This is a genomic window from Clostridium minihomine, assembly GCF_900240385.1.
Taxonomy (GTDB): domain Bacteria; phylum Bacillota; class Clostridia; order Oscillospirales; family Acutalibacteraceae; genus Faecalispora; species Faecalispora minihomine.
Genome location: NZ_OEQH01000004.1, coordinates 1 through 230,686, shown reverse-complemented (window position 1 = coordinate 230,686; position 230,686 = coordinate 1). Strand labels below are relative to the sequence as shown.

Sequence of the window (230,686 nt, the reverse complement as noted above, 5' to 3'; positions counted from 1 at the left end):
TTTTCCGAATTTTTTGGAAAGCGCATCGCAAAAGATGTCCAAAGGCGGAATTTTTGCAGGGGATTCAAATAGCGGGATAAAGAAATACACTGAGTGCCATTTTTCAACAAATGAGTCACCGTTTTTAATCATAAAGGTGGGTTCCTTCCTTTTGCGTATTTTGAATTTTTAAAATTCCAGAGGATCTTAGTGTGTCAACCAAATAATGGAAATAAGGTAATATAGATCTATATTACCATAGGAATACAAGTCTCTCCACTAAAATGTGAAACGAAAGCCTCCGGCCATCGGCTGGAGGCTTTTTGAGAGATAAAATAATTTCTTTTGCAAAACTTCTACCATTTATCCTGCAAACATTTCGTGATGCCATTGATCCTCCAGTGTGGGATCAATAAATCCGGATGGATTAAATGTTGGCGGTCAATCAACGCCGGGCGGAAGGGTTTCTTTATAATCTGGAAAATGCCAGGCCCATCAGTACAACCCCGCTGAGCCAAGAGATATTAAAGGGCATTTTTTGTGCAGCCTTGTTGCCCAGAAAATATCCCAACACAAGAAAAGCGGCGTTCGTGATAAACGACCACAGAAAAACTGCCCATATGTTTACACTTGCTAGGCCTGCCCCCAAGCCGACGCCGATTCCGTCCAGAGAAAGGGAAAGGGCCAGCAAAACGGCTTCGGTAGATGAAATACTATTGGAATTGTCCAAATCGGCTTTTTCCGGAGCGGCATATAAGCTTAAAATAAATTTGAAATGAAAAAAAGAGCCGGTGATTTCTTTTTTGATATTGCTGTATTTATCGATGATAGACTTGGTGATGCTGTCCAGCAGCTTGATGAGGCCAATGGCAAACAAGATGATAAATGAAATGGATACGGTCAGCCGATCCGGCAGATAAGATTTTACCATAGAGCCTGCAAATAAAGCGATGCCAAGACTGCCGCTGCAAATTACACTGATAATCAACACCGATAAAAACGGTGTTTTTATTTTTTGGCTTCCGTAAGCAAACCCGGCTGTAAATGCATCCAGAGAAAGCACGGAAGCCAGAAGAGCTGCCTCAATCAATAAAGAAAATGCAAGTGACATGAAAAAACCTTCCTATTCCTCATTAAGATTTGCATACGCTGTAAAATGGGAGCGCACATACCTTATTTTATTTCAAACAAAGCAATCCTGTTACAACAATCGGGAACGGTTGCTTGTTTTTCGCAACACTGTTGCGTTTTCTGCGACAATGGAATGTGGGGTGAATATACTTGTGGTAAGGGGGCTTTGATGTAGATTCGCTGCCAAGATAAGCCGGTTTATCACCAAAAGTGAAGAAAATTGATTCGCAGTGGGAATACAATAAAAAATCCGTCTGTCAGCGAACGTTCAGAAAAAAGAATAGGAGGGGGAATCCATGTCAAATCAAAAGCAGGGCAAGGCTTTGGGTGCGGCAGACACACCGCCCCAAAACGATCTCCCTGCTCTGGGGGAATTTTTGAGGCAGAGAATGGCAGAGCAAGATTGCTCGATGAGGCAGCTCAGCCGGGAAAGCGGGGTATGTACCGCCAGCATATCCCGAATTATCAACGGAAAACAGCCGGCTCAGATTTATCATTTGCAAGCGTTTTCCACGGCGCTGGGGATCCCTATGGAGCAATTGCTGCTGGCTGGCGGAGCCATTGGAACACAGCCGATGAATGAGAATGTGTCTTTTATCTTAGACACCATCCAAAGTATCCTGTTTCACTTTGATATCAATATTTATACAGTAGTAGACGAAGTGGAACAGCAACTGAAAAAATATGAGGGATATGCAAAAACAGAAGAGGGAAAAGAAATGATCATCAGCCAATTCCACCGAAAAGTAAAATCCATCAATGGAACGGGTTATATGGTGGATTATTTACATGAGTTTTATCGGTTGTTTCTGGGGGAAACGGCCGGTGTGCAGGAAAAGGCTGTTTTAGGGAGCGTGCTGCTGTATTTCATTCTGTCTGCCGATATTATTCCGGACTATGCGTTTCCGCTTGGTTTTTTAGACGATACGATTGCCATTAACCTTGCCTTAAAACGCTTGCCGCATTTATTTGCTCAAAACAGCCCCTAGGCCGCACCTGACCCAAATTACGCAAAAAAGGGAATGGGACAATTTTGTCCCATTCCCTTTTTGATATTTCTGTGAAGTAACGCACTGCTCCCAATTATTTTTGTTGCAGCACTTCTACAATTTCTCCCACAAACAGTTCATGGTAATCTTTTTCCGGATACCATTTTTCATCCAGTGAGGGATCGATAAAGCCGGCGGGGTCAAGCGGCTGCTTGTGCAGCTTTTTGCAGATTAGTACCAGCTTTGCTTCTTTAAAATAAGGTGCTTTTGCATCAAAAGCCGGGGTCAGCCCGGTTTCTTTTGCCTTGTCGACATCCCGGCCGGAATTTGCACCGCAATAGGCCAGCGTTTTTTTGTGTTCTTCTCCAAAGAAATTTAGGGCATAATATTCCTGGCTGTCCACAAATTCCAGCGTATACCGCTGCGGGCGAATGTATGCATGGGATACATTTTTGCCCCAGAATACACCCAATCCGCCCCAACTGGCAGTCATCATGTTATATTTTTGTTCGGTTCCTGCGCTTATTAGCATCCATTCCTTACCGATTAGGGTAAACGGATTCAGAGTCAAGTCTTCCGGCCTGATTTTTTCTAACATATTCCTTTTTCCACCTTTCAAAAGCCCGGTTTTCCTCCCTATTTGATCCCTTGGTGGAAAACACACCGCATTTTTGTTTTATGATACCTACCTTAGTAAAAAATTGCAAGCAGATTTTGCGGAAACCCCTGAATCAAGCGAATTATTCATTCTATCTTAAAGCGTGCCTATTTTCATTAAAATCTTTGTTTGGAATAGATAAGTTGAATAATTATGCAATTTGGGGTTGATTTTTTGAATATTAAGCGTATAATTAAACATGTAGATTTGGTTCAGAAATAAGATTTAACGGAAAAAGGAGTGCTGATTATGGCAAAGCAAATCAAAAAAATTGTGCTGGCGTATTCCGGCGGCTTAGATACATCGGTTATCATCCCCTGGCTGAAAGAAAATTACGAGGGATGTGAAATCATCGCTGTTGCCGCAGATGTGGGTCAAGGTGACGGGGAACTTTCTGGTCTGGAAGAAAAAGCACAAAAAAGCGGTGCTGCAAAACTGTACATTGCGGATCTGAAAAAAACTTTTGTCGAAGATTACATTTGGCCCACCCTGAAAGCGGGTGCGGTCTATGAAAATAAATATTTGCTGGGCACTTCTTTTGCCCGCCCCATCATTGCAAAACGGCTGGTGGAAATTGCCCAGGCGGAGGGTGCGGATGCCATCTGCCACGGCTGCACCGGCAAGGGCAACGATCAGGTTCGCTTTGAGCTGACCATCAAGGCGTTGGCACCCGAAATGACCGTGATTGCCCCTTGGAGAACCTGGGACATCAAATCAAGAGAAGAAGAAATCGAGTACGCAGAGTCCCATAACATTCCGCTTAGCTTTACCAAAGAGACCAGCTACTCCAAAGATAAAAACCTGTGGCATTTGTCCCACGAAGGTTTGGATCTGGAAGATCCGGCCAACGAACCGAAATACAATACCCCCGGATTTTTGGAGTTGGGCGTATCCCCCCAACAGGCGCCTGACGAGCCCACTTATATTACCCTTTCGTTTGAGCAGGGTATTCCGGTAAAACTAGACGGCGAAGCGTTGGACGGCATCGCTTTGATTCAAAAGCTCAATGAGTTGGGCGGCAAAAACGGCATTGGTATTGTAGATTTAGTGGAAAACCGTTTGGTGGGTATGAAGTCCAGGGGCGTTTATGAAACCCCCGGCGGTGCGATTTTGTATCACGCACACAACAAGCTGGAAGAACTTTGCCTTGACCGGGACACCTATCACTATAAACAAGGTGTGGGACTCAAATTTGCCGAGATGGTATACTACGGCCAGTGGTTTACCCCCCTGCGTCAGGCGCTTTCCGCTTTTGTGGACAGCACCCAGCAGTATGTGACCGGCGATGTAAAGCTGAAGCTCTATAAGGGCAACATCATAGATGCCGGCGTAACTTCTCCTTATTCCTTGTATGACGATGAGATTGCCACATTCAGCGAAGATCAGGTATACAATCAGGCGGATGCCACCGGATTTATCAATCTGTTCGGCCTGCCGATGAAAGTTCTGGCACAGAAAAGAAAAGGATAATCCTGCCGGTTTGGCAAGGAATTGGGCGGGAGGCGGACGAATTTTGTTCGCCCCCGTCTGTTTTTCCCCGGAAAATCACCCCTCACTTATTTGCGGCAAAAAAGTGGTTGGGGTGCCGCAGATAATCACATGGTTTGAACCAAGTGATGTTTCCGGTTTGCAGAGTCATTTGAAATGTTTAGATTTGAATTGTTTAAGGATGTAAAGCACGATAAAAGTAACGGAGGAATAGATAGTGAAGCTTTGGGCTGGACGGTTCCAAAAGGAAGTAGACGCAAAAACCAACGATTTTAACTCCTCAATCTCTTTCGACAGCCGGATGGCAAAAGAGGATATTGAGGGAAGCATCGCCCACGCAACCATGCTGGGTGCTTGTGGGATTATTGACAAAAAAGAGGCCGAAACCATCTGCGACGGTCTTCAAAAGATATGGGAAGAGATCCAAAGCGGCGCTTTGGCCATTGATCCCAATGCAGAAGATATTCACACCTTTGTGGAAGGTGAATTGACAGCCCGGGTGGGCGATGCGGGCAAACGGCTGCACACCGCCCGCAGCCGGAACGATCAGGTGGCGCTGGATCTGCGCTGTTACCTAAAAAAGGAATGTGTTACTTTGCAGGAACAGCTCAGAACGCTGATTGAGGTTTTGTGCCAAAAGGCGAAAAAACACAGTGGTGATGTCATGCCCGGCTATACCCATTTGCAGCGGGCACAGCCCATCACCTTCGGCCATCACCTTTTGGCGTATGCAGAGATGTTTTTGCGGGATGTGGAGCGCATCGGCGACGCAGCAAAGCGCATGGATGTGCTCCCCCTTGGTTCCGGTGCTCTGGCAGGCACCACCTATCCGCTGGACAGGGAACTAACTGCCCGGCTTTTGGGCTTTTCGGCAGTGAGCCAGAACAGTCTGGACGCGGTGGCCGACCGAGATTTCTGCGTTGAGCTGGCGGCAGCCGTTTCGCTTTCGATGGTTCATCTTTCTCGCTTTTCCGAGGAAATTATTTTGTGGTGCTCTTGGGAATTTAAGTTCGTGGAACTGGATGATGCCTTTTCCACCGGGTCCAGCATTATGCCCCAAAAGAAAAACCCGGACATTGCAGAGTTGGTTCGTGGTAAATCGGGGCGGGTGTTCGGTGATTTGATGGCGCTTCTCTCGATGCTCAAAGGCTTGCCTTTGGCCTATAACAAGGATATGCAGGAGGATAAGGAAGCTATTTTTGATGCAGTGGATACTTTAAAGCTTTGCTTGACCCCCTTTATTCCGATGATCGAAACCATGCGGGTATTGCCTGAAAATATGCGGGCGGCGGCGGCCAAGGGTTTCATTAATGCCACAGACTGCGCCGACTATTTGGTGGGCAAAGGGCTGCCTTTCCGGGATGCTTATAAAATTACGGGCGCTTTGGTGGCTCAGTGCATTGCTCAGGGCGAAACGCTGGAAAGCTTGCCCCTTTTGGAATATCAAAACGCCTGCCCCTCTTTTGACGAGGGCGTCTATCAGGCAATTTCACTGGAAGCCTGTGTGGCGGGGCGCAAAGTAATAGGCGCACCTGCACCAGAAAATGTGCAGGCACAGGCCAATCGGATTTTAGAGCTATTAAAAAATAAATAAAAGGGTAAGTGTGCCGGTTTGGGCAGGAAGCGGCAAAAACAATAAGGAGGAATGTGTCATGATACAGGCAGGGGTCATCGGTGCCACAGGTTACGCAGGGGCAGAGCTGGTTCGCTTGCTGCTGGCGCACCCCGGGGTGCAGATTTCAGCCATCAGTTCTGTCAGCTTTACCGGTCAGGCGCTCAGTGAGGTTTATCCGGCTTATTTGGGACGGTGCGATTTGACCTGTACCGATCAGGAAGAGGTCATCGAGAAAAGCGATGTGATATTTGCGGCACTTCCTCATGGGTTGTCGCAGGAACTGGCTCAAAGTTGTCAGGAGAAGGGCAAGGTCTTTATTGATCTGGGGGCGGATTTTCGCCTGGAGGACGAAGAGGTTTATGCCCGGTGGTATGGCGGGGGATTTTTAAGCAAAGAACTGCACAGTCAGGCGGCCTATGGCTTGCCGGAACTGTTTCGGGATCAAATTCGGGGCAAAAAGCTGGTGGCAAACCCCGGTTGTTATACCACGGCAGTGCCGCTGGCACTGGCCCCGGCAATTAAGGGTTCGCTGATGAAACTCAACGGTGTGATAGCCGACTGCAAATCCGGCGTCACGGGTTCCGGCAGAAAGCCCACGCAGGACACTCACTTTGCCGATGTAAACGAGGGATTTACCGCCTATAAGGTGGCAAATCATCGGCACACGCCGGAAATGGAACAAACATTGGCCCATTTGGCGGGCCAAAAGATTCCAATCACTTTTGTGCCGTATATTCTTCCGGTAAACCGGGGGATTCTGGCGACCTGTTATGCGGATTTAAAACCGGGCGTAACGGAACACCAGCTGCGGGAAGCATATCAGGCAATGTATGAAAACGAACCTTTTGTGCGCCTGCTGCCCAAAGGGGCTTGCGCAGATATTAAAAATGTAAGGTATTCCAATTTCTGTGACATATCGCTGCATGTGGATTCCCAAAACGGGAAGCTGATTGCCATATCTGCCATTGACAATATGGTTAAGGGAGCGGCGGGGCAGGCCGTTCAGAATATGAATCTGGTATTTGGATTAGAAGAGACCGACGGGCTGATGATGATGCCGCCGGCGTTTTAGGGCAGACAGTGAGGGGGAATATCGATGGCATTGGAATGGATCGAAGGCGGAGTAACCGCTGCAAAAGGTTTTTTGGCCGCAGGTGTTTACTGTGGGATTCGAAAAAACAAAACAAAAAGTGACTTGGCAATGATTTTCAGTGAAACACCCTGTGCGGCGGCAGCGGCATATACCCAAAATCTGGTGAAAGGTGCCCCGATTCAGGTGACAAAACAGAACATTTCTGACGGGGTGGCTCAGGCCATGATTTGCAACAGCGGCAATGCCAACACCTGCAATGCCGACGGGGAAGAAAAAGCCATGCAAATGTGCCAAATAGCCGGTCAGGCATTGGGGATTCCGGCGGAAAACGTCATCGTTGCCTCCACGGGCGTCATTGGGCAGACGCTGCCCATTGAGCCAATTCAATCTGGTATGCCCCATCTGGTCAAACAGCTTTCGCACACGGGATCTGATGCGGCGGCCGAAGCGATTATGACCACTGATTTGGCCAAAAAACAGGTTGCTTTGAAAGTAACCGGTAACGGCGTGGAATTTGTCATCGGCGGAATTGCCAAGGGATCCGGCATGATTCACCCCAACATGGCCACCATGCTGGGCTTTCTGACCACCGATGCGAAGATTTCTCCGCAGGATTTATCCCGCGCCTTGGCTTTGGCAGTGCAGGATACCTTTAACATGGTCAGTGTGGACGGAGATACCTCCACCAATGATATGGTGGCGATTCTTGCCTCTGGCAAAGAAGAAAAAGGCGAGATTTCCGCAGAAGGATTTTCCCTGTTTGTGGAGGGTCTGAAAGAAGTTTGCACCGCTTTGGCGCGAATGATTGCAAAGGACGGCGAGGGAGCCACCAAACTGCTGGTCTGTCATGTAAACGGAGCGAAGGATGACCCAAGTGCCCGAATAGTTGCCAAAAGCGTTATCTGCTCCAGCTTGGTCAAAACAGCCATGTTTGGTGCAGATGCCAACTGGGGGCGCGTGCTGTGTGCCATTGGATATGCGCCGGTGACTACCGACATCCACCGGGTGGATTTGGATTTTTCTTCTTCGGCAGGCTTGCTGTCTGTTTGCCGGAATGGCGCAGGTATTCCGTTTGATGAAGATTTGGCGAAAAAGATTCTCAGCGAACAGGAAATTAATATCAACGTTACCTTACATGACGGTGAGGCTTGTGCCACAGCTTATGGATGTGACTTGACGTATGATTATGTCAAAATAAACGGAGATTACCGTACCTAATGGAAATCGATTTATGTTGAAAAAAGCGGGCTACATCTGCGAAAAAATGTTTGGAACACATGGATATTCCTGCATGTTTTTCTGGTTTTACTCCGCTTTATCTTAAAATATCCGACATTTTTAACTTTGCAGACACGACTCAGGCAAACGGTGAGAAGGAAGTGAATCCATGAAAATTTCCAACAGTGACAGAGCCCAGGTGCTGGTGCAGGCTTTGCCTTATATCCAGACCCATAAGGGGAAGACCGTGGTGGTTAAATACGGCGGAAACGCCATGATTAACGAAGATTTGAAAGCAGCGGTGATGAGCGACATCGTTTTGATGCAGCTGGTGGGTATCCATGTGGTGCTGGTGCACGGCGGTGGGCCGGAAATCAGCTCTATGCTGAAAAAGATCGGCAAAGAGAGCCGTTTTGTGCAGGGGATGCGTTACACCGATGCGGAAACCGTAGATGTTGTGCAGATGGTTTTGGCCGGCAAAGTCAATAAAGCTCTGGTGCAGTTTCTGGCGCGTCAGGGTGGCCGTGCCATTGGTTTGTGTGGGCTGGACGGCGGAATGCTGACGGTGGATAAGATGCAGTCTGAAGAGGATTTGGAATTTGTGGGTCAAATCACTTCTGTCAATCCGTCGGTGATTACCGATGTGACCCGAGCCGGGTATGTGCCGGTGATTGCCACCGTTGGGGCCGGGGAAGACGGCACGGTTTATAACATCAACGCAGATGTGGCTGCGTCCCGCATCGCGGCGGAGCTGGGAGCTGAAAAGCTGATTTTAATGACAGATATTCGGGGTCTTTTGCGGGATAAAGACAACGAGGATACTTTAATTTCTCAGGTAAACGTCAGCGATGTCATTCGACTGAAAAATGAGGGGATCATCGGCGGCGGAATGATTCCGAAAATTGATTGCTGCGTGGAAGCGGTGCGGCGTGGGGTTCCCCGGGCACATATTATCGATGGCCGCACGCCCCATTCCATTTTAATCGAGCTGTTTTCTGACGAGGGAATCGGCACTATGTTTTATTGACGGGAGGGAACAAAATGCAGTTTGAACAGGTGAAACAGCAGGAACAGGAAGTTTTGATGCCTACTTACAATCGCTATCCGGTGGCCATTGAGAGCGGTGCCGGTGCTGTGGCTATTGATACCGAGGGAAAAGCATACATCGATTTCGGCAGTGGAATCGGCGTTAATTCGCTGGGATATTGTGACCCGGAATGGGTGCGCGCTGTGGCAGAGCAGGCAGCCACTTTGCAGCATATCTCAAACCTATATTACAGTCCCGTGACGGTAAGGTTGGGTCAAAAACTGTGTGAGGCCAGTGGGTTTTCGAAAGCATTCTTTGCGAATTCCGGTGCAGAGGCGAACGAAGGAGCCATAAAATTGGCTAGAAAATACAGCAGCGATAAATACGGCGAAGGCCGGGGCGGGATTGTCACGCTGGTGCAGTCTTTTCATGGGCGCACAATCACTACGCTGACTGCCACCGGGCAGGAAAAGCATCATCAGCATTTTGCTCCTTTTACCGGCGGGTTTTCCTATGCCAAAGCCAATGATATGGAAAGCGTAAAAGCGGCGGCAGATTCTACCGTGTGTGCCATCCTAATAGAAATGATTCAGGGGGAGGGCGGCGTTCTTCCGCTGGAAAAAGAGTTTGTAACACAGCTGGCGGAATTCTGCAAGGAGAAGGATATTCTTCTTTTGATAGATGAAGTGCAGACCGGCATTGCCCGAACGGGAAGCTTTTTCTGCTATGAGCAGTTTGGTGTTTCGCCCGATGTGGTAACCTGCGCCAAAGGCCTTGGCGGCGGACTGCCCATCGGCGCGGTGCTTTGCACCGAGCGGCTTTCGGGTGTTCTGGGGGCCGGGCATCACGGCACCACCTTCGGCGGCAATCCGGTTTGCGCCGCCGGCGCTTTGGCAGTGCTTGACCGGGTGACGCAGCCCGGGTTTTTAGAAGAGGTTTTGAAAAAGGGAGAGTATTTAAAGAACAAACTGGCGCAGATACCCCAAATCGGCGGGGTGCGCGGCATGGGAATGATGCTGGGCGCATCGCTTCAAAAAGGGGAAGCCGCCGCTGTGGCAAAGGCCTGTGTGAAAAACGGCCTGCTAATCCTGACCGCCCACGATGTTCTGCGGCTTTTGCCCCCGCTTACCATCTCTTACGAAGAAATGGAGAAAGGCATGGAAATTCTGCAAATGACCTTAGAGGAGGAATTGAAATGAAGCATCTACTCAAAATGCTGGATTTGTCCGCCGAAGAAATTACCGATATTCTCAATACGGCGGATCAATTGAAATATGAGAAAAAACACAATATCCCTCACCCGCGCCTTGCGGGAAAGACTTTGGGCATGATTTTCCAAAAAGCGTCCACTCGTACTCGGGTTTCTTTTGAAGCCGGTATGTATCAGTTGGGCGGATCGGCGCTGTTTCTGTCATCCAATGATTTACAGATTGGCCGGGGGGAACCGGTGCAGGATACCGCCCGGGTACTGTCCCGCTATTTGGATGGCATTATGATTCGCACCTATGCCCAGTCAGAAGTGGAGGACTTGGCCCAATACGGTTCGATTCCGGTAATTAACGGTCTGACGGATTTTGCCCATCCCTGCCAGGTGCTGGCGGATCTGATGACCATTCGGGAAGCAAAGGGGAAACTGGATGGCCTAAAGATGTGTTTTATCGGGGATGGCAATAATATGCTGAATTCTTTGGCAGTGGGCGGTCTGAAAATGGGGATGAAAGTGTCGGCCGCATGCCCCAAGGGGTATGAGCCGGATTCACAGATTTTGGAGTTTGCCAAAGGAAACCCGGATTTTGTCCTGACCGATCAGCCAAAGGAAGCAATTGCCGATGCCGACGTGGTAATTACCGACGTTTGGTCTTCTATGGGGATGGAAGAAGAAAGCGAAAAGCGGAAAAAGGATTTTACAGGCTTTCAGATCAACAGCGAAAATCTAAAGCTGGCCGCCGCCGATGCGATGGTTTTGCATTGCTTGCCGGCTCACCGTGAGGAGGAAATCACCGCGGAGGTATTTGAGGCTCATGCCGACGAAATTTTTGAAGAGGCAGAAAACCGCCTGCATGCCCAGAAAGCGGTGTTGGTAAAACTTTTGGGGTAAGGGAAATTCGTTCAGTGGTGCAAAATTTTTCCACAGTTTTTGTAAATCAATTTGCATGAAAAAATGCGGTTTTGATCCGGAACAATGGAACTGAAAATTTAAGATAAATGAACACAAAGCGCCGAAAGGGATTTTCCCTCTCGGCGCTTTGTGGAAGAATGGATATTGTGCCCTTGTAGCGCAGCAAAACAAAAGCTTAATAAAGCGGTGATTTCAGATAAAGTCAGGCAGAGCTTTTATTAATCTCAATTGTTTTTCTTTTCCTTTTTCTGGTTACTGGATTGTCACTTTACACCAAAACCTTAGGGCTGGTATAATGACCTCAAATCTTTTACTGCCAGAATAAGGCAATACGGTTTAGATTGCCGTTAAGAAAGATTGTGTTCTACGACATTCCGGCACCGGGGCATGATTGGGTGTCCGGTGAGTAAGTGCAGGGTTCGTGCTTTATTTCCCTTTTGTTTTGTCAGAAAGGAGTCGATTTTCATGAGCAAACATAGAAAACGCAGCTTGGCTGCCGCGGCGATTACCGCAGCGACTGTATTCTCTGTGCTGCTGGGGGCCTGTTCTTCTCAGGTGACTGGCGGCGGGGCAGCAATTGCCGCTCCGGAAACAATGGATTCTGCCATGGTTCAAACCATAGCGGACCAAAACGCAGCCTCTTTATCCAGTGGTACTGCAAATACAGCAGAGGCGGGAGAACTGAGAAAATCTTTGTCTGATCAAAAGATCATCGAACGACTGGCCTATCAAATCGAAACTCTGGAATTTGAAAAATCCATTCAAACCCTGCAGGAACTGACGGAACAGCTGGGCGGCTATATTCAGGATTCCGGAATAGATGGGGATGGCGTGCTGCGAAAGAATGAAAATCGAGCTGCCAGCTATACCCTTCGGATTCCACAGGAAAAGCTAAAGCTGTGGAAAGAAAAGGCAGAAACCATTGGGGCTGTTTTGAATGTTTCTACCAGCAGCGAAAATGTTACGGAATCTTATTACGACACAGAAGCACGGCTGAAAAGCCTTCGTGCCCAGCAGGAACGCCTGTTGGCACTGATGGAAAAAGCGGATAAAATGGCAGATATTGTTGAGCTGGAAAAGGCTTTGGCTGACGTGGTGTATCAGATAGAACAGCTGACGGGCACTTTACGTCAATATGATTCTTTGATTCATTACAGCACGGTAACGGTGCAGCTTTATGAGGTAAACAAAGCAACGGTAATTGATAAAACACCCGTCACATTGGGGGAGAAAATTTCTTATCAGTTTCGGCAGTCCCTGCGGTGGCTGGGCGAAGCCGGACAGGGACTGCTGGTGATTGTTGTGGGTGGCCTGCCAATTCTTTTGCTGGCTGTTGTTATGATTGTAATTGTGTGGGTGCTTGCCAGAAGAAAAATCCGGCGCAGGCGTTCTGTGCCCGGAGCTGTGGAGCCAAAAGAGGTTCTTCCCATTGAAAAGGATCAAATTCCACCGGAGGATCCACTGAATCCGAACTAAGCGGTTTTATTGGGTCAATACTCCGTTGTCAGAGAAAAGAAGAATCAAAATATCTCGCTCAAAACCCTTGTTGGCATCAATATAAACCAAAACCTGCTCTTTCTTTTCATCTTTGCTTTCACACAAAAATTCATAAGTGGTCACTTCGTTTAAACCGGGGGTTGGTATGATTGCCAGCCTCCCTTCTTTTACCTGCAAATAAGGACTGACGCTTTGCTGAGCCTGCTGTTGTGTCAGTTTGACTGCGGGTGCGGCCCGGTTGGTGTGGTTCATTACAAATCCGGTGGCATCCAATTCCACCACTTCACCGTTGTCCAGAGCAACCGATACCTTGATAAGGTCGGGGTAATATACGGTTCCATCCACCGTATAAGCAAAGTTAATGGTGCATTTGCCGTCATTTATTACATAATAACTTTCTTTCATGTTGCCGAATCCGCGCGTATTTAAAAACTCTGTGGCCTTTTTCAGGGCGTCTTCATATTTGAGCTGATCGGCTCCGATTTCTCTGGGGTTCATCATGCGCACAGGAACCCCGCCGGCTTTGGTGATGGATACCCGGGTATCCCCATATAAAAAGTTAAAAGTGGGAAGTCCGCCCTCGTTGTCGGTGGTGTGGGTCAGCTTTGATTGATCCACGCCCAAAAATTGAGCGGCCAATATCTGGGCATTGCCTTGCGCAACGGCGTCTTTGCCTTCGATCATTTTGGGTGCCTGCTGGCCGATGTGATCCGAGAAGGGGCCATCATAAATCAGCTTGGGATAATCTTCAAAATCTTTGGCGACCGTTTCCAGTTTATCGCTGAATACCGGCTGTGAAGTGCGAAGACCTTTGATCACAGATTCGGTTTCTCCGATATTGATTTGCCCTTCCACTAACTCATCCTGAATTTCGGACAAGCCCTGACGCAGCCGGGTGGAATAATCACAAAGGCTTTGAATTTGCTGATATTCCTCTGGCGTAATCTTTTCCCCGGCGCTTATTTTATTGGACAATGCCGTGGAAAAGTCCCCTACCTGCGCCAGGAACTTGCTCATGTTTTCAAATTCGTCCCCTTTTAGCGGCAGGTTGGAAAGGGAAGCTTTGGCCCCGCTGGAATCTCGCATCAGCCGGGCAGCCACGCCATTTTGTTGAGTTGCGGTGTTGGTATATACCGCTTTGGTCAGGGTTGTTTCAATGCTGGAAACATAATCGCCCAAGTCACTCAGCGATCGGCGATAGCTGTATTCCAGATTAGTGCGGTATTTATTGGCTGTCCAGTATCCGCCGATTGTGGTGCCAACCAAAACCAATACCAGCACAGCGGCCAGACTGCCGATTTGAATTTTTCTTTTTCGGGTCATAATTTTTCCCTCCGTTTCATCCTATATTTTTGACGGGATATATGGAATTATTCGGATGTTTTTTCAGTCTGGTGATCCGAAAAGCAAGAAAGCGGCTGAGAAAAATGCAAACGAAACCATAAAAAGAAAAAAGATGGGAAACTGTTCTCTCTATTGTCAACTTAATTTTAAAAATTAAGTTGACAATAGAGTTTGATTTGCTATACTTATTTTTGCCGGCAGCTCAACCAAAGAATAATGTTTGGGCAATTTTCTAATGAAAGAAAGGAAAATTTTGATTCCAGTTTTCTGACCCTGATACCACAAAAGAACGGTTTGCTTGGGCAGAAATCTGGAACAGATGAAAAAAGGAGGATTGTATTTGAAAAACAGTAACATTCATCAAATGACCTTATGCACGCTGTTTGCAGCACTGATTGTTGTGGGGACTTTTATTCGGATTCCCGTTCCTATGGTTCCTTTTACGCTGCAATTTTTGTTTACGATGCTGGCGGGACTTCTTTTGGGAGGCCGTTTGGGAGCTGTCAGTGTGGGGGTTTACATAATTATGGGGCTTGTGGGCCTTCCCGTGTTTACCGAGGGAGGCGGAATCGGATATCTTCTGCGGCCCACTTTTGGATATTTGATTGGATTTGCCATTGCCGCCTATGTAACCGGGAAAATGGCCGAAAAAGAAGAAAACTCCTCTTACCGCCGATTGCTTGGCGCTAATTTTACCGGACTTGCCATTGTTTACGGATGCGGCATGGTCTATTTTTACCTGATCAGCCGTTTTTATTTAGAGAATCCGATCGGATTATGGCCGTTATTTTTATATTGTTTTCTTCTGGCGGTTCCCGGAGATATTTTACTTTGTGTACTGGCAGCGTTTTTGACCAAACGGCTTCGTCCTGTGCTGAAAGGAAGATAAAATGTGATGAAGAAAATAACAAACCATGTTGCAGAAAGCGGTGAAATGTTCCAAAACCAGCCCAAAAGCAAAGGGCTTTTTATTACCGCCACCGGAACCGATGTGGGGAAAACCTTTGCAACGGGGCTGATTGTGCAAAAGTTGCGGCAGGCCGGCTGCCGTGCGGGATATTATAAGGCGGCGCTAAGCGGTGCGCAAAGCATTGCGCAAAGTGATGCGGGGTATGTGAATCGCTTTGCAGACATCGGCCAGCCGGAAGAAACGCTGGTCAGCTATTGGTATCGAAACGCCGTTTCCCCCCATCTGGCCGCAAAGCTGGAGGGGAATCCTGTGGAGCTTTCTCAAATAGTGAAAGACTATCAGGCGGTTCAGGAACAGTATGAATATGTGACGGTGGAAGGCAGCGGGGGAATCGTCTGTCCCATTCGCTGGGATGACAAAGAACACCTTTTGCTGGAAGACATTATAAAAACGTTGAATTTGCCGACAGTTGTGGTGGCAGATGCCGGGTTGGGCGCCATCAATGGAACGGTGTTAACGGTGGAATATCTGCGCCGATGCAAAATTTCAATCAAAGGTGTGGTGCTCAATCGGTATACCGGGGGAAGATTGCAGGAAGACAATGTCCGAATGATAGAAGAAATCGGCAGGGTTCCTGTGATTGCCTGCATTCCGCCCGGGGAAAAGGAACTGCAAATGGATGTGCATCAGCTGAAAGCGTTGTATGAATGAAAGGAAATGAAATATGAATCCAGCAAAAACATTAGCAGAAAAAGATTTAGAATATATTTGGCATCCTTGTTCTCAAATGAAGGACTATGAAACTTTACCGCCCATTGTGATTGACCACGGCAAAGGAGTTTATCTGTATGGGGAAGACGGAAAGGAATACATCGATATTGTCAGTTCCTGGTGGTGCAATTTGTTGGGGCATTGCAACCCGGAAATCAATGCCGGAATCAAGGAACAGCTGGACAGGCTGGAACATGTAATCTTTGCAAACTTTACCCACGAAGGGGCAATTCGGCTCTGCGAACAGTTAACAGAAATGATCCCGAAGGGATTGACGAAATTTAACTTTTCAGATAATGGTTCGGCGGCGGTGGAATGTGCCCTGAAAATGGCGTTTCAATATCAATATCAAACAGGGCACCCGGAACGAACAAGGTTTTTGTGCTTGTCCGAAGGATACCACGGAGAAACGGTCGGTGCACTGTCTGTGGGAACGCTGGATCTATACGCCAAGCTATACCGCCCCATGCTGATAGATACAGTTCGGGTTCCGGCCCCCGACTGTTACCGGTGTGCTTATGGGGAATGTCGTGACAGCTGCCAGTGTCAATGTTTTGAACAAGCGGAAAAGGCTTTTGAGCAGTATGCAAAAGAAGCCTGTGCGATGATTGTGGAACCCCTTTTGCAGGGCAGTGCCGGAATGCGGATTTATCCGCCCCTTTATTTACAAAAACTGCGCCGTCTTTGCGATGAATACGGTGTTTTGCTGATAGCCGACGAAATTGCCACCGGATTTGGACGCACAGGGAAACTCTTTGCCTGTGATCATGCGGACATTTCGCCGGATATTCTGTGCTTGTCCAAGGGACTTACCGGCGGATATTTGCCCATGGCGATTACTGTCACCACAGACCGAATTTATCAGGCATTTTATGCTGATTACAATGAAGGCAAAGCCTTTCTGCACAGCCATACCTACAGCGGGAACCCGCTGGGATGCGCTGCCGCGCTGGCGGTGCAAAATATTTTTCGCCAACAGCCGATTTTAAAAAATGCGGAACAGCGTACCCGGTATTTAAACCGCCGCTTGTCAGAGGCATTGGAAGAGCACCCCAACGTAGGGGAAATCCGCCATATCGGTTTGATACACGCCATGGAACTGGTTCAGAATAAGCAGACAAAACAACCTTTTGACCCGAAAGAAAGAATGGGGTATCAGATTTATCAAAAGGCACTGGATGAGGGGCTTCTTCTGCGCCCATTGGGCAATGTTTTGTATTTTAATCCGCCGCTGGTGATTACCGAGGAAGAAATCGACAAAGCGGTGGATCGTTGTGTCACAGCGATAAATCAGGTGCTGTAATTTGAAATCTGCTGGTGTACTGCAAAGGAATCCGCAAAATGGGCTGCTGCGCACTGGGAAAGACTTTTCACAATTCTGGATCTATGGTATAATAACCCCACGCCATAAGCGGAAGCAAGGCTTCCGATGGCTGAGGGAACATTGGGCGCGGCAAAGAGTAAATTGCGCATATATTCCTTAGAAACAGTTTCGTGAAAACGGCGCCAAAATAACCCCACGCCATAAGCGGAAGCAAGGCTTCCGATGGCTGAGGGAACATTGGGCGTGGCAAAGAGTAAATTGCGCACGTATTCCTTAGAAACAGTTTCGTGAAAACGGCGCCAAAATAACCCCACGCCATAAGCGGAAGCAAGGCTTCCGATGGCTGAGGGAACATTGGGCGCGGCAAAGAGTAAATTGCGTATGTATTCCTTAGAAACAGTTTTGCGAAAACGGCGCCAAAATAACCCCACCGCCATAAGCGGAAGCAAGGCTTCCGATGGCTGAGGGAACATTGGGCGCGGCAAAGAGTAAACTGCGCATGTATTCCTTAGAAACAGTTTTGCGAAAACGGCGCCAAAATAACCCCACGCCATAAGCGGAAGCAAGGCTTCCGATGGCTGAGGGAACATTGGGCGCGGCAAAGAGTAAATTGCGTATGTATTCCTTAGAAACAGTTTTGCGAAAACGGCGCCAAAATAACCCCACGCCATAAGCGGAAGCAAGGCTTCCGATGGCTGAGGGAACATTGGGCGCGGCAAAGAGTAAATTGCGCATGTATTCCTTAGAAACAGTTTCGTGAAAACGGCGCCAAAATAACCCCACGTCGCAAGCCATAAGAAGCTTGCGGCTAATCAGGAACCTGTAAGGGATCCGGTTGATATTGATTGCTTATCCACAGCTTTGAAAAAGGCTGTGGATAGGGTTTTATCCTTTTATTAAATGAGAACACACAACGAAAACGGAGCGGTGAAATGGTAATATTGGGAATTGATCCGGGGTACGCCATCGTTGGATACGGTGTGGTCAGTGCAAGCGGCGGAAGATACCGCCCGATGGAATATGGAGCGGTTACCACCCGGGCGGAACAGGTCTTTGAAGACCGTCTGGTAAAAATCTATGACGGGATTTCTGCGGTTTTGGCCCACAGCAGGCCAGACGCAGTTTCCATAGAAAAATTATTTTTTCAAAACAATCAGAAAACCGCCATCGGCGTGGCGGAGGCCCGGGGCGTCATTTTACTGGCGGCTCGTAAGGCCGGAGTGCCGATTTATGAATATACACCGCTTCAGGTCAAAATGGCGGTGACAGGTTATGGGCAGGCCAAAAAGCCCCAAGTGATGGAAATGACAAGAAAACTGCTGTGTCTTACCGAGCTTCCAAAGCCGGACGACACTGCGGATGCTTTGGCCATGGCAATTTGTCACGGACAGGCGGCAGGCTCATCCCTGCGCCGGGTAATGCTGTCGGGAGGAATCAGATAAATGTTTTACAGTGTATCGGGCATCTTAATTCATGCAGAGCCATCTTTTGCGGTGGTGGAATGTTCCGGTGTGGGATTTAAATGCTTTACTTCTATGAATACCCAGCGGGCTTTGCCGCAGATTGGTGAAAAAGTACGGCTGTTTACGCATTTAAATGTCCGGGAGGATGCCCTGGATTTGTTTGGCTTTGTTACGATGACAGAACTGAATTGCTTTAAGATGCTGACTTCGGTCAGCGGTGTGGGTGCTCGGGTGGGCGTCTCTATTTTGTCCGAACTGACACCGGAACAGGTGGCTATGGCGGTGGCTGCCGGTGACAGCAAAGTGTTGTCCCGGGCCAGCGGCGTGGGGCCAAAATTGGCCCAGCGCATTGCGTTGGAACTAAAAGATAAAGTGAAAAAAATGGGTGTTGCCGTGGGCGGCGGCACTGCGGCACAAGTGAATTCTGCCGTGGGCAACGCGGCGGGCGCTGTCAGTGCTTTGGCGGTTTTGGGCTGGTCACCCACCGAGGCCGCACAGATTGTGGGGCGCTTTGACAGCTCTTTGTCTGTGGAGGAACTCATCCGGCTGTCCTTAAAATCAATGGGCGGGGGGAAATAAAAAGTGGATTTTTCCTTTGAAAATGATCTGGACTTCGAAAACCGTGTGGTAGCTCCCGATTACAATCCGGAAGATGCAGAGGTAGAAAATCCTTTGCGTCCCCGAACGCTGTCGGAATACATCGGCCAGCAGAAGGTCAAGGAAAATCTGGCGGTATTTATGGAAGCGGCAAAACAGCGGAAAGAAACGCTGGATCACGTTCTTCTGTATGGCCCGCCCGGCCTGGGAAAAACCACCTTAGCAGGAATTATCGCCAATGAAATGGGCGTGGGCCTGCGGATTACTTCTGGACCGGCCATTGAAAAGCCCGGTGATTTGGCTGCGATTTTAACCAATCTGAATCCGGGCGATGTTCTGTTTATCGATGAAATTCATCGGTTGTCCCGCAGTGTGGAAGAAATTTTGTACCCTGCTATGGAAGATTTCGCGTTGGATATTATCACCGGAAAAGGCCAGATGGCGGCCTCTTATCATCTGCCGCTGCCGCCTTTTACCTTGGTGGGCGCAACCACCCGCGCCGGGCAGCTTTCGGCGCCTTTGCGGGATCGCTTTGGTGTGGTGCTTCGTCTGGAAATGTATACGCCGGAGGAATTGGCGCAAATTGTTACCCGCAGTGCCGGAATTTTGGGAATTCCCATTGAACCGGACGGTTCGTTGGAACTGGCGTCGCGCTCTCGGGGAACACCCCGAATTGCCAACCGCCTGCTCAAGCGAGTGCGAGATTTCGCTCAAGTGATCAGCGATGGGGTCATCACGGCCGAATCCGCGCGTCAGGCGCTGGAGCGGCTGGAAGTGGACGAAAGCGGCTTGGATGCCAACGATCGCCGGATGCTGCACACCATGATCGACTTTTACCGGGGCGGCCCGGTAGGGCTGGAAACATTGGCCGCGGCGATCGGTGAAGAATCGATCACTTTAGAAGATGTGTATGAGCCGTATCTGATTCAGATTGGCTTTTTAAACCGCACGCCCCGGGGCAGATGCGTCACCCGTGCGGCTTATCTTCATTTGGGAATCACTCCGCCGGAAGATTTGGCAGGATCCCAGCAAAAATTCTTTTAATTTTAGAAATATAGAATTATAATAGAGGCAAAGATACAAAAAACATTCAAAAAATTTGATGGATAAATGGGAGAAACAATATGGGAAGATTGTTTGGAACCGATGGCGCCAGAGGCGTCGCGAATGCGGATTTGACCTGCGAACTGGCCATGAACATCGGCCGTGCGGCAGCCATGGTGCTGGGCAAAGGCGGAAAGCGACACCCGGTTATTTTAATTGGCAAAGATACGCGCATTTCTTCTGATATGCTGGAAAGTGCATTGGCGGCGGGCTTGTGCAGTATTGGCGCCAATGTGGTGCAGCTGGGCGTGGTTCCCACCCCGGCCGTGGCCTATCTGGTGAAAAAGTACGGTGCAGATGCGGGTGTGATGATTTCTGCATCCCATAATCCCTGTGAGTTTAACGGCATCAAGATTTTCAGCAGCACCGGCTACAAATTGCCCGATGCGCTGGAAGAACAAATTGAGGCGATTGTTTTGGATCACGAAGAAAAACCGGATTTCCCCACCGGGGGAGATGTGGGAAGCATCAGTGCTGCATCGGGGGCTCTTCGCGATTATATCGATCATGTGAAAAGCACGGTGCCCGAAAATGCTTTGGCCGGCCTGCGCATTGCGCTGGACTGCGCCAATGGGTCTTCTGCGGTGACTGCTAAGGATTTATTTACCGAACTGGGGGCCGAATGCCACATGCTGTCTGATTGCCCCAATGGGGTGAATATCAACGACAATTGCGGTTCCACCCATATGGAAACTTTGATGGAATATGTGAAAGCAAATGGGATGGATGCCGGTTTGGCCTTTGACGGCGATGCAGACCGTTGTTTGGCAGTGGATGAAAAAGGTCAGCTGGTGGACGGGGACTTTTTGATGGCCATTTGTGCTTTGGATTTAAAATCTCAAGGCCGTCTGTCGAAAAGTGCTGCGGTGGGCACTGTTATGACCAATATGGGTTTTATCCGCTTCTGTGAAGAAAACGGAATCAAATTCTGTGCCACCAAGGTTGGTGACCGCTATGTGCTGGAAGAAATGCTTCAAGAAGGCTATAATTTCGGCGGCGAGCAAAGCGGGCACATCATCTTTTTGGATCATTCCACTACCGGTGACGGCCAGATGACCGGCGTTCAGCTTTTGACTATTTTAAACCGCCGAAAAGCCCTGTTGTCCAGCCTTGCAACTTTAATGGCGCGCTATCCTCAGGTGATGGTGAACGTTACCGTCAGCCGGGAAGGAAAACTGCGCTTTTATACCGATGCCCAGGTGAACGAGGCGATAGAAAAAACAAAGGCAAAGCTGGGCGAAAAAGGTCGTGTAGTGGTGCGCCCCTCCGGTACAGAACCGCTTTTGCGTGTGATGATTGAAGGGGAAGATCATGATGAAATTGATGCGCTGGCCCACGCTCTTGCAGACGTGGTGCGTCAGCGGCTGGCATAACGGGGTGTTATTTTGAGAATTGCAAACTGGAAAGATTATGAACTTATTGACGCTTCTGATGGGGAGCGTCTGGAGCGGTGGGGCGATATCATTCTGATTCGCCCCGACCCGCAGATTATTTGGCAAACACCCCGGCAGAATCCTTTGTGGAAACAGGCCCACGCCCATTATCTGCGCTCGAATACCGGGGGCGGACGCTGGCAGGAACTGAAGCCGGTTCCCGAGATGTGGAAAATCCGGCAGGGGAATTTAACCTTTCAGCTAAAAACCATGGGCTTTAAGCATACGGGAATTTTCCCGGAACAGGCAGTCAACTGGGACTTTGTGCAAAAGAAAATTCGCCATGCCAACCGGCCGATTAAAGTGCTGAATTTATTTGGGTATACCGGTGCCGCCACTTTGGCCTGCGCCAGCGCCGGTGCAGAGGTGTGCCATGTGGATGCGTCCAAGGGAATGGTGGCTTGGGCCAAAGAAAATGCAGCGGCCTCTGGCCTTTCGGATAAACCTGTGCGCTGGCTAGTGGATGACTGCGTGAAGTTTGTTCAGCGGGAACAGCGGCGGGGCAATGTGTATGACGGCATCATTATGGATCCGCCCTCCTATGGAAGGGGGCCCGGCGGCGAGGTTTGGAAATTGGAAGAACAGCTGTATCCGCTGGTGCAGCTTTGTGTTCCCATTTTGTCGCAAAACCCGCTGTTTTTTGTGCTCAATTCTTACACCACGGGACTTTCCCCGTCGGTGATGGCGTATTTGTTGGCAACGCTACTCACATCCAGATTCGGCGGATCGGTTTCTGCGGATGAAATCGGACTTCCGGTCACCCAAAGCGGCCTTGCGCTGCCTTGTGGAAATACAGCGATTTGGCAGAGCGCCGAATCGGATATAATTTAGGAGCAGGTATGGAATATCTTCAGGCGGAAAAAGTATCATTCTTTTATGATTCGGGAGAAAACGAAGACGCCCAGCAGGTGTTGCACGAAGTTTCCATGAACATTCGCAAAGGGGAGTTTGTGGCGCTTTTGGGACATAACGGTTCAGGAAAATCCACCATGGCCAAGCACTTTAATGCCATGCTGCTGCCCAGCGGGGGAAAAGTGTATGTGGATGGGATGGACACCCTGAACGAAGATTTAAAATATGAAATTCGCCAGCGAGTGGGTCTTGTTTTGCAAAACCCGGATAATCAGCTGGTGGCAAGCGTTGTGGAAGAAGATGTGGCGTTTGGGCCGGAAAACTTGGGGGTTCCCCCTAAGGAAATTCGCCAAAGAGTGGATGAGGCGCTGAAAGCCGTTGACATGGAGGAATACAAAACCCATTCTGCCTATAAACTGTCTGGCGGGCAGAAGCAGCGGGTGGCGATTGCCGGTATTATTGCCATGCAGCCGGACTGCATTGTGTTGGACGAGCCCACGGCGATGCTGGATCCCAGAGGGCGAACCGAAGTGATGGAAACCATCCGTCGCCTGAATCGGGAAAAGGGCATCACTATTGTTTTAATTACCCATTACATGGATGAAGCCGTACAAGCCGATCGGGTGATTGTGATGGACAGCGGACGCATTTTGGTGGAAGGTGTTCCCCGAGAGGTTTTTTCCCATGTGGATCTTTTGCGGCAGCACAGCCTGGATGTTCCTCAGGCAACCGAGCTGCTTTACCGGCTGGAGCAAGCCGGATGCAGCGTGCCCCAGGGTGTTTTAAATGAAGAGGAATGCGTGGCCGCTCTGGAGCTGCTGCTGAAGTCTTAACCCGGTGACGGGACGGGAGGAAATAACGGCATGGTGATTTTGGAAACCAAGGATTTAACATATCGATACGGCATAGGAACTCCCTTTGAAAAAACGGCGGTGGACAAGGTGAATATCACCATCCGCCGGGGTGAATTTTTGGGGCTGATTGGCCACACGGGTTCGGGGAAATCCACATTGATTCAGCAGCTTAACGGCCTTTTACGCCCCACTGAGGGACAAATTTTGCTGGGCGGTAAAGATATTTGGGCAGAACCCAAGAAAATTCGTGCAGTGCGGTTTCAGATAGGGCTGGTGTTTCAATACCCGGAATATCAGCTGTTTGAAGAAACCGTGTTTCGAGACATTTGTTTTGGCCCCCGCAATATGGGGCTTTCGGAGGAAGAAGTGAAAGAAAGAGCACTGGGCGCAGCTGAATTTGTTGGGCTGAAGCCCGAGCTTTTAGAAAAATCACCCTTTGAATTGTCTGGGGGAGAAAAACGACGCGCCGCCATTGCGGGCGTGGTGGCCATGGATCCCGACATTTTAATTTTGGACGAGCCTGCCGCCGGGCTGGATCCTCAGGGTCGCGATCAACTTTTGGATCAGATCAGCAGCTACCACCAAAAAAGAGGCAATACGGTGATTTTGGTATCCCATAGTATGGAGGATATCGCCAGAGTAGCCGACCGGGCGCTGGTGATGAATCAGGGCAAAGCGGTGATGATGGATACCATCGGGCAGGTGTTTTCCCGCCGAAGCGAGTTGGAAAGCATGGGGCTGCGGGTGCCGCAAATAACAAAAATTATGAGTCTGCTCAAAGAAAAGGGATATCCTGTGGATGAAAGTGCCCTGACTGTGGAACAGGCGCTGCGGGATTTGATTCCGCTGCTTCAACAAAGGGGGTGCGTCAGGTGATTCGGGACATTACGCTGGGTCAGTATTTCCCGGGAAAATCCCTGCTTCACCGCATGGACGCCCGCGTTAAGATTGTTTTGACCTTTGTCTTTATTTTATTTATTTTTGTAGCCAATAATTTGCCGGCCATGGCGCTGATGGCGCTTTTGGTGGTTTTTTCGATGCTGCTTTCGGGTATTTCCATGCGGCAGTATCTAAAAAGCCTGAAAGCGGTTATGATAGTGGTTCTTTTGACCTCTATCTTAAATCTGTTTTACGGCAGCGGCGATATCTTATTTCAGTTTGGCTTTTTGACCATCCGAACCGGGGGCGTTGTCAACTGTGTGTTTATCGCGGTGCGCATTATCAGTCTGATTTTGTTTAGCTCGGTACTTACTTTTACCACTTCACCAACCGATTTAACCGATGCGCTGGAGCGTATTATGAAGCCGCTGAAAATCTTTCGGGTGAAGGTTCACGAGATCGCCATGATGATGACCATTGCCCTGCGGTTTGTGCCCACTTTGCTGGAGGAAACCGACAAAATTATGAGTGCTCAAAAAGCGCGGGGGGCCGATTTGGAAAGCGGCGGAATTTTTCAGCGGGTAAAAGCGCTGATTCCCATTTTGATTCCGCTGTTTGTTTCTTCTTTCCGCCGAGCCTATGAATTGGCCATGGCCATGGAGTGCCGCTGCTATCGGGGCGGTGAGGGGCGCACCAAAATGAAAAGCCTGCGCATGACCCGGTTGGATGCTTATGCAATTGTGGCCTCTTCTTTGGTTTGCATGGGTGTTCTGCTTTGTACTGTGCTGTTCCCCAGCCTGTTCTGAGGGTGGAGGGCAGTATGAGAAATGTGCTATTTCGAATCAGCTATGACGGTTCGGGCTATCATGGCTGGCAGGTGCAGAAAAATGCGGTGGCCGTGCAGGAAGTATTTCAGCAGGCTATGGGGCGGGTGCTGGGCAAGGCTCCCGATTTAAAAGCGTGCAGCCGCACGGATACCGGTGTGCATGCCCTGCAATTTTGTGTCAGTGCCATAGTGGAGCGGGATATTCCCTGCGAGCGTTTGGTGGCAGCCATGAACCACTTTTTGCCGCCGGACATTGCGGTGCTGTCCTGCTGTGAAGTGCCTTTGGATTTTCATGCCCGGTATTCCTGCCGGGGCAAAGAATATGTGTATAAAATCTGGAACACACCGGTGCGCAATCCCTTTTTAAATGGATACGCTTTGCACTATTGGTATCCTTTGGATTTAGAAAAGCTAAACCGAGCGGCGGCTCACTATGTGGGAGCCCATGATTTTACTTCCTTCTGTACGTTGGATTCCCGTGACCGGGGCGACATGGTGCGTACTGTAACCAAGGCCCAGCTGCACCGGGAAGGAGACATGGTGCTGTTTACTGTGGCAGCCGACGGTTTTCTGTATAATATGGTTCGCATTATGGTGGGCACGCTTCTGCGCGTTGCCCAGGGCAAGCTGACCCCAGAGCAGATACCGGAAGTGCTTGAAAAGCGGGAGCGCAGTGCGGCGGGGCCCACGGCGCCGGCCTGCGGACTTTATCTGAACCGAGTCTTTTATGATGAGGATGTGATGGGATGACACGCAAAACCAAAGGAAAAAGATTTGCAGATGATGAAATGGACTTGGATGATTTCGGCTACGAGGGGAATCCCAATGTCAGAGAAAAACGGGACAAAATGAGGTTTCCTCAAATGCCCCGCTGGCTGAACCGCGTCATTCTCATTTTAATCCTTTCGGTGGTTGGGCTGCTGTTGTGGTTCAACCGCGTGAACTTGTCGCCCCAAAATCTGTCGGAATGGGTTCAGTCTAAAGTGGTTGGCATGGGAATGGGGGATGGTTTCCCCACGGATATTGCCAACGGCCGGGACATTGCCCCCGGAAATTTCTTTTCGGTGGAAAAGAATGTGGTGGTTGTCAGTGACACCTCTTTGACAATGCTCAATTCCACTGCCAAGGAATTGGTGCGCCGGCAGCACAGCTTTTCCAGTCCGGTGGCCAAAGCCTGGGGACAGCGGGTGCTGATTTATAATCTGGGCGGAAAAGGCTATCAGGTTGAGGGTTTTTCTAAATCAGGGGAACGCGCAATAGCCGATGCCAATATTTTGGCGGGCTCCATTGCCGGAAATGGGCGAATAGCCCTTGCCACAGAAAGCAAAGGCTACAATTCTAAAATGACGGTGTATTTAGAGAACGGAAAACCACAGTATACCTATGATTTTTCGGAATATTACGTGACCCATATTGCTTTGAACCGAAACGGAACCAAAGCAGCCGTGGCCGGGGTGTCGGCATTAAACGGGGGGCTGGTTTCCACCGTATACTTATTTGACTTCAGCAATCCAAAACCGGTGAAGCAGTTTACTTATGAAGAAAACCTGATGCTGTCTTTGGATTATGGACAGAACGGAACGATTGTGGCGGTTGGCGATCGGCTGACCAGTGTGATTTCAGAAAGTGGAAACAAAACCGATTACAGTTACGGCTCTCAATCTTTTTTGGGTTGTGCTGTGGATAATGGGAGAACGGCGCTTTTGCTTTCTCCTTATGCCAATGCAGACTCTGCCAGTCTGATTTTGCTGGACAACCTGGGGAAACAATCGGCGTCTGTTCCGCTTCAGAAACCTGCGGGCGCTGTTTCACTTTATGGCGACACTGCCGCTGTGCTGCTCAATGACGGAACCATCCGGGCTTATTCCGTGGCTGGAGGAACAGAAAAAGGCAGCTGTGACGGCGGGGAAGATGCAAGAACTTTGACACTGCGCGATGAAAGCTCTGTTTATATTCTGGGGTTTAGTGAAATCCGCATGGGACGGTTTGTTCAGGCGCAGCACTCGGCTTCCAGTGCGGTGCAGAACGCATCCGGCTCCTAAACCATACCGGCTCTGCCTCCCTTTTTTCTGGGTAGGACAGAGCCGAACTTTTCCAGTTTTTTCTAGATTGTTATTTTGTTTACATTTTGTTTGGTTTTGTAAGCTTGTAGAGTTACCTGCTTTGTGGTATATTAAAGGATAAGATCATTAAGATATATTCTCGAATTTGGAGGCTGCTTGTGAACGTTTTGGACATCGTTTTGCTTGTGGTAATTTTACTTTTTACAATGGTTGGTTACCAAAAAGGGCTGGTTCGTTCCCTCGTGGGGTTTGTTGGTTATTTGGTGGCGTCACTGGCTGCGGCTATGCTTGGCAGGACGGCAGCAGTTTATGTTTACCAAAATTTTTTTTACAGCCGCATCGTGGAAAAAATCACTGCTGTTTTACAGCAGACCGCAGGACAAAGCGTATCGCAACAGGCGCAGGCGCTGGAAACGAGTTTCCCCGCCATGTTTGTAAATCCACTGAAACAACAGGGGATGACGGCCGATAGCCTTGGGACGATTTTAAGCCGCTCGATTGAGGAGTCTGCCCCCCGCATTGCGGATCTTTTGTCTCCTGCGGTCATCAATGTGACCCGGTTGGCACTTACTGTTATTTTATTTTCAATTTTTATTATGTTGGTCCAGTCTTTGGTTCGGATTGTCAGCGCGGTATTCCGTTTGCCTGTTTTACGTCAGATCAATTGTCTTTTTGGCGGCGTTTTCGGGTTCCTTACCGGCGGCGCCGTTGTTTTGTTGCTTTGTTTGCTGCTTCAGCTTTCGATTCCCATGACGAAGGACGGCTTATTTGGAATGACTCAGAAAGATTTGGATTCTTCCCGAGTCTACCAGACGCTTTATCAAAATACCCCGGTTTATTCCCTCTTTCCCGAGGAATAATGAAAGAATGGCCTGGGTGTAGATGGGAGTAGAAGGATGAGGGAAATCAATAAAAATATCACGGTTCCGAATGCGCTTTCGGTATTCCGGATTCTGCTGATTCCGCCTTTTGTTTTTTATTTTTTGGCGGAAAGTTGGCGAATGGCAGGGGTTGTGCTGATTGCTTCTGGCTTGTCAGATTTGGTGGACGGCTATATTGCCCGTAAATTTAACCAGATTACCGAGCTGGGCAAAATGCTGGATCCCTTGGCAGATAAGCTGACTCAGGCTGCTGTGGCTGTTTGTATGGCCATTTCAGAGCCGGTTCTTCTGCCTTTTTTAGCGGTTTTTATTGTAAAAGAAAGTGTTATGATTGTAGCGGCGTGTGTTCTGATTCAAAAGAAAAAACGCCCCTCAGCGGCAAAATGGTATGGCAAGGTGGCTACCACCATGTTTTATGTATCCTTTGCCATCATTTATGTGCTCAAAGGATTTTTCCACTATGAGAATATGCTTCTCACCATTACACTGCTGTCAGCGACCGTTGGCATGATGGTCTATGCTTTTATTCGATATTTTCAAATTTTCTGGAATACGCTTCGATCTCAAGACCCCAAAGATGAGATGGATCTGGAGCTGAAAGCCAGACGCACCATTACCCACAAAAAGGGATAAGGTGCCGGTTTGCCCCAATTTCGCCGCAGGGCAGCATTATAAAATTACCCGTTGCGGCAGCGGAGGAAAGAATTCACAGATGATATGTTCAAGATGCAAAACACGTCCGGCTGTTGTATTTGTTGCCTCCAGCGCGGATGCGAAGGACACCAGAGGCTATTGCCTGAAATGTGCCAAAGAGCTTGGCATTAAACCCATTAACGATTTGATGAGTCAGATGGGAATTACGGAAGAACAGCTGGAAAGCATGGAGGATCAGATCACCGAAATGATGGGCGAGCTGGATCCGGACGGCGACGGGGAAGATGGATTTATCCCTGGCGGCGCAGCCACCTTTCCGCTGATTCAAAGCATGTTTGGCGGAAGCGGAAAAACGGCTCCCGAACCAACCGGTAGTGAAACCACCCAAACAACCGGAAGAAAAAAGACCGAGACCCGGAAAGGCAAGCGCAAGCATCTTGACGCTTACTGTACGGATTTGACCCGAAGGGCCAGAAACAACGAAATTGACCGAATTATCGGGCGGGATCAGGAAATTGCCCGCGTCATTCAGATTTTAAGCCGCCGCACCAAAAATAACCCCTGTCTGATCGGTGAGCCCGGTGTGGGTAAAACTGCTATTGCAGAGGGCCTTGCCATACGCATTGCCCAAGGGGCAGTTCCGGCGCGGTTGAAAAAGAAAGAAATTCACCTGCTGGATTTAACGGCTTTGGTGGCCGGAACCCAATTCCGAGGTCAGTTTGAAAGCCGCATTAAGGGACTGGTGGATGAGGTAAAGGCTGACGGCGATGTCATTTTGTTTATTGACGAGGTTCATAACCTGGTGGGAACCGGCGATGCAGAAGGCTCTATGAATGCGGCCAACATTTTAAAACCGGCTTTGTCTCGTGGCGAAATTCAGGTCATCGGTGCCACCACTTATACGGAATACCGAAAATATATTGAAAAAGACAGTGCCCTGGAACGCCGCTTTCAGCCGGTTCGCATCACAGAACCTTCGGTGGAACAAACCGTGGGGGTTCTGATGGGAATCAAAGGCTATTATGAGGAATTCCATCGGGTCCATGTGCCGGATGACGTGGTGCGCCGTGCCGTGGTACTTTCAGAGCGGTATATCAGCGATCGCTTTTTGCCCGACAAAGCCATCGATTTGCTGGATGAGGCCTGTGCCAGTGCCGCACTTCGCAATCAGAAAATGGCAGATTATGATACCGCTGTGTTTGAGCTGGATCAGCTTCGCCAGAAAGAAACAGATCTGACGATTGACGGCATTGATCCGGATTATGAAAAGTTGGCGGAAGTACGCTGGGAAATTGCCCGTTTAGAAGAAAAAACCCGCGTTTTAATGCCGGAGGCTTTGGGGCGCGATGTAGCGATAGAGGATTTGGCTCATGTCATTGAGCTTTGGACAGGAATTCCGGCCAGCCGTGTGCAGGAAAATGAATTGAAAAAGCTTTCGGCTTTGGAATCTGTGCTGAACCAAAAGGTAATCGGTCAGGATGAGGCCGTGGCCGCCGTGGCCGCTGCCATTCGCCGCAGCCGTGTGCAGATCAGTCCCCGCCGCCGTCCCGCTTCCTTTATTTTTGTGGGGCCCACCGGTGTGGGAAAAACAGAACTGGCCAAGGTGCTCTCCAAAGAATTGTTTGATTCGCCGGAAACTCTGATTCGGTTGGATATGTCTGAATTTATGGAGAAACATTCCGTTTCCCGGATTATCGGTTCTCCGCCCGGATATGTGGGCTATGATGAGGCCGGTCAGGTAACCGAAAAAGTGCGCCGACGCCCGTATTCCGTTTTGTTGTTTGACGAAATTGAGAAAGCACATCCCGATGTGATGAATATTTTGCTTCAGATTTTGGATGAAGGCAGAATCACCGACGCTCAGGGACGTACCGTGAATTTTGAGAATACCATTATTGTGATGACATCCAACGCGGGCAGTGAGAAAAAGGAAGGCGCATTGGGCTTTAACAAAACAGAAGCCGATGCCAGCCGTGAAAAGGCCATGAAGGCTTTGTCTGATTTTTTGCGCCCGGAGTTTTTAAGCCGTGTGGACGAAGTGATTGTATTCCGCCCGCTGAAGGTAGAGGATTTCCGCAAAATTGCCGTTTTGATGCTGGAAGAATACACCGGAACGCTGCAAGAACGAGGAATTCGCTTTGCTTATGAAGAGAAAGCAGTGCAGTGGCTGGCGGAACACGCCATTGGCGGGAAAAGCGGAGCCCGTGATCTGCGTAATTTGATTCGCCGCAAGGTAGAGGATCAAATTGCTTCTCAAATTGTGGAACACAGCGAAGAAGCCTTATCGGGCATTGCGGTTACAGAAGAGAATGACGAAATCAAGTTGCAAATCATTTAATAATGATATCGTTTATGCTTCAATGAAGAAATGCGCCTTGAATCGGTTTAAAACCTTGTTCAAGACGCATTTTTGTGATTTGCAGGGATTTTTACTATAGGTATCAAATCAAAGCACTGGCTTATTTCAAAGCATAATGCAGGCTTAAGTAAACATAGTTAAATAAGAGCAATAGGATGGAAAAAAAGAAAAAATAATTCCGAGACGATTTCTTTTTAATACCGGCTCTTTTTTCTATTTGCAATATCGTCCGCATTAAAGTAGCTAAAATCCCGATTTGCACGATAAAATATAATAGAGTATATTGATCAGTTAATACTAAGTGCATCATTGATATCTCACCTGCTTTCTGGCCAATTGGCTGCACGCTCGATTGGGTTTCAGTGGAACATCTTATGATATGCTTTAATTCCCATATATTTCTATATCCATTCTATATCATTCCAAAGGGAAATGGAAGATAAGATAGAACCAAATCAAACGAGTTTTCTCTCTACTACTTCAAACTTTATAGATTTGAGAAGAAAATTTGAAAGTGGATGCGGAAATCCATTGGCTGGTTTTGAAACAAAACCGAAAGAAAAATAGAATTGCCGTCTTATGATTGAGAAAAAGGCAGCACAGCCTGCAAATAATTTAATGAGTTATCTTGACAATCTGTCTTTGGACATGGTATAATACACAAGTCGCTTTGAGCTGCGGGTGTAGTTCAGTGGTAGAACTCCAGCCTTCCAAGCTGGTCGTGTGGGTTCGATTCCCATCACCCGCTCCAAGACATTTGCGCCAATAGCTCAGCAGGATAGAGCAACTGCCTTCTAAGCAGTAGGCCAGGGGTTCGAATCCCTTTTGGCGCGCCAATATGGTGGATGTAGCTTAGCTGGTTAAAGCGCCAGTTTGTGGCACTGGAGATCGTGGGTTCGAATCCCATCTTCCACCCCATTTAAAAACAGGCGAGGCAAAGATGAAAATTTTTGCCTCGTTTTGATTCAATCGTAATATTGGGCTGTAGCCAAGCGGTAAGGCAACGGACTTTGACTCCGTCATCGCGATGGTTCGAATCCATCCAGCCCAGCCACCAGCGCACGCTGGGTTATGTTCACGCTTCCTGCCCAGGGCAGGAGGCGTGTTTTCATATGGAAAAAAGAAAAAACATTCGGTTTGCTTGTGCGGCTAACAACAGGGGAACTGAATGCTGATTTTTTACCGCGGATGCGGCAGGAGGGGGAGTTTTTTATGGTATTTCGAACGGCAGAACAAAAAGATATTGAGCAGCTTGTTACCATGCGTGTTTCTTATTTAATTGCAGATTGGGGTTATTTGACTCCGGAACAAACCGCGGCTGTAGAAAGCCAATTGCCCGAATATCTGAAAAAGCATTTGGGCACAGACCTAATGGGCTATGTGGCAGAGGAAGATGGTCAGCTTATGGGAACGGTTCTGATGTTGGTGCAGGAAAAGCCCGCAGGGCCCACCGCCCTAAATGGAAAAACCGGGACTCTGATGAATGTTTACACAAAGTCGGAATGCCGTGGGCAGGGTGTGGGCGCCAAATTGGTAAAAATGGCACTGGAAGATGCCCGCCAGAAAGGGCTTTGCCACGTGGATTTGCAAGCGACCAATCAAGGAAAAAAGCTTTATGAATACTTGGGTTTTCTGCGTCAGGATACCCACTATACCCCTATGGTTTTTGAGCTGTAACAACAGATTGTTAGGCGGAAAGCCGCCGGTTGTCCGGCGGCTTTTTGCGGTATTATTCAGTAAGTTGAAAAAAAGCGGCATTTTTTAAGGCGTTTTTAATTTTTTTATTTTCTGTTGTGTTAGCACAAACAAATTAGGAAGAGCGATGCGGTTTTTGCCAGGTTTTTCAAAAATTATTTGTTTCAGTTGACACTGAGAAAGAAATATAGTAATATATAATCCGTAATTCATATATGATTACTAAGAAATTAAGCGAACGCCTTTTAGGGGAACGCCGTATCATAGACAGAGGAAAAAGAGGCAATGCCTTTTTTCCTGAATTGGAATGAAGAAAGGAATCAAGTCTTGGATTTTGATTTTATGGCGGAATACGCACCCATGTATGTTACCGCAGCCGGTTTGACACTGCGGATCGCCTTGTGGGGAATTTTCTTTTCTTTACTGATTGGGCTGTTTTGCAGCCTGATTCAATATTATAAAGTCCCTGTTTTGCGCAGGGTAATCGGCGTGTACATCGAATTATCGCGCAACACGCCTCTTTTGGTGCAGCTGTTTTTCCTGTACTTCGGGCTGCCAAAGCTTGGGGTCGTTATTAGTTCTGAAAGCTGTGCTGTGCTGGGTTTGTCCTTTTTGGGCGGCAGCTATATGGCAGAAGCCTTCCGCAGCGGGTTAGAATCTGTGGAAAAAAATCAAATCGAAGCCGGGCTGAGTATCGGGCTGGAGCATGCCCAGATTATTCGGTATGTAGTGCTGCCTCAGGCGGTTTCGGTTTCGGTTCCGGCCTTTTGTGCCAATATTATCTTTTTAATTAAGGAAACGTCTGTATTCAGCGTGGTTGCGCTGGCGGATTTAATGTATGTAGCCAAAGATCTGATTGGATTATATTACAAAACAGATGAAGCTCTGTTCCTGCTGGTGACATCGTATCTTGTCATTCTGCTGCCGATTTCGATTGCTTCTTCGCTGTTGGAAAGGAAGATGCGCTATGCAGGATTTGGGAATTAGCATATTGCTGGACAGCAGAAATATGCTGCGCCTTTTGGAAGGCCTTTGGATTACTGTGCGCATTGCATTTCTTTCGGTGGCGATTTCTATGGTGCTGGGGATTGTGTTGGGCATGATTATGACCTTAAAAAATCCGATTATTAAGGCACTGACGCGCATCTATCTGGAAGCGGTTCGCATTATGCCCCAGCTGGTGCTTTTGTTTTTGGTGTATTTCGGCTTGACCAAAGCCTTTAATGTTCATCTTTCTGGTGAATTGTCGGCTATTATCGTTTTTGTGTTCTGGGGAACGGCAGAAATGGGCGATCTGGTGCGCGGAGCATTGATTTCAATTCCAAAGCATCAGTACGAGAGCGGCCGGGCGCTGGGATTGACCAGCGCACAAATTTATCAGCATATTATCATACCCCAAACCTTTCGGCGGCTTTTGCCGCTGGCCATTAACCTGACCACGCGCATGGTCAAAACCACCTCTTTAATTGTGATGATCGGTGTGGTAGAGGTTTTGAAGGTGGGGCAGCAAATTATTGAAGCAAACCGTTACACGGCGCCCAGTGCGGCTCTGTGGGTTTATGGAGCAATTTTTTTCCTGTATTTTCTGGTATGTTTCCCCATTTCACGTTTGGCGGGAAGACTGGAAAAGAGATGGCAAGGATAAGGGGGGAAGAAACACATGGAAAATACAGAAGTTCTGTTGGAAATCCGAAATCTGAAAAAAGATTACGGCTCGGCGGATGTATTAAAAGACGTTTCCCTGACGGTTCAAAAGGGCGAAGTCGTTGTGGTCATCGGCCCATCGGGCTGTGGAAAGAGTACATTACTGCGATGTATTAACGGGCTGGAGCCGATCCAGTCCGGAGAGATACTTTTGGGCGGCCAGATTTTAACAGACGGTACGGCCAAATGGAGCCAGATCCGGCAGAAAATCGGCATGGTGTTTCAAAGCTATGAGCTGTTCCCCCATATGACTGTGATGGATAATGTTCTGCTGGGCCCCTTAAAGGTGCAGGGCCGGCAGAAAGAAGAAGCCAAACAGATGGCGGAAAAGCTTTTGGAACGGGTGGGTCTTTTAGATAAAATTAATTCCTATCCCCGTCAGCTTTCGGGCGGGCAAAAGCAAAGGGTAGCCATTGTGCGCGCTTTGATGATGCAGCCGGAGATCATGCTGTTTGACGAAGTGACAGCCGCCCTTGACCCGGAAATGGTCAGGGAAGTGCTGGATGTAATGCTGGAGCTGGCCAAAGGCGGAATGACCATGGTGATTGTCACTCATGAAATGCAGTTCGCCAGAGCGATTGCCGACCGTGTTATTTTTATGGACGGCGGCGAAATTGTGGAATCCGGGGAACCGGAGGCCTTTTTCACCCGGCCAAAAACCGAACGATTGCAGCGGTTTTTGAATATATTCACTTTTGAATAACAGAAAAGAGGGACTATTATGAAAAAAAGAATCAAAGCGCTCTCCCTTGCGTTTGCACTGACTTTGTCCATCGGCCTGTTCGCAGGCTGCTCTTCCAATAATACTTCTTCCGGCGAAAGCGGAGCCGGAGAAACTTCTTCCGCTGCACAAAGCGGAGCCAACGCTCGTTCTTTACAGGAAATCAAAGACAGCGGCAAAGTTATTATCGGTGTATTCAGCGATAAAAACCCCTTTGGCTATGTAGATGCCAACGGCAAATATCAGGGCTATGATGTTTACTTCGCAGAGCGGATCGCAAAAGATCTGGGTGTTGATGTGGAATATGTTTCTCTGGAGCCCGCCAGCCGTGTGGAATACCTGAAAACCGGCAAAGTAGATATCGTTCTGGCAAACTTTACCGTAACAGAACAGCGCAAGGAGTCTGTAGATTTCGCTTTGCCTTATATGAAAGTAGCTTTGGGCGTTGTCAGCCCGGATAAGGCGCTGATTACCGATGCAAAACAGCTGGAAGGCAAAACCTTGATTGTGGCAAAAGGAACCACCGCTGAAACCTATTTTACTGCAAATCATCCCGAGATTAAGCTGCAAAAGTATGACCAGTATACCGAAACCTATAACGCTCTGTTGGATGGACGCGGCGATGCATTCTCCACCGACAACACAGAAGTTCTGGCTTGGGCGCTGCAAAATCCCGGATTTACCGTAGGCATTGAGAGCCTTGGTGATATCGATACCATTGCCCCGGCAGTTCAGAAGGGTAACAAAGAATTGCTTGACTGGCTCAATGAAGAAATCAAAGAGCTGGGCAAAGAAAACTTTTTCCATAAGGACTTTGAAGCAACACTCAAACCCGTTTATGGCGAAGCAGTAGCTCCTGAAAACCTGGTAGTAGAAGGCGGAGTAGTGGAATAAGGCGATTTTACCAATCGTTGTTTCTGCTTTTTAAATCAGCAACATGAATTTAATGCAAAGCCCCGGAATGCGTATTTTTAGCATTCCGGGGCTTTTTGTTGTAATCTTTGTCTAATGAATCTGCCAAAATTGCTGATTGAAAACCAAATTTCAGGAAGGTGATTTAAAGAGCTCTTTAAAAATTCAGTGATACAGAAAAAAGGCAAGAATTTTGTCGAAATAGAAATTGTAACAAATTGCTGTGGGGGACAGGAAAGAACTTGCGGGGCGGGTAAAAAGACGTTTTAAAGGCTCTTTTATGCTATAATATCCTCGCGGTAAAAACGAAAGACGCTTTCGTTGTCGCAAACAACCGGGGGGTAAACTATGGCAGCGGTCATCCTCTTGAGTTGTTTCGATAAAATTTGTTTGCATAGTGTGGCTTTTGGGCCATGCGGCATAAAAATCCGAGCTTGAGCCATATCCTACATTTTTGTGTGGGGGCGGGCACTGTTGTTTCAATGCGGTAATGCAGTGCGGCAAATTTTTAAAAAAGTCTGCAATTGGGGAAAAAGAGGTGCTGATATGAAAGACACGAAATCTTGGGCAGGAACGTTTCTTCTTGCCATATTAGCGGGGATAGGCATTGCATTGGGATGCACGATATACCTGTCTTCCAAAGATCCGGTTATGGGAGCGTTCCTGTTTTCATTTGGACTAATGACGATTTGTGCGTTCGGGTGGAAACTGTTTACCGGGCAGGTTGGGTATGTTTCTTACCTTAACATGAACCACTGGATTTTTTTGTTGTTGGTCTGGTGCGGAAATTATACCGGAACTTTTTTAACCAGCACGTTGCTGTCTTTTACCCGACATGGGCAAAAGCTTCAGGAAAAAGCCATTCAGATTACTCAGGCAAAGCTGGACGATACCTATCTTAGCCTGTTCCTGTTGGCCATTTTTTGCGGCATGCTGATGTTTATTGCGGTGGATGGTTTTAAAAACAACCCACATTCGGTGGGAAAATATCTGGGTGTTATTTTCAGCGTGATGCTGTTTATTCTTTGCGGATTTGAGCACTGTGTTGCTAATATGTTTTATTTCTTGATGGCCGGTATGACCACAAAGAGCATGATTTGTATTCTGGTTATGTCTGTGGGCAATGCGGTGGGCGGCGCCGGCCTTTCTGCCGCGATGTCTTGGGTGCGCCGTGCGGCGGAGCCCCCGAAAAAGGAGGAGCCAACCGACGCAGCTTGTGTTTCTGTCGAGACCATGGTACACTGACAGCAATTAACAGAACGGATATCATTGCCGCAGCCAAATTCTTTTGGAATTGTTTGGCGGCGGGCAGAAAAAAGCCATGCGTTTACAACGTAGGGCTTTTTTCAGTCTAAGAATAAAGGAGGCACTTTCTATGAATCGAGCCATATCTATTTTGCCGGGAAACCCGATTTCTGACCCCCAATTTTCTTATTTTACGGAACAGGAATTAAAATCTGCCCGTTCGTTTCATCAGTCCTTGCCCCAATACCGGGAAACACCTTTGGTGTCTTTGCCCCATCTGGCGCAGAAGTTGGGGGTGGGCGGCGTTTATGTAAAAGACGAATCCCATCGGTTTGGCCTGAATGCGTTTAAAGGTTTGGGTGCCTCTTATGCCATTGCCCGGCTTCTTGCTGAGCGCTTGGGGCTGGACAAGCCAGATTATAAGGCGTTGATGGAAGCAAATGTGGAGCGCAACGGCAAAGATATCGTTTTTGTAACGGCTACCGATGGAAACCACGGGAAAAGCGTGGCTTGGGCGGCTTCGATATTCGGCTGCCGGGCAAGGGTTTTTATGCCCAAGGGTTCTAAAGAAAGCCGGGTGCAGGCCATTCGCAGCATCAACAATACCCCGGTGGAAGTTACCCAGATGAATTATGATGATACAGTGCGTTTGGCGGCGGATTGGGCAAAACAGAACGGGCAGTTTTTGGTGCAGGACACCGGAACCGCCGAATATTACCAGATTCCCCGTGATATTACTTTGGGATACACCACCATGGCAGCTGAAGCCTTGAAACAAATGCGCGGGCAGTACAAAGCAGAAAAACCGACCCATGTGTTTTTGCAGGCAGGGGTCGGTTCCATGGCAGGGGGTGTTCTGGCATTTTTGGTTCAGCAATTCCGGCCGTCGCCGCCCTGTGTTACCATTATGGAGCCGGACACGGTTGCGTGCATTTACGAATCGGCTCAGGCGGGAACCGGAAAACCGGTGGCTGTGGGCGGCATTTCAGAGACTATCATGGCAGGACTCAACTGTGGGGAGCCGAACCCTCTTATTTGGCCGGTTCTGCGGGATTATGCATCTTTCTTTGCCTCTTGCCCCGATTGGGTTACCGAGCAGGGCATGAGAATGCTGGCACATCCTCAAAACGGTGACCCGGCGGTGATTTCCGGGGAATCCGGTGCAGTGGGGGTTGGCTTACTGCAGCAGCTTTGCCATTCGCCGCAGCTGTATGATACCAAACGGCGCATGGGTCTGGATGAAAGTTCACAAATTCTTCTTTTCAGTACCGAGGGGGATACGGATCCCCAGGGATACCGCCAAATCGTTGGCGAATAATGGCAATTTTAAGCAAAAACGGATGCGCCGCCGGAAAAAGTTGCTTTTCGGAGGCGTTTTGGAACATTTTGATTCCTTTTTTGAAACTCTTTTAACAAATAATTGGATGTATGCTTGAAATTTCATCAAAATTTGTGTAAAATATAATGAACCATAAAATAATGTTTTTGTTTTTACTAATCCAGATGACTGGAAAACTGATAAAGTGAGGGAGCATCATGTCAAACAGACTGTTTCAGGGAGTTATCCACCAAATGCGTGACGCGATTGACAGAACGATAGGTGTTATTGACGAGACCTCGGTAATTATAGCCTGCAGTGAGCTTGGTCGCATTGGCGAAGTCAACGAAAGCGTCACTCCGGATACGATTGCTTCGCCCAATCCCTTTGTAGTCGGCGGATACACTTACAAGTCCTTTGGCAGTCGGCCCCGCCCGGAATATGCCGTTTTTGTTTCTGGCAGCGACAGCGAAGCGATAAAATATGTGAATTTGCTGTCTATTTCGCTGAGCAGCATTAAGCAGTATTACGACGAAAAGTATGACCGCAGCAATTTTATTAAGAATGTGATTTTGGACAATATTCTGCCCGGCGACATTTATCTAAAAGCCCGGGAACTGCATTTTAACTCAGATGTTAACCGTGTCTGTATGCTGATTAAGATTTCTAATAAATCGGATATTTCTGCTTATGATGTCATTCAAAATCTGTTCCCCGACAAGAACAAGGATTTTATCATCAACATCAATGAAACAGATATCGCTTTGATTAAGGAAATCCGCACAGGCATCGAACCAAAAGATTTGGATAAACTGGCCAGCTCCATTGTAGATACCCTTTCCAGTGAGTTCTATACCCATTGTGTGGTGGGAATCGGAACCATTGTGGTGGGCATTAAAGATTTGGCCCGCTCCTTTAAGGAAGCACAGGTGGCGTTAGAAGTCGGCAAAGTATTTGATACGGAAAAATCTATTGTCAGCTATGACAATCTGGGAATTGCCCGTTTGATTTATCAATTGCCCACCACCCTTTGTGAAATGTTCCTGAAAGAAGTGTTTAAGCGCGGCTCCATTGAGTCGCTGGATCACGAAACTTTGTTTACCATTCAGCGGTTCTTTGAAAACAACCTGAACGTTTCCGAAACTTCGCGCAAGCTGTTTGTTCACCGCAATACGCTGGTGTACCGGCTGGAGAAAATCAAAAAAATTACCGGGCTGGATTTGCGTGAATTTGAGGACGCGATCGTATTTAAGGTTGCGCTGATGGTTAAGAAATACCTGTCCTCGAATCCGGTTAAATTTTGAGTAAAAAGAATATAAATATTACAGAAATATTACAAATATATTCTTTTTAAGAACTATAAATCTTTCGCCCATTGGTATTATGTAAACATACCAATGGGTGTTGATTTTTAGAGGGAATCACCGCTGTTTTTTCGGCGCAAAAGGCGGCGAAAGCGGGAACACACTGTGGGGAAATTCTGAAATTATGGAGCGATGGCATTGATAGAATTCTTAGATGTTTGCAAGACCTATGGCAACGGTACCGAGGCTCTTCGCAATGTAAACCTGAAAGTGGAAAAAGGGGAATTCGTATTTATCGTAGGATCCTCCGGCGCAGGAAAAAGTACATTCCTGAAGCTGATTATGTGCGAGGAATTCCCCAATAGCGGAGAAATTATTGTAAACGGCCGCAAGCTTTCTACCGTGAAAAAACGTGATATCCCTTATGTGCGCCGCACCATGGGAATTGTGTTTCAGGACTTTCGGCTGATTGACAAAATGACGGTGTTTGACAATGTGGCTTTTGCCATGCATGTGGTGGGGGCTTCTCAGCGGGATATCCGCAAGCGGGTGCCGTACATATTAAATTTAGTGGGACTGAAAGAAAAAGCAAACTGCCGGCCGAAAGAGCTTTCTGGCGGAGAACAGCAGCGGGTTGGTTTGGCGCGTGCTTTGGTCAATAATCCCAGCATGATTATTGCGGACGAGCCCACCGGAAATATTGATCCGGCTCTCTCTTTTGAAATTGTGGGGCTGTTAAGTGAAATTAACCGAAGGGGTACCACTGTGTTAATGGTTACCCATGAACACAGGCTGGTCAAGCATTTCCGACGCCGGGTGGTCGAAATCCACGACGGACAGGTCGTGGCAGACAGCTGTAACCTGGCAATGGAGGAGGTATCCCATGAGGTTTAGCAGTGTACGGTATTTGCTGAAAGAAGGGGTAAAGAATATCTGGGTAAACCGGATGATGTCCTTTGCCTCGGTGGGGGTTCTGGTTGCCTGTCTTTTGATGACGGGTGCCGCCACTCTGTTTTCGATGAATTTAAATATGGCGATGACCTCTTTGGAAGAGGATAATTCCATTACGGTTTATATGGCCGATAACTTACCCACCCTGAAATCCATACAGGTGGGCGAAGAGATGAAAAAGCTTGAGAATGTGGAAAGCTGTGAATTTGTCCCGAAAGGAGAAGCCCTTGAAAAGTTGATGGAGTCTATGGGAGACGATGGAACAATATTCAGCAGCCTTTTGGGCGAAGACAATCCCCTAAACGATGTATTTAAGGTTAAAATGAAGGATTTGTCCCAGTATAAAGAAACTGCCCAAAAAATCAGTGCCCTGGAAGGGGTCTATAAGGTTCGGGACTATTCCGATGTGGCGCAAAAGCTGACAAGCCTGGACAATTTGGTCACAACGGCTGGCTTTTGGATTGTTTTGATTTTGAGTTTGGTTTCGGTGTTCATTATCTCCAACACCATCCGCATTACCATGTTTTCCCGCAGATTGGAAATCAGTGTGATGAAATCGGTGGGGGCCACCAACAGCTTTGTTCGGATCCCCTTTGTGGTGGAAGGAATTATCATCGGGCTGTTTTCGGGCTTGGTGTCCAGCGGACTTTTGTCGCTGGTGTATAACAAAACGCTTCAGACGATCACGGACATTGTTCCGTTTTTCCAACCGCTGCCTTTGGGAAGCGTGCTTGGAAATATTATTTTGCTGTTTATCGGCGCGGGTGCTTTTTTCGGTGCCGTGGGCGGCGGAATTTCAATTGGCAAGTATTTAAAAGAAGGAGGAAGTTCCATTGGGTTTTAAGGGAAAGCGTTCTGTTTTGGCGGTTACTTTGGCGGTGATGGTTGCTTTTGGATCGATTCCCCCGGCGGTTGGAGCCGATTCTGCTTTGAATCAGCTTCAGCAGAAGCAAAGTGCTTTGAAAAAGCAACAAGAGCAAACAGCAGCCAAATTGAAACAGCTTAAGGCAGACAAGGCCAAGCAGCAAGAGTATAAAGATGCGTTGGACACTCAGGTGTCAAATGTTCAGAGCCAAATTGATACCTTGAATGCACAGGTTGCCGCTTTGGATGCAGATATTCGCCAAAAGGCAGCGGAAATTGCAGAAAAACAGGCCAGTATTGACGCAAATGTGGATCAGCTCAAGCAAAGAATTCGGGCGATTTATCTGTTGGGAGAATCTTCTCAGCTGGAAATGATTCTGGGCTCCCAGGATGTGATGGATTTTTTGGATAAGGCAGAGCTGGCACGCTCGATCTCTCAGCATGACAATGAGGTGATCGAAGCGCTGAAAAAAGACATGGCTTCTATTAAAACCCAAAAAGAACAGATTGAGGTTAACCGGCAGAATGCGGCTGCAGCACGCAAAGAGCTGGACACCAAAAATCAGGAACTGACCGGACTTTTGACAGAAAGCTCTCGGGTACTGGTAGAGCTGAGCGCCAATGTGGTCAGCACCAATTCAGAAAATAACCGGCTTGCGGCAGAGCGCAAAAAGGTGGATGGTGAAATTGACAAGTGGTATAAAGATTACTATGCCAGCCTTGGGAATAACAGCAATAATCAGGCCAGCGGCGGTTATGTGAGCAAAGGGCAGTTTACTTGGCCGGTTCCGGGGTATACTAAGCTATCCTCCTATTGGGGCGATGGGCGAAACCACAAGGGAATTGATATCGCCGGATCCGGAATTTATGGCAAGCCCATTGTGGCGGCGGATTCCGGTAAGGTGATTATGGCGGTTCACAGCGGCTGGGGCGGCGGTTATGGGCTTTGCGCTTACATAGACCACGGCGGCGGGTATTCCACCCGTTATGCCCATGCCAGCAAGATTCTGGTCAACACCGGCGATGTGGTGAAAAAGGGCCAGGTAATCGGTTATGTGGGCAGCACGGGCGACTCCAGCGGACCTCACCTGCATTTTGAGATTCGCGTCAACGGTGTGGCACAGAATCCCATGAAGTGGTTCAAATGATGTTAAAGTAGAGGAAAGCTTATGAGCAAAAAAGTATCGCTTGGCGCGGCGGCGGCAATGGTTTTTGTGGCAGCTGCCATTACCGTTTCTCTGACGTATTCCTATGCAATGAATCGGTTTAACGACAAGGTTGCAGATGTGAATAAACGGCAGGCTATGTACACCAAGCTGAGCGAAATCGATCAAAAAGCGCGGCAGGATTATATCGGCCAAATCAGCGAAACAGAACTGAATGATGGAATTGCTGCCGGCTATATTGCCGGGCTGGGCGATGCCGGGGCCAAATATATGTCTGCCGAAAAATATAAGAATTATCTGAGTTCCACTTCCAAAAAATCGGTGGGTGTTGGTATCCGCACCATTCAGGATGCCGATGGAAATATGGAAGTCATTGAGGTGCTTCCCAATTCTGCGGCAGCCAAGTTCGGCCTGCAAAAGGGCGATGTGATCGTTTCGATTGACGGCAAAGAGGTTATCCGCCTGACCTATGGAGAAGCGGTGAATCGCCTGGACGGAACCGTGGGTACCACGGTAAAGCTTGGGGTGCTGCGCAGTGTGACCGAAAATGAGCAGACCAGCACCCAAAAGCTGGACGTGACCGTGACCCGGGCAGAATATCAGCGCATGACGGTTACTTCTTCTGTCATCAACGGAAACGTGGGTTATATTTCCATTTCAGAGTTCCAAAACTCGACCAAAGATCAATTCGTTTCTGCCATTAACAGCCTGACAGAGAAAAAAGTGGTGGGGCTGGTAGTAGATCTGCGCAACAATTCCGGTGGAAGCGCAGAAGTTATGGCTTCTGTTCTGGATGAATTTTTGCCGGCGGGCAGCTCGGTCAGCTATGTGGACAAGAATGGAAAAACCACGGTGGAATACAGTTCTAAGTCCGGCGAAATCAATTTGCCGATTAGTCTGGTTGTCAATTCCAGCACTTATGGAGCGGCAGAAATTTTTGCCGCAGACATAAAGGATTATAAAAAGGGCAAGCTGGTGGGGGAAAAAACTGCCGGATACGGCACAAAGGACGAAGTGATTCCTTTGTCGGACGGCTCTGCGATTCAAATTTCTGTGGGATATTACACCCGCATTGACGGGAGCAGTTTTAACGGTGTGGGTGTGGATGTGGACATGGCAGTGCAAATGACCCAAGAGAAAAAGGATTTGCTTTTGCGCCGCTCTTTGTCTGCTTTAGAGGATCCCCAGCTTCAAACAGCTGTGTCGGCGTTGGTGACTCAGGGTGCTGATGTGCAGCAGATTCCCGGGACAGACAGCGGAAACGTCAGCGAATCCAGTGGTGCTTCTTCCGCGGCTGAGGCATCCAAATAAGCGTTGACAGACTCATACTTGTTTACTATAATGGATGTATTGCGGATATAGATTCACTGATAAAGGTGGTTAATAACTGATGGCAAAGCAAGTCATTTTAACCCAAGAAGGGTTAGAGGCTCTGGAGCAGGAGTTAGAATATTTAAAATCGGTTAAACGAAAAGAGGTTGCCGAAAAAATTAAGGTAGCTTTGTCGTTTGGTGATTTGTCGGAAAACAGCGAATATGACGAAGCAAAGAACGATCAGGCAATTATGGAGGCCCGCATTGCGGACATTGAAGTAATGCTGAAAAATGTGGTCGTCATTGATGAAGACGAACTGAACAACGAAAATATCCATATCGGATCTAAGGTAGAGGTTCGGGTAACACCGGAAGGCAAACCGTCGTCGATTCGGGAATATAAAATTGTGGGCTCTAACGAGGCAAATCCTTTGCAGGGCAAAATTTCGGATGAATCTGCCGTGGGCAAGGCTCTGTTGGGCCATGGCGTGGGCGACAAGGTGTTGGTGGAAGTTCCGGTGGGTACGATAGAGTACGAAGTACTGGGAATTTCTAAATAAGCCAGTTCCGAAAAAAAGCGTAAAGAATGCGGGGCGGGAGTGAAAATTTTCACCCTGCCCCGTTTTTGCACAGACCCCTTGCCGCCGGGCGGCAGATTATCTAAGGAAACAGGAGAGGTAGTTAAGGATGAGCGATAAGACAAAAGAGCCTGTGGAGCAGGAACAGCAGGATATCAGCGAGCTGCTGCAAATTCGCAGGGACAAGCTGACGGCGCTGCAGCAGGCGGATAAGGATCCCTTTGAAATTACTGTGTGTGAGCGGGATGCGTTTGCGCAGGATATTCGTGACCGGTTTGAAGAGATGGAAGGCAAAGATGTGGTTTTGGCCGGACGCATTATGAGCTGGCGCGACATGGGCAAAGCCAGTTTTATGGATATTCAGGATCGCAGCGGGCGGATTCAGGTCTACCTAAAAATAGATGATATCGGCGAAGAGGCTTATCATGGCCTGGCCAATTGGGATATCGGCGATTTGGCCTGTGTCACTGGCTTTGTGTTCCGCACCCGCAGGGGCGAAATTTCTGTTCACGCCAAAAGCATTACTTTGCTGGCAAAATCCCTTTTGCCGCTGCCGGACAAGTTCCACGGCCTGAAAGATACCGATTTGCGGTATCGCCAGCGCTATGTGGATTTGATTGTAAATCCGGAAGTGAAAGATACCTTTGAAAAGCGCAGCAAAATCATTCGCACCATTCGCAATATTTTGGACGAAAGAGGTTATGTGGAAGTAGAAACCCCGGTGCTCAATCTGATTCCCGGCGGTGCTGCTGCCCGGCCTTTTATCACTCATCACAATACACTGGATTTGGATTTGTACCTGCGTATTGCGCCGGAGCTTTACTTAAAGCGTCTGATTGTGGGCGGCATGGAAAAGGTTTATGAGATTGGCCGTCTGTTCCGCAACGAGGGCATGGATGTAAAGCACAATCCGGAGTTTACCACCATTGAGCTGTATGAGGCTTATACCGACTATCACGGCATGATGGATTTGACCGAAAAGCTGATCAACGCCTGTGCAAAAGAAGTGTGCGGTACGGAAGAAATCACCTATCAGGAGGATGAAATCAGCCTGAAGCTACCTTTCTGCCGCATGACCATGAATGACGCCATCAAGCAGTATGCCGGTGTGGACTTCCTTTCCTTTAAGGGTGACACCGAGCGGGCCCGTGAAGAGGCCAAAAAGCTGGGTCTGGAAGTGAAAGCCACCAACACTTGGGGCGACATTATGAATCTATTCTTTGAAGAGAAGGTGGAAAACGAGCTGGTACAGCCCACCTTTATTTATGATTACCCGGTGGAGGTTTCTCCTCTGACCAAGCGTAAGAAAGAAATCCCTGAATTGGTGGAACGCTTTGAGCTGTTCATGACCCGCCGGGAATTTGCCAATGCGTATTCCGAGCTAAATGACCCCATTGATCAAAGAGGACGCTTCCAGCATCAAATGGAACTGCGCGAAGCAGGCGATGAAGAGGCCAACATGATTGATGAAGATTTTATCACTGCGCTGGAATACGGCATGCCGCCCACCGGCGGTATGGGAATGGGCATCGATCGTCTGGCAATGCTGCTGACAGACAGCGCATCCATTCGCGACGTGCTGTTGTTCCCCACCATGAAGCCCAGGGAGTGAGATAACTTTGGCAAGGGATCGGTATCTGTGGAACGCGGGGGAAGAAAAGATTCGCCCGGCCAATGCCGGGACTAACCCGAAGTCCCCCAAAAGCAAATGGGAAAATTTTTGGTATTACCATAAATTTCACTTGCTGATAGCGCTGCTGGTGATAGCGCTGGCGGCGGGCGTGATTTACGAGCTCGCTTCCAAAGAAGAGCCGGACTATCAGATTGCGCTTTTGACACAGACCAGCTATCCCGAAGCGCTGACCGCTGCCTTGGAACAGCAAATTGCTCAATATGGCGAGGATTTGAATGGGGACGGGCGGGTGCTTGTGAGCATCAACTCGTACCTGATTGTGATGGAAGAAGGGAAGCAGGTCAGTGATCCCAGTCTGCAAATGACCAGTGTAGCCCGGTTCCTTTCCGATTTGGAACAGGGCAGCAGTGTCATTTATCTGACGGATGAAACCAGCTTTCGGCTGCATCAGCAGACCCGAGGGCTGTTTTCAAATGTGGACGGCAGCGTTTCGCCAACAGGCAGCGAGGAAGAGTCCGCCATGTGGATTCCCTGGAAAGAATGCAGACCGCTTTCCCATTTGGTTACTGCGGATCAGCTCAAGGGGCTGGACAGCGAAGGGCAAACTAAAACTCTGGCCATGCTGGATGAACTGGGGATTTCCCTTCGGGCCATTCCGGGAACCGTTTTGGAACAGGATCCGGAAAAAGTGGAGTATTACAACGCCAGCCGAACGCTTTTGGAACGGTTGGTGTACGGAAAATAGACAACAGGGACTTTTAGGAGGGAAACACGATGAGAAGCGATTTAATGAAGGATGGAGCCGCCCGTGCCCCCCACCGCTCTTTGCTGCGCGCGCTGGGATTGACAGACAACGAAATGAAGCGCCCCTTTATTGCGGTGGTAAATTCCGCCAGCGATTACATTCCGGGGCATCGTCACCTAAAAGATATCAGTGAAGCGGTTAAGGCCGGCATCCGAAACGCTGGGGGTGTTCCCTTCGAGTTTAATACCATTGGCGTCTGCGACGGCCTTTCTATGAATCATCAGGGAATGAAATATTCCCTTTGTTCCCGGGAACTGATTGCCGATTCCGTAGAAGTGATGCTGACGGCACATCCTTTGGACGCAGTGGTGTTTATCCCCAACTGTGACAAAGTGGTTCCCGGCATGCTGTTGGCGGCCTGTCGACTGAATCTGCCCAGTATTTTTGTCAGCGGCGGCCCCATGCTGCCCGGTGTACATAACGGCGTGCGCTTTGGCCTTTCAGAAATGTTTGAGGCAGTTGGAAGTTATGCCGTTGGAAAAATTGATGAAGCAGAACTGACTGCTTTAGAAAAATGTGCATGTCCCACCTGTGGTTCCTGCTCCGGCATGTATACCGCAAACTCCATGAACTGTCTGACAGAGGCCATCGGCTTGGCTTTGCCCGGCAACGGCAGCATTCCCGCTGTGATGTCTGAGCGGATTCAGCTGGCCAAAACTGCCGGAGAACGGATTCTGGAGCTGTATCAAGAAGATATTCGCCCCAGCGATATTTTGACCGAAAAATCCTTTGAGAATGCTTTGCGCACCGAAATGGCGCTGGGATGCTCCACCAACTCGGTGCTGCATTTGACCGCCGTGGCCTATGAGCGGGGTGTGAAGCTGGATATTACCGATATTGACCGCATCAGCCGCGATACCCCGCAGTTGTGTAAGCTGAACCCGGCCAGCACGGTGTTTATCACCGATTTAAACGAAGTGGGGGGGATCCCTGCCGTGATGAAGGAACTGGCTCGAAGCGGCAAGATGCACACCGGCTGTCTGACGGTGACCGGCCCGCTGGAGCAGCGTTTGGCGGCGGCACCCGGTGCGGACGGAGATATTATTCGCCCGTTGGAAAACCCTTTCCGTCAGGATGGCGGAATCGCTGTGCTGCAAGGCAACATTGCCCCTGACGGCGCGGTGGTCAAGCAAGGTGCGGTTGCCCCCGAAATGATGCAGCATACCGGCCCTGCCCGTTGCTTTGACTGTGAGGAGGACGCTTCTCAGGCGATTCTTTCCGGTAAAATCAAGGCGGGCGATGTGGTGGTGATTCGTTACGAAGGCCCCAAAGGCGGCCCGGGTATGCGAGAGATGCTGACCCCTACCTCTGCTTTAACCGGCATGGGGCTTGGCGCCAGCGTGGCACTGATTACCGACGGGCGCTTTTCTGGTGCTACCCGCGGCGCGGCAGTGGGCCATGTGTCCCCCGAAGCGGCGGTTGGCGGCCCCATTGCGCTGATTCGCGACGGCGATATTCTGGATGTGGATATCACCAACCGTGTGCTGAACCTGCATGTGGAAGAAGCGGAGCTAAAGCGGCGCCGCAAGGAATGGAAGGCTCCCCAAAAAGAGCTGACCGGTTACATTAAGCGTTATGCACAGCATGTGACCTCGGGTTCCCGTGGTGCTGTGTTTGAAAAATAATTGATAAAACGCATCGAAATAAAAAGGCGGTTCCTCCCGGTTTCATCGGGGGAACCGCCTTTTGTTGGTGCTCGACGGATGAAAAAATATGTTTCAGATTGTTTCCTTTGAAGACTTACGATGAAATATTCCATATAGTAAAAAATATGGCGGACAATCTTATTGAAACGCTGCAAACAGGCTTATTTATACACTACGTCTATAATACTGTCTACAGGAACCTCATATCTCACCGTTCCTACACCTTTTTCTTTCGAAGAGCCGATATCGTTTTCGTAGTCGACCCGTATCTTGTCGGCTTTATATTTATCGTATACCACAAAGTATGCCAGTTTGCTTAATTTGCTTCTATCTGCATCGGTCTCAGTTCCCACACTGTCGTAATAGGAGAAGCTGAAACTGGAGCCTAAGAGAACCTTCACCAAATTTTTTATGGTGGTACTACCTTCTACTTTTGTCTGTATTATACCGGTGTGGGCTGTTTCTAGTTTGTAGATTGGTGTCCTAATCCAGCTACGGGTTATAAAATGGTCGCGTTTAGTGGTAGAACCAAGATGGGTTTCGTTATTAAGGTAATAATGTGTTCCCGCACGTGGTTGGATAAAATTTTCTTGATCTGGGGGAAGCACTTTTCCGTTTTCATCGTACCGTTTCCCGCCGTCTACCCAAACAATGTCATGTAAATTCTCTCGAGGGAAGGACAATTGGCTCGCAAAAACCGCTGTATTGCCTATGGACGTCACCAGAGCCAGTGCCAGAACTGCTGCCAAAACTTTACCTGTCTTTTGTTTTTTGATGTTTTGTGCTCCTTTTCCATTTTTTTATTTTCAGGGCCGAGCTGTTCAGAAAAAAAATCAGTCCTTAAAATATTTGTCGTATAGGATTTTAGGGGCTTCAGAAACCCCAAATATCCCGCTTATAGCATAGGAAGGACGAAGCTCTGTGGAGGATTCTAAAACTATTGCAGGGGCAAAATAGAATACATCATAGGGACTTTCTTTTTTTTCAAAGCGGATCAAAAGACGAAGGCTTTCTTTGGGTGGTATCGAAATATTGACATTCAGGGGATCCGAGATTAGCTGGTCATTGAGATAAATCTGCGGGCGAAAAAAATCAAAATTGCGATCAATCAAGATTTGCTTTATTACAGCCGGTTCGGTACCCTCATTGGAATACTCTGCGCCATAACTTCCGATTCCAATATTATGGCTTAAAGCGCTATTGCTCCTAATTTTCATATTGTCTGGGTCCAGCCCTCCATTATCAGGATAGGGATGTATTTTGATTTTACCGATATCAAAGACATATTCGTTGGTTTTGGTCTGAATCATCAGCTCTTTCAGTTCCACCGGGTCGGTTCCTTCGACCATGCAAGAGGTCTGTAAGGTATAAACATAAGGGTTTTCCCCAGGGGATTTTTTTATATAGTACTCTTTTATACGAATGTTTTTTGCATTCGTACGAATTTCTAAATCCTCTTCCTGGTTTAAAAATTCAAAGTTTGAGCCGTTGTTGGTTAGAAAGTGAAAAGATAAAGGAAAACTATCGTTTTCACGCACGTTAATTGCACCAAGGGAGGAGAGCATCTTACCCTCGTCTGTCTTCTTCGGGTCTATCTTTTGATATGTTGGAGTATTGAGGGTAGACAAATGAAATCCTAATACAATCAGGCCTGCAACTAAAGCGGCAGCAAGAACGGAAAAAATCAAAAAAGTTTTTTTCGTCTGATTCTTCATAATGCAACTCCCTTTAAAATAAAATGGAAAAATTTGGTATATTTAGTGTACTATAGTTACATAGTGTTTTCAACAATATTTACAGAAATGTAATATTATTATTGTGAATATTGTTAAATGTAAAGAATTGATGGATGGTATTTTGGTTTTAATCAATGCAAAATGAGAGCCCATTTTGTGAAGGAATTTAAAAAAATTTTATTTTTGGGCAAACAAAGTTACTCTTAAATCGGGGCGGCCTTCCATTGTGGATCTTGCGGTGTGTGGTGCTGTGTTTGAAAAATAAAGAATCATACAAAAAGGGGCGCTTTCCCATCGGAAAACGCCTCTTTTTGATCGCCTAGAGCTTGTTTTGAAGGTGTCCGATGAAGAATCATAGGGAACAGAATCATTTACATACGGTTTGAGATGTGATATGCTTTTTAACAGAAAATGGATTCCCGGGCAATGGGTTTCTTTGGCGCAGGCGGGCTGAATTGTTGTTTTGCAGCCGAGCAAGCGTTAGGGCGAAATCTTTGCTGTGAGAGAGCCGGAACTGGTTCGCTGCGGCTGAAACCACAGAGGAAAGGGGTAGAGAAATGAAAAAGAGGTTTTGGAAAAAAGCGGTTATGGAATGCTTTACGACTCTTTTGGTTTATACCGGATTTTTTCTATCGTATTATATGGTTCTTCGGGGGAAATCCTTGGGGATGATTAACTGGAAATTATATACGAGTGTCGCCGTCGTTTTTTTGATTGCACACTTTATTGGGGCGTGGCTGCGCTGGAAACGAGAATACAAAAAACCGACAGTACGGCTTGCAGATAAAAAAGAGGAGCTTGTGGATGAAAAAAAGACAATGGAATAAATTATTTCTTTCTTTGCTGGCAGAGTTGTCTGCCTGTACCGTTCTTTTTGTACTGTATCAGGTTGCGATTCGGCACAGAACTTGGGAAATGATTGATTGGGGCACTTATTTCATTGCACTGCTCAGTATTGCTTTTGGCAAGTGCCTTTATCAGTGGCAGAAGAACAGGAAGGAACAAAAGCAGTGACAGACCGCTAAAATAAAGGGAGAAGGGGAGAGGGCGTTTTCCCCGTTCTCTTTTGCACAGTGCTGCTGATTGACTTTCCGTTTCTTTAGGGCTTGTCAATGGATTTGGTTCGAAAAACAGGCAATGGTTCGGTTATTTGAAACGTTGTTTGGATTTCCACAGTCTGACAAAAGTTTGTGGAAAAATTCTGTTGGTCGACAAATTCGTTTTTCAGGCTGAAATAATGAAAAAAGGTGATAGTATCAAAACAGGATTTTGGAAAAAGTTTATCCGAGAGGGCTTGATCGGTTGTGCTGCTTTTACTGCTTTCTTTCTTCTGTATCATCTGGTGCTGCGGCACAAAACCTGGGCGATGCTGGACTGGAAGGCATATGCAGTCATTTTGATTGCGTACCTGATTGGTGTGTTTTTTGGGACTAGGTTTCGCTGGAAGCGACAGGAATAGTATTGCGCATGTAAATCAAAATCCGCTCCTTTTAAAAGGAGCGGATTTTGTATTTTGAAAAATAGATTTTTCATAAAAGAACGTGCCTTGTGACCATACCTTGTGGGGTTTCACTGGTCATGGGAAGAAAGCCAAATATGCGCAGCTTTCAAGTGCAAAGCGAAATGCTGCACTTTGCTGTGACGTGACATATCGGCAGGTTTTACCTGCCTGCCCTTACAGACTTAGGTTGGAAAGGCCGGAGGAATACCAGGCCAAAGTATTCTAGTTGTGAGTGAATCAAACGGGCGATTTTATCACAAAACCCCGGCTCTTGCCGAACCTTTGTCTGTAAGGCAACAAAAAAAAGCGCGGTTACGGCGTGATTTCCACCCATAACACAGCGCCCGTATATCAAGTGCAGTACACAACCCAAAGGGCGGGAATCCATTTTTACGGTATTGACATCTCGTTTTTACACCCCTGTACAAATGGGGAAAAATGGATTATAATTGTATCTGCATTGCGCGGTTTATCCGTTGTGTAGGGAGGCTACTTCTCCGTATGCAGGGGATGAGGTGGTGGTGCACCTTGTCCCCGCTTTGCACTTATTTGTGCCTTACATCCAAATTATACCATTATAGATTTGAGAATGCAATAAAGATTGCCCCTTTTGGATGTTGAAATTTGTCACATTATGGTTTGTTTTGCCGTATTCCCCGCACTTTGGGCAGCGAAACGCTGGACTGCCCCGTGCCCTATTGTATCATCTTTGCGCTATGCGGCATATTACTATTTTGATTAGAATTATTTTGGGGTTCCCCCACTGGGAACCCATCAGCCTGCCGTGTTTTTATCTGGGCAGGCTGTCATTCTATCTGAAAAAAGACGAAGGGAAGGGAAATCAGTATGTGTACTTCGATTACATTGCAGTCCAAAGAAAATGAAACCTTTTTTGGACGAACTATGGACTTTTCTTATGATATTGAACCGCAGCTTTATGTGATACCAAAGAATTATGTCTGGCAAAGTGTGTTTAACGGGCAGCGGTTTCATGATGTTTATAGCTTTATCGCAATCGGCCAGGAAGATGACCGGATGATGGGCTTTTTTGACGGAGTCAATGAAAAAGGCTTTGCCGCCGCATCGTTGTATTTTGCCGGCTATGCCCAATATGAAACCCGCCAGTATAAAGAAAAACAGCCGGTGGCTGCCTTGGATTTTCTTCATTATATGCTGGGGCAGTGTGCATCAGTAAACGATTTGGAAGAGCTTTTGCCCCAGATTTCGCTGATGGGTGTTCCCGACCCGGTAACCCAGACGGTGGCCCCCCTTCACTGGATTGCCACCGACCGAAGCGGAAAATGCGTTGTGATTGAACGCACCGAGCAGGGCACCCGGATGTATCACAATCCCCTTGGGGTGATGGCCAATAGTCCGGAATTTTCATGGCACATGACAAATTTGCGCAACTATGCGCTGGTAAACCCGGGGCAGGCCATTCAAAACCAGTGGGGCAATTTAACGCTGAAACCATTTGGCCAAGGGGCGGGCACTTCGCTGCTGCCGGGGGGATATACCTCGCCGGAGCGGTTTGTCCGCACGGCATATTTCAAGACCCATATGCCCACGCCCGCAACCCGTGACGAGGCGGTGCAGTCTTGCTTCCACATTATGTCCAGTGTGTCAATTCCCAAAGGTGCTGTGGTGAGCAGCCGCAACACTTATGATTACACACGGTACACCGCTTTTCTGAATACAAATACCTGTGAGTATTATTTTAAAACCTATGAAAACAGCCAGATGGCCACTGCCAGCCTTTGGGATCATTATGAGTCGGGCACACAGCCAATCCGCCTGGGTCGGTTGGATCGCCCGGTGGTCTTTGAACCCTTTGGCAAATAAAACAGTCAAGCGGCATCCTTGTTCATTTCACAAAGAAGTTCCTTCTGCCTTTGGTGTTGGGACTTCTTTTTTTGTGCTGTTATCGGCTTTTTAATTTTGCCGATTTTTGGGGGGGCAGGAGGGTTGCCGTGCCAAAGGCTCTTCCTTTTCTTTTTCTGGGGATTTGTAGTATAATAACGGGGCAGATAAATGCAAAACGTTTGATGCCTGAATCAAGAGCCGCGGGGCAGGATGACAAAACAGGGTATCGGTTGGTTTGTAAACTTTTGGGGGCAGAACATTGGGAAAATCAAGAATGTATCAAATGATGTCGGACTTAAATAAGCTGAAATGGAGTGTTACATACAAAGGAATTCTTGCAGGTGTGGTTTCGGGGCTTTTGGTTACTTTTTACCGGTTGGGGATTGAATACGGAACCGAGAAGTCGCTGCAAGCCTATGGCTTTTTAAGATTACATCCTATTTGGATCCTGCCGTGGGTGCTTTGCATCGCCGTGGCGGGATTTGTTACGTATTGGCTCATAAAGCTGGAGCCTTGTGCCAGAGGGAGCGGGATTCCCCAAGTGGAGGGGATCGTTTTATTGGGCATGAAAATGAAGTGGAACACCATATTGGCAGTTCGCTTTGTGGCCGGAATTCTGACTTCTTTTTTTGGTGTTTCTTTGGGCAGAGAAGGGCCTTCGATTCAGATTGGAGCATGCGGAAGCCAAGCGGTGGCAGAAAAATTGGCAAAAAACAAATTAGAAGAAAATTACCTGATTACCGCCGGGGCTTCTGCCGGACTTTCGGCCGCGTTCAACGCGCCGCTGTCTGGAATTATGTTTGCTTTGGAAGAGGTTCACAGATCCTTTTCGCCGAATATTCTAATTGCTGCAACCACGGCAGCTTTAACAGCGGACGTGGTGTCGAAATCCTTTTTCGGGCTAAGACCCGTGCTGAGCTATACTCAGATTCCCCAACTGCCGATTCACTATTATTTTTGTCTGGTGATTTTAGGAGTTTTGTGTGGAGTTGTGGGGGCCATAGCCAATAAAAGCCTTTTGGGGATTGGCCGCCTGTATCAAAAAATTCCTGCATTTTTACACCCCGCGGTTGCTTTGCTGATTGCGCTGCCCTGCGGATTGCTGATTCCTCAGGTGCTGGGCGGGGGGCAGAGCCTGATTCAACTGTCAGAAAGGGCTGGGGCCGGAATCGCGATGATGATCGTCTATCTTGTGGTGAAGATGGTCTTTACCTGCACCAGCTTTGGCAGCGGAATTCCCGGCGGCATTTTTATGCCGATTTTGTCCTTTGGGGCATTAACCGGCTGCATTTTTGGGCAGGCCATCAGTATGATGGGGCTATCGGCAAAATACATTCCCATATTTTGTGTTTGTGCCATGGCCGGGGTGCTGTCAGGTTCTGTGAAGTCACCGGTTACCAGTATCCTTTTGATGGCAGAAATGACCGGCTCTTTGGTGCATTTGCTGCCGGTGGCGGCGGTGGCCTTTATTGCCTTGCTTACCTCAGATCTTTTGAAAGTGTCGCCGATTTATGAGGTGCTGCTGGAACGGATTGCCGGCCAAAGCAAAGAGGATACCCGCCGGAAGAAGCCGGGGGCGGTTTTGGAGATTCCGGTGGAATTAGGCAGTCAGGCGGCGGGCAAGATGGTGAAAGAGGTTCCCTGGCCCGAGGGCGCACTGATTGTTGGGCTGAACAGGGGGCGGCAGGAATTTGTCCCCAATGGCAACACCCAGATTGTGCAGGGGGACTATCTTGTGGTTCTTTCCACAAAGCAAAGATATGGGGAAATGCAGAAAGCCCTTACCGCACTTTGCCGTTCCCGGTCATTTTAGAAAAATTATAAAAAGGGATTGTAGTATCAAAACACATTGGTATACTGAATATAACGGCGCCGTAAATAAAACGAACAGGAGATTTATTTATGGAACAATTTACAGTAAAACCAATTGGAAAAGTTTGTGTGGATGATGGCGAAATGAGAATCGAGCTGGAAAAAGAATATGCACAGGCCCTGACCAATTTAGAAGGGTTTGGATATTTGAATATTCTTTGGTGGTTTGATCAAAGCGACAATTCGGATGCCCGCTCAAAGTTGGTGGAAAAGAGCCCTTACAAAGGTTCCCCCAAGGATTTGGGCACGTTTGCAACCCGCTCTTCTGACCGCCCGAATCCCATTGCGCTGACCTGCTGCCCTGTCACCTATCTGGACTGCGAAAGCGGAATCATTGGGGTGGGTTTTATCGATGCGCAGAACGGTACTCCGGTTTTGGATATTAAGCCGTATACGCCCAGTTTCGACCGAGTCGAAAACCCGATTCTTCCCGGGTGGTGTGCGGATTGGCCTAATAGTATCGAAACATCCGGCGAGTTTGACTGGGGTTCTGTGTTTCAATTTGAAATCTAATTCTTTTATTTTCGTTTAAATGCAAAAAGCTGGTTTTCCAAAAATGGAAAACCAGCTTTTTTATAAAATAACCATCCGTATCGTTTGCAGTTGCTTTTTCTGTTTCGGGTTTATTATGGCAATCACTCCCGGTTCTGTTCCGGGTTCTCTTCCGGTTTGGATTTCCCGAACCGCTTTTTTCGCAGTTCCTGAAAAAATTGCGTGAGCACAGCGCCGCATTCTTCTTCCAGAACACCGGGGGTTACCGCAGGCCGGTGGTTATAGGGAAGCTCGAACAGGTTTACTACCGAGCCGCAAGAACCAGCCTTGGGATCCCGCGCGCCGTATATGACCCGGGTGATTCGTGAGTTAATGATGGCCCCCGTACACATGGGGCAGGGTTCCAGTGTAACATACAGTTCACACTCCCACAGCCTCCATCCGCCAAGCGCTTGACAGGCATTGTCGATGGCTTCAATTTCCGCATGGCAAAGGGCGTTTTTCTCAGCTTCTCGTCGGTTTCGGCCAACGGAAATCACCTGATCGCCCCGAACCACCAAAGCGCCTACGGGAACTTCACCCTCCAGAGCGGCTTCTTTGGCCAGTTCCAAAGCCTGCCGCATAAAGTGTTCTTCTCTGGTCATGGTTAAAAATTCTCCAAAACATAAAATGCACTGATAAAGCCGATGGAGAGCAGTGCCACACCGGCGGGATTCCAAAGCATCGTTCGGAACTTCTGCCCCAGTGTCAATACCGATTCAGAAGGTTTTAGCCGGAATAACTGTTTGTCCCGTATCGATAGAATAATCAAAGCCAACACACCGGCCAACGCAGTGCCGATAAAATAGAAGAGGTAAAACGTGTTGGCAGTGGCTTCACTGGTATAAAACTGCATCAGCTGAAATAACACGGAAGTCCCGTTGTTAATGGCGTGAATCAGGATGGCAATCCATAAATTCCCGGTTTTGATGACGGCAAAGGCCAAAACCAGCCCACAAAGAAAGGCGAACACCATCTGAGTAAAGTTTCCGTGATAGACCGCGAATAAAAAGGCAGAGCCCACAATGGCAAAGTGATCCCCAAAGCGCCGAAGTCCGCTGAGGATGGCCCCGCGAAAGAGCAGTTCTTCCGTCAACGGCGGAATAATGGCCAAAGACACGAAAAACAAAACCTGAACCCAAGGGTTTTCGTTTAAAGGCAAATCGGGAATACGGCCGCTATACCCCAACGCTTTTTGCAGTGCAGCAACCATACTGGAGGGGATATTGGCGGTTGTGCAAATGCCTACGCCGAAAATCGTCATTAGCAAAAAGGTAGAAAGTTTTACCCGCTCAAACAAAAGCTGCTGGGAAGGCGACTGGCGCCGAATGCCCCAATATAAGAAAACGGGGATAGTCATTCCCACCAGATAGAGGGAACCGTGTGCCAAAAAGTACAGAATGGGCGGGTACCCTTGAAATGCGTCCAGCGGATATCCCATAAGCCCCAACTTTTGCACATACAGCTTGGCGAACAGAGAAAGGGTGGTCACCAGAATCTGAATACTGATCAGCAAAAGGCAAAGATAGTTGGATTCCCAACGCAGTATTTTCTTTTCATAAAAAACGGCAGAGTGCCGGCTGAGATCGGGTGGGTAACCGGGCGGTTGCTGCTTCATGCCAACTCTCCTTTTAATAAGCAAAAACCCCGCAGACAGCGGGGTGTGAATGGTGCGCTCGAGAGGATTCGAACCTCCGGCCTGCCGCTTAGGAGGCGGCCGCTCTATCCTGCTGAGCTACGAGTGCAATTAACTGTTCCATTTTACAGCAGGACACGGTTTTTGTCAACCTTATTCAAGGCGCCCAAAAGAGTAGCGAAGCACTTTTTCCAGCCGCAATTTAGCCTTCTTTAAGTGACGGCTGACGGTGGATTCGTGGATGTGCAATTCCTGCGCTGCCTGACGCGCAGTGAGCCCCTGATAGAAGCACAAATACACACATTCCCGCTGGCGATCGGTCAATTCCCCCTCCACCGCTTTTTGCAAAGCAGACAAGATGCGGCGGTATTCTGTGTCCGCCTCTTCGCCCTGCCGCCGATAGGCCTGTAAACCGGCCAAGCTTTCTGTAAACACATCCAGATAAAGCTGTTTATTTCTCATGGCAATCCCTCCGTGTTTTTCCAAAGCTTTTCAGTAGCCGTCCTGTTTCCCGGCAATCCAGATACATGGAGTAGAGAATGCAAATCCTTTCATTCAGATCCCTTGCCTGCGAAGGTTCCGCCGATTTTAACTGATGCCGCAGAACATCAACCCTAGCTTTCAGCACACGGGCTTCTTCCAGATACTCTTCTCCCCAACGAATAAAATCCATGTCATTTCTCCTTTTTATACACAAAACGTGTAGAATGAATGACAAAGCGTGGTAGAGTGGAATTTGGTTACCATGGCTTGTCAGAAAGTATCATAACACCGTAAATATGCCGAATCAATAACCAAAAAGAAACAAACGTTCCGAATGATAGACGGAGGGACAAAATTGGGACTGTGAACTGTGTTCACAAAATAACATCTTTGCTTTTCTTGTAAACACACATTGTGTGTGATATAATGACCCCAAAGACAGAACCGGAAACACAAAACTGCTTTTTATAGCTCTTATAAAAAAGCAAAGGGCTATCCTAAAAGCAGGTTCGGTTTTCGTCAGGAAAGAACCAGGCGGCAAAATTTTGGGGATTGTTCTAATCCATCTATGTACATAAAAACAAACAAGAGCAAATATTTTTTAAATTGGAGCGGTGGGTGTTATGTTTTCGGTACAATTGAAAAAACTAAGAGCAGAATATGGAATGACGCAGGCGCAGCTGGCGCAAAAGCTGGGGATTTCTGCTTCGGCGGTGGGAATGTATGAGCAAGGCCGCCGTGAACCGGACAGCGAATTGTTAGCCCGCCTGGCCCGGCTGTTTCATGTCAGCACCGATTATCTTCTTGGGGTTCAGCAGGAATCGGAAGCGGATCAAGAGGTGAACACGGTCATTGACCGTTTTACCAATATTTTAAAAAAACAGCAGGGTCTGATGTTTAACGGAATGCCCCTGTCGGAATCGGACAGGGAAAAAATTGTGAATGCAATTCGGGTGGCGACGGCAATTGCCATACCGGGGGAGGAAAAAAATGATGAACCGAAGGATTGAGAAGCTGGCGCTTTCTTTGCGGCTGCGTTTCGGCAGCAGCAATGCTTTTGAGCTGTGCGATCATCTGGGTGTGGGCGTGTTGTGGCAGGATCTGCCGGAACAGGTAAACGGATTTTGCCTTTGTCTTGGGCAAAAATATACCATTATTTTAAATCTTACAACGCCGCAGGAGCTGCGGCATTATGTGTGTGCCCACGAGCTGGGCCATATTCTTCTGCATGAAAAGACCAATGCGCTGGAGCTGACCGAGCTGACCAATCTTTGTCTGCCGCGGCTGGAAAACCAGGCGGACTATTTCGCCGCCTGCCTGCTGCTGCAGGATTGCCTTGACGACTGGCGGGAATGGTACAGCACACTGACCGTAAGTCAAGTTGCCCAATTGTCGGGGCTTCCCGTGCGGGTGGTGAGCCTTTGCATGGAGGACAGACACCATACCGCGGTTTCTTAAAATCGCCTTGTCCAGTGCTTTTCAAGAAACCCGGTTTATGATATAATGCTTGCAACTGAAACAGAAAATTGTGAATGTGATTTCTTTGCTGTAATTAATAAAGAAAAAGCGAAGTTTATGGAATACGAAGCGTCCCGATTTCATAAAAATAAATTCACAAAATATTTCTGTTATTCCGGGGTCTTTTGCGATATAATAAGGTAAAAGCTTAAAAAAATCTGCCGCCTTGGCCGGGTGACCGGCAAAATTTAAACAGGCGGTACAGCAGGATAAAGGAGAAGCTATGAAAATTTTATCTTCCGTCGCAGCCAATGTGACAAAAGCGATTGATTTTGTAGTGGAAGCCAACCGAAAGAACGCGCTGATCAACCGGATTAAGGCTGTGGTGCGGTGCGAAGAGAAGAACATTGACCGGGCTTACATTGCTTTGGGAAAATATTATTACAACAATCTGCGTGACAAAGATTTGGAAGAAACCGAGCGCCACTGTTTGGCTCTTGAAAATTCCAAGCGTCGTCTGGATCGGGCTTTGACACGGTTGGAGGAACTGACCGACGAGGATGAGGACGAATACGACGAGTATGACGATTATGAGGACTGCTATGCCTGTCATATTTCGGACGTGGATTTTGACAGTGAGGACTATGACGATCACTATCAGGACGCACCCGATTTGCAGTCGATGGATCCATCAGAGGGGCATGCGTCTCACGGAGCACCGGAGTACGATGAGTTTGCAGAGTCTGATTCCTACAAATATGGGGAAGCGGCAGAGGATGAAGACGGCAAGATAATTCCTCCCAGCCAGGAATAAGAAGGGCAGGGCGGCATGAAACCTTTGATCGTGTGTTTTTCTCAAACGGGAAAGACGAAAAAAATGTGTGGATGTATGGCAAAATCGTTGGACGCCGATTTTGTGGAATTAAAAGAGATTTCCCGCAGGGGGCTGATCGGCGCGTACACGTTAGGCGTGTACGACGCGATCCGCCGAAAAAGCGGGGATGTGTTGCCCGTGGATACGGACATTTCGGCCTATGATTGCCTGATTGTGGCAACACCGGTATGGGCCGGAAACATAACTCCTGCAATTAACGATTTTATTCGGGAATATGACCTTTCGGGAAAGACTGTTTATGGGTTTATTACCCATGCCGGCGGTGCGGGTGAGGCGGCTCAGCTGCTTCGGCACGAGCTGGAGCAGGCCGGTGCGGTTTGCCCCAATGTGCTGGATGTACAGTCAAAGCGGGAGCTGATTTATGATATTAAGGCAGAGCGCAAGGCGTTTTACCTTACCGCAGACGGCAAGCTGGCGCTGCGGAACCAGGATGGAGAAAAGAAAGAATGAGCAAAAAAATACTCTTGGGAATGAGCGGCGGGGTTGACAGCTCTGTCGCTGCTCTTTTGTTATTACAGCAGGGGTATCAGGTAACGGGTGTGACCATGCGCCTGCGCCCGGATGAGTACATGTGTGACAGTCAAAGCGGGGGCTGTTGTTCCCTGGACGACATAGACGATGCGCGAAGGGTTTGCTACCGGTTGGGCATCGAGCATTTGGTGATGAATTTTACCGATTCCTTTCGCCGGGATGTGATTGATCCCTTTGCCCGGGAATATCAGGCGGGACGCACGCCAAATCCCTGTATCGACTGCAATCGGTATTTGAAGTTCAGCGAGCTTTTGCGCCGGGCAGAGCAGCTGGGGTTTGACGGTGTGGCAACCGGGCACTATGCAATTGTGCGGCAGAATGAACAAGGCCGCTGGCTTTTGTACCGCTCGCCCACGGGCAAGGATCAAAGCTATGTTTTGTATTCCATGACCCAATATCAGCTGGCACGCACGCTGTTTCCGCTAAGTGACCTGGAAAAACCTTTGGTTCGTCAGATGGCCGAAGAGGCTGGGCTTCCTGTGGCCAAAAAGCCGGACAGTCAGGAAATCTGTTTTGTAGAAAATAAGGATTACGCGGGTTTTATCCGCCGGTATACGGGACAAGATCCTCAGCCGGGGGATTTTGTGGATTTAGACGGCAATGTGCTGGGGCAGCACCGGGGCATTACCCATTATACGGTTGGGCAAAGAAAAGGGCTTGGAATCAGTTTTCCGCAGCCCATGTATGTGGTTCGAATCGATGCTGCCAATCACCGGGTGGTTTTGGGCAAAGAGGGCAGCCAGTATTCCTCTTCTTTGATAGCAGGGGACTTAAACTGGATTGCATTTGACGAGCCGCCTGCGGAACTTTTGGTACAGGCAAAAGTGCGCTATCAGGCACAGCCTGCGCCTGCCCGAATCATTTCTCTGCCGGAAGGCCGAGTTCAGGTTCTGTTTGAGGAACCCCAGCGAGCCATTACGCCGGGACAGGCCGTGGTCTTTTATCAGGATGATCTGGTGGTGGGCGGCGGCACCATTTTTGAATAAAAGCGACGGGGGTGTTTTTATGGCGACCTGCATCAGCAAAGAAATCAGCTGTCCGGGCTGCACCGCGGTAAACAAACGCCAGATGTGGATTGAAATTGAGCGTTCGGCCGATCCTCAGCTGCGAGAGCAGATTTTAGAGGAAACTCTGTTTGACTGGCAGTGCCCGGATTGCGGGTATCAGGCCCGCATGGTATACCCTTGCCTGTATCATGAAAAGCAGGGGAAGTGGATGGTCTATCTGTCGCCTTCGGGACGCACCCAGCAGGTTATAGATGCCGAGCGGCAATATCCCGGGCTTTCAGACGTGAAAAAGAGGTTAGTTCTTACACCGGCCCAATTAAAAGAAAAAGTGATGATTTTCGAGCGCGGACTCAATGATGTGGCGCTGGAAATGGTGAAGTTGGCGCTGCAGGAGTTGACCGAGCGCAAACAGCAGGCGCGGGTGGAACGGATGTATTTTCTGACGGACAGTGAAGAATTGGATTATCTGGGGTTTTCCATGTTCCTGCAAGGGGAAGAAAAACCGGTGTATCAGGGAGTTCGGCTGGAAGTGTATGAAAAGTCACTGCAAGCGGCCCATCGAGTTGATTTTACAGAAACGGGATTTCAGCAGGTGGATTTGGCCATGGCCAAAACCCTTCTGGAGCAATAACCGGACAGAGCTAGGAGAAAATATCGGATATGTGTGGAGTATGTGGATTTACAGGAGAAATCGTTGACAGGGAAGCGGTTCTGAAAAATATGACGGATAAAATTACGCATCGTGGGCCGGACAGCAGCGGCGCGTATCAAACGGAAGAGATTTCGATGGGATTCCGTCGCCTGAGCATCATTGATGTTTCAGAAACCGGCGATCAGCCAATTTTTAACGAGGACAAAACGCTGGTTCTGACCTTTAACGGAGAAATCTATAACTATCGGGAGCTTCGGGAAGAGCTTTTGCAAAAAGGGCACCGGTTTGCTACCCAAACGGATTCTGAGGTTCTGATTCACGGTTTTGAGGAATGGAAAGAAGGACTTCTGGATCGTTTGCGAGGAATGTTTGCCTTTGCCATCTGGAACACGCAGGACAAATCTCTTTTTATTGCCCGGGACTTTTTTGGCATTAAGCCGCTGCATTACAGCATGGTAAACGATCATTTTGTCTATGGATCGGAAATAAAAAGCATTTTGGAATTTCCCGGTTTTGAGAAAAAGCTGGATTACGATACTTTAAATAACTACCTTTCATTTCAGTATGCGGTGCCGCCCCGCACCTTTTTTGAAGGGGTATCCTGTCTGATGCCGGCGCATTACTTGTGGTATCGGGACGGCGAAATTACCACTACCCGGTATTGGGAACCCCGCTTTCAGCCAGACGACTCTTTGTCGGAACAAGAGGCGGTTGACCGAATTGAACAAGTGTTTGAAGAGTCGGTCGGCCGGCATAAAATCAGCGACGTGGAAGTGGGCTGCTTTTTGTCCAGCGGTGTTGATTCCAGCTATGTGGCTACCTACTTCCCCGGCCAAAAGACCTTTACCGTGGGGTTCGATTTTGGTGAGAAGTACAACGAAACCGATTGGGCAGCCAGACTTTCTGAAGAAATCGGAGTGGATCATTACAAAAAGCTGATTACCTCAGAAGAATTCTGGGGCAACATCAAAAAAGTACAGTATCATATGGATCAGCCTTTGGCGGATCCCTCCTGCATCGCATTGTATTTTGTGTCCAAACTGGCCAGTGAACACGTAAAAGTGGTTCTGTCCGGTGAGGGCGCCGACGAATTGTTCGGCGGCTATACGGTGTATAACGAGCCGGATGTATTCCGGTTTTATCATAAACTGCCCCAGTGGCTGCGCACTTTTTTGCGTAAAGCAGTGCAGAAAGTGCCCCGGCATTTTGTGGGGCAGGGTTTTATCACCCGGGGGGAGTTCTCCACCAATGAAAGCTTTATCGGCAATGCCAAAATGTTTGGATATGAGGATAAGCTTCGCTTGCTGAAAGATCCCTCTATTGCGACCCGCCCCCAAACCTTGACCAAAGCCTATTATGACAGAGTCAGTGATTTAGACGATGTCACCCGCATGCAATATCTGGATGTGAACCTGTGGATGGTGGGGGATATCTTGCTCAAAGCGGACCGGATGAGTATGGCCAACTCTTTGGAACTTCGGGTTCCCTTTTTAGACAAAGAAGTGTTCCGGGTGGCTGCCACGATTCCGAAGCGGCTGCGCCTGAAAGACAAAACCACCAAGTATGCGATGCGTCAGGCGGCGCTGCGGCATTTGCCTGCCCGCACCGCTCAAAAAGAAAAATTGGGGTTCCCGGTTCCCACTCGTGTGTGGCTGCGGGATGAGCGTTATTATCACATTGTCAAAGAGGCCTTTTCTTCCGAATTGGCTCAGCAGTTTTTCCATACCGAAGAACTGCTGCACTATCTGGAGGAACACTATGCAGGTCGGCGGGATTACAGCCGCCGCATCTGGACCGTCTTTATTTTCTTGCTTTGGTATCAGATTTATTTTGAAGGTGCCAGCTATGAAGAAGGCAGCCTGCCCGACTTTTCCACCAAAAAAGAATAACTTGTGGAAAACCAGATGCAAGGCATCTTTTTACAAGGACAAAAGCCCCGCATCAATTGCGGGGCTTTCTGGTTTTGTAACTACTCATTTGATGGCTGATATTTGCAGAGTATGGTTCTTTTACGGTTAACGGGATTTTTCTGATTTTAGCTTGTTTAGTTGTTTTTGTACCTGCTGATACTCTTCTTCTAGGGCGTCTCGATTGGCGCCGGGCAAAGACAGCTCTGATAAAATTCGGGTCAGGCGCATTTCCAGAACCATTTTATCTGCGGAGGCGGGGTGTGGCTTGGGGGTAAGGATTTGCTGTTCATAAGATTCTAAATTGCCGTCAAAGGACAGAATTTTTTTATTTTTTAGAATTAGCAATCGATTGGCAACGCTGTTTACAAATTGCTGGTCGTGGGATACAAACAGCAAAACTCCGGGATAGTAGCTGAGAAGGGACTGCATTGCTTCAATGGAGGGAATGTCCAGATAATTGGTGGGTTCGTCTAATAAAAGGACATTGGCATCTGACACCAGAAGCTGAGCCAAAGACAGTTTGATTTTTTCACCGCCGCTGAGTACGGCGGCTTTTTTATGCACGGCTTCACCCCGGAATAACAATCGGGCCAATATGGTGCGAACGGTATTTTCCGGCTGAACGCTGTTTTGCATTGCGTTTTCTAACACGCTTTTTTCTGAATTCAGATGCTCAAAATTTTGGCGAAAATAGCCCAGTTTGACCTTGGGAACTAGCCGAATGGCGCTGTGGGGTTCGGAAATAAGCTGAAACAAAGTGGTTTTTCCCATGCCATTTTCTGCGATGACTGCCGTGCGGGTATGATTTTTAATTTCAAAGCTGGCATTTTGAAACAGCTGATTTTCTCCATAACCGAAGCTTAGGCTGCGACAGGTGATGACGATTTTGTTTTCCGGCGGATTGGTCAGGGAAAAATCCAATTGTATTTGGGGTGTTTCTCGAGGCTTTTCCTTTTTTTCCAGTCGTTCCAATCGAGACTCGATTGCTCGGGTGCTGCCATGCAGCTTTTCTTGGATTTCGGCAGAGGCTCGTTTGTGCAGCCGAGCTTCGGAATTTCCCATCCGGCGGGGTGCCTTTCGGATGGAACGGGCTTTTTCTTTTGTTTGAACAATGGCTTTCGACAGTCGTTCCCGTTCTTCGGAATACTGTTTGTATTCTGTTTCTGCCAGCTTTCGTTCCGCTTTCTTTTGCTGAGCATAGGCACTGTAATTCCCCGTGTATTCGGTGACGGTTCCTTCACGAAGTTCCAGTATTCGATTGCATACAGTATCTAATAACTGGCGGTCATGGCTGATGATAATCAAAGAATCTAAAGCTTTCAGCTTTTGCGTCAGCAGTTTTATTCCTGCGCTGTCTAAATTGCTGGTGGGTTCATCGGCCAAGAAAAGACTGCTGTTTTGGGCGAAAGCGTTGTCAAGGTTTCGGCGTGTTTGTTCCCCGCCGCTTAGGCGGGAATGAGAAAGCCGGTCTTTGGGCAGAAATTCACGCGGGGCGCGTGAGAAGTCTTGTTTTGTCTCCCCGGAAAACTGGCGAAGATAGGAAAAAGAACCATTGCGTTTCACAACACCCCGATCTGGCTCTGCTTCTCCCGCTAATAAATCCATCAGTGTTGTTTTGCCGGCGCCGTTTTCCCCTACAATGCCGATTTTGTCCCCGGAATAAATGCGCAGTTCCGGCAAATTCAAAATCAACCGGTCGCCATAATATTTTTTTAAATCAAAAACTTCGAATAAGATCAAAAAAATCTCTCCTAACATCTATAAGATGTGTCGGAAAGACAAAAACAAAACGCAAAAACAGACCATGCCCAAAACAAGGCATGTCTGCGCACTATCATTTTGTGATTTGCCAATCCGACCAGTAATGGGCGCACTTCACCCATTTTAAATCATAATTTTTATGATGGTGTCAGATTAGCAATTGCGCATGGCGAGAAATACCTCTACCTTTCTTCAGAATTACAATTTTATGATAATTGGTTTTGTGCGCTTTGTCAACAGGAGAAAAAAACCGCAGGAGCAGAGAGCCTGCGGTTTTTTTGAATTTTTTATTGAATCGGTTGATCCTCATGGCCTTGCTCAAGGATTGCTGCTCTTTTTTTATAGAGTCGTGCTGCAATGGATACGGCTGCAAAAGACAATACAAAGGTGCAAAGAAAGGTGCCGAATCCGGAAAGGAAAGCGGACCAGAGGGTACGATATATGCACCAATTACCGACGAGAATAATGATGCCGCTGATAAAGGAACCGATCAGGCTAACTATTAAATTTGTTTTCAAATTTGGTTTTAGATTTCTGTCCCATATTCCGTTTTTGATACATCCCGCTACTAAATAGATACACAAACACAAAAATACAACCAATTCGCCGGCAATATTGCGCAGCATATCGATTCGCCCCATACCTAAGATAATTTGCAGAAATATAACGATCAATAGTCCATAAAAAGCCAAACGCAGTCCATTTTTTTCAATTTTTAATAGTTTTAACTCTTGCATTTCATCTAACTGATTGCTTTTTTTACCCATTAGATTCTTCCTCCCAAAATAAATCGTCAAGTGTTTTTTCTAATGCGCGGCAAATTGCTCTGCATAATTTAATGGAGGGATTATATTCCCCTTGTTCAATTGCATTGATTGTTTGCCGTGACACCCCTACTTTTTCTGCAAGCTGTTTTTGTGTCATATCCAGTTGGGCCCGAGCAACCTTGATAGGAATATTCCGTGGCATAATCTCACCTCTTAACTGAGATTATAGCACTAATATTACAAAATGTAAAGTATATATTACATAAATTAAAAAATATAGGATATAGCAAGAACTGGAATAAATAAAAAAACAAAGCACGCTGTTTCAGCGTGCTTTGTTTTTTGCGGGTTATTCAATATCGCAGTGACAGTGGTCGTGATCACATTCCGGGATTTCACCCACCATGAGTTTGGGATCAATTCCCTGCTTTTCATAATAATCCGACACGGCGGCTTTGATGGCTTGTTCAGCCAAAACAGAACAGTGAACCTTTACCGGCGGAAGACCGTCCAGCGCCTCCATAACGGCCTTATTGGTCAGCTGAAGAGCTTCTTCAATGGTTTTTCCTTTAATTAGCTCGGTGGCCATGGAACTGGTGGCGATAGCTGCACCGCACCCAAAGGTTTTAAATCGCACGTCGGCAATCCGGTCGTTCTCTACTTGAATATACATGCGCATGATGTCGCCGCATTTGGAGTTGCCTACCTCTCCGACGCCGTCAGCATTGGGCAGTTCGCCCACATTGCGGGGATTTGAAAAATGATCCATTACCTTTTCACTGTATAACATTATTGTGCCTCCTGCTGTTTTGTGTTCTTTTCTTTGGCTTGAATTTGTTCCCACAAAGGGGACATATCCCGCAGACGAGTTACAATTTTAGGGAGAAGCGCGAGAATATCGTCTATATCTTCTTCGGTGTTTTCATCGCTCAAAGAAATCCGCAGGGAACCATGGGCAATTTCATGGGGCAAACCGATGGCTAACAGTACATGGCTGGGATCTAAAGAGCCGGAGGTGCAAGCCGAGCCGGAAGAAGCGCATACGCCCTGCAAATCCAAAAGCAGAAGTAAGGATTCCCCCTCAATTCCCTCAAAGCATAGGCTGACATTACCGGGCAGACGACGAACGGCATCCCCGTTCAGGCGGGAACGCTCAATTTTTAAAGCTTCTTTTATCAGGCGGTCACGCATGCCCTGGATTCTGGCGTTCCGTTCTTCCATTCCATTGCAGGCTTCTTGAATTGCCACGCTAAGACCCACAATTGCCGCCAGATTTTCTGTTCCTGCCCGGCGGCCGCGTTCTTGTGCGCCGCCATCAATCAGGTTCGAAAAACGCAGTCCCCGCCGGGAATAAAGTGCTCCGATTCCCTTGGGCGCATGCAGTTTGTGTCCAGATAAAGAAAGCAGATCGATGTTTTGATCTTTTACATGAATCGGCACATTTCCCACGGCTTGTACCGCATCGGTGTGCAGCAATACTCCGTGCTTTTGACAGATAGCGCCAATTTCCGGAATAGGCTGAATGGTGCCGATTTCATTGTTGGCATACATGATGGTAACCAAAGCGGTGTCTGGCCGAATGGCGGCTTCCACTTCTTCGGGGCGCACCAGACCGTCTTCGTGTACATCCAGATAGGTTACGTCAAACCCTTCGCGCTCCAGCGCCGCACAGGTGTGCAGAACCGCATGATGCTCGAATTTGGATGTGATGATATGCTTTTTTCCTTTGTTGCGCAGTTCATAGGCCACGCCTTTAATGGCCCAGTTGTCCGCTTCGCTGCCGCCGGAGGTGAAAAAAATTTCATTCGGCTGTGCGCCAAGGCAAATCGCAATTTTTTCGCGCGCTTCTTCCAGTGCTTTTTTGGCTTCGCGCCCTTTGGAATACAGGCTGGAAGGATTGCCGTAATGTTCGGTGTAAAAGGGAAGCATAGCCTCTAAAACTGTTTTAGAAACCGGAGTTGTTGCCGCATTGTCCGCATAAATAAGTCGATTCACAGTGTCACTCCCTAATTTTGACCGGCATCTATTCCTTTGCCGGAAAATAATCTGTAGAATAATATACCCCTTTTTGGTATACAATTCAATAAAAAAGACAATTATCCTTTTAATTTCTGTTTTTCTGCCTGAGCGACCGCAAGTCTGTCACAGCGTTCGTTTTCTGCGTGCCCTGCATGACCTTTGACCCAACGCACCGTTATCTGGTGGTTTTCAATTTGCGACAGCAGCTGTTCCCACAAATCGATGTTTAAAGCCGGTTTTTTGTCTGCCTTTTTCCACCCGTTTTGCTTCCAGGATTTTGCCCATCCTTTTTCAATGGCATCGCAAACATATTTGGAATCGCTCCACAGGGTTACATGACAGGGCTCTTTTAAAAGGGACAAAGCTTCGATTACGGCCGTTAATTCCATTCGGTTGTTAGTGGTTCGGGCTTCGCCCCCGCTGATTTCTTTTTCGCGCCCCTGATACCGCAGAACTGCACCCCATCCGCCCGGGCCTGGATTGCCCTGACATGCACCGTCTGTAAAAATTTCTACCTCTTTCACGTCTGCTGCCTCCATTCTCTGTTTTTTTCATTTTCTTCTTGGCATAATAATATAAGATCTGGAAGAATTGTTTTGCGCCCGGCAAAACAATAGCTGTTTCCTGTTTTAGCGGGCACCCAGCGCCTAACATGCGCTGAAGTTTTCTTCAATCGAAAAAATCATTATCGGAATGCTTTTCATGTTCTCTCAGGCGTCAAAAGCCTCTACTTTGCTTACGCCGTGAGGTTATTATAACAAGATTGCAAAAGGCCGCCGCCTTTTGTGCGGCGAAGCTGGAATAGCGTGAAAACGCGCATCTGGTTTCAATGTTCTCTCAGGCGTCAAAAGCCTCTACTTTGCTTACGCCGTGAGGCTATTATAACAAGATTGCAAAAGGCCGTCGCCTTTTGTGCGGCGAAGCCGGAATAGCGTGAAAACGCGCATCTGGTTTCAATGTTCTCTCAGGCGTCAAAAGCCTCGCTTTTGCTTACGCCGTGAGGTTATTATAACAAGCTTTTGGCTGTGCCGCAACCACGCTGTTGGCCAGCGTTTCGTTGGGGGTTCGCGCTTTTGGCCGTGCTTGACATCAAGAGGCAATCAAGGTACAATGAGACCAATGTTTTAATGGCTTTTACGGTTTTTCCCATGGGGAAAATACCAGAAATAAATTAGGTTCGTTTTCGCGGGATCCCCGCGGTGAATAGATAAAAATGGATATACCCATAGATGCGATAAGCAAGAGAAAAGCCTGCGGCACCGTTTGCGCGCAGGCTATGGTGGTTGTGTCCTCAAATTAAAATGGAGGTTATTTTGTGACAGAAAAAATGAATATGAATCCGCCTGACAGCGCTGAAAAAAAGCAGGGCACCTTGTACGGAAAAGTGGTGGCCCGCAAACAGCCGGAAAGAGCGAAGGACACGGAAGAAAAACAGGCGGTAAAAGCGGCGGGAAAGGCTGCTGTGGCAGAAAAGACTGCGATAGCGGAAAAACCGGCCGTTGCCGAGAAGCCGGTGGCTGCAGAAAAAAACGCTGCAGCGGAAAAGCCAGCTGTGGCGGAAAAGTCAGCTGCCCCAAAGGCTGCATCGAAAGCGCAGAAGCGGGGAAACCAAGCGAAAAAACCGCCCCGTGGAAAAGATGCGCCCAGAAATGCGTCGCGTAAGCCGGAGAAGGTTTCTGTTGTTCCAGAAGTTCTGGCTCAGGTGCAGAAACACGCACAAAAGCAGGCACGCCGCAAACCGAAAAAGGAGCAGCACAAAGAAAAGCCCTCGATCAAGGTGTACTTTTTGGGTGGTTTGAATGAGATCGGTAAAAACTTTACACTGTTTGAGTGCGAAGGTGACATGCTTATTGTAGACTGCGGCATGGCATTCCCCGATGGCGATATGCTGGGTGTGGATCTGGTCATACCGGATTTTACTTTTGTTGAGCGGAACGTGGACAAGATCCGCGGGGTTTTGATTACCCACGGACATGAGGATCACATCGGTTCTTTACCCTATCTGATGAAGCGGGTCAATTTGCCCCTGTATGGAACGGCATTGACTTTGGGACTGGTTGGCGGAAAGCTCAAAGAGCACGGCCTGGCAGGCAAGGTGAAGATGAATGTGGTGCGGCCGGGTGATACGGTGAAGCTGGGCTGCATTGCGGCTGAATTTATTCATGTGAACCACTCGATTTCCGACTCGGTTGGAATCGCGCTTCATACACCGGCAGGTACAGTGGTGCATACCGGTGACTTTAAAATTGACTGCACTCCCTCTCAGGGTGAGATGATAGACTTGGGCCGATTTGCCCAGCTGGGCAAGGAAGGCGTTTTGGCGCTTTTGGCTGACTCCACCAATGCGGAGCGCCCCGGCTTTACCATGACGGAGCGGAAAATCAGTGAGTCCTTTGAAAATCTGTTTAACCGGGCAGAGAACAGCCGGATTATCATTGCGACGTTTGCGTCTAATATCAGCCGTGTACAGCAGATTATTAACTGCGCCGTCAAGTATGGGCGCAAGGTGGCTTTGTCCGGCCGCAGTATGCTCAATGTGATGGGAATTGCTCAGGAATTGGGCTATCTGGATATTCCGGAAGGCGTGTTAATTGATATTGACTTGATTCGCCGCTACCCAAAAGAGAAAGTGGTTTTGATTACCACCGGCAGCCAGGGGGAACCCATGTCTGCGTTGACTCGCATGGCTTTTGCCGATCACCGCAAGGTAGAGGTGGGCCCGGGGGACTTTATCATTATTTCGGCCCGGCCAATTCCCGGTAACGAAAAAACCGTTGGTGCGGTGGTGGATGAACTGATGAAGCGTGGCTGCGAGGTTGTGTATGAATCTATGTATGAGGTTCATGTGTCCGGCCATGCATGCCAGGAAGAACTGAAAATTATGCAGGGCGTTACCCGCCCCAAATATTTTATCCCCGTCCACGGCGAGCAAAAGCACCTGCAAAAGCATGCTGCTTTGGCGCAGGCTATGGGCGTGAGCCGGTCGAACATCTATATCGGCAACATTGGGGATGTGCTGGAAATTAATCAGGACTATATGCGTCAGCTGCCCAGTGTTCCGGCCGGCCGTGTGCTGGTGGATGGTTTGGGCGTGGGCGATGTGGGAAGCATTGTTCTGCGCGACAGAAAGCATTTGGGAGAAGATGGCCTGATTGTGGTGGTTTGCACCATTGATGAAGGCGACGGCCATGTGGTTTCGGGCCCGGATGTGGTATCTCGCGGCTTTGTTTATGTGAGAGAATCGGAAAGTTTAATGGACGATGCTAAAAAATTAGTATATAATATTCTGGAAAGCAGTGCACAGGGCAAGGTTCATGATTGGGGAATGCTGAAAACCCGAATTAAAGATGAATTGTCCAAGATGCTGTACGATAAGACAAGACGCAGCCCGATGATCCTTCCGATCATCATGGAAGTCTGACTTTAAAGGAGAAATCGTTTTGAAACGGAAAATATGGGCCACCTCACCCGTGTTTTATGGCATCGCGGCAGTTATGCTGCTGATGGCTTTGCTCAGCCGGTTCTGGGACAGCAGAATCTTCTATGCGGAGATTGTTTTGTCTGTGCTGGCGTTTGCGGCGGTAGCCATGGCAAACTGGTACTTTAAGCTGTATGTCGGTACGGCTGTTAAAAGTGCGGAGAAAATACTGTCGGCGTCGGATTACCGCGCTCTTCATGAGTTTTCTATACCGGCTGTTTTGGTGGGAAAGCTGGGCGATGTCATCTGGTTTAACAGCCGTTTTTCCAGTGAGGTCAGTCTTGGGGAAGATTGCCGGGGCGAAAACATCGCCCGGTTTTTATCCCCCCACACGTTGGAACAGGCGGTAGAGGGGGAAGGCATCGACACCCAGGTTGGGGAACGTCAGTACACGGTGTATTCTATGTCTACAAGGAACGGCTATGTGCTGTACTTTGTGGACAATACATACTATAAAGACATCAGCCGCCGATACGGTGAGCAGCGCCCGGTTGTAGCTTTGGCGCTGTTTGATAACCGGGAAGAACTGATTCGGGACAGCGCCAGCGGCGAAGATGCCCGAATCTCTGCCCGGGTGGAAGAACTTTTACGCGATTGGACCAAGGGCACCGGGGGATTTTTAAAAAAGACTTCCGGCGGGCGGTATTTGATTATGACCGATGAAGCCCATATCCGGGAAGATGTGAAAAAACGCTTTGAGGTGCTGGATGCGGTGCGCACGGTGAAAACCGAAGACAACCGCAGTGCCACGGTTTCTATTGGTGTGGGACGGGGGGCTTCCAGTTTTGCAGAGGGCGAGCTTTGGGCGCGTCAGGCGCTGGATATGGCTTTGGGGCGCGGCGGCGATCAGGTCGCTGTGAAGCAGGATGACGGCTCTTATGAGTTTTTCGGCGGCCTTTCCAAAGGAGTGGAAAAACGCGACAAAGTGAGAACCCGGGTCATTGCGGCCACCCTCAGCGACCATGTCAAAGAGAGTGATACCGTGTTCATTATGGGGCACAAGTATTCCGATTTGGATGCTGTGGGAGCGGCTGTCGGCATGTGGAGCGCCGTTTTTAAGGGGCTTGGAAAACCGGCATATATTGTGGTTAACCGTGCCCAAAGCATGGCTGTGCCTATTATTGAAAGCATGGAACGAGCTTTGCCGGATCAAACGATTTTCCTTGCTCCGGAGGAAGCGCTTTCCAAAGTAACGGCCAAAAGCCTGTTAATTGTGGTGGATACCCATTCGCAGGAATTTGTGGAAAGCGAAGAGCTTCTCAATCGGGCGTCAAAAGTGGTGGTAATTGATCACCACCGGATGATGGTGAAGCACATCAGCAATGCCATAGTATTTTATCACGAGCCTTATGCCAGCTCTGCGGCGGAACTGGTGACCGAACTGGTTCAGTACATCAGTGAAAAATCTCTGTCCCGCATTGAAGCGGAAGCACTTTTGGCGGGCATTATGCTGGACACCAAGAATTTTGTTCTTAAAACCGGTGTTCGAACCTTTGAAGCGGCGGCCTATCTGCGGCGCAGGGGGGCAGACACCGTTGAGGTCAAGCGCTTGTTCTCCAATAGCATTGATACCTATAAAACCAAGTACCAGATGGTTTCGTCCGCTGAAATTTACAGCAACTGCGCCATTGTGTGTGCAGAGGAAGAAACCAGCGACATCCGTGTTGCAGCAGCTCAGGCGGCTGATGAGCTTTTGTCCATTCAAGGCGTCAGTGCCTCTTTTGTCATTTACCCCACGGGGAATGTGGTGAATATTTCTGCCCGCTCTTTGGGGGATGTGAATGTTCAGGTGATTATGGAGGTTTTGGGCGGCGGCGGCCATTTAACGATGGCGGCGGTACAACTGAAGGGCACCAGTTTGCAGCAGGCAAGAGATACGTTGGTATCGGTGATTAACAACAATCTGCAAAAGGCGAGTAAGCTGAATTTGCCTGCGCAGGGAAGTGTCAAATAGATTTAACGGAGGGATTTCCATGAAGGTTATTTTATTGCAGGATGTTAAAGGAAGCGGAAAAAAGGGAGAGCTGATAGAGGTTTCGGACGGTTATGCCAGAAATTTTCTGTTGCCCAGAAAGCTTGCCAAGGAAGCCAATGCCCAGGCAATGAATGAACTGAAAAATGCCGAAGAAGCAAAGGCTTTTCGTGCAAAGACGGAGCTGGAAAACGCCCAGAAGGTGAAACAGACCATTGAAGGCAAAAGCGTAAAGCTGACTGCCACTGCCGGACAGGGCGGCAAGCTGTTTGGCTCTGTGACCGCAAAAGAAATTGCCGAAGCCATTAAAAAACAGTTTGGTGCGGATGTGGATAAACGGAAAGTAGAACTGCCCGGGGATATTAAGGCCTTTGGCACCTATGAATGTGAAGTAAAGCTGCACCCGAGCGTAACGGCAAAAGTGTTTGCAGTGGTGGGCGAAAAGACCGAATAAATTGCAGGCCCAAAGGGCCTTACAGGGGGATTTGAATGGATCCGATTCATTTGACAACAGGATATGACGGAATGGATCTGCCGTTCAGCCCAGAGGCGGAGCAATCCGTGCTGGGAGCTGTCCTGCTGGATTCTTCCTGTCTAGACCGGGTCGCGGAAATTCTTCCGCGTCCCGATTATTTTCATCAGGTAAATCACGTTTTGATTTATACCGCTATGCTGGAAATGTTCACGCTGGGCCAGCCGGTGGATTTTGTGACGCTTTTGGAAAAGCTAAAGGAAACTCCCCGTTTTGACGAATCCTCGGGGAAAACCTATTTGATGCAGCTGGCACAGATTGTGCCCTCTATTTCCAATGTAGAAACCTATGCCAAAATTGTGCGGGATAAGTACGATGTGCGCACCTTGATTCAGACAGCGAGAGGAATTCTGGACGATGCCCGTGAAAACGGAGCAGAAGCATCTACTCTGTTGGATTCGGCGGAACAGCGCATATTTGATATTCGCCGCGGTAAGAATATGCAGGGATTACAGCGGGTTAATGAGATCATTTTAGATACGTTTGATCGGCTGGATTTGCTCAATGGCCCGGATAAGGACAAGTATCAGGGGATTCCCACGGGAATCAAGGCATTGGATGATACCATTACAGGCCTGAACCGTTCTGATCTTTTAATTTTGGCAGCCCGCCCCGGTATGGGTAAAACCAGCTTTGCGCTGAACATTGCCCGGCACGCGGCAGTCATTGCCAACAAACGGGTGGCCTTTTTCTCACTGGAAATGAGCAAGGAGCAGTTGGCATCCCGGCTGCTTTCTACCGAAGCGATGGTGGGCGGAACCAAACTGCGCACCGGCCAGCTCAGCGAAGGCGAATGGATGCGCCTGATTGAAGCCGGGGATATTCTTTCTAAGGCACAGATGTATTTTGACGACAGCTCTGGCATTACCGTGCCGGAAATGAAGGCGAAGGTGCGCAGGCTCAAAGATGTGGATATGATTGTCATCGACTATTTACAGCTGATGTCCAGTTCCCGCCGAATTGATAACCGTGTGCAGGAAATTTCTGAAATCACCAGAAATCTGAAAATTATGGCCAAGGAATTGAATGTTCCGGTGCTGACGCTTTCTCAGTTGGCTCGTGCCAGTGAAAAGCGCACCGAGCATCGGCCGGTTCTTTCAGATTTGAGAGATTCCGGTTCCATCGAACAGGATGCCGACGTGGTTTTGTTTTTGTATCGTGAAGATTATTATCAGGGCGCGGGTGCGCCGGATGAAAATGCAGACCGCAACAGCGGTGAATGCATTGTGGCAAAGAACCGGCACGGGGAACTCAAGACCGTTCCGCTGCACTGGCAGGGTGAGTTTATGCGATTTACTTCTCAGGAGGTTGTCCGCAGTGAATAAAAAGGATAGCGTACCGGCGGCAGAAGAGAAAATCTGGCGGGTAATCAGGCGCTATTCCATGCTGAGCAGTGCCAAGCGTGTGGTGGCCGGGTTTTCCGGCGGTGCGGATTCGATGGTGCTGGTTCATTTTTTATGGCAAGCCGGCATACCCCTTGTGGCGGCTCATGTAAACCACGGCCTGCGGGGTGAACATGCGGATGCAGATGAGGCGTTTGTGCGCCAATTCTGTGAAAAAAAGGGGATTTCGTTGCAGGTGCTTTGCACCGATGTGGCAGCTCAGGCAGCCGAGCACGGAGAAGGCATTGAGGAAGCCGGACGGCGGATTCGTTACGGCTTTTTTGAGTCCCTTTGTCAGCCGGGGGATAAAATCGCCACCGCCCATACTTTGTCTGATCAAACCGAAACGGTTCTTCTGCATTTGGCCCGGGGTTCCGGGACCAAAGGCCTTTGTGGGATTCCCCCTGTGAGGGAACGCATTATCCGTCCGCTGATTGGGATAACACGGCAAGAGGTGGAAGAATACTGCGCTTTTTATGGCCTTTCTTATGTGACCGATGCCAGTAATTTCAGCCGGGAATATGCTCGAAACCGGGTTCGACTGGATATAGTTCCGGTTTTAAAAGAGCTGAACCCATCTTTTGAACAGGCAATTTTTCGTATGACAGAGCTTGTGGCAGAGGACGAAACATGCCTTTTGCAGCAGGCAGAACAGGCGGTTTTGGCAGCACGGCAAAAGGATGGTTATTGTATCTCGGTGCTTTTAAATTTGCCCCGCCCCATTTTGTCCAGAGCGATTCGGCAAATTCATGGGGAAGCGGGTATTCCTGCCTTGTCCCGGGAACGGGTGGAGGCCGTGATGCATCTGCTGGTATCCGGAAAGGGGTTAGTGGATGCCGGAAGCGGCCTGTTTTATCAGGCAGAAAACGGTATTTTGCGGCTAAAAACGCGCCCAGAACCGGAAAAATGCTGGAGTGTGCCGCTGGAATTCCCCAAAACCTTGACACCGGATGGCAGAGAGGTCATAATAAAAACATTAAACCGTGAGGAATACGAAAATATGCCTCAGAAATTTCATAATTTATTGTTTCATAACGCGCTGGATTATGATACAATAGGGTATAATTCCATCATCAGAGGCCGTCGGCCGGGGGATTCCTTTTCACCTGCAGGCCGGGGCGTGACAAAAAGCCTGAAAAAACTGTTGAATGAGGAGGGGATTTCTTCTTCTCTGCGGAGCAGACTTTTGATGTTGGAGCATCATGGGCAGATCCTGTGGATTGAAGGAATCGGCGCCTCTGAATCGGCCCGTGTCCGGCCCGATACCAAACAGATCGCATACATTAGCATTAAGGAGTGCAATTCATGACCAACGATATCAAAGAGGTTCTATTTAGTGAGAAGCAGCTCTCGGAAATCGTCCGCGGGTTGGGGGAGCGCATCAGCAAGGACTACGAAGGCAAAAATTTGCTGGTGGTCAGTGTTCTGAAAGGCTCCTTTGTTTTTATGGCGGATTTAACCCGCGCTATTACCATCCCCTGCCGCATTGACTTTATGGCGGTTTCCAGTTACGGAGCCGGGACAAGATCTTCCGGCGTAGTAAAAATCACCAAAGATTTGGATCTGCCGCTGGCCGGATATGATTTGCTGGTGGTGGAAGATATTCTGGATAGCGGAGTGACGCTCAGTTACATACGGGAACTTTTGCAGTCCCGTGGCCCTGAAAGCATCCGAATTTGCACTCTGTTCGATAAGCCTGAGCGCCGTACCGCGCCGATAAAGGCGGACTATGTGGGCACAGTTGTTCCGGATGAGTTTATTGTAGGCTATGGCCTTGATTATAATGAAACTTACAGAAACCTGCCATATGTGGGTGTTTTAAAACCGCATGTTTATGGTGGGTAAGATTTCTGGCTATCATCGCAAAAGGAGAGGAGTGAACTCATTTTGGATAACAAGAAAAATCTGCGGAATCTATTGATTTATTTAGGCGTTCCTATCCTGATTATCATTATTATGGCAAGTATCTACGGCAATGTGAAACCGCAGAAGGCTCATAAATATTCCGAAATTATCGGCTACTTCCAAGCCCAGCAGGTCACCAACTTTGAAATGGATTTTGGCAGCGGTGAAATGCAGCTGAACCTGGAAAATGGCACGAATATCGCTTATACTGCGCCCAACGTAGTGATTATGTATGAAGAAATTCATCCTCACATCGAAAAGTACAATGCGGCGCACCCGGACAAACCGATGGAATATGACTTAAAACGTCCGGCAGAAACCTCTTGGCTGGCCAGCCTGATTCCGACGATTTTGCTCTTGGCAGGTATGCTGGTGTTCTGGTGGTTCATGATGAAGCGCCTGAACAGCAGTATGGGAGACGCCGGAAAGCAGATGAATTTTGGCAAAGCCAAAGTGAAGCAGATGGCGGATGAAAAGCGCAAGACCACCTTTGCTGATGTGGCGGGTGCTGATGAGGAAAAAGAAGAACTGCGCGAAATTGTGGAGTTCCTCAAAAACCCCAAAAAGTATAACGAATTGGGTGCACGAATTCCCAAAGGCGTACTTTTGGTGGGACCTCCCGGTACCGGTAAAACACTGCTGGCTCGTGCGGTAGCAGGCGAAGCCGGAGTTCCGTTCTTCTCCATCTCTGGTTCCGACTTTGTAGAAATGTTTGTGGGTGTGGGTGCATCTCGTGTGCGTGATCTGTTTGATCAGGCGAAAAAGAACTCCCCCTGCATTATCTTTATCGACGAAATTGACGCAGTGGGTCGTCAGCGCGGCGCCGGACTTGGCGGTGGGCACGATGAGCGCGAACAGACACTGAACCAGTTGCTGGTGGAAATGGACGGCTTTGGCGCCAACGAAGGCGTGATTATGATTGCCGCCACCAACCGCCCGGATATTCTTGACCCGGCACTGATGCGTCCCGGCCGTTTTGACCGCCAGGTAATGGTGGGCTACCCGGACATTAAAGGCCGCGAAGAGATTTTGAAAGTGCATGCCAGGGGCAAACCGATTGCACCTGACGTGAACCTGAAAACCATTGCCAAATCAACCGCTGGATTTACCGGAGCGGATTTGGAGAACCTGTTGAACGAGGCAGCACTTTTGTCTGCCAGAAAAAATCTGCGTGCTATCACCATGTCTGAAATTGAGGAAGCCACGATTAAAGTTGTGGTGGGAACCGAGAAAAAGAGCCGTGTAATGACCGAGCAGGAGAAAACCCTGACCGCTTATCACGAAGGCGGGCATGCGGTGGTTACCTATTTCTGCTCCACGCAGGATCCGGTGCATCAGATTTCGATTATCCCCCGAGGAATGGCAGGCGGCTATACCATGCAGCTGCCAACTGAAGATCGCTCCTATAAACGCAAGAAAGAAATGTTGGAAGATCTGATGGTTCTGATGGGTGGCCGTGTGGCTGAAGCTTTGGTTCTGGATGATATTTCCACCGGTGCTTCTAATGACATTGAGCGGGCAACCAAAACGGCTCGGGCGATGGTCACAAAATATGGCATGAGCGAAATGTTGGGAACTGTGGCTTATGGTTCTGACAACAGCGAGCCGTTTTTGGGCCGAGATATGGGCCATGTGCGCAATTACTCTGAGAACACGGCGTCGGCCATTGATAAGGAAATTAAAGATATTTTGACCACGTCTTATCAGAAAGCGGAAAAAATTCTGATAGACAATATGGATAAGCTGCATGCTGTGGCGAAATACTTGTTTGTGAACGAAAAAATGAGTGGCGAGGAATTCCAGAAGATGATGCTGGAATCGGCCTTGCCGGCACAGTCCGCACCAGAGGGGAATACCGGGGAATTGCCCGGGGAACAGACGGACATGGAGCAGTAAAAAGTAACAGCCGAATAATAATGCGAGGGAAGGGGAAATGTTTCATTTCCCCCTTTCCTTGTCATAAAGTCGACACATACCGTTTCTTTTTTACAAAAAAGATTGTATAATCGTATTTTCAGGAAGGAAACAGAATTTTGCCGGCCATGCCAATGGGGTGTGGCTTTTTGGCTGGAGGGTATCTATGGCGAAAAAAACAGTTTACGGAAACGACAGCATCTCGTCGCTGAAGGGCGCCGATCGAGTGCGTCGACGTCCGGCAGTCATTTTTGGCTCGGATGGAATTGAGGGCTGCGAGCATTCTATCTTTGAAATCCTTTCTAACTCCATCGATGAGGCCCGCGAAGGCTTTGGAAAGGAAATAACCATCACCTGCTTTCAGGATCATTCCATAGAGGTGGAGGATCACGGGCGCGGTATTCCCGTGGATTTTAACCCCAAGGAAGAACGCTATAATTGGGAGTTGGTGTTTTGCGAGCTGTATGCCGGCGGAAAGTACAACAACGATTCCGATGAAAGCTATGAATATTCTTTAGGGCTGAATGGTTTGGGTCTTTGTTCGACTCAGTACGCAGCAGAATATATGGATGTGGATATTCGCAGGGATGGCATGCGCTACACATTACATTTTGAACATGGGGAAAATGTGGGCGGCTTGAATAAGGAGCCTTATACCAAAAAAGATACCGGGACCAAAATCCGGTGGAAACCGGATTTGCAGGTGTTTACCGACATTGCCGTGCCTTGGGAATATTATCTGGATATGGTGAAGCGTCAGGCGATTGTCAACGAGGGCATTCGCTTTCTGTTGCGTTTTGAAACAGATTCTGGCTTTGAAACCACGGAATTCTGTTATCAGGAAGGAATTCTGGATCATGTTCGGGAGTTGGCGGGGGAAGATGCGTTGACTCAGATGCAAAGCTGGCAGGCCGAACGGCGGGTTCGTGATAGAGCGGACAAGCCCGAATATAAAACAAAAATTAATGTGGCATTGGCCTTTTCCAACCGGAATCATGTGACCGAGTATTATCATAACTCCAGCTGGCTGGAGCATGGGGGTGCGCCGGACAAAGCGGTGCGCAGCGCCTTTGTTTCTCAAATAGACTCGTATTTAAAGCAGACCGGAAAATACAATAAAAACGAGAGCCGGATTATTTTTGCCGATGTGGAGGACTGTCTGATTCTGGTCATTTCCTCTTTTTCAAACCGGACTTCTTATGAAAACCAGACCAAAAAAGCCATTACCAATAAAGGAATTCAAGAGGCTATGACCGAGCTTTTGCGTCATCAGCTAGAGGTCTTTTTTCTGGAAAACCCCGTGGAAGGCGAAAAAGTTGCCGCTCAGGTGCTGATTAACAAGCGCAGCCGAGAGGACGCCGAAAAAACCCGTTTGAACCTGAAAAAGAAACTCACCAGCAACATGGATGTTACCAATCGGGTGGCAAAATTTGTGGATTGCCGCAGCCGCAAAACAGAAGAGCGGGAAATCTTTATTGTGGAGGGAGATTCAGCGTTGGGCGCCTGTAAGCAGGCACGTGACCCGGATTTTCAGGCCATTATGCCCATTCGGGGAAAAATCCTCAATTGCCTGAAAGCAGATTATGATCGAATCTTTAAAAGCGATATTATTACCGATTTGATTAAGGTTTTGGGTTGTGGGGTAGAGGTGAAATCCAAGGCCAACAAGGACTTATCCTCCTTCGATTTGTCGCTGCTTCGCTGGAACAAGGTTATTCTTTGCACCGATGCCGACGTGGACGGTTTTCAGATTCGCACGCTTCTTCTCACCATGCTGTATCGGCTGACGCCCACACTGATTGAGGAAGGCAAAGTGTTTATTGCGGAATCCCCATTGTTTGAAATTAACTGCAAAGGCCAGACTTATTTTGCTTATACCGAGCTGGAAAAGGGTAAGATTATGCAAAAGTTGGAAGGCCAGAAATATAACATTCAGCGCTCGAAAGGTTTGGGTGAAAACGAACCGGCTATGATGAACCTGACCACCATGAATCCTGCCACGCGCCGGCTGATTCAGGTGTTGCCGGAGGATGCCCAGAAAACAGCGGATGTGTTTGATTTGCTTTTGGGCGATAATCTGGCGGGGCGCAAAGAGTTTATTGCCCGCAGCGGGCACGAATACCTGGATGCGGCCGATGTAAGCTAAGGGGGAAACAGGATTGGCAAACAAAAAAAAGGATATGAAAAGCCCGCCCCCAAAGGGGAAGGGTGTGATTGAAGGCGCTGGATTGGTGGTGGAACAGCCCATTACCCAGACGCTGGAGCACAACTATATGCCCTATGCCATGAGCGTTATCATGTCCCGGGCGATTCCGGAGATTGATGGCTTTAAGCCCTCTCACCGGAAGATTTTATATACCATGTACAAAATGGGGCTGCTCGGCGGCACGCGCACCAAGAGTGCGAATATCGTGGGACAAACCATGAAGCTGAATCCCCACGGTGATGCCGCAATTTATGAAACAATGGTGCGTTTGAGCCGAGGATATGAAGCCCTTTTGCACCCTTATGTGGATTCTAAGGGGAACTTTGGTAAGTTTTATTCCCGGGATATGGCGTGGGCGGCTTCTCGTTATACCGAAGCGAAACTGGATGATTTATGCCAGGAATTGTTTCGGGATATTGACCGTGATACCGTGGATTTTGTGGATAACTACGACAACACCATGAAGGAACCCACCTTGCTGCCGGCCAGCTTTCCATCCATTCTGGTGAATGCCAATACCGGCATCGCGGTTGGTATGGCCAGCAATATTTGCCCCTTTAATCTGGGCGAAGTCTGCCAGACCACCATTGGCCTGATTCGAGACCCTGAATTTGATGTGCCTTCCACTTTGCTTGCTCCTGATTTTCCGGGCGGCGGACAGGTGGTTTATGATAGGGCCTCTATGGAAGAAATTTACCGCACCGGCCGGGGCGGGGTGAAAATTCGCAGTCGCTATGCTTATGACAAGTCTGCCAACTGCATTGATATTACCCAAATACCGCCGACTACCACCATTGAAGCCATTGTCGAAAAAGTGGTGGAATTGGTTCGTCAAGGCAAACTGAAAGAAGTTTCAGATATACGCGATGAAACCGGGTTGGGCGGACTGAAAATCACCATTGATTTAAAACGGGGTGTGGATCCGGAAAAACTGATGCAGCGGCTGTTTAAAATGACACCGCTTGAAGACAATTTTTCTTGTAACTTTAACGTTCTGGTTGCCGGTGTGCCCCGTGTGCTGGGCGTGAAAGAGTTATTGTTGGAATGGGTTGCTTTCCGGGTGGAATGTGTACGCCGCCGCACCCATTTTGATCTGCGCAAAAAGCGGGAAAAGCTTCACCTTTTGCGTGGCCTTCAGGCAATTCTGTTGGATATTGACAAGGCCATTGCAATTGTTCGGCAAACCGAAGAAGAATCTGAAGTTGTAAGCAATTTGATGATTGGCTTCGGAATTGACGAAATACAGGCGGAATATGTGGCGGAAATTAAGCTGCGTCATTTAAATCGGGAATATATTTTAAAGCGTACTCAGGAAATCGAGCAGTTGGAACAAGAGATTGCCCAGTTGCAGGATCTGCTGAACAGCCGCGCTAAAATTCAGGCACTGATTATTTCCGAACTGAAAGATGTGGCAAAAAAATATGCGCATCCCCGAAAAACCATGCTGGTTTACGCTTCGGAACTGGAGGAATATTCCCCCGAGGAAGAAGTGGACGATTATCCGGTGCATCTGTTCTTTACAAGGGATGGATATTTTAAGAAGATTACGCCCCAGTCTTTGCGTATGAGCGGGGAGCAAAAGCTGAAAGAGGGCGACGTAGTCACTCAGGCGCTGGAATCCAGCAATGGATGCGATTTGCTGTTTTTTACCGACCGGTGTCAGGTATATAAGCTTCGCGCCAGCGATTTGAGCGATGGAAAGGCCAGCGTAATGGGCGAATACATTCCTGCCAAAGCTGGTATGGAAGAAGGCGAAAATGCCATTTATATGGTGGCTACCGCGGATTATCAGGGCCATATGCTGTTCTGTTTTGAAAACGGAAAGGCTGCCAAGATTGAGCTTTCGGCTTATGCCACAAAAACAAATCGTCGCCGTTTGTTGGGTGCCTACAGTGATAAATCGCCTTTGGTGGCCGCTCTGTACTGCAAAGAAGAGGGCGAGGTGCTGCTGACAGCGACCAATGGGCGCATGCTTCTGGTGCACACCGCTGCGGTTCCTGCGAAAGCCACGCGTACTACCCAAGGCGTGAATGTGATGACCTTCTCTGCGGCCAAGCATCATCTGCAAAGCGCAGAGCTGTATCAGGAAGGAGTGCTGGAAACGCCGGATCGTTATCGAAAGAAAACGCTGCCTTCTACCGGCACGGTTCCCAGTGAGCAGGATGCCCTGAAAGACCAGATGACTTTATAAGGCTGTTTAAACACTTTAAATTTTCGGTCAAATTTCCGTTGACAGTCTTTTTTAAAACACCCGAATAAAAAAACAGACCGTCGCCAAAAAGCCAATAGCAATTCGGCGGCGGTCCAAGCAATTGAAAATGCAAACGCACACGAAACTCTCAATTGCATGGCTTTAATATATCCCATGTGAGCCAAGATATGTGCGAGTTTTACTGGAAAGCTTTGGAACATATCTTTTGGGTGATAAAGTGGGCACAATAGGAAAATTACCTTTATTTGCATCTGCTTGTCCAATAATTTTTTCAAAAATCATTGCTAAACAAAATAGATTGTGGTATCATAAACACAAGTGTTTATTGTACGTTCGGAGGTACGATTATGAGTGGACTCGAAATTTTCTTTGGAGTAGTGCTGTTGCTTTGTGCTATTGCTATTGTAGTTATTGTTCTTTTGCAAGAGGGACAGCAGCAGAATTTAGGCGCGATTACCGGTGGCGCGGATACATTTTTGTCAAAGAACAAGGCCCGTTCCATCGACGCTTTCCTGGCGCGTTGGACGAAAGTGATAGCGGTGGGTTTTTTCCTGGTTGTTATCGCGATTAACACCATCATGTTCTTTACCGGGAAGTAATATGCAGCCGAAAAGCTCCGCTGAAAAGCGGAGCTTTTTTTGTCAGGAAAGGATGATTTCTATCAAAAAGAAAGAAAAAACGCCAACGGAGGCAATTTTAAAGGTATTATCCAAACTGCGTCATGCGATTTCTTCCAAGGAACTTCTGAAAAAATCGGGAGTAAAGGACAAATCGGTTTTTTATGACACCTTGCATCAAATGCAGGAGCAGGGCGATATTATTGTGAATAAACGTCATCAGGTGTTTGGGAAATCGGCCCAGCCCAAGGTGACGGCTACGGTTTATTCCTTGTCAGAAGGGTTTGCTTTTGTGCGGCCCGAAAACGGCCGAGAAGATTTTTATGTTTCCAGTGACCGTTTAAAGGGTGCTATTGTAGGCGACACGGTTGTTCTGAAAAACATTACCGAAACGCCCCGAGGCAAAAAGGCGGAAGTGGCCGCTATTACTAAAAAACGGCAGTGGACAACCACCGGTACGGTGAAAAAATCGTATAACGGACATGAACTCATTCCGGATATTGCCATTCGATATAATTTGGCTATTTCTAAAAATGATCTGATGGGGGCGCGCCATGGGGATAAGGTACAGGCCGAAATTGTCCGTGTTCCCCGCAAGGAAAAGTTAAGTGCCCGAATTGTAAAAGTGTATGGCAAGGCAGATAGTGCAAAAATCTGTGCAGATGCGATTATTGATCAAAATGGAATTCCCACTGCTTTTTCTGATGAGGTATTGCATGAAGCGGCTCAGGCTGCTGCAAAACCCATTACAGAGCAGGACATTGCCGAACGGCTGGATTTGCGGCAGGAGATGATCTGTACCATTGACGGCGCGGATGCCAAGGATTTGGATGACGCCATCAGTGTTCGGCGCACAGAAAAAGGATTTGAGCTTGGGGTGCATATTGCCGATGTTTCTCACTATGTGACAGAGGATAGCGCCATCGATAATGAGGCTCAATTAAGGGGCACCTCTGTTTATTTTGCAGACCGAGTGATTCCCATGCTGCCCAAGGATTTGTCTAACGGGGCGTGTTCTTTAAATGCAGGAGAGGATAAGCTGACCTTTTCTGCCTTGATTCGCCTGAATGAACGCGGTGAGATTGAAAGTTATCGGTTCCGCAAGAGCATCATCCATTCTAAGGTGCGGGGCGTGTATGCAGAGGTGAACAGCCTGTGGGCCGGAGAAGCAGACGAAAGCCTTAAGAACAAATATAGCGCGGTGATTGAAACACTGGATACCGGAAAAGAATTGGCTAATATTCTGAAAAAACGTTCCAAAGAAAAGGGAACCATGGACTTTGAAAGCGGAGAATCTAAATTTACGCTGGATGAAAACGGTGTTTGTGTGGATATAGAACCCCGAGTTCAGGGTGAGGCTGAAGAGATGATTGAGATGCTGATGATTACAGCAAATCAGGCGGCCGCTCGTTTGGCCAAGGAAGAACAGCTTCCCTTTGTGTACCGCGTCCATCAGGATCCGGACCCGGAGCGGGTACAGGCTTTGGTTAGCCTGGCAGGTCTTTTGGGCTTTTCTACCCAGCGGCTTCGCAAAGAAAAACCTGCCCCGGCTGATTTTTCAGAGCTTTTAGAGCAGGTTCGCGGCACCCCGGCTGAGCGGGTGATTTCTCATCAGATTTTGCGCACCATGGATAAGGCGAAATATTCTACCGAGCCGGTGGGGCATTTTGGTTTGGCACTGGCAGATTATTGCCACTTTACTTCACCTATCCGCCGATATCCGGATTTGGCCATTCACCGGATTTTATCTCAGGCTCAGTCACTGGGGCAAATCGAGCTGGCTTTACGGTTTGCTTCTTTTGCCGCATCTGCTGCTTCCGATTCTTCTAAATTTGAAGTTCGCGCCATGATGGCAGAGCGCAGTGCAGAAGATTGCTATAAAGCGGAGTTTATGAAGGCCCATATTGGGGAAGAGTTTGACGGGGTGATCAGCGGGGTGACACAAAGAGGTGTCTTTGTTCAGCTGCAAAACAGTGTAGAGGGTTTTGTGCCCATTGGTGCTTTCCCCGATGCGGATTATCGATTTGACGGAGTGATTGCCCAAGTGGACCAGCGCACCGGAAAACGGATGACGATTGGACAGCCCATGCGTATCCTTGTAGCCGCCTCAGATGTCCCGACCGGGCGCATTGATTTTTTGCCCCAAGAAATAAATTCCAGCGAAATCGCATAAAATTGGCATAAAAGCCCAACATATTAGCATAAGATAAACCGAAAGGCGGAGCTAATATGGAAACTGTACTCAGAGTAATCCAGCAGGCAGTAAAACCTGTGGAGGAACCAAAACAGGACGGGCGAATTTTGGAAGAGTTGAGAGAAGTTTCAAGGCTTTTGGCCTGCAACGAGAAGTGGTTTGAGATGGAATGTAATGAAGATCTGATTGATGCATGTGTTCATCAGCGCATTGAATTGATGGCACGGTATCGCCATTTGTTGCAGACGGCCAGACAACAGGGAATTTCGGCTTCTCCTTTTTGAGAAATCGGGTGCTAAGCAAAGGTAACTCTGCGGCCCGGTTTTGCCGTACCGTAAAAAAAGGCGGACACAGCCGCCAAAATGCGGTTCAAAAACAGGAATGAGAACAAAAAGGGGGGCGTTCCAGTGCCGAGCCTTACGACAGTATTGATTGCGGCCGGTATTTTTCTGCTGCTCGTGGCCTTACAGGCGCTGTTTGGCGCAAAACATCCGGTACAGCGGGCTGCCGGCGGCATCGTGATTGGTGTTGGCGCACTGGCGGTGGTGAATCTGTCCGGATTTTTTACCGGAGTCAGTATCCCGGTAAGTCTTTTTAACATTGGTGTTTCCGCTGCCGGCGGAATTCCGGGGGTAACCCTGTTGCTGCTGTTAAATTTAATTTTTCAATGATACGCCCCAAGGCTCCAGAATGCATTGCATTCTGGAGCCTTGTTTCTTTTTCTATAAAAATCTTTCTGCCAATTCTGAAAGCTGTTTTCAGGCAGAGAATCTTGTCAAATATTTTGCTTCCATGCTATAATTAGAATAATCTTGCGGCAGAATGGATGGGAATTTTTTTCAGAGTAAAAATCTGACGGTAGGGATAGTTTGCCCTTGCTCTGCGCATGGAAAAGGGCGGGGGGAGGTTTGGTTTGCAAAAAAGATGGCAGGTTATAAAAGAAGCTTTTTATTATACGATTCCGGTGATGACCGGATATTTGTTTTTGGGGTTTGCTTTTGGCGTATTTTTAGAAAGTAAGGGTTACAGTTGGATTTGGGCACTTTTGATGAGTGTGTTTGTCTATGCCGGTTCAATGCAGTTTGTAATGGTAGACCTGCTGGCCGGGGCAGCGTCTCTCATTGGGGCGGCGATGATGACCTTAATGGTAAATGCCCGGCATTTGTTTTACGGAATTGCCATGTTGGATGAGTTTAAGGAAATGGGTCGGAAAAAGCCTTATGCGATTTTTTCCCTGACGGACGAAACATTTTCGCTGTTTTGTGGGGTAAAGGAAAAGTCCGGCACAGATCGAAAGCAGCTGTTGTTTTGGATTGCGCTGCTGAACCATTGCTATTGGATTGCCGGAAGCGTAATCGGTGCGGTGTTCGGTTCTATCTGGCATATTCCTTCCGAAGGAATTGATTTTGTCATGACTGCGCTGTTCACGGTGATCTTTTTGGATCGCTGGAAGGCGGAAACCAATCACAGTGCATCCATATTGGGAATTATCCTTTCGATTCTTTGCCTTGTGATATTTGGGCCTTCGCGGTTTATCATTCCAGCGATGCTTTCTATCACGGTGGTATTCCTCTTGTTTCGCAATCGACTGGAAAGGGAGGAACCGGTGCAATGACAAATGAAATTTGGCACTCTTTTTTGTTGGTTGCAGTGGTGGCGGCGGTTACACTGGTGCTTCGGGCAGCTCCTTTTCTTCTGTTCCCTGCGGACAAGCCGACCCCTTCGTGGGTATTGTATTTGGGAAAAATGCTGCCTTCTGCCGTGATGGGCATGTTGATTGTGTATTGCCTAAAAGGGGTCAGCCCGGCTGTGGCGCCCTATGGTTTGCCGGAGGCTATCGCTCTGGCTGCGGTGATATTCCTTCACCTTTGGAAGCGGAACACGCTGCTGAGCATCGCCGCAGGTACGATTACTTATATGGTGCTGGTTCAATTGGTTTTTTAAGCAGTTTTCTTTCGAAAAACAGATCAATTCCTTTGCGGCAGGAGGTAGAGTATGGGAGCGGTATTAGAAGTTTGTGTGGATACGATAGATTCGGCATTTGAGGCACAGCGGGCGGGCGCCGATCGCTTGGTTATTTGTTCCGGACTGGCCTTGGGCGGAACCACGCCGAATATTAATTTGTTTTATGAAGTGCGAAATAATCTGGATTTGCCGGTATCGGTGTTGGTAAAGCCTCACTTTGGGGATTACTGCTGTTCTTCGGCAGAGTTTGAAATTATGAAAAATGACGTGGCTTTGTTCCGTGACGCGGGAGCCGATGCGGTGCTGACCGGTATTTTAATGCCGGATGGCAGTCTGGACGTGCTGCGCTTAGATGAACTGATTGTTTTGGCTGGACGAATGAAAATGGTTTTAAACCGAGCTTTTGATGAGTGCCGGGAACCAGAGGAAGCCTTTCAGCGGGCAAAAATGATGGGGTTTGGCGGGCTGGTGACTTCTGGCCAGTGCCGGCGCAGCTATGATGGGAGGGGGCTAATCGCACGCCTTTTAATCAATGCCGATGATATGGAGGTAACGGTGGCCGGAGAGATGGAGCCCCAGGAGTTTGCAGCATTTTATCGGGTAACCGCGGCATCGGTTTATCAGGGCAACTGGCTGAAAAAAGCGGATAGTCCGATGCAGAACCGAAAAAAACGGCGGCTGATGCAGCCGGAGGGATTGCAAGAATATGCAGTTTGGCAAACGGACACAAAAAAAATCGCCGCCATGCGTGCTGCAATGGACGGCGATACAATTCATCAGGGTTGATTTTTCATATTCATTTCAGTCAGTGTTTCCATCATCAATTTTTCATCTTTGGTGACGGCGGCCAGCATGGCACGGTATACGATGTCCGGATCTTGCTGAAAGTTTTGTTTTACCAGATTTGCTTGCTGCAAATCCGGCACATACAGGGAAAGCGACATCAGTTCCATATCGCCGCCGGAAATGTGGCACATCACCTGAAATCCCAAGTCGGTGTGATTAATTTCCACAGCGTTTTCCTGTTCTCTTTTGACTTTAGATAAAAGCCGCAGTGCAGCTGACAAAGTGCGCTGCCGTACGGCGGTGGGAATAGTGCTGTCTAATTGTTTCGCGATCATTTTGGCAGATTCCCCTGGGGAACAAACACCGTTTTCCAGTACAATGTTTCCCTTTTCTATTAAATCGGAAAGCGCCGTTGTTATTTCAAAATAATTAGCCAGGCCGTTTTCCTGCAAAATTTCAATAATATCCTCTTTGCGAAACGGTGTGTTTACGCTTACCAGAAGATAACAAATTAAAATCCGGATTTCTTTGGTGTTTCTTAGGCCGCCTGGCTCAATCCCGGCGGAAAAGGCGTCAAACTTCATGCGGCACCTCCAGCATACTATGGTACTTTCTTAGTATAGCATGAAACCGATTGTTCCGCAAAGGGATGTTTTTGATTATTTTTCATTTCGGATTTCTGCCGCTATTTTCATAATTTGTTCCTTTTGCTCGGGGGAGCAGGCACGAAAAAAGGCAATCAGCTGAAGTTCTTCTTTTTTCAGGTCATAAATGTGGCTGTTATTGTCTGTAACCCGTTTGGAAGAGGGTTTTACAGAGGAGTCGTTTAAAATAGGGGAAATCTCTTCTTGCCCTAATAAATCCTGTAGGCTGACAGAGAAAATATTGGCAAGCAGAATAAGGGATGAAATATCTGGTGTTGTTTTTCCAGATTCATAATACGAATAGGTGGAACGGTCAATACTCAAAACATTTGCTAAATGCTGCTGAGTATATCCGCATTTTTCTCTTAGAGTACGCAAGTTTTTTCCAATGGAATTAGGTGACATATCATCACTCTTTCTATGGGTTACTCGATAACCTTATTATAAGGTATCCTGAAAATGATAATATATTTATGTGATTTTATTTCACTAATATAGACTGGTTCATTTCCGGTTTTTATAAGCAAAATATAAGGATATCGGCTTTATTTCCGTTAAAAATATTACCCGCCGATACTTGACGAAAGCATTACTTTTTTGTATACTATATAAGCTGAACTTATTTTTAGGGTTCAGTGGAATCGGCCTTTTTTGCTGGAATAGCTCAGTTGGTAGAGCAGCGCATTCGTAATGCGCAGGTCGCGTGTTCAAGTCACGTTTCCAGCTCCAAAGAAACAGACAAATTTCATTTTGAAATTTGTCTGTTTCTTTGTTTTATGATACTCTATAATAAAGAGTGATATGTTTGGAATAGGGGTCGAAATGGTAAAACCAGATGACGAGGAGGATGAAAATGAATAAGAGACGAATCAGCATTTTTTTCACGATCCTTTCTATGGCTGCAATGGCATTGCCCAATGGAGTTGCAATGGATTTTGGGGCGGTTGCGGGTAAAATATTAACGAAAGAGTATTCCTATTTTAGCATGATTCCTTTGGGCTATGGGAATTGTTTTCCTTGGCTTTCTGTGATTTTATCAGTGGTGGTATTAATGATATTGTTTATAAAACCGGATTGGACTCGATTGATTGATGGTTGTCTTTTTGTGTCAGTTTTGGGGCAAGTCTTATCTTGGATATTGTTTAGCAGTTTTCGTCTCACCGCTTTATTGGTTGTTTTGCTTCAACTTTTAGTACTATGGATTCAGTGGAGGAATAAACCCCCAAATGGTTCCTTTTTGTGATGGTGGAAAGGGAACCGGGTTTTGACTTTGGGTTTCTTTCAATACCAGTTTTCTGTTAAAAGATCAAGAAAGGATAGAAACCAGAGGATAAAAGTCTGGTTTCTATCCTTTTTTGATTTCGGTTACAAAAAGTTTTTAAAGATATTTATGGTTTGTAAACAAAAAAATATTATAGCAAAATAAAACAGATTGATTTGAATCAGAATTTTGGCTCTTTTTTCATTTTTTCATTTGACAAAATGACTATAATGAAAAATTAAACTGCAAAAGTTTGATTGATTTTTTCAAATACTATGCTATGCTAAAGTATACCTATCCCATTTTTGGGGAATAGATGCATGAAACGGAGGCTTTTAAAGAAGAAAACGGTTAGGTAGTTCAGGAGGAGATTATCAGTGCTTTTTGAAAAAGAAATGATTTATCTGTGCTATTTTACGATGTATTCCATTGTCCTTCTGATTGTGGGGAAGAGCCGGACGCAACAGCATAATACCCTTCGGCATTTTTATCTGGGAAACCGGGGGATGGGGCTGTTTCGCTGCACCATTGCTTTTATTGGCACATGGATTTCTTCTGCCACTATTTTAGGATTTACCGGAAATGTATTTGAAAGCGGATTCGCACCTTTGCTTTATTCGGTGGTTCCGTGGTTTTTGGGTGCATGTTTGCTTTATTTGATTAGTGGTAAGCTTTATGAGTATGATGTGCTGACGATTCCGGAATTGATTCGGAAAAAATATGGCTCAAAATATCTTCAAATGATTTTTGCAGTTATCATGATGATTACATATACCCTGTATTTGATTATTCATATTAAAGGCTTTGGCTTGGTGGCTTCGGTATTGTTCCATATCCCTTATAATGTGGCCACGCTGATGATTTATCTGTTTATTTTATATTCTGCGTTTGGCGGTTACCGGGCAGTGACACGGATTGACCTGATGCACATTATTTTGCTGACTGCCGGAACAGGCATTGTGTTCTTTTTGGTGATTGGACAGGCCGGCGGTTTGCCGGAAATTTTTCGCCGGGCGGGTGAAATCTCTGGGTTTGCCCATGGCGGCAGCACGGCAGCGAATCACCCGGGGGATTTATTTCAACTGTTTGATGGGGAAAAATTTACTCCCCGCATGAGCACAAGTATGTTTTTTGGCTGGGGCTTGGGACTTGCCGCCAACCCGCAGTATATGATGCGGATTTTATCCGCTAAAAATCAAAAAACAGCACGGCACACCATTCTTTGCGCATTGTGTTATTTGGTGATTTTTTATTTTGCCCTTTTAACCATTGGATTTGGGATGCGGGTTCTGTTCCCCTCTTTGGCAGAGGTTCAGTACACAGACGATATTGTGGTTCATGTTTTTAATAATCTGCTTTATACGCCACTGAATACTTTATTCCTGTTTGCTATTTTGGGAGCGTGTATTTCGGTTTCTAATTCACAGCTTTTGCTGTTTGCCACCTCATTTGCCTATGATTTTATCCGGCCGACTGTTAAAACAGCTCCCAGAGAATATACTATGATCTTGCTGACTCGTTTAGGGGTTCTGCTGGGCGGCACATTGTCCCTTTTGTTTTCCCTGCATCCGCCGGACAGCCTTTTGTCTTACGGCGGTGATATCTGGGGAATTATTGGTGTTACGTTCTTTCCGATTCTATATGGAACCTTTTTATACCCCAAATCCACTCGTCAGGGTGTTTGGGCGTCACTGAGCAGCGGAATTTTGGCAATTGCAGTGTTTTATCCTCTTTATTACCTGCAAATTCTTCCGGTGCACCCGGCTTTTCCGGGAACTGCACTGTCGGCGCTGTGCTTTTTTGCCGTTTCCCGGATGACCTGGAAAGGAGGGAAAATGGATGAAAAACCGACCGCTCTTTGACATTGAACGAAAGATTTTAGTTCCCTTTTTACTGCTGGGTGTGGTTTCTACAGCACTGTTTGGTGTGATTCTTTACGATACGGGGCAAAAAACTAAGCTTGCCAAAGAGCAAAAGCTGGCAGAAAGCAGCATTGCTCTTATTGAATTTGATATTAATTATCATGTATCTGCCGGATCGGTCCAGCAGCTGGAACAGAAATATAGTCAATTTCTTCAGCCCCATATTTTGATTCAGGACGAACAAGGAAACCGTATTAGCGGGGAAAATCCCGCAGATGATGATAGTGTTCTATATTCCCGCAGTCAAAATCAGATGGGCTGGACGATCTCTTATACCGTAGACCAATCGGTATTTACCCGCGAACTGCTTCAGGAACAAAAATATACGGTTCTGGGTATTATTGCTCAATTGATTTTAGTACTGCAAGTCAGTATTTTGATTGCGGATAATATTTCGACACCCATTCGAAGGCTGAGCTATGCTTGCCGCACCATCAGTGAACAGCCTCAAGAGCCTTGGGAGTTTGAGGGGGAGTTTACTAACCGCAGCGATGAGCTGGGGCAACTGGCGCGGGCATTTGAAGGGATGCTGGGGAACCTTCAGCAGTATATGTCTGATTTAAGGCGGATGAAGAAAATCAATGAAACGATTGTAGAAAGTCTGCCCATTGCCGTGATTGCCTATGACCAACAGCACAATGTAATGCTGGTCAATAACCGGGCACAAAACCTGCTGGCCAAAACGGAATATCAATATGAGGGAAAACCGCTTTCTTCTTTATTGGAAGAGAACCTTGAAAACCAAAAGGTGTTTTATGACCCCATTCAACTCAAGGACGATCAAAACCGACGTATGGATGTGGAATTGGGTGTTTGGCGGCTTTTGGATGAAAACCAGAAATCTTGGGGTGTTCTTTGTACCATTGACGATATTACCTACCGCAAAATGATGGAAGAACAGGCTATGAAAGATGAAAAGCTGATTTATGCGGGTCGTTTGGCGGCAGAGCTGGCTCATGAGATTCGCAATCCGCTGGCGGGAATTCGGGTAGGGGTTCAGGTGGTCGAGCGTCATCTGGTACAGGAGAGCGATCGCCAGTTATGCGATAATATTATTGGAGAAGTGGATCGAATTAATCTTTTGGTAGAAAACCTGTGTAACCTTAACCGGCAAAGGGAATTGCGAAAAACTCTGATTGATGTGGCGGAGCTGTATCAGGAGGTAGTTTTGTTGTATTCTAAAATAGCGGAAAACAGTCACATTGAACTGCTTAGCGATGCGCCGACGGGAATTTTGCTTTATGCAGATAAAAGCGCCATGAAGCAGGTGCTGATTAATTTGATGAACAACAGCATTAAAGCGATGAAAAACGGAGGCCAGATTGTGATGAAGGCCCGAATGAAAGAAGACAGAATTTATCTGTGCATTGCAGATGATGGGCCGGGAATACCGCCAGAAAAGCTGGGGGAGAAAAATCAGGAAGGCGGAATGGGGCTTTCTATTGTATCGCAGCTTTTGCAGCGCAATGACGCGACTTTTGAAATAGAAAGTACGTCCGGCCATGGCACAAAGGCGATGATGACTTTTCGGCGGTGAGCGAAAAAACAGAACGGGGGAACTAGATGCAAAATCGTATTTTAATTATTGACGACGAATATCTGATTCGCATTTCTCTTCGGGAAGGGTTGGCGGATTTGGGGTATTTGACGCAGGAGGCCGGAACCATTGAAGAAGGCCTTACGCGCATCGAGCAATTTAAACCCGATGTGGTGATGCTGGACAACCGCTTAGGGAATGTGCTGGGTATGGAATATATTGAAACCATTAAAAAAATGGATGAGGATATTCAGATTATTATTATTACCGCTTACAGCTCAGTGTCTCAGGCGGTGCAGGCGATTCGGCGGGGCGCTTATGACTATGTGCAAAAACCCTTTGATATTGATGCCATTGATATTGTCATACGCCGGGCGCTGGAACAGCTGAAAAGCCGGCGCAAGCTGGAATTGCTGGCCCCGGGACAGCCGCCGGATATTATCGGGGTAAGCCCCCAGATACAGCAGATTAAAAAGCAGGTGGAACTGTTAAGTGCCAAGGACAATGTGGATTTGCTGATTCGGGGAGAAACCGGAACGGGAAAAGGCGTAGTGGTCAGTCAAATTCACCGCAAAAGCGGGCGCGGAACCTTTCCTTTGGTAAAAATCAATTGCAGTGCCGTACCGGAAAACTTATTTGAAAGTGAGCTGTTCGGCCATGAAAAAGGGGCTTTTACCGGCGCGGGAGCACGGAAAAAAGGGTTATTTGAATTGGCTAACGAAGGCACTATTTTTCTGGATGAAATTGGGGACATGCCCCTTTCTATGCAGGCCAAGCTATTAACTTTTTTAGAGGATCGCAAATTCCGCCGGGTGGGCGGTTTGGCGGATGTGGAAGTAAATGTGCGAGTGATAGCGGCTACCAACCGCCCATTAGAGCAGGCGATTGTAGAAAAAACCTTTCGAGAAGATTTGTTTTTCCGTTTGAATGTGGTTCAGCTTTATCTGGCACCCTTGCGGGAACGTCAAGAGGATATTGAGCCATTATGCCGGTATTATTTAGACTTCTTTAACCAGAAGTTAGGAAAAAATATTCAGGCGATTTCTCCCTCTTTTTTACAAAGACTTCTGCAATACTCGTGGAAAGGGAATGTAAGGGAACTGCGCAATGTATTAGAGCGTGCCGTATTATTTTGTGAAGGGGACGTTTTGGAGCATACGGGTCTTTTATTGGAAGAAAGCAGTGAAGTGCCCTGTGTGCCACAGGAATTTGGAGAGGCTTGGCCCATTCAGGATTTAAGCCAGCCCATTGATTTGCAGCAAGAGCTGGAAAGTTTAGAGAGAGTATACATCCAAAAAGCATTGGAACTGACCGGAGGAAACTATTCTAAGGCGGCGGCACTTTTGGGGTATAGCCGCTTTTCATTGCGAAGGCGGCTGGAACAGTCTGGTTCCAATTCGCACATTGTGCAAAATTGAACAGCTTGACCGTGCGGAAACGCACGGTCTTTCTTTTTTTAGAATCTTATTTCGTGCATGTTTGACAAAAATAGTGTAGAAAAGTGCAAAAAACAGGTTGGCATGCTTTTTGCTTATATAGTTACACAGCCATATTTGAAATCAATCAATTTTAGAAAGGGGCAAAAGGTATGAACAGAATTGATTTAAACTGCGATCTGGGAGAAAGCTTTGGTGCCTACAAGATGGGCCGAGACGACGAGGTTATTGAGTATATTTCTTCTGCGAATGTGGGCTGCGGTTTCCATGCGGGGGATCCCTGCGAAATGGAGCGTATTGTCAAGTTGGCCAAGCAGAAGGGTGTCAGCGTTGGCGCACACCCGGGTTTTCCCGATTTGATGGGGTTTGGACGGCGAGAGATGAAGGTAACGCCGGCAGAGGCCAAAGCGTACATGAAATACCAAATCGGTGCACTGCAGGCTTTTTGTGTGTCTAATGAAGTAAAGCTGGCTCATGTAAAGCCGCATGGCGCGCTGTATAACATGGCAGCAAAGGACATGGCATTGGCCATGGCATTGGCCGAGGCTGTTTGGGAAGTGGACAAAAATTTGATTTTCCTGGGTCTTTCCGGCAGTAAAATGCTGGACGCCGCACGCCAGGTGGGACTGACTTGCGCCAGCGAAGTATTCGCAGACCGTGCGTATAATGCAGACGGAAGTCTGGTAGCCAGAGGAACCCCCGGGGCCGTCATTCATGATGTGGACGAATGCGTCCGCCGAATTGTGGGAATGGTCAAAGAGAATGTGGTTACTGCTATTACAGGCGAACAAATCTCTTTGAAACCCCAGTCCATTTGTGTTCACGGGGACACAGCAGAAGCGGTTGAGTTTGTGAAAAACATTCGTGACAGCCTGACTAAAGAGGGAATTGAAATTGCTGATTTGGCAGCTTGCACAGGCAAATAAAAACAGGTGGGGAAAAGAGAGGAGCGGATGGATAGATGGGCGCTGAAACAAAAGTAACGGATCCCAAAACTCCGGAAACAAAAACAAAAGGAAAACGCAGCCAAACCATAGGAGCAATCTTTTTGATGGCTGCTTCGGCTATGGGGCCGGGCTTTCTGACTCAGACAGCAAAATTTGTTGACGATTTTCACGGAAGCTTCGGTTTTGTTATTGTTACATCTTTAATACTGTCAATTATTGTACAGCTGAACGTCTGGCGCGTGTTATGCGTATCTGGACTTCGTGCGCAGGATGTTGCCAATAAGCTGGTGCCGGGTCTGGGATATTTTCTGGCGGTATTGGTTTTCATGGGCGGAATGATTTTTAATATTGGAAACGTGGGCGGTGCTGCCTTGGGTCTGAATGCCATGATAGGGCTGGATCTGAAAGCAGGTTACATAACGGCCGGCGTAATCGCAGTTGTTGTGTTTTCGATTAAGAATGCACAGATGGCGGTTGACAATATTGCGAAAGTTTTAAGTTTTCTGAAAATCGGAATTATTTTAGTTGTGGTGTTTATTGTACAGCCGCCTGTGGGCATGGCACTCAAAGAAACCTTTGCACCCAGCAGTGGCATTCCGGCGCTGTTCCCCGCCATTCTAACATTGGTTGGCGGAACTGTTGGCGGTTACATTACCTTTGCCGGTGCTCACCGTTTGATTGACGGCGGCATCGTGGGTATGGAAAACCACAAAAGAATCGTAAACAGTGCTTGCGGCGGACTGGGAATAGCCGTTATCAGCCGTGTTATTTTGTTCTTGGTGGTACTGGGCGTTGTGGTAAAGGGAGCCTCTTTGGATCCCACCAACCCGGCAGCGGATGCTTTTTTACAGGCAGGCGGAGAAATGTGCTACCGCTTATTTGGTCTTTTGCTGTTTGCTGCGGGTATTACCTCTATCATCGGGGCTTCTTATACTTCACTTTCTTTTGTGAAATCCCTGAGCAAAACCATTGATAATCACAGCAAAATCGTAACTGTGATGTTTATCATTATCTCTACTTTGATTATGCTGCTGCTGGGTAAGCCGGCAAATCTGTTGGTTTTGGCCGGTGCTTTAAACGCTTTGGTTCTGCCTTTGGCTTTGGTGATTTGCCTGGTGGCATCCCGCCGCAAGGACATTGTGGGCGAAGAGTATCATCACCCCATGTGGCTGACCATTACTGGCTTTATTTCTGCCATTCTGTTTGCCTATTTTGCAGTGGTAGGAATGGGAAGCCTGTTCCATTAAAAGGAGGGATTTTATGTATTCAGAAACAAAGTACTTAATCGCCGGGGATTCCGCTATTGTGGTGGAGTTTGGCGATAAGATATCTCCCCAAATCAATGAAAGCGTGCGCGGAATGTATTTGGCCATTGAGCAGTCTGGCCTGCCGGGAGTGGTTTCTTTAACTCCCACATACCGTTCTCTGCTGGTGCAGTATGATTCGCTGATCGTACCCTATGCAAAAATGCTGGAAGAACTCAAAAAGCTGGAAGGCAACCTGAAAACCATGGAGCTTCCCGAACCCAATGTGCTGGAAATTCCCACTTTATACGGCGGGGAATGCGGGCCGGATTTGGACTTTGTGTGCCAGAACAGCGGGCTGAGCAAAGAAGAGGTTATCCAGATTCATACTTCCCGCGAATATCTGATTTACATGTTGGGATTTGCACCCGGGTTCCCTTATCTGGGCGGCATGGATGAAAGAATTGCCACCCCTCGCCTGAAAACACCCCGCACGAAAATTAACAGCGGATCTGTGGGAATTGCCGGACAGCAAACCGGAATTTACCCCATGGCCAGCCCCGGGGGATGGCAGCTGATTGGCCGGACACCCATCCTTCTTTATGATCCGATGCGCAATCCTCCTATTTTGTATAAGACCGGGGACTATCTGAAGTTTATCCCCATCGATGAGCAGGAATATGAAACAATCTGCAAACAGGTGGAAGAAGGAAGCTATCAGTATAAGCTGTACCCCAAAAAGGAGGCGGGAAAATGAACGCAGTAAAAGTGATTTCACCGGGAGCTTTAACCACTATTCAGGATGCAGGCCGTTTCGGCTATTTACAATCCGGAATTTCGGTATCCGGCGTAATGGATAGTTACAGCCACAGAACCGCCAATTTGCTGGTGGATAACTCACCGGAAGAAGCTGTGATGGAAGTAACCCTGATGGGCCCGATTCTGGAATTCCTTGCGGACACCCGCATTGCAGTAACCGGAGCCAATTTGCAGCCGAAACTCAATAATGAGCCCGTTTCTATGTGGCAGACGATTGCAGTAAAGGCGGGTGACCGTTTGTCTTTTGGAATGATTCAAAGCGGCTGCCGCGCCTATATCGCCTTTGCCGGTGGGCTGGATGTTCCCGTGGTTATGGGAAGTAAATCCACTAACCTGAAAGCTCAGATCGGTGGATTCCAAGGCCGGCAGTTAAAACGGGAAGACATGGTTCCCATTGCAGCTGCTCAACCGGGAAGCCTGTGGGCTGCCAGTGAAGAATTTATTCCGGAATACTCGAAACAAATTACGCTGCGGGTTGTTCTCGGCCCTCAGGATGAGGCGTTTACCAGCGAAGGAATCAGCCACTTTTTGAATACGGAATATCAGGTAACCCCCGCGAATGATCGTATGGGATACCGGTTGGAAGGCCAGGAAATTACCCATAAAAGCGGAGCTGATATCGTTTCTGACGGCATTGTAATGGGTGCTGTTCAGGTTCCCAGCAGCGGACAGCCGATTATTCTGATGGCAGATCGGCAGACCACCGGCGGATACACCAAAATCGCCACGGTGATTTCATCAGATTTGCCCTTGCTGGCTCAAGCGCAGGCCGGCACAATGATTCGGTTCCAGCAGGTTAGTGTGGAAGAATCCCAAAAACTGCTGGCGGAGTATCAGGATAAGATTCATGCCTTTGCGCGCAGCCGCCGCCCGGTTACCGGCTGACGCTGCGCTTTCCGAAAGGAAAAGGAGGGGCAAAGGATGAACAGCATAACCGTACAGAATCCCGGGCTTTTCACCACAGTGCAGGATCAGGGGCGCTTTGGGTTTCAGGAATCCGGAATTTCCCCCGCAGGAGTCATGGACAGCTACAGCCACCAGACCGCAAACCTTTTGGTGGGAAATCATCCCAAGGAAGCAGTGCTGGAGGCGACCCTGACCGGCCCGACACTTTGTTTTCACACAGACTGCCTGATTGCAGTGACCGGTGCAGAGGCTGTGGTAAAAATCAACGGGCGGCCCGCTCCTATGTGGCAGTCACTTGGAATGAAAGAAGGAGATGTGCTTTCTTTTGAACCGGCGCGCCGGGGATGCCGGGTGTACATTGCGTTTGCAGGCGGATTGGATATCCCCGCTATTTTGGGGAGCAAATCGACCCATTGCAAGGCCAGAATGGGCGGAATCAATGGCCGGCCTTTGCAGCGGGGGGATAAGCTGACGCTGAACGAAGCGCCAGAGACTGCCGTGCCGTACAAGGCCAATACCGAACTGATTCCTGATTTTCCGTCCAAAATAGTTCTGCGCGTGGTACCGGGGCCGCAAGAGGATGCTTTTATGCCGGAGGGGATGAAGGCTTTTTGGAACGGCGAGTATGTGGTAACACCTTTGAGTGACCGCATGGGCTGCCGGTTGGAAGGCCCCGCTATCACTCACCGGACGGGAGCGGATATTGTGTCCGACGGCATTGTGATGGGGGCAATTCAGGTGCCCAGCAGCGGCCAGCCCATCATTTTAATGGCAGACCGCCAAACCACCGGCGGCTATACGAAAATCGCTACGGTGATTACAGCGGATTTGCCTTTGCTGGCGCAGGCCAGGCCGGGGGACGCCGTTGGCTTTTGCGAGATCAGTGTGGAGGAGGCGCAGAAAGAAATGTTGGCTTATCAGGAAAAAATCAAACATTTTGAAGATACCATGCAGCCGGTGGGACGGCTGGCTGAAGGCGGACTGTCCATACAGGATGTGATTCAGCTGATGCAGGAATTTCAAAATAGCCAAATTGGTGTGTTTCGGCTGTCAAAGCAGGATCAAGAATTGTATTTAGAAAAAAACAGCGGAACGGAAACCGGCGTAAAACCCAAGGAAGAATGCTGCCGGGAAGAGGAGGGCTGTGTGGTGACCTCGCCTCTTGTAGGAGTGTTTTATGCTTCCAGTGCGCCGGATCAGCCCCCTTTTGTTCAGGTGGGGACTGCAGTGAAAAAAGGGGATCCCCTCTTTGTCATTGAGTCCATGAAAATCATGAACGAAATCCTCAGTGACCGGGACGGGGTTATTACAGAAATCTTGGCCCAAAACGAACAGACGCTGGAATTCGGCCAGCCGATTCTGCGGATGAAATAAAAGCTGCCCGTTTCAGGCAGAGCGGTAGGTGATGGAAATGTTCCAGAAAGTATTGATTGCGAACCGAGGCGAAATTGCGGTTCGTATTCTGCGGGCGTGCGGCGAGCTGGGGCTTGGCACAGTGGCGGTTTGTTCAGAGGCCGACCGGAAAGCCCTGCATGTTCAGTTGGCGGATCAATCGGTTTGTGTGGGACCGGCTGCGTCTGCGAAAAGTTATTTGAACATGGATGCGATTTTGTCCGCGTGCAAAATTACCGGAGCCCAGGCGGTACATCCGGGTGTGGGATTTTTAAGCGAGAACGCAGAATTTGCAGAACGGTGTGAACAACAGGGCATTTGCTTTATTGGACCAAAGCCCCAGGTGATTCGCGCGATGGGGAATAAGGCCAGTGCCAAACGCGCTGCAACGCGGGCGGGCGTGCCTACGGTCCCCGGATCACCGGGAGTGGTTTTGGATCGGCAAGAGGCCGAAAAGTGTGCGGAAAAAATCGGGTACCCGCTTTTGATTAAAGCCTGCGCCGGAGGCGGCGGGCGGGGAATTCGGCAGGTGGATTGTGTGGAACAGCTGCCGGAAGCCCTGGCGATTACCCGGGAGGAAGCAACGCGCTTTTTCGGATGCGGAGATGTGTATCTGGAAAAGAAACTGATTCACCCCCGGCATGTGGAAGTGCAGGTTCTGGCGGACAATTTTGGCAATGTGGTTCACTTGGGAGAACGCGATTGTTCTTTGCAGCGGCGCCATCAAAAGGTGCTGGAAGAATGCCCTTCCCCTAGCGGAACCATGACCGCCCAGATACGCGAGAAAATGGGAGAAGCCGCCGTGCGTGTGGCGCGGGAAGTCGGCTATACGGGTGTGGGAACCGTGGAATTTCTGCTGGATCAGGACGGCAGTTTTTATTTCATGGAAATGAACACCCGTGTTCAGGTGGAACACCCCATTACAGAGATGGTTTGGGGCATTGATTTGGTCAAATGGCAGCTGCGGGTCGCTCAGGGCCAGCGACTGGATTTTGCTCAGAAGGATTTGCGCCCCAGAGGCCATGCTATCGAATGTCGAATTAATGCCGAAACTCCCGAAAAGAACTTTGCCCCCTCTGTAGGGACGCTTTCTAATCTTCGTCTGCCGGGCGGAAACGGAATCCGTTTGGACACGGCTGTATATGAGGGCTACTCCATTCCGCCCTATTATGACAATCTGTTGGCCAAACTGGTTTCTTATGCCCCCACCCGAGAGGAAGCCGCCGAGAAAATGCGGCAGGCTCTAAAAGAGTTTGCCGTATCCGGTGTAGACACTAACGCTTTGTTCCAAATGCAGGTTTTGGCCAGCAAAGCCTTTCGAAGTGCTCATTATGATATTTGCACGCTGGAATCTGCCACAGAAGACATTGCCTGCTTGTAGAAGGCTGTGTGATTTTAGCAAAAGATACCTTTCCCCTTGCGTTGTCAGTGATTCGAAATAATTGTTGCCAGCTCACATATGAAGGAGGATTGTTATGGATTTGTTTCATCAGGATCCCAAAGTTGTGCGTCAAATGATTCGGGAGGGAAAGATTACTTCTCCCACCAGCGGAATGTGCGCCGGATATGCTCAGGGCAATCTGGTGGTTCTTCCCAAGGAATACGCATATGATTTCTTGTTATTTACGCAGCGCAATCCCAAGCCATGCCCGGTTTTAGAAGTCAGTGATGTTGGTTCCCGCGAGTTTGCCTTAACGGCACAGGGCAGTGATATCGCAAAAGATATTCCCAAATATCGCGTGTACCGCGATGGCGTGATGCAGGGGGAATATCAGGAAGTTTCTCAGTTCTGGCGCGAGGATTTGGTCAGTTTTCTTTTGGGGTGCAGCTTCAGCTTTGAAGCGCCCATGATTGAGGCTGGAATTGAGATAAGGCATATTACCGAGAATTGCAATGTTCCGATGTACATTACGAATATTCCCTGCAAGCCCGCAGGCATATTCAACGGGCCTACTGTGGTCAGTATGCGCCCGATTCCCCATGAGCAGGTGGTAAAGGCTGTGACGGTGACCGAGCGGCTTCCACAGGTGCATGGCACGCCGCTTCATATCGGCGATCCGGCACATATTGGCATCCGTGACATTCACCAGCCCGATTTTGGCGACCCGGTTCCCATTCAGGAAGGGGAAGTGCCGGTATTTTGGGCCTGTGGCGTTACGCCGCAGGCAGTGGTTATGAATATAAAACCACCATTTGTTATTACCCATGCGCCCGGTCACATGTTTATTACAGATGTGAAGAACACTCATCTGGCAGAATAAATGCAGTGCCGGAGCATGAATCAAAATAAATTTAATGATTAAAAAGGAGATTTTATTATGAGTGCAGAAGTAACTGTTATGAAAGCTGATTTTCCCGGAAAGATTTTGGATATTATGGTTAAGGAAGGCGACAAAGTGGCAGACGGCCAGCCTGTCATTTTGCTGGAAGCCATGAAAATGGAAAATGAACTGGTTGCCCCCAAAGGCGGCGTGGTAGCACAGATTCAGGTAGAAAAAAATACATCAGTAGATGCCGGTCAAATTCTGTTGACCATTCAATAAACCGCTCCATCTATGCTAACAGAGAAAGCCCCGCGGATTTGATTCCGCGGGGCTTTCCCATTGAAGAACAACCACCGGCACAGCCGGTGGTTGTTTCTTTTTTACTTTAGGGATGGCGATCAAAGTAAGGCGATTGTTTGGTTTGAAAAAAGCCGAATGCGATGGCGTAAAACATCCAGCATTTTAAAATGGAAGCCTTAGGCCAAATAACGGCGCTGATCCGAATTCGGAATTCCCATTTCGCATCGGTATTTTGCAATGGTTCTGCGGGAAATTTGGATTCCCTGTTGTTCCAGTGCCTGAACCAAAGCAGAATCGCTCAATGGCTTGGTTTTATCCTCACCGGCGATTAGCTCGCGCAGGATTTGATGAATTTTATTGGGAGAAGCACAGTCCTGGTTTTCCGGCTCAGATAAGCCCGCCGAAAACAGATCTCGAAGTAATACGGTGCCGTATTGATATTGCAAATACTTTCCGCGAATGGCACGGCTGACCGTGGACGGGTGAATTTCCAGCGATTCGGCTACCTGCTGCATTGTCATGGGACACAAGGGGCCCTGGTTGAGAAAAAAGGCTTCTTGCCGCCGCAGAATTTCCTGTGTAATTTTTAAAATTGTATTGCGGCGCTGTTCTACACATTGCATTAAAAACCGGGCTCTCTCTAAATGGCTTTTAAAATAGGTGTTCAGGCTTTGATCGGAAGATGTTTTCATCATTTCAATGTAATACTGATTTAGCTTATATTCGCCCATCCATTTGTCGTTCAGGCTGATATTCCATTCACCGTTTTTCTGCCACGCCATAATATCAGGCACGATGTATTCGGTATGTTCCTGCGGGGCATTCATGACAGGCCGGGGGTTGAGTTTGCCAATCTGCACAATATATTTGCGTACCGCTGCCGTGGAAAGATGAAGCCCCCGGGAAACATTGCTGATTTGACCTTTCAGGATGTCGGGCAAATATTTGCAGACAATGGTGCAAAGAATGGGATCCTGCACTTCTTGCTGCTCCAGTTGCTTTAAAAGACATTCGGACAAGTCTTTGGAGAACACACCGGTGGGCTCCAGTTCTTTTAAATCTTCTAAACAGGATCGCACCATGGATTCCGGATACCCCGAAATTCGTGCAATTTCGCCAGGATCCCACGGAAAAAACCCAGATTCGTCAAGACAGTCAATTAAAAATGGGATCAACTGTTGTTGATCTTCTGTATACCGCTCCCGGTGAAGCTGCATTAAAAGATCTTTTTTCAAAGCGTCAACCGGTTTGGAGGGGATGTCGTTTTTTCGCTGATCGTCCTCGTCCTCCCACACAGAATTATTTTTGCGGGGAGTAGAGCCGGATTCATAAAGAGTATCAATATTAGTAAAAAAATCATCCCGTCCGGTACTGATATGTTCCAGCATAGGATTTTCTGCATATTCATTTGCCAGCAAATCATTCAGTTCCTGATTGCTGCAAGTAAGCATTTGCAGGGACTGCATTTGTCGTTGGGAAAGAAGCTGGCGTTGTTCGTGGATCAGTCTGTTTCCTAGATTCATTGGTTCACCTGCTTTCTTCTTTGATACCATTATATGCTGATTATATTTCTTTTTCAATCAATTCGTGGTGAAGATTAACAACACAGCGAGAAACAAAGAAAAAAGATGTAGCAATATTTTGCAAAAATAAGACGAAATACTTTAAAAAAGCATTGCTTTCAAGCGATAAATCAATAAGAAAGAAAGCGCAGAGTAAAAACCCTGCGCTTCCCGGAGGAGTAAGACGGTTGTTGGCTATTTAAATAAGGGGACAGAGCCGGTTAAAGCGGCCATGCCGATGAAGATGACAAAAATGCCGATTGCCCACTTTGCCGATTCTTTTTGCCATTCGCCCATATCCAGCCCGGTCAGGTTGAGTAGCAAATAAATGAATGCGACCAACGGGCTGAGAAGGTGGAATGCCTGACCCAGAAGGGAAGCGGCACCGATTTCCAGAGCGGTAAATCCATACTGGTAGCCAGCTTCTGCAAATACCGGCAAAACGCCATAATAGAATGCGTCGTTGGAAAGGAAGAAGGTGCCGGGCGCCGAAATGACGGCGGTTACCAAGCCCCAGAAGCGCCCCATTTGGGCAGGAATCAAATAAATCATGCTGGATGCCAAGGCATCGGACATGCCGGAATTGGTGAACAGACCCATGAAGATACCGGCGCCCAGAACCAGAATGGAAACTTGCAGAGCGTCCCCGGCATTATCGGAAATACGCTGTTTTTGGTCTTTGATGCTGCGATAGTTAATCAGTACAGCCAAAGCGGTTCCCATCAGGAAGATAAAGACAGGGGGGAACGTTCCCAAAATCAGCATAACCACGGCGCCGATGGTCATAACTGCATTAACCCAAATTAGCTTCGGGCGCTTGAGTGCTTCTTCTTCCGGAGAAGATGGCTGTGTTAAAGCCAGAATGTCTTCTGCACTTAGAGTTTGGATGCCGACACGCTTGCGTTCTTTTAGACCCAGATAATAAGCCACGGCCATAACGTACAAAATGGCGATGCCCATTCCGGGGATTAATGCATTTAGAATGGCCTGCTCAGAAACGGAATCTAAAACAGAGAGCACGCGTGCGGTGGGGCCGCCCCAGGGAAGCAGGTTCATGATGGTGTTCATCAGGATTAAAAGAACACCCAGATTCATCATTTTCAGACCCAATTTTTTATAGATCGGAATAAATGCAGTACATACAATCAGTGTGGTAGTGGTGCCGTCCCCGTTAAGGGACACCATGGCAGAAACCGCAGCGGTTCCCATCAAAACCCGAACCGGATCCCCTTTGGCAAGCTGAATAAAGAATTTTGTTACCGGGTCAAACAGGCCCACATTGAGCATGATGGAGAAAAACAGGATGGCGAACAGCAGCATGATGGCTGTGGTGGAAGTCTTAGATAAGCCACTGACGGTCCAGTCGCCGATGATGCGAACCTGATCCCAGATGGTAACATCAGAAACGGCAATTTCTTTTGCCTGTGCTACCCGTTCTCTGTAAGCGCCAGCAAGGGAGCCCACCAGTGTAAAAGCGATAGGAACCAGAACCAGTGCGGTAAATGGCTGCATTTTTTTGGTCATGACCAAGACAAGGAATACAATGATCATAGACCATGCCAAAATGGTTAAAAACATAAGCACATCCTCCTCAAAAATAGGGTGAGAAATTGCTTCCTCTGTTTCGCGGCCAAGCCGTATCCAGGCGCGGTTTGAAAATCTGCCTGACTGCGCATGGAGCTTTTTAGCGAATAAGAGAAGCGTACGATCAAAAAGACCGTTTGGGATACCGCAAGGCTATGTAGGAAATTCATATCCTGCATGGCCGGAAACAGGCAGAAACAGAGGGAAGAACAGCAGGGGATTTTATTGCTGACACTGCTGTTTTTTTTGGAGATGGACGGCTTCTAATTCTGCCATGTTTTCTTCCAGAAGTTGAATCAGCTGTTTTTGGAGTGTTGAAACCGGGTGAAGCCGTCTGCTGGCGCAGATTTTGGCATCGTTGTCGCAGATCAGGCAGCGCCTGGGCGGATACCCTAATTCCACTCTGCTGCGGCTTCGGATCATTCCTTCTTTTTGATCCAGCACATCGGCGTCGAACAATCTTCCCAGCCTTTGTTCCTCAAATTCGATCATCTTCTGCTTTACCAAAAGGGATTCTTTCGGGATCACCCAAAAACCTTCCGGGCCGGTGGGGAGTTTCAAACACTTTTCATATTCGATATTCCACCGGTTCTCGGCTAGTATTTGAAGCAATTTGATTCTTCCATAATCGAACAACAGCTGGATTCCTTCATTGTTTTTAATGGGGCCTGGAATGTTGCATTTCAGCGAAATTACCGCATCTTGGGGATAACGCCGGAGTAATTCCTGAACGAAAGATACCCGGCGTTCCCGATTTTCCAGAACTTCTTCCAGTTCCGGTTTGGTTCCGTCTAAAAATAGATTTTTTGCGTTCATTTCAGCGTTTTACCTGTCGAACCGCGTCAATAAGGCTGCCGTCCCGGTATTCAATCAGAGCAACAATTCGATCTTCGTACTGAATGGGATCTGGCGTGCCGGCCATTGCATAGGCTTTTTTCTGAAGATCTTGTATGCTGTATATCGGCACACCGGAGTGCTTCATGGCTTGGCACAGATCTTGCCGCCGGGGGTTGACGGCAATTCCAATTTCAGTTACGACTACGTCAATGCCTTCTCCCGGGGTAATCACAGTGTTGACCTTTTCGACAATGGTGGGGATTCTCCCGCGCAGAAGCGGGCAGAGAATCAGGCTGAGTTTGGAACCGGCTGCGGTGTCGCAGTGACCTCCGGACGCACCGCGGATAACACCATCGGAACCGGTCATTACATTGACGTTAAAGTCGGTATCTATTTCCAGAGCGGAAAGCACAACCACATCCAACAGGTTAACTGCCGGGCCTTTATTGCCGGGGTTTGCATAGAAGGAAGCCGAAATTTCATAATGGTTTTCGTTTCGGGCAATGGAAGCAGCTGCTCCCTTGTCAAAGCTTTGGGTGTCCAGAATCTTTTCAATCAAGCCTTCTTCCAACAAATCCACCATGTTGCTGGTGATGCCGCCCAGAACGAATCCGGCTTTGATTTGTTTTTCACGCATTTCATCCGCCAAAAAACGCGCCAATGCCAAAGTGGAGCCGCCGGAACCGGCCTGAAAAGAAAAGCCTTCTTTAAAATAAGGGGAGGCGGTGATCACCTTACAGGCGTTCTGTGCAATTAAAAGTTCTTTGGGGTTGGAAGTAAAACGGGTTGCGCCTTTTGCAATGCCGTCGGGATTTCCGATGGCATCCACTTTCACTACGTAATCTACCAGATTCTGCGGGATGCTGATGGGGGTATTGGGGTAGCCGGTGAGATGATCGGTGATAATGATCACTTTGTCGGCGTATTCTGCATCCACTTTGGCATAGCCAAGAGATCCGCAGGCAGCGGTTCCTTTGGAACCGTTGGCATTTCCGTATGCATCGGAGCTGGAGGCCCCCAAAAATGCCACATCAATGTGAATCTGGCCGGATTCAATGGCTCTGGCACGACCGCCGTGGGAGCGGATAACCACGGGTTTTTCCAGAATCCCTTCGGAAATTGCCTGCCCCACCTTGTCGCGCAGGCCGCTGCTGGTGATTTCGGTGATAACACCATTTTTGATTTGCTCAATCAGCGGCTCGTGAATATTGGAAATGGAGCTGGCGGCCAGCTTTAAATTTTTAATACCCATGGCGGCGATTTCCGCCAATACCATATTTAAAACATAATCCCCTTCTCGAAAATGATGATGAAACGAAATAGTCATGCCGTCCTGAAGGCCGGATTTTTCAATCGCCTCCCGCAGGGAGCCCACCAATTTGGTTTCACCGGGGAATATGGGAGCGGCTTTGCCGGATGCCCTTTGATAGGGTTCTTTTCGGGCGAATTGCCCCTGAAACACGCCGTATTGTTCCGCGTATTCTTTGGGAATTTCACGGCCTACTGCATTTTTTACCGTAGAATCTGCCATTGCGTTAACCCTCCTGTTCTTCCTGCCCAGTGTAAACGCCGGCGGCTTTTGCCAGCGCCAAAACGCGTTCTGCGCGTTCGACAATGGGCTTATCAATCATTTTGCCGTTGAGGGCAATAACTCCGGAGCCTTTGGAATTGGCCTGTTCAATTGCTCGAATGATATCCAAAGCCTTTTCAATTTCTGTCTGGCTTGGGGTAAAGACGGAATTCACCACAGGGATCTGTCGGGGATGAATGACGGATTTTCCGTCAAACCCCAGTTGGCGAATCAATTCCGTTTCACGGCGAAGAGTTTCTGAATCGTTAATATTGGAGAAAACGGTGTCGAGCGCAGCAATTCCGACGGCCCGCGCCGCATGGACTATCATGGATCGGGCGAAGAAAATTTCTTGGCTGCCCCGTTCCGGGTATCTTCTGGTTTTCATGGCAGTCACATAGTCTTCAGCACCCAAAGCAATGCCAATGAGCCGGGGGCTGGATTGTGCAATCGAAAGTGCGTTCAGAACGCCCCGGGGATCTTCAATAGCCGCCATCATGCGGGTGGAACCCGTTTCGCGTCCGCAGGCTTTTTCGGCTTCTAAAATAACCTCTTCGGTGTCCAGAACATCTTGGGCACTGGTGGTTTTTGGAAGTCGAATTACGTTGATTCCTGCCCGCACCATGGCGTGTACGTCATCAATTCCTCCGGAATCCAAAGAATTGATGCGTACGACGGTTTCGGTAGAAGAAAAATCCAAAGTTTTTACAGCCTGAAATACTAAGAAACGGGAAGTATCTTTCTCTTCAATGGAGATGGAATCTTCTAAATCAAACATGATGGAGTCGGCGCCGTACAGAATGGCATCCCGCAGCATACCGGGGTTGCTGGCCGGCAGGAACATCATGGTTCTTCTCAAACGTTCCATGAATCAATCGCCTCCCAATCATACTGTTTGGTAATTCCGCACGAGCGGTGAACTACTGCGATGGTTCTTGCGATGATGGTGCAGTCCAGTGCGCCTTTATCCACCACGGTAAGCTTTGCTTTTGTAATTCCCATGTTATGAAGTGTGGTTTCAATGGTTTGACGGATTTGACGGCCATACTGATGTTCCACACTGCTGGTCAGGTTGATTTCAATTCCTTCACTGTCACCTGCATCAATCATGATTTGAATATCCGAAGATTCCAAAGTGCCGGCGATGGCAGGGGTTTTCATTTCGTACATCGACATTGCTATCCCTCCTGTTTCAATTTTTGAATAAGCGCTTTTCCTTCTGGCGAAGTCAGATAAGCGAAAGTTGTTTTTGGCAAAAGAGGTTTGGTTTCTTCTGTTTTACCGGCGGCCAAAAGCGCCCGAACCCGAGATGCGCTGATGACGATTCCGCCTTGCTCCAGCCGGGGAATGATGATAAAGTCAATGGATCCTTCAAAGATTTCTTTCATCGATTCATTGTAAATTCGGGTTACTTCAGAAAGCGGTTCTTCGCCAACATATCTTCGTGTTATTCCCACAGCGGGAGCAATATGATCCCGGAAGATAACAGCATCCAGACTGGCTTGAATTTTTGCGACCTGTGAATCTTCTTTTAAAAAGTAAGACGGAAAGGTCTTGGATGAAACCATGTAGTCCCCGGTGGGGTGAACTTTTACATTTGGAAGGTGATGAACCCCTTGCCGAACCAATTCTAAGCGGATATCGGCCGGAAAGGCAGACAATTCTTCGGAAAGTACAAAAACATGGAGGGCTTCGTTTTCTTTTGCGGCGTATTCAATCAGATGTTGATGCCCAAGAGTAAAAGGATTGGCATTCATCACAATTCCGGCGGCCTGACCGGGAATCCGCTGTTTTTGAAGATCTTTCAGGTATTCGGGGAAACCGTGAATCGCTTTTTCCAGAAAAACCAGCTGATTTTCTACTCGGGCCAGTTCCCGAAAGCCAAGTTCCTGAAAGGAGCGGGATGACTGGGGCTTGGTGTACACATAACAGGAAGAATATCCGTTGCCGACTACTGTGCTGAGCAGATGGGAAAGCAAAATACTGACGGCTTTTCCCCCTTGATGTTCTTCCTGAACTGCTACGCATTTGATAATATTTTGATACAGCGACCCGGTTGCCACCAGCTGGTTTTGCTGATACAGACCAGCACAGTAAGAAATGCTTTGTTCCGGACGAATTCCGCAGCTGCGCAGAAGACTTTGCCAAAGCTCTTTTTGACGGGAGTCCTGATGGATCCATAGCTGTCTGATTTCATATTCCATGGTTACCGCTCCTGTTCTAAAAACAGATGCGGACATCGAAAAACAGTGCCCATGTTAATGGGATGTTTTTTCCATATCCGCTGAATCATCACTAGTTTTCGTGTTTTCTATCGTATGTCTATATGCACATTATACATTGAATCTTGCGTATTGAGGTGTGCTTTTGCTGTGTTTACTGTTTTTTTGCTGTTTTTTTGCACGATTTACACTTCTGAATTGCAATTGACAAATAATGGAGTTTGCCATTATAATAGGGAAAATAGAAGGCGGTGGTTTCGTGCATGAGTATTTAGGCCGGCTGGTTCAAATTATTAATCTTTCTCAAAACAGGCCTTTGAATGACATTGTATACGAGGGCCTTCGCAAAGCCATTATTCAAGGCGTTATTCCGGTGGGCGAACGCCTGAATGAAAAGGTGTATTCTGATTATATGAACATTAGCAGAACGCCGATTCGCAATGCCATCAAACGGCTGACCGAAGAAGATTTGGTGGAGTATATCCCCAAATACGGCGTGGTCGTCAAGCGGGTTACGGTGGAGGATGCAGAAGAGATCTATCAAATCCGTACGGCTCTGGAAACCATGGCCACCATTGCGGCGATGGAGCGAATGACTGAGGAAAATCACCTGGAAATGCAGGAACTTTTAAAAAAGACAGAGATTGCCAACGAACAGGGTGAAGTTCAACAGGTTATTAAGTATTTTTCCGAATTTAATTCCATGATATACCGTTTTTCCCGTATGCAAAGATTGGAAGCAGTGGTCAGTAAAATGCAGGAGTATGTTGTTCGTTTTCGGAACATCTCTTTATATGACGATGATCGGCGTAGCCGTGCTTTGAAAGAGCACGGGATTATTTATCGGGGCATGCAGATTAAGGATAAAGAATTAATTTCTCTGATGGTGGCAGAGCATATTGATCTTTCAAAGCAGTTTGTGCTGAAAGAAATCATTCGTTCACAGGATAACATGAAAGCGGATTTGAAAGATTTGTACCGGAGGATGGAATGATTCGGCACAGCCGCCCAGAAGGGCGGAGAAAAAAATCCAGAAGCCTGCAGACTGCCCGGCAGGAATATTGCAGTCGGATTTCTCAGATTGCAGTGAAGGCTCTTTTGTATGAAGTGTGCATTGCGCCAAAGCCCGGATTAGTGGATCGACTAAATAACGGTGCCCATCAAGATATGGACATATACACTTTTTTGGACAGCGCTTGTGCGCTGTCTGGCTATTTTCGCGAGATTACAGAGCAAGGAATTCGGCTGCAAAGAGTTTCACCGGAACATCTGCTGCCCTATTTACAGCGCTTTGGTGTTTTGGCGGAACAAGAAATGTTTCGTGCAACCGGCGAAGTAAATACCCACAAAGGAATTGTTTTTTCTATGGGGATTCTTTGTGCTGCCGCCGGACATTTGTATGGGAAGACGCGGCGGGTTTCCATTGCGGAATTGTTAAGAGTATGCGGGGAAATTGCAGGACAGGCACGCCCGGCAGAGGAAAGGGAAAAAACAGCCGCTACCAACGGGGAGCGGCTGTATCAGAAATATAAAATTGAGGGCGTTCGGGGTGAAGTGTTTCGGGAGTTTCCTTCGGTGCGGCTACATGGATTCCCGGCATTTTGCCGGGCAATGAAAAAGGGCTGGGATATCAACTCTGCCGGTGTTTACGCTTTATTTCATATCATGGCCCATTTGGAAGATACCAACCTGATTAGCCGCTCCAGTTTAGAAACCCAGATGCAAATTCAAAAAAAATTGTGTGAAATTCTGCAAGATGACAGCTTGTCGCCACAAGAGGTTTTGCATCAGGCAGAGGAAATGGACAAAGAGTTTATCCGTTTGAATATTAGCCCGGGGGGCGCGGCGGATATGCTTTCCATTACACTGATGATTTGGTTTTTGCAAAAGGAGCTGCCAGAGTATTTTGGCGAGTTTGATTGAAAGATATGCTAAAATATTTTTGATTGATCAAAAAGAAACCCAGCTTTCACCCTTCTTTTTGAAAGGCGAAAAACTGGGTTTTTATGAATAAAAAATTATCTGACCTCTTCAAAATGCTTTTGGAGGCTGTGGGCAACACGGCCGGGCAAAATTTGTGTCAGTGGAATTTTTCGGGAACGAACTATGTTTTTGGGAGAAAGTGGAGATGTTAGGCAAACAATTGAGCCATAAACGGCATCAGGCAGATGACTGTAATCAGGCGGAAGGAATGCATCATTACAATTTTGGGCGTATCCAGCCCCAGTTCTTCGGCAATCAGGCCCATTTCGACAATACCGCCGGGGGTACAGCAGAAAAGTGCGGTTGCTTTGTCCATGCCGGTGAACCGGTGAATCAGGTACGCTGTTGCAAAGGACATCACCATGACTTCAATAATCATAATCAGCATCGGAATGAGAAGTCCGCCGATGGTCAGCCAGGTTTCCCGGCTGATTTGGCTGCCGATGTAGCAGCCGGCCAAAATTCGGGAGGCTGCCTTTATAAAGGATGGATAGGTTACCATATCGGCGGTTAGATTTAACAGTACAGTTGCCAGAATGGCGCCGATGATGGCTCCGGCGGGCACGCCAAGCGCACGAAGGAACAGTGCGCCCATGGTTGCAGCGAGAAAAGAACAGACGCAATTTCGGACGCTTTTCCAAGTGATTATTTGATAAGAGGCAGCGGATGGCGCCTCCGATTGGGAGGGTAAGACCGATAGAGAATCTGGTGCAGCCAGGTTTTCTGGCAAAGCTGCAGCAGATCGGGAGCCGGGAAAATCGGAAAGATACAATTTTTTAATCAGATTGGGGAAGAACACCACAACCACAATAAACCGAAATAATTGAAGAATCATCACTTGATCAGTGCTGGCCCCGAAATCCACAGCGACTAAGGCCAAATCGGACATGCCGCCAGGGGCACAGGCGAACAAAGAGGTGATAAAAGAAAGAGCGGAGAATCGATCCATCAAAAATGCAAACACAATATTCAGCGCCAATAACGAGGTCAAAAGAATCAGCACCGGTTTTCCCATGGTGCGAAGTTCCTTGAGATCAGAACGGGAAAAGCGGCTGCCAATGACCAGCCCCGAAAGGATTTGCACGGCTACCCGAAGATTAGGTGGGTATAGAACTGCGTGCCCTACGACTGTATTCATCAGAGCTACCGCGAACAAGGCGCCGATCATGGTGCCCGCAGGAATTCCCTTTTTCTTTCCGATGAAACCACCGGCAGCACCTGCCAGATGGGTAAGCAGCAAATACAACCAATCATTCCCCCAATTCGCTTCTTGCACAGCCATAGAGAGGTATCACAGCTATAAATTATGAAGTGGTGTTTTCAAAATCGCTGTATAATCGGTACAAGAAGATATTCATCTTTTTAGAAATTAAATCAGAGCGTTTAGCTGAAACAGCTTGTTGCTCAAAAGAATGCTATGTTGCAGTGGAAAAGGCCAAAAGTTTTTCTTCATGGGATATGCTTCTGCGGCAATAAGTATAGCACAATGAAAGCAGAATGCAAATTTTTCTGGGGAAAATTTTCAGATGAAATCCTTTGCGGTTTAGTGTGGTTTAAAAATCTTGGGTGTTGGTGCTGTTGTTTGTAAGATATTCAAAAAAGGTCCTGTGTTTTTGCATTCTTTTTTCACGATAATACAGGCTGAATGATTCGTGGCTTTATTTTAATTAATAGCAAGGCTTTTTGCAGCTTGAAAAAATAAACTTGCCTAATTTTATATATTTTTTTGAAATTTTAAAAAGAACTATAAATTTTTGAATTCTTTTTCTTTGTTGTGTTCAAAATTTCTTTTGAGCTGCATAGAAATGAAGAAGACTATTTTTCGAAAGAAGAAATAGATGAAAAAATACTTAAAATAAATTATATTTGATTTATTTTGTATTTATTTGTATTTCGTTCTAAAATATTTCTATTAAATTTTAAAAATAGATTGACAAATTGTGAAAGATTCCATTATAATCCTTTTAAATGAAAATAAATCGGATAACGGGTTTTAAGGTGCAGACAGTTTGATATTTATCGGCAATCCTTTGGTAGAAGAGCTTTGAGAGAAGGAAACTGGTAAATAAAAAACAGTTGGGCTAATGCATGATTTTTATTTATTGGGGCCGGATATCCTCCGGCTCTGCTCGTAAAGGGAATCCAATGTTTTGCATTTTTTGATGCAATTCAGAGGGTTCCTGTTGTTTTTTTGAAAGAGATAAGCATGTCCGCCCGGGAATCCGGGCAAAGATACATAGCTCGTAAGAGACATTGGAACCAAAGGAGGTGTTACAAAAAATCGGAACTGAAAAAGAATGGGGGTGGATCAGTTTTTCTATGCGAAAAGGCAGGAAAGATCGTCTGATCAAAACAGACAGGAAAAGCAAAAACGGTTTTAAAGCGGTTCCCAAAATTTTTTGGAATGATTTTTGGCCTCACAGGATTTTAAAACGTTTTGCGGCATATTGTAGCAGGGAATATTCTAGGAGGTGCTTACTATGGAGTTAGGCAGTTGGTCATTGATTCAATCCCCATCGCTTCTGGCGTTGATTCCACTGGCCGTTTATATCATCATGGTGTTCCGGGGAAAAGACAATACATCGGGTATTATTGTAGGTATTGCCGTTGGCGCGCTGATGATGGGGCAGAATCTGAAGATGCTGTCTGTGGCGTTTGCCCAAAGCCTGGGTTCCACTACGGCTTTGATCGGTGTCATTATTATGGCCGGAGCAGGCCTGGGCGTACTTATGACAGAAGCAAAAATCACACATACTTTGGTTTACTGGATTGTAAAACGAATTGGGGTTAACACGCAGACAAAAGCGAAAGTTACCCTGATTATCTGTTCCATTTTGGTTTGTGGCCTGCTGGGCACTTTGGGCGGCGGCAACGCTGTGATTGCCCCCATTTTAATTCCGGTTATGGCTTCTTTAAGCGTTACCCCCACTGTTGTGGCGGCGCTGTTTAAAGTATCGGGAGAAGTCGGCCTGATGCTGGGGCCGCTGACCGGTGTGACTTTGATTACCATGGAGGTAACAGGCCTGTCTTACGGACAACTGATGATAGGCGCAGTGATTCCTTTCTCGGTTTTTTGGCTGGGCGGCATGTGGTTTGCTGTGAAGCGCACCCAGCGCAGAACAGAGGGCAAGGAATTTTATAATCTGGATGCCATGCAGGATTTTAACGAGATTGTGGTTACCCCCAAAGAACGCAGAACCACTCTTACCTTTTTAGTGGCATTTTTAGCACTGATTATCTATGGAATTATGACAAAGCAAGGCACCAGCTATGCGCTGATCGTGATGATCGTTTTGTCTGCGGTAGTCGGCATTGTAGGACGCATGGATATCGATCATGTGGTGGAATCCATGTCCAAAGGCATTGCGTCCCAGGCTAGAATGTTTGTGGTGTTTGTCACCATTGATGTTCTGCTGAATCTGGTGGAACTGGGCGGCGGATTTGAAGCGATTGCCAACCTGATGGGCGGCGTAGCGGGCGATAGCCCCACCGCGGTTATGCTGATTGCATCTGTCGTAGGCGGCTTCGGAATTGAAGCAGCGGCCGTGGCAGAAATCAAAATTATTTCTGAAATGTTTGGAGCAGCTGCTGTTGCCAGCGGACTGCATATGAGCCTGTTTGCAATTGCCATTTTGTCTGCTACCCGCCTGACCGGCGGAATTTACCCCACCAGCAATATGATGGGGCAGTTGGGTATTGCCCAATGCAATAATACAAAAGAAATGCTTCAGGCCAACTGGATCGCCAGCGGAAGTGCCATCGCTTTTGTGGTGGTTTGGGCAATTTTCGGCCCCATGATTTTAGGCTGATTTTACGTCGGTAAAATAGCATACACAATCACACAGAAGAAAAACGTCCAAAGGGGTTTTGGTAATAATAGGCGCGGTTTTTCAGATTGGCAGAAAGCAGATGGAATGCCCGTTTTTCCAAAGGCGCTTTTGGACCAGAAATCAACGGTTTTGTTTTTCAGTAAGGCAGCAGCACTGCTTTGCGGTAAAAGTGGGATCCCGTTGGCAGACATTGCCCCGGAGCCCCAGGCACATGTGCCCGGTGTTCTTCGGAAAAACGCAGAAAGGAGAAGGGCTGATTTTTATGAAAAAGAATTGCTCTGTTTTTCAATCCCACTGCTTCAGCGGTCGTTTTCCATAGTCGCGGTTCGTCTTTTATTGCCGGATCGGCGGCTGCGGAACAATGGGAGGCTCCCCCTCATTAGGCTCAGACAAAGCCGAAGGTTGATTGAAAGGAGTTTCAAAGGATGAATTATCCCGAAAATACAATTTATCTGGTAGGGCACGCCAAGGTGGCCAACGACAATCCAATCAGCCAGTCTTATGGAATCTTTTTTCTTCCATTTGTGGTGGACCGGGAAACTCACCGAATTGTAGATGTGTCCTGTAATGCAATTTTGGATATTAGCAGGGATTTTGTCCGAAGTATGCTGGTGGGGTGTGATCTGCTGGACGGATTGGATGAAGCGGTTCAGCGAGTGCGCTCCCGTTATTTTGGTTCCTCCCAAAAAGCTTTGGTTGCTGCTCTGCGCGATGCAAACGGAAGACTGCGAGATATTTTATCTGCCCAGCAGTAACCTGCGGGCAATTATCAATGGAGGCATCGCTATGAAAATTGGAAGTGTGAAAGAAATTAAAAATAATGAATTCCGGGTGGGGCTTTCCCCGGATAATGTAAAAGCTTATGTGAATGCGGGACATCTGGTATATATGGAAAAAGACGCAGGGCTTGGTTCCGGATTTTCTACGGAAGAATATCAGGCATCCGGCGCAACGATTTTAGAAACCGCCCGGGAGGTTTGGGACACGGCAGATATGATTGTGAAGGTAAAGGAGCCTTTGGAGCCGGAATACCAGTATTTTCGTGAGGACTTGATTGTGTATACCTATCTTCATCTGGCGGCGGATCGGCCCTTAACCGACGCAATGCTGCAATCTAAAGTAAAAGGTGTGGCCTATGAAACCTTAATGGAACCAAACGGCAGTCTTCCTCTTCTGGCACCCATGAGCCAAATTGCAGGGCGCCTGAGTGTGCAGGAAGGTGCTAAATATCTGGAAAGACCAATGGGTGGTTCCGGTGTGCTTTTGTCGGGAGTTCCCGGCACCCCAAAAGCCAATGTGGTGATTTTGGGAGCGGGTACCGTAGGAACCAATGCTTGTAAAATTGCAGTGGGAATGGGTGCAAACGTGACCATTACTGATATTAATTTGGCGAGGTTGGCTTATCTGGATGATGTTTTCGGCGCAAGGATTCAGACGCTTTACAGTACGGATGCCGCAGTGGAAAAAGCGGTAACTCAGGCGGATTTGGTAATTGGATCTGTTTTGATCCCCGGTAAAAAAGCAGATAAGATCATCAAACGATCCTATCTGGGCAAAATGCGGCCCGGCAGCGTGATTGTGGATGTGGCAGTGGATCAGGGTGGCTGCTGTGAAACCACCAAAGTGACCTATCATGACTCTCCTATCTTTGTTGTGGATGGTGTGGTGCATTACTGTGTGGGCAATATGCCCGGTGCAGTTCCCCGGACTTCTACCATAGCATTAACCAATGCCACGCTGCGTTATGGCTTGCAGATTGCTGCCGGTGGATTGGAAGAAGCCTGCCGCAAAAATCCAGTGCTGTATTCTGCGGTGAATACTTATGGCGGAACATGCACCTGCAAAAATGTGGCAGATGGGTTCCGGATGGAATACTGTCCCGCGCAGCAGATGTTTTAGAATTCGGATTCTAAAAGTGTTAAGATGATATTCTGAAGGAATGGACGACAGTGAAGAAAGGGGATTTTGGTAAATGAAAAAATTTTACAGTGTGGTTATGGCTGCCGTTATGGTAGTTGGCAGTGTGATCTTTCCCGGTACCGCTTACGCCTCTTCCTCCAGTTCCTCTGATCAAGCACAAAAGGGGGTGCCCACCGCAGACAACGTATCTATGGAAATGCTGAACGCTCAATATTGGATCAATCGAACCAAGGACGCCAACAAAACCGTGATGTCTTGGCAGCAGATTCAGTCTTTTAACCAGTCGATGAAAACCTCGCTGGCCAATACTCCCGGGGCGATGTATGACCTGAGCCAATATCAGGATACTATTGCCGGAGAAGATCTGAAAACGCTGATTCGGGAAGGTGCCTCGGTTCCGTCGGGAATCTGGTATGTAAATGGGGAGCGTGTGGATGCTTCCTATTGGAATGCTCTTCAGGATAAGACTTATCTGTCGGACATTCAAAGCATACACTCCGTTCGCTTTGGGATCATGACTCAGCGCAGTGATATCAGAAGCTATCCCACCAGCGATGTGGTAACAGATGATGCGTCGGACGTGTGTTTTGATATCCTGCAGGAAACCGCAGTTCTTTACAATGAACCGGTGGTAGTTTTACACCAGACTCAGAACCAAATGTGGTATTACATTGTAATGGCTCATTATCGTGGGTGGGTGCCGGCTAAGGATGTGGCTTTGTTTGAAACCAAAGCGCAATGGGAGCAGGCGCGTATCCACAAAGATTTTCTAGTGGTTACCGGCAACAAGATTCAGCTGGAGCCAGATCCGTATTCTCCCGCTTTGTCAGAGCTGGAACTTTCCATGGGGGTTGTGGTGGATTTGGCTCAACCCAATGAATATCCAGCCTCGATTGGAGATCGGGTTCCCATGCAGAATTATGTGATCAAGCTGCCGGTGAGGCAGGAGGATGGCATGGTACAATATGAATATGCCATGCTGCCCTTAAATCGAGACGTCAGCCGGGGGTACTTACCTTATACCCGAGCCAATGTTTTAACCCAAAGCTTTAAAATGCTGGGGGATCGGTATGGCTGGGGCGGAATGCTAAATTCCAGGGACTGCTCTGCGTTAACTTATGAAGTATACCGCTGCTTTGGATTTCAGCTGCCCCGAAATTCCAGCACACAGGCTTTGATTCCCTGCAAAACATATGAGTTTTCGGGTAAGACGACTGCCCAACGCAAACAGATTTTAGATCAGCTAAAACCCGGATCTATTTTGTGCCAGCCGGGGCATATCACTTTGTATCTTGGGTCAGTGAACGGACGGTACTATGTGATTAATGACACCGGTGGGTTTGCGTCGGTGACAGGTGCGGTAGAAAGTGCCCGAATCCGCACGGTTGTGGTAAATGAACTGGGGGTGCGCCGAGCCAATGGAACCACTTGGCTGGATTCTTTGCTGCAGGCAAAGGAAATCGGCACACCAAAATAACAAAGGATGACAATCTGCAAAGGATTGGGTGTGACTTTGTGGTTTGTATTCTCAGGGGATTTGACTCTGGCAGAAAGGAAGATTTTGAAAGAGTTTGCCACAATGCCTTACTGTTTTGATCTCGATTTTGGCATCGAGAGATAACGGTACCATACGAAAGGGATCACCTCCCTTTCGTATGGTACCAAAAATTCGGTTGAGCCTGGCCGGAAAACCGGAAAAAGCCCGCTGTTTTCACCGTTTGGCCAATCAAGAAAGAAGGAGCGATATGTCTTATATTGATTTGCACTGTGACACCATTTCATTGCTTTTGGAACGAGAAATTCCTCTGTTTTCCAATGAAATTGATGTCAGTATTGAAAAAATGAAAACTTCTGATGTTTTTTGCCAGTTTTTTGCCATGTTTATTCGCATGAGCGATTTTGAAAATGTGGATGAATCCTATGCTTATCTGAAAAAAATGTATCATGTTTATCAAAAAGAAATGGAAGAAAACAAGGAACATATTCGCCCGGCTCTTTGTGCGGCTGATATTCATAAAAACCGCCGGGAGGGGAAACTGTCTGGTGTGCTGACCGTGGAAGAAGGGGGCGTCATTGGACAAGAGATGGATCGCCTTGAGGAGCTTTATAACATGGGGGTACGCCTGATTACACTGACCTGGAACTATGAAAACTCTTTAGGCTTCCCCAATTCCGATGATCCTGCGGTGATGGAAGCAGGGCTGAAACCTTTTGGAAAAGAAGTGGTGGAACGAATGAATGATCTGCATATGCTGATTGACGTATCCCACCTTTCTGACGGCGGTTTTTGGGATGTGGCCCAGATGAGCCGGGGGCCTTTTGTGGCCTCTCACTCGAACTCCCGGTCGGTGCGGGACTTCCGCCGGAATTTGACCGATGACATGTTGCGGACACTGGCGGAAAAAGGCGGCGTAACTGGTATCAATTTTTATCATAAGTTTTTAGGGGAAGATGGGAACGGAAGCGTTCCGGATATGGTGAGGCATATCAAACATATTAAAAATGTAGCAGGGATTGATACCATTGCGCTGGGCAGTGATTTTGATGGATTTTCTGGTCCCTGTGAGATCCGGAACTGCGCCCAGTTTTATAAACTGGCGGACGCTCTGTCTGCAGCCGGATTTACTGATTCGGAAATTGAAAAAATTTGCTGGAAAAATGCGCTGAGAGTGATAGACAGCGTGCTATAAATCAAATGATTCACATAAACAACACAGCCGGCAGGAAGTGGCCAACAAGCCACACGCCCTGCCGGCTGTGTTATAAGGAAGAACGAATCATGTATTTAATTATAGTGTCATAAGAAATCTGAATATGGCTGTGAAGCAGTTGACTGGCCTTTTCCCGATCGTTTTGAAGGATGGCATCAATGATGCTAATATGATCTAGATATCGTTCAAAACAGCCCCTAGGATCCAAAGAAATATTCCGCCGAACCATAGCCAGATAGTCCAGCCCGCATTCCAGAAGCTCGCTGGCATATGTATTATTCAGGCTGGACATTAACGTGTTATGGAATTCATTATCCAGTTTAATATAATGGGCAGAAGTGGCTTGAGGGTGTTCGGATAGCTGAATAAATTTTGTGCGAATTTCCATGAGCCAGCCTCGCTCTATGTTCTGCATCCCTTTGATCACGGCGTTGGGCTCCAGCATTTGGCGGATTTCGTAAATATCCTGAATCCTTTTGGGTGAAATGTGGGGTACCTGAAATCCTTTTCGAAACTCATTGGCAATTAGTTCTTCTCGAACCAGAATTAAAAAGGCGTCTCGCATGGATGCACGACTGATGCCCAGTTTGCTTTGTATCATCGTTTCGTCAATTTGTGCGCCAGGCTTTAGGTCACCAAAAATAATCAGTTCTTTTACTGCTTGATATGATTGCTTGCTTGAGCTGTTTTTTCGCATGATTCTTTCTCTTACCTCTCTACTCATCCGATTTCATTACAAATTACGACAATATTGTAAAGTAATTTTACCAATTTTTATATAATTTGTCAATAAATGTTCGAATTATAATTGGAAATAAGATTTTTTATTATTTTTTTAAAGAAACTATAAAAATACAGAGCATAGCAAATATTTTCTGTGATTCCCATGTAAAGAGAAAAGAAAAAGAATGTCTTCTCAGAAATTCTGGGTGCTGTAAAAAATTAAGGCTTTAGAGGCAGAATTACCTCAAATGAGGTGCCGGATAGTGGGGTGCTGGAGGCAGATATTTTTCCACCATGGTTTTCGACAATGGTTTTGGCAATGGAGAGGCCTAAGCCGTAGCCTTCTGTTTGACGGGCGCGGGATTGATCCATACGGTAGAAGCGTTCAAAAATATGATCCAGCTGGTTTTGGGGGATAAAGCCCCCAGTGTTATGCACTGTCAGGTGCGCTTTGGTTTGGTTTTGCTCTAAAGTTAGTGTAATGATTCCGTGTTCCCCTGCGTATTTGCAGGCATTATCCAGAAGAATCACAATCAGCTGCTGCAGCTGCCCGGAGTCCCCCAGAATAAACAGGTTGGGGGAGATGCTGCTGTTTAAGGTAACGCCTTGCTCAAAGGCCACGGGCTCATAAGGAAGAAGACTGCTCCACACCGCATTACTCAGATCCACAGGGATTTGCGGTGACGGAGCCCGGCAGGAATCGGATTTTGCGAGAAACAGCAAGCTATCCACCAGTTCTTTCATACGGGTGGCTTCGGTTCGGGTATATTCCACCCACTTCAATTGCTGCTGAATGGTGCTTTCTCGATGGGCGAGCAAAATTCCGGTGTTGGCTAAAATAACGGTGAGCGGTGTTTTTAGCTCGTGAGAGGCATCCGCCACAAACTGGCGTTGTTGTTCCCAGGCTTTTTCGGCCGGTCGAAGTGCCCAGCGGGCTAAGAACACGCTGATGAGGAAAAAAGCAAACAGTCCCCCTGCCCCGACCAGCAGGGAACTGAGCAGCATGCTTTTGATAGAGTTTAGTTCGTGGCTTCTGTCTGCAAAGGCAATTTTGGTTCCGTTGGGCGTTTCCTGCTTTAAATAGCGCAGATCTAATGAGGAAATGGAGCCGGATGTGCCGGGGGAATCCAGCGCCAGCTGAACCGCCTGCTGTAAAGCCTGTGGGGTGATTTCCACATTTTGTCCTACGGTTTCTAAAATATCGCCATTGTCATTTAATATGGCGCAGATCACCGGTGTCATGGCAGGCAGACCCTGAGGCCGGGAACCGCCGATTTCAAATTTGGGTGGCGCTTTGTCTGAGGCGCGGCTCAGAGCCTGCCTCATATCGTTAAAGCTGATGGATTCCAGACGCTGATAATTGGTATAAAGAAGTACGGAAAAAACAATCAGCAAAACCGAGGAAATCAAAAGCATATTGATGAGAATAAATTTTCGTCGAAGCTTTTTAATCATCCGTTTTCTTCCTCCAGCCGATATCCCACTTTGCGGACGGTTCCGATGTTGGCCTGAGACCCGAGAAAGGACATCTTTTTACGCAGAAACGAAATATAGGCTTCTACATTATTATCCTCTGCACCGGATTCTGTGCCCCAGACTTTCGTAATCAGATCTTCTTTGGGGACAATTCGTTTGGGGTTGCTCATCAAAAGGCGCAGCACTTCAAATTCCTTATAGCCCAGATGCACCGATTTTTGGTTGCATTGCAGAGTATTTGCAGATAGGTTTAGAACTAAATCGGAAAAAACTAACTCTTCCAGCACAACATCACCCTGCCGCCGGGATAAGGCTCGCACCCGGGCTAACAATTCTTCGGGCGAAAAAGGTTTTGTCATATAGTCGTCGGCTCCACAGTCCAGACCTGTCACCTTGTCGGATACTTCGTCCCTTGCGGTTAAAAGAAGTACGGGGGTGGCTATTTTTTTGCTTCTTAAGGCTTTTACTACTTCAAACCCATTGCGCTTGGGCAGCATCACATCCAAAACAATTACATCGTAAATTCCGCTTTCGGCATAAGTCAGACCGTCTTCTCCGTCATATACCGTATCTGTAGTATATTTTTGCTCTATCATGATTTGTGCCAATGCTTCCGCCAGACGTATCTCGTCCTCTACAATTAATATATTCACAGCGGAATCCCCCTTATCGATTGGTGTGTTCCCTTTGGCTATTTCAAATAGGGATATTATTTCCCCAAATAATATTTCTTTTTTCTATCGTAAGGTTTTTAGCTGAAATTACTCTGAAGTTCTGCTTTCAGAGTAATTTCAGCTATTTGTTTTATGATAGTGGCACAACAGCGATTTAACCGGAATATTCCACTATTTTAACATATCCTTTGGATTTGTTCTATCCGCATAGGAAAACTCCTTGTCTTATATTCTACATTTACCAGAAAGGGAGGATTCAGCCATGAAGCAATATCAGGATGTTTTCAGGCGTTATGAAAAGAAATATTTATTAAGCCGCGCCCAGTATGAGGTGTTAAGAGAAAAATTGGATCTGTATATGGAGCAGGATCAATATGGTCAGCACACGATTTGCAATCTTTATTTGGACACGGAGGACTATCATTTGATTCGAACATCCTTGGAAAAGCCGGTTTTTAAAGAGAAAATTCGCATTCGCAGTTATGGTGTTCCACAAGCAGAAGATTCGGTTTTTCTGGAACTGAAAGATAAATACCGGGGCGTGGTGTATAAAAGAAGAATTTCTCTTCCATTGGGTCAGGTGATGAATTATTTAAATCATCAGGAAATTCCCCCATTGGATTCTCAGATATTAAAAGAAATTCAGTGGTTTTTAAAGGTGTATCATCCAATTCCCCAAGTATTTATCGGTTACGATCGGATCGCATTGTTTGGGAAGGAAGATCCCAACCTGCGCATCACATTTGATCAAAATATTCGTTGGCGGAATACTGCGCTGAATCTTTCGGCAGGAGACTGGGGATCGGCACTGATTTGCCCGGATCATCTGCTTATGGAAATTAAAGTGCCTGAGGCCATGCCCTTGTGGCTTTGCCAAATGCTGACGGAACAGAAAGCATACCCGGTTTCTTTTTCGAAATATGGGGTTTGCTTTACGGATCATTTAAATGTGGATTCTCAAAAGAAATTAGGAGGAATTATCTGTGCTTGATAGTATTTTGTCGACAGCTACAGCTGCAACCACGGCAGCCAGTATGCAGGATTTGCTGATTTGTACGCTGGCATCCATCGTGCTTGGAATGGGGGTTGGACTGTGTTATATGTTCCGAAACACTTACAGCAAAAGTTTTGTTGTAACCCTGGCGTTGATGCCAGTGATTGTTCAAACGGTTATTATGTTGGTAAATGGCAATTTGGGGACTGGAATTGCGGTGATGGGAGCCTTTAACCTGGTTCGTTTCCGCTCCATTCCCGGCAGTGCAAGGGAAATTGGCAGCATCTTTTTTGCCATGGCAATTGGCCTTGCCACCGGAATGGGATATTTGACCTTTGCACTGATCTTTTTAGCGCTGGTGGGTGTAATGACGATGGTTCTGTACACCACAAAATTTGCAGAACCCAGAAAAATCCGCAAAGAACTGAAAATTATGATCCCGGAGGATCGGGACTTTGAGGGTGTGTTTGACGATCTGTTTCAAAAATATACGCAGGGATCAGAATTGGTGCAGGTAAAGACCACAAACATGGGCAGTCTGTATGAACTAAGGTATCATGTGGTGCTAAATGCACCGGTGATTGAAAAAGAATTTATGGATGAACTTCGCTGTCGAAATGGAAATTTAAGTATTTCCTGTGGAAAAATTTCTACCCTGCGTGATGAATTATAGGAGACATAAAATGGAAACAAAAGGAAAAGCATTGCTCGCAGGATTATTGTCCGCTAGTCTGATTTTGTTTTCGGTGACAGGATGTGGTTCCACCAAAGGGAATTCCAGTGGCTCATCCGAACTTTCCACCGAAATTCCGCTGACGGTGGAATATGCGGAAGAAGATTTGGATGACAGCTGGGATGCATCCACCGCAACGGCAATTACCCTGAATGGGGCTTCTGCCACAGTAGAGGGCAGAGGAGCCGCGGCACAAGGGGGAGTGGTGACCATTTCTGCCGCCGGAACCTATTTGCTGAGCGGAACTTTGGCGGACGGACAAATTTTGGTGAGCGCCGGAAAAGAAGATTTGGTAAGATTGGTGCTCAACGGGGTGACTCTTTCCAATTCTGCCAGTGCGCCAATTTATTCCAGACAGGCAAAGAAAACCATTATCACTCTGGCACAGGGAAGCCAAAATACCATAACGGATGCTTCGGAATACCAGTATGCGGATGCAAACACTGATAAGCCCGATGCGGCCGTTTTCAGTCAGGATGATTTGGTCATTAATGGAACCGGAAAGTTAACGGTGACTGGAAATTATAACAACGGGATTGGAAGCCAGGATGATTTAAAGGTAGTAAACGGTACTCTGCAAATTACAGCGGCCAATCATGGGCTAAAAGGCAGAGATTCCGTTGCGGTGAAAGAAGGTTCTGTTACCGTGAATGCCAAGGCAGACGGGATTCGGGCCAATAACAACGAGGACAGCACGAAGGGATGGATTGCCATAGAAGGCGGAAGCTTTGACATTACCAGTGGGCAGGATGCATTTCAGGCAGAAACCATTTTACAGGTTACCGGCGGGGATTTTCAGATTGTAACCGGCGGTGGCAGTGCCAACGCAGTTGACAAGCAGAAAGAGCAGGGGCCTGGCGGGCAAGGTGGGTTTGAAGGGCGTGGAAACAATCAAAATGGAGCGTTTCAACCTGAAGCCGGGCAGGAAAACAGCCAAAGTGCCGCCAGCAGGACTGCTGCAGCCAAAACCAATATTCAGAGAACGGCTGCTCAAAACAGTCAAGGGGAAACTGCTTCGGGCTCGGAATCCAGCGGAACGCAGAAGAATCAGGCCACAGAAACCACAGAAGACAGCACCAGCCAGAAGGCATTAAAAGGCGGAACGCAGGTTTACTTGGCAGGGGGAACTTTTCAGATCGATTCGGTCGATGATGCTGTTCATTCCAATGGTTCTGTAACCATGACCGGCGGAGAAATGTCCGTTGCCACCGGAGACGATGGATTTCATGCAGATGCAGATTTGCTGATTACCGACGGCACGGTTCATATTACCAAAAGCTATGAAGGACTGGAGGGGGCTACGGTTACCATAAGCGGAGGAACCGTTCACATAACAGCCAGTGACGACGGAATCAATGCGGCCGGCGGGAGTGACGGAGATACGGATGCGCAGGATCACTTTCAGGCAAATTCCAACGCTGAAATTCGGTTTACCGGAGGCTATGTTGTCATTGATGCCGGTGGTGACGGGGTGGATTCCAATGGAAACGTGTATCAAGAAGGTGGGACAGTTTTAGTGAATGGCCCAACGAATTCCGGGAACGGAGCGTTGGATTTTGATGGGGAATACCAGATGTCTGGTGGAGTTCTGGTGGCCGCGGGAAGCAGCGGTATGTTGCAGGCCCCGGATGAAAATTCCACACAGAATTCTTTGGCAGTAATGTTTACAGAGTCACAGAAAGCAGAGACCACCGTGAATCTTTCGGATGCTTCGGGAAAATCTATCGTTAGTTTTACACCTGCAAAGCAGTTCCAGTCAATCGTTATCAGTACACCGGACATGAGGCAAGGCAGCGTTTATACCATATCCACCGGAGGAACGGATGCCGCAGTCAAGGAAGACGGATTTGCCTTGGCGGGAACGTATTCGGGTGGAACAAAACTGACAGAGGTAACGCTTTCCGGCGCCAGAACGGTGATTTCCAGCACCGGAGAAGAAACCACTTTGGGTGGTATGGGTGGTATGAGACGGCCGGGAGGTGACAGGGGAAACAACAGTGGCGAAATACCGACTAATTCCGATGCTCCGCCGGAGGGATGGGCTCCCCCGAATAATGGGCGAACCCCCGATGTGGGAAGTGAAGTTTCCGGCTCGGGAAATTCTAGCTCTGCCTCTTCTTAAAAATATCAGCCGGAGGCTTTTAAAAATCCTCCGGCTGATATCCCGTTTTTATTATTTTTATTTTATGTCTTTTCCGTATCCCAGAGGGAGTTCGGCGATTTTTCACAGGCGCTGTTCATCATCATAAGCAGCTCTAGTGTACTTTGGAACGATTGGGTTTGACCTGCCTGAGCCCATTGAACGGTGCCCTGCCAGGTGGCGTTCTGACGCTGCTGCACGCGAACAATAAAGGTAGCGTTGTTATCGGCTGCTTTCTGCGTGTCCCAATCTTCGATTGTTTTCAGTATCCCGCAGTGGTTCTGCGGCTCGTGTTCCACGGAAGATTCCTCCCTCTTTTGGTTGTTTTTTTTCCTCTTTGCAAAGCTGCGGAATCTTACGGTGGACTGTGGGAAGTCCAGGTAATCCATCCATTGATCCATCAGTTGTATCAGTTCCAGTTCGCTGGAAAAATAAGCGCCCTTTTTAAAATAAGGGCTGTAAAAAAATCCTTTTATCTGCCTGTTTTCAAAAGACAAGATATGGATGATATTGGATTCGCTGGTCAGAACCTCTTCCTGCTCTGCAATAAGCCTTTGTATTTGCACCATAATATGGCTCTTCCTTTTCCTTATAAGTTTCCCATACATTAAAGAGCACAGTCTGATCCCGGAAAATTGACTGCCCTGTTATATTCCATATAAAAAGACAGGCCTAAAAAAACAGGCTGTGGGAGCATTTTTATTTTTCGATTGGCTCCACCGGGCGCAGCATATAAATGATTTTTAAATCTTTTTTCTTATAAGAGTTTTCAAATCGGCGGATGATCCGTTGCATTACCATCTCTGCATTTTCATAATTAATCAGAGGAAGCATGATAATAAACTGTGCGGAGCTGTAAGCGGATACCGTGTCACCCTTGCGAAGATTACGCAGAATCACTTCTTTAAATAAGTTTACCGCCGGCACTGCTTGAGTTCCTTTTAAAATACTTCCTTCGCTGTCCATCAGGGACATCAGTGCTACAAAAATGGATTGTCCGGTTCGTTTCAGGCATCTGGCATGAATACGATACAGGTTTTTGAATATCTCATAGTCACAATAATAGGCCCCGTTTTCGCTTTGGGCTTCTTGCAGATCTTCTTTGATCACAGAAAGATCCAATTCTACCTGATTGATGCTTTTTGTGATTTGCCGATATAATTCCCGCAAACTGCTGGAGATATCGACGCCCAGTTCCCGGTAAAACAATTCGGTTACATAGTGATAATGGCGAAGCGCCTTATTATTCTGGCCTGTGCTGATATAAGCATAGGTAAGCGTTTTATGCACCGATTCTTCAAAGGGAATCAGTGTAATGGCGGTTTCACATAACGAGATAATCTCGGTATACTCTTGACTTTTTTCATAAAAACCGCAAAGTTCGCGAATACAATTTAAATAGACGTTGGCCAGATTTGACCTTCGGGTAATCACCCAGCCGGCATAACTGGAATTGGGCAGAAAATCACCGCAGTAGTATTGCAGTGCATTTTGGTACAAGCGAATTTGCTGTGAACGCGCCATAGTGGGCGTTGCGGCCTGAAGAATCAGGTGTTCCATTTCTTCTACATCTACCATACACTCCAGTTGGGGATTCCATAAGTAGGCCCCCTGTGAATAAATAATAAAATTGGTCTCGCTGTCATGCAGTTCTTTTTTTAGCAGATCCCTGGCACGATAAACCAGATTTTTTAAAGCGTTCATGGGATCGGTGCAGGAATGTGTGTCCGACCACAGCACTTCGATTAAATTTTCTACGGTTGTATGTGTTTTGCGATTAGCAATTAAGTATTCTATCAGTAACCAAACCTGTTTTGTCCTTCCGCTGGTTTGGGTTAAAATATATTCTCCTCGTTGTATGCTGAACCTTCCCAGCATTTTGATGAAAATCGTCTCTCCTTTGGCTTTTTTTTGTGTCACCGAGTCAGCACCCTCCCTTACCGCTCTAAAAGGACTTGTATGAAAATCAGTATAGCATGAGGTCATAAAAATGGCAAGAAAATGGCAAATTATGTGGATTAATTACCGGATCATGCGCTAAAAATGTTCCCTATACTATAGAATATATCGATCGGTAAACGTTTTTTTCCACTATGAATCTATTTATCCGGTGCATAATATGCGGAAAGCCCGGGCTGCTTCGGCGGTTTTTTAGGGGATTTTTCTATTTTATCAAGGGACAAACTATGATAAAATAAATACGCAATATGAAATGGCCGCTCACGCGGCCGGAACGGGGGATTCAATGGCGGTCATCAGGCTGTTTGTGGAAAAAAAACCTGGATTTGATGTGGAAGCACAGCATCTGAAAGCGGATTTGGAGGAAAATTTGGGGGTCACCGGGCTGAAAGAGGTTCGGGTAGTAAACCGGTATGATATTTCCGGTTTGTCACAGCAGGAATTTGGAACGGCGCGGGGCACGATTTTTTCAGAGCCCAACGCAGACAATGTATATGACGAGGAATATCCGGTGCCACCGGGGGCGCTGGTTTTTGCCATGGAATATCTGCCTGGCCAGTACGATCAGCGGGCGGACTCGGCTGCCCAATGCGTGCAGCTTTTGACGCAGGGGGAGCGTCCTCAGGTTCTGTCGGCCCGGGTGATCCTTTTGCAGGGGGAACTGGACGAAAAAGTGCTGGAGAGGGTAAAACAGTACCTGATTAATCCCGTGGAGTCCCGCGAGGCGTCTTTGGCTAAGCCCGAAACGTTGGAGCTTCAGGTGGAAGAACCGGCCGGTGTGGCTCGTGTTCGGGGGATGATTCTTTGGGACGATGCAAAACTGACAGAGTATTACCGTTCCATGGGCTTTGCCATGAGTTTAGAAGATTTGTTTTTCTGCCAAAATTATTTTCGCGATACAGAAAAGCGGGATCCGTCCATTACGGAACTGCGGGTAATTGATACCTATTGGTCAGATCACTGCCGCCACACGACTTTTGCCACACGGCTGGAGAAAATTGAAATCGAGCCCGGCGCTCCGGCGATTGAGCAGGCGCTTCGTGACTATCATGCGGCTAGAAAAGAAGTTTACGGCGACAAGCAGAAGCCGATCTGTTTAATGGACATTGCTGTAATGGGAATGAAACTGCTGCGCCAGCGCGGTCTTTTGCCCGATTTGGATGTGAGTGAGGAAATTAACGCCTGCTCTATTGAGGTTCCGGTGCAAATTGACGGGGAAACCCAAACCTGGCTGGTTCAATTCAAAAATGAAACTCATAACCATCCCACGGAAATTGAACCGTTTGGCGGTGCGGCAACCTGTTTGGGCGGCGCAATTCGCGATCCGCTTTCCGGAAGAGCGTATGTGTATCAGGCAATGCGTGTGACCGGATCCGGCGATCCGCGCAGCACCAACACATTGCCGGGTAAACTGCCCTCCCGTAAAATTACGGTGGGTGCAGCGCAGGGATATAGTTCCTATGGCAACCAGGTGGGACTTGCTACCGGTCAGGTGACCGAACTGTATGATGATGGTTATGTGGCCAAAAGGATGGAGATTGGTGCGGTAATCGGCGCTTCTCCCAAGGGAAATGTGGTGCGGGAGGTTCCTGCCGCCGGGGATAAAATCATTCTGCTGGGCGGCAGCACCGGCCGGGATGGCTGTGGTGGCGCCACGGGTTCTTCTAAGGCGCACACACAGGAGTCGGTGAAAGTAGCCGGTGCTGAGGTTCAGAAGGGTAACGCGCCCACAGAGCGCAAAATCCAGCGTTTGTTCCGCAACCCGGAAGCCGCTCGTTTGATTAAGCGCTGCAATGACTTTGGCGCAGGCGGCGTGTGTGTAGCGATTGGCGAACTGGCAGATGGTTTGCAGATTCATCTGGATGCAGTTCCGAAAAAGTATGAAGGTTTGGATGGCACCGAACTGGCCATTTCAGAATCACAGGAAAGAATGGCTGTGGTGTTGTCGGCCAAAGATGTGGCACGGTTTTGCGCCTTGGCGGATGAAGAAAACCTGCAGGCTGTTGTGGTAGCCGAAGTGACCGAACAGCCGCGGTTGTGCATGGAGTGGCGCGGCGATACCATTGTGGATATCAGCCGAGAATTCTTGGATACCAACGGTGTGACCTTGTCTGCCAGCGCCTCTATCTCTGCGCCGGATCTTTCTGAAAATTATCGGGATTTGGTTCCGGCTGAACTGACCGAAGAGCCGATTGCCAAAGCCTTTGAGAAGAACTTATCCCGTTTACAGGTTTGCTCTCAAAAAGGGCTTGCCGAGCGGTTTGATTCCAGCATTGGAGCGGCCACTGTGCTGATGCCCTTTGCCGGAAAATATCAGTTATCGCCGGAAGAAGCCATGGTGGCAAAGCTTCCCGTATTAAACGGTGAAACGGATGATGCCACGGCTATGAGCTTTGGATTTATTCCCGGAATTTCGCGCTTCAGTCCTTTTCACGGTGCGGCTTATGCTGTGGTGGAAAGCTTGTCGAAGCTGGCGGCGGTGGGAGCGGATCCGCTGAAGGCCAGATTGACTTTTCAGGAGTATTTTGAGCGTCTGCGCCAGGAACCCCGGCGTTGGGGCAAACCGACCGCAGCGCTGCTGGGCGCTTTTTCTGCCCAGATGGGTTTGGGGCTTGCCGCCATCGGCGGAAAAGATAGTATGTCCGGTTCTTTTGAAGATTTGGATGTGCCCCCCACATTGGTCAGCTTTGCTGTGGCAATGACGAAAGCCAGCAAGACTCTTTCTGCGGCATTCCAAACTTCCGGTTCTCAGGTGTATTTGCTTCCCTTACCGGAACAGCAGGAAACCGGGTTGCCGGATTACCCGGCGCTGCGGGAATATTACCGTGCAATACGTCAAATGACGGAACAGGGTATAATTGCAGCGGCTTCTGTTGTGAGGGAAGGCGGAGCTGCGGCAGCAGTGGCCCGCATGTGCTTTGGCAACGGCTTTGGATTCCATTTTGCAGAGGGTGCATTGGATCAAAAACTTTTATTTGCACCTCAGTCCGGTGCGCTGGTGATTGAGGTGGTACCGGGAAAAACGTTGGCCCGTGGGTTGCGTTCGGCCTTGCTGGGAACGGTGACCGGGGAGGCTTCGATTACTTTGGGCAGTGAAGTTCTGGGATTGGATCGCTTGCTGACAATTTGGACCGGAACATTGGAAAAGATTTTCCCCACCCAAACACCGGAACAGGTGATAAGTGATGTGCCTGTGTATACCCAGCGGTTTGAGAAAGCGCCTGCAATTCGGGCGGCAAAGCCCCGGGTGTTTATTCCGGTGTTCCCCGGAACTAATTGCGAATATGATTCGGCGAAAGCCTTTGCCCGCGCTGGAGCGGAACCGGAGGTTCTGATTGTGAGGAACCTGACCCCTGCTGCCATTGAAGAAACCATTGTGCGCATGGAACAGGCGATTCGCAGTGCCCAGATGATTATGCTGCCCGGCGGGTTTTCCGGCGGTGATGAGCCGGATGGATCCGGAAAATTCATTGCCACCACCTTCCGCAATCCCAGAATTGCTCAGGCGGTGGAAGAATTACTGAATCAGCGGGATGGCTTGATGCTGGGGGTTTGCAACGGATTCCAGGCATTGATTAAGCTGGGATTGGTTCCCTTTGGCCATATTGTTCCCACTGAGGAATCGGCGCCCACACTGACTTTTAACACCTTGGGACGCCACATTTCCCGTATGGCTTATACCCGTGTGGCTTCGGTAAAATCACCGTGGCTGGCCGGGGTAAATGCCGGGGATGTGTTCTGTGTTCCGATGTCTCATGGAGAAGGACGTTTTGTGGCGGATAAGGAGACTTTGCGCCGCTTAGCGGAAAACGGACAGATTGCCACTCAATATACTACCCCTGACGGGATTCCCAGCGGAGATTCCCAGTGGAACCCCAATGGCTCCGTTTGGGCCATTGAAGGCATTACCAGCCCCGATGGACGGGTATTGGGCAAAATGGGACATTCTGAACGCAAGGGAACCGATTTGTACCGCAACGTACCGGGAGAAAAGGATCAGCGAATTTTTGAATCCGGCGTTGCTTACTTTAAGTAATGGAAATAATTTCCTGTTCTTTATTTTTACCATAAAAAAGCTGCCGGAGGGCTCTTGCGAACCCTCCCGGCAGCTTTTTATGCCCGGCATATTGCCTAGCGCTCACTTTTGTACCATTCTTCGCCATTGAAAATCAAATCATCTAAGTCAACGCCGGCAGTTAATTCACTGTACAGACAGCGATACAGGTCGTCGTCCAGATTTTCAGGGCGATTCAGCTTCATGGTCTGATCCATGATACCGCCTCCCCAATCCAGTATTATAAAAAGTGTTCTACCAGTATATGCCCACAGGCCTGCAAAGATTCCAAAATAAAGGCGAATTTATGATGTGGGGATCAAAATTTTTTGTTTGATCTGATTTCAACCCCTTGTTTCAGTCAATGGTTGATTATTTAAAAAAGCGGTACTATAATAGGAAACACATCCATACAAATAAGACCGAAGGATTCGGTTATCTTTTATTTTAAATTGAATGAGGAATCATATTTCATGAATCATTTTTTGAAACGAACTTGGGCAGAAGTGAATTTGGATGCTTTGGATTATAATTTTGAAAAAATCCGTGCTGCAATTAACCCCAAAACCAAGATATGTTGTGTTGTAAAAGCGGATGCCTATGGGCATGGTGCATCCTTTGTGTCCCGTGAATTTCAGAAAAAGGGAGCAGACTGGTTTGCTGTTTCGAATCTGGAAGAAGCTATTCAGCTTCGCCGGGGCGGAATTTTGCGCCCGATTTTGATTTTGGGATATACCCCGCCTCAGATGGCCGAAAAGCTTCATGAGCTTTGCATTTCGCAGTCTGTATTCTCGACAGAATACGGGAAGGAACTGTCGGACTGTGCTGCCGAGGCAGGCGTTCGCCTGCGGATCCATATTAAGCTGGATAGCGGGATGAGCCGAATCGGGTTTTTGTATCAAAATCCGGAAAGGGATCAAAATGCCTTAACTGAGATTGAACAGGTTTGCCAGATGCCCGCCTTAATACCCGAAGGGATTTTCACCCATTTTGCTGTGGCAGATGATGGAGAAAAGGGCGAGGACTTCACGATGCGTCAGTATGCCTATTTTTCGCAGGCAGTGCAGATTTTGCGGCAGCGGGGTGTGGAGTTTCAAATTCGTCACTGCTCTAACAGCGGCGCGGTGGTGGATTATCCGGATTTGGATTTGGATATGGTGCGCCCCGGTGTTATTCTTTATGGGCTGGCACCATCTGAACAGGTGCGCCGGGATTTAAAATTGAAACCGGCCATGGAACTGAAAACAGTAATTTCTCAGCTGAAAACCGTAGAGCCGGGCACTTGTGTCAGCTATGGCAGTGAGTTTGTTACCCAGCGAAAAACGGTGCTGGCCACGGTTCCGATTGGCTATGCCGACGGATATCCCCGCCGTTTGCACGACCGCGCGGATATGTTGGTTTGCGGAAAACGTGCCCGGGTAGTGGGCCGGGTCTGCATGGATCAGGTGATGCTGGATGTGACAGATATTCCGGAAGCGAAACCCGGAATGACAGCCACCGTATGGGGGCATGAGGGTGGAGCAGAGGTCAGTGTAAGCGAGATTGCCGCTTTGAATGAAACAGTTCACTATGAAATGATTTGTCTGGTGGGAAAACGGGTTCCCCGTGTTTTCCTTCGTCAGGGACAACCGGTGGGACAACTAAATTATATTTGCCCGGAAGAAGGCTGATTTTCTTTTCTTAACACCCCCTAACTGCAGAAATAGAATTTCACAGAACTGATAAAAATGAACATTGCAAAGAAACCCCCAATCGTAGGATGATGAAATCTACGATTGGGGGTTTTGTTTATCTTTCATATTAGAAATTAGTAATACGTTTGAGTCTCACTTCTCGGTATAAAGATCCAATCCAAGATTAAATCGTTGTTTTGGGCATAAATATACTTGCGGCTGCCTCTGACTCCAGTGTGTGTCTGAGATTTTATATAATAATAAATTGATTCGGCTAAAACAATAATAGAAACACCAGTTCCTATCGCTGCGGCAATTGCTTTTATAATAGGATGATATGCTATTGCTGCCGAAACAGTTTTAACGGAGCCGCCAGAGGCGTCGTTTTTTCTTTTCATCATTAAACCTTACCATTCAAAAACATAAAAGAATATTTGGATTAATGAAATAATCGAGAGGAGCAGGCTTAATTTTTTTTTATTCTGGGGGATCCAGAGTGAGACAATATAGCCTGTCGTATTAAATATTAAACCGATTAGCAGATACAGTGGATCGTGCGTATAAATTGCATAAAATAGAAAGACAATTGCAGCTATCTGAATAATATAGGGGATCCATCTTTTCTTCATAATTACCAACCTTTTATCTTTTAATAAAAATATGGATTGATAGAACATAAAAACAGAATGCTAAATCGAATTGTGTACTGGAACTATTTTCTATCCATAAAGACAATTTGGAAAAGAATTTTGTGACATGTTTTATCAAAAAATTATTCGTCAAGACAGAATTCTACTAAGCGCGGTGAAATCTCTTTGTAATTGAATACTAATTATTTGAAAGCGAATATTGACTACCATACGAGGTGATTTTCATTATTTTAAAATATTTTGGGCTGGAGTAAATATTAATTTTCCTCAAACAGATCAAACAAAGCAAAAAATCCGTTGGATGCTCTGAAATAGTATCAAGATAGGAGACATGAAAACCCATGTCTCCTATCTTGATACTATTTTAATTTGCGGGAAGGTTTTGTATATTCCAAAAAAATTTAATTTATTATTTTAGCTTGCCTGTTATAGGGAAAGTTTCTGCTGTATTCCCCGTAAGGATAGAAGCCGGTTTTGGTATCCGGTGGTTTGCGCAGAGCTTCCTTTTTCAGTGAATGAAAACGGAGGGAATTGCGGAAATGGTTTCCTGTGGTTTTCGAGGGGTGAAACGTTTTGGTTACCACGGAACCGAGAAAGGACAGGTGAAAATGAAGTGGGCTGACAATCTTGTATTGCCGGAGCCGATGAAGCAAAAGGTGCAAGAAAACCGGCTGAATGTGCTGGATTCTCTTTTGCTTTCTTTGGCACAGTATGCATCGGGGCAATTTCCCGAGATACCGGTTGTTGTTGGAAAAAAACCGGAAGAAGGTTCTTCTGCCATTCAGGTCAGGTGCCTGAACATTCAAAAGGAGAAAAAGACAGCGGATACACTGGAGTTGATTTTTCGTGCGGCATTTTGCTATTATCCGCAGAATACGGCAGATGAGTATGAAATGCTGGATGCGGTATTCCGTATTCAGGAAAATTTGAGCAGGCTGGACAGTCCAATAGGGATTTTGATCTGCCGGGATTTTGATTCGGAAATAAACGATGGCTGGGCACAAGCGGCCTGTTCGGTTCGGATCAAAATGCAGGTGGATGAGAACTCTTTTATGATTGAAAAAACAAATCAGGAGGTTATTGTATGATTCAAATTCTACCGGGAACTCAGGTAAAGGTGGCTGCGGGCCAGCGCGAAACAGCGCTTAGCGTAACGGGCACAGTGGCGATGCCGCTGGAACTGGATTGGGGCGAAAAAGTAACTGTGATTCGACCTGGTGCTGATACCAGAATGTCACTGGGCTATGCCATGAACAGCGAAGAGCTGAAATGTGTGAATGAGGTGCTGGGCGGCGCTGAGAAATTGATTTTGTACCGGCTGAACGGTTCTGGTGAAAAGGCAAAAGCAGCTTTGAGCGAAAGCATTACTGTGAGAGCAAAGTATTCCGGAAAGCGCGGCAACGACATTACGGTTTCTGTGGAGCCCAATGGCGGCGCGTGGGATGTTACCACTTTGCTGGGAACTTTTGTAGCGGATACTCAGACCGTTTCCAGTCCGGAAGATTTTACTGCCAATGATTTGGTGGAATTGGAAGGGACTGGAGAGCTAAGTTCTGTTGTGGTAAAACTGACAGGCGGTTCTAACGGAACAGTTGGAGAAGATGACTGGAGTGCATTTCAGGCAGAAATGGAAAAGCAGGAGTTTAACGTGCTTTGTTATGTGGGAACGGATCTTGCAACAGCAAAAGCATTGATTGGCTGGGTGAAGCAGCAGCGCCAGAAAAACAATATGATTCAAATGGTTCAGAGCGTGGTTGCAGCGAATCATCCTGCTGTCTATTACAGCACCATCGGCGGTAAGACTTCGGATTATTCCCTTTCAGCAGCGCAGGCCTGTGCAACCATGGCCGGCTTGCTGGCACAGCAGGGAGTTAAGGGGAGTTTAACCCATTTTAACCGAGTTTCCGGTTGGCTGGATGTGAGCCGACAGCTGACCAGAGAGCAGCAGGAAGCAAGGGTACAGGCCGGTGAAATCCTGTTTGTAATGCTGTATGGCGTGCCTGCAGTTTTGTATGATATTAACAGCCTGACCACCTTTACAGAGGAATGCCCAAAAGATTTTTCTAAGGGTTTGGTTATGCGCACTTTGGATCAGTATGCCAGAGAATTGCAGAAATTGCTGGATAGCCGCGTAATTGGCAAGGTTCGGAATGATCAGAACGGCCGTGCGCAGGTGAAGTCCATGATTTTGGAAATGACGGTGCAGAACTATTTGAATCAGGGATATATTGAAGGTTTCACGGCAGACGATATTTCTGTGACTATGACTGCGGACCGAGATGCGGTTACGGCCGGTGTCGCTATTCGTGTCGCAGATACCGTGGATAAAATTCAGATTACCGTAACAGCGGCTTAAGGAGGAAAAAATATGAGTTTGACGAAATTACAGAATCTGCCCTCTGGACATGACGGACAGGGCTATTTGCGAATTAAGGGACAGGTAGTTCCCGCTTTTAAAATCTCGAAAATTTCTGCCAAGGTGGAAGCGGTTGTGGAAGCCAAACAGTTTTTGGGCGAACGGTTTGAACAGAATGCGGTGCGCGGACTGAAGGGAACCGGTGATTTGACTTACTATCACACCACCCCCGCGCTTATTCAGGCCTATCGCAACTATAAGAATGGTTCGGACTTTCCGAATATCACTTTGCAGTATTATTCGGATAACAAAGAAGAGAACCGCATTGAGGTCACTTTGTCCGGTGTGGTGCTGGCAACGGTGCTGATGGGCACGCTGGACGACAGTTCTACCGAAGCCCAGAAAAATGAAAGCTCGTTTACATTCAATGACTTTGATTTGATTTAGGAGGAACTATTTTATGGATAAATCGTTGGAACTGTTTTTGAACCCCAACCGTAAGCCCAACAAAAAGTTTAAGATGAGTACGTTTGGCGAGGCGGAATTTGAAATGAAGGTTTTGTCCGCAGAAGAAGGGGCGCAGGCTTCTGTAATAGCGCGGGAAAAGAAATTGCAGGGGATAGAAATGCTGTACCCCACCATTATCGCCAGCCTGGTTTCTCCCAATTTGCGCAGCGCCGAACTTCTGGACGCGCTTTCTCAGCGGGAAGGCAGAAAAGTTTTGGATGCAATGGATGCGTTTAAACTGTTGTTCACAGACGCGGAGGTATCTTCTTTAATTAGCATTTATAACGATTATGCTGAGGTAACCTTCGATTTTAACGATAAGGTGGAAGAGGCAAAAAACTAATCCAGCAGGGCGAGGACAGCTTTTTTTACTTTGCACATATCGCCCTGCAAAATCATAATATTTTGCCTCATGAATTCCTGAATCTGCCGGTTCCAGAAAAAGCATTCCTGATTGCCAGCGACATTATTGCCAACGAATCCATAAAATCCCGATAGGGGCGTTGTTGTGGTATTCGGCTGAAAGATAGGCCGGATACCACAAACAGGTTGGCTTTTCTGGATGAAACAGGAACAGAATAAAAATTCCACTGAGGATGGTTTTAGGAGGTGAATCCTTGGCAAACGCATTAGCATTAATCCCAGTAGCAAGCCGATCTATTTCCATAATGACGAAGCTGAACAGTGCAACAGCCGGTTATCAAAGCAAAACCATATTGGCTCAGCAGGCAGCCTTTCGGTTCTCTATGAGTTTACAGGGTATGGGGAATTCTGCCCAAAAATCTCAGAATGCGCTGGATAAGGCAAAAGAGAAAGTCAAAGAGCTGGTAAAATCCCTGGAATTAGGGAAAAAGGCGCTCAATGGTTTTAAAGATGCATTTCAGCTTGCCCAAACCATGGAATGGAAGGAGAAAACATTTCAGTCCATGACCGGTTCGAAAGAATCGGGCACCGCTTTGATGGAGTATGCCAAACTTTATGGCCAGAACAAGTCGATTTTGGGTGCAGAGGGAACCGTGAATGCTACTGAGGCATTTCTGCCCTATACAACGGATTTGGATGAAATTCAGAAGTTGTATCAGCTGACAGAACGCCTATATGCCAAGAATCCGGGAAAAGGCATTGATGGCGCTGTGAATACCATGAGCAGCATTTTAGCCGGAGACGTGTCGGCCGCGAAAGGGCAGTATGGAATCACAGAGCTTAGCGGTGACAACATGCAGACATTCGCCGGGAATCAGGATATGCAGGGTACCATCGGATATTTAGATGATACCTTTAACCGATTTGGTGCCACGCAAGATTTGGTTACCGGCAATTTTACTTCTTTGATTATTCAGGCCGAAATGTTTGGAAATAAAATTCAGGCTGCACTTGCAGATCAGGCAGGCCCCATTATTCAGAACCTTTCTTATCTGTTTCAACAGTTAAACGAAGCCATGGATGCGGGAAAGTTTACCCCATTCTTTGAACTCATCGGACTGGGATGTGAAATGGTGGGCAGTATGATTGGCTGGATTGCAGATAATCTGGATTGGTTGATTCCGACGATTGCCGGTGTGGCGTCAGCATTTCTGATAATGGTTAAAGTGATGAAGGTCGTAAGAGCGGCAATCGAAATTGTACATTTGACCTTGACCGCCATGACGGGAAACTGGTTGGGTCTAATTGCAGCCATTATCGGGGTAGCAGTCGGCGTTGGTGTTAGCAACAAAATGAAAGAGGAAATGGATAAATTAGAAGATTTAGAAAAAAATCTGGAAGATCAAAAGAAGATTTATAATGAAAACAAAAAAGAGCCAACAGAGGATAAGAAAGAAAGCCTGGTAGATAAAATTAATACGAATCGGCCTCTTCCGGTTGAATTGAGTAATACTGCCCCAATCAGCGTAAAGGGAGAAGTAGAGATTGAAAAAGAGTCTCAGCGGTATTTGTTTGATTTGGCGGCCCAAAAAGCATTTGCCACATTCAATATGCAGCAGGTGGTTCCTCAGGTAATCATTCAAAATCAAAATGTATCGCAATCCGCAGATTTGGAAGAAATCAGCCGTGGTCTGGGTGATCTGGTGTTCCAGAATCAACAGGTTCAGGCAGCGGGGGTGTATGGATGAATTATTATGTGAATTTGGGCGGAATTATTATTTGCGGCATTACAGGTGTTTCTGACGAAATGGGAAGGGAAATCAATGCTTATGATTCCATTGGCATGGGAAAATTTTCAGTTCCTGACACAGCTGGGCTGAGAACCTGGACCATTGAATGTCAGCTGACGGAAATCAATAAGCCTTTTGTGAGAAACTGGACAGCGGCACGAAAAATTTTTGCTGGATTTGATACCCTGCTGAACACCAAAAATCCCAGCCGTTTTATTTTTACTTCTCAATATCGGACGGATTCTCTGTCTGCCTATCTGAGAAGCTACACAAAAACAGAAAAGTTCCCCGGTGTATATGATGTATCCATTCAGGTGGTGGAGTACAAACCGGTTGGAATCAAAACCACCGAAGTGCCGTACATTCAGCGGCCGGGTAAAGTTCCGGATCCGCCGAAAGTGGTTGTATTGAATAATAAAACCACACCTTATACCATTACCAGAAAAGGGGGTGGAGGTGCACCCACAAGCAGCACGGATAAAACGGGTGGAAATGCGCCTTCAAATGAAACGGCTCCAGGTACTGGAAACGATAACGAAAATCCCCCCGATGAATCGAACGATAAAGTGCAGACTTTTCCTAGGATCGGCCGAATGGGTTATGATAAAAAGCTATATATGGATTGTTTAATGGGTAGAAATGCTGCAGATACCGGTCCAGAAAAGGCATTTACAGCTATAAAAAACACCCTCGTTCGCTGGCGCACAGAAGAAATCGCTAGAAGAGAGCAGCATGAGAGAGATATAGCAATTAAAAAGGTGAGGTGATATCATGCTCATTATAAAAAACGAGGATATTTCTTCGTTGGCCTCAAATGTAAAATACAGTTCCCAATGGAATAATGGGGCCGGACAGCTAACTTTTGATTATCCCACACACCTCACCAAACGCTATCCAAATGGCAGCACGGTCATTTTTACCTATGGAGAGGCAAAAATTTTTTACGGATTTTTATTTACAACTAAACAAGACAGTAAAAAGTATAGCTGTCTCTGTTATGACCAGCTTCGATATCTGAAAACCAATAACTCTATCTTTCGTCCGGTTTGTACATTAAGTGAGTTTGTAAATACGGTTGCTTTAGCGGTGGGGGAGCGGATTCGCCTGGGAACCGTAGAGGATACAAAAGTAAAGTTGAGCAAGTACCGTTTTGCGAATCAGACTCATTTGGATATGCTGTACCAGTCCATTCAAGACAGCTTTATAGAAAATAACTACTGGTATGTGCTGAGAGATCATTTTGGGCAATTGGAGTTACGAGATATGGTCAATTTGCGCCTGCCCATTATTATTGGAGATGGTTCTATGGGAACCGGTTTTGAGTACGAAAGTTCTATTGATCAAGATACATTTAACTATATTAAGGTAGCCAAGGATGACAAAAAAAGTGGCATAAGCAATCTTTATACGGCGGGAGATGCCAGTACCATTAAAAAGTGGGGAAAGCTCATTTTTTATGACAATGTTTCAGTGGATTTGAATGAATCACAGCTTGCCACAAGGGCAAATCAATTATTGCAGCTGAAAAACCGCGAAACCCAAACGCTGAAAGTGGACGGTATTGGAGACACCCGAGTGATGGGCGGCAGCGGAGTGCGGGTTCAAATTGCAGAAGCAGGATTAGATGTTTGGAGTATTGTGGAGAGCGTAACTCATGATTTTTCAAAGAATAATCATACCATGAGTATGGATTTAAGATTTGTGTGGTGATGAGATGGATTTAAACACGGCGATTAAAAATATTGTACAGGATTATTTAAGGAATCATCAGTCTGCGGATTTGATCTATGGAATATGGAAAGGCACCTCTGTTCAGCTGGATAACAAATCGCTTTCTGTTCCTTTGGATATGATTGATGTTCCCAAACACCTTACAGTAGCGATTGGAAACCGGGTGATTCTGTTTCAAAAACAGGGCGGGCAGCGGTTTGCCCTTTTGGGGGTGTTGTCATGAGTGTTTTAAAGACCTATCCTGCGGACTCCCCGGTGTTTTCTATTCCGTCTTTAACTTGGAAAATCCGGGGAAACCGCCTGCAAGGCATGATAGATGGGAAACAGGCGGCGGCCCAGGCGATTGAGCTGACTTTATTGACGGAGCGGTTTGAGCATGTGACTTTTTCCAACGATTACGGTGTGGAATTTGCGGAACTGGTTGGAAAAGACCGGGAGTATGTGCGTGCAGACTTGAAGAGAAGAATTGCGGAAGCGCTGGAGCAGGATGACAGGGTGATGGAATTATCGGATTTTCAAATAGAGTTTAAAGGGGAAAAGGCGATAGTTACCGTAACGGTCCAAACGGAATTTGGAGATATCCCACTGGAAAGGAGTGTGCAGATTGGCTGAGGTTTATGAGTATGAAACCCTGTTGCAGCAAATGCTGGACAGGGTTCCGAATCAATATGACAAGCGCGAAGGAAGCATTATTTATAATACCCTTGCTCCGGCGGCGCTGCTGTGTGCGCAGCAGGCATTTATGATTGCCTATATGATGGATTTGCTGTTTGCCGATACGGCGGAGGGGGAATGGCTGGATCGGGTGTGCGCGGATTTTGGGTTCGCACGCAAAAAAGCGACTTATGCAGAACGAAAAATCAATACCTTTGATTCGCAGGGGAATCCGATAGCGGTTCCGCTGAAAAGCCGATTTTCTGTAGAAAACACCAGCTATGTTCTGACAGAGGAACTGGCAATCGGACAGTATCACGCACGCTGTGAACAACTGGGAACACAGGGAAATGCGTATTCGGGAACGATTTATCCGGTGGATCATCTGAACAATTTAGGCAGTGCGGAAATGGAAGCCTTGCCATTGGTGGCCGCCCGCGATACGGAAACGGATGAAAGTTTTCGGCAGCGGTTTTATGCGGCGGCCAGAAAAAGCCCGTATGGAGGAAACATTGCGGATTACGAAGAAAAAACTCTTTCGGTTATTGGAGTGGGAGCGGTAAAGGTATTTCCCGCCCATTTGATGGAAGAGGCCGGTCAGGTGGGAATTGTAATCGGCGATAGCAGAGGCAAAACTGCTTCGGACAAATTAGTAGAGGCTGTTCAGGCAGAAATGGGAATTGACGGTGACGGAATTGCCCCGGTTGGCCACACGGTGACGGTAAAAACCTCTACCGATTTACCGGTTAATGTTCAGGCGGAGATCAAGATTCGAACAGGTTCTACTTTTTCGGTCATTCAGCCCTCTGTAGAAAAAGCGATTTCGGATTATATTGAAGCGGTGAGCTTTGTGGACGAAACGATCTTTTTTGCTAAGCTGCAAGCGACTATTTTGGACAGCCATCCGGAAATTGTGGATATTGGTACAGTTGCAATGAATGAGGCCTCTCAAAATTTAGAGCTGAGCAAAAATTTTGCTGCCTATCAGGTTCCGGTAGTGGGGACCATCACTGTGACGGAGGTGGCGTAATTGTTTTATGACCAACCGTCAAATTACATTGATTTCATTATTCCACCATTGCAGGATCTGCTGGAGGTAAAGGAAATTGCAAAAGCGGCCGATTTTGAAATCGACCGCTTATCCGCTTCACTGAAAAGGGGAATTGAGAACCGATTTCCCACGACTTGTGATGAATCCGGCTGCGCCCGCTGGGAAAAGATTCTGGGGCTTTCAACGCCGATGAACAGTTCACTGAAAGCCAGAAGGGACGCTATTCGAGCTAAGATTATCACAAAGCCGCCCATTAACCGAAACACGCTGCAATCCATTGTGGAGGCCTATATGGGCCTGCCGGTGCAAATTGAACTGGATGGATTTCATGTGCGGATTCGTTATCGTGGGGAATCCAGAATTGCGGATTTAAAACCGCTGTATATTACTTTATGGGAAACACTGCCGGCAAACCTGCTGGTGGATATTTCTTACCTGTATGTAACATGGCAGCAAGCACAGCAGGAATATCCTACATGGGCCGGCTTTCAAGCAAAAAGCTGGGAACAGATTCGTAAGGGGGTATCTATTTGAAAACCACAGAAAACTACGGGCTGAAAAAGCCAGACTATGAAGATGGCGCGGACATTAACGTCATTAACGAGAACATGGACGCAATCGATGCTGGGATGGTTGCCCATGCGTCTGATGAAAAACTGCATGTAACACAGCAGGATCGCGAACTGTGGAATCAGGGGATGATGAGTACTTATCTTCACAAAAAAACAGGTAAAGTGCATGAGCTGACCGGGCAGGGAAATATCATTGAATTTTTGGCTACAGCCAGTATTGCGGAGGGCGATACTTGGACGGTCAACGGCCAGCCGGTCACAGCCAAGTTGCAAAACGGGGAGCCTTTGCCCGCTGATTTGTTTAAGGCTGGCAATTGGGTAACCGGAGTGCGTTTGTCGGACGACGGCACGAAATTAACTTTTACTGCTAGTGGAAGTAAAAATAAGTCATTGATATTTAAAGTGGGAAAAGGAAATGGTGAAATGTCCTATGATGGAACTGCTGCCAAAAGTGTAGAAATACCACAAGTGCAAATCAGTAGTTCAGCGCCTTCTTATACTTTATCATCAGGTATTCTTTATGGGGTGTATTAAATGCCAGAATTATATACCAACTATGCCGGAACAAATCGAAAATTAAAAGAAGTGCATTCCAATTATGTCGGGATTAACCGGAAGGTAAAAGAACTGTACACATCTTACGCGGGAGTAAACCGAAAAATTTTTACAGGAGGAGTAGGATATACAGTGACAACCGGTGGTTCTTCTTCATCAAGTGTTAAGTGGAATTTTTATATAAATGATGATGGTTCCGGACGTATGGATGTTGATAGACCGACGAAGGGAAAAGGTACAGGATACTTTATAATAACATTTGAAAGACCTGTAAAATTAGGCAGAGGTGCTACGATAACAATATCCGGTAGGCAAGATGTTTGGAAAATGGGTATCGTTTATATTGGTTGTACAGAGTTTGATAGTTCTAATTCCATGAGTACATCTGGTGATAACGTTTTTAGTTTTCGCAATACAACAACTACAGAAACATTTAGTAAATTAAAACTGTATATCGATGGTTCATTTCACTCAGGTGGAGAATCCTATGCACTATTATGGGTTGATCCAAAAGGAATTAAAATTAATGGTGAGCCCTTAATGGGTATGAGCGGAGTTCTACCAATAAACGAATAAAAACAGGAGAGAAAATTTATGTCACAACAAATTATCCTCGCACAAGGTACCGTAATTGATGTTGCCGTTGTCAACGGACAATCTATCTATTATCAGGGAGTGCAGCGTGATTCTCTTGAAATACAGATTGCTAAAGATTCCATTTCTTTTGATGAATTGGATAAGCTGACTGCCGATATGGCTAACACAGACCGACTGACACTGATTACCTTGGAAGGTGATCAGAAAAGTCAATCGGTTTTGGAACATTATATTATTCGCACCAAGCTGGAGCTAAAGCCTATAACGATTCTGTCCTCTAATGGTGAAAGTACGGATGAAACTATAGAAAGATATTCTGTTACGCTAGCGCAGCTTACTTATCAGGAACAGCAGGTAAAGCAGATGGCAGACGAAATTGCTGATGCACAAAAAGCAATTGCTGCCTTAGCGTTTGGAGGTGTAAAATAATGTCTATTTTAATGAAAATCGCCTGCCGGGTAATTGCGCGGCGCAAAGCAAGCGGGGAGGCCTTTGAAGATATTATGAAAGACTATCCGCTGATGACCGCAGATCAAGTGAATGAGGTGAGAAAGGAATTGGACATAAATGAAAATCTGGATTGACGAAGGGATTTTAAGCAAAAAGCTGGGAACAGATTCGTAAGGGGGGATCTATTTGAAAACTACAGAAAACTACGGGCTGAAAAAGCCAGACTATGAAGATGGTGCGGATATTGGCATCATTAACGAGAACATGGACGCAATCGATGCTGGGCTGTTTGCCCATACATCTGATGAAAAACTGCATGTAACAAAGCAGGATCGGCAGCTGTGGAATCAGGGAATGATGAGTACTTATCTTCACAAAAAGACAGGTAAAGTGCACGAACTGACCGGGCAGGGAAATATCATTGAATTTTTGGCTACAGCCAGTATTGTCGAGGGCGACACTTGGGCAGTCAACGGCCAGCCGGTCACGGCAAAAATACAGAACGGCTCCGTATTACCCGCTGATATGTTTAAGTCGGGCAATTGGGTTACCGGCGTACGGCTCGATGGTGATAAGCTGGGTTTTAGGTCGGGGGCAAGCTCCACCCCCTCAATCTTTGGCAACGGGAGCGATGGTGATGCCGTTATCACTAACACGGTATTTCTGCCTGTGCCGGTTCCGCATCAGTCAATCGTTGAAAAACAGTATAAATCCCTTACTATTAATCCTGGAGCCGTTTTCAAATGTGCCGCACACAATGCGGGGCTGATTATCCGGGTGCAGGGCGATTGCGTTATCCATGGGACAATCGATCAGTCGGGGCTTGCACCAAAAACTAATCCGCAAAACACCTATCCTTACCCCGCGCAGCTTGTTTGTGGCAACGGCGGAAGAGGAGGGTATGGTGATGGGGGAACAAATGGCAGCGGTGGCGGCATTTATGGCAGTGGCATGCTTAAGCGAACTTACGGCGGCGGATATGGCGGCGGAGGCGGAGGTGGTGGTGGCGGTGGCTCTTCTGCTACCGGCACAGGTACTGGTGGAGCAGGAGGCGACGCTACCGGTATAACTATAAATACTACTCCTAATATCTGGGTAGGAGGCTCTGCCGGCGTGACTGGCACCCCAAATGGTGGAAATGGTAGTTATGGCGGAGGCGGTGGTGGCGGCATAGGGCAGGCAGGAGTTTCTGGTGGCAGTGGTAATGGCGGCAATGGGAGTTATGGCTCTGGCAAAGCAGGCGTTGGCGGTGGTGGCGGCGGTACTGGTATGTATGGTGGAGGTGTGCTATTACTGTATGTTAGCGGTAACTTGACCATAGATGGAAGCATAAAAGCCGACGGAAATAATGGTTATGGCGGCGGTGCTGCTGGATACCCAACGTATAACGGCAATTACGGTGGCGGAGGCGGCGGTGGAGGCGGCGGTGGTGGAGCTATTTACATCTTACACCGCGGCGTGTACACAAATACCGGACTGCTGCAAGTTAATGGCGGCGCTGGCGGTAATAAAGGGTCTGCTGTGGGTAAATCCGGTAGCCTTGATGGAAATGCCGGTGGTATCGGTTCCATTACCGTTATCAAGCATAAATAAGGAGGTTTATCATGTCAAAACAAATCAGAGTCGCAATTTTTCATAACGAGTACGATAGCACAAAACAGTACGCCGAACAGCTTGCGGCACAAATCAACGCAGAAACAAAGCTGATAAATTTCCGCGATCCATACCCATGCGCAGAAGTTTTGCCGATGCGGGCCTCCCCTAATGTAGCATTGCTTTTGTTTGCGGACTCCCTCGAAGAAATGCGGGAGCCTGTAGATATACTGGCACAACTGGGGTATATCCGCAATCGGGATACTGTCACTGAAATCATTAATGAGTTGATTGAATCAGCGGAGGAATTACCCGCCGAAACTGAGGCGAAAATAGCCAATACTTTTTTTGGAGGTAGTGCGGTATGATGCCAATTTTAAAAATCGCTTGCCGGGTAATTGCCCGACGCAGAGCAAGCGGCGAGGCTTTTGAAGATATTATGAAAGACTATCCCTTGATGACCGCAGAGCAGATAGATGTGGTGAAAAAAGAATTGGATATCCATGAAAATCTGGCTTGACGAAGGGCACGGCGGCGCACAGCCCGGGGCCTGTGCCCTTGGCTGCCGAGAAAAAGATTTAACGCTGCAAATTGGGAATGCGCTGGAAGCGGAACTAAGCGGGTGCGGTTTTATGGTAAACCGCACCCGTACTGCTGATGTGGATGTGGGGTTGTCTGCCCGGGCAAGCCGAGCCAATCAATGGGGAGCGGACTATTTTGTTTCGATTCATCTAAATGCCGGTGGTGGTCAGGGCGCTGAAACCTGGTGCAGCATTACTGGTGGCCAATCTAAGACATTGGCACAATGCATTAACACTCAGCTTGTTGAATTAGGCTACAAAGACAGGGGTGTAAAATCCCGAAAAGGCAACGACGGGAGGGACTATTTGGCGGTGATTCGGGAAACAAATATGCCCGCTGTATTGGTTGAGGTAGGGTTTATCGACAGTGCATCGGATAGGGCATTGTTTGATGCACACAAAGCTGCTGCCGCCATTGCGAAAGGAATCTGCAATCATACGGGAATTGCATACCAGTCTGCACAGATTTCTCTGGATTGCATTGTGTCTGCCCCCGCAATCGTCGGCCTAACCCTCGATACCAAAAGCAAAGATATGGCTGCTGGCGGCAAATACACCCTGTTGGCTAAATGCAAAGACAAGCCTGTTATATCTACTGTGGGCCGGGACGTTATCTCTGCATCTGAACCCCGACTTGATCCCAAAGGCCGGGGGTGGCTGATTGATATCGAAGGTCTTCCGCCGCAGCCGATTGCCAGACATGGACATATTCAGGTGACCGCAGACGGAGTGACTCGGCAGTGCAATTTTAATGTTTGGTAAAGGAGGGGTTGAATGGACAAGATGAAAGCGCTTTTGGTAGCCGGATTTGCGGCGCTGTCTTCCTGGCTGGGAATTTTGGCAATTCCCGTTTATCTGCTGGTGCTGGTGAATGTGATTGACTATGTGACCGGAATTGTGGCTGCGGTTTACCGAAAAGAAGCGGTTAGTTCCTGCCGGGGAATTCGGGGAATCGTGAAGAAAATCTGTATGTGGCTGTTGGTCGGTGTGGGTTCCATTATTGATATTTTAGTGGCTTACGGTGCAGAACAAGCAGGACTCTCTTTGCATTTTGGGTATGCCGTAGGTTCTTTAGTTGCCGTGTGGCTGATTTGCAATGAACTGATCAGCATTTTAGAAAATGTAGCAGATATCGGCGTGCAGATGCCATCTTTCCTGATGAAACTGGTGGATCGCCTGAAAGGTCAGGTGGAAACTCAGGCAGAGGAATCCGTGACCGAAATTTTAAAATAAAGAAAAGGGAGCAAGGATTTTTCCTTGCTCCCTTTTTTTAGGGCTCTATGATGTTGCTGAGGGGAACTATTCTTAGATTTTAGTCAGTGGCACAGACTGGAACAACAAAAATCTGGCGGCTAAAATCCAAACGGATGAAAATGCCTATATCGACGGCGTTTGGAACTCCGGCTATTTTAATCTATATTTGTTCTGCCCAAACAGACTCATTCTCACTTTTAAAAGAACAAGAAATGATTCCGAAACAATCGGGAGGGCAAGCACAATTTAAAAAACTGCACCGAATCACTTCAAAATGGCTGACTGGTGCAGTGTTACAATATAATTTGATTGATTTAAATGCAGATAGAATTGCTACAATGTGCATTCTAACTGACAATCATATGGTTCTTTTTCCACATGAAACAGGTTATACTCCTGCGCTTCACAACACCCCATCGCACGATAGAAAGCTTGACTTTCCAGTGCGGAATGGGCCGATATATATAGTTTTTTCGCACCATGCTCTTTGGCCCAAATTTTAGCCAGTTCAAATAATTTCTTTCCAATCCCTTTTCCGCGCATGTCTTCCGACACATGAATTGCAGACAAGTCTAAATATTCTTTGTTTTTTCCAAATAAAGCAGGCTCTACAGAGAAAAATCCTTTCAGCATTCCATTTGAAAATGCTCCCAATACTATGCCGCCTGAAGTGATCGTATTCTTTAGGCAAGCTATCAATTCACTGTATTCTTCTTCGTTCCAATCATCTGTAAAAGGGGCATCTTTTATACACCATTGTTCATCCACTTTACGCCAACATTGGTTTACAATTTGGTGACGCTGAAAATGTTCAAATAGTTCCCGGTTGATTTCAGTTGCCTGAATCTCTATATATTGCATAGGAATCTCCATTTATGTAAACGTTTATCGTAATTATTATAATGCTTCCAATAAAAAAGCAATATGCATGGTTTAATCCCGAATACATTACTTTTCGGTCGATTTTAGTCCCACAAACAGGCCGCTTGGTTTTTTAAATCTATCTAATTGAAAAAACAGTTTGCTGTCAATATCAAACAGTATCCTGTTTTTTTCGTACCTTTAACACCAGTTTGTGAAATACCTTAGATAAATAAAATAGAATTAGCCAGATGACACCGATGTTTCCTGCGAATTGCAATAGATTAATTTCCAGCCCAACAGGAAATTCAGAAATAGGCCGATGCAGAGTGATAAATGCAGTCGGAAATCCGAAATGAGAAACATGTACAAAGCTTTCTTTTCTTATTGGGAATACCCCTGCAAACAAAGAGATTGCCGTTGCAAGAGCCAGTAATCTGACCTTATGGCTTTTTAACAATTGTTTCATGTTTCACCTCGGAATGGGTTTCATACAGCTAGGAATATGGTCAAGAGCATAATAAAAGAGCGAGAGAGTACATATTCATTCGATATTATGTAGAATCAAACAGAAATCTCTTAGAACCAACTGTCTCTGTATTGACATCGGTTTGTGGCATAAAACTGCGAGCAGATAATAGAATGACTATAGCATATATTTTATTCTATATATTTCTAACAATCAATCAAAAGAATAAGGAACACAAGAAACTGATGTTACCGGTGAGTTATGACACACCTAAAAAGCAAAATTTCAATGTTGCTATTTTAATTTCACACAATTTATGCTGCGATTGTAAAATAAAAATCGCACGAAACAGCCTGAAAATGGCTATTTGGTGCGGTTTTCTGGTGGTCGAGGTGACAGGATTCGAACCTGCGGCATCCTGCTCCCAAAGCAGGCGCGCTACCATCTGCGCTACACCTCGAAATATTTACTTGCCTTGAGATTATATCGGAAATTCTCCGGTTAGTCAAGGGGGTTCCTTTGTCAATGCAACAAAAAGAGAAATAATTGTCTTGATTTTATAGAAAGTTACCATTAGATGAAAAATTATTTTGTAGTTTGTTGTGAATTCACTAAATTAATACTACTTTAGGTCGAGAATTAATTATAACAGTTATATCTTGATGACTTTCGATTTTACATGCTTTTTTCCAGAAGATCATTAAGAAATAAATTGCGATGGAGGTTCGTTCCCCCACAAGATTTGATTTAGGGAGTTGGTATGATGAAAAGTATCCGTGTTCGGATCGCCGCAATTTTGTTGACCATTATTGTTATTCTATGCATTTCATTTGGGTTAGTGAACTCAATTTTAAGCGTGCACACCACTGACGCTGTACTAAAACAATCCATGACGAAAACATCCGGCGTAACGGCGGATCGAATTCATCAAGAATTGGCAGCTTATACCGCAAGAGTGTATGATGTGGGCAGTACATCTTATTTGGCAGATGATGCTGTACTGGCCGATCAAAAAAAGACTTTGCTGAGCCAGCGTGCCAAAGCTTTTGGGTTCGAACAGGGGAATTTGGTAGATAGCTCTGGCCTTGGGCTGGACGGAAAAAACTATTCCGGCTTGGCTTGCGTGAAAGATGCCCTTGGCGGAAAGATATCGTATTCTTTTCTTAATGGAAATTCAGGTGCCTTGGTATTAGCCGCTCCTCTTTGGGAAAACGGTATTCCGGATTCCAAAGTGAAGGGTGCGGTCTATTTTGTGTCTAAAGAGACTTTCTTAAATGATATAGTTTTATCGGTGAAAGCAGGGGATTCTTCCCTGGTTTATCTGGTGGACAGCACCGGCACTATCATTGCTCATCCCCAGTCTGGTTCGGTGGGCAGTAAAGGGGACGGGGATTTGGCCCAGATGCAGTCTCAGATTGCCGCAAAAGAAACAGGTTACGATACCTATCAGGCTGAGGATGGCGCCAAAGTAATCGCTTATACCTCGCTAAATGACACATCCGGCTGGAGCGTGGCTCTGGTTATGGATCAATCGGAATTTATGAAGGCCGGCCTTACTGAAATTGTGTGGATTAGTGTTCTGGCTTTGGTCTTCTGCATCATCGGCGTCGTGGTATCCATTGTGGTAAGCAATGCAATTGCAAAGCCGGTTTCTGCCTGTGCAGATCGATTGTTTGCATTGTCGGAAGGCGACGTTACTTCCCCTGTACCCGTGATTCATACAAAGGATGAAACGGCTGTTTTAGCGAACGCCACAGAAGTAATCGTGTGTAATTTGCGATCGATGATTACGGATTTGGTGCAGCTGTTAGAAGAAATAGCCCATTCGAATTTTGATGTTTCTTCTCAGGCTACCAAGTGTTATCAAGGGGACTTTAGGCCGATTTCTGATCATATTCAAAAAATAGTCGTATCAATGAATCAAACGTTAACTCAAATCAGTCAATCTGCCAACCGGGTTTCGATTGAAGCCGAACAGGTTTCAATGGGCGCACAGCAGCTGGCGCAAGGGGCTTCGGAGCAGACAGCGTCTATTGAAGAACTGGCCGGTTCCATTCACCATTTGTCTGATAAAGTAAAAGAAAACGCCCTTAATGCGGTTCAGGCAGGGGAATGGGCCACCCAGACGATGGATGAGGTGGGGGTTTGCAATGATCAGATGCAGAAAATGGTAGAGGCGATGAGCCGCATCGATCAAACTTCTGCTCAGATTAGCAACATTGTAAAAGCGATTGAAGACATTGCTTTCCAGACCAATATTTTGGCTTTGAACGCAGCGGTAGAGGCCTCACGTGCAGGGGCGGCCGGAAAAGGGTTTGCTGTGGTTGCAGATGAGGTTCGCAGTCTGGCTTCTAAAAGTGCCGAATCGGCCAAGAGCACTTCTGTCCTTATCACCGAATCGCTCAGCGCAGTTGCAGACGGCACCAGAATGGCACAAAGTACATTGAATGCACTTCATGCGGTAACCAAGAGCATGGCAGAAACCCAGCGTGAGCACAGTGAAATTGCTGAGGTAACGCAGGAGCAGGCTCATGCGGTAGAAACGCTAACCACAGTTATGGATCAAATCTCCAGCGTGGTACAGACCAATTCCGCCACAGCTCAGGAAAGCGCGGCAGCCAGTGAAGAACTTTCCAGTCAGGCACAGCTGATGAAGTCACTGGTTGGTCAATTCAAACTTCGTTCTGCCGATTTGCATATGCAGCAGGGTAAAAAGCAATAAAAGCTTTTTCTGCTAAGAGATCGAAAGATAACTTTGTCTTTTTACAAGGGATTCTTGTTGATAAAACGGGCGTCAGAATTTATCTGGCGCCCGTTTTTGATACGAATGTTATTCTGAGTGAATGGTTTTATTGACTTGTGTAAGAAAGCATTACTTTGTCATTAATCGGAAAGAAAAAGCGGTTTTGGTTTTCTCAAGAACAAAAAGAGAATGGTACAAAGAGTTTAAAAATCACAAGTGTCGTCTTAGGGGTGTCTTCTTTTTAAAATATGGTGAAGAGATGCTTCTGTGACAAGATATCGCACCATTTACTTCCTGCTGGTTCAGCGAATATAATACCCAAAAACAAAAGGCTCCTTTCATTTTATCGAATGAAAGGAGCCTTTTCTGTGGTTGTATTTTATCTGATTAAGTTATTCAGCGCTAGACGAACTGCCGTTGTCTTTTGTTACAAACATACTGGGCTGATAGGAATCCAACGCCTTCTGATTCACGGTGACATTAGTCAGGGCATTCGCTTCCGTAGTCAGTGTATCAATGAATTCCGTTTGTTTCATATCTTTCAAAACCTGATCCCGTGTGCTGGCGTCTGCCAATTGGGCAGCGGTTTTCTTTGTTGCATCATTTTTGATGACCAAAACGCAGGCTTGAGAAGCGGTCAGAGTAATTGTTTTGGCTTCACCGACTTTCATGCCGTTAATCATTGTAACTAATTCGATGGGGTATCCGGATTCTTCATTCAAGAAGGTGGTTACATCCTGAGTAGGAGCATAGTCCAGTTTCAGTTTCTGTTTGGTTGCTTCTGCCGTTGCGGCAAAAGTGGTGGAGCCTTTGTTCAAAGCAGCCGCCTGATCCTCTAAAAACTTTTTATATTCGGTTTCGGTAGCCTCTTCCAAAGGCGCATAAGTGTTGGGGTCATATAAAGGAATCAAAACATAAGAGAAATCAGTATAGTTTCTTTCAAAGAATTCCTTCAGCTGGGCATCGCTGACTTCCATGGTGCCGCCTTTGCCGTAAATCGCCTCGAATACTTTGTTGGACTTCATGGCCACTTCTGAATAAGCCATGGTATAGGATTCCTTGGCGATTCCGTAGCCTTCCAGTGTGCTGCCATACTGAGCCCACTGGGTATTGGCAGAGCTGGTAATTTCTTTGGTTTCTTCTTCGGTTAAAGTCAAATTCAGCTCTTTCATCTTTTTGTCAAGAGCAAAAATCTGTTTTGTGTAATTCAAAGCTTGTTCTTTGATCCAGGTTGCAGCGTCTTTGTCCTCGACTTTCTGCTCCAGAACCGGCTTTGCGGCATCTTCCACTTTTGTCGAAGCGGTTTGATAAGCCACATATTCATTATAAATATATACGCCGATAGGAATTGTTTTCTCGTTTGTTTTGGCTGCCCAGGTTTTGTCCTGGCCCGAACAGGCGGTCATTCCTGCCAGCATTGCGATAGAAAGAACCGATGCTGTCAGTCTTTTTAACAAATTCATACGTCACACTCCGATATTTCAATTTCTTAAACCTGTTGTATTTAGGATATCCCTACTATACACTTTTCCCGTTTTTTTGTCCAGTTGCCATTTGGAAACAATAACCAGTTCGCATCAATCCTCGGTGTCCTGCATGGCCCGCAAAGCCTGCCCCAGCGTTTCTAATGGAGATGCCCCTTTCTCTGCCCGAACGCTGATGTATGGCTTGGAACCGGCGCTGAGCATCACACGAGAGCGCATCTGACTGATCATGGCAGAGATTCGCTTCATATCCACATGATCCACATAAAGCAAAAGGGTTTCGCCCTGCTGCTTCACTTCATAAATGCCAAGACCGGCCGCCATGTTGCGCAGCAGCGCCACATCAATCAGACCCCGAACAGCGGCGGGAGGATCTCCGAACCGGTCAATTAGTTCATCCAGCACATCGCTGGCATCCTCGTCGTTGCGAATATCGGCAATGCGGCGGTAAATTTCCAGCCTTTGACTTAAGTTTTCGATATATGGCTCCGGAATATGCGCCTGAATCTGCAAATCCACCAAACATTCTCCGGGTGGGGGCGCTTCGCCTTTCTCTTGACTGACGGCTTCTGCCAGAAGTTTCAGGTATAAATCGTATCCCACAGCTTCCATGTGGCCATGCTGTTCGCCGCCCAAAATATTGCCTGCACCGCGAATTTCCAAATCGCGCATGGCAATTTTAAAGCCGGAACCGAATTCGGTGAACTCCCGAATGGCAGACAGACGCTTCTGGGCAATTTCAGACAGCACTTTATTGCGGGTAAAGGTCAGATAGGCATATGCACGGCGTGAGGAACGACCGACGCGGCCACGCAGCTGGTGTAGCTGCGAAAGCCCCATCCGGTCGGCATTATCGATAATCAGGGTGTTGGCGTTGGGCACATCCACACCTGTTTCAATAATGGTGGTGCAGACCAGCACGTCAATTTCTTGATCCACCAGCTTGCGCCAAACTTCTGACAGCTCATTTTCATTCATCTTGCCGTGGCCGATTCCAATGCGTGCGTGGGGAACCAAACTTTGCAGCGTGGCGCTGACTCGATCGATTGTTCCGATATCATTGTGAAGGTAATAAACCTGTCCGCCCCGACGCAGTTCACGATGAATTGCGTCGGCCAGAATTCCGTTGTCATGTTCCAGCACATAGGTTTGTACCGGGTGGCGATCGTGGGGGGCTTCTTCAATCACAGACATGTCCCGAATTCCAGACAAAGCCATGTTCAGGGTACGGGGAATGGGGGTGGCCGAAAGTGTTACCACATCTACATTTTTGCACAGATCTTTTAGCTTTTCTTTTTGTGCCACGCCAAAACGTTGCTCCTCATCGATAATCACCAGTCCCAAATCTCGAAAGCGTACATCTTTGGATACCAGCCGGTGGGTTCCCACCACAAAATCCACCTCGCCCCGGCGCAGACGGCTAAGGATCTCTTCTTGCTGCTTGGGCGTGCGAAAGCGCGACAAAAGCTCCACCTTTATGGGGAAGCCTTCCATCCGCTTTAAGATGGTTTGGTAATGCTGCCAGGCCAGAATGGTGGTGGGAACCAGCATGGCGCATTGTTTGGAATCACTGATGCATTTAAAGGCGGCCCGCAGGGCAACTTCGGTTTTGCCAAAGCCCACATCGCCGCAAAGCAGGCGATCCATGGGGGATTCCCGTTCCATGTCTGCCTTGATTTCTTCAATGCACCGCAATTGATCTTCGGTTTCTTCAAATTCAAAATGAGATTCAAAATCCCGCTGCCACTCGGTGTCTGCACAAAAGGCGTGGCCTTTGGCATTCATACGCTGGGCATAAAGCTGAATCAGTTCTTTGGCCATGTCCTTCACGGCGCTGCGCACCCGGGCTTTTGTTTTCTGCCAGTCGGCACCGCCCAGCCGGTGCAGCCGAACCTGAGAATCCTCTCTGGGGCCGATGTACTTCGAAACCAAATCCAGCTGAGTAACCGGCACATACAATGTGTCGCTTTTGGCGTACCGCAGCTTCATGTAATCTTTTACGACGCCCTGCATGCTGATTTTATGAATCCCTTCAAACACACCGATTCCGTGGGAAGAATGCACCACATAATCGCCGGGAGAAAGCTCGGCAAGGCTATAAATTTCCTGACTGTTTTTGGCACGTTTTTTTTGCTTGCTTTTTCGTTGAGACAAAAGCCGTCCGTGGGTAATCAGGCCAAAAGCCGCACCGGGGTATTCCAGTCCGGCGCTTAATCCGCCTTCTGTTACCAAAACCTGGCCGGGGTGCAGTTGTTCCGGCTCTGCCACATAAATGGCATTCACGCCCTGTGCCTGTAAGTCTGCCGCGGTGGTTTGGGCGGCGCGCTGGCTTCCGGCCAGCACCACACAGCACCAGTTGCTGTGCATCATAGACTGAACATCTTCTGTTAAAAGCTGCATACTTCCGCTCCAAACGGAGCTTTGGCGGGCATTGACGTTTTGCAAAGTCTTGATAGGCGTTTCGTAGCTGCCCCGGGCAAAAGCATCCAGATAGATGGCACCGAAAGAAATGAAGTGCTCTAAAGCATATTGCCAGTCGGTACTGTAAGTATCCAAGCCTTTGCAAAGAATCCCGTGGGATAAATAATCCTTTAAATCTTCGCCCCATTGCCATTGGGTGGTGCGGATCCGTTCTTTGCCCTTTACCGGTTCCGATACGAACAATAACGTGTTTTCGTCGGCATAATCAAACACGGTAGCAGTTTTTTCGTATAAGAAAGGCAGATATTTATCCGCGCAGCCCAGCTGGACACCGGCAGAAAGCTTATCTGCTTCTGCATTTAACACCTCTTTGGCGGCGGTTGCTGATTTTCCCCGCAGAGAAGAAGCATGTTTGCGAATTTTTTGCGCCAGTTCTTCCGGGTGTTCGATTAAAGCTTCCACAGAAGGAGCAATGGTGATTTCGGGAATATTTACAGTGCGCCGCTGCGTTTCCCGGTCAAAGAACGAAATCGTGTCAATTTCGTCCCCCCAGAACTCCACGCGCACCGGGTTTTCTGCATCCGGTGTGAAGAAATCCAGAATTCCGCCCCGCAAAGCGTATTGCCCGGTTCCCTCAATTTGATCTGCCCGCACATAGCCGCAGGCCAAAAGAATATTTACCACATCCTGTGGAGAAATGGCTTGAGCGGCACGCAAGGTGACCGTTCGGCGGGCAAGCTCTTCCGGCGGCAATGTGTGCTGCAAGGCGGCATCCATACAAAAGATGATGCAGTCACAGCTGCCGGTTAAATAACGGGAAAGAGCGTGCAATCGCTGATGTTCGTATTCATGAGAACTGCCTTGGGTATCCCGAAAATTAAAGTCCCGCAAAGGATACAAAGCCGGGTGCATGCCCATGATGGACAAATCATCGTGAAGGCGCTGCGCCTCGGCTTCTTCAGAGGCAGCAACAAAAGCTCTGCGTTTGTTCAAAGCGCAGAGCGAATAGATTATATGGGCCTTATGAATACTCGACAGCCCTGTAACGGCTGCCGGGAGCTCTTTGGATTTTACAGCTTGATCCAAAGCTGTGAATTCTTTTAGAGCGCGGATGGCATTGATTAAGAATTTCATGAATCGCTACCTGCTTTTCTGCAAGAGTGCTGTAATTCCGTCCTTCTATTAAGCATACGGAAAACGAAACAAAAAGATAGTCGTATTTTGTGCCGAAAGTCAGGAATTATAACGGTTCATCGCTTCGTCTGTTTTTCCGTTCACCATTAATTCCAGTGCTTCGGCAGCACGAGAGATGGCTTCTTCCAAACTTTTGGCCTCTTGGGCGGAGAAGGTGGAAAGTACCCAGTCCGCCAAATCCCACTGGGGATTCGGTTTTGCGCCGATCCCGATTTTGATGCGGGGGAATGCGTCGCTTCCCGAAAGATAAATGATATTTTTCATACCGTTTTGCCCGCCGTCGCTTCCCTTGCGCCGGATGCGCAGGCGGCCGGGGGGCAGAGAAATGTCATCCAGCACCACAATTACCTGTTCCGGTGAAAGCTTATAAAACTGCATGGCTTCCATCACACTTTGTCCGCTTAGATTCATAAAGGTAGAGGGCTTGAGCAAAAGCACCTTTTTACCGGCCAGAGTTGTTTCGGCACAAAGGCCTTTAAACTTTAGGCGGTCAATTTTGACGCCCAGCTTTTCTGCCAGATAATCCAATGTTAAAAAGCCCACGTTATGGCGGGTTTTCTCATATTTTTGCCCCGGGTTTCCCAAGCCGACAATCATTGCCTGCACCGGGCCCGGGGACCAGCTGGGCCGGGAAAAGAAATTCTTCAGCATAAATGCACCTCTATCCTACAATATGGGGAAGTCAGGCGGGGATATGACATCATCCGCTTTACAAAAACGGGCAAGCCGAAAGAGCAAAGCCTGTTTTTTATTTGCCTGACCATTCTATTTGTTTTTACTGCAACCTAAGGCGGGGTAGAAGTCTACCCCGCCTGTTGTTTCTTACTTTTACCCGGTTTTTAGATAAACATGGGAGAAACCGGTTTGTCTTCATAAATGCGCTCAATGGCTTCTGCGAACAGAGGAGCCACCGGCAGAACCGTAAAGTTCGGGAGGCATTTTTCTTCCGGAACCGGAACGGTATCCAGCAGAATCAGCTCAGAAATGCAGCTGTTTTTGATGCGCTCTACAGCAGGGCCGGAAAGCACACCATGAGTGGCACAGGCAATGACATCAACCGCACCGCCGATTTCCACCAAAGCGGTGGCAGCGTTACACAATGTGCCGGCGGTATCGATCATGTCATCCACCAGAATCACCTTTTTGCCGCGCACATCACCGATGATGTTCATTACTTCTGAAACATTGGCTTTTTGACGGCGTTTGTCAATAATCGCCAGAGGGCAGCCGATTCTTGCGCCGAAATTGCGGGCGCGTGTAACGGAGCCGAGGTCGGGGGAAACCACCACGTACTCATCCACATCTTTGCCGATTCGATCTTTTAAAAACGAAGAGAGAATCGGTGCGCCCAAAAGATGATCCACAGGGATATTGAAAAAGCCCTGAATTTGGGGGGCATGCAGATCCATAGTAAGGATCCGGTCTGCTCCGGCGGTGGTGATCAGGTCGGCCACAAGCTTAGCGGAAATCGGGTCGCGGGCCTTGGCCTTTCGATCCTGACGTGCATAGCCGAAGTACGGAATAACAGCGGTGATACGAGCTGCAGAAGCGCGTTTCATCGCATCGATCATGATCAGAAGCTCCATAATATTGTTGTTGACCGGCGCGCAGGTGGACTGTACGATAAAACAGTCAGAGCCGCGCACGGATTCGAACAGGGACATTGCGATTTCACCATCACTGAAGGTAGAAACTTCTGCTTTCCCCAAAGGCAGGCTAAGGCAATCGGAAATTTGCTTGGCTACGCGCGGACTGGCGTTCGCCGCGAAAATCTTGATATCCTTACCATGAAAATTCATTGAAAAAATCCCCCTAAACAGATTGACCGCCAAAAGACAGCGGTGTTTATGTTACTTTGAAATCTATCAGTACACGCGATTAAGCGCGTAAAGTGGTAAAGGGTTCGGGCGATTGTCCGTCCGACAGTGTCACTGCGCGGCATTGCACATTCTGCAAAATGCAGTTGTTGCCCGCAGTGGTGTTTTCCAGCAAAGTGTTGGGGCCGATGACACAGCCGGATCCAACGCTGGTGTTGCCGTACAAAATACTTCCCGGAAGGATGCGTGTGTCGCGTCCTGCGGTGACATCTGGTCCGATTAAAATGCCGTCAGGGCATGGGATATCGATTCCATCGGCCATCAAACGGGATAACACGCGTTCTTTGGCAATGGAATTCAGTTCGGCAAGCTGTGCCCTGTCATTTGCGCCCAATACGACGCTGCTGTCATCGGCCAGATAAGCGCCGGCCTTTTGACTTTGGGAAATCAGCAATTTTATGGCGTCGGGCAAGTAATACTCGCCCGTGCTGTTGTTATTTTGTATGCCGGAAAGTACCGCAAGCAGACTGTCCACCTGAAACCAATATGCGCCGGAATTAATCTCCCGAATTTTTTTGGTTTCTTCGTCGGCTTCTTTTTCTTCCACAATGGCAAGAAGGTTCCCGTTTTTGGGGTTTCGCACAATGCGCCCATAGCCGAAGGGATCTCGCGGTTCTGCAGAAATTACAGTTACAGCCTGTCCTTTTTCTATATGTTCCGCTAAAGCGGCCTGAATGGTTTCTGGGTTTAGAAAAGGGGCATCTCCGTTTAGAATCAGCACATTGCCCCCACGGTGACGCTGAAGAAATTCTTCTGCCATCATCACAGCGTGGCCGGTTCCCTTTTGCTGGGCCTGATACACATGTTCAAAAGGGGAGAGTCGCTTCTTGGTTTGGGCCAGGCTGGCCAAAAAGGACTCCACTTCACTGTGCAGGTGCCCGGTTACAACGCAAACATTCCCAATGTGGGCGCCTTCCACGGCGTCAATGACCCATTCCAGCATAGGTTTAAACAAAACCTGACATAATACCTTGGGGCCGCGGGACTTCATTCGTTTTCCCTCGCCTGCTGCAAGGATAATGGCACAGTTTTCCATGGTTTGTCCTCCGTCAATTCCGCAAAAAATCATACATTATTATTATCGCATATCATCAAAAATTTGCAAGCCCTAATTTTTGTTTTGTTAAAATATTGTTAATACGGGGTTGGATCTTTGAAAAAAATGTGACAATGTCATCAACTTTATTAAAAAAATATCCGAAATGGAAAGGTATTGTGAAAAAATTTACAAATAAATCCGAAAATGGGATAGATTTTTAACAGTTTCTTTGCTATAATTCACAGTGGATGCTGAAGAGTGTATCCAGTGATAGGATAACTGATCAGATAGATTAGGCAGAAAATTAGGAGGTTAACAGTATGGGTCATAAGTATGTATACCTGTTTTCAGAAGGAAACGGAAGCATGAGAAACCTGCTGGGCGGCAAAGGCGCGAACCTGGCGGAAATGACGGTGCTGGGAATGCCGGTACCGCAGGGATTTACCATTACAACCGAAGCCTGCACTCAGTATTATAACGACGGCAGGCAGATCAATGAGCAAATTCAGGCTCAGATTTATGAATATCTGGCAAAGATGGAAGAAATCTGCGGCAAAAAATTCGGAGATCCCAAAAACCCTCTGTTGGTATCGGTCCGTTCTGGTGCAAGAGCTTCTATGCCCGGTATGATGGACACCATTTTGAACCTGGGTTTGAATGATACTGTGGTAGAAGGCCTGGCGGCTTTAACCAATAACCCTCGTTTTGCTTACGACTCTTACCGCCGCTTCGTTCAGATGTTCTCCGACGTGGTTATGGAGATGTCTAAGAGCGACTTTGAAAAAGTAATTGATGCCAAGAAAAAAGAAAAAGGCGTGAAGCTCGACACCGAACTGACCGCTGAAGATATGAAGGATTTGGTTGTTCGCTTTAAAGCGTTGTACCGCGAAAAGATGGGCAGCGAATTCCCCACAGAGCCCCGCGTACAGCTGATGGAAGCGGTTAAAGCCGTGTTTCGTTCGTGGGACAACCCCCGCGCCAATGTGTACCGCCGCATGAACGAGATTCCCTATGACTGGGGCACTGCGGTGAATGTGCAGTCCATGGTGTTCGGCAATACCGGCGATACTTCCGGTACTGGCGTGGCGTTTACCAGAAACCCCGCCACCGGCGAGAAGAGACTGTTCGGCGAATATTTGATCAATGCTCAGGGTGAGGATGTTGTGGCCGGTATCCGCACTCCCGAAGAGATTGCTCATTTAAAGGATGTTCTGCCGGAAGTGTATGAGCAGTTTGCAGAAACCGCTCAGCGTCTGGAAGATCATTATGCCGACATGCAGGATATGGAATTTACCATTGAAAACGGCAAGCTGTACATGCTGCAGACCAGAAACGGCAAGCGCACCGCCGCAGCGGCACTGAAGATTGCCGTTGACTTGGTGGAAGAAGGCAAAATTGATACCGAAGAAGCAGTTCTTCGTGTGGATCCCAAGCAGCTGGACTCTTTGCTTCACCCGCAGTTTGACCCGGCAGAGCTGAAAAAAGCCAAGGCAATCGGCAAAGGTTTGGCAGCTTCCCCCGGAGCGGCTTGCGGCCGAGTGGTATTTACCGCTGAAGAAGCCAAAGCGTGGAGCGACAAGGGTGAAAAGATCATCTTGGCCCGTTTGGAAACCTCCCCGGAAGATATTGAAGGCATGGCAGTGGCACAGGGCATCCTCACCGTTCGCGGCGGCATGACCTCTCACGCGGCTGTTGTTGCCCGCGGTATGGGCACTTGCTGTGTTTCCGGCTGCGGTGACATCGTGATGCACGAAGAAGAGAAATTCTTCACCTTGGGCGGCCAGACCATTCGCGAAGGCGATTATATGTCTATCGATGGTTCCACCGGTAACATTTATGGACAGGCAATTCCCACTGTGGAAGCTTCCATTTCCGGTGATTTTGACAAATATATGCATTGGGCCGATCAGGTTCGCCGCCTCGAGGTTTACACCAATGCCGATACCCCCCATGATGCAGCTCAGGGCAAGGCGTTCGGTGCCCAGGGCATCGGCTTGTGCCGTACCGAGCACATGTTCTTTGAAGGTGATCGCATTAAGGCAATGCGCGAAATGATCGTTGCTAAGACTACCGAAGCCCGCCGCAAGGCGCTGGCAAAGCTGCTGCCTTATCAGCAGAGCGACTTTGAAGGAATTTATGACGTAATGGAAGAGCTGCCGGTTATTATCCGCTTTATTGACCCGCCTCTGCACGAATTCCTGCCCACCAAGGAAGAAGATATCAAAGAGATTTCCTCTGAACTGGGCCTCACGGTAGCGGAACTCAAAGAAGTAATTGCCAGCCTGCACGAATTTAACCCCATGATGGGACACCGCGGCTGCCGTCTGACTGTTTCTTATCCGGAAATTGCAGAGATGCAGACCACTGCTGTGATCAGTGCGGCCATCAATGTTTCCCGCAAGAAGAATATCCACATTGTTCCCCATATTATGATTCCGCTGGTAGGCGAAATCAAAGAGCTGAAGTTCGTCAAGGACGTGGTAACCGCCACCGCCGACAAGCTGATTGCAGAATCCGGTTTGGAACTGAAATATCAGGTTGGCACCATGATTGAAATCCCCCGTGCTGCATTGACCGCAGACGAGATTGCCACTGAGGCAGAATTCTTCAGCTTTGGCACCAATGACCTGACCCAGATGACTTTCGGATTTAGCCGTGACGACGCTGGTAAGTTCTTGGATTACTATTATGAGAATAAGATTTATGAGTCCGATCCCTTTGCCCATATCGATCAAAACGGCGTAGGCCGCTTGGTAGAAATGGCTACCGAAAAGGGCCGCAGCACCAATGCGCACCTGCACGTGGGCATTTGCGGTGAACACGGCGGCGACCCCACTTCTGTGGAGTTCTGCCACCGCACCGGACTGGACTATGTTTCCTGCTCGCCCTTCCGTGTGCCGATCGCTCGTTTGGCAGCGGCTCAGGCGGTGATCAAGGAAAAGAGAGCCAAGAAATAAAAATAGCGGTTATATCCCAGAAAGAAGCTGCCGTTTTTCGGCAGCTTCTTTGAAAAGGAAAAGATCAAAAAGCGTGTGCTTTCGGTGAATCCGGAAACACACGCTTTTTCTTATTAGTCATTCACTTGTTTTGGGCTGATAAGTAAATATCCTTTTCAGGTGAAAAAGAATTTACCTCACAAAAACGTATGATGCGGTGAGAAGGCATAGCTTAAAAAATGCAGCTTGAATTTCAGGGTTATCCAACTTGAAGTTCAGGAAGAATGTGGTATAATTTAAGAAAACTTTGCCGAAAAAAGGAAAAAGCGCGATGCTTTTCGCGCTGGAAAGGAAGTTTTTATGCTCTGGAAAGATAAATATATGCTGGGGGTTCCGCTGATTGATGAACAGCATCAGGAACTGTTCCGGCGCGTTACTGATTTTGTTGAAATCGTTCGCAAGCCAATTCCGTGGGAGCAAAAGACGGAACAGGTGGGCAGGACACTGGAATTCATGAAGGACTATGTGGTGACTCATTTTCGGGATGAAGAAAATTTGCAGCGCCAGTTAGGGTATCCGGAAATGGAGTCCCACCGGAAAATCCATCAAGATATGGTGGCCTATGTGGCTCAGGTTGCACGGGAATATGAAGAAAAAGGCTATGAGGAGCAGATGATGCAGCAATTTGCAGGCAAGCTTTTGGCCTGGCTGATTAATCACGTTGCTTCGGAAGATCAAAAAATTGCCGATTACGCAAAAAGAAAGGAGATGGAACCCCATGAGTGATGCATTGCACCTTTCTTTTTTTGAGGCTACCCGAGACGTTTTTGAACTGATGCTGGATTTAGAGAAAATATCAGAAACTTCCGGCGGGGTACAGCGGGCAACAGATGCTTGCGGCAATTTGACCATTGCCATTGGAGTAACGGGGGACTTGTCCGGGGATATTCTGTATGTGTTCCCAAAAGACACCATGCTGGAAATGGTAAAAATTATGAGCGGCGGCATGGAGATCAATGAAGTGGACGATTTTGTTACTTCTGCCATTGGCGAGATTTCTAATATTATCAGCGGCAAGGCGCTGATTGCGCTGTCTGAAAAAAATGTTACCTGTGATATTCTGCCACCTCGGGTAATACAGAGCAGTGATGGCACCTGTGCAATGCCTTTAGACTCCAGCACACAGATTTGTACTGAAATTGGCAGTGTGGGTCTGGAAATACATCTACAAGCGGGCTGAGTTCACAGAATTCTTTGGATCCGTCGGAGCATTGAAACTCCGGAAATACAAAGAAACTTATACATCCTGAGTTTTAACAATGAATTTAAACGCATCGGACTTTTCTATTTTGATGCCCAATTCCGCTATCAAATGAGAAGTAAACGGCAAAAGTGTTGTACGAAGCTGTTTTCAGACAAAAAAAGAGAGATTGCTTCTAGAAAGCAATCTCTCTTTTTTCAATGATTCCTTATCGTTTCGAGATACTCTGCCGGGTGAAATCCATCGGATGGGAAATACTTCCCACCGGTCTTCCTCTGGAGATGTAATCTCTGTTTCATCAGAACTTAGTTCAGGTTGAAAGCTTCCTTCACCTTGCTGATGATATGTGCGCCGATGTCGCGGCTTGCGTCAACAGTCTGTGCACCAATATGGGGAGATACAATGAATTTATCTTCTTTGAACAAGGGGGAATCGAAGCCTGCGCCCTCGGTCAGTCCGCCGGCAGCCAGTTCGTTCTCCATAACGTCAGTAGCATATCCGCCCAGCTGACCATTCTGCAAAGCTTCCAAAGCATCGGCTTCATTTACAATTCCGCCACGGCTCATGTTGATTACCATGCAGTCGTTCTTCATGGATTTGAGCTTCTCTTTGGAGATCAGATCCTTGGTTTCAGGAGTCAACGGAACGTGAATGGAAATGTAATCGGAAACCTTCAACAGCTCTTCGATGGGCAGCAGCTGAGTGTCTTCGCCTGCAACCTGCTCTTGTGTCAGGAAGGGATCGTAAGCAACGGTGGTCATGTCAAATGCACGGGCAAATTTGGCAACACGGCGGCCAATTTTTCCGAATCCGACAACACCCAGAGTTCTGCCGCGCAGCTCGCGACCTACGAATTTGTACTTATCCCACTGCTTCTCTACCTTAACGTCGTGGTTTGCTGTCATCACGTCACGAGAGAGGTCGAGCATTTTGGACAGGGTCAGCTCGGCAACTGCGTTAGCGTTGAGGCCGGGAGCATTGAATACCTGTACGTTGTGGGCTTTTGCGGTTTCGAGATCAACGTGGTTGAGTCCGACTGCGCAAACACCAATCACCTTCAAATTCTTTGCAGCGTCAAAGAATTCTTTATTGAGAAAAGGATCCACTCTCATGATAAGGACATCGTACTCGCCGATCATGCCTTTCAGTTCTTCCTGAGTAGGAAGCAGGTGCTCATCCATCTGCATATACTTTGAAAGTTCTGCCTTAATAGAAGAATGTACTTTGTCAATAATAAGACCTTTCATTGATAATCTCCTCCTGATTTACGGGATATTTTCCCTTATAGTTTAAGAGCTGCCTATCCAGCAACTCCCTTATTCTTAAATGATACTATGCTGTCACAATAAAGTCAATGAAGGAATAAAAAGTTAAAAGTTTTTATCAAAAACCTACAATAACATACATAAAAAAACAATTTTGAGTCGATTTTCAAAATTTATTGTTCCCTGTTATTCAGAATAAAACGAACTTCTTAGAAGTGAAAATATATTTTGTTTTCATAAATAAAAAAATCAAAAAATGTGAAAGGCATTCTGTACTGTTTTTTTAAAACCAGTTGTTTATATGAAAAGATAAAAGCCGAAACAGCCCCAAATGTTTCGGCTTTTTAACTGTTGTTTTTTAATTTTCGGGCTCTTTAAAAACGGGCATATGAATATTAAAGTGTAAACTCAGCATCCGGATGCTGACGATTAGAATAATGCTGATGGACATGGCAATGGATGGGGGAATCCACATGCGGGAAAAATAGTAAAATACAGCCCCTAACACAGAAGCCATGGCATAGATTTCCCGCCGCAAAACCACGGGAATGCGATGGACCAGAATATCCCGAAGCATTCCACCGCCTACGCCGGTCAGCATAGCGACAAAAATGCAGAGAAAGCCTTCCTTTTCATACCCGGCCGAGATGGCCGTGTTTATCCCAATCACTGTAAACACACCAAGACCCAAGGCGTCCGATAAGTAATAGCTCCAAGTATAAATCCGGCTGCCGCCATTTACAAAACGGCGAAATCGTTCTAAAAACAAAAGCAAAGCAGTGGTGATTAAAGCAGTGATGAGATAAACCGGGTATACTAATCCAATGGGCGGAAAAGCACCCAAAATCACATCGCGCAATACACCGCCGCCTATCGATGTGGTAACAGCTAACACAATCACTCCAAAATAATCCAGCTTATGTTCCATGGCCACAAGTGCGCCGGAGATTGCAAAGGCCACAGTACCAATAATTTCAAAAACTAAAAGAAGGGCATCTGGCATTTCATCACGCTCCACAGGGCTGTTTCATAAATAAATAAGCGCTTTCTATTCTGTTGCAATGGCCTGTCGGATTTGTTTTCTAAACATTAAATTAATTCTAAATGCCGCAGTCCGTTTTCAATTCCGTTTTCTAAAATGCTGTCGGTAATATAATCGGCGGCCGCATGTGCTTCTGGCACACCGTTTTTCATTGCCACGCCGATCCCCACGGTTTTCAGCATGGTTACGTCATTGTTCCCGTCACCAAAAGCAACCGTATCTTTTAAATCAATTCCGGCGTGCTGGCAAAAGTGGCGGATAGCCACAGCCTTGTCCTGGTTGGGAAAAGACAAATCCCCCGAGTGTCCGCCGGGGTGAAGGTTTAGCACCATCGAACCCGTAAAAGCTGGGCGGCATCGCTCAAAATGATCGTCATCCGCAAAAATGCAGTCGACTGCGCCGGCTTTCACCTCATCCGGCTGCCACTGAGTCGACACATAGTTCCCCAAGTGATAAATGCGGTTCAGGATCTCCACCATTTCGGGGCTTAAATTTCGGCCCCAGCTTTGATGGGTGCCCACAAAGTTATAAGAAACCCCGAAGGAATCAAAATGTTCCATAATTTCCTGCACCCTTTGGGGTGAAAAAAATTTTTGAAAGATGGTTTTGCCTTCATATACCACATGGGTGCCGTTCATAGCAATATAGCTCGTAAAAAAATCCCCGAAAATTTTTCGGATAAAAGGCTCTTGCCGCCCGGTGCAAATGGCGATGCCATGACCATTTTGCCTGGCCAGCGCGATTGCTTCCAGGGTTCCGTCCGGCACAAAATACCGTCCTTGTTTTGATGTGAGCAAAGTACCGTCAATATCAAAAAAAATCATTTTTTTCAACGGGATAACTCCTTTTCTGGGGCAATCTTTTTGACTGTTACATAATCCTAGAAGCGGATGGAAACAATATGCCTTGAAAAACTGAAAGGATCTGAATCCATGGAATATGTAAAAGCGTTTATTATAGGCGGATTGATTTGCGTCGTCGGCCAGATATTGATTGATAAAACCAAGCTGACCCCCGCAAGAATCCTTGTAATGTTCGTTACACTGGGGGTGCTATTGACAGCGGTTGGCGTATATGAACCTCTGGTGGAATTTGCCGGGGCAGGGGCCACCGTGCCTCTTTCCGGGTTTGGTTATGCCATGGCAAAAGGCACCCAAGAAGCCGTCCGGGAACACGGGCTGCTGGGGGCTTTGATGGGTGGTGTTACTTCCAGTGCGGCTGGAATTGCCGCGGCAGTATTTTTCGGATATCTGGCAGCTTTGATTGCAAAACCGGGCGATAAATCGTAACAATAAAACGGGCAGGAACGGGAACAAAAGCTCCTGTTACCCTGCCCGGTTTTTTGCTTTAGCTTATTGGATGGAGTAATCCAAATAATGCTCCAGCTCTTCTTCATCCTTTTTCTTTTTCTCAAGGAACAGAAGCGTGGTTGTGACGATAGCAGCTACCGCTACGGCAGCAGAAACAATTCCAAGGATCAGTGCCAACGTATTGTTCTTCCTCATACAGAACGCCTCCAAATAAAACAAATTCAATAACTTACTCTTACTCATCCATCATAACTTGACCTATTGATCAATATGATACCCAAAAAACACTTAAAAGTCAATTCAGGCGGAAAAATAGTCGGCTTGGAAAAAGTTGTTTTAAATAGAAAAAAGCAGAGCAACATGCTCTGCTTTTGGCTACAAAGATACAGCTTATCCGATCTTTATTAAGATGCGCTTGCTGCGTTCAGCTTCTGGGCAAGGGCAGACTTCCTTCTGGCGGCGGTTTTCTTGTGAAGGATTCCTTTAGCAGCAGCTTGGTCAATCTTCTTTATCGCAATACGAACAGCCTCCGCCTTGTCCTCAGCCTGATTCTCGAGAGCAAGGTTAGCCTTTTTAATCTCTGTTTTCAAAGCAGAATTGATTGCTTTATTCTGAAGAGTTTTTGTCGCAATTACCTTTACGCGCTTCTTGGCTGATTTAATATTCGGCATAGTCACACCTCCTTTGACGCATCTGTCATATAACAGAAATCTTAACACAAAAAAATAAAAAATGCAAGATTTTTTTCTTGATTCTCGCAAAACCTTAATAACTCAATGAGTATATCACAAGAAAGGGGAAAATGCAATGATTTTTCGCACAGATTTGGCCATAGAAGCAAAAGAATCGGTTACACGCCCGTTTCAGGGAATCACCCAGTCGGAAGAGCAGCATGGCAGTTGCCGCATTACAAGAATTCGGGTAGAGGAGCCGGAGGCTGCCCGCCAGTTAAACAAAGAAATCGGCACGTATGTTACGCTCGAAATGCCCCCAATTTCTGACACCGTCGATTTGGAGGACGAGTGTCAGGAACTTTTGCGAAAAGAGATCGCAAAGCTTTTGCCCGAAGAAGGGCTGGTTCTGGTGGCTGGGTTGGGCAACCGGCAGATTACTCCGGACGCCCTTGGCCCACAAACAACGGGAATGGTGTTGGCAACCCGCCATATTAAAGGGGAACTGGCAAGGGTAACCGGTTTGACCGGCCTGCGGGGTGCGGCTGTGATTGCGCCGGGGGTTTTGGGCAATACCGGTTTGGAAACAGCAGAGTTTTTGCAGGGGATCTGCCGGCAGCTAAAACCTTGTGCTATTGTGGTAATTGATGCCTTAGCAGCCCGCAGCTTGGCCCGGCTGGGGTGTACGGTGCAGCTGAGCGATACCGGGATTTCACCCGGAGAAGGGGTGGGGAACCGACGGCCAAGAATTAATGAGGAAACAATGGGGGTTCCTGTTGTCAGCATCGGTGTGCCCACTGTGGTGGATGTGGAAACGCTGGCATTGGATCTGTTTGGCGGCGACCGCCTTAAAACGGAGCAAAGCGGGGAAAAACTGACGCCCCGCGGCGCCAGAATGGTGGTTACGCCCCGCGAAATTGACTTGTTGGTAGCAAGAGCAGCGCGGATGCTGGCCATGGGCATTAACCGGGCACTGAACCCCAGTTTATCAGTAGAAGACCTGACGATGCTGACTGCTCAATAAAGCCGTTTACAAGGAATTTTGACTGCTTGTCTTCATGTATATCCCCAAGATGTGGTGCATACCCATATAATAATCTGTTTGGGGAGAAGTCTATGAAAATAATTAGTCTGAAAAGGAAACAAAAAAATGGATGCTCTGTGCTGCGCGGAGCGGCGGCTTTGGCGGTAACGGTTATCTCCGTTGCCTGCTTTGCCGTGCGTCTTGGCCCGCAGGTTTTGGCACAGGGAGAGACTGCGGCGCTGGCGGCGGCCGGTTTTATTATGCCGGACGGGGCAGCGCAGCTTTTACGTACAGGCTTTGATGGGGAAGAAACACAGGAAGGCGAACATGTTTTACCAGAGGAATCCTCCAGTTCTTCCGGCACATCCAGCGCCGGAAAGGAACCGGATGCTTCTTCCGGCCAGGGCGCCGATTCTTCCGCATCCCCGCCTTCCAATACCCCGTCGCCCTATACGGGCGGTTCGGGGGCAGCCATTCAGGAACTAAGCATTCAAAATTCCGGGGTACAGTTTCAGAATATCTTTGTAAAAAATACCAATAAAAATCATTCGGTAGACATTAAAGCTGAATTAGACAAACAACCGGCGGTCAAAATAAAGACAGACGGCACGCCTCAGGTTCTGATTTACCATACTCATACCACTGAGGCATACCTGCTGAAAGAAATGACGAATCTGCCCGCCAATGCAGAAAGCAGAAGCACGGATAATACCCGCAATGTGGTGATGGTGGGGAACGCCATCGAGGCTCAGCTCAAAGCGGCGGGCATCGGTGTCATCCACGACACCGCTTTGCATGATTATCCGGCTTATAACGGTTCTTATGCCCGGTCGGCCCAGACTATTTCTAAAAATCTGAAACAATACCCCACCATTCAGGTCACTTTGGATATTCACCGGGATGCAATGGTGACCAACAGCGGAACAAGACTGAAACCCACCGCCACGGTGGACGGCAAAAAAGCAGCACAGGTGATGATTTTGTCTGGATGTGACGACGACGGTTCTTTGGGGTTCCCGGACTGGGAGTATAATCTTCGATTGGGTGTTCGCGTGCAGAAGCAGCTGTCAGAATTGTATCCCGGCCTGGCCCGTCCGCTGAACTTTTGCCCAAGAAAATACAATTTAAATATGACCAAAGGTTCCCTTCTGGTAGAAGTGGGAACAGAAGTAAATACGTTGGATGAAGCAATTTATTCCGGGGAATTATTTGGAAAAGCGCTTGTTAAGTCGCTTTTGGAGCTGCAATAAAAAGGAATTGGATTTGAGAGGAAGTTAAAAGGTGAAGCTATCACGAAACACACGGTGCTTTTTGGCGTCGTTTGCGGCCACCGGCTGCCTGATTCTGCTGGTTTGCGGAATGGTGACGGTGGATTATCACACCGCCCGGGTGGGCTTTGGCCGCAAAGATCCTATGATCTTGGTGGAGGTAGCGCAGGAAAAAACCAGCCTGCACATCAACGCCATGGGGCTGGAAAGGGAATGGGATATTACACAGGCAGATCAATGGTTTCGCCGGGTGGAAAATGCTGCCATTACCGCTTTGGAAAAGGGGAATGAACTGCTGGAACAGATTCCATTACAAAACACTTACAAATAGCGCGAACGATTGCTTTTTGTGATGATTTTTGTTATACTGACATCGCAATATAACGTCGACTGCTTGGGTTTTTTGTGTTTTGGGGCGGAAGGAACCGGCGAATGATTGATGGAGGAATTATGCATGTACAGTAAGAAATGGATGATAACGCCATTGCTGGCGCTGATATTGGGTTTTTTCGTCACCGGTACCAGCGTTTTAGCTGTGACGGACGGGCCGTCAGGAGTGGACGAGCCGGTTTCGAGCCACAGCGAAGCGCCTGTCAGTTCCCGCACCGAACCGGAATCCACTGCGCCGTCTTCCAGTGCTGCCCCCCAGTCGTCAGAAGTTCCGGTAATTGTTCCCCCGGTTTCTTCCGCAGCAGCTTCGTCCTCTTCCAGAACAGCATCTTCTTCCCGGGCATCGGTTTCGTCCTCTCGGGCATCATCCAGAACGATTCTGCCGTCCTCCTCTTCTGAGGCTTCCAGCGGTGTATTAGGAGAGTTTGAGAATATTTCCGGGGCTTCTTCACCTGCAATTTCGCTGCCGCCTGTGGGTTCGGTCAGCGAGGTGGAAAACCTGATTGGCTCTGGGGTAGAGGTTACCACCACAAAATCCCTTAACTGGTGGGGAATTGTTTCCTGGTTGCTGATTGGCCTGGGAATCCTAATAGTAGTGATTGTTCTTCTCAGCACTTTGCGTCGCCCGCCCCCAGGTGGGCCGGGCCGAAAGCGCTATCGCCGCCGCCCGTTCCCTTCCAAAAAGAAGCGGCTGCTCAATGATAAGTATTATAGAAATCGATATTAATGAAACAAAAGCCCCCGTAAATTACGGGGGCTTTCTATTTTATTTGTAATCGTATTTTAAAAACCAGCTGCGCAAAAAAGGATGAATTTTAATCACTTATAGAGAAGCAACTAATCCATAGCGCAATCTTTTTATTTCTTTCCCAACTTCACAGAAGAAGACAAACCGGGCTTTTACGGCTGGTGTTTGCAGAGATTGGGTGAAAGCGGGTTTGCTCACAGCTCCAGTTCTGTGCGGAATACAATGACCGCCTGACCGGAGATTTTAATTTCTGTCGGTTCGCCTTTTTCCACGCGCACTTCTACACCGATGGTTCCGGCCCGACCCATTGCTTCCCCCTGCAAAGCAGAAAAGCGAAGAAAGCCATCTTCAGGCTCTGCCAGCTTATGATGCACCAGATAACCGCCCAAAGGCCCGTTGGCGTTCCCGGTGACGGGATCTTCCCGAACGCCGCTGATGGGGGCAAACATTCTGCCCCGGAACAGATGCCCTGTGTTTTGGGTGTTGGGCGTGAATACATAGTAACCGTTGCAGCCGGTTTTTTCACTGAGCCGGCAAAGTGCTTCCCAATCCGGTTCCATTCGATTCAGCACTTCTTCGCTTTGAATCGGTACCATCACCTTGCCAAAGCCGGTGGAAGCCACCTGTATCGGCCATCCTTTCCGAAGCTGTTCCGCGGGAAGGCGCAATGCAGCGCAAAGTTCCCGAGAAAGAATGTCATCAAAGGGTTTGCCCAGTTCCAATTTGCCTTGGGTCATGACAATGCGAACTTCATCTTTTTCCCGTAATATCTCTACCGGAAGAATCCCTGCGCCGGTTTTCTGTAACACCCGCCCGGATGTCAGATTTTGTTCCAGTGTGCGTACAAAATGGGTGGCAATGGTGGCATGGCCGCAAATGGGAACTTCACGGGCTGGAGTAAAAAAACGCACATGAACATCATAATTAGGTGAAGGGGAAGAAAATACAAAAGCAGTTTCGGAATTGTTTAGTTCCCGGGCGATTTCCAGCATCTGGGATTCCGTTAATCCTTCTGCGTTTAAAACCACACCCGCTGGGTTTCCGCGAAAAGGCTGGGTGGTAAAGGCGTCAACTTGATACAAATAGTATTTTTTAGACATAGTTTTCCTTTCTGTAAATAAAAATGTTCTAAAATGGAATGATTCGACGAGGAACTCTCTTGTGACAGAAGGAACAAGGCAGTGTAAAATTAGTTCAATGTCAGCATGTCAAATGAAATCATTTCTTTGGCCTTTCAAGCCAAATTCGTCGAGTGTTCTCAATAGATAAAATCGAGTTGGTATTAATTAATACATTGAGTATAGTTTCGACGGAATTCTCTTTTTTGTAAACACTCATTTTTCAAAATACAATCGGACTGAAAGCTACAAAATTTGCAAAGCCGGAGGCAAGCATAAAAACCGGATACAACTGATTTTGTTTGAGCAAAATTTCTGTCATTTTATAGTTGTTTTGTTCTTTAAATCTCGTACCATAATCATCAAGCTTTTCGGATTTTTGCAAATAAAGCAAAAAAGAAAAGCATTTTTAAATACAAAATGTATTATTTATAGGATATTATTCCTTTTGTATACTTGAGTTTGCATTTCCTTTTTACATCATATTTGCCGGATTCGCCGAATCTCTGTGTGAAAACCAGTGATAAAAGAAAAAATATAATACAAATAGTATTTTAGTCACTAATTATTCTGCTTGTAAACTTTTATTGTGCTATTTTGCATTATGCAGGAAGAAACATGTCATAGGCTACCTTACAGAACAGAAGCACCAAAGAAACCAACAGCATGGGGCGGATGATTTTGGCATTATAGCGAAGTGCCAGGCCGGCACCCAGATAATTTCCCAAAACACCGAACAATGCGCCGGGAATTGCAAGAATATAGATGACTTTCCCCGCCAGCGCAAAGGTTGCCAAAGAAGAAATATTGGACATAAGGTTCACTACCTTTGCGTTACCTGATGCGGTGGTGTGATCCAGCCGGGTAAGGCCGGTGAACAGGAAAATCAGAAAAGTACCTGTGCCGGGGCCAAAAAAGCCGTCGTAAGTCCCGATGCTCAGGCCGATGCCCAAAGATAGAAGGATCATAATATGGGACTTTAATGGGGGTTTTTCCTCTTGGCCTTCTTTGTTCTTTTTTGGTTTTAAGGTTAAAAAAGCGATAACCGGCAAGACCATCAACAAAAGATAGCGCAAATATTTTTCATTCATGATCAGGTTCAGCTGAGCGCCCCCCGCGGCTCCCGCTAAAGCCATTATTCCCGCAGCCAGTGCGGTGGGCACGTGTACTTTTCCACCGCGGAAATACCGTATGGTAGAGGTCAGCGTTCCGGCGGTGGAAGAAAACTTGTTGGTTCCCATTGCCAGATGCGGCGGCAGACCGATGGCCAGATAAGCCGGCAGGGTAATCAGCCCGCCCCCACCCGAAATGGCATCAATGAAGCCTCCTAAAAAGGTGCAGGTACAAATAATGACAATTTGCAGCAGTAAGTCGTCCATCCCTCTATCCCCCTTCAGCGGCGAAAAGGCCGCTGGTTTTAAATATCTTGATTCAAATTATATCGAATTTTTTCGGGGACTACAATAGAATACGACAGCAGAAGAAATACAAAAAAACGCAATCTCTCTTCATGAAAAATGTATGGACACCAATCAAAAGGAGAAAAACACCACTATAATCCCTAAAAAAAGAAAGATAGAGATGTTAAAATCGCAAGAAAAGACCGTTCCCTGTTGGCGTATCCCTTCAAAAATGGATCGAAAAACCCCCAGCCGTCAGAATCCATAGATTCATGGCAGGGGATTTTTAAAAGAGGTTTTGTTTTATGCGTTACGGGTCTTCCCATCCCAATAGATTTCCACTTGATCGCCCTCTTGCAGCGGATCCAGATATCCGGCTTCGCGCCCGTTAATCCGCAAAACGATACTTCCGTGAGGAGTGGACAAATCGATATTTACCAGATTGAGCATATCAATCAGGCAGTAAGGGGAACGGTCGGTTTTTTCTTTTAAAGTGACCGAAGAGTGATTCAAAGTCAGCCGCATGGGAAACCTGGTTTGTACAGCGGAAGAAACTTCCGGCTCTGGGGAAGCTGCCGGTTTTTCGGCGGAAGGGGACTCTTCTTCTGGAATATCCGAATTGGTTTCCGGTTCGGGTTCTCCCGCATCTTGGCTCGGTTCCTGCGGTAAAACGAGAGGAAGGCTTGTGTTCGCGCTCGGCGGTTCCGGCAGAATCTGCTGCAGCAGAGCCTGTACCTGCTCTGAAATCCCTGCGGGAATCTGGTTGGGGTCTTCTTCGTGAGGCAGCAGGGGGTCCGTCTGTGCCGATGTGGCTTCCGATTCCGGCAATGGTTCCGAGGCAGCCGCATCGTTTGTCTGCGGCATTCCGGCAGGAAGCTGTGGTTCAGCGGGCGTTTCTTTTTGGGGTGGGTCAGGATTGAGCGGCCGCGGCTGAATCTGATCGCCGGGGTGCAGCAAAGTGTGGGGAGGAACCGAAATGCCGTTTACGGTAAATTCCATATCCTCGGGTTCCCCGGCAAAGGATAAAAGCTGCTCCAGTGTTTTTACCGGGCGGGTGCGGATGCGATCTCGGGGGTTCAGCAGCTGCGCCGGGTCACCGGGAAGGCCGTTTACCGTGGCTATCGTGCCCAGGGAAAATTCCTGTCCCCGCAGAAAAACCGAACCCGGCGACGTTAGGTCTGCGGCTTCCCCCAACGTGATTCGGGCATCTTCGCCGGGCAAAGCGGGCTGAAATACAATGGAATCTCCGGCCCGCACGGTGTCAGAAAGACTGGCTTCTTTTCCATTTAGCTGAATTTTGGCTAAGGTGGGGTGTCCGCCGTATACCGATTGGCTTTCTCCGTCCAGTTCATATACCAGACTTTTGCCGGAGCGGCTCATCATCTGATGATATCGGTATCCGTTCATCAAAAGCACGTCCAAAACAGAAAGGCTGTTGCTGCGGAACAGCTTGGCATTGCTGCCGTTTAATAAAATGGTAAAGCTGTCACTGATAAGGTTTAATGCGGAAGAAACTGCAATGCCCAAAGGGGTGGCAAATTCCGGGCTGGCCAGCTCGGGTTCCGCTTGTGTTAAGTAGTTGGAAAAGTTTTTGCCGCCCAGTGCAACTCTGGCGGGGGAGAGGTGAAGCAGCTCTGCCACGCAGGCGCAAAGTCCCGGCAACTTGCTGCCGCCGCCCACCAAGAACACGGCACTGGGGGGTTCCCCGTTTGCCTGCAAAATCTGCTGGCAAATTTCTTCGGCAAGGCGCCGCATCACCGGTTGAATTTTTTCTTTTAGCTGCGATACGGGAACCTGCTGTTCCAACCCTAAAATATCTTGAAATGTAATTTGTTCACTTTGATCTAATTCCAGCTTCATTCTTTCTGCTGTGGTGAAATCCACCAGATATTCCTTCATCAAGGTTTCGGTAATTTCATCCCCGGCAATGGTGGCCATGGTGTACCCCACCACACCGCCATCTTTAGATACAGCGATATCAGAGGTGCCGGCGCCGATATCAACCAAGGCCAGATTCAGCAGGCGCAAGTTTTGGGGAATGGCTGCATTCATGGCCGCGATGGGCTCCAGCGTCAGGCTGGAAACTTCCAATCCGCACTTTTGCATGGCGGTATAAAGGCTGTCTACCACCTCGCGGGGAAGAAAGGTGGCAATCACGTCCGCAGTCAGCACTTGCCCCCGATGGTCCAGCAAATTAGCCAGAGGATAATTGTCCAGCGTATAGCGGGTGACGGAATACCCCACCAGATAAAACACAGACAGATCTTCTTCTCCGGCCTGAGGGGCAAACCGTTCTTCAGCCTGCTGAATTGCCCCGGCTTCCAGCCGGCAAATGATTTCATGGGTAATTACCTGCGGCTCTGGCAACGACAATTCATAATGCACCTTTTGAGTCCGCAGAGCCCGCCCGGCCGCGGCTACGCACACCCGGTTTAGGGGAGCACCTATTCGGGCTTCCAGCTGACTTTTTACGTTCCCCGCCACTCGGCTGACCTGCTGAATGTCTTCTATCTGCCCGTCAATCATCGCTCGCTTTTCGTGCTCTGCAATTTCCACAGCACAAATTTCCAGCTTTTCTTCCCTGGGCAGGCCCACGATTCCAATAATGCTTCGGGTGCCAATATCCAAAGCAAACACATAGTCTTCCGGAGAAGTCCCCCCGGCAGACTCCGCAGTTCCCTGACCGGTCCGGTTTTCTTCTTGCATTTCAGCAACCTCCGCTTCTGCTGCATCAACATAATTTGATAAAATCTTACAATTATTTTACTATAAAAAAGGGAAAAATGCAATTATTGGAACATCCCAAACCCCAGTGACAGCTGGACGAAAACAAAACAATTAAGACGCTGGACAGATCGGCTCAAAGGTGATATGATGGTGCTGTAAATTTTGAGAAAAAAGCCCCAAGCAGCAGCGCAAATTGCGTTTTGCTCTGGGGCGGTTATTTATTTAGGTAATGATTTGTCGGAAGAACCGGAGGGAATTGGATTGAACATTTTGGTAGTGGGCTGCGGCAGGCTCGGCTCTACTCTGGCAGATTTGCTGGACAAAGAAGGCCACGATGTGGCTGTAATCGATAGTCTGGAAGAAAATCTGATACGCTTGCCTGAGGATTTCAGTGGCGTGAAGGTAACGGGAATGCCGATGGATCAAAGCGTCCTTCAGGCAGCCGGGGTAGAAAACTGCGACGCGGTGGCGGTGGTGACTCCGGATGATAATTTGAACATTACGGTAGCGCAGATTGTCCGCAGCTTTTTTGGGGTGGAAAATGTGGTAGCTCGTATTTCCGACCCCCGGCGGGAAAGTGTGTTTCATCGCTTTGGGCTGAGAACCGTGTGCCCCACCAATTTGGCGGCAGATGCGATGAATACGGTGCTGACTTGCCCTTGGGAACCGGTTCAGATGACCTTTGAAACCGCTTCGGTCACATTTCAGGTAAAAGAGGTAACTCAGGAATACTATGGAAAAGGGATTTCTGCTGTTCCTGCAGAAAGCGGACAGGTTCCTTTTGGAGTGATCCACTCGGATTTGCAAATGGAACTGTACAACCATAAAAAAGATATTGTGCTTCAGGCAGGAGAAAAAATCGTCTTTGCCCATGTAAGTGACTAAAGGAGAATCGTGATGAGAATCGTAATAATGGGTGGGGGAAAACTGGGGTATAACGTAGCCCGGAATATGCTGGATCGCAAATATCAGGTGCGCCTGATTGAAAAAGAATATGCGAAATGCGTCAAGATAGCCAACGACTTAGGGGTTGAGGTGATCTGTGGGGACGGCACCGAGATAGCGATTCTGGAAGGGGCCGCAACCAAAGAGGCAGATACCTTTATTGCGGTGACCGGCAGCGATCAGGATAATCTGGTGGCGGCTCAGCTGGCAAAAATGGAGTTTGGAGCCAAAAAAGTCATTGTCCGGGCCAACAACCCCCGCAATCTAGAAGTTCTGCGCACGATGGGGGCCGACATTGCGGTTTCCAGCACCGAAATCATTACCAATATGATAGAGCAGGAAGTGGATATGGCAGAGATGCATCTTTTGGCCACGCTAAATAAAGGCAGGGCGGGCATTTGCACCATGGTGCTGCCCAAAGATACCTCTTTGCACGGAATTCGCCTGATGGATGTTACTTTGCCGGAAAACACGTTGATTGTGTCGGTTCTGCGGGGGGATCAAATGATGATTCCAAACGGACGCACCGTGCTGCATTCCGGCGATCAAGTGGTGGCGGTATGCGAAAATAAAGACCAGAAAAAGCTTCTGCACGCTTTGGGAGAAAGACTCCATTAAAAAAATCTGGAAATCCATTTGATTTTTTGAATAAAGAGGAGTATTCTATACTCTAATGTCCTAAGGGAAAGAATAAAAATGGGAAGGCTAACTCTTTGTTTTCTCATTGAAATTTAGTCCCGGCAGGACATAGTCAGTCGCAAGATCCTGACTTAAAATAAAACTACGGAGGAATTTAAAATGAAAACAACTGTTTCCCGGCGCACTGTCTTTTTGGTGCAGGGTGCCATGATCGCCGCCTTTTATGTGGTATTGACCATCCTGTCATCCGCAATGGGGCTTGCTTATGGGCCGGTGCAATTCCGCTTGTCAGAAGCACTGACCATTCTGCCTGCGTTTACGCCGGCCGCGATTCCCGGGCTTGCAATAGGATGCCTGCTTTCTAATTTGGGCAGTCCTTTTGGTGTGGTGGATATTGTTTGCGGCACCGGCGCCAGCTTGTTGGCCGCAGTGATGTCTTATCAGCTGCGCCGCTTTCGGCTGGGGGGATTGCCGGTTCTTTCTGCCGTGCCGCCGGTGCTGTGCAATGCAGTAGTGGTGGGTGCCGAGCTGGCCTTTTTTCTTCCATCGGGATTTTCGATGGCAGGATTTTTGGCTGCCGCACTTTCGGTAGGAGCGGGCCAATTGGTGATTCTGGCGGTGTTGGGCTTGCCTTTGGCGGCTGTGCTGGAAAAAACGGGTGCCGCCCAAAAGTTTTTTGGAGCGTCGAGTTATGGTTTGAAATGATGATTTAAAGAAGTGTAGAGGTTTTCCATGAGTTTTGGCACGGTTCTGACCAAAAGAATGCGGACTGCTCCGCCGGTCCGTATGGTTGTGATCAGCTTTTTGATTCTGATTATTATTGGCGGCTTTTTGCTGATGCTGCCGATTTGTTCCCGCAGCGGTCAAGGGACGCGGGCGATGGATGCTTTTTTTACATCGGTGTCTGCGGTTTGCGTTACCGGGCTCAGTCGGTTTGACACCTGGACGCATTGGAGTGCGATGGGGCAGGTAATCATTTTGCTGTTGGTTCAGCTGGGCGGCCTAGGTATTATTACATTTACAACCGGATTTGCTTTGTTGTTCCGGCAAAAGCTGGGGCTGCGAGAGCTTTCGCTGGCCCGTGAAAATTTGCAGGGAGAAAACCTGAATGTTTCTCAGCTTATCCGCATGATTCTTCTGGTGACCTTTGTTTCAGAAGCTGTGGGCGCTTTGATTCTAATGATTCGGTTTGTCCCTCAGTTTGGCGCTTATGGAATCTGGATTTCTGTATTTCAGGCGGTTTCCGCTTACTGTAATGCCGGGTTTGATATCATGGGATTTCAGCACCCCTATGAAAGCCTGATTCCTTATTCAGGGGATCCTTTGGTGGTGATTCCCACTTATCTGCTGATGCTGGTGGGCGGTTTGGGCTTTGTGGTCATTAGTGATGTGTATTATGCAAAGCTGCACCGCCGCTTCAAAGGGGAAAAACCTGCTCCGCTCAGTTTTCACTCGGTTGTGGTTTTGATCAGTGAGGCGGTTTTGCTGATTTTCGGCGCCGTTGTGTTTTTTGGTCTGGAATATAACAACAGCCTGCGGGATTTTGATTTTATGCATAAGCTAAGCGCCGCATGGCTTCAGTCCAACAGCATCCGAACCGCCGGGTTTATGGCTTTGGACGTGAGTAAACAAGGGGATTTGACCGCATTGATTTCACTTCTTCTCAGCTTTATCGGTGCGGCGCCTTGTTCCACCGGCGGCGGAATTAAAACCACAACGCTGGTGGTTTTGGCTGCGACGGTTCTGAGCGTAATGCGCGGCAGCGAAGAAACCGTGCTGCGGCACCGGATGATCAGCCATGCTGTGGTGTATCGTGCTTTAACAATCTTTACCGGCGGAATTCTGACTGTGTTTATCACCACCAGTGTGGTTTTGCTGAGCAATGCGGATATTAACGTGGGCGCGATGGCGGCCTTGCAAGAGGCTGTGGCGGCGTTCAGTACCATTGGAATGAGCCCAAGCCTGACGCCTCTTTTGGATGATGTTTCGCTGGTTGCGCTTATTGTTGCCATGTTTATCGGGCGTGTTGGCTTGGTGTCGCTGGGATTATCGGTTTCCATACGCCATGTGAGCAAAGCCGCCTGTGTAATGCCGGAAGGCCGGATTATCGTGGGATAACCAAACCAATTTTATAAAATCTTTCTTACCGAAAAAAGCCTTACAGGTCAATTGACCTGTAAGGCTTTTCTTTTAATTCGCTGTCTGCCATCTTTTGTGGATTCATTAATAAAGGGGGTACAGGTAACCGGGAACCTCTTGAGCAGGGGTAATGCTGGATACAGAGATTCGTGGCTCCTTAATTCCTTCATAGTCGGCATAAAATACCGTGCCTTCCACAGTGACCCAGCTGTCGGTTTTCAGCTGGGCAGTCCCGTCATACTGACACAACAGCCCCACCGGTGTCAAATCCGAAACACAGCAGGTCATCATCAGCCGGGCAGGCACAAATTCGTTCTGCTGCATTTGAGAAGAGTCCCGAAAAACCGATCCGGTCATTTTGATTTGGTATCCCTCATATTGATCGGGCGATTCATAGAGCTTGGTAATCCACAGATAAAATTCGCTGTCGGTTACAGTGATGGTTTTATTCGCCTCATCCAGACCCGAAAGCTCTGAACCATAGGCAGGTTCTTTCTTCCCGGGGATTTGCTGGGCAGAGGAAGAAGAGGGGTTGCCCGTGATGCTGTCACCGCCCAGATAACCCGACGACAAAGAAGAATAAGTTACCGGGGCATGGGGAAGCAAAAGCAGCAAAATGGGAATGGCCAAAGTCAGGCAATGAGCCGCCCGTACTTTTTGTCGGGAACGGCTGCGGTAAAACAGCCCGTTCATAGCCCAGATGACCATGACAGCAATGGTAAAATAAAAATAAGGAACCATTTTCGGGGTCACATACTGCTGGTATCCTCCGCTGATCACCAGATAACCGAGAATCACAGCGAAAGTAAGGCAGCAGGCAGATTCCAGAAGAGCTTGGGGATTCCAAATGCGTTTTTGTTCCGGCATTTCATCCACCTCCTGTTACAAAGCGGGCCGTGGCATACACCACCAAAAAGCAGACGGCAAAGCAGACTGTCAACAGCCGGGCCACAAAACGTTTGGAAAACCCGCCGGATAAAAGCAATACGTTTTTGATGTCCATCATCGGCCCGAACACCAAAAAGCCCATGATGGGTTCTATGGGGAAACGGGACGCAAAGCTTCTGGCGACAATCGCATCGGAAGAAGAGCAAAGAGAAAGCAGAAAGCCCAAAGCCATCATCAGCACAAGAGAAAGTGCAAAATCGGTGTGTGTTTGAATCATCAACGTATTGGTCACGGCAATTTGGAACACTGCCGCCAGAAATGCGCCGATGGTCAGATATTTCGCCACGCTGAAAAATTCGGCCTGAGAGTGCCGCAGAATCAGCGAAATTTTTTCTTTGGGAGAGTTCACGTTTTCTGCGCCTTCATAGCAGCCGCAGCTGCACATCACCCGGTCAAATCCGGACGAAAATACCGAAACCGGAGAAGGGCGCAAAGCAAACCATAAGCCGATCAAAACAGAAGCCACGATTCCCATGCCCACTCGGCCCAGCATAATAGACCAATTGCCGTTAAAGGCGTAATAAGTAGAGAGCATTACCACCGGGTTAATGACCGGAGCGGCTGCCATAAAGGTGACGGCAGCAGGCAATGGAATTCCCTTTTTGACCAAACTGCGAAAAATGGGAATGGAGGCGCAGTCGCAGACAGGAAGGCAAAAACCAGCCAAAACTGCCACTGCCATGCCGCCAGCTAAATTTTTGGGGAACCGCCGTTCAATGGTTTGGCGGGGGATCAATACCTGAATTACAGAGGAAATCAGAACTCCGATCAGAAGAAAAGGAATGGCCTGAAGCATAATGCCCAAAAAAATATTGATTACGGTATTTACCGGAGTTTGAGTCAGCTGAAATATAGATTCCGCCCCCAGATAAGCGGAAATCATGGCGAAAATCGCTATGGAGAAAACCGTTATGGGGTTCTTCTTTTTTCGATAAGTTAAATTCAGGATGCTGGCATGGGCATTATCCTCTAAAAGCGGAACGCCCGGGTTTAATTCCCGCAGCATGCGGCGCAGGCGGCGGAATTCGGAATCTGAAAAAATACCCCGCGCCACAACAAAATCACAGGATGCAATTTGTTCCGGCAAAGCGGAACCGGTTCTGCCCAAAAGCTGCTCTAAGGTGGCGGCATCTGCCATGTGCAGAATTTTTTGAATACGGCAAAGGTCAGACAAATCCCGGTGCAGAAAAATGGCATACAGTTCTGATAAAGGGGCAACGCCGTTCCATTCCACCCAAATTTCATCCAGAGGGTTTTCCTCCAGATACTGTTTTAGCTGGCGAACTGACTTTTCTGGTTCCTGTTCCAGCACTTTTTTGGGGACAATCATCACGTCGCATTTGGCTTTTTCAGATAGAAGTTCCATCCCCGACTCAAATTGAATAACCATTCGGCGCACCGACTTGGTATCCTGTTGAAACAGGTGATTCAGCAAAGTGGTTTTTCCGGATTCTAGAAAGCCGGTGACAACATAAACCGGAACAGACATATTATCCCCCCTTGCCCAAAAGCATAGAAAGCCCTTGTCTATCAAAATTGCTGCCGATCAGGCATAAGGAGCCTGCGGCCAAAGAACAAGGGGTCAGGCTTAGCTCCCCGGGAAGATATTGCACGGCAGCGGCGCCCTGGGGCGTATTTAAGATTCCTTTGGCACGCAGAATATGCCCGAAGCCCAGTTCTTCCGCCTGTTTAAAGGCCGTTTCCAGTTCCTCTTCGGTCACCGTGCGGGTCAGTTCCAAGGTAATGGTGTCAAAGGCATCCTGTGCGCTGTGATCATGGCGGCAAGGCTCACCCCCATGGTGAAGCTCTCTTCCTTCGGCAGAATCGTGTTCACAGCAGTCGTGGTGATGATGGGTATGACCGCAGTCCTCCTGCCCACTGTGGCTATGTACGCAGGAACAGCCGGCAGTTTCTGTGTCGGGAACAGAAAGCCCCAGCAGCTTGGGGAAATTCAAATCCTCCCAAAGGCCTGAGAAAATTTCTGCATGGGGGTTGATTTCCGCCAGCTGCCGGGCAGTTTGTTTTGCCCGTTCCGGCTGTTTTTCCCCACGGCTGAGCAGAATACTGTCGGCATGTTGGATTTGATCTTCGTAAAATTCGCCGAAGTTTTCCAGATACATGCTGCACCGCAGCACATCTGCCACAGTGATTTTCCGACGGATGGAAGCAACCGCAGAAATTTTGGGGGAGAGGCATGCGGCTTGAATGTCAGAAAGCTTTCCCACACCGGAGGGCTCAATGATAATCTGCTTGGGTTTTAATTCTCCGATTACCTCCAGAATGGCCTGAATGAAATCCCCGGTCAGGCTGCAGCAGATACAGCCGGAACTGAGTTCTTTTACCGTAAATCCTCCGGACTGAATCAAAGCGGTGTCCATGCTGATTTCGCCGAAGTCGTTTTCAATTACTACCGTCTCTTCGGGAGTCAGTACATTTTTCAGCAAATGCTGGATGAGGGTGGTTTTTCCGGCACCTAAAAAGCCGGAAATAATATAGATATCTGTCATATGCATTTCTCCTGTGCAGGTCAAGGGGCGTTATGAAAGCTGCGTTTTCTACCGGATGCAGCCCATTTTACCAGCAAAATCAAAATCAAAATGATTACCCCGATCAAAACAATCGTTGCGCCGGGGCGCAGTCTGGCATAATACGAAAGGAATAGTCCCGAAACAGTGAAGGACAGGGCAAAAAAGATCGACCACAAAACAGTTTGGCGGTAACTTTTACTGATTTGCATGGCGCAGGTGACCGGAATCACCATCAAAGAAGATACGATGAGAGCCCCCACCGTTCGTGCCGCCACAGAAACAGTTACCGCGGTTAAGATGGTAAACACGAAATTGACGGCTTTTACCGGCACACCGGCCAGCCGGGCGGTGCGTTCATCCAGTGCAATTAAAAACAGCTCTTTGTACAAAAGCAGAAAGCACAAAAGCACTGCGGCGCTGATGCAGCAGACCAGAATTAATTCAAAGTCGCTGATAGCCACAATGCTGCCGAACAGAAAGCTGTTAAAATTGGCCGCACTTTTCACAAAGCTGGACAAAACGCCTGCCAGGCCAATACCGGCAGACATAATGATGGCAATGGAAAGTTCTGAGTATTTGGGGATGCGCTTGCGAATGGCCTCAATGCCCAGCGCAGCGGCGATGCAAGTGGCAATTGCGCCCAAAACAGGGTTAATGCCCAGCACCAATCCGGCGGCAACACCCGCCAAAGAAGTGTGGGAAAGAGCATCCCCCATCATAGACAGACGCTTAAGCACCACAATAATGCCGATACAGGGAACCGTGGCTGCCAGCAAAATGCCCACAAGAAAAGCCCTTTGCATAAATTCGTAATCCAAAATGGACATGAGAAACATTCCTTTCGGTGGCTGAATAACAAAAAAAGAAGATGCCTGCCCTCCGGAATAACGCCGCGGAAGGCAGGAATATTTCAGGAATTAAAATGAATGACCGTCACAGCCCTTGTGGTTATGGGATGTGGGGTGCTTATGGCGGTGCCTTAGTTCGTCCGCCATTTGAGAGCGGTTCAGCTCTACCAAAGAGCCTTCTTCCAAACAAAGAACCCGGGTGACATAATCCAAAGCCCCGGCAATGTCATGGGTTACCATCACAACCGACAGCCCGGTTTCCCGGTTCAGCTTGGCCAAAAGCTCGTATAAGGAACGCACGGTTTGGGCATCCACACCGGTGGTGGGTTCGTCCAGCAGCATCATGCGGGGGTTCCCGGCCAAAACCCGGGCCAGCATCACACGCTGCTGTTGTCCGCCGGAAAGTTCGCTGAGCATGCGCTTGGCATAAGCACCCATATCCACGGCTTCTAATGCTTTTCGGGCCTTTTCTTTCTGCCTTTTGTCGGCAAAATGCAGAAATCCAATTTCGGAATATAAATTCGCCTTAACGATCTCCTCTGCGGTGGCCGGAAAATTTTCTCCGGCTGCGGATCCGTTTTGCGGCACATAGCCGATTTTAGGCCAATCCCGGAATTCCGCCAAGTCTTGTCCAAACAGTTGGATTTGCCCCTGCTGGGGGTAGAGTTCTCCCAACAGCAATTTCATCAAAGTGCTTTTCCCGGCGCCGTTCACCCCGATAATCGCCGTAAAGTCCCCTTGATTCAGGGAAAAACTAACGTTGGACAAAATAGGCTGTGAGCCATACGAAAAGCTTAAATTTTTTACCTTCAGGATACTGTTCATCCGCTCGTCCCTTTCCTTTCAGGTGATCAGGCGCGTTTGCTTCCCGTGGGTCAGGAAATGTCAGCGTCTTTTACTGCTTGCAGATTTTTTCTCATAATAGAGAAATATTCATCCCCGGCGTTCTGGCTCTCTTCACTGAGCCCTTCAATGGGGCTAAGTACAGCTGTCTTTGCGCCGGTTGCTTTGGCAATGGTTTCGGCTACCTTGGGGTTTACCAGTTCTTCAAAGAAAATAGTATTGATTTTGCGCTCTTTGGCAAACTCGATAATTTCGGCCATTCTGGCGGCGTCTGGTTCTGAATCGGGAGAAAGCCCTTCAATAGCCACCTGATTCAGGCCATAAGTCTGGCAAAGATATCCGAATGCCTGATGGGCAACGATTAAATCTTTATTTTTCAGAGAAGCTGTCATGTCTTTCCATTCCTGATCCAGCTTGTCAGCTTCTTCTGCGTATTTGGCATAATTGGCTTCATAATAATCTTTGTTGTCCGGATCGGCTTGTACCAGTGCGCTTTTGATGGATTCCATTTCTTTTTTGGCATTGACCGGGCTCAGCCACACATGAGGATCGGTGGAATGTGCTTCTTCTTCTTCCTCATGTTCCGCTTCGTCCTCGTCATGGCTGTGGCCTTCCAAAAGGGAAATCCCGTGAGAAGCTTCCACTGTAACCAAATCTTTGTTTTGCAGGGAGTTCAGAACACCATCGACCCAATGTTCCATGCCTGCTCCGTTATAGACAAATACGTCTGCTTTTTCCAGCCCTACAATATCATTGGGGGTGGGTTCCCAGTCGTGGGGCTCGGTGCCCGGGGGAACCAAATTGGTAACGGTTATTTTGTCCCCGCCGATTTTTCCGGCAAAATCATACATAGTGTAAAAGCTGGTGTACACATTCAGCTTTTGCCCCGCAGCTTCGGAAGCGGTACCTCCCGTTTCAGAAGAACTGCTACTGGCAAAAGAGCATCCGGTCAGCAAAGAAGCACAAAGGCTCAGGCTGATAACTCCAGACAGCCATTTTTTCATGGTGAAACCTCCAGGTAAAAGATTTATTCGCAAATGAAATTCACTTGCATTTAGGATGCGATTATTATAAACCCCTGCCAGGCGGCTGTCAAGAAAAAGAGAACATAAAACCGGATTTATTTTTCACAGGGATAACAAATTCCCCATTCCTGCCGGATAGAGTCCATCAGGCGAAGAATCCGCAGCGTTTCGCTGTGTGGCATTTCAGGGCATTCCAAAAGCCCGTTTTCTATGGCATGAAGGCAAGACCTCACTTCATATTCCAGACCGGAAATCTGTTCTGGGCGCCGGTATTGCGCAACAAGCGCTCTGTTTTGATCCAGATGCTCGATTACTTCCATATTATTAATGTTATGAATCGTTAAAAGGCCTTTGCTGCCAAAGACACAGGCTTTGCGGTCGCTGACCGAAAGCATGGTGCTGTTGAGCACCGACATTTTCTGCCCGGGATGTGTCAGAGCAATACAGCTTTGAATATCAATCCCTTCCGGTGATTGAATGACACTGGACGATACTTTTTCAATGTGAGGGCCAAAGACCAGTGCATCCAAAGTCAGCAGGTAAACACCGATATCCAACAGGGCACCCCCGCCCAGGTTGGGATCTTTCAGGCGGGGCAAAGGGGCCAGTGCGCTCATGCTGGCCTGAAGCAGATAGGGCTCGCCAATGATACCGTTTTGCAAAAGCTGGCAAAGCTGTGCACTCAGGGGCATATAGCGGGTCCAAAGAGCTTCGGTAATCAATAGCTTTTGCTGCCGGGCATAAGAAAAAAGCTCGGTGGCCTCCGTTTCATTTACGGTAAAGGGTTTTTCGCAAAGGACATGTTTTCCGTTTTGCAGACAAAGCATGGCGTGATCCCGGTGGTAGTTATTGGGTGTGGCAATGTATATTAATTCAATTTCCGGATCCTTTGCCAGTTCTTCATAAGAGCCATAGGCTTTCTGTGCACCATACTCTGCAGCAAAAGACTGAGCGCGGGAAAGATCCCGGGCAGCTGCCGCGTGTAAAGATACCTCAGGCATTTGCCGCAGGGTATCTGCCATTTTTCCGGCGATGTTGCCGGTACCTAATATCCCTATCTTCCACTGTTTCATGTCCATTTTTCCTTTCGGTTTGTCTTGTTTTTTTATTATATCGATTTTAAAAATGCTTTGCAAGAAAAGGTTTTTCCCATCATTGAATTTGAAATTAAGAAAAGGCTGATGTGTTGGCAATGGAATAAAATGGTGAAATGAAATTTTGATTTTTTGGTTTTCTATCACAAATTGTCTGAAAAGTAAGAAAAAAGAATGAAAAAACCATAAAAAAAACAATTCTGCATAAAAAAATATAGACAATGGCATTTGTTTCCGTTATAATGATTATATTGTTAAAAGAGAAGATATCGTGCCCAAGCTTAGAACCGGTGCTGGAATTCTGCTGCACCGGAACCTTATCGAAATGGCTGCCGATTGTGATCCGCTTTTTGTGGAAAAACAAGAAGCATTTTTATGTAAAAATCTAGAAGTTTTATCAAAAATGCTGGAAGGCGCAGAAAAAAATTCAAAATCGGGGCATATTTTTTAAAAAACTACTGGACAAATACAGGCTGATGAGAGATAATATAAAAAGTAAGGAAATGGATTCATATTGTGGGAAATGACCGTACAATGTGGGCTCCAGTCACATTTTTTCGGGATTGCTTCACAGCGTTCCCGTCTTTTTGTTTGACTTGGCATTTTTTTGTGGGAAGAAAACGGTTAGTTAATTTACTGACAAAGGCCAAAGAGCATTTTGACGGAAGCGGAACGTGGTCTTGCAATTTCCAGAACTGTTTCGTCTGACTGTACCCGGAGGGAACGGTCAAATACAAAATATTGGAGGTTGACATCTAAGAATGAATTGGCACGCTGAAGCTCTAGAAAAAATTCAGGAAACCCTGAGAACGGACTTTAAGCTTGGTTTGACCACTGCCGAGGCGGAGGCCCGCCTGGAAAAGCATGGCCTGAATAAGCTGAAAGAGAAACTCCCTCGTACTTTTTTCCAGCGGTTTATGGATCAGATGAAGGATGTTATGATCATCATTCTTCTGATTGCTGCTTTAATCTCTGTCGTATTAAGTGTTTATAACACGATGCACGGTCTTGAGCCGGAGTGGATTGAACCGATCGTGATTATTCTGATCGTTGTACTTAACGGTGTTTTGGGCGTGGTTCAGGAAAGCAAGGCGGAAGCCGCACTGGAAGCGCTGAAGAATATGACCGCTCCCAATGCGAAAGTATTGCGTGACGGAACAGTGCAGCACATTCCCTCTTGCCATCTGGTGCCCGGCGATATCGTCGAGCTGGAAGCCGGGGATTTTGTTCCTGCGGACTGTCGCTTGATTCGAAGTTCCAGCCTGAAATGCGATGAAGCGGCTTTAACCGGTGAATCCGTACCTGCGGATAAATTGGTAACCAATGAAGTAAAGGGCGATGCGCCTTTGGGCGACCGTTTTAATATGGTCTATTCCGGATGTGCGGTTTCTTACGGAAATGCCCGTACTGTGGTAATCGGCACCGGTATGGAAACCGAAATGGGCAAGATTGCTGCATTGCTGGATGAAGAAGAAGATGGAATGACCCCTTTGCAGATTAAATTGGCACAGCTTGGTAAATATCTGGGCTTTTTGGCATTGGGAATCTGCGCGGTTATTTTTGTTATTGGCCTGATTGACGGACTGGACATTCTGGAAATGTTCATGACAGCGGTATCTTTGGCTGTTGCGGCGATTCCGGAAGGCTTGCCCGCCATCGTTACCATTGTGCTTGCCATCGGTGTACAGCGCATGGTGGCTAAAAACGCCATTATCCGTCAGCTGCCCGCAGTTGAAACATTGGGCAGCACTTCGGTTATCTGCTCGGATAAAACCGGTACTCTGACCCAGAATCGTATGACTTTGGTGAAGGCATATACCGAAAAGCAGGGAATTGTTCCGCTGGATTCCGATCTTTCTGCAGAAACGTTGTCTCTTCTGCGTTTGGGAACTCTTTGCACCGACGGAACCGTTCGGGTTGAAGAAGACGGAACCGAGAAGCATTTGGGCGATCCCACCGAAACGGCGATTGTGGCATGTGCGCTGCGCAACGGGATTCATAAGAAAGATTTGGAGCAGACCGCGCCGCGAATTGGAGAAGTTCCTTTTGATTCCGACCGTAAGTTGATGACCACAGTTGTCCGGATGGACGAGAAAATTGTTGTCATTGTAAAGGGTGCGCCGGATATCTTGTTTGGCCGCTGTGTCACTGGTGATGTTGAGGCGGCTACCCGTGCCAATGAGCAAATGGGTCAGGATGCTTTGCGTGTGCTTGCCATCGGCAGCAAGATTCTTACGGAAGAGCCCAAAGAATATACTGCTGCTGAGTTGGAGCAGGGCCTGACCTTGGTTGGCCTGGTTGGTATGATTGATCCGCCCAGACAGGAAGTAAAAGGCTCGATTGCAGAGTGCTATCAGGCTGGTATTCAAACCATTATGATTACTGGTGACCACGTGGTAACGGCTTCTGCCATTGCCCGCGATTTGGGAATTCTGCGCGAAGGCGAGAAGGCTGTTACCGGCACTGAGCTGCAGGCGATGAGCGATGAAGAGCTCGCAGCAAACATCGAAAAATACAAGGTGTATGCCCGTGTTACTCCTTCGGATAAAATTCGAATTGTAAAAGCATGGCAGGATCATGGCCAGGTAGTTGCCATGACCGGTGACGGCGTGAACGATGCGCCTGCCCTGAAGGCAGCGGATATCGGCTGCGCCATGGGTATTACCGGTACTGACGTGGCCAAAGGCGCTGCTGCAATGACCTTGACAGACGATAACTTTGCCACCATTGTAACGGCGGTAAAGGAAGGCCGCGGTATTTATGATAATATCCGCAAGGCCGTTCAGTTCCTGTTGTCTTGCAACCTGGGTGAGGTTTTGACCGTTTTTGTGGCAATGCTGCTGTGGAAAGAATCCCCCTTGATGCCGATTCAGCTGTTGTGGATTAACTTGGTAACCGATAGTTTGCCGGCGTTGGCTCTGGGTGTGGAGCCTGTGGAGTTTGATGTTATGGAACGCAAGCCCCGTGCAAAAAGCGAGAGTATTTTTGCGAACGGTGTAGGAATATTGTCCGTTTGCCAAGGCCTGATTATCGGTACCGTTACTCTGATTGCTTACTATGTGGGCAGCCGTGTAATGACTACTCCCGGTGAAATCAACATCCTTTTGGGTGAGAGCATGGCATTTGCCACCTTGGCAATTTCGCAGCTGGTTCATGCGTTCAATATTCGTTCCAGCCATTCGCTGTTCCGCGTTGGTTTCCATACCAACAAGCACATGATCGGTGCCTTCTTTGCTTCCCTGTCGCTGATGCTGGTTGTTCTGTTGGTTCCCTCCATCAACGATATCTTCCAGGTAGATCATATGCATATGGATGCTTGGGGCTGGGTCATCGGACTGTCCTTAGTGCCTTTGGTTGCGATGGAAATTTATAAAAATATTACGAGCTTATTCTCAAACAAAAAATCAGCGTAGTAAGACCAATTCTTAGATGAACACGGCAGGCCGGTTCCTTTTGGGGAGCCGGCCTGTTTTTTCTTTCAAAATGTCGTTGGCGATTTGGAAAATTTCGGATATAATAAGAACGATTGAAAAATTTATGGCTGTGCCAATGGATAAGGAAAGGAAATCGGCTATGAAAGCACTGATAACAGGCGCAAGCTCAGGGATTGGGCGGGACATGGCAAGGATTTTAAGCCGCAGGGGTTATGATTTAATTTTGGTGGCCCGGCGCAGGGACAGGCTGAAAGAACTGCAGCAACAGCTGCCAACCAACGTTACGGTCATCTGTGCTGATTTAAGCCAGGAACAGGCATGCTTTGATTTATACGAGCAGGTCAAAAATGAACGTATCCATATTTTGATTAACAATGCGGGGTTTGGGTTGTTTGGTTCTTTTGCAGAAACAGATCTGCATCGGGAACTGGAACTGATTGATGTGAATATTCGGGCAGTGCATATTTTAACCAAGCTGTTTGTGCGGGATTTTATTGAAAGGGATTCGGGTTACATTTTGAATGTATCGTCCAGTGCGGCGTTTTTGCCCGGCCCTTTGCTTTCTTCTTATTATGCTTCAAAGGCCTATGTTCTGCGGCTGACTCAGGCAGTGTCAGAAGAATTGCGGCGTAGGGGAAGCCGCGTCTATATTGGCGCTTTGTGCCCCGGCCCGGTAAAAACAGAATTTGATCAGGTGGCAGATGTACACTTTAGCGTCAAAAGCATGTCCAGTCAGCGGGTGGCTATGATCGCCATTCAGCAAATGTTTTCGCGCCAGCCGGTGATCGTTCCCGGCACCATGATGCAGGCGGCCAGGGTGCTTCAAAAAATCGTGCCGGATCAGCTTCTGGTGCGGATTTCTTATCATTTGCAAAAACGCAAGCAAGGCTCGGATTTACAAAAAAGAAAGGAGAGGCGCAAAAGCTGCGCCGGAGAAAAAATATGAAAGCAAGAGTGGTAAAAGAGGTCGTTCTGCTGTATCGTCTGGAGGAAGATACGGAACTGGGAAAAGCCATTGCAGAGGCGGTAAGCCGCGCAGGAGCTTCCTGTCGATATGTTGCGGCGGATCAGGTGGGGGAAACCGTGGGGAATCTGGTTTCCGGTTCCATAGAAGGGAAAGAATATACCGGCGAGGTTCCGGAACACAGCGCGATGGTGTTTTCGGGTTTTACCCGCAATCGGTTGGACGATGTGCTTAACCGGCTGCAAACAGCAGATTCCCGCAATAAGGCCATGAAAGCGGTTGTCACCGATATGAACCGGGAGTGGGCTTTTGGAGATTTGGTCAAGGAACTGACACGGGAGCGGGAAGCAATCCGCAAACAATTATTGGCGCAGCAGGAAAAAGCCAAAGCAGAACAGGAAGAAGCTTCTTCGGTTCCACAGCAGCAATAAATCAGAAAGAGACAAGTTTCTGCTTCGTGAACATATAAAACCACACTGACAACGGCGTTTAGGCCGTTTGCAGTGTGGTTTTTCTCTTAATAAAATGATTATAAAAGAATGAGGGGAATCTTCCATTCGTAGTTTTAAAATCAGCTCCAGAAATAGCAGTTCAAAACAAAATCCAGCGTTAGTTAGACGCCGGCAATCTCATGCCCTTTTCGGGCTTGTGCAAGCCACCCGCTTTACGGGTGGTTCTGATTTCTGGGAAAGGGTTTGTATCAATCACATGTGTTATCAATAACCGTAATTTGAATAATTACTTTTTGAAAACACCAATTTGATGGCTCAGTCGACTGATTGTGCTAGTTGTTTGGCAAAAGAAACGATTGCTCTTTTAGTTCTTTTCTCGTTTAGGGGGAGTTGATTCCATTTTCGTTTTTTCGCCATAGTTGGGAAAACAGAACAAGCATCTATTTTGTTTTTTTATGTTCCTTCTAAAATACAGCAGAAAAAATATCCACAGCAGTCGAAACAGGTTTGGCAGGGCACAGTTCATCCAAAAGGCGGCACAGCTGTTTTTCTTCAAAAACGGAATAATCAGCACAGTCCCGAATAGCGGGGGCGATGGGCCGAACACCGCCAAATCCGATTCCTATGTTTGCAAGCCGGATCATTCCGGCATCGTTGGCACCGTCACCCACAGCCACAACCGGGCAAGGAAAGTGGGGAATAATTTCATCTTTGTTGAGATAGTATGCGATTTTTTCGATATATCCGTTTTGAATCACTGTTTTTGAAGAAAAGCAGCGTCCTTCCATATGTAGCCGGGTCAACAGCGGCTCAATCCATACGTCGGGGTGTTCTGTGGCAATAAAGCATTGTTCTTTGTGATCGCGAATCCACCCGGCCAACTGTTCATTGACGGGAATTTCGGAGATTATTTGCTGGGCAGTATTTATAGGAAGTTGCCGAAGCAGTTCCACCTGAAGACGAAAGCTTTCTTCAAAGGGCAGCCTGCCACGCAAAGCTTGGTCGGTGATTTCTGTCATTTTTTCATCCAGTCCAATTTGTTCAGCCAATAAAGGCAGGATTTCCGTTAAAGTAATGGTAGAGTCTAAGTCAAATAAAAAATAAGATTCCTGCATAAACAAGAGTCCCTCCTTCAGATAATAATTTCATTATATCGAAAAGGAATGCAGGGATAAAGCGAAATGCCAAAAGATACAGGATTTAGCATTATTTACACACAGACAATAGCAAAGGTTTGGTGTTTTATTTTGGGATATCTTGTAAAGATAAGCTGATGAAAATCCCGGGAAAGAATTATGATTGCCGCGAAAAACAAGCAAGCATAAAGTCGCCCAAAGGAATATTCTTTGTTTGGCACCATGGTTATCATGAAAAGTGATAAAGAATTTGAAAAGATCCCAAAAGCCATATCGGAAGACAGACGATATTTCTCGGCTGCTTTAATTGATTCTTTTCTTAATAGAAATAAATCGTCAAGTTTATTAAATCCTTTTACGATATTCACAGCCTCATAGGGTGACAATTCTTTTGAAAATAGTTCATCGGGTTTTGAGTGAAGCTTTTCTGTAACAAAATCAGGCGCTGTAAATCCTTTTCTTCTCTAAAAAAGGAGCAAAAAAGTAAAAAACAGGGAAAATCGACAAGTTGTTTTCTTACATTTTTATCAGTGGCTTTTGTAATGATTTTCCACTCAAAATAAAAATAAGATTGGGTAAAAGAAAACCGCCCCTTATTGAAACCCCCGTCTGGCTTACATTTGGGCAAAGGGAAGGGCAAAGAAAAAGAAAAAGGCCCCCTTTGAAAAAATGGAATTTTCCGGCCGTTTTTGTCAAAGTATGATTCGGCAAAAGAAATACCATTATTTACAACTTGAAATATGTTACAACAATGTTACAATTATTACAAGTTATTACAAGGAGGTACATACTATGAAACTACGCAGAATATGCGCGGCGGCCCTGGTGGTTGCAGTGGGATCCACGGTGACGGCCTCGGCGGTTGCCTTTCAAAAAACAGATCTGCCTGCCAGCACAGCCGTGTCTTGCCCAACAGCATCCACAGGGAATGCCCAATCTGCCAACAATTCCGGATGGCTTCAAAGTATTGTAAATGATGCGTTTAACAGCACCGCAAAAACCACAACTTCTCAGGCTGCGAAAATTGCAGCAGGAAGTGAAAAGCAGAATTGTGATACCACAACTGCCGGTTCTAAAGCAGTGGAAAGCACCAAAAAAACAACTAGCCAGAATTGTGACACCACAGCGACCAAGGCAGCAACCAGCAAAAATTGCTCTACGGTGGCCGCCGTTCCGGATCTTTCTAAGGTATTGAATCAGGTTTCCTGCAAGCAGGTTAACGGCACCAGCACCCCTTCGGTTGCAAATGTCACTCAGTCTGCTTTGCCGGATTGCTTCCAGCAGCTGCTCAAGCAGTGCGGAATTCAGCTGCCTGACAGCCTGAAGAATGCTTGCCAGAAGCCGGGCTCTTCCTCTTCGGAATCTTCTTCTTCCGCTTCTTCTAAAGAGCCCGGTTCTTCCGAATCCAGTTCTTCCTCTAACTCCGGTTCTTCTTCCAGCCAGCAGGAATCCAGTGCACCGTCTTCCAGCAAGCCTTCTTCCAGCGCTCCGGAAAGCAGCACTCCTTCCTCCAGCAAACCGGAAACCAGCACCCCCTCTTCTTCCAAGCCGGCGGATAGCCTGACTTTTGAGGAACAGGTTGTTCAGTTGGTGAATCAGGAGCGTGCGAAGGCCGGACTGAAACCTTTGACCATGAACCTGAAGCTGTCTGACGTGGCAAGAGCCAAGTCTCAGGATATGCGCGATAACAACTACTTTTCTCACACCAGCCCCACTTATGGTTCTCCCTTTGACATGATGAAGCAGTTCGGGATTTCTTACCGCACCGCCGGCGAGAACATCGCCATGGGTTACCGTACCCCCGAAGCTGTCATGCAGGGCTGGATGAATTCCCCCGGACACAAAGCCAACATTCTGAACAGCTCTTTTACAGAGATCGGCGTGGGCTATGTGGCTGACGGAAGTTATTGGACTCAGCAGTTTATCGGCTGATTTGTATGCGTATTTGCAAACGATAAAGAAACCGGCGGGCAGCTTTGGCTGTCCGCCGGTTTTGGGTTAAAAGGCTTTTTCCTCTAAAACGTGTATCACAAGAGCCGCGGGAACAGCATCGTCCCGTGGCTCTTGTTCGGATTTTATCGGCTTTCTGTGTTCCAGGCTTTCTTTATAACGGTTAGCTCAGCGAGGATGCGCTGGGAAATTCCTCTTCGAAAGAAGTGTCCGGAAAAGCATCTTTCAGATACTGTGTGGCTTTTTCCAGGTTTTCCCGAAAGGCCTGTGCTTCTTCTGACTTTCTTAATTCATTGGCATTGATATTGATGTAAGGTATTAAAACAGCCAATTCTTTCGTATTGCTTTGAAAGGCTTCTTCTTGTGGAATTTGGTTTTCTGTTTCGATTTGCTTTTTCAGCTTCTGTAAATAGTCTGATTTCGCTGTCCGGTATAAATCCAGTTTTTCTTTGGTATCATCTGTAATCAGTTTTTTTTGCAATCCTTTTTGACTGGTGTAAATGACTTTTAAATAATTTTCGCGAGCGGATTTATTGCTTTCCAGATAGCCCACCAAATAATCGGGGGATTTTTCTTTGGATTTATCTGTAGTCATTTCAGCAAGATCTTGTAAATAAGTGCACTCGTCAAACCAATCAAAGGAAAACGTGTTTACCATTGCCTCTGATAAATGAGTTTCTGCATCATTCTTTTCGAAGCTGTTTTGAGTGTTGCAGGAACTGAAAGAAAATAAAACAATGGTAAATGATAAACTGGAAACTATTATTCTTGCACAAGAACCTTTTAACTTTTTATGTTTTTCTAAATGCATTCATATCACCTATTTTCTAACTGAATTCTTTCTCTAAAACAGTTACGACAACTCCAACTGAATAATTGCACCGCAATCAACCCATTTATTTTTCACCTTGGGGTAACTGATACACTTACACTGGCATAATAACTTGCGTTGGACTGTCTTTATTATATTGCAAAATAAATGCTTGAAATTTAAATTAAAGAAGCATGTAAAAGAATAACACTATCACCATATTGAATGATACGGCTCATAAGATGCTCGATAACTCTTTTTATTTTGTCTTGTTTAAAAGAAAGCAGTTGTGTCATAAAAACACAACTGCTTTTTTACTATAGTATGCTGTTTAGGTGGTTAGCATCAGCTCAGCTCAAACATTCCGTTATAAAGCTGATAATATTTGCCCTTCATCGCCAGAAGTTCCTCATGATTTCCGCGTTCAATAATTCTTCCATGCTCCAATACCATAATCGCATCTGCATTGCGTACTGTGGAAAGGCGGTGAGCGATCACAAATACGGTGCGCCCGCTCATCAAACTGTCCATACCCTTTTCAATCAGTTTTTCAGTTCGGGTATCAATAGAAGAAGTCGCTTCATCCAAAATCAAAACGGGAGGATCTGCCACGGCTGCTCTGGCAATCGCCAACAGCTGCCGCTGCCCCTGAGATAAATTGGCGCCATCGGCGGTCAGCCGGGTGTGATAGCCCTGGGGCAAATGCCGGATGAAGGAATCGGCATTTGCCAGTTTGGCGGCGTTTATCACTTCTTCATCAGTGGCGTCCAGCCGTCCATAGCGGATGTTATCCAGCACAGTTCCTGTAAACAGGTGGGTGTCCTGCAATACCATGGCCAAAGAGCGGCGCAGGTCATCTTTTTTGATTTTGCTGATGTTAATGCCGTCATACCGGATTTTTCCGTCAGGCACTTCATAAAATCGATTGATTAGGTTTGTGATGGTGGTCTTGCCCGCACCGGTAGAGCCGACAAAGGCAATTTTTTGACCGGGTTTCGCATAGAGCGAAATATCATTGAGCACGGGTTTGCCTTCTTCATAGCTAAACACTACATGGTCAAAGTCTACTCTGCCCTCAACTTTGTGATAGGTGATGGTTCCATCTGTTTGATGGGGATGCTTCCAGGCCCACTGGCCGCAGCGCTGGCCGCATTCGGTCAGATTGCCGTTTGCATCTTCCTGGGCATTTATCAAAGTGACATAGCCGTCGTCAATTTCCGGTTCCTCGTCAATGAGTGCAAAAATGCGTTCTGCACCGGCCAAAGCGCTTAAAACCGCATTCAGCTGCTGGGACATTTGAGCCAGCGGCATGGAAAAGCTGCGGGTAAACTGCATAAATACCACTACGGTTCCCAACGTCAGAATGTTGGCAATGGCCAGAATACCGCCCAAGATGGCAGTGAGTGCGTATTGAAGGTTTGCCAGGTTGCTTATAATGGGCATTAGAATGTTGGCAAAGGTATTGGCCTTATCTGCAGAATCCCGAAGGTTTTCGTTAATCTGGCGGAAGTCCTCGCGGGCGGCCTGCTCATGGCGAAATACCTTGACCACCCGCTGCCCTTCAATCATTTCTTCTATGAATCCGTTGACATTACCCAGTGCTTCCTGCTGGTTTTTAAAATAATTTCCGCTTTTTCCGCCGATCACCCGAATGACATTGATCATCACAATCAACATCACGATGACCATCAGGGTCAGCTGCCAGCTGTAATAAAACATCATACAGAAAATGCCTACCACTGTGATAATGGAAGAAATAAAGCTGGTAACACTGTTGGTCAGCATTTCACGCAATGCATCGGTATCATTGGTAAAGCGGCTCATCAGTTCGCCATGGGTTTTGGAATCAAAATAGCGAAGGGGCAGCTTTTCCATTTTCGTAAATAGATCCACTCGAATTCGGTACAGCGTGCTGGTGGAAATCTTCAGCATGATATAGCTGTACAAATACGAACAGATAGCACCCAGTACAAAAATGCCCAGCATAGTCAGCACCAAACGCAGGAATTTTTGCATCAGGTCGTCACTGTAATTTTGCACCATGGGGGTAAGACAGTCATCAATAATGGTTTTTAGCATGGCGTTGCCAAAAATTTGGGCGCCGGAACTGATTAGAATTGCCAGAACCACGAACACCAAAAGCATTCGGTATTGACCCAGATAGCTGAAAATACGGCGCAGAGTTTTACCGGTGTTTCTTGGTTTTACAGGCGGAAGCTGTGATTTTTTCACTTTGGAAGAGGTGCTCATTGGGGCAGCCCTCCCTTCTGCTGGGATTCGTACACTTCACGGTAAATTTCATTGCTTTGTAACAGTTCTTCATGAGTTCCCACCGCGTTGATGGTTCCGTTATCCATTACGATAATTTTATCTGCGTCACAAACAGAAGTAATGCGCTGCGCAATGAGCAATACGGTGGTACCTTTCAGCTCTTGGCGCATTCCTTCGCGAATTTTTGCGTCTGTAGCGGTGTCCACAGCGCTGGTGGAATCGTCCAGAATAATAATTTTTGGCTGACTGAGCAAAGCCCGGGCAATACATAAGCGCTGCTTTTGTCCGCCGGATAAATTGGTTCCACCCTGTTCTAAAAGGGTTTCATAGCCATCTGGGAATTTATCAATGAATTCTTTGACCTGGGCAGCCTGACAGGCACGATCCAAATCTTCTTGTGTGGCGTCGGGATTTCCCCAAAGCAGGTTTTCCCGAATGGTGCCGGAAAACAGAACGTTCTTTTGAAGCACCATAGAAACACAGCCGCGCAGGGTATCCAGAGCATACTCTTTGACCGGATGGCCACCCACCAGAAGCTGCCCGCCGGACAAATCATACAGGCGGGGGATTAGCTGCACCAAAGTGGATTTGGCTGAGCCGGTTCCGCCGATGATGCCCACAATTTCGCCGGAGCGGATGTTGAGGTTGATGTTTTCCAGTGTCAAATTGTCTTTTTCGCTTCCATAAGAAAAGGATGCATTTACAAACTCAATAGAGCCGTCTTTGGGACAGGGGGAGCTGTCGGCTGCATCACGGATATCAGAGATTTCGTTCAGAACCTCTTGAATACGGGTTACGGAAGCCCGAGACAGGACGCACATAATAAAAATCATGGATAAAAACATCAAGGACATTAAAATCTGGGAGTTATAGGTCAAAAAGGCGGAAAGCTGCCCAATTTCCAGTCCGCCGCCAATCACCAGATTTCCACCGTACCAGACGACTGCTACAATACAGCCGAAAATGGTTAGCTGCATAATGGGCATATTCAGGATGATCAATTTTTCCGCAAAGAACTGGGCTTGGCGCAAAGTCTGCGCATTGTCAGTGAATTTTTTGGTTTCGTGATCTTCCCGTACAAATGCTTTCACCACGCGGATGCCAATCAGGTTTTCCTGCACAGAGGCATTCATGGTGTCATAATGGGTCAGCATGCGCTGAAAGCGGGGAAACCCATTTTTAATAATGTAAAATAATGCTACGCCAAGAATCGGAATGGCTATCAGGAACACCAAAGAAAGGTTTCGGCTGATCAAGACGGCCATGGTGGTGGCGCCTATCAGCATAATCGGCGCACGGACTCCCATGCGAATGATCATCATAAAAGCATTCTGCACGTTGGTCACGTCTGAGGTCAGCCGGGTAATCAGAGATGCAGTGGAGAATTTATCCACATTGGAAAACGAAAAATTCATCACCTGATCAAACAGTGCGTTGCGGATGTTGGCTGCCAGTCCGGTGCTGGCTTTGGCTGCCATGCGACCGGATAATGCGCCGAAAATCAGCGAAATCACAGCCATCAAAATCATCAGACAGCCCATTTTAACGGTGTAAGAGATTCCGCCGCTGCCAAGTACGCCGTTGTCCAGCATATTCGCCATGACAAAAGGGATGGCAATTTCCATCATTACCTCTCCGGCTATCAGCAGTGGCGATAAAATGGCATAGAGCCGGTATTCGCCCAGCAAAGAGTTTAGTTGTTTGAGCATATAGTTCCTTCTTTCTGACACGCTTTTGGGTGGTTATGACCATGAAAAGCGTTGTGGGAATGCGGGTGGGGGAAACAAGTGGTTGCTGCTTTTTTCAAAAGGGCTTTCAGCATAACGCTTTCCTCCGGTGTTAAAGCCTTACAAAACTGCTGTTCATTTTCCAGCAGCATGGCATCTATAATGCCGCGAAGGGCTTTCCCTTTTTCTGTGATAGCAATGCGTTTGGCTCGGCCATCTTGAGAACAGGGGGTGCGAACCACAAAGCCGCCTTTTTCCAGATAACCCATAATGCTGGTAATGGTTGAGCTGCGCATGGAAAACACGGTTTCCAAGTCCTTCTGAAAAATTTCCTGTTGTTCATGAACCAATAAAAAAAGCAGTACTTTGGCCTGACTGCTGGTGATTCCAAATTGAGCTAGATAAGAATTTTGGCGTACTTCCAGCTGATGTGCAATAAAATCCAGGCACAGGCACAAAGGTGGCTGCCAGTTTGGCCCTGTCAAAAGAATCCCTCCTGAATAAAAAAATGAATTGGCTCTAATTCGAGTAACTAGAATTAGAGCTAATTATTATATGATGATAAACGCATCAAAAGGAATTGTCAATACTTTGCGCAAAATTTAATATTCCATTCCGGAAGAGAAAAAAGAAATCCCCCGGCAGAACGATGTTGGTTTCATCCAACGCAATCTGTCGGGGGATTTTTTCTTTTGATTTTTTGCCAAAAGGCGCTTTTATCAGAATCAAAAAATGTGTTTTTTAAAGCTCTTTTTCAATTAAAAAGCGTGGTCTGTCTTTTACTTCGTTGTAAATTTTTCCGATATAGCTTCCCACCACACCAATGCAGAGAAGCTGAATTCCGCCCAGCAGCCAAATGGAGCAGATGATGGCGGTCCAGCCGGCTACGGCGTTCCCGGTAAAATAAGAAACAAGAGCATACAGCAGGCCGAGAATACTGAAACAGGAAACAAGAATTCCCAGATTGGCAATGATTTTCAGCGGCTTCACACTAAAAGAGGTAATTCCGTCCATTGCGAACGAGATCATTTTTTTCAGCGGGTATTTGGATTCCCCGGCAAAGCGCTCGTGGCGCTCATATGTGACGGTTCCGCTTTGAAAGCCAATCAGCGGCACAATTCCGCGCAAAAACAGGTTGGTCTCTCGGTAATCGGCCAAAGCATCCAGCGCACGCCGGCTCATCAGGCGATAGTCGGCGTGATTATAGACTAAGTCCACACCCAGCATTTTCATCAGACGATAAAAAGCCAGGGCAGTGTTCTTTTTAAAGAATGTGTCTGTGTCCCGTTTACTGCGTACCCCATAAACCACATCGCAGCCGTTTTGAAACTGGCGTACAAACTGATCCAGTACCTCAATATCATCCTGCAAGTCGGCATCCAGGCTGATGGCGCAGTCGGCATACTTTCGTGCGGTCATCAGTCCGGACAAAAGTGCATTCTGATGCCCCCGGTTATGAGCCAGCTTTACGCCGCCCACCATGGGGTTTTCCTGATGATAACCTTCTATCAGCTCCCAGGTTTTATCCCGGCTGCCGTCATCCACAAATAAAATGCGGCTTTCGGGGGCTGCGATTCCGCTTTGCATCATGCCGGTCAGCTTTGCAGTCAGCCGCTTGACTGTTTCCGGCAATACCTGCTCTTCGTTGTAACAGGGTACGACAAGGTATACGATAGACATTATAATTCCTCCTTGGCAGTCCCTTCCTCTGGGGCTGGTTCGGTTACCGGAGCTTTGATCCGGTAGATTTTTCTTTTATGAGATTCTTTTTTTCGAAGATCCGCACGCACCGTCAGGCGGTGATACAGCACCAGAAGCAGCAGTGCCCCGCCGGATAACAGGATTCCTTCGCTCAGGCCCGGGGTGCTGTAATCAAATCGAATTTCCGATTCCCCGGCGGGAACCCGCACGGCCATAAAGCCCACGCTGACCTTTTCCACGGCTGCCGGCTGTCCGTTAACCGTGGCACTCCAGCCCTTTTCATAGGGGACGCTGAAAAAGACCAGTCGTTCCTGATCCGATGAATAATGCAGAGAGAAACCGGAATTATCACGGGTAAAGCCGGTTCCGGCACTTTCCTGACGCTCCTGACAAATTTCAAAATACTCTTCATAATCGAAAAACAGTTCATTGGGCTCCAAAGGGGAAAGCAAAGAGCCATAGGTCTTGATTTGTTCTTCTGACAGCACCAGAGCGTGCAGCAGAACGAGGCTGCGCTGATTTTCCGGCAGATCGTCATACTGCTCTTGGGTTATATAAGAATTATAGCCAAACCCCAACGGAATATAGTATTGGTTTTCCCAGATATCGAATCCGTTTTCAGTACCCCAATAGCGCCAGCCGGGCATTTCGGGATTCATCCGATCCATTCCGCCAAAATAGTTGTCGTCGTGGGTGTCGTCAAACAGCCATCGGCAAGAGGTCAATGCCCTCAGTCCATAGGTTTTGGTATCCGGGCGGGAACCCACATCACGCGAGACGCCGATGGTGGGGTAAAACTCCATGATAGAACCGGGCACAATGCTGTGAAAGGCCTGTATGGTCGGAATCTGCCAGTACATGGCCTGATTATCCATGGAGTTATAAAAATCGGAGCGGACATTCTGCAAATCCGGTACAGAAAGCTCTGCGCCTCCGTTCAGGGCATAAGGAATCAGATGCTTTCGCACATCCTCCGATTGGGTTTTCCCCAAAGAGATAAAATAAATAGAATAAAGGAAAGATATTACGGCGATTCCAACCATCATTTTTTTCCGGAACAAAGGACGGTTTCGGCGGTAGGCTTTCAAGACAATGCACAGCAGCAAAAGGCTGAGCAGTGAGATTGCCACATAAGCCCAAAATCGTGTGGGATATTCCTCCAGACCAAAGGTGCGTGTGGTAGTACCATTGTTGGTTTTGGATTGAGGAATCAGGCCGATGGGCAAAGCGATGCCCAAGGTGATTCCGGTAACCCACCGAACAGCTCGCCGCCAATCGCTGCTTTCCCGCTCCAGAGCCAGCAATGTGGCAAGGCACATCATCAGCACCAGCATATAGAACCAGCGGGCATAATAAGAAGAGTTAAACAGTTGGAACGCCGAGTTTAAAATCGGAACCATAGCCATCACAAATAGAATGCCCAGCAGTTTTTTCAGCCAATGTCTGCGGCGGTTTTGCAGAAAAGCAAAAACCCCGGTCATGCTGAATAAAGGCAGCCATGCCCCCAGCGAGGCCCATTTCGCTTCGGAATTGGGTGTGAAGTTTGGCCGGGCGGGAATATCGGGCGGAAAGAAAAATGCCTGTAAAATATGAAGGTATCTTTGGTTCCAGCCATATAAAAGCGCCCCCCAGCCGTCTGGTGGATTGTCCACCCGGGGGTTTTGCACCACGGTGAAAATGGTGGGAACCAGCAAGGCACCGGCCATTGCCACGCCCAGCACTGATTCAAGCAGCAACAGCAGAAAGTCCTTTGCTGTGATTTTCCAGCTGCCGCAGAAAGCCCGTACCAGCCAGTATAAAATGCAGAAGGTGACTTGTCCCACAAAAAAGTAATAATTTAAAAAACAGCTGGCAAATACCGTGACTGCAAACAGTCCCCGCCGCCGATGGTACATGTATTCATCCATGGCCCAAAGAACCAGCGGGAAAACGATAATCGCTTCGTGAAAATGATTAAAAAAGATATTATAAACAGAAAACCCCGAGAATGCGTAAAGCATTCCTCCCGCCACGGCAAATTGCGGATCTTTAACGTACCGTTTCAGGTACAGGCAGCCTGAGGCCCCCGAGCAGGCAAATTTCAAAATCAGCAGCGGCCCCATCAGATAAGGAACGGCATTGCTGGGAAAAGGCAATGTCAGCCAGAAAAAAGGACTGCCTAACAGATAAAAGGAATAAGAGCCCACAAAATTAGCGCCCAGGTCTGTCGTCCAGCTCCATTTCCAATCACCGCTGCGAATGGCATCGTGGCACATGCGGTAAAAGGGAATTTGCTGTACGTTAAAATCTCCGTAAAATAAAAAATAGCCGCTGTCTACCAGTATAAATGGCAGAAAAATCAGCAGAGCTAACCCCAGACTATAAAGAAATGCTTTTAAAATCACATTTTCGCTGGGTTCCATTTTGGAAAGTAAATTCAATCCGTTCACTCCCTTGCGAAGATATCAAGCTGCATAAATCGCAAGCCAGAAAAGAGACACCCATCGCCGGTTTGCGGCGTGAGGTTATTATATCATAGGAATTCCCACGAAAGAAGAGGGAAACCCTCTAATTGTAAAATAATTTCGATTTGTTGTGTGAAGCGATTTTCTTTGGTATAATAACTGACGTAGTTGTCTTAAACTGTTAAAACAGGCGGCTGGGAGGAAATGAGATGTTTCATTTTTACGCAATGCTTTCCCGGATGAAATATATTAACCGGTGGGGGCTGATGCGAAATACCCGGCATGAGAATATCTGCGAGCACAGTCTGGACACGGCAGTGATCGCCCATTCTCTTGCCCTATTGCGCAATACTCGCTTTGGGGGAAATGTGAATCCGGAACGGGCTGCGGTTTTGGCCATGTTCCATGACGCCACAGAAATTCTGACAGGGGATTTGCCCACGCCGGTAAAATATGATAACCCCGACATCCGGCAGGCATACCGCCGGGTGGAGCAAGTGGCTCAGCAAAAGCTTTTGGCACTGCTTCCACCAGATTTGCAACCGGCTTACCGGCCGCTGATTTGTGGGGATCAGCCGCAGGATCAGGACCTTCTTCCGCTGGTAAAAGCGGCAGACAAGATTTCGGCCTTGATTAAATGTGTGGAAGAGCGGGGCATGGGAAACGCAGAATTCCGACAGGCGGAACAGGCGCAGCGCAAGGCGATCGCTTCTATGGGTCTGCCGGAAGCAGACTGTTTTTTAACTGAATTTTTGCCGTCTTATGAACTGACGTTGGACGAGCAGGATCTGCCAAAGGACTGAGGAATGGATGCGGAAGCTTTAAACCAAAAATCTTTTGAATAGAAAAACAAAAAAAGGAAATACAATGGTATACAGCGACTGTGGCCGGTGTGATATGTGCTGCTGACCGAAGCCGCCGGATTCAGAAGGGATGATGTTGTGAAAAATCAAAAAAAAGGCAATGGGGAAAAATATGTCAGAAACGGGGCTCCGAGGAAGAAAAGCAGGGGAAAAAAGACCGTTGTTCTGAATGTGGCAATATTGGTGGTCAGTTTGGTTTTGATGACGGTGGGAAGCGTTTTGGTTTATGCAGATCATCTGCTGGGACGAATTCAGTTTCAGGAGGATCCCACGGTGTCTTCTTCGCGCCCTCAAACCAGCGGAGTCAATTCCTTTGAAGGCATGGGAGACTCGAAATATGTGGTGAATGGGCTATATCATGACGATCAGATTTTGAACGTGCTCTTGATGGGTGTGGATGACTATCAGGCCAACGACACCGGCAGAAGTGACAGCATGATGATGGTGTCGTTGGACAGACGCCACCAAAAGCTGAAAATGGCCTCTTTTATGCGGGATATTTATGTGTCGATTCCCGGGTATCACCCCAACAAGCTGAATGCAGCTTATGCCTTTGGCGGCCCGACTTTGACAGTGCAAACCATTGAAAATGCGTTTGGTGTGGACGTTGACCGTTATGTGATTATCAGCAACGACTCCTTTCGGAAAATTATTGACCGCATGGGTGGTGTTACTTTAGAAATTACCAATGCAGAGGCCAAGCTCATCAATACTTATTCCGGCGAATCTTCTTCCAAACGCCTGACTGGCGGAATGCGGCATATGACGGGCAGACAGGCTCATTATTATTCCCGTATCCGTAATATCGGTGACGATTATGAGCGCACTTTGCGCCAACGCAAGGTTTTGCAGGCGCTGATCGATCAATTTAAAACATCCGATTTGGGAACCATCAACGGAATTCTGTATGATGTTCTTCCCTTGGTGACAACCAATATGTCAAAGAATGAGGTTTTGTCTTTGGCGGCTAATTCTCTGACTTATTTAAATTATCCCACAGAACAGACCCGAATTCCGCAGGACTCTGATCACAAAAATCAGTCGGTTCCGGGTGTTGGGGATTCGTTGATTGTGGACTTTAAGGCCAGCCATAAGCATTTGGTAGACTTTATTTATGAAGAAAATCTGAGTTCATCCAATTCCGACGGCTCCTCTCGGGAATCTACCTTTGCAAGCCGGTAATTCATTTTTGCGGATGCTGTGATGAAAAAAGAATAGCAGATAAAAAAGCGTTCCCGGCGGAAGAAACCGCATGGAACGCTTTTTGTTGTTTTATGGATTTCGGTGAACAGAAAAATCACCGATTAAAGATCTTTTAAAAGAATCCGGGTTTGCCCTTCGTTCAGCGAAAGCAACTTGCTTTGAATTCGCGGGTGTTTCAGATCCCGCCGCACCATGTTTTTCAGAACTTGGCCATGGCTGTAGCCGTGGATGACCACGACCTCGTGGATGTTTTTTCCGGCACGGGACAAAAGCCGTTCCAGCTCGCGCTTAGCGTCGGCAGCATACATGCCATGAATGTCTACGATTAATGTGCTGCCGTTTTGGGTGGTAAGCAAAGCGGCTCCTCCTTTCTTTCCAATCTAAAAGGAAAATTCCCATGCGGGGAATGCAAAAATATGGGTCTTATGTTATAATAACCTCACGGTATAAGCGACTTTTCTTTGTGTGCAGTGTTAAATGATGGTATCATAAATCATATCAGTTATAGGGCTGGGCGTATCAACGGCCGGGTGTTTTGCGACCCGGCACACGGCAGGCAGTGCCGCGTCCGGCAGGAAAGCGGGGAAATCACATGACGGTTGTAGATATTCGCAATGCTGTCACGGACAGCCGTGTGGAGCTGATTGAAATCAGCGGCTCCACAGTATATTATGCGGAAGAAAAAGCAGAAGAGGGACATCATAGCCTTTTTCTTCTGGAATATGACAGAGAAGCCAAAACCGAACGGGTTCTGGCCAACTGCTTTTTGAGCGATCCCACAGCAGTCCTGCACTTTTTCTCTTTTGCCACGGATATTATTGTGGTGATGGAAAACCGGGAAAGCTTTGCCCGGATTTTGAGGTTTGACAAGCAGACCGGGCAAGAGAAAAATGCTGAGGAACTGCATTTTGTGGGGAATTTTGCAGACTGTAAAGCGTTGGATGAAAGCCGGGTTCTGTTTTTTACGGAAGAAAACGAACTGCATCGGCATTTGTTTGAAGAATACAAGAAAGCATCCGGATTTGAACGGATTGCTTATCTGTATGATTTAGAAGAAGGCCGTTATTATTATGTAAGGGACAAGCGCATCTGCAATTTAAATACAGAAAAACTGATTCCCTTTGATGTCGCCGGGGAACGGATGCTTTTGGTGCTGGAGCCTTATGGCAGCGAGGCAGAAAAAGAAAAATGCTACCGAAATCAGCGCTGGCTGGGGGATACTGTCAGTGACAACGTTTGGCTTTGCCCGCTTTTGGATTTTGTGGTAGCGGTAAAGGCGGACGAAACGCATTTGCCGCTGGAGCTTCTGCTCAGCGCGGGAACTCAGGGTTTGGTGCGTTATGCGGGTCAGGATGAGAACAGCCTGTATTTTCGGGCTCAGTATTACCCCAATAACGACCAGCGAGTTTGTGCGGTGGATAAGCACAGCGGAAAAAAGACGGTGGCGGCAGAACTGAATTTACAGGAAGACGAAGAGCCGGCGGCCTTTTTCATCGAGCCGGATTCGGCACGAATTTATCGCGTAACAGAACATGAGGAAAGCTATGAAATCCATGGGATTCTCAATTCTGCCGTGCATGGGCGATACAGCAAAGAATTGGGGCAGTTTGTTGCCTGTGTAGAAGATCGCTTTCTGGTTGCCAAATATGTAATCAGTGATGAAACGGATTCGTTTGTCTTTTATTCTATCTATGATTTAGAAACTAAGCAGCAGCAAAGCTTTGAATGCAGCTGTGCGGTTCAGGAAGATACGGTGGTGCTTTACTAACACAGAAGCCGGCAGCCTTGCTGCCGGCTTTCGCGGTTTATTCTGTCTCTCGTTGTTCCATTACCAGTTGAACCAATCGCTCCATATCCTCAAATGTTTCCATCTGCACGGCGTCACGCCGAAAGCTGGCTGCGTTTTTCAGGCCCTTTAAGTACCAGCCGGCGTGTTTTCTGGCTTCACGCATGGCGCGGGATTCGCCCTTATCCTCACACATGGCGCGGATATGACGCATCATCACCAGCATCCGCTCGTTCAGTGTGGGGGGCGGCAAAATCGTTCCCGCCGTCAGGTAAGCATGAATTTCGCGGAAAATCCAGGGGTTTCCCATAGCTGCGCGGCCAACCATCACCAAATCACAGCCGGTTTGTTCCAGCAAAGCCGCCGCACTTTTGGCGTCGGTGACATCCCCGTTACCGATCACCGGTATTTTCACGGCCTGTTTTACCTGGGCGATAATTTCCCAGTCTGCGCTGGGCTGATACATCTGTTCCCGGGTGCGTCCGTGAACCGCAATGGCGTCCGCTCCGGCGGCTTCGCAAATCTGAGCCACCTGCACCGCGTTAATGCTGTTTTTATCCCATCCCTTCCGGATTTTTACTGTGACGGGAATGGAGACCGCCGACTTCACAGCCGAAACAATTCGGCCGCACAGCTCGGGATCTTTCATTAAAGCGCTTCCGCTTCCGTGTGCGTTGCCTCCACTGTTGCAGACTTTGGGTGCGGGACATCCCATGTTGATGTCAATGGCATCCGGGGAAAAATGCATCGCAATTTCGGCTGCCCGAGCCAGATAATCCGGATCATCCCCAAACAGCTGAATGGCTGCCGGGCGTTCGCTGTCCGACAGCTTCATCAATTGATTGGTTTTATAATTTTTATAAGTCAGTCCTTGGGCGCTGACCATTTCAGTCACCACATACCCGGCGCCAAAATCGACACAAAGCTGCCGGAAGGACAAATCGGTAATCCCGGCCATTGGCGCCAAAGCGGCGCGGCCTTCTATTGTAAATGAACCTAGCTTCAAGAAGAAAAATCCTTTCATAATCGAAAATAAACAGGTTTACACGAGAGCAAAAAGCTATGTGAAAGCACAGGCTTTGTGTTCTTGTTCCTGAATGAGATTATTATAACATAGCGTGTCCGGAAAAGCACTTAATTTTTCATTTGAAAAATGATATAATAACCCCACGGCATAAACGGAAGTGGGGCTTCCGATGCCTGAGGGAGCATTGCACCATAGTCAGGCATTTTAGTTAAGAATTGTGCTGTTTATTTGGGGCAAGGCAACAGGTTATGGTTTAAATAACCCCACGGCATAAACGGAAGCCGAGCTTCCGATGCCTGAAGGAACATTGCACCATAGTCAGGCATTTTAGTTAAGAATTGTGCTATTAATTTGAAGCAAGATAATAAATTATGGTTTAAATAACCCCACGGCATAAACGGAAGCCGAGCTTCTGATGCCGGAGGGAACATGGAAACATAGTCGGTGCTTTCGTACGAGAGCAGCTGCGCCGTAAAAGCATTTTTCTTGCTTTATTCTTATGATATAATATAAAAAACGGTCTGCAGTAAAAAGCAGAAATCACAGCTTCGGTTCTTTTGAAATCGGGCGGATGAAAGATGGAGAATGTATATGAAATTATTGGTATTGGACGGAAACAGCATATTAAACCGGGCTTTTTATGGAATTAAGCTGCTGACCACCAAGGATGGCCAATTTACAAATGGCATTTACGGCTTTTTAACGATGCTGAAAAAAATATCCGATGAAACACAGCCGGATGCGGTGGCGATTGCTTTTGATATGCGTGCCCCTACCTTCCGTCATCAGGAATACGCAGGGTATAAAGCTCAGCGTAAGGGGATGCCCGAAGAGCTGGCACAGCAGCTGCCTAACTTAAAAGAACTGCTGCATCTTTTGGGATATCCGATTCTCGAAAAAGAGGGCTATGAAGCTGACGATATTCTGGGAACCTTGGCCAGAGCCAGCCGGGAACAGGGCGCGGAATGTGTCATTGCCACAGGAGACAGGGATAGCCTTCAGCTGGTGGGTGACGGCGTAACGGTGCGTCTGGCGGCCACTAAATTCGGTCAGCCTCAAGTGACGCTGTATGATACAGAGAAAATTCGAGAGGAATATGGGGTAGAACCCATTCAGCTGATTGAAATCAAAGCATTGCAGGGCGACAGTTCCGATAATATTCCCGGCGTGGCTGGAATCGGGCCGAAAGGCGCGGGGGAACTGATTCGCGCTTATCAGAATCTGGATGCCATTTATGAGAATCTGGAAACGTTGGAAATGAAAGAAGGAATGCGTAAAAAGCTGCGGGAAGGGAAGGAAAGCGCCTATCTCAGTCACAAGCTGGGAACCATCTATACCCAGGTTCCCATTGATACCCGATTGGAAAGCTATCTGCCGCTGCCGCAAGACAAGGCAGCCGCTTCCCGGCTGATGGCGAAGCTGGAGCTCTTCTCTTTGATTCCAAAACTGGGGCTGGATGCGCCGGAGCCTTCCGCTTCTTTGGAAGATGGAGAAAAAAAGGATATTATGCCAGTCAAAGTGATGGCGGAGGGGGCCGGTTTGCTGATTCCGCTTCAGGAGCAGGGACGGGTGGATCTCACCGCTTTGTATGAAGGCGAGGATCTTTCCGGTTTGCTGATTCCCCTAAAGGATACGCTGTATGCGGTAAAGGCCGAAAAGGCTTTTTTGCGGGCGCTTTGTGGGGATGCGAAGATTGTGAAAAACATTCATAACAGCAAGCCCTTTTATGCGGCATTAGAGCAAATGGGAGTTCCGCTGAAAAATTTGGGAATGGATACGCTTTTGGCTGCCTATCTGCTGAACCCGTCCTCCCCGGAATACAGCGAAGATCGTTTGGCGGCGGAATACGAGGTCCAGGGCCCCGGGGCGCAGAGCGAGGAATATCCAAAGGCGGCTCAGGCGGCGCTTTTGCCCGCTTTGGTGGACAAACTGACGTTGGAAATTGATAAAAACAATCAGGGTGAACTGCTGCGAACCATTGAGCAGCCTTTGGCTCAGGTATTGGCTAAAATGGAAACCGCCGGTTTTGCCGTGGATGCCGCGGGTATTGAAGAATATGGAAACGGGCTGCAAATCCGTATTGACGAGGTGCAAAGCCGAATTTATCAAGAAGTGGGCTATGAGTTTAATGTGAATTCCCCCAAACAGCTGGGGCAAGCTCTGTTTGAAAAGTTGGGACTGCATACGGGCAAAAAAACCAAGAGCGGCTATTCCACCAGCGCAGAAGTATTGGAAAGCCTGCGCTATGACCATCCGGTGGTAGAAATGGTGCTGGAATACCGAGGGATGACAAAGCTGAAATCCACTTATTGTGACGGACTGCTGAAAGTCATCGGTTCCGACGGAAGAATTCATTCCCGCTTTAACCAAACCGAAACCCGCACCGGGCGAATCAGCTCTACAGAGCCGAATCTTCAGAATATCCCCGTTCGCACGGAACAGGGAAAAGAACTGCGCCGTTTCTTCAGTGCCCGGCCCGGCTGGATGCTGGTGGATGCCGACTATTCCCAAATTGAGCTTCGGGTGCTGGCCCATGTGGCCAATGATGCTACGATGATCGAGGCGTTCCGACGGGGTGATGATATTCACCGTATCACAGCGGCACAGGTGTTTCACATGCCGGAGCAAATGGTGACTCCCATCATGCGCAGCCGCGCCAAGGCGGTCAATTTCGGGATTGTCTATGGAATCGGCGCGTTTTCGCTCTCGAAAGACATTGGGGTCACCAGAAAAGAAGCCGACGAATATATCAAGGCGTATTTGGCTCACTATGAAGGGGTTCGCAGCTATATGAACGAAGTGGTCGAGCAGGCCAAAGAGCATGGCTATGCAGAAACTCTGTTTGGCCGTCGGCGCTATTTGCCCGAATTGACCAGCAGCAATTTTAACCTGCGTGCTTTTGGTGAACGGGTGGCCATGAATATGCCCATTCAGGGAACCGCGGCGGATATCATCAAAATTGCCATGATTCGGGTAGCCGATCGCTTGAATCAGGAAAAATTGCAGGCTCAGCTGATTTTACAGGTCCACGATGAATTGATCGTGGAAGCGCCGGAAGAAGAAGCCCAGCGTGTGGCACAGCTTTTGACCGAAGAGATGCAGAACGCGGTTTCACTTTCCGTTCCCATGTTGGCAGAAGCGCAAATCGGCCAAACCTGGTTTGACGCAAAGGAATAAATTGAGCCGCCAAAAAAGCAATAAAATGGGATGAAGATGGAATAAGGGGAGATACGATGCATATTGTTTTTATCTGTACGGGAAATACCTGCCGAAGTCCCATGGCAAAAGGATTGTTTGAAAAGCTTTTGCGGGACAAAGGAATTTCAGAGATTCAATGTGACAGCGCCGGGTTATTTGCGGCAGATGGGGAACCGTCCGCTGAAAATGCCCAGCTTGCCGCCCGAGAACTGGGGGTGGATTTGTCTGCCCATCGGGCCAAGACCGTGACGGAACCGATGCTGCGCGGGGCGGATCTTTTTGTGGTAATGATGCAAAATCATGCCGGTGCACTGAAAGCGGCCGGAGTGCCGGAAGAGAAAATCAAGGTTCTGGGCGGCGGAATCGGGGATCCTTATGGCGGGGATCTGGAACTGTACCGAGCCAGCCGAGATCAGATTTTGCGTGCACTTGGCGAACTGCTCAAAGAACTGGGGTATTGACATGCCAGAGAAAAAGGTGGCCGGGAATGTGCAGATTGTTCTAATGCAGGAACGGCATTTAGATGCTTTGGCGGAACTGGAAAGGCTTTGTTTTTCTCAGCCTTGGTCTCGGGAAGGACTGGCGGCAGAGCAACAGGATTCCACCGCTTGCTTTTTGGTGGCAGAATGGGAAGACACGGTGGTGGGGTATGCCGGAATGCATTGTGTTTTGGACGAAGCTTATGTGGCCAATGTGGCGGTACACCCTGCCTTTCGGCAAAGGGGCATTGGAATTCTGCTCATGCAGGACTTAGAACGCTGTGCCAAAGAGAGCGGAGCGGCTTTTCTGTCGCTGGAAGTACGGGCCTCTAACCAGGCGGCTCAGGCACTTTATCAATCCTGTGGTTTTCAAGAATTGGGTGTGCGAAAGGGTTTGTACGACAGCCCCAAAGAAGATGGATTCATTCTGACAAAGACCTTTTCTTAAAAGGAGAACAGGGATGAAATACTGCATTGTTTACGGCAGCCCCAGAAAGAAGAATACCTATCAGGCGGTTCAAATGGTGAAAAACAAACTGGAGCAACTGGAGCCTTCGGAGTTTACAGAGTTTTTTCTTCCGCAGGATTTTCCGGTATCGTGCACGGGCTGTTTCACCTGTTTTATGAAAGGGGAGCAGTTGTGTCCCCACCGCAGGTATGTGGAGCCCATGGAACGGGCGATGCTGGAAGCGGACGGACTGATTTTTGCATCGCCGGTTTATGTGATGGAATTATCCGGTGTGATGAAAAACTGTCTGGATCATTTTGGGTATTTGTTCATGCCCCACCGCCCCCGGCGTGAGATGTTCGGCAAAAGTGCGGCCGTGATTTCCACTACGGCCGGAGCGGGAACCAAGTATGCCATAGATGGAATCTGCCGTTCTCTGTCTTATTGGGGCATCAGCCGAATCTTTCGGTGCGGGGTTTCCATGTGGGCAGGCAGCTTTGAAGAAATGGAACCCAAACGAAGAGCAAGGATGGAAAATGCGTTAGAAAAAACGGCAGTTCGCTTGTATCAAAGCCTGAAACAAGGGGCGCACGTCTCTTTGAAAACCAAAGTAAAGTTTTTAATGATGAAACAGGCCGTATTAAAGTTTGCACAAAATCCCATCGATCAGGATTACTGGAAAGCCCAGGGGTGGGCTCAAGGGGAAACACCATGGAAACAGTTAAAGGGGAAAAAATCGAAATGTTAGTATTAGGAATCGAAAGTTCATGTGATGAAACGGCGGCTTCGGTAGTCAAAGACGGCCGGCAGGTGTTGTCCTCGGTGATTGCATCTCAGGTACAGGAACACCGCAAATATGGCGGCGTGGTGCCCGAAATTGCTTCTCGCCGCCATGCGGAGGCCATTGTGGATGTGGTGCAGCAGTCTCTGGATGATGCAAACATTACATTAAAAGATTTGGGTGCCATTGCGGTCACTGCTGCGCCGGGCTTGATTGGTGCGCTGCTGGTGGGTGTGAATTTTGCAAAAGGACTCAGTTTTTCCACCGGTTTGCCGCTGGTGCCGGTTCACCACCTGCGTTCTCATGTGGCGGCAAATTACCTGACCTCACCTGAGTTAAAACCACCTTTTTTGTGTCTGGTGGTTTCGGGCGGACATACCCACATTATTAAAGTGGCCGATTACACTTCTTTCCGGGTCATCGGCTGCACACGGGACGATGCGGCCGGCGAAGCTTTTGACAAAGCGGCCCGCGCCATGGGGCTTCCCTATCCCGGTGGGGTGTTTTTGGACAAAGAGGCGGAAGGGGGAGACCCCGCCTCCTTTGTGTTGCCTCATCCCACAGTGGAGGGCGCTCCCTTTGATTTCAGCTTTTCCGGGTTGAAAACAGCGGTGATTAATCTGATTCATAACGCCGAGCAAAAAGGGCAGCCGCTGCCCCGCGCAGATTTGGCGGCTTCTTTCCGCAGGGCTGTGGTGGATTGTCTGGTTCGCAATGTAACGGCCGCTATGCGCGAAACCGGAGAAAAAAAGCTGGTGATTGCCGGCGGGGTTTCTGCCAATTCCCTTTTGCGCCGGGAATTGGAGCGGCTCTGCGGAGAAAACGGCTGGGAGTTCTATCGCCCCGAGCTTTCTTTGTGTGGCGACAATGCGGCGATGGTTGGCTCTCAGGGATATTACGAATGGCTGGCAGGGAAGCGCTCGGGTTTGGGTTTAAATGCGATGGCCACCATGGATATTCAGCTGGACTTTTAAGTTTTTTCGCATTCTGATGCGCTTTTCTGTCTTTTTGTGGCATTTAAAAACGAAATTCTAAAACGGAGTTTTGTAATTTGATTAAAATTTCACAAATTAATAATTGATTCTTACAGATAAATCGATTATAATAGAGGCAAGAGTATCGTATATGGCCATAAGGCCGGAAGGAGAACTGGAATGACAAACAACAAATCGGTATTAAACTGGATCGAAGAAATGAAAACTCTCGTCAGCCCCGATAAGGTCGTTTGGATCGACGGCTCTGAGGAGCAGCTGGAACAGCTGCGTGCAGAAGCATGCTCGACTGGGGAAATGCTGAAATTGAACCAGGAGAAACTGCCGGGCTGCTATTTGCACCGCACTGCGGTAAATGACGTTGCCCGTGTGGAAGACAGAACTTTTATCTGCTCTCAGAATGAGGTGGATGCAGGCCCCACCAATAACTGGATGGAGCCGCAGAAAGCCTACAAAATGCTCTATGATATCGCCCGCGGCAGCTATAAAGGCCGTACTATGTATGTAATTCCCTATTCTATGGGTCCCATTGGTTCTCCCCTTGCCAAAATCGGTGTGGAGCTGACTGACTCCATTTATGTTGTTCTGAACATGGCGATTATGGCGCGTGTTGGCCAGGCTGTTTGGGATGTTTTGGGCGATAATCCCGAGTGGGTACGCGGTTTGCACTGCAAATGTGAAATCGACGCGGAAAAGCGCTACATATGCCATTTCCCCGAAGATAACACCATTGTGTCTGTTAACTCTGGCTACGGCGGAAACGTTCTGCTGGGCAAAAAATGCTTTGCGCTTCGCATTGCTTCCTTCTTGGGCAAGAATCAGGGCTGGATGGCTGAGCACATGCTGATTTTGGGCCTCCAAAATCCTCAGGGCAAGGTTACCTATGTGGCGGCGGCGTTCCCGTCTGCCTGCGGCAAAACCAACCTGGCAATGCTGATTCCGCCGGAAGGCTATGTGAAGAAGGGCTACAAAGTATGGACAGTCGGCGACGATATTGCCTGGATGCGTCCCGGCGAAGACGGCAGACTGTATGCCATTAACCCTGAAAACGGCTTCTTTGGCGTGGCGCCCGGCACCAATGCCAAATCCAACTATAATGCTTTGGCTTCTACCGGTGAGGGAACTATCTTCACCAACGTGGTTCAGAATCTGGATGACAACACCGTATGGTGGGAAGGTCTGGACAAAAATCCGCCCAAGAACGCAGTGAACTGGAAGGGCGAGCCCTGGGACGGCAGCACTTCTTCTGAAAAGGGTGCTCATCCCAACAGCCGCTTTACTGCACCGGCTAAGAATTGCCCCTGCATCAGCCCTGAATTTGACAAGGGTGAAGGTGTGCCGATTTCTGCCATTATCTTTGGCGGCCGCCGTGCACAGACCACTCCGCTGGTTTACCAGTCCCGCGATTGGGATAACGGCGTGTTCGTTGGTTCCATTATGGCATCTGAAACCACCGCTGCCGCTGCCGGCGCTGTGGGTGTGGTTCGCCGCGATCCGATGGCGATGCTGCCTTTCTGCGGATATCACATGGGTGATTACTTTGCCCACTGGTTTGAAATGGGTAAGGTTTTGGGCGATAAGGCTCCCAAGGTCTTCAATGTAAACTGGTTCCGTCTGGATGACGAAGGTCACTTCCTGTGGCCCGGTTTCGGTGACAACATGCGTGTGTTGGATTGGATCATCTCCCGCGTGGAAGGCACAGCCGACGCAGTGGAAACACCCATCGGTTTTGTTCCCAAGGCAGAGGATATCAACCTGCAGGGCATTGAGGATGAAATCAATCTGGAAACTCTTCGCAATATTCTGGTGGTTGACAAAGACCAGTGGAAAAAAGAGGCGGAGGGAATCGAAGAATTCTACAAAAATTTTGGCGACAAGCTGCCGCAGGAACTGCGCGCTCAGTTGGATCAGCTGAAGCAGAAGCTGCAGTAAGCCCCACCATAACCGATAAGAGGATTTACTCCATCATAACCAGGGAACAGTTCCCCCAAAAGGGGACTGTTCCCTTTTGTATTTGTCAAAAAAGTGGTACTTGGGTGAAGTTTTTGACGGAAGAGAGGGGCAGAAAATCACTTTTTCCTTTTCACAAGGCATTCTGCCGTTGAGAACACCATTTAAATGAAATTAATAAACAAATAAATTTCATTTAGGGAATAGAGATCATTATAAAATACACAAAAATTCAAAATAATACAAAAATATGAAGTTTTGCTATTGAAAAACTTCATGAGGAGGGATATAATCGTTAATAATTTATTAAGGAGGTAATTCACATGTCTTTTCAAAGTCAATACCTGAGGTCCGTTTATCAAACTGTATGCCAACGCAACGCAGGAGAATCGGAATTCCTGCAAGCCGTTGAAGAAGTTCTGGAGTCGTTTGACCCGGTTGTGGAAAAGCGGCCGGATTTGGTAGAGGCCGGTATTATCGAAAGACTTGTGGAACCGGAACGGCTGATTCAATTTCGAGTATCTTGGGTGGACGATAAGGGCAAGGTGCGAGTGAACCGCGGCTGGCGGATTCAATATAACTCTGCGATTGGCCCTTATAAAGGGGGAATTCGTCTTCATCCAAGCGTGAATGTTTCGGTGCTGAAATTCCTTGGGTTTGAGCAGACTTTTAAAAACTCTTTGACCGGTTTGCCCATGGGCGGTGCAAAAGGCGGCGCTGATTTTGATCCCAAAGGAAAAAGCGAAGGGGAAATCATGCGGTTCTGTCAAAGTTTTACCACCGAATTGAGCAAACACATTGGGGCAGATACCGATGTTCCCGCCGGAGATATTGGGGTGGGCGCTCGAGAAATTGGCTATATGTTTGGTCAATACAAACGGCTCAATAATGAGTTTACCGGGGTTTTGACCGGAAAGTCTTTGCAGTCTGGCGGCTCGTTGGCCCGTAAAGAGGCAACCGGATACGGTTTGTGCTATTTTGTGCAGGAAATGCTTTCTTACATAAAAAAGGATTCCTTTGAAGGAAAAACCGTTGTTATTTCCGGGTCGGGAAACGTAGCTATTTATGCCAACGAAAAAGCAACTCAGCTTGGGGCGAAAGTGGTGGCGATGTCAGATTCCAACGGCTATATTTACGATGAAAAAGGAATTGATTTAGCGGTTATCAAGCAAATTAAAGAAGTGGAACGCGGCAGAATCAAAGAATATGCCAAACGGGTTCCCGGTTCGGTTTATACTGAGGGCTGCGGTGGAATCTGGAGCGTAAAATGTGACATTGCACTGCCTTGCGCCACGCAGAACGAGCTCAACGGGGAACAAGCGCAGCAGCTGGTAAATAATGGGGTGGCTGTGGTGGCAGAAGGTGCAAATATGCCCAGCACACCAGATGCGGTAGAAATCTTTCAGGCCAACAACATCCTGTTTTCCCCCGGCAAAGCATCTAACGCCGGCGGCGTTTCGGTCAGCGGGCTGGAGATGTGCCAGAATTCCATGCGGTATTCCTGGAGCTTTGAGGATGTGGACGCCAAACTGAAAAACATTATGATAAATATATTCCATAATGCTTATCGTGCGGCAGAGGAATATGGTCACAAAGGGAATTTGGTGATGGGAGCAAACATTGCAGGATTCTTGAAAGTGGCAGAAGCAATGAAATGGCAGGGCGTGGCTTATTAAATTCAGTAGATTCTCATTCCTATCCATAATGCGAGGAAAGGATCCGTTGCATTGTAACGGATCCTTTCTATTTGAATCTATCAAATTGAATCTATCAAAAAATAAATTTCTTGCCAAAGTATAATAAAAATAGGAAATGGAAGAATGAAAATAAGTAAAATTCTTAAAAAAGTTATGAATAAATTGTTTCTAAATCGAAAAATTTGTCGATTCAAACACTTGATTTTTAATAAACAATTCACTATACTTAGCATTGTTGATTCAAGTCCTAAGCAATAGGCAAATTTTTAAGAAGCCTTTTCGGCTTCTTACTTTATTTCAGGAGGAATGAACGAATGGCGCAAAACAAACAGGTCGTATTCCACCCCAAGGGCGATTTTTTTGATCTGAAGGGTCAAAAAACCGATGTGCGTACCGAAATAATGGCGGGCATCACCACTTTCTTTACGATGGTTTACATTATTATGGTGAACCCCAGCATGCTTTCTCAAACCGGTATGCCATGGGGCGCGGTTTTTCTCGCAACCATCATTGCGTCGGTCATCGGCACTTTGGTAATGGGGCTGTTTGCCAATGTTCCCTACGCTCAGGCTCCTGGAATGGGTCTGAATGCTTTCTTTGTTTTTACCGTTTGTTTTGGATTAGGCTTTACGTGGCAAGAAGCTTTGGCGATGGTGTTTCTGTGCGGTATGCTCAACATTGTTATCACCGTTACCAAAATCCGTAAAATGATTATTGCGGCGATTCCCCGCACATTGCAGCATGCCATCGGCGGCGGTATCGGCGGTTTTATCGCCTATATCGGCATTAAAAAGTGCGGACTGCTTTCTTTTACTTCGGATCCCGGTCAGTATGACCTTCTGGACAGCGGCACAGTGGTTGCCAATTCCAGCATTGTTCCTGCGATTGTCAATTTCAACACACCGGGTGTTTTGCTGGCTTTGTTTGGCATTATCCTGACTGTGATTTTAGTGATTAAAAATGTAAAGGGCGCAATTCTTTTGGGAATTGCTGTCACCGCTATTGCGGGAATTCCTTTGGGGCTGACTACTGCAACCAATTCCGTCAGCTTTACCGATGCGGTCAGCCAGCTGCCCACCACTTTTTGTGCGGCATTCGGCAACCCGGGAATGCAGTCCCTGTTCTCTGACCCGTCGAAGCTTCCCTTGGTTTTGATGACCATTTTTGCATTCAGTTTGTCAGACACCTTTGATACCATTGGCACCTTTATCGGCACAGGCCGCAAAACCGGAATCTTCTCGGAAGAGGACGAGGCTGCGCTGAGCAACAGCAAGGGCTTTAATACCAAGATGGAAAGAGCCTTATTTGCAGATGCTACTGCTACTTCTATCGGTGCGGTATTCGGTACATCCAACACCACAACTTATGTGGAAAGTGCCGCGGGAATCGGTGCAGGCGGACGCACCGGCCTGACAAGTGTTGTCACAGCGATTATGTTTATGATCAGTGCGTTCTTTGCGCCGCTGATCAGCGCAATTCCCGATGAAGCCATTGCGCCGTCTTTGATTATTGTGGGCGTTATGATGCTCAGTTCTTTCCGCGATATTAAGTGGGATGATCTGGAGGATGCGGTTCCCGGGTTCTTTGCGGGTATCTTTATGGCACTTTGCTACAGCATTTCTTATGGTATGGCTGCCGGATTTTTGTTCTACTGCATCATTAAGCTGGTCAAAGGCAAGATCAAAGAAGTGCACCCCATTCTGCTGGTTTCCACATTGTTATTTGTTCTGAACTTTGTGATTCTGGCCAGACTTTAAATTTTTACCTTATATTTCGTTTAGCTTGAGGTTTTATGAATAGAACAAAGAGGCCCCCGGAAAACTTCCGGGGGCCTCTTTGCGCTGATAGGGCACAGAAAGGTTTATCTATGCGAAACAGGTTTTGTTCTGATTTTCTGCATTTCCAAACAATGGTTGGCGTATTCCAATAAGTGATGATCCATGCTGTTGAATTCCACAAAGTGAATCGTGTGCAGCGATAACTGAATTTTCCCCATGAATTTTGCATTGGAAAGATCAATGGTTTGCAAGACAAGGCTTTCTTCCGTTAAAACCACAAGAAAGCCGGTTTCCAGTTCTCCGGTTCGGTCGTTTTCAATGGTTATGATATGGCGGGCGTTTTGCTGCTGGTTTAAAATGTGCCAAAGCAGGTTTTGGCCTGCGGGGGGCTCAAAGGCACCTTCCTTTAATGGGAAGAGGGTGGCGTTCCCTTGTTCGCGCCAGAAATCCTGGTAATAGGTTAATTTTTGTAAGTATTCCGTCTCGGTTTCTACCTTTTCAATAATAGCAAAAGAATAATACGCGCAGCCATCGGTTTTTCCCTGCGTGTTGATGCTGGATACTAAAAGCCCGTTTTTATCCAGATACAAGGGAATTCCCACTGAAAAGGAATCTTCCTTGTCTGTATAAATTTCTACCAATTTTTTTTGATTGGCGCAATTGGTTAAAACCGTTTGAAGGTTATCCAAGCTTTTCTCTCTCCTTTCAAAATGTGGCTGGCAAAAAGGGAATGGGCGATTGGAAAATCAGCGGGAATGTATGCCGGAAAAGGAGGATAGAAGAATCGTCATTTCCGGCAAGCGTGTAACAGACAGAAAGAAGTGCGTCTCCAATATTGGAAACGCACCGTAAAAATCGGTTTTGCTTTCATCTTTCACAGGGGAAAAGCGTTAAATTGCTTCCCGCTTTTTCACCAGTTCGGTCAGGCGATCGATATTGCGCAGCATTGCCTGTTTATCCTGCGGCAGACGTCCCCGCACATCAATATAATTAGAAGCGTGGGCACTGGTGAAATAACAGTGTTCCAGTTCCAGATTTTCAATTAACAGCTTCATCTCTGTCAGCACCTGGGTGGCAGAGGGGAGCCGGAAGGTTCCTTCTGAGATCTTGCGGAACATATCGGTATCATTCCCGGCGTGCAGAACCAGCATTCCCACATAGTCGGGCTGCATTTGGTTTAACGCATCGGCGGTTTCTAAAATATGCTCGCGGGACATGTCCTGGCCGCCCAGACCAGAGATAATGCTGACGGATTGCCGGATGCCGGCTTTTGTTACCGCTTGGGCTGCGGCTATCATTTCTGCTTTGGTAATATCTTTGTTTACTTCTTTCAGCACCTTATCACTGCCGGATTCCAGACCGATGTAAACCATTTCCAGCCCGGCTTCCTTCAGCTGACACAATTCCTCGTGAGATTTGCGCAGAATGTCGGTGGCGGTGGCGTAAACGCGTACGGCATCCAAATCGGGATAAAGCTCGCGAATGGTTTCGAGAATCTCTAACAGCATAGAGGTTTTCAGAACCATGGCATCTCCGTCACACAAGAAAATCCGGCGAATCTGGTTGCGCCAGCGCGAACCCTCTTTCAGGTCGGCTTTAATTTCATCAATACCGCGGATGCGGAATTTTTTATCGGTGTACATGTCGCAGAAGGTGCATTTGTTCCAGGAACAGCCTACCGTTACCTGAACCAGCAGACTGTCGGCTTCTGACGGCGGACGAAAAATAGTTCCTTCATAGTGCATAGTGATTGATCCTCCTTATTTCTTCCCATACTCTACATTAGTTTCTACCGTAAAGTAAGCGGTGTTTTTGCATTTTGGGGTTTTCTTTTTGTTTTCTTAAAATCATATTGTACCATCATTCCTTTCTCAAGAAAAGAAGGTGATATATTTTTGGCGATTTTACCTGGGGAGTGCGGAAGAAGACCTTTTGTCTGGGCAGTTTCACTCGAATTTTTTACAGATATTCAAACTTGACAAGGATTGTGTTATAATCAGGAAAAATCCGGGAAACCGACAAAATGGGAGGTTCTTTTTATGGATCAGGACAGAATTAAGGCAGCGGTTACAGAACTGCTTCTTGCAGTTGGCGAAGACCCGGAGAGGGAAGGCTTGCTGGAAACACCCAGCCGGGTGGCAAAAATGTATGCAGAGATTTTCTCTGGATTGCAGGAAAACCCTGCGGATCACCTGAAACTTTTTCAAGAAAGCCAGCAGCAGGGCGAACTGGTTTTGGTGCGCGATATTCCCATGTATTCCGTGTGCGAACATCATCTTTTACCCTTTGTAGGGAAAGCGCATATTGCTTATATTCCCAAAGAGGGAAAAATTATCGGCCTTTCTAAATTTGCGCGTATTGTGAAATGCTTTGCCTCTCGCCCTCAGGTACAAGAGCGTCTGACCGCGCAGATTGCAGACTTTCTATTTGAAAATCTGGAGCCCTATGGGGTTGCGGTGCTGGTGGAAGCCGAACACCTGTGCATGACAATGCGCGGAGCAAGGGCTGCCGGCTCTGTCACACAAACTTCTGCATTGCGTGGAATTATGAAAACTGAGGCGAAAACCCGCAACGAGGTGATGTCGCTGCTGACGGGGAGGCATTATCAATGAGTGGGTTTCAGGCAGGAAAATATTTCTTGCCGCTGAATGGGCCGGCGTGCATTATGGGCATATTAAATGTAACGCCGGATTCCTTTTCGGATGGCGGCAGCAATTTTCGTTCGCAGGATGCTGTTTCTCACGCATTGGAAATGCAGGAGCAGGGGGCGGGAATTCTGGACATCGGCGGGCAGTCCACCCGGCCGGGCTTTGTCCCGATTCCACCGGAAGAAGAATGGGCACGCATCGAACCGGTTTTAAAGGGACTGAAGGGTCGTTTGCAGATTCCCCTATCTATAGATACGTTTTATCCGCAAGTGGCGGCTCTTGCACTTCAAAACGGCGCGGATATTATCAATGATGTGATGGGGTTTGAAGATTCGGGGATGTTCCCGGCCATAAAAGAGAGCAACTGTGGATGTGTTATCATGCACAACGGCAATACATTAGAAGAAAATACGGAAGAGGATATTTTAATCCGTGTGCGCCGGTTCTTTCAAAAGAAAGTGGAACAGGCAAAAGAAATGGGAATATCTCCCGCACGGATTTGTCTTGACCCCGGGGTTGGGTTTGGAAAGACCCATGAGGAAAATTTGCAGCTGATTGCTAATGTGCAATCATTAAAGATACCGGAATGCAGTTTTTTAATGGCAGCATCCCGCAAGCGTGTTATCGGACGGCCCTGCGGGGATCCCCCGGCGGCAGAGCGCATGGCGGGCACTGTGGCGGCACATACGCTGGCTCAGGCGGGCGGTGCACAGATTCTGCGGGTACATGATGTAAAAGAAGCTGTGCAGGCGGCGCAGGTGGCGCACGCGGTATTGTGCGCACAGGCAGGAGGAAATGGAATTGGATAAGATAATAGTAAAAGGATTAAAGGTATTTGCATATCATGGTGTAAATCCGGAAGAAAAGCGTGACGGCCAGAATTTTATCATGGATATTACTGCTGCTGTAGATCTGTCAGCCCCTTGTGTAAGCGATAATCTGGAAGATACGGTCAGTTATGCCAAGCTGCTCAAAACGGCTGCCCGGGTGATGACAGAGCGTTCCTATGATTTGTTGGAGCGAGTCGCCGGTCGGGTGGCCGAGCAGATTTTTGCCGATTTTCCGCCGGTAATGGAGCTGGAGATTCTTTTGAAAAAGCCCGAAGCTCCCATTCAGGCGGATTTTGAATACACAGCCGTTTCGATTCATAGAAGAAGGAGTGATTGTATTGAAAAAAGCGGTAATCGGTTTGGGATCTAATTTAGGAAACCGGCTGGACAATATTACCCATGCCATTCAGGCGCTGAAGAATCTGCCGGGTACCACGGTGATTTCCACCTCCCGGTTTTATGAGACGGCACCTGTCGAGGTGCACAGTGTGCAAAACGATTATATTAATGCCTGCGTCCTTCTTCTAACCGATCGTTCCCCAAAAGTATTGCTGGGGTGCTGCCTTGGAATCGAGGCCGGTTTGGGACGAGAACGCCGGGAATATCATGGTTCACGCATTATTGATTTGGATTTACTTTTATATGAAGATGCGATTTTTCGCGAAGATGAATTAAAATTGCCGCATCCGGGTATTTTAAACAGAGCTTTTGTCCTGATGCCTTTAAGTGATCTATTTCCTGAAAAAACGGCTATGGGCCTGGATTTTTCGGCCTCTTTACGGGAGCTTGATTTCACGGGAGTGCACCTTTTGGAAAGAAATTGAAAACTTTTTTCAAAAAACTTTAAAAAAAGGGTTGACATTAGTTGATGTGTTTGGTATTATAGTCAAGCGCCTTACGAAACGGCGCACGACACGAACGGCCGAGAGGTCAGTGAGAGTCGGACAGGACCTTGAAAATTAAACAACGAGAAAGACAAGAAGGAACCCGTAATTTTTGAGAGAAAACTTCTTGGAAACGAGAAGTGAGTACTTCCGGATATAAGAGCGTCTCGTAGCTCTATAAAAACT

General features: G+C 47.6%; 214 protein-coding genes and 7 tRNA genes (1 of these 221 cut by a window edge). 151 read left to right on the top strand and 70 right to left on the bottom strand.

Annotated features, from left to right (window positions below; translation table 11 throughout):
- Together C1A02_RS10810 and ytaF are read right to left on the bottom strand one after the other, a co-directional pair.
- Window positions 1-132: the 5' portion of a DUF4261 domain-containing protein gene (locus tag C1A02_RS10810; RefSeq protein WP_101698231.1), read on the bottom strand. The gene continues 738 nt to the left of window position 1, outside the view; the window shows 132 of its 870 coding nt (coding positions 1-132); the start codon lies at window positions 130-132; its stop codon lies off the left edge, out of view.
- A gap of 316 nt (window positions 133-448) precedes the next feature.
- The gene (gene ytaF / locus C1A02_RS10805) at window positions 449-1,090 is read right to left on the bottom strand and encodes a sporulation membrane protein YtaF (RefSeq protein ID WP_101698230.1); all 642 of its coding nucleotides are present in this window, start codon (window positions 1,088-1,090) and stop codon (window positions 449-451) included.
- 316 nt (window positions 1,091-1,406) lie between these two features.
- On the opposite strand from ytaF, the gene C1A02_RS10800 reads away from it, so the two are divergent.
- Entirely contained in the window at window positions 1,407-2,099 is a 693-nt protein-coding gene (locus C1A02_RS10800) for a DUF1232 domain-containing protein (RefSeq protein ID WP_101698229.1), read from the top strand.
- A gap of 94 nt (window positions 2,100-2,193) precedes the next feature.
- Here the strand turns inward: C1A02_RS10800 and C1A02_RS10795 are convergent, their stop codons facing one another.
- The gene (locus C1A02_RS10795) at window positions 2,194-2,697 is read right to left on the bottom strand and encodes a flavin reductase family protein (RefSeq protein ID WP_101698228.1); all 504 of its coding nucleotides are present in this window, start codon (window positions 2,695-2,697) and stop codon (window positions 2,194-2,196) included.
- Window positions 2,698-3,006: 309 nt separating this feature from the next.
- Here C1A02_RS10795 and C1A02_RS10790 point away from each other — a divergent pair, with 309 nt between their 5' ends.
- The 8 genes from C1A02_RS10790 to C1A02_RS10755 all read left to right on the top strand — a co-directional run bounded on the left by C1A02_RS10790 (window position 3,007) and on the right by C1A02_RS10755 (window position 12,793).
- The gene (locus C1A02_RS10790) at window positions 3,007-4,227 is read left to right on the top strand and encodes an argininosuccinate synthase (protein ID WP_101698227.1); all 1,221 of its coding nucleotides are present in this window, start codon (window positions 3,007-3,009) and stop codon (window positions 4,225-4,227) included.
- A 235-nt stretch (window positions 4,228-4,462) separates the two neighbouring features.
- Complete coding sequence (gene argH / locus C1A02_RS10785) at window positions 4,463-5,839, top strand: argininosuccinate lyase (protein WP_101698226.1); 1,377 nt, start codon at window positions 4,463-4,465, stop codon at window positions 5,837-5,839.
- A 58-nt stretch (window positions 5,840-5,897) separates the two neighbouring features.
- Window positions 5,898-6,932, top strand: a complete 1,035-nt coding sequence (gene argC, locus C1A02_RS10780) for an N-acetyl-gamma-glutamyl-phosphate reductase (protein ID WP_101698225.1) — start codon at window positions 5,898-5,900, stop codon at window positions 6,930-6,932.
- Between the two features lie 24 nt (window positions 6,933-6,956).
- A complete protein-coding gene (gene argJ / locus C1A02_RS10775) occupies window positions 6,957-8,171 on the top strand; it encodes a bifunctional glutamate N-acetyltransferase/amino-acid acetyltransferase ArgJ (RefSeq protein WP_101698224.1) in 1,215 nt (404 codons plus the stop codon).
- A gap of 169 nt (window positions 8,172-8,340) precedes the next feature.
- Window positions 8,341-9,198, top strand: a complete 858-nt coding sequence (gene argB / locus C1A02_RS10770) for an acetylglutamate kinase (protein WP_101698223.1) — start codon at window positions 8,341-8,343, stop codon at window positions 9,196-9,198.
- Between the two features lie 14 nt (window positions 9,199-9,212).
- Window positions 9,213-10,397 (top strand): aspartate aminotransferase family protein, encoded by a 1,185-nt coding sequence (locus tag C1A02_RS10765; RefSeq protein WP_101698222.1) that lies wholly within the window; start codon window positions 9,213-9,215, stop codon window positions 10,395-10,397.
- Entirely contained in the window at window positions 10,394-11,296 is a 903-nt protein-coding gene (gene argF, locus C1A02_RS10760; RefSeq protein ID WP_101698221.1) for an ornithine carbamoyltransferase, read from the top strand. The genes C1A02_RS10765 and argF overlap by 4 nt, the downstream gene beginning before the upstream one ends.
- A gap of 486 nt (window positions 11,297-11,782) precedes the next feature.
- Window positions 11,783-12,793 carry a DUF4349 domain-containing protein gene (locus C1A02_RS10755; protein WP_101698220.1) on the top strand — a complete coding sequence of 337 codons (1,011 nt, stop codon included), beginning with the start codon at window positions 11,783-11,785 and terminating at the stop codon, window positions 12,791-12,793.
- A 6-nt stretch (window positions 12,794-12,799) separates the two neighbouring features.
- On the opposite strand, the gene ypeB is transcribed toward C1A02_RS10755, so the two are convergent.
- A complete protein-coding gene (gene ypeB / locus C1A02_RS10750; protein ID WP_101698219.1) occupies window positions 12,800-14,137 on the bottom strand; it encodes a germination protein YpeB in 1,338 nt (445 codons plus the stop codon).
- Between the two features lie 340 nt (window positions 14,138-14,477).
- On the opposite strand from ypeB, the gene C1A02_RS10745 reads away from it, so the two are divergent.
- The 3 genes from C1A02_RS10745 to bioA are packed head-to-tail and all read left to right on the top strand — an operon-like array spanning window position 14,478 to window position 17,142.
- On the top strand, window positions 14,478-15,047 hold the full coding sequence (locus tag C1A02_RS10745) for a biotin transporter BioY (RefSeq protein ID WP_101698334.1): 570 nt from the start codon (window positions 14,478-14,480) through the stop codon (window positions 15,045-15,047).
- Window positions 15,048-15,053: 6 nt separating this feature from the next.
- Window positions 15,054-15,779, top strand: coding sequence for a dethiobiotin synthase (gene bioD, locus C1A02_RS10740; RefSeq protein WP_243577990.1), 726 nt, complete (start codon window positions 15,054-15,056; stop codon window positions 15,777-15,779).
- A 13-nt stretch (window positions 15,780-15,792) separates the two neighbouring features.
- On the top strand, window positions 15,793-17,142 hold the full coding sequence (bioA, locus tag C1A02_RS10735; RefSeq protein WP_101698218.1) for an adenosylmethionine--8-amino-7-oxononanoate transaminase: 1,350 nt from the start codon (window positions 15,793-15,795) through the stop codon (window positions 17,140-17,142).
- On the opposite strand, the gene C1A02_RS10730 is transcribed toward bioA, so the two are convergent.
- Both C1A02_RS10730 and C1A02_RS10725 read right to left on the bottom strand, forming a co-directional pair.
- Window positions 17,130-17,600, bottom strand: coding sequence for a hypothetical protein (locus C1A02_RS10730; RefSeq protein ID WP_101698217.1), 471 nt, complete (start codon window positions 17,598-17,600; stop codon window positions 17,130-17,132). The two genes, bioA and C1A02_RS10730, sit on opposite strands and share 13 nt — an antisense overlap.
- Complete coding sequence (locus tag C1A02_RS10725; protein WP_101698216.1) at window positions 17,554-17,958, bottom strand: hypothetical protein; 405 nt, start codon at window positions 17,956-17,958, stop codon at window positions 17,554-17,556. The genes C1A02_RS10730 and C1A02_RS10725 overlap by 47 nt, the downstream gene beginning before the upstream one ends.
- Before the next feature lie 137 nt (window positions 17,959-18,095).
- Between C1A02_RS10725 and ruvC the strand changes: the two genes are divergently transcribed.
- The 33 genes from ruvC to ilvD all read left to right on the top strand — a co-directional run bounded on the left by ruvC (window position 18,096) and on the right by ilvD (window position 48,962).
- Complete coding sequence (gene ruvC / locus C1A02_RS10720) at window positions 18,096-18,605, top strand: crossover junction endodeoxyribonuclease RuvC (protein ID WP_101698215.1); 510 nt, start codon at window positions 18,096-18,098, stop codon at window positions 18,603-18,605.
- Window positions 18,606-19,205, top strand: coding sequence for a Holliday junction branch migration protein RuvA (ruvA, locus tag C1A02_RS10715; protein WP_101698214.1), 600 nt, complete (start codon window positions 18,606-18,608; stop codon window positions 19,203-19,205).
- Window positions 19,206-19,208: 3 nt separating this feature from the next.
- Entirely contained in the window at window positions 19,209-20,267 is a 1,059-nt protein-coding gene (gene ruvB, locus C1A02_RS10710; RefSeq protein ID WP_101698213.1) for a Holliday junction branch migration DNA helicase RuvB, read from the top strand.
- An 80-nt stretch (window positions 20,268-20,347) separates the two neighbouring features.
- Entirely contained in the window at window positions 20,348-21,700 is a 1,353-nt protein-coding gene (glmM, locus tag C1A02_RS10705) for a phosphoglucosamine mutase (protein ID WP_101698212.1), read from the top strand.
- 12 nt (window positions 21,701-21,712) lie between these two features.
- Window positions 21,713-22,591, top strand: a complete 879-nt coding sequence (locus C1A02_RS10700) for a class I SAM-dependent methyltransferase (protein WP_101698211.1) — start codon at window positions 21,713-21,715, stop codon at window positions 22,589-22,591.
- A gap of 8 nt (window positions 22,592-22,599) precedes the next feature.
- Entirely contained in the window at window positions 22,600-23,445 is an 846-nt protein-coding gene (locus tag C1A02_RS10695; RefSeq protein ID WP_101698210.1) for an energy-coupling factor transporter ATPase, read from the top strand.
- A 30-nt stretch (window positions 23,446-23,475) separates the two neighbouring features.
- Entirely contained in the window at window positions 23,476-24,342 is an 867-nt protein-coding gene (locus C1A02_RS10690) for an energy-coupling factor transporter ATPase (RefSeq protein WP_101698209.1), read from the top strand.
- Window positions 24,339-25,151, top strand: coding sequence for an energy-coupling factor transporter transmembrane component T family protein (locus C1A02_RS10685; RefSeq protein WP_101698208.1), 813 nt, complete (start codon window positions 24,339-24,341; stop codon window positions 25,149-25,151). The genes C1A02_RS10690 and C1A02_RS10685 overlap by 4 nt, the downstream gene beginning before the upstream one ends.
- A 14-nt stretch (window positions 25,152-25,165) precedes the next feature.
- Window positions 25,166-25,921, top strand: coding sequence for a tRNA pseudouridine(38-40) synthase TruA (gene truA / locus C1A02_RS10680; protein ID WP_101698207.1), 756 nt, complete (start codon window positions 25,166-25,168; stop codon window positions 25,919-25,921).
- Complete coding sequence (locus C1A02_RS10675; protein ID WP_101698206.1) at window positions 25,918-27,213, top strand: DUF5711 family protein; 1,296 nt, start codon at window positions 25,918-25,920, stop codon at window positions 27,211-27,213. The genes truA and C1A02_RS10675 overlap by 4 nt, the downstream gene beginning before the upstream one ends.
- Before the next feature lie 179 nt (window positions 27,214-27,392).
- Complete coding sequence (locus tag C1A02_RS10670) at window positions 27,393-28,094, top strand: CvpA family protein (protein WP_101698205.1); 702 nt, start codon at window positions 27,393-27,395, stop codon at window positions 28,092-28,094.
- A gap of 36 nt (window positions 28,095-28,130) precedes the next feature.
- Window positions 28,131-28,748: a CDP-alcohol phosphatidyltransferase family protein gene (locus C1A02_RS10665; protein WP_101698204.1), complete on the top strand. Its 618-nt coding sequence runs from the start codon at window positions 28,131-28,133 to the stop codon at window positions 28,746-28,748.
- 79 nt (window positions 28,749-28,827) lie between these two features.
- Window positions 28,828-31,107 (top strand): ATP-dependent Clp protease ATP-binding subunit, encoded by a 2,280-nt coding sequence (locus C1A02_RS10660; RefSeq protein WP_101698332.1) that lies wholly within the window; start codon window positions 28,828-28,830, stop codon window positions 31,105-31,107.
- A 698-nt stretch (window positions 31,108-31,805) separates the two neighbouring features.
- Window positions 31,806-31,879, top strand: a tRNA-Gly gene (locus C1A02_RS10650).
- A gap of 8 nt (window positions 31,880-31,887) precedes the next feature.
- Window positions 31,888-31,964: transfer RNA gene (locus tag C1A02_RS10645), tRNA-Arg, on the top strand.
- A 5-nt stretch (window positions 31,965-31,969) separates the two neighbouring features.
- A tRNA-His gene (locus C1A02_RS10640) sits at window positions 31,970-32,046 on the top strand.
- Window positions 32,047-32,106: 60 nt separating this feature from the next.
- Window positions 32,107-32,182 (top strand) — tRNA-Gln (locus C1A02_RS10635).
- Between the two features lie 158 nt (window positions 32,183-32,340).
- Window positions 32,341-32,805, top strand: coding sequence for a GNAT family N-acetyltransferase (locus C1A02_RS10630; protein WP_101698202.1), 465 nt, complete (start codon window positions 32,341-32,343; stop codon window positions 32,803-32,805).
- A gap of 345 nt (window positions 32,806-33,150) precedes the next feature.
- Window positions 33,151-33,810 (top strand): amino acid ABC transporter permease, encoded by a 660-nt coding sequence (locus C1A02_RS10625; protein WP_101698331.1) that lies wholly within the window; start codon window positions 33,151-33,153, stop codon window positions 33,808-33,810.
- Window positions 33,791-34,468, top strand: a complete 678-nt coding sequence (locus tag C1A02_RS10620; RefSeq protein WP_101698201.1) for an amino acid ABC transporter permease — start codon at window positions 33,791-33,793, stop codon at window positions 34,466-34,468. The genes C1A02_RS10625 and C1A02_RS10620 overlap by 20 nt, the downstream gene beginning before the upstream one ends.
- A 15-nt stretch (window positions 34,469-34,483) precedes the next feature.
- A complete protein-coding gene (locus tag C1A02_RS10615) occupies window positions 34,484-35,230 on the top strand; it encodes an amino acid ABC transporter ATP-binding protein (RefSeq protein ID WP_101698200.1) in 747 nt (248 codons plus the stop codon).
- Between the two features lie 18 nt (window positions 35,231-35,248).
- Window positions 35,249-36,142: a cysteine ABC transporter substrate-binding protein gene (locus tag C1A02_RS10610; protein ID WP_101698199.1), complete on the top strand. Its 894-nt coding sequence runs from the start codon at window positions 35,249-35,251 to the stop codon at window positions 36,140-36,142.
- 474 nt (window positions 36,143-36,616) lie between these two features.
- Window positions 36,617-37,405 (top strand): formate/nitrite transporter family protein, encoded by a 789-nt coding sequence (locus C1A02_RS10605; protein WP_370737801.1) that lies wholly within the window; start codon window positions 36,617-36,619, stop codon window positions 37,403-37,405.
- Between the two features lie 130 nt (window positions 37,406-37,535).
- Window positions 37,536-38,723 carry a diaminopropionate ammonia-lyase gene (locus C1A02_RS10600; protein WP_101698198.1) on the top strand — a complete coding sequence of 396 codons (1,188 nt, stop codon included), beginning with the start codon at window positions 37,536-37,538 and terminating at the stop codon, window positions 38,721-38,723.
- A 218-nt stretch (window positions 38,724-38,941) separates the two neighbouring features.
- Window positions 38,942-40,027 (top strand): PucR family transcriptional regulator, encoded by a 1,086-nt coding sequence (locus tag C1A02_RS10595; protein WP_101698197.1) that lies wholly within the window; start codon window positions 38,942-38,944, stop codon window positions 40,025-40,027.
- 198 nt (window positions 40,028-40,225) lie between these two features.
- Window positions 40,226-40,921, top strand: a complete 696-nt coding sequence (gene ftsE, locus C1A02_RS10590) for a cell division ATP-binding protein FtsE (protein WP_101698196.1) — start codon at window positions 40,226-40,228, stop codon at window positions 40,919-40,921.
- A complete protein-coding gene (ftsX, locus tag C1A02_RS10585) occupies window positions 40,911-41,822 on the top strand; it encodes a permease-like cell division protein FtsX (protein WP_101698195.1) in 912 nt (303 codons plus the stop codon). The genes ftsE and ftsX overlap by 11 nt, the downstream gene beginning before the upstream one ends.
- Complete coding sequence (locus C1A02_RS10580) at window positions 41,812-42,990, top strand: murein hydrolase activator EnvC family protein (RefSeq protein ID WP_101698194.1); 1,179 nt, start codon at window positions 41,812-41,814, stop codon at window positions 42,988-42,990. The genes ftsX and C1A02_RS10580 overlap by 11 nt, the downstream gene beginning before the upstream one ends.
- Before the next feature lie 21 nt (window positions 42,991-43,011).
- The gene (locus C1A02_RS10575) at window positions 43,012-44,319 is read left to right on the top strand and encodes a S41 family peptidase (protein WP_101698193.1); all 1,308 of its coding nucleotides are present in this window, start codon (window positions 43,012-43,014) and stop codon (window positions 44,317-44,319) included.
- A gap of 79 nt (window positions 44,320-44,398) precedes the next feature.
- Window positions 44,399-44,881: a transcription elongation factor GreA gene (gene greA / locus C1A02_RS10570; RefSeq protein WP_101698192.1), complete on the top strand. Its 483-nt coding sequence runs from the start codon at window positions 44,399-44,401 to the stop codon at window positions 44,879-44,881.
- 127 nt (window positions 44,882-45,008) lie between these two features.
- On the top strand, window positions 45,009-46,511 hold the full coding sequence (lysS, locus tag C1A02_RS10565) for a lysine--tRNA ligase (RefSeq protein WP_101698191.1): 1,503 nt from the start codon (window positions 45,009-45,011) through the stop codon (window positions 46,509-46,511).
- A 7-nt stretch (window positions 46,512-46,518) separates the two neighbouring features.
- Window positions 46,519-47,277, top strand: a complete 759-nt coding sequence (locus C1A02_RS10560) for a hypothetical protein (RefSeq protein ID WP_101698190.1) — start codon at window positions 46,519-46,521, stop codon at window positions 47,275-47,277.
- Between the two features lie 29 nt (window positions 47,278-47,306).
- The gene (gene ilvD / locus C1A02_RS10555; RefSeq protein ID WP_101698189.1) at window positions 47,307-48,962 is read left to right on the top strand and encodes a dihydroxy-acid dehydratase; all 1,656 of its coding nucleotides are present in this window, start codon (window positions 47,307-47,309) and stop codon (window positions 48,960-48,962) included.
- A 182-nt stretch (window positions 48,963-49,144) separates the two neighbouring features.
- Here ilvD and C1A02_RS10550 read toward each other — a convergent pair whose 3' ends face one another.
- Together C1A02_RS10550 and C1A02_RS10545 are read right to left on the bottom strand one after the other, a co-directional pair.
- A complete protein-coding gene (locus C1A02_RS10550; RefSeq protein ID WP_101698188.1) occupies window positions 49,145-49,732 on the bottom strand; it encodes a hypothetical protein in 588 nt (195 codons plus the stop codon).
- Window positions 49,733-49,816: 84 nt separating this feature from the next.
- Window positions 49,817-50,671 carry a hypothetical protein gene (locus C1A02_RS10545; protein WP_129588163.1) on the bottom strand — a complete coding sequence of 285 codons (855 nt, stop codon included), beginning with the start codon at window positions 50,669-50,671 and terminating at the stop codon, window positions 49,817-49,819.
- Window positions 50,672-51,276: 605 nt separating this feature from the next.
- Here C1A02_RS10545 and C1A02_RS10540 point away from each other — a divergent pair.
- The 6 genes from C1A02_RS10540 to C1A02_RS10510 all read left to right on the top strand — a co-directional run bounded on the left by C1A02_RS10540 (window position 51,277) and on the right by C1A02_RS10510 (window position 56,468).
- A complete protein-coding gene (locus C1A02_RS10540) occupies window positions 51,277-51,546 on the top strand; it encodes a hypothetical protein (RefSeq protein ID WP_101698186.1) in 270 nt (89 codons plus the stop codon).
- Window positions 51,524-51,733 carry a hypothetical protein gene (locus C1A02_RS10535; RefSeq protein WP_101698185.1) on the top strand — a complete coding sequence of 70 codons (210 nt, stop codon included), beginning with the start codon at window positions 51,524-51,526 and terminating at the stop codon, window positions 51,731-51,733. The genes C1A02_RS10540 and C1A02_RS10535 overlap by 23 nt, the downstream gene beginning before the upstream one ends.
- A 223-nt stretch (window positions 51,734-51,956) precedes the next feature.
- On the top strand, window positions 51,957-52,178 hold the full coding sequence (locus tag C1A02_RS10530) for a hypothetical protein (RefSeq protein ID WP_129588162.1): 222 nt from the start codon (window positions 51,957-51,959) through the stop codon (window positions 52,176-52,178).
- Window positions 52,179-53,066: 888 nt separating this feature from the next.
- Window positions 53,067-54,062, top strand: coding sequence for a linear amide C-N hydrolase (locus tag C1A02_RS10525; protein ID WP_101698183.1), 996 nt, complete (start codon window positions 53,067-53,069; stop codon window positions 54,060-54,062).
- A gap of 280 nt (window positions 54,063-54,342) precedes the next feature.
- Window positions 54,343-55,896 carry a ClC family H(+)/Cl(-) exchange transporter gene (locus C1A02_RS10515; RefSeq protein WP_243577989.1) on the top strand — a complete coding sequence of 518 codons (1,554 nt, stop codon included), beginning with the start codon at window positions 54,343-54,345 and terminating at the stop codon, window positions 55,894-55,896.
- A gap of 89 nt (window positions 55,897-55,985) precedes the next feature.
- Window positions 55,986-56,468 (top strand): SAM-dependent methyltransferase, encoded by a 483-nt coding sequence (locus C1A02_RS10510; RefSeq protein ID WP_101698180.1) that lies wholly within the window; start codon window positions 55,986-55,988, stop codon window positions 56,466-56,468.
- A gap of 122 nt (window positions 56,469-56,590) precedes the next feature.
- On the opposite strand, the gene tadA is transcribed toward C1A02_RS10510, so the two are convergent.
- From tadA to C1A02_RS10485, 5 genes are all read right to left on the bottom strand, one after another.
- Complete coding sequence (gene tadA, locus C1A02_RS10505; RefSeq protein ID WP_101698179.1) at window positions 56,591-57,091, bottom strand: tRNA adenosine(34) deaminase TadA; 501 nt, start codon at window positions 57,089-57,091, stop codon at window positions 56,591-56,593.
- 2 nt (window positions 57,092-57,093) lie between these two features.
- On the bottom strand, window positions 57,094-58,104 hold the full coding sequence (locus tag C1A02_RS10500) for a CPBP family intramembrane glutamic endopeptidase (protein ID WP_101698178.1): 1,011 nt from the start codon (window positions 58,102-58,104) through the stop codon (window positions 57,094-57,096).
- 50 nt (window positions 58,105-58,154) lie between these two features.
- A tRNA-Arg gene (locus tag C1A02_RS10495) sits at window positions 58,155-58,231 on the bottom strand.
- A 44-nt stretch (window positions 58,232-58,275) separates the two neighbouring features.
- Window positions 58,276-58,584 carry an RNA polymerase sigma factor gene (locus C1A02_RS10490; protein ID WP_101698177.1) on the bottom strand — a complete coding sequence of 103 codons (309 nt, stop codon included), beginning with the start codon at window positions 58,582-58,584 and terminating at the stop codon, window positions 58,276-58,278.
- Window positions 58,574-58,795 (bottom strand): hypothetical protein, encoded by a 222-nt coding sequence (locus C1A02_RS10485; RefSeq protein ID WP_101698176.1) that lies wholly within the window; start codon window positions 58,793-58,795, stop codon window positions 58,574-58,576. Before C1A02_RS10485 ends, C1A02_RS10490 begins: the two co-directional genes overlap by 11 nt.
- Before the next feature lie 433 nt (window positions 58,796-59,228).
- On the opposite strand from C1A02_RS10485, the gene C1A02_RS10480 reads away from it, so the two are divergent.
- The 7 genes from C1A02_RS10480 to asnB all read left to right on the top strand — a co-directional run bounded on the left by C1A02_RS10480 (window position 59,229) and on the right by asnB (window position 65,037).
- Window positions 59,229-59,615 (top strand): helix-turn-helix domain-containing protein, encoded by a 387-nt coding sequence (locus C1A02_RS10480; protein ID WP_101698175.1) that lies wholly within the window; start codon window positions 59,229-59,231, stop codon window positions 59,613-59,615.
- The gene (locus C1A02_RS10475; protein WP_101698174.1) at window positions 59,596-60,063 is read left to right on the top strand and encodes an ImmA/IrrE family metallo-endopeptidase; all 468 of its coding nucleotides are present in this window, start codon (window positions 59,596-59,598) and stop codon (window positions 60,061-60,063) included. Before C1A02_RS10480 ends, C1A02_RS10475 begins: the two co-directional genes overlap by 20 nt.
- 283 nt (window positions 60,064-60,346) lie before the next feature.
- Entirely contained in the window at window positions 60,347-60,877 is a 531-nt protein-coding gene (locus C1A02_RS10470) for a hypothetical protein (protein WP_101698173.1), read from the top strand.
- A 15-nt stretch (window positions 60,878-60,892) separates the two neighbouring features.
- Entirely contained in the window at window positions 60,893-61,408 is a 516-nt protein-coding gene (locus C1A02_RS10465; protein WP_101698172.1) for a flavodoxin family protein, read from the top strand.
- On the top strand, window positions 61,405-62,475 hold the full coding sequence (gene mnmA, locus C1A02_RS10460) for a tRNA 2-thiouridine(34) synthase MnmA (RefSeq protein ID WP_101698171.1): 1,071 nt from the start codon (window positions 61,405-61,407) through the stop codon (window positions 62,473-62,475). The genes C1A02_RS10465 and mnmA overlap by 4 nt, the downstream gene beginning before the upstream one ends.
- A 19-nt stretch (window positions 62,476-62,494) precedes the next feature.
- Window positions 62,495-63,127, top strand: coding sequence for a CpXC domain-containing protein (locus C1A02_RS10455; protein WP_101698329.1), 633 nt, complete (start codon window positions 62,495-62,497; stop codon window positions 63,125-63,127).
- 29 nt (window positions 63,128-63,156) lie between these two features.
- A complete protein-coding gene (asnB, locus tag C1A02_RS10450) occupies window positions 63,157-65,037 on the top strand; it encodes an asparagine synthase (glutamine-hydrolyzing) (RefSeq protein ID WP_101698170.1) in 1,881 nt (626 codons plus the stop codon).
- 126 nt (window positions 65,038-65,163) lie between these two features.
- Here the strand turns inward: asnB and abc-f are convergent, their stop codons facing one another.
- From abc-f to rnhA, 6 genes are all read right to left on the bottom strand, one after another.
- Window positions 65,164-66,798, bottom strand: coding sequence for a ribosomal protection-like ABC-F family protein (gene abc-f, locus C1A02_RS10445; RefSeq protein ID WP_101698169.1), 1,635 nt, complete (start codon window positions 66,796-66,798; stop codon window positions 65,164-65,166).
- Between the two features lie 308 nt (window positions 66,799-67,106).
- Entirely contained in the window at window positions 67,107-67,586 is a 480-nt protein-coding gene (locus C1A02_RS10440) for a DUF6773 family protein (protein WP_101698168.1), read from the bottom strand.
- Window positions 67,579-67,788 carry a helix-turn-helix transcriptional regulator gene (locus C1A02_RS10435; protein WP_101698167.1) on the bottom strand — a complete coding sequence of 70 codons (210 nt, stop codon included), beginning with the start codon at window positions 67,786-67,788 and terminating at the stop codon, window positions 67,579-67,581. The genes C1A02_RS10440 and C1A02_RS10435 overlap by 8 nt, the downstream gene beginning before the upstream one ends.
- Window positions 67,789-67,935: 147 nt before the next feature.
- Complete coding sequence (nifU, locus tag C1A02_RS10430; protein WP_101698166.1) at window positions 67,936-68,376, bottom strand: Fe-S cluster assembly scaffold protein NifU; 441 nt, start codon at window positions 68,374-68,376, stop codon at window positions 67,936-67,938.
- Window positions 68,376-69,581 carry a cysteine desulfurase NifS gene (gene nifS / locus C1A02_RS10425; RefSeq protein WP_101698165.1) on the bottom strand — a complete coding sequence of 402 codons (1,206 nt, stop codon included), beginning with the start codon at window positions 69,579-69,581 and terminating at the stop codon, window positions 68,376-68,378. The genes nifU and nifS overlap by 1 nt, the downstream gene beginning before the upstream one ends.
- Window positions 69,582-69,682: 101 nt before the next feature.
- Window positions 69,683-70,129: a ribonuclease HI gene (rnhA, locus tag C1A02_RS10420; RefSeq protein WP_101698164.1), complete on the bottom strand. Its 447-nt coding sequence runs from the start codon at window positions 70,127-70,129 to the stop codon at window positions 69,683-69,685.
- Window positions 70,130-70,920: 791 nt separating this feature from the next.
- Here rnhA and C1A02_RS10415 point away from each other — a divergent pair.
- From C1A02_RS10415 to C1A02_RS10340, 16 genes are all read left to right on the top strand, one after another.
- On the top strand, window positions 70,921-73,026 hold the full coding sequence (locus tag C1A02_RS10415; protein WP_101698163.1) for a ribonuclease J: 2,106 nt from the start codon (window positions 70,921-70,923) through the stop codon (window positions 73,024-73,026).
- Between the two features lie 19 nt (window positions 73,027-73,045).
- Window positions 73,046-75,037 carry a DHH family phosphoesterase gene (locus C1A02_RS10410; RefSeq protein WP_101698162.1) on the top strand — a complete coding sequence of 664 codons (1,992 nt, stop codon included), beginning with the start codon at window positions 73,046-73,048 and terminating at the stop codon, window positions 75,035-75,037.
- A 19-nt stretch (window positions 75,038-75,056) separates the two neighbouring features.
- Window positions 75,057-75,509 carry a 50S ribosomal protein L9 gene (rplI, locus tag C1A02_RS10405; protein ID WP_101698161.1) on the top strand — a complete coding sequence of 151 codons (453 nt, stop codon included), beginning with the start codon at window positions 75,057-75,059 and terminating at the stop codon, window positions 75,507-75,509.
- A gap of 35 nt (window positions 75,510-75,544) precedes the next feature.
- On the top strand, window positions 75,545-76,912 hold the full coding sequence (gene dnaB / locus C1A02_RS10400) for a replicative DNA helicase (RefSeq protein ID WP_101698160.1): 1,368 nt from the start codon (window positions 75,545-75,547) through the stop codon (window positions 76,910-76,912).
- Entirely contained in the window at window positions 76,905-78,278 is a 1,374-nt protein-coding gene (gene tilS / locus C1A02_RS10395) for a tRNA lysidine(34) synthetase TilS (RefSeq protein WP_243577988.1), read from the top strand. The genes dnaB and tilS overlap by 8 nt, the downstream gene beginning before the upstream one ends.
- Entirely contained in the window at window positions 78,275-78,814 is a 540-nt protein-coding gene (gene hpt, locus C1A02_RS10390; RefSeq protein WP_101698159.1) for a hypoxanthine phosphoribosyltransferase, read from the top strand. Before tilS ends, hpt begins: the two co-directional genes overlap by 4 nt.
- Window positions 78,815-78,856: 42 nt before the next feature.
- Window positions 78,857-80,770, top strand: coding sequence for an ATP-dependent zinc metalloprotease FtsH (gene ftsH, locus C1A02_RS10385; RefSeq protein WP_101698158.1), 1,914 nt, complete (start codon window positions 78,857-78,859; stop codon window positions 80,768-80,770).
- A 184-nt stretch (window positions 80,771-80,954) separates the two neighbouring features.
- Window positions 80,955-82,934, top strand: coding sequence for a DNA gyrase/topoisomerase IV subunit B (locus C1A02_RS10380; RefSeq protein WP_101698157.1), 1,980 nt, complete (start codon window positions 80,955-80,957; stop codon window positions 82,932-82,934).
- 34 nt (window positions 82,935-82,968) lie between these two features.
- Window positions 82,969-85,185, top strand: a complete 2,217-nt coding sequence (locus tag C1A02_RS10375) for a DNA gyrase subunit A (RefSeq protein WP_207204903.1) — start codon at window positions 82,969-82,971, stop codon at window positions 85,183-85,185.
- Window positions 85,186-85,553: 368 nt separating this feature from the next.
- Window positions 85,554-85,805, top strand: a complete 252-nt coding sequence (gene secG / locus C1A02_RS10370) for a preprotein translocase subunit SecG (RefSeq protein WP_101698155.1) — start codon at window positions 85,554-85,556, stop codon at window positions 85,803-85,805.
- A 52-nt stretch (window positions 85,806-85,857) separates the two neighbouring features.
- Entirely contained in the window at window positions 85,858-87,996 is a 2,139-nt protein-coding gene (rnr, locus tag C1A02_RS10365) for a ribonuclease R (RefSeq protein ID WP_101698327.1), read from the top strand.
- A 56-nt stretch (window positions 87,997-88,052) separates the two neighbouring features.
- Window positions 88,053-88,301 carry a hypothetical protein gene (locus C1A02_RS10360; RefSeq protein ID WP_101698154.1) on the top strand — a complete coding sequence of 83 codons (249 nt, stop codon included), beginning with the start codon at window positions 88,053-88,055 and terminating at the stop codon, window positions 88,299-88,301.
- Window positions 88,302-88,424: 123 nt separating this feature from the next.
- Window positions 88,425-88,688, top strand: coding sequence for a pro-sigmaK processing inhibitor BofA family protein (locus C1A02_RS10355; protein WP_101698153.1), 264 nt, complete (start codon window positions 88,425-88,427; stop codon window positions 88,686-88,688).
- A gap of 242 nt (window positions 88,689-88,930) precedes the next feature.
- Window positions 88,931-89,632 (top strand): AzlC family ABC transporter permease, encoded by a 702-nt coding sequence (locus tag C1A02_RS10350; protein ID WP_101698152.1) that lies wholly within the window; start codon window positions 88,931-88,933, stop codon window positions 89,630-89,632.
- Window positions 89,629-89,961: a branched-chain amino acid transporter permease gene (locus C1A02_RS10345; RefSeq protein WP_101698151.1), complete on the top strand. Its 333-nt coding sequence runs from the start codon at window positions 89,629-89,631 to the stop codon at window positions 89,959-89,961. Before C1A02_RS10350 ends, C1A02_RS10345 begins: the two co-directional genes overlap by 4 nt.
- A gap of 51 nt (window positions 89,962-90,012) precedes the next feature.
- Window positions 90,013-90,768: a copper homeostasis protein CutC gene (locus tag C1A02_RS10340; RefSeq protein ID WP_101698150.1), complete on the top strand. Its 756-nt coding sequence runs from the start codon at window positions 90,013-90,015 to the stop codon at window positions 90,766-90,768.
- On the opposite strand, the gene C1A02_RS10335 is transcribed toward C1A02_RS10340, so the two are convergent.
- Window positions 90,759-91,352 (bottom strand): DUF4364 family protein, encoded by a 594-nt coding sequence (locus C1A02_RS10335; protein WP_101698149.1) that lies wholly within the window; start codon window positions 91,350-91,352, stop codon window positions 90,759-90,761. The two genes, C1A02_RS10340 and C1A02_RS10335, sit on opposite strands and share 10 nt — an antisense overlap.
- A 75-nt stretch (window positions 91,353-91,427) precedes the next feature.
- Entirely contained in the window at window positions 91,428-91,817 is a 390-nt protein-coding gene (locus C1A02_RS10330; protein WP_101698148.1) for a helix-turn-helix domain-containing protein, read from the bottom strand.
- Window positions 91,818-92,065: 248 nt separating this feature from the next.
- Between C1A02_RS10330 and C1A02_RS10325 the strand changes: the two genes are divergently transcribed.
- From C1A02_RS10325 to C1A02_RS10265, 13 genes are all read left to right on the top strand, one after another.
- Window positions 92,066-92,141, top strand: a tRNA-Thr gene (locus tag C1A02_RS10325).
- A 124-nt stretch (window positions 92,142-92,265) separates the two neighbouring features.
- Window positions 92,266-92,655: a hypothetical protein gene (locus C1A02_RS10320; protein ID WP_101698147.1), complete on the top strand. Its 390-nt coding sequence runs from the start codon at window positions 92,266-92,268 to the stop codon at window positions 92,653-92,655.
- Window positions 92,656-93,050: 395 nt separating this feature from the next.
- Entirely contained in the window at window positions 93,051-94,535 is a 1,485-nt protein-coding gene (locus C1A02_RS10315; RefSeq protein WP_101698146.1) for a sodium:solute symporter family protein, read from the top strand.
- Complete coding sequence (locus C1A02_RS10310; protein ID WP_101698145.1) at window positions 94,513-96,132, top strand: sensor histidine kinase; 1,620 nt, start codon at window positions 94,513-94,515, stop codon at window positions 96,130-96,132. Before C1A02_RS10315 ends, C1A02_RS10310 begins: the two co-directional genes overlap by 23 nt.
- A gap of 26 nt (window positions 96,133-96,158) precedes the next feature.
- Window positions 96,159-97,550 (top strand): sigma-54-dependent transcriptional regulator, encoded by a 1,392-nt coding sequence (locus C1A02_RS10305; RefSeq protein ID WP_101698144.1) that lies wholly within the window; start codon window positions 96,159-96,161, stop codon window positions 97,548-97,550.
- Between the two features lie 170 nt (window positions 97,551-97,720).
- Entirely contained in the window at window positions 97,721-98,494 is a 774-nt protein-coding gene (locus C1A02_RS10300) for a LamB/YcsF family protein (RefSeq protein ID WP_101698143.1), read from the top strand.
- 35 nt (window positions 98,495-98,529) lie between these two features.
- Window positions 98,530-99,762, top strand: a complete 1,233-nt coding sequence (locus C1A02_RS10295; protein WP_101698142.1) for an NRAMP family divalent metal transporter — start codon at window positions 98,530-98,532, stop codon at window positions 99,760-99,762.
- A 13-nt stretch (window positions 99,763-99,775) separates the two neighbouring features.
- Window positions 99,776-100,516: a 5-oxoprolinase subunit PxpB gene (gene pxpB / locus C1A02_RS10290; protein ID WP_101698141.1), complete on the top strand. Its 741-nt coding sequence runs from the start codon at window positions 99,776-99,778 to the stop codon at window positions 100,514-100,516.
- Window positions 100,513-101,463: a 5-oxoprolinase subunit C family protein gene (locus C1A02_RS10285; protein WP_101698140.1), complete on the top strand. Its 951-nt coding sequence runs from the start codon at window positions 100,513-100,515 to the stop codon at window positions 101,461-101,463. The genes pxpB and C1A02_RS10285 overlap by 4 nt, the downstream gene beginning before the upstream one ends.
- A 36-nt stretch (window positions 101,464-101,499) precedes the next feature.
- Window positions 101,500-102,858, top strand: coding sequence for a 5-oxoprolinase/urea amidolyase family protein (locus C1A02_RS10280; protein WP_101698139.1), 1,359 nt, complete (start codon window positions 101,500-101,502; stop codon window positions 102,856-102,858).
- Window positions 102,859-102,895: 37 nt separating this feature from the next.
- The gene (accC, locus tag C1A02_RS10275) at window positions 102,896-104,257 is read left to right on the top strand and encodes an acetyl-CoA carboxylase biotin carboxylase subunit (RefSeq protein WP_101698326.1); all 1,362 of its coding nucleotides are present in this window, start codon (window positions 102,896-102,898) and stop codon (window positions 104,255-104,257) included.
- Between the two features lie 94 nt (window positions 104,258-104,351).
- Entirely contained in the window at window positions 104,352-105,137 is a 786-nt protein-coding gene (locus C1A02_RS10270; protein ID WP_101698138.1) for a putative hydro-lyase, read from the top strand.
- 57 nt (window positions 105,138-105,194) lie between these two features.
- Entirely contained in the window at window positions 105,195-105,419 is a 225-nt protein-coding gene (locus tag C1A02_RS10265) for a biotin/lipoyl-containing protein (RefSeq protein ID WP_101698137.1), read from the top strand.
- Window positions 105,420-105,616: 197 nt separating this feature from the next.
- Here C1A02_RS10265 and rpoN read toward each other — a convergent pair whose 3' ends face one another.
- The 7 genes from rpoN to citC form a co-directional block, all read right to left on the bottom strand.
- Window positions 105,617-106,963: an RNA polymerase factor sigma-54 gene (gene rpoN, locus C1A02_RS10260; RefSeq protein WP_101698136.1), complete on the bottom strand. Its 1,347-nt coding sequence runs from the start codon at window positions 106,961-106,963 to the stop codon at window positions 105,617-105,619.
- Between the two features lie 234 nt (window positions 106,964-107,197).
- Entirely contained in the window at window positions 107,198-108,580 is a 1,383-nt protein-coding gene (locus C1A02_RS10255) for a CitMHS family transporter (protein ID WP_101698135.1), read from the bottom strand.
- Between the two features lie 228 nt (window positions 108,581-108,808).
- Window positions 108,809-109,402, bottom strand: coding sequence for a citrate lyase holo-[acyl-carrier protein] synthase (gene citX / locus C1A02_RS10250; protein WP_101698134.1), 594 nt, complete (start codon window positions 109,400-109,402; stop codon window positions 108,809-108,811).
- A gap of 1 nt (window position 109,403) precedes the next feature.
- A complete protein-coding gene (citF, locus tag C1A02_RS10245; RefSeq protein ID WP_101698133.1) occupies window positions 109,404-110,954 on the bottom strand; it encodes a citrate lyase subunit alpha in 1,551 nt (516 codons plus the stop codon).
- 4 nt (window positions 110,955-110,958) lie between these two features.
- Entirely contained in the window at window positions 110,959-111,861 is a 903-nt protein-coding gene (locus C1A02_RS10240; protein ID WP_101698132.1) for an aldolase/citrate lyase family protein, read from the bottom strand.
- Window positions 111,849-112,169, bottom strand: coding sequence for a citrate lyase acyl carrier protein (citD, locus tag C1A02_RS10235; RefSeq protein WP_101698131.1), 321 nt, complete (start codon window positions 112,167-112,169; stop codon window positions 111,849-111,851). The genes C1A02_RS10240 and citD overlap by 13 nt, the downstream gene beginning before the upstream one ends.
- Window positions 112,170-112,171: 2 nt before the next feature.
- Window positions 112,172-113,197 (bottom strand): [citrate (pro-3S)-lyase] ligase, encoded by a 1,026-nt coding sequence (gene citC, locus C1A02_RS10230; protein ID WP_101698130.1) that lies wholly within the window; start codon window positions 113,195-113,197, stop codon window positions 112,172-112,174.
- A 277-nt stretch (window positions 113,198-113,474) separates the two neighbouring features.
- Here citC and C1A02_RS10225 point away from each other — a divergent pair, with 277 nt between their 5' ends.
- Together C1A02_RS10225 and C1A02_RS10220 are read left to right on the top strand one after the other, a co-directional pair.
- The gene (locus tag C1A02_RS10225; protein ID WP_243577987.1) at window positions 113,475-114,209 is read left to right on the top strand and encodes a GntR family transcriptional regulator; all 735 of its coding nucleotides are present in this window, start codon (window positions 113,475-113,477) and stop codon (window positions 114,207-114,209) included.
- A complete protein-coding gene (locus C1A02_RS10220) occupies window positions 114,206-115,138 on the top strand; it encodes a triphosphoribosyl-dephospho-CoA synthase (RefSeq protein ID WP_101698128.1) in 933 nt (310 codons plus the stop codon). Before C1A02_RS10225 ends, C1A02_RS10220 begins: the two co-directional genes overlap by 4 nt.
- 208 nt (window positions 115,139-115,346) lie before the next feature.
- Here the strand turns inward: C1A02_RS10220 and C1A02_RS10215 are convergent, their stop codons facing one another.
- Window positions 115,347-116,480 (bottom strand): AbrB family transcriptional regulator, encoded by a 1,134-nt coding sequence (locus tag C1A02_RS10215; protein WP_101698127.1) that lies wholly within the window; start codon window positions 116,478-116,480, stop codon window positions 115,347-115,349.
- 1,198 nt (window positions 116,481-117,678) lie between these two features.
- Between C1A02_RS10215 and C1A02_RS10205 the strand changes: the two genes are divergently transcribed.
- The 5 genes from C1A02_RS10205 to C1A02_RS10180 all read left to right on the top strand — a co-directional run bounded on the left by C1A02_RS10205 (window position 117,679) and on the right by C1A02_RS10180 (window position 123,638).
- Window positions 117,679-119,007 carry a TRAP transporter large permease subunit gene (locus C1A02_RS10205; protein ID WP_101698125.1) on the top strand — a complete coding sequence of 443 codons (1,329 nt, stop codon included), beginning with the start codon at window positions 117,679-117,681 and terminating at the stop codon, window positions 119,005-119,007.
- Between the two features lie 446 nt (window positions 119,008-119,453).
- Window positions 119,454-119,783, top strand: a complete 330-nt coding sequence (locus C1A02_RS10195) for a DUF3870 domain-containing protein (protein WP_101698123.1) — start codon at window positions 119,454-119,456, stop codon at window positions 119,781-119,783.
- A 31-nt stretch (window positions 119,784-119,814) separates the two neighbouring features.
- Window positions 119,815-120,927 (top strand): alanine dehydrogenase, encoded by a 1,113-nt coding sequence (gene ald, locus C1A02_RS10190; protein ID WP_101698122.1) that lies wholly within the window; start codon window positions 119,815-119,817, stop codon window positions 120,925-120,927.
- Window positions 120,928-121,000: 73 nt separating this feature from the next.
- Window positions 121,001-122,425: an SH3 domain-containing protein gene (locus C1A02_RS10185; protein WP_101698121.1), complete on the top strand. Its 1,425-nt coding sequence runs from the start codon at window positions 121,001-121,003 to the stop codon at window positions 122,423-122,425.
- A 178-nt stretch (window positions 122,426-122,603) separates the two neighbouring features.
- Window positions 122,604-123,638: a dipeptidase gene (locus C1A02_RS10180; RefSeq protein WP_243577985.1), complete on the top strand. Its 1,035-nt coding sequence runs from the start codon at window positions 122,604-122,606 to the stop codon at window positions 123,636-123,638.
- A gap of 70 nt (window positions 123,639-123,708) precedes the next feature.
- Here C1A02_RS10180 and C1A02_RS10175 read toward each other — a convergent pair whose 3' ends face one another.
- The 3 genes from C1A02_RS10175 to C1A02_RS10165 form a co-directional block, all read right to left on the bottom strand.
- The gene (locus tag C1A02_RS10175; RefSeq protein ID WP_164997191.1) at window positions 123,709-124,356 is read right to left on the bottom strand and encodes a GntR family transcriptional regulator; all 648 of its coding nucleotides are present in this window, start codon (window positions 124,354-124,356) and stop codon (window positions 123,709-123,711) included.
- 245 nt (window positions 124,357-124,601) lie between these two features.
- Window positions 124,602-125,837, bottom strand: coding sequence for a sensor histidine kinase (locus tag C1A02_RS10170; protein ID WP_101698119.1), 1,236 nt, complete (start codon window positions 125,835-125,837; stop codon window positions 124,602-124,604).
- Window positions 125,834-126,511 (bottom strand): response regulator transcription factor, encoded by a 678-nt coding sequence (locus C1A02_RS10165; RefSeq protein WP_101698118.1) that lies wholly within the window; start codon window positions 126,509-126,511, stop codon window positions 125,834-125,836. Before C1A02_RS10165 ends, C1A02_RS10170 begins: the two co-directional genes overlap by 4 nt.
- 283 nt (window positions 126,512-126,794) lie before the next feature.
- Between C1A02_RS10165 and C1A02_RS10160 the strand changes: the two genes are divergently transcribed.
- From C1A02_RS10160 to C1A02_RS10150, 3 genes are read left to right on the top strand one after another with little or no spacing between them, the layout of a single operon-like run.
- On the top strand, window positions 126,795-127,523 hold the full coding sequence (locus C1A02_RS10160) for a polyphosphate polymerase domain-containing protein (protein ID WP_101698117.1): 729 nt from the start codon (window positions 126,795-126,797) through the stop codon (window positions 127,521-127,523).
- Complete coding sequence (locus C1A02_RS10155) at window positions 127,516-128,199, top strand: DUF4956 domain-containing protein (protein WP_207204898.1); 684 nt, start codon at window positions 127,516-127,518, stop codon at window positions 128,197-128,199. The genes C1A02_RS10160 and C1A02_RS10155 overlap by 8 nt, the downstream gene beginning before the upstream one ends.
- A gap of 10 nt (window positions 128,200-128,209) precedes the next feature.
- Window positions 128,210-130,381, top strand: a complete 2,172-nt coding sequence (locus C1A02_RS10150) for a carbohydrate-binding domain-containing protein (RefSeq protein WP_101698116.1) — start codon at window positions 128,210-128,212, stop codon at window positions 130,379-130,381.
- Window positions 130,382-130,443: 62 nt separating this feature from the next.
- On the opposite strand, the gene C1A02_RS10145 is transcribed toward C1A02_RS10150, so the two are convergent.
- Together C1A02_RS10145 and C1A02_RS10140 are read right to left on the bottom strand one after the other, a co-directional pair.
- Window positions 130,444-130,968, bottom strand: coding sequence for a hypothetical protein (locus tag C1A02_RS10145; RefSeq protein ID WP_101698115.1), 525 nt, complete (start codon window positions 130,966-130,968; stop codon window positions 130,444-130,446).
- A 130-nt stretch (window positions 130,969-131,098) separates the two neighbouring features.
- Window positions 131,099-132,319 (bottom strand): AfsR/SARP family transcriptional regulator, encoded by a 1,221-nt coding sequence (locus tag C1A02_RS10140; RefSeq protein WP_101698114.1) that lies wholly within the window; start codon window positions 132,317-132,319, stop codon window positions 131,099-131,101.
- A 325-nt stretch (window positions 132,320-132,644) separates the two neighbouring features.
- Between C1A02_RS10140 and C1A02_RS10135 the strand changes: the two genes are divergently transcribed.
- Entirely contained in the window at window positions 132,645-136,394 is a 3,750-nt protein-coding gene (locus tag C1A02_RS10135; RefSeq protein WP_101698113.1) for a phosphoribosylformylglycinamidine synthase, read from the top strand.
- A gap of 95 nt (window positions 136,395-136,489) precedes the next feature.
- Here the strand turns inward: C1A02_RS10135 and C1A02_RS13535 are convergent, their stop codons facing one another.
- Window positions 136,490-136,630, bottom strand: a complete 141-nt coding sequence (locus tag C1A02_RS13535; protein WP_164997190.1) for a hypothetical protein — start codon at window positions 136,628-136,630, stop codon at window positions 136,490-136,492.
- 255 nt (window positions 136,631-136,885) lie between these two features.
- Between C1A02_RS13535 and alr the strand changes: the two genes are divergently transcribed.
- From alr to C1A02_RS10015, 21 genes are all read left to right on the top strand, one after another.
- Window positions 136,886-138,082 carry an alanine racemase gene (alr, locus tag C1A02_RS10130; protein ID WP_101698112.1) on the top strand — a complete coding sequence of 399 codons (1,197 nt, stop codon included), beginning with the start codon at window positions 136,886-136,888 and terminating at the stop codon, window positions 138,080-138,082.
- Window positions 138,083-139,343: 1,261 nt separating this feature from the next.
- Entirely contained in the window at window positions 139,344-139,823 is a 480-nt protein-coding gene (locus C1A02_RS10115; protein WP_129588161.1) for a phage tail terminator family protein, read from the top strand.
- Window positions 139,820-141,091 (top strand): phage tail sheath subtilisin-like domain-containing protein, encoded by a 1,272-nt coding sequence (locus C1A02_RS10110; RefSeq protein ID WP_101698108.1) that lies wholly within the window; start codon window positions 139,820-139,822, stop codon window positions 141,089-141,091. The genes C1A02_RS10115 and C1A02_RS10110 overlap by 4 nt, the downstream gene beginning before the upstream one ends.
- A gap of 12 nt (window positions 141,092-141,103) precedes the next feature.
- Window positions 141,104-141,538, top strand: coding sequence for a phage tail tube protein (locus C1A02_RS10105; RefSeq protein WP_101698107.1), 435 nt, complete (start codon window positions 141,104-141,106; stop codon window positions 141,536-141,538).
- A gap of 13 nt (window positions 141,539-141,551) precedes the next feature.
- Window positions 141,552-141,941: a phage tail assembly chaperone gene (locus C1A02_RS10100; protein ID WP_101698106.1), complete on the top strand. Its 390-nt coding sequence runs from the start codon at window positions 141,552-141,554 to the stop codon at window positions 141,939-141,941.
- Window positions 141,942-142,215: 274 nt separating this feature from the next.
- Window positions 142,216-143,709 (top strand): hypothetical protein, encoded by a 1,494-nt coding sequence (locus C1A02_RS10095; protein ID WP_101698105.1) that lies wholly within the window; start codon window positions 142,216-142,218, stop codon window positions 143,707-143,709.
- Window positions 143,706-144,518: a hypothetical protein gene (locus C1A02_RS10090; protein ID WP_101698104.1), complete on the top strand. Its 813-nt coding sequence runs from the start codon at window positions 143,706-143,708 to the stop codon at window positions 144,516-144,518. The genes C1A02_RS10095 and C1A02_RS10090 overlap by 4 nt, the downstream gene beginning before the upstream one ends.
- 4 nt (window positions 144,519-144,522) lie before the next feature.
- On the top strand, window positions 144,523-145,461 hold the full coding sequence (locus tag C1A02_RS10085; protein WP_101698103.1) for an XkdQ/YqbQ family protein: 939 nt from the start codon (window positions 144,523-144,525) through the stop codon (window positions 145,459-145,461).
- Window positions 145,462-145,465: 4 nt separating this feature from the next.
- The gene (locus tag C1A02_RS10080) at window positions 145,466-145,705 is read left to right on the top strand and encodes a hypothetical protein (RefSeq protein ID WP_101698102.1); all 240 of its coding nucleotides are present in this window, start codon (window positions 145,466-145,468) and stop codon (window positions 145,703-145,705) included.
- On the top strand, window positions 145,702-146,094 hold the full coding sequence (locus tag C1A02_RS10075) for a DUF2634 domain-containing protein (protein WP_101698101.1): 393 nt from the start codon (window positions 145,702-145,704) through the stop codon (window positions 146,092-146,094). Before C1A02_RS10080 ends, C1A02_RS10075 begins: the two co-directional genes overlap by 4 nt.
- Window positions 146,078-147,166: a baseplate J/gp47 family protein gene (locus C1A02_RS10070; protein ID WP_243577984.1), complete on the top strand. Its 1,089-nt coding sequence runs from the start codon at window positions 146,078-146,080 to the stop codon at window positions 147,164-147,166. The genes C1A02_RS10075 and C1A02_RS10070 overlap by 17 nt, the downstream gene beginning before the upstream one ends.
- Window positions 147,167-147,721, top strand: a complete 555-nt coding sequence (locus C1A02_RS10065) for a putative phage tail protein (protein WP_101698099.1) — start codon at window positions 147,167-147,169, stop codon at window positions 147,719-147,721.
- The gene (locus C1A02_RS10060) at window positions 147,718-148,293 is read left to right on the top strand and encodes a hypothetical protein (RefSeq protein WP_101698098.1); all 576 of its coding nucleotides are present in this window, start codon (window positions 147,718-147,720) and stop codon (window positions 148,291-148,293) included. Before C1A02_RS10065 ends, C1A02_RS10060 begins: the two co-directional genes overlap by 4 nt.
- Window positions 148,294-148,890, top strand: a complete 597-nt coding sequence (locus tag C1A02_RS10055; protein ID WP_101698097.1) for a hypothetical protein — start codon at window positions 148,294-148,296, stop codon at window positions 148,888-148,890. It abuts the gene before it with no gap.
- Between the two features lie 18 nt (window positions 148,891-148,908).
- A complete protein-coding gene (locus C1A02_RS10050) occupies window positions 148,909-149,340 on the top strand; it encodes a hypothetical protein (protein ID WP_101698096.1) in 432 nt (143 codons plus the stop codon).
- Window positions 149,340-149,495: an antitoxin gene (locus tag C1A02_RS10045; protein ID WP_101698095.1), complete on the top strand. Its 156-nt coding sequence runs from the start codon at window positions 149,340-149,342 to the stop codon at window positions 149,493-149,495. Before C1A02_RS10050 ends, C1A02_RS10045 begins: the two co-directional genes overlap by 1 nt.
- A gap of 52 nt (window positions 149,496-149,547) precedes the next feature.
- Entirely contained in the window at window positions 149,548-150,954 is a 1,407-nt protein-coding gene (locus C1A02_RS13625) for a hypothetical protein (RefSeq protein WP_207204897.1), read from the top strand.
- An 11-nt stretch (window positions 150,955-150,965) separates the two neighbouring features.
- Window positions 150,966-151,322, top strand: a complete 357-nt coding sequence (locus C1A02_RS10030; RefSeq protein ID WP_101698093.1) for a hypothetical protein — start codon at window positions 150,966-150,968, stop codon at window positions 151,320-151,322.
- Window positions 151,319-151,474, top strand: coding sequence for a DUF433 domain-containing protein (locus C1A02_RS10025; RefSeq protein ID WP_101698092.1), 156 nt, complete (start codon window positions 151,319-151,321; stop codon window positions 151,472-151,474). The genes C1A02_RS10030 and C1A02_RS10025 overlap by 4 nt, the downstream gene beginning before the upstream one ends.
- The gene (locus tag C1A02_RS10020) at window positions 151,458-152,297 is read left to right on the top strand and encodes an N-acetylmuramoyl-L-alanine amidase (RefSeq protein ID WP_101698091.1); all 840 of its coding nucleotides are present in this window, start codon (window positions 151,458-151,460) and stop codon (window positions 152,295-152,297) included. The genes C1A02_RS10025 and C1A02_RS10020 overlap by 17 nt, the downstream gene beginning before the upstream one ends.
- A 12-nt stretch (window positions 152,298-152,309) precedes the next feature.
- Window positions 152,310-152,768 (top strand): phage holin family protein, encoded by a 459-nt coding sequence (locus C1A02_RS10015; protein ID WP_101698090.1) that lies wholly within the window; start codon window positions 152,310-152,312, stop codon window positions 152,766-152,768.
- 354 nt (window positions 152,769-153,122) lie between these two features.
- On the opposite strand, the gene C1A02_RS10010 is transcribed toward C1A02_RS10015, so the two are convergent.
- The 3 genes from C1A02_RS10010 to C1A02_RS10000 form a co-directional block, all read right to left on the bottom strand.
- A complete protein-coding gene (locus C1A02_RS10010) occupies window positions 153,123-153,650 on the bottom strand; it encodes a GNAT family N-acetyltransferase (RefSeq protein WP_207204896.1) in 528 nt (175 codons plus the stop codon).
- 172 nt (window positions 153,651-153,822) lie between these two features.
- A complete protein-coding gene (locus C1A02_RS10005) occupies window positions 153,823-154,119 on the bottom strand; it encodes a hypothetical protein (RefSeq protein ID WP_101698088.1) in 297 nt (98 codons plus the stop codon).
- Window positions 154,120-154,503: 384 nt separating this feature from the next.
- Window positions 154,504-154,579: transfer RNA gene (locus C1A02_RS10000), tRNA-Pro, on the bottom strand.
- Between the two features lie 300 nt (window positions 154,580-154,879).
- Here C1A02_RS10000 and C1A02_RS09995 point away from each other — a divergent pair.
- A complete protein-coding gene (locus tag C1A02_RS09995; RefSeq protein WP_101698087.1) occupies window positions 154,880-156,841 on the top strand; it encodes a methyl-accepting chemotaxis protein in 1,962 nt (653 codons plus the stop codon).
- A 413-nt stretch (window positions 156,842-157,254) separates the two neighbouring features.
- Here the strand turns inward: C1A02_RS09995 and C1A02_RS09990 are convergent, their stop codons facing one another.
- From C1A02_RS09990 to C1A02_RS09970, 5 genes are all read right to left on the bottom strand, one after another.
- The gene (locus tag C1A02_RS09990; RefSeq protein ID WP_101698086.1) at window positions 157,255-158,325 is read right to left on the bottom strand and encodes a hypothetical protein; all 1,071 of its coding nucleotides are present in this window, start codon (window positions 158,323-158,325) and stop codon (window positions 157,255-157,257) included.
- Window positions 158,326-158,439: 114 nt separating this feature from the next.
- Window positions 158,440-161,901 carry a transcription-repair coupling factor gene (mfd, locus tag C1A02_RS09985; RefSeq protein ID WP_101698085.1) on the bottom strand — a complete coding sequence of 1,154 codons (3,462 nt, stop codon included), beginning with the start codon at window positions 161,899-161,901 and terminating at the stop codon, window positions 158,440-158,442.
- A 99-nt stretch (window positions 161,902-162,000) separates the two neighbouring features.
- The gene (gene pth, locus C1A02_RS09980; protein ID WP_101698084.1) at window positions 162,001-162,612 is read right to left on the bottom strand and encodes an aminoacyl-tRNA hydrolase; all 612 of its coding nucleotides are present in this window, start codon (window positions 162,610-162,612) and stop codon (window positions 162,001-162,003) included.
- Between the two features lie 188 nt (window positions 162,613-162,800).
- On the bottom strand, window positions 162,801-163,760 hold the full coding sequence (locus C1A02_RS09975) for a ribose-phosphate diphosphokinase (protein ID WP_101698083.1): 960 nt from the start codon (window positions 163,758-163,760) through the stop codon (window positions 162,801-162,803).
- A 79-nt stretch (window positions 163,761-163,839) separates the two neighbouring features.
- Window positions 163,840-164,874 carry a sugar phosphate nucleotidyltransferase gene (locus tag C1A02_RS09970; protein ID WP_101698082.1) on the bottom strand — a complete coding sequence of 345 codons (1,035 nt, stop codon included), beginning with the start codon at window positions 164,872-164,874 and terminating at the stop codon, window positions 163,840-163,842.
- Window positions 164,875-165,197: 323 nt separating this feature from the next.
- On the opposite strand from C1A02_RS09970, the gene ppdK reads away from it, so the two are divergent.
- From ppdK to C1A02_RS09955, 3 genes are all read left to right on the top strand, one after another.
- Window positions 165,198-167,834: a pyruvate, phosphate dikinase gene (gene ppdK / locus C1A02_RS09965; RefSeq protein WP_101698081.1), complete on the top strand. Its 2,637-nt coding sequence runs from the start codon at window positions 165,198-165,200 to the stop codon at window positions 167,832-167,834.
- A 339-nt stretch (window positions 167,835-168,173) separates the two neighbouring features.
- Window positions 168,174-168,599: a bacteriohemerythrin gene (locus C1A02_RS09960; RefSeq protein WP_101698080.1), complete on the top strand. Its 426-nt coding sequence runs from the start codon at window positions 168,174-168,176 to the stop codon at window positions 168,597-168,599.
- Window positions 168,592-169,053, top strand: coding sequence for a chemotaxis protein CheX (locus tag C1A02_RS09955; protein WP_101698079.1), 462 nt, complete (start codon window positions 168,592-168,594; stop codon window positions 169,051-169,053). Before C1A02_RS09960 ends, C1A02_RS09955 begins: the two co-directional genes overlap by 8 nt.
- Window positions 169,054-169,379: 326 nt before the next feature.
- Here the strand turns inward: C1A02_RS09955 and C1A02_RS09950 are convergent, their stop codons facing one another.
- The 3 genes from C1A02_RS09950 to C1A02_RS09940 all read right to left on the bottom strand — a co-directional run bounded on the left by C1A02_RS09950 (window position 169,380) and on the right by C1A02_RS09940 (window position 172,205).
- Entirely contained in the window at window positions 169,380-170,321 is a 942-nt protein-coding gene (locus C1A02_RS09950) for an NAD(P)-dependent oxidoreductase (protein WP_101698078.1), read from the bottom strand.
- 376 nt (window positions 170,322-170,697) lie between these two features.
- A complete protein-coding gene (locus tag C1A02_RS09945; protein ID WP_101698077.1) occupies window positions 170,698-171,342 on the bottom strand; it encodes a trimeric intracellular cation channel family protein in 645 nt (214 codons plus the stop codon).
- An 86-nt stretch (window positions 171,343-171,428) separates the two neighbouring features.
- Window positions 171,429-172,205, bottom strand: coding sequence for an HAD family hydrolase (locus tag C1A02_RS09940; protein ID WP_101698323.1), 777 nt, complete (start codon window positions 172,203-172,205; stop codon window positions 171,429-171,431).
- A 108-nt stretch (window positions 172,206-172,313) separates the two neighbouring features.
- Between C1A02_RS09940 and spoVAE the strand changes: the two genes are divergently transcribed.
- Window positions 172,314-172,670, top strand: a complete 357-nt coding sequence (gene spoVAE / locus C1A02_RS09935; RefSeq protein ID WP_101698322.1) for a stage V sporulation protein AE — start codon at window positions 172,314-172,316, stop codon at window positions 172,668-172,670.
- 63 nt (window positions 172,671-172,733) lie between these two features.
- Here spoVAE and C1A02_RS13530 read toward each other — a convergent pair whose 3' ends face one another.
- Both C1A02_RS13530 and rpsT read right to left on the bottom strand, forming a co-directional pair.
- Complete coding sequence (locus tag C1A02_RS13530) at window positions 172,734-172,886, bottom strand: hypothetical protein (protein WP_009060536.1); 153 nt, start codon at window positions 172,884-172,886, stop codon at window positions 172,734-172,736.
- 209 nt (window positions 172,887-173,095) lie between these two features.
- Window positions 173,096-173,362, bottom strand: coding sequence for a 30S ribosomal protein S20 (rpsT, locus tag C1A02_RS09930; RefSeq protein WP_101698076.1), 267 nt, complete (start codon window positions 173,360-173,362; stop codon window positions 173,096-173,098).
- 136 nt (window positions 173,363-173,498) lie between these two features.
- Here rpsT and gpr point away from each other — a divergent pair, with 136 nt between their 5' ends.
- The 3 genes from gpr to C1A02_RS09915 all read left to right on the top strand — a co-directional run bounded on the left by gpr (window position 173,499) and on the right by C1A02_RS09915 (window position 175,985).
- Window positions 173,499-174,386, top strand: coding sequence for a GPR endopeptidase (gene gpr, locus C1A02_RS09925; RefSeq protein WP_101698075.1), 888 nt, complete (start codon window positions 173,499-173,501; stop codon window positions 174,384-174,386).
- A 92-nt stretch (window positions 174,387-174,478) separates the two neighbouring features.
- Window positions 174,479-175,636 (top strand): stage II sporulation protein P, encoded by a 1,158-nt coding sequence (gene spoIIP / locus C1A02_RS09920; RefSeq protein WP_101698074.1) that lies wholly within the window; start codon window positions 174,479-174,481, stop codon window positions 175,634-175,636.
- A 31-nt stretch (window positions 175,637-175,667) separates the two neighbouring features.
- Window positions 175,668-175,985 (top strand): hypothetical protein, encoded by a 318-nt coding sequence (locus C1A02_RS09915; RefSeq protein WP_101698073.1) that lies wholly within the window; start codon window positions 175,668-175,670, stop codon window positions 175,983-175,985.
- Here the strand turns inward: C1A02_RS09915 and C1A02_RS09910 are convergent.
- From C1A02_RS09910 to C1A02_RS09895, 4 genes are all read right to left on the bottom strand, one after another.
- Window positions 175,976-176,659, bottom strand: coding sequence for a hypothetical protein (locus tag C1A02_RS09910; RefSeq protein ID WP_129588160.1), 684 nt, complete (start codon window positions 176,657-176,659; stop codon window positions 175,976-175,978). The two genes, C1A02_RS09915 and C1A02_RS09910, sit on opposite strands and share 10 nt — an antisense overlap.
- 327 nt (window positions 176,660-176,986) lie before the next feature.
- A complete protein-coding gene (locus tag C1A02_RS09905) occupies window positions 176,987-177,892 on the bottom strand; it encodes a PhzF family isomerase (RefSeq protein WP_101698071.1) in 906 nt (301 codons plus the stop codon).
- Window positions 177,893-178,512: 620 nt separating this feature from the next.
- Entirely contained in the window at window positions 178,513-179,289 is a 777-nt protein-coding gene (locus C1A02_RS09900; RefSeq protein WP_101698070.1) for a sulfite exporter TauE/SafE family protein, read from the bottom strand.
- 324 nt (window positions 179,290-179,613) lie between these two features.
- Window positions 179,614-182,016 carry a cell division protein FtsA gene (locus tag C1A02_RS09895; protein ID WP_101698069.1) on the bottom strand — a complete coding sequence of 801 codons (2,403 nt, stop codon included), beginning with the start codon at window positions 182,014-182,016 and terminating at the stop codon, window positions 179,614-179,616.
- Window positions 182,017-182,298: 282 nt separating this feature from the next.
- Here C1A02_RS09895 and C1A02_RS09890 point away from each other — a divergent pair, with 282 nt between their 5' ends.
- From C1A02_RS09890 to C1A02_RS09875, 4 genes are all read left to right on the top strand, one after another.
- A complete protein-coding gene (locus C1A02_RS09890) occupies window positions 182,299-182,922 on the top strand; it encodes a potassium channel family protein (protein ID WP_101698321.1) in 624 nt (207 codons plus the stop codon).
- Window positions 182,923-182,934: 12 nt separating this feature from the next.
- Window positions 182,935-183,600 carry a potassium channel family protein gene (locus C1A02_RS09885; protein ID WP_101698068.1) on the top strand — a complete coding sequence of 222 codons (666 nt, stop codon included), beginning with the start codon at window positions 182,935-182,937 and terminating at the stop codon, window positions 183,598-183,600.
- A 180-nt stretch (window positions 183,601-183,780) separates the two neighbouring features.
- Window positions 183,781-184,326, top strand: coding sequence for a QueT transporter family protein (locus tag C1A02_RS09880; protein ID WP_101698067.1), 546 nt, complete (start codon window positions 183,781-183,783; stop codon window positions 184,324-184,326).
- Window positions 184,327-184,353: 27 nt separating this feature from the next.
- Window positions 184,354-185,739, top strand: a complete 1,386-nt coding sequence (locus C1A02_RS09875) for a TrkH family potassium uptake protein (RefSeq protein WP_101698066.1) — start codon at window positions 184,354-184,356, stop codon at window positions 185,737-185,739.
- A 105-nt stretch (window positions 185,740-185,844) separates the two neighbouring features.
- On the opposite strand, the gene C1A02_RS09870 is transcribed toward C1A02_RS09875, so the two are convergent.
- From C1A02_RS09870 to C1A02_RS09840, 7 genes are all read right to left on the bottom strand, one after another.
- Window positions 185,845-186,627: a TIGR03943 family putative permease subunit gene (locus tag C1A02_RS09870; RefSeq protein ID WP_101698065.1), complete on the bottom strand. Its 783-nt coding sequence runs from the start codon at window positions 186,625-186,627 to the stop codon at window positions 185,845-185,847.
- 1 nt (window position 186,628) lies between these two features.
- Window positions 186,629-188,197 (bottom strand): permease, encoded by a 1,569-nt coding sequence (locus C1A02_RS09865; protein WP_101698064.1) that lies wholly within the window; start codon window positions 188,195-188,197, stop codon window positions 186,629-186,631.
- Between the two features lies 1 nt (window position 188,198).
- Window positions 188,199-189,215: a CobW family GTP-binding protein gene (locus C1A02_RS09860; RefSeq protein WP_101698063.1), complete on the bottom strand. Its 1,017-nt coding sequence runs from the start codon at window positions 189,213-189,215 to the stop codon at window positions 188,199-188,201.
- Between the two features lie 20 nt (window positions 189,216-189,235).
- A complete protein-coding gene (locus C1A02_RS09855) occupies window positions 189,236-190,072 on the bottom strand; it encodes a metal ABC transporter permease (protein WP_370737800.1) in 837 nt (278 codons plus the stop codon).
- 81 nt (window positions 190,073-190,153) lie between these two features.
- Window positions 190,154-190,909, bottom strand: coding sequence for a metal ABC transporter ATP-binding protein (locus C1A02_RS09850; protein ID WP_101698061.1), 756 nt, complete (start codon window positions 190,907-190,909; stop codon window positions 190,154-190,156).
- 50 nt (window positions 190,910-190,959) lie between these two features.
- A complete protein-coding gene (locus tag C1A02_RS09845; protein ID WP_101698060.1) occupies window positions 190,960-191,931 on the bottom strand; it encodes a metal ABC transporter substrate-binding protein in 972 nt (323 codons plus the stop codon).
- A gap of 116 nt (window positions 191,932-192,047) precedes the next feature.
- On the bottom strand, window positions 192,048-193,025 hold the full coding sequence (locus C1A02_RS09840; RefSeq protein WP_101698320.1) for a Gfo/Idh/MocA family protein: 978 nt from the start codon (window positions 193,023-193,025) through the stop codon (window positions 192,048-192,050).
- A 346-nt stretch (window positions 193,026-193,371) separates the two neighbouring features.
- Here C1A02_RS09840 and C1A02_RS13860 point away from each other — a divergent pair, with 346 nt between their 5' ends.
- From C1A02_RS13860 to C1A02_RS09820, 4 genes are all read left to right on the top strand, one after another.
- A complete protein-coding gene (locus C1A02_RS13860; RefSeq protein ID WP_279385506.1) occupies window positions 193,372-193,497 on the top strand; it encodes a hypothetical protein in 126 nt (41 codons plus the stop codon).
- Window positions 193,498-193,807: 310 nt separating this feature from the next.
- Window positions 193,808-196,459, top strand: a complete 2,652-nt coding sequence (locus tag C1A02_RS09830; RefSeq protein WP_101698058.1) for a calcium-translocating P-type ATPase, PMCA-type — start codon at window positions 193,808-193,810, stop codon at window positions 196,457-196,459.
- Window positions 196,460-196,619: 160 nt separating this feature from the next.
- Window positions 196,620-197,426 carry an SDR family NAD(P)-dependent oxidoreductase gene (locus C1A02_RS09825; protein ID WP_101698319.1) on the top strand — a complete coding sequence of 269 codons (807 nt, stop codon included), beginning with the start codon at window positions 196,620-196,622 and terminating at the stop codon, window positions 197,424-197,426.
- Window positions 197,423-197,875 (top strand): DUF3783 domain-containing protein, encoded by a 453-nt coding sequence (locus C1A02_RS09820; protein WP_101698057.1) that lies wholly within the window; start codon window positions 197,423-197,425, stop codon window positions 197,873-197,875. Before C1A02_RS09825 ends, C1A02_RS09820 begins: the two co-directional genes overlap by 4 nt.
- Window positions 197,876-198,360: 485 nt before the next feature.
- Here C1A02_RS09820 and C1A02_RS09815 read toward each other — a convergent pair whose 3' ends face one another.
- Window positions 198,361-199,011: an HAD-IB family phosphatase gene (locus C1A02_RS09815; RefSeq protein ID WP_101698056.1), complete on the bottom strand. Its 651-nt coding sequence runs from the start codon at window positions 199,009-199,011 to the stop codon at window positions 198,361-198,363.
- Window positions 199,012-199,824: 813 nt separating this feature from the next.
- Here C1A02_RS09815 and C1A02_RS09800 point away from each other — a divergent pair.
- On the top strand, window positions 199,825-200,964 hold the full coding sequence (locus C1A02_RS09800) for a CAP domain-containing protein (protein WP_101698053.1): 1,140 nt from the start codon (window positions 199,825-199,827) through the stop codon (window positions 200,962-200,964).
- Between the two features lie 181 nt (window positions 200,965-201,145).
- On the opposite strand, the gene C1A02_RS09795 is transcribed toward C1A02_RS09800, so the two are convergent.
- The 6 genes from C1A02_RS09795 to C1A02_RS09770 form a co-directional block, all read right to left on the bottom strand.
- Window positions 201,146-201,577, bottom strand: a complete 432-nt coding sequence (locus C1A02_RS09795; RefSeq protein WP_129588159.1) for a hypothetical protein — start codon at window positions 201,575-201,577, stop codon at window positions 201,146-201,148.
- A gap of 561 nt (window positions 201,578-202,138) precedes the next feature.
- A complete protein-coding gene (locus tag C1A02_RS09790) occupies window positions 202,139-204,043 on the bottom strand; it encodes an ABC transporter ATP-binding protein (RefSeq protein WP_101698051.1) in 1,905 nt (634 codons plus the stop codon).
- Window positions 204,040-205,773, bottom strand: a complete 1,734-nt coding sequence (locus C1A02_RS09785) for an ABC transporter ATP-binding protein (RefSeq protein WP_101698050.1) — start codon at window positions 205,771-205,773, stop codon at window positions 204,040-204,042. The genes C1A02_RS09790 and C1A02_RS09785 overlap by 4 nt, the downstream gene beginning before the upstream one ends.
- Window positions 205,758-206,276 (bottom strand): MarR family winged helix-turn-helix transcriptional regulator, encoded by a 519-nt coding sequence (locus C1A02_RS09780; RefSeq protein WP_164997189.1) that lies wholly within the window; start codon window positions 206,274-206,276, stop codon window positions 205,758-205,760. Before C1A02_RS09780 ends, C1A02_RS09785 begins: the two co-directional genes overlap by 16 nt.
- Before the next feature lie 256 nt (window positions 206,277-206,532).
- Window positions 206,533-207,471: a glycosyltransferase family 2 protein gene (locus C1A02_RS09775; protein ID WP_101698048.1), complete on the bottom strand. Its 939-nt coding sequence runs from the start codon at window positions 207,469-207,471 to the stop codon at window positions 206,533-206,535.
- A complete protein-coding gene (locus C1A02_RS09770) occupies window positions 207,471-209,912 on the bottom strand; it encodes a YfhO family protein (protein ID WP_101698047.1) in 2,442 nt (813 codons plus the stop codon). Before C1A02_RS09770 ends, C1A02_RS09775 begins: the two co-directional genes overlap by 1 nt.
- Before the next feature lie 233 nt (window positions 209,913-210,145).
- Here C1A02_RS09770 and yfbR point away from each other — a divergent pair, with 233 nt between their 5' ends.
- Both yfbR and C1A02_RS09760 read left to right on the top strand, forming a co-directional pair.
- The gene (gene yfbR / locus C1A02_RS09765; protein WP_101698046.1) at window positions 210,146-210,739 is read left to right on the top strand and encodes a 5'-deoxynucleotidase; all 594 of its coding nucleotides are present in this window, start codon (window positions 210,146-210,148) and stop codon (window positions 210,737-210,739) included.
- 138 nt (window positions 210,740-210,877) lie between these two features.
- On the top strand, window positions 210,878-211,981 hold the full coding sequence (locus C1A02_RS09760; RefSeq protein WP_243577983.1) for an LCP family protein: 1,104 nt from the start codon (window positions 210,878-210,880) through the stop codon (window positions 211,979-211,981).
- A gap of 122 nt (window positions 211,982-212,103) precedes the next feature.
- Here C1A02_RS09760 and C1A02_RS09755 read toward each other — a convergent pair whose 3' ends face one another.
- Window positions 212,104-212,358, bottom strand: a complete 255-nt coding sequence (locus C1A02_RS09755; RefSeq protein WP_101698045.1) for a Smr/MutS family protein — start codon at window positions 212,356-212,358, stop codon at window positions 212,104-212,106.
- 236 nt (window positions 212,359-212,594) lie between these two features.
- On the opposite strand from C1A02_RS09755, the gene C1A02_RS09750 reads away from it, so the two are divergent.
- A complete protein-coding gene (locus C1A02_RS09750) occupies window positions 212,595-213,770 on the top strand; it encodes a hypothetical protein (RefSeq protein WP_101698044.1) in 1,176 nt (391 codons plus the stop codon).
- Window positions 213,771-213,807: 37 nt separating this feature from the next.
- On the opposite strand, the gene dusB is transcribed toward C1A02_RS09750, so the two are convergent.
- Window positions 213,808-214,794 carry a tRNA dihydrouridine synthase DusB gene (dusB, locus tag C1A02_RS09745; RefSeq protein ID WP_101698043.1) on the bottom strand — a complete coding sequence of 329 codons (987 nt, stop codon included), beginning with the start codon at window positions 214,792-214,794 and terminating at the stop codon, window positions 213,808-213,810.
- A gap of 612 nt (window positions 214,795-215,406) precedes the next feature.
- Between dusB and polA the strand changes: the two genes are divergently transcribed.
- The 8 genes from polA to C1A02_RS09705 all read left to right on the top strand — a co-directional run bounded on the left by polA (window position 215,407) and on the right by C1A02_RS09705 (window position 226,117).
- Window positions 215,407-217,992 carry a DNA polymerase I gene (gene polA, locus C1A02_RS09740; protein WP_101698042.1) on the top strand — a complete coding sequence of 862 codons (2,586 nt, stop codon included), beginning with the start codon at window positions 215,407-215,409 and terminating at the stop codon, window positions 217,990-217,992.
- Window positions 217,993-218,048: 56 nt separating this feature from the next.
- Entirely contained in the window at window positions 218,049-218,474 is a 426-nt protein-coding gene (locus C1A02_RS09735; protein WP_101698041.1) for an arsenate reductase/protein-tyrosine-phosphatase family protein, read from the top strand.
- A 1-nt stretch (window position 218,475) separates the two neighbouring features.
- Complete coding sequence (rimI, locus tag C1A02_RS09730) at window positions 218,476-218,940, top strand: ribosomal protein S18-alanine N-acetyltransferase (RefSeq protein WP_101698040.1); 465 nt, start codon at window positions 218,476-218,478, stop codon at window positions 218,938-218,940.
- 13 nt (window positions 218,941-218,953) lie between these two features.
- Window positions 218,954-219,688 carry a flavodoxin family protein gene (locus C1A02_RS09725; RefSeq protein ID WP_101698039.1) on the top strand — a complete coding sequence of 245 codons (735 nt, stop codon included), beginning with the start codon at window positions 218,954-218,956 and terminating at the stop codon, window positions 219,686-219,688.
- Window positions 219,682-220,695, top strand: coding sequence for a tRNA (adenosine(37)-N6)-threonylcarbamoyltransferase complex transferase subunit TsaD (gene tsaD, locus C1A02_RS09720; RefSeq protein WP_101698317.1), 1,014 nt, complete (start codon window positions 219,682-219,684; stop codon window positions 220,693-220,695). Before C1A02_RS09725 ends, tsaD begins: the two co-directional genes overlap by 7 nt.
- A 180-nt stretch (window positions 220,696-220,875) precedes the next feature.
- Window positions 220,876-222,645, top strand: coding sequence for a phosphoenolpyruvate carboxykinase (GTP) (locus tag C1A02_RS09715; RefSeq protein ID WP_101698038.1), 1,770 nt, complete (start codon window positions 220,876-220,878; stop codon window positions 222,643-222,645).
- A 341-nt stretch (window positions 222,646-222,986) separates the two neighbouring features.
- Window positions 222,987-224,339: an NADP-specific glutamate dehydrogenase gene (gdhA, locus tag C1A02_RS09710; protein ID WP_101698037.1), complete on the top strand. Its 1,353-nt coding sequence runs from the start codon at window positions 222,987-222,989 to the stop codon at window positions 224,337-224,339.
- 335 nt (window positions 224,340-224,674) lie between these two features.
- Entirely contained in the window at window positions 224,675-226,117 is a 1,443-nt protein-coding gene (locus C1A02_RS09705; protein ID WP_101698036.1) for an NCS2 family permease, read from the top strand.
- Between the two features lie 104 nt (window positions 226,118-226,221).
- On the opposite strand, the gene C1A02_RS09700 is transcribed toward C1A02_RS09705, so the two are convergent.
- Window positions 226,222-226,827, bottom strand: a complete 606-nt coding sequence (locus C1A02_RS09700; protein ID WP_101698035.1) for a hypothetical protein — start codon at window positions 226,825-226,827, stop codon at window positions 226,222-226,224.
- A gap of 201 nt (window positions 226,828-227,028) precedes the next feature.
- Window positions 227,029-227,883: a B12-binding domain-containing radical SAM protein gene (locus C1A02_RS09695; protein WP_101698034.1), complete on the bottom strand. Its 855-nt coding sequence runs from the start codon at window positions 227,881-227,883 to the stop codon at window positions 227,029-227,031.
- A gap of 294 nt (window positions 227,884-228,177) precedes the next feature.
- Here C1A02_RS09695 and folE point away from each other — a divergent pair, with 294 nt between their 5' ends.
- The 4 genes from folE to folK are packed head-to-tail and all read left to right on the top strand — an operon-like array spanning window position 228,178 to window position 230,440.
- Window positions 228,178-228,750, top strand: coding sequence for a GTP cyclohydrolase I FolE (folE, locus tag C1A02_RS09690; RefSeq protein WP_101698033.1), 573 nt, complete (start codon window positions 228,178-228,180; stop codon window positions 228,748-228,750).
- Window positions 228,747-229,595 (top strand): dihydropteroate synthase, encoded by an 849-nt coding sequence (gene folP, locus C1A02_RS09685; protein WP_101698032.1) that lies wholly within the window; start codon window positions 228,747-228,749, stop codon window positions 229,593-229,595. The genes folE and folP overlap by 4 nt, the downstream gene beginning before the upstream one ends.
- Complete coding sequence (folB, locus tag C1A02_RS09680; RefSeq protein ID WP_101698316.1) at window positions 229,588-229,986, top strand: dihydroneopterin aldolase; 399 nt, start codon at window positions 229,588-229,590, stop codon at window positions 229,984-229,986. The genes folP and folB overlap by 8 nt, the downstream gene beginning before the upstream one ends.
- Window positions 229,955-230,440, top strand: coding sequence for a 2-amino-4-hydroxy-6-hydroxymethyldihydropteridine diphosphokinase (folK, locus tag C1A02_RS09675; RefSeq protein ID WP_101698031.1), 486 nt, complete (start codon window positions 229,955-229,957; stop codon window positions 230,438-230,440). The genes folB and folK overlap by 32 nt, the downstream gene beginning before the upstream one ends.
- Window positions 230,441-230,686: the final 246 nt, after the last annotated feature.

Coding starts and splice junctions, on each gene's coding strand:
- ytaF (WP_101698230.1), bottom strand. CDS start 1,090: ATGTCACTTGCATTTTCTTTATTGATTGAGGCAGCTCTTCTGGCTTCC.
- C1A02_RS10800 (WP_101698229.1), top strand. CDS start 1,407: ATGTCAAATCAAAAGCAGGGCAAGGCTTTGGGTGCGGCAGACACACCG.
- C1A02_RS10795 (WP_101698228.1), bottom strand. CDS start 2,697: ATGTTAGAAAAAATCAGGCCGGAAGACTTGACTCTGAATCCGTTTACC.
- C1A02_RS10790 (WP_101698227.1), top strand. CDS start 3,007: ATGGCAAAGCAAATCAAAAAAATTGTGCTGGCGTATTCCGGCGGCTTA.
- argC (WP_101698225.1), top strand. CDS start 5,898: ATGATACAGGCAGGGGTCATCGGTGCCACAGGTTACGCAGGGGCAGAG.
- argJ (WP_101698224.1), top strand. CDS start 6,957: ATGGCATTGGAATGGATCGAAGGCGGAGTAACCGCTGCAAAAGGTTTT.
- argB (WP_101698223.1), top strand. CDS start 8,341: ATGAAAATTTCCAACAGTGACAGAGCCCAGGTGCTGGTGCAGGCTTTG.
- C1A02_RS10765 (WP_101698222.1), top strand. CDS start 9,213: ATGCAGTTTGAACAGGTGAAACAGCAGGAACAGGAAGTTTTGATGCCT.
- argF (WP_101698221.1), top strand. CDS start 10,394: ATGAAGCATCTACTCAAAATGCTGGATTTGTCCGCCGAAGAAATTACC.
- C1A02_RS10755 (WP_101698220.1), top strand. CDS start 11,783: ATGAGCAAACATAGAAAACGCAGCTTGGCTGCCGCGGCGATTACCGCA.
- ypeB (WP_101698219.1), bottom strand. CDS start 14,137: ATGACCCGAAAAAGAAAAATTCAAATCGGCAGTCTGGCCGCTGTGCTG.
- C1A02_RS10745 (WP_101698334.1), top strand. CDS start 14,478: ATGAAAAAAGGAGGATTGTATTTGAAAAACAGTAACATTCATCAAATG.
- bioD (WP_243577990.1), top strand. CDS start 15,054: ATGAAGAAAATAACAAACCATGTTGCAGAAAGCGGTGAAATGTTCCAA.
- bioA (WP_101698218.1), top strand. CDS start 15,793: ATGAATCCAGCAAAAACATTAGCAGAAAAAGATTTAGAATATATTTGG.
- C1A02_RS10730 (WP_101698217.1), bottom strand. CDS start 17,600: ATGGCGGTGGGGTTATTTTGGCGCCGTTTTCGCAAAACTGTTTCTAAG.
- C1A02_RS10725 (WP_101698216.1), bottom strand. CDS start 17,958: ATGGCTTGCGACGTGGGGTTATTTTGGCGCCGTTTTCACGAAACTGTT.
- ruvC (WP_101698215.1), top strand. CDS start 18,096: ATGGTAATATTGGGAATTGATCCGGGGTACGCCATCGTTGGATACGGT.
- ruvA (WP_101698214.1), top strand. CDS start 18,606: ATGTTTTACAGTGTATCGGGCATCTTAATTCATGCAGAGCCATCTTTT.
- glmM (WP_101698212.1), top strand. CDS start 20,348: ATGGGAAGATTGTTTGGAACCGATGGCGCCAGAGGCGTCGCGAATGCG.
- C1A02_RS10695 (WP_101698210.1), top strand. CDS start 22,600: ATGGAATATCTTCAGGCGGAAAAAGTATCATTCTTTTATGATTCGGGA.
- C1A02_RS10690 (WP_101698209.1), top strand. CDS start 23,476: ATGGTGATTTTGGAAACCAAGGATTTAACATATCGATACGGCATAGGA.
- truA (WP_101698207.1), top strand. CDS start 25,166: ATGAGAAATGTGCTATTTCGAATCAGCTATGACGGTTCGGGCTATCAT.
- C1A02_RS10675 (WP_101698206.1), top strand. CDS start 25,918: ATGACACGCAAAACCAAAGGAAAAAGATTTGCAGATGATGAAATGGAC.
- C1A02_RS10665 (WP_101698204.1), top strand. CDS start 28,131: ATGAGGGAAATCAATAAAAATATCACGGTTCCGAATGCGCTTTCGGTA.
- C1A02_RS10660 (WP_101698332.1), top strand. CDS start 28,828: ATGATATGTTCAAGATGCAAAACACGTCCGGCTGTTGTATTTGTTGCC.
- C1A02_RS10630 (WP_101698202.1), top strand. CDS start 32,341: ATGGTATTTCGAACGGCAGAACAAAAAGATATTGAGCAGCTTGTTACC.
- C1A02_RS10620 (WP_101698201.1), top strand. CDS start 33,791: ATGCAGGATTTGGGAATTAGCATATTGCTGGACAGCAGAAATATGCTG.
- C1A02_RS10615 (WP_101698200.1), top strand. CDS start 34,484: ATGGAAAATACAGAAGTTCTGTTGGAAATCCGAAATCTGAAAAAAGAT.
- C1A02_RS10610 (WP_101698199.1), top strand. CDS start 35,249: ATGAAAAAAAGAATCAAAGCGCTCTCCCTTGCGTTTGCACTGACTTTG.
- C1A02_RS10600 (WP_101698198.1), top strand. CDS start 37,536: ATGAATCGAGCCATATCTATTTTGCCGGGAAACCCGATTTCTGACCCC.
- C1A02_RS10595 (WP_101698197.1), top strand. CDS start 38,942: ATGTCAAACAGACTGTTTCAGGGAGTTATCCACCAAATGCGTGACGCG.
- ftsX (WP_101698195.1), top strand. CDS start 40,911: ATGAGGTTTAGCAGTGTACGGTATTTGCTGAAAGAAGGGGTAAAGAAT.
- C1A02_RS10575 (WP_101698193.1), top strand. CDS start 43,012: ATGAGCAAAAAAGTATCGCTTGGCGCGGCGGCGGCAATGGTTTTTGTG.
- greA (WP_101698192.1), top strand. CDS start 44,399: ATGGCAAAGCAAGTCATTTTAACCCAAGAAGGGTTAGAGGCTCTGGAG.
- lysS (WP_101698191.1), top strand. CDS start 45,009: ATGAGCGATAAGACAAAAGAGCCTGTGGAGCAGGAACAGCAGGATATC.
- ilvD (WP_101698189.1), top strand. CDS start 47,307: ATGAGAAGCGATTTAATGAAGGATGGAGCCGCCCGTGCCCCCCACCGC.
- C1A02_RS10540 (WP_101698186.1), top strand. CDS start 51,277: ATGAAAAAGAGGTTTTGGAAAAAAGCGGTTATGGAATGCTTTACGACT.
- C1A02_RS10535 (WP_101698185.1), top strand. CDS start 51,524: ATGAAAAAAAGACAATGGAATAAATTATTTCTTTCTTTGCTGGCAGAG.
- C1A02_RS10530 (WP_129588162.1), top strand. CDS start 51,957: ATGAAAAAAGGTGATAGTATCAAAACAGGATTTTGGAAAAAGTTTATC.
- C1A02_RS10525 (WP_101698183.1), top strand. CDS start 53,067: ATGTGTACTTCGATTACATTGCAGTCCAAAGAAAATGAAACCTTTTTT.
- C1A02_RS10510 (WP_101698180.1), top strand. CDS start 55,986: ATGGAACAATTTACAGTAAAACCAATTGGAAAAGTTTGTGTGGATGAT.
- tadA (WP_101698179.1), bottom strand. CDS start 57,091: ATGACCAGAGAAGAACACTTTATGCGGCAGGCTTTGGAACTGGCCAAA.
- C1A02_RS10500 (WP_101698178.1), bottom strand. CDS start 58,104: ATGAAGCAGCAACCGCCCGGTTACCCACCCGATCTCAGCCGGCACTCT.
- C1A02_RS10490 (WP_101698177.1), bottom strand. CDS start 58,584: ATGAGAAATAAACAGCTTTATCTGGATGTGTTTACAGAAAGCTTGGCC.
- C1A02_RS10485 (WP_101698176.1), bottom strand. CDS start 58,795: ATGGATTTTATTCGTTGGGGAGAAGAGTATCTGGAAGAAGCCCGTGTG.
- C1A02_RS10480 (WP_101698175.1), top strand. CDS start 59,229: ATGTTTTCGGTACAATTGAAAAAACTAAGAGCAGAATATGGAATGACG.
- C1A02_RS10475 (WP_101698174.1), top strand. CDS start 59,596: ATGATGAACCGAAGGATTGAGAAGCTGGCGCTTTCTTTGCGGCTGCGT.
- C1A02_RS10470 (WP_101698173.1), top strand. CDS start 60,347: ATGAAAATTTTATCTTCCGTCGCAGCCAATGTGACAAAAGCGATTGAT.
- C1A02_RS10465 (WP_101698172.1), top strand. CDS start 60,893: ATGAAACCTTTGATCGTGTGTTTTTCTCAAACGGGAAAGACGAAAAAA.
- mnmA (WP_101698171.1), top strand. CDS start 61,405: ATGAGCAAAAAAATACTCTTGGGAATGAGCGGCGGGGTTGACAGCTCT.
- C1A02_RS10455 (WP_101698329.1), top strand. CDS start 62,495: ATGGCGACCTGCATCAGCAAAGAAATCAGCTGTCCGGGCTGCACCGCG.
- asnB (WP_101698170.1), top strand. CDS start 63,157: ATGTGTGGAGTATGTGGATTTACAGGAGAAATCGTTGACAGGGAAGCG.
- C1A02_RS10440 (WP_101698168.1), bottom strand. CDS start 67,586: ATGGGTAAAAAAAGCAATCAGTTAGATGAAATGCAAGAGTTAAAACTA.
- C1A02_RS10435 (WP_101698167.1), bottom strand. CDS start 67,788: ATGCCACGGAATATTCCTATCAAGGTTGCTCGGGCCCAACTGGATATG.
- nifU (WP_101698166.1), bottom strand. CDS start 68,376: ATGTTATACAGTGAAAAGGTAATGGATCATTTTTCAAATCCCCGCAAT.
- rplI (WP_101698161.1), top strand. CDS start 75,057: ATGAAGGTTATTTTATTGCAGGATGTTAAAGGAAGCGGAAAAAAGGGA.
- dnaB (WP_101698160.1), top strand. CDS start 75,545: ATGGATCCGATTCATTTGACAACAGGATATGACGGAATGGATCTGCCG.
- hpt (WP_101698159.1), top strand. CDS start 78,275: ATGACCAACGATATCAAAGAGGTTCTATTTAGTGAGAAGCAGCTCTCG.
- C1A02_RS10380 (WP_101698157.1), top strand. CDS start 80,955: ATGGCGAAAAAAACAGTTTACGGAAACGACAGCATCTCGTCGCTGAAG.
- C1A02_RS10375 (WP_207204903.1), top strand. CDS start 82,969: ATGAAAAGCCCGCCCCCAAAGGGGAAGGGTGTGATTGAAGGCGCTGGA.
- secG (WP_101698155.1), top strand. CDS start 85,554: ATGAGTGGACTCGAAATTTTCTTTGGAGTAGTGCTGTTGCTTTGTGCT.
- rnr (WP_101698327.1), top strand. CDS start 85,858: ATGATTTCTATCAAAAAGAAAGAAAAAACGCCAACGGAGGCAATTTTA.
- C1A02_RS10360 (WP_101698154.1), top strand. CDS start 88,053: ATGGAAACTGTACTCAGAGTAATCCAGCAGGCAGTAAAACCTGTGGAG.
- C1A02_RS10345 (WP_101698151.1), top strand. CDS start 89,629: ATGACAAATGAAATTTGGCACTCTTTTTTGTTGGTTGCAGTGGTGGCG.
- C1A02_RS10340 (WP_101698150.1), top strand. CDS start 90,013: ATGGGAGCGGTATTAGAAGTTTGTGTGGATACGATAGATTCGGCATTT.
- C1A02_RS10335 (WP_101698149.1), bottom strand. CDS start 91,352: ATGAAGTTTGACGCCTTTTCCGCCGGGATTGAGCCAGGCGGCCTAAGA.
- C1A02_RS10330 (WP_101698148.1), bottom strand. CDS start 91,817: ATGTCACCTAATTCCATTGGAAAAAACTTGCGTACTCTAAGAGAAAAA.
- C1A02_RS10320 (WP_101698147.1), top strand. CDS start 92,266: ATGAATAAGAGACGAATCAGCATTTTTTTCACGATCCTTTCTATGGCT.
- C1A02_RS10310 (WP_101698145.1), top strand. CDS start 94,513: ATGAAAAACCGACCGCTCTTTGACATTGAACGAAAGATTTTAGTTCCC.
- C1A02_RS10305 (WP_101698144.1), top strand. CDS start 96,159: ATGCAAAATCGTATTTTAATTATTGACGACGAATATCTGATTCGCATT.
- C1A02_RS10300 (WP_101698143.1), top strand. CDS start 97,721: ATGAACAGAATTGATTTAAACTGCGATCTGGGAGAAAGCTTTGGTGCC.
- C1A02_RS10295 (WP_101698142.1), top strand. CDS start 98,530: ATGGGCGCTGAAACAAAAGTAACGGATCCCAAAACTCCGGAAACAAAA.
- pxpB (WP_101698141.1), top strand. CDS start 99,776: ATGTATTCAGAAACAAAGTACTTAATCGCCGGGGATTCCGCTATTGTG.
- C1A02_RS10285 (WP_101698140.1), top strand. CDS start 100,513: ATGAACGCAGTAAAAGTGATTTCACCGGGAGCTTTAACCACTATTCAG.
- C1A02_RS10280 (WP_101698139.1), top strand. CDS start 101,500: ATGAACAGCATAACCGTACAGAATCCCGGGCTTTTCACCACAGTGCAG.
- accC (WP_101698326.1), top strand. CDS start 102,896: ATGTTCCAGAAAGTATTGATTGCGAACCGAGGCGAAATTGCGGTTCGT.
- C1A02_RS10270 (WP_101698138.1), top strand. CDS start 104,352: ATGGATTTGTTTCATCAGGATCCCAAAGTTGTGCGTCAAATGATTCGG.
- C1A02_RS10265 (WP_101698137.1), top strand. CDS start 105,195: ATGAGTGCAGAAGTAACTGTTATGAAAGCTGATTTTCCCGGAAAGATT.
- rpoN (WP_101698136.1), bottom strand. CDS start 106,963: ATGAATCTAGGAAACAGACTGATCCACGAACAACGCCAGCTTCTTTCC.
- C1A02_RS10255 (WP_101698135.1), bottom strand. CDS start 108,580: ATGTTTTTAACCATTTTGGCATGGTCTATGATCATTGTATTCCTTGTC.
- citX (WP_101698134.1), bottom strand. CDS start 109,402: ATGAACGCAAAAAATCTATTTTTAGACGGAACCAAACCGGAACTGGAA.
- citF (WP_101698133.1), bottom strand. CDS start 110,954: ATGGCAGATTCTACGGTAAAAAATGCAGTAGGCCGTGAAATTCCCAAA.
- C1A02_RS10240 (WP_101698132.1), bottom strand. CDS start 111,861: ATGGAACGTTTGAGAAGAACCATGATGTTCCTGCCGGCCAGCAACCCC.
- citD (WP_101698131.1), bottom strand. CDS start 112,169: ATGTCGATGTACGAAATGAAAACCCCTGCCATCGCCGGCACTTTGGAA.
- citC (WP_101698130.1), bottom strand. CDS start 113,197: ATGGAATATGAAATCAGACAGCTATGGATCCATCAGGACTCCCGTCAA.
- C1A02_RS10220 (WP_101698128.1), top strand. CDS start 114,206: ATGATTCGGCACAGCCGCCCAGAAGGGCGGAGAAAAAAATCCAGAAGC.
- C1A02_RS10215 (WP_101698127.1), bottom strand. CDS start 116,480: ATGGCTGTGCAAGAAGCGAATTGGGGGAATGATTGGTTGTATTTGCTG.
- C1A02_RS10205 (WP_101698125.1), top strand. CDS start 117,679: ATGGAGTTAGGCAGTTGGTCATTGATTCAATCCCCATCGCTTCTGGCG.
- C1A02_RS10195 (WP_101698123.1), top strand. CDS start 119,454: ATGAATTATCCCGAAAATACAATTTATCTGGTAGGGCACGCCAAGGTG.
- ald (WP_101698122.1), top strand. CDS start 119,815: ATGAAAATTGGAAGTGTGAAAGAAATTAAAAATAATGAATTCCGGGTG.
- C1A02_RS10185 (WP_101698121.1), top strand. CDS start 121,001: ATGAAAAAATTTTACAGTGTGGTTATGGCTGCCGTTATGGTAGTTGGC.
- C1A02_RS10180 (WP_243577985.1), top strand. CDS start 122,604: ATGGTACCAAAAATTCGGTTGAGCCTGGCCGGAAAACCGGAAAAAGCC.
- C1A02_RS10175 (WP_164997191.1), bottom strand. CDS start 124,356: ATGCGAAAAAACAGCTCAAGCAAGCAATCATATCAAGCAGTAAAAGAA.
- C1A02_RS10170 (WP_101698119.1), bottom strand. CDS start 125,837: ATGATTAAAAAGCTTCGACGAAAATTTATTCTCATCAATATGCTTTTG.
- C1A02_RS10160 (WP_101698117.1), top strand. CDS start 126,795: ATGAAGCAATATCAGGATGTTTTCAGGCGTTATGAAAAGAAATATTTA.
- C1A02_RS10150 (WP_101698116.1), top strand. CDS start 128,210: ATGGAAACAAAAGGAAAAGCATTGCTCGCAGGATTATTGTCCGCTAGT.
- C1A02_RS10145 (WP_101698115.1), bottom strand. CDS start 130,968: ATGGTGCAAATACAAAGGCTTATTGCAGAGCAGGAAGAGGTTCTGACC.
- C1A02_RS10135 (WP_101698113.1), top strand. CDS start 132,645: ATGGCGGTCATCAGGCTGTTTGTGGAAAAAAAACCTGGATTTGATGTG.
- C1A02_RS13535 (WP_164997190.1), bottom strand. CDS start 136,630: ATGGATCAGACCATGAAGCTGAATCGCCCTGAAAATCTGGACGACGAC.
- alr (WP_101698112.1), top strand. CDS start 136,886: ATGAATCATTTTTTGAAACGAACTTGGGCAGAAGTGAATTTGGATGCT.
- C1A02_RS10115 (WP_129588161.1), top strand. CDS start 139,344: ATGAAGTGGGCTGACAATCTTGTATTGCCGGAGCCGATGAAGCAAAAG.
- C1A02_RS10110 (WP_101698108.1), top strand. CDS start 139,820: ATGATTCAAATTCTACCGGGAACTCAGGTAAAGGTGGCTGCGGGCCAG.
- C1A02_RS10105 (WP_101698107.1), top strand. CDS start 141,104: ATGAGTTTGACGAAATTACAGAATCTGCCCTCTGGACATGACGGACAG.
- C1A02_RS10100 (WP_101698106.1), top strand. CDS start 141,552: ATGGATAAATCGTTGGAACTGTTTTTGAACCCCAACCGTAAGCCCAAC.
- C1A02_RS10090 (WP_101698104.1), top strand. CDS start 143,706: ATGAATTATTATGTGAATTTGGGCGGAATTATTATTTGCGGCATTACA.
- C1A02_RS10085 (WP_101698103.1), top strand. CDS start 144,523: ATGCTCATTATAAAAAACGAGGATATTTCTTCGTTGGCCTCAAATGTA.
- C1A02_RS10080 (WP_101698102.1), top strand. CDS start 145,466: ATGGATTTAAACACGGCGATTAAAAATATTGTACAGGATTATTTAAGG.
- C1A02_RS10075 (WP_101698101.1), top strand. CDS start 145,702: ATGAGTGTTTTAAAGACCTATCCTGCGGACTCCCCGGTGTTTTCTATT.
- C1A02_RS10055 (WP_101698097.1), top strand. CDS start 148,294: ATGCCAGAATTATATACCAACTATGCCGGAACAAATCGAAAATTAAAA.
- C1A02_RS10050 (WP_101698096.1), top strand. CDS start 148,909: ATGTCACAACAAATTATCCTCGCACAAGGTACCGTAATTGATGTTGCC.
- C1A02_RS10045 (WP_101698095.1), top strand. CDS start 149,340: ATGTCTATTTTAATGAAAATCGCCTGCCGGGTAATTGCGCGGCGCAAA.
- C1A02_RS10030 (WP_101698093.1), top strand. CDS start 150,966: ATGTCAAAACAAATCAGAGTCGCAATTTTTCATAACGAGTACGATAGC.
- C1A02_RS10025 (WP_101698092.1), top strand. CDS start 151,319: ATGATGCCAATTTTAAAAATCGCTTGCCGGGTAATTGCCCGACGCAGA.
- C1A02_RS10020 (WP_101698091.1), top strand. CDS start 151,458: ATGAAAATCTGGCTTGACGAAGGGCACGGCGGCGCACAGCCCGGGGCC.
- C1A02_RS10015 (WP_101698090.1), top strand. CDS start 152,310: ATGGACAAGATGAAAGCGCTTTTGGTAGCCGGATTTGCGGCGCTGTCT.
- C1A02_RS10010 (WP_207204896.1), bottom strand. CDS start 153,650: ATGCAATATATAGAGATTCAGGCAACTGAAATCAACCGGGAACTATTT.
- C1A02_RS10005 (WP_101698088.1), bottom strand. CDS start 154,119: ATGAAACAATTGTTAAAAAGCCATAAGGTCAGATTACTGGCTCTTGCA.
- C1A02_RS09995 (WP_101698087.1), top strand. CDS start 154,880: ATGATGAAAAGTATCCGTGTTCGGATCGCCGCAATTTTGTTGACCATT.
- C1A02_RS09990 (WP_101698086.1), bottom strand. CDS start 158,325: ATGAATTTGTTAAAAAGACTGACAGCATCGGTTCTTTCTATCGCAATG.
- mfd (WP_101698085.1), bottom strand. CDS start 161,901: ATGAAATTCTTAATCAATGCCATCCGCGCTCTAAAAGAATTCACAGCT.
- pth (WP_101698084.1), bottom strand. CDS start 162,612: ATGCTGAAGAATTTCTTTTCCCGGCCCAGCTGGTCCCCGGGCCCGGTG.
- C1A02_RS09975 (WP_101698083.1), bottom strand. CDS start 163,760: ATGAATTTTCATGGTAAGGATATCAAGATTTTCGCGGCGAACGCCAGT.
- C1A02_RS09970 (WP_101698082.1), bottom strand. CDS start 164,874: ATGGAAAACTGTGCCATTATCCTTGCAGCAGGCGAGGGAAAACGAATG.
- ppdK (WP_101698081.1), top strand. CDS start 165,198: ATGGGTCATAAGTATGTATACCTGTTTTCAGAAGGAAACGGAAGCATG.
- C1A02_RS09960 (WP_101698080.1), top strand. CDS start 168,174: ATGCTCTGGAAAGATAAATATATGCTGGGGGTTCCGCTGATTGATGAA.
- C1A02_RS09955 (WP_101698079.1), top strand. CDS start 168,592: ATGAGTGATGCATTGCACCTTTCTTTTTTTGAGGCTACCCGAGACGTT.
- C1A02_RS09950 (WP_101698078.1), bottom strand. CDS start 170,321: ATGAAAGGTCTTATTATTGACAAAGTACATTCTTCTATTAAGGCAGAA.
- C1A02_RS09945 (WP_101698077.1), bottom strand. CDS start 171,342: ATGCCAGATGCCCTTCTTTTAGTTTTTGAAATTATTGGTACTGTGGCC.
- C1A02_RS09940 (WP_101698323.1), bottom strand. CDS start 172,205: ATGATTTTTTTTGATATTGACGGTACTTTGCTCACATCAAAACAAGGA.
- spoVAE (WP_101698322.1), top strand. CDS start 172,314: ATGGAATATGTAAAAGCGTTTATTATAGGCGGATTGATTTGCGTCGTC.
- C1A02_RS13530 (WP_009060536.1), bottom strand. CDS start 172,886: ATGAGGAAGAACAATACGTTGGCACTGATCCTTGGAATTGTTTCTGCT.
- rpsT (WP_101698076.1), bottom strand. CDS start 173,362: ATGCCGAATATTAAATCAGCCAAGAAGCGCGTAAAGGTAATTGCGACA.
- gpr (WP_101698075.1), top strand. CDS start 173,499: ATGATTTTTCGCACAGATTTGGCCATAGAAGCAAAAGAATCGGTTACA.
- spoIIP (WP_101698074.1), top strand. CDS start 174,479: ATGAAAATAATTAGTCTGAAAAGGAAACAAAAAAATGGATGCTCTGTG.
- C1A02_RS09905 (WP_101698071.1), bottom strand. CDS start 177,892: ATGTCTAAAAAATACTATTTGTATCAAGTTGACGCCTTTACCACCCAG.
- C1A02_RS09900 (WP_101698070.1), bottom strand. CDS start 179,289: ATGGACGACTTACTGCTGCAAATTGTCATTATTTGTACCTGCACCTTT.
- C1A02_RS09895 (WP_101698069.1), bottom strand. CDS start 182,016: ATGCAAGAAGAAAACCGGACCGGTCAGGGAACTGCGGAGTCTGCCGGG.
- C1A02_RS09885 (WP_101698068.1), top strand. CDS start 182,935: ATGAGAATCGTAATAATGGGTGGGGGAAAACTGGGGTATAACGTAGCC.
- C1A02_RS09880 (WP_101698067.1), top strand. CDS start 183,781: ATGAAAACAACTGTTTCCCGGCGCACTGTCTTTTTGGTGCAGGGTGCC.
- C1A02_RS09875 (WP_101698066.1), top strand. CDS start 184,354: ATGAGTTTTGGCACGGTTCTGACCAAAAGAATGCGGACTGCTCCGCCG.
- C1A02_RS09870 (WP_101698065.1), bottom strand. CDS start 186,627: ATGCCGGAACAAAAACGCATTTGGAATCCCCAAGCTCTTCTGGAATCT.
- C1A02_RS09865 (WP_101698064.1), bottom strand. CDS start 188,197: ATGTCTGTTCCGGTTTATGTTGTCACCGGCTTTCTAGAATCCGGAAAA.
- C1A02_RS09860 (WP_101698063.1), bottom strand. CDS start 189,215: ATGACAGATATCTATATTATTTCCGGCTTTTTAGGTGCCGGAAAAACC.
- C1A02_RS09855 (WP_370737800.1), bottom strand. CDS start 190,072: ATGTTTCTCATGTCCATTTTGGATTACGAATTTATGCAAAGGGCTTTT.
- C1A02_RS09850 (WP_101698061.1), bottom strand. CDS start 190,909: ATGAACAGTATCCTGAAGGTAAAAAATTTAAGCTTTTCGTATGGCTCA.
- C1A02_RS09845 (WP_101698060.1), bottom strand. CDS start 191,931: ATGAAAAAATGGCTGTCTGGAGTTATCAGCCTGAGCCTTTGTGCTTCT.
- C1A02_RS09840 (WP_101698320.1), bottom strand. CDS start 193,025: ATGAAACAGTGGAAGATAGGGATATTAGGTACCGGCAACATCGCCGGA.
- C1A02_RS13860 (WP_279385506.1), top strand. CDS start 193,372: ATGGCTGCCGATTGTGATCCGCTTTTTGTGGAAAAACAAGAAGCATTT.
- C1A02_RS09830 (WP_101698058.1), top strand. CDS start 193,808: ATGAATTGGCACGCTGAAGCTCTAGAAAAAATTCAGGAAACCCTGAGA.
- C1A02_RS09825 (WP_101698319.1), top strand. CDS start 196,620: ATGAAAGCACTGATAACAGGCGCAAGCTCAGGGATTGGGCGGGACATG.
- C1A02_RS09820 (WP_101698057.1), top strand. CDS start 197,423: ATGAAAGCAAGAGTGGTAAAAGAGGTCGTTCTGCTGTATCGTCTGGAG.
- C1A02_RS09815 (WP_101698056.1), bottom strand. CDS start 199,011: ATGCAGGAATCTTATTTTTTATTTGACTTAGACTCTACCATTACTTTA.
- C1A02_RS09800 (WP_101698053.1), top strand. CDS start 199,825: ATGAAACTACGCAGAATATGCGCGGCGGCCCTGGTGGTTGCAGTGGGA.
- C1A02_RS09795 (WP_129588159.1), bottom strand. CDS start 201,577: ATGACTACAGATAAATCCAAAGAAAAATCCCCCGATTATTTGGTGGGC.
- C1A02_RS09790 (WP_101698051.1), bottom strand. CDS start 204,043: ATGAGCACCTCTTCCAAAGTGAAAAAATCACAGCTTCCGCCTGTAAAA.
- C1A02_RS09785 (WP_101698050.1), bottom strand. CDS start 205,773: ATGCTCAAACAACTAAACTCTTTGCTGGGCGAATACCGGCTCTATGCC.
- C1A02_RS09775 (WP_101698048.1), bottom strand. CDS start 207,471: ATGTCTATCGTATACCTTGTCGTACCCTGTTACAACGAAGAGCAGGTA.
- yfbR (WP_101698046.1), top strand. CDS start 210,146: ATGTTTCATTTTTACGCAATGCTTTCCCGGATGAAATATATTAACCGG.
- C1A02_RS09750 (WP_101698044.1), top strand. CDS start 212,595: ATGACGGTTGTAGATATTCGCAATGCTGTCACGGACAGCCGTGTGGAG.
- polA (WP_101698042.1), top strand. CDS start 215,407: ATGAAATTATTGGTATTGGACGGAAACAGCATATTAAACCGGGCTTTT.
- C1A02_RS09735 (WP_101698041.1), top strand. CDS start 218,049: ATGCATATTGTTTTTATCTGTACGGGAAATACCTGCCGAAGTCCCATG.
- rimI (WP_101698040.1), top strand. CDS start 218,476: ATGCCAGAGAAAAAGGTGGCCGGGAATGTGCAGATTGTTCTAATGCAG.
- C1A02_RS09725 (WP_101698039.1), top strand. CDS start 218,954: ATGAAATACTGCATTGTTTACGGCAGCCCCAGAAAGAAGAATACCTAT.
- tsaD (WP_101698317.1), top strand. CDS start 219,682: ATGTTAGTATTAGGAATCGAAAGTTCATGTGATGAAACGGCGGCTTCG.
- C1A02_RS09715 (WP_101698038.1), top strand. CDS start 220,876: ATGACAAACAACAAATCGGTATTAAACTGGATCGAAGAAATGAAAACT.
- gdhA (WP_101698037.1), top strand. CDS start 222,987: ATGTCTTTTCAAAGTCAATACCTGAGGTCCGTTTATCAAACTGTATGC.
- C1A02_RS09705 (WP_101698036.1), top strand. CDS start 224,675: ATGGCGCAAAACAAACAGGTCGTATTCCACCCCAAGGGCGATTTTTTT.
- C1A02_RS09695 (WP_101698034.1), bottom strand. CDS start 227,883: ATGCACTATGAAGGAACTATTTTTCGTCCGCCGTCAGAAGCCGACAGT.
- folE (WP_101698033.1), top strand. CDS start 228,178: ATGGATCAGGACAGAATTAAGGCAGCGGTTACAGAACTGCTTCTTGCA.
- folP (WP_101698032.1), top strand. CDS start 228,747: ATGAGTGGGTTTCAGGCAGGAAAATATTTCTTGCCGCTGAATGGGCCG.